This window comes from Corynebacterium camporealensis (genome assembly GCF_000980815.1).
In the GTDB taxonomy this organism is placed as follows: Bacteria; Actinomycetota; Actinomycetes; order Mycobacteriales; family Mycobacteriaceae; genus Corynebacterium; species Corynebacterium camporealense.
This window is the reverse complement of sequence record NZ_CP011311.1, coordinates 2,013,496-2,244,181: the sequence shown is the minus strand read 5'-3', so window position 1 is coordinate 2,244,181 and position 230,686 is coordinate 2,013,496. Positions and strand designations below refer to the sequence as shown.

Below are 230,686 nucleotides of genomic sequence, written 5' to 3'. Positions count from 1 at the left end.
GAACTGCCAACCGAGAATGAAAAGCTGATTTCGTGGATTAGCGAAAGCGTCGAGCTTTTCCAGCCGGAGGAAGTGGTCTTTGTCGACGGTTCCCAGGAAGAGGCTGATCGCCTCGCTGCGGAGCTCGTGGAAAAGGGCACGCTCATTAAGCTGAACGAGGAAAAGCGCCCCAACTCTTACCTGGCCCGTTCCAATCCTTCCGATGTCGCGCGCGTGGAATCCCGCACCTTCATCTGTACTGAAGCTGAAGAAGACGCCGGTCCGACCAACAACTGGGCTCCGCCGTCAGCTATGAAGGCTGAGATGACCGAGGCCTTCCGTGGTTCCATGAAGGGCCGCACCATGTATGTCGTGCCGTTCTGCATGGGCCCCATTAACGATCCGGATCCGAAGCTGGGTGTTCAGCTGACTGACTCGGCTTACGTTGTTCTTTCCATGCGCATTATGACCCGCATGGGTGCTGAGGCCCTGGAGAAGATCGGCAAGGACGGCGATTTCGTTCACGCTCTGCACTCCGTCGGCGCTCCGCTCGAGGCTGGCGAAGAGGACGTTGCATGGCCGTGCAACGAGACCAAGTACATCACCCAGTTCCCGGAGACCAAGGAAATCTGGTCCTACGGTTCTGGTTACGGCGGCAACGCCATCCTGGCTAAGAAGTGCTACGCACTGCGTATTGCCTCCAAGATGGCCCAGGAAGAAGGCTGGATGGCTGAGCACATGCTCATCCTGAAGCTGACCAGCCCGGAGGGCAAGGACTACCACGTTGCTGCTGCCTTCCCGTCCGCATGTGGCAAGACCAACCTCGCGATGATCACCCCGACCATCGAGGGCTGGAAGGCCCAGGTTGTCGGCGACGACATCGCCTGGATGCACCTGCGCGAGGACGGCCTCTACGCGGTGAACCCGGAGAACGGCTTCTTCGGCGTGGCGCCGGGCACCAACTACGCGTCCAACCCGATCGCCATGAAGACCATGGAGCCGGGCAACACCATCTTCACCAACGTCGCGCTTACCGACGATGGCGATGTCTGGTGGGAGGAAATGGACGGCGATGCTCCGGACCACCTCATCGACTGGCACGGCAACGACTGGACCCCGGCATCCAGCACCAAGGCTGCACACCCGAACTCCCGCTACTGCGTGCCGATTTCCCAGTGCCCGACCGCTGCACCGGAGTTCGACGACTGGAAGGGCGTCAAGATCGACGCCATCCTCTTCGGCGGCCGCCGCAAGACCACCGTTCCGCTGGTTACCCAGGCATTCGACTGGAACCACGGCACCATGATCGGCTCCCTGCTGGCTTCCGGCCAGACCGCTGCTGCTGAGGGTCAGGTTGGCGCCCTGCGCCACGACCCGATGGCTATGCTGCCGTTCATCGGCTACAACGCTGGTGACTACCTGCAGCACTGGATCGACATGGGCGAGAAGGGCGGCGACCGTATGCCGTCCATCTTCCTGGTCAACTGGTTCCGCCGCGGCGAGGACGGCCGCTTCCTGTGGCCAGGCTTCGGCGAGAACTCCCGTGTCCTGAAGTGGGTCATCGAGCGCATCGAGGGAAAGGTCGACGCTGAGAAGACCGTCATCGGCCACACTGCGCGCCCTGAAGACATCGACCTGACCGGCCTGGACGCCGAGCTTGACGATGTCCGCGAGGCCCTCGCCGTCAACCCCAAGGAGTGGGCTGGCGACATGGAAGACAACGCCGAGTATCTCAACTTCCTGGGCAAGCGCGTCCCAGAAGAGGTCTGGGAGCAGTTCCGCGCCCTGAAGAAGCGCGTTGAGGACGCTGCCTAAACACGTCTCCTAGTCGAAACCCGTCTTCCCGAGTGTTAGTTCATTCGGGAGACGGGTTTTGTGCGTGCCAGGTATTAATATTTGCGGATTGCGCAGGGATATTAGCGAGGTAATGAGACCAGGGTTACACTCGTTTATGTAGTTAAACGCTAAACGAAAGTGAGGTCAACGACATGACGGACATCAAGAACGTCACTGTCGCAGGTGCTGGCGTATTGGGTACTCAGATTGCTTACCAGGCTGCTTTTGCTGGTTTCAACGTCACCAGCTGGGACATTAGCGATGATGCTTTGGAAGAAGCCAAGAAGCGTTTCGACCGCCTGGATGCCGCCTACAAGCGCGACGTTGAGGGCACCACTGACGAAGACACCCAGGGCGCGCGGGACCGCTTGACCCTGACCAGCGACCTGGAAGAGGCCGTCCAGGACGCCGATCTCATCATCGAGGCCGTACCGGAGAAGATTGATATTAAGAAGGACTTCTGGGGCAAGGTCGCCGACGCTGCTCCGGAGAAGACCATCTTCACCACTAACACCTCGACTCTGCTGCCTAGCGACTTCCGCGACGCCACCGGCCGCCCGGAGAAGTTCCTGGCCTTGCACTTCGCCAACCGCGTGTGGAGCATGCGCATCGCAGAGGTCATGCCGCACGACGGTACTGACGAGGAGGTCACTAAGACCGTCTTCGAATACGCCAAGGAAATGCAGATGGATCCGATGCGTCTCAAGCGCGAACAGCCTGGCTACATCATGAATTCTCTGCTAGTTCCTCTGCTCGAGGCTTCTCAGAAACTGTGGATTACTGATGTTGCTGAGCCGGCTGACATCGACAAGAACTGGAAGATGGCTACCGGTGCCCCGCTTGGACCATTCCAGGCTATGGATCTCATTGGTCTGCGCACTGTTTCCACTATCGCCATGACCAAGAAAGACGAAAACGTCAAGAAGTTTGGCAAGTACGTCATGGAGAACCTGGTCGAGAAGGGCAAGGTCGGCTACGAGTCGAACGAGGGCTTCTTCCGTTATGACGACGACGGAAACCGCCTTGACGAGGAGTAATTCTCACTAAACCCAGCCCGCCTTCCCACGAAGGCGGGCCTTTACCTTGCCTAGAGCACCTTAGCGCTGTGGAGAGTCAGGTTCCCAGAGATTGGCTCGTTCCCGGAATTCTTTCGCATGGTTCCGGGCCCAGAAGTAGGTCATTGCGCCGGCAACTATTCCGCCAGCAAGCCAGGGCACGACATCTGCCACAGTGAGCATGTGGCCGCGGGCGAGTGAAAAGAAGAAGGCGAAAATTACGGTTGATATCAGAAAGAAAATCGTACCGCTAACAACCGTCCTCGTGAGGTACTTCTTTCGTGACATGACTCCAACACCTCCTTCGCGACAAATTACATTTTAACGTTAAATTCGTCGCTTCGAAGGGTAGGGGCCTAGGCCCGCAGCACAATGACGAGGTTGGAGGTCAGGAATTCTCGCAGGAGGGGAACGCGGACGATCCACCAGGCCCAGCTGGGGTGGTAGCGCGGGAAGCATAGCTCTGTGTTGTGTTTGTCGGCCCACTGCAGGCCTTCTTTGGCAGAGACATTAAACAGTGAGGTGCCGTAGACATTCTTCGGTGGGTGCCCGTGGGTGCGTGTGTAGCGGTCGCGGGCATAGGCGCCACCGATGTAGTGCTGCCACAGGCCGGTTTCGTGCCCGCCGAAGGGGCCGAGCCAGACGGTGTAGCTCAAAATCACCAGGCCGCCAGGTCGGGTAACGCGCAGCATTTCTTCGCCCATGTCCCACGGGTTGGGGATGTGCTCGGCGACGTTGGAGGAATAGGTGATGTCGAAGGCGTCGTTAGCAAAGGGCAACCTCGTGCCATCGCCACGCACGGCGTTGGCAAGGCGAATTCCGGCGGCGGACATCTCACCGACGTCAGGTTCTACACCGAAATAAGACGCCCCGCGGTCTGCGAAGGCTTCTGCGAAATAACCCGGGCCGCCGCCAACATCCAACACACGCGAGCCATCAAGGGAAAGGCCCAGGTCTACAGCTAAGGCATCGAGAAGCGCTGCCGTATCCTGTGCCAGGCCACCGTAGAAAATATCCGGCCGGGTCTGCTCAAAACGGAAGGAACGCAGCAGTTGCCACGAGCGGCGCAGCGTGGCCAAGGCACGGGTTTGTCTCATAAACCACTAGGCTAGTAGCTCGACATGAAGATACTGCTTTTATGCTGGCGCGATTCCACCCACCCGCAAGGCGGGGGCTCTGAACGCTACCTGGAAAGGGTAGGAGAGTACCTGGCCGAGCAGGGCCACGAGGTCATTTTCCGCACCGCAAAGCACATGAACGCAGCCAAAAAAGAGCTGCGCGGCGGGGTGACCTATTCCCGCGGTGGGGCCAAGTTCAGCGTATATCCGCGCGCCTGGCTAGCGATGCTCGCAGGCCGCCTCGGCTTAGGCACCCTCCGCGGCATCGACGTCGTCGTGGATACCCAAAACGGTATTCCTTTCTTCGCTCGCCTGGTCAGTGGCGCGCCCACTGTGCTGCTGACTCACCACTGCCACCGCGAGCAGTGGCCGGTCGCTGGTCCGGTGTTGGCGCGCCTGGGCTGGTTCCTCGAGAGCAAAATCGCACCGCGGGTATACCGCAATAGCCCTTATGTGACGGTCTCGGAAGCCTCCCGCCAGGACCTGGAAGCACTGGGAATCGAGGGCGCGCAGATCATCGAAAACGGCGTCGACCCGGTCCCCGAGCGCGTCCCGGTCTTAGAGCGCGAATCCGAAAAACATCTCGTCACTCTGTCGCGCCTGGTGCCGCACAAGCAGATTGAGCATGCCATGGATGCGGTGGCGCAGACCCCGGGCGCGGTTCTCGACATTATTGGCTCCGGTTGGTGGGAAGCCGAGCTGCGCGAGTACGCCCGCACCCACCACGTCACCGACCGCGTGCGCTTCCGCGGCCAGGTCACCGAAGACTACAAGCACGCCCTCCTCGCCCGGGCTGATTTATTGCTCATGCCATCGCGCAAAGAGGGCTGGGGCCTGGCAGTCATGGAGGCCGCCCAGCATGGGGTTCCCACGGTGGGTTACACGTTTGGCCTGCGTGACAGCGTTATTCCCGACGAGACCGGCGTGCTCGTGAGCGACGAAAGCCACTTCGTGGACGCCACCCAGGACCTGCTCAACGATCCGGAACGCCGCGCCGGCTTAGGCGAAAACTCCCGCGAATTCGCCGCCGGATTTTCCTGGGAAGCTACCGGCGCGCGCTTTGCCGCCTTGTTGGAATCGCTAGCACGCTAGGCAGCACCACCCACAGCAGCGTCAGCCCCCACGGCACGCTCGGCTCGCCAGCACCGGTGTCCACCAGGTTCTCACCGTCAACCACGACGCCGACGCCCAGCTCACGCAGCTTATCGATGTCCCCCTCATCCCACGCCTGCGCTACCTCCGCATACAGCGGAGAGGCAGCATCGACGACCGCACCGTCCACGACGAGTTCGCCCGATTCCACCATCGGCACTGCCTTGGAATACGGGTCCACGGCCGGGGCGCCCTCGACATCTACGAGGTTTGGTCGCTCAGGGAAGAAAGCCACACGCTTGCCGATGTCCGCCACCAACCGCTCATCCACCCCGGTCTCCCGGGGCGCGAGCGCCGCGACCTCACGCGGCGCATCGGGTGCTTGCAGCAACGCTGCGCACAGCGCGAGTACCGCCGGCCACTTGTCGAGCGCGCCGACTCCTGCCACGTAGAGCGGAATTGCGAGAGCCACCAGCTTTTGCCCGTCACGCAACAAGCCCGCCCCCGGGACCGCGTCAATGAGTGCTTCCAGCAGTTGCGGCGCCAGCCAGATAAGCACCGCCCCGCCGAGTCCCATCGCGGCCAGTCCGCCCAGCTGCGGCAGAATATCCCGTCGCTTCCACGCTCCCCAGAACGCGAAGCCAGCCAGCACGATTCCGGCGATCGCAAAGCCCATCGTTCGCGATTCCGGAATCGCACCCGCATTCCAGATACCACCGAGACCCAGCAGTGCGCCGAGCGTGCCCGCGCCTTCCTCCGCACGCGGTGCAAACGCCGCCACGGCGGCTGCCGCGTCGGAGTCGGGCATCGTCGCCAGCAAGCCCGGCAGCACCCAGGGCAGGCACAACGCGATGCCGAAAGTCGCCGTCCATCCGCGCCGTTGCCGCGCGCAGACCACACCGGTGAGTAACCCAAAGATCGCGCCGGTGGGTGTCAGCGAGGCTAGCCACATCGCCAGCCACTTGACCTTCGTATGTCCGTGCAATCCCGCGTAGGCGATAATCGGCAGGCACCAGCCCGCAATGGCCAGCGACCACTGGCCCTGCAGCAGCCTTTCGATGATGAAAGGGTTCGCCACCGCCACCGGAATCGCAGCCACTGCACCCCACGTCGAACGCGCCCACTTCGCCGCCACGACCGCAGCGCCAATCGCAGTAACAAAAATCAACAGGCGCGCTAGTAGCGCGCCTGCGCCGATAAGACCTGCGAAAGCCAGCAGCCCATCTTGGGGAACGTTGCGGGCAGGCAAAGCGCCGGAGCCGAAGGCTTGGGGTGAGAAGGAGGGGGCATCGATAAGCACCATGTCCCGCCACAGGAATTCACCCGGAAGCAGAAATGGCCAACAGACCGCCGCAACAACCGCGGCGCCCCAGAGGAAGAGCGCGGTGTTAGCTCGCACGGTAGCGACGGACATACATCACCGCAGCGGCAATCAGCAGCGCGATGCCGATAATCTTGCCGACCACACTGACCACGCTGAGCGCCTTAATCGTATTAATCACCGGACGCACCGAATCCAGGCGCTCCTGCTTGGACTTTTCCGACCAGCGGGATTCCGCCGACAGCATACTGCGCGCATCGGTGTCGTTGTTATCCAGCATCTCCTGAGCTTGCTGGGCGTCGGTGGCCCAAAAGACCTTGAAGTTGGTCACCGAATCCACGATGGTGCCGGTGGTGGGCTCGACCCAGAGGTCGCGGCTGGCGGTGTAGAAAGGCTCCATGACCACCGCGGAATCCCGCTGCAGACCATAGGTGTCGCGGTCTTCTTCATCGAAGAACTTCCACGCCGGGCCGGAGTAGGTGTCCATTTCCAAGTCCTTGCCCTGCATCGGCACGGGGTCGATGCTCTGGTGATAGGCAAAGACCGGGATGCCATCCATGCGGGTGTCGTCGGTGTAGTCAATCGGGACGGAAGCCTGCGCCATCGCGTCGTAGTAAGGGTAGGAGCGCTGCTCAGTGCCGGAGGGGAAGAAGAACTTCAGGCCGTCGCGCTCGAAATTCTCATGTTTCTTCTTGCCGCCAATGATGGGCAGTTCCACGGTCTGGGAGTTCACATCGCCTGGCATCGGGTAGGTCGATTCGCGGTTGAGCAGCGAAGACTCCGAGACGCGAATGAAAGCACGCGCGCCGGTGAGCACCTGCAGCACGGCCTCGGTTTCAGTCGCAGCGTCGTCGATTTCTTCTTCACCAGTAATGACATTGCGCTCATAGGTCATCTCTTCGTCTTCGATGTAGCAGTACATCGGCGAGTCATCTGCCTGGCAATCCGGGTTGTCCTCAAAGCCGGTTGGTGCCTCTTCTGCTTCGAAGCGTTCGACGTCCATGAGTTTGCCCACAGTGGGCTCGGAGGTGATCGTAAAACCCTCACCAAGCGGCAGCGGACGAGTCTGATTGTTGTACAACGGCGGTGCAATAGAAGAAATCAGTAGACACAGCACGGCACCAATCAACACCCAGGTCAAGGGCGAGCGTGCGTCAACAAGGCGCTTCATTGCAGTACTATGTCCAATCAGAATCTCGCAGGAACACTTTAAGGAGTGGCGGTTGCCAACACAGACTTTGAGGTTACCGCACCACCTGCCGGAACTAGATGGTCTACGCGCTATCGCGGCCTTAGGCGTGGTTGTCACGCATGTCTCTTTCCAAACCGGCACCGGGTGGGGAATTGCGGAGCGCTTCGATTACTTCGTCGCGGTCTTCTTCGCCCTGTCTGCATTCTTGTTGTGGCGCCGCCGCGGCCTGCATTCGCCGGCGCGCTATTTCTTCTCCCGTTTTACCCGCCTGGTTCCGGCATATCTCACCTGCGTTATCGCCGTCCTGCTCTTCTTCCCCGCGACGTTTACGGTGAAACAAGTCCTGGTCAACCTCACCTCGACCCAGATTTATGTCGCGGAAGGCCTCGCACCGGGACTGACCCACCTGTGGTCCCTGTGCGTCGAGTTCGCCTTCTACCTGGTGCTTCCTTTGCTGACGATGACCATCGGCACCCTTGCCGCACGCACCCGCATCATCGTTCTCATTGCTGCCGCCGTCGTGAGCCTGGGCTGGGGATTCCTGCCCTTCGTTGCAGATTTCGAAGACGGCGACATCAATTCGCAGATCTGGCCGCCGGCCTACACGCTGTGGTTTGTCGTCGGCATGCTCGCCGCAGAATTCGAACCGCATACCGCTCGTGTTCAGGGCCTGCGCTGGATTCGTCCGCTGTCCTGGCTACCGGCGATTGGTTGCCTCTGGTTGGCTAGCCGCGAGTTCTTCGGGCCTTTAGGCCTGGAACATCCGGAACCTGGCGAGTTTGCCCGGCGCGTCCTCGTTGGCGGCATCTTCGCTGCCTGCGTTGTGGTGCCCGTAGCACTGCTGCCGCGTGAGAACTCCCTGCTCACCACACCGCTCTTCCAGGCACTCGGCCGCTGGTCCTACTCCATCTTCCTGTGGCACGTGGCCTTACTCAGCGTGGCCTTTCCACTTACCGGCATCTCGCTGTTTAGCGGCAGCACCTGGGATTTCTGCGTCATCCTTCTGGCCACGGTGGCGCTGACCATTCCAGTCTCGGCGGCCAGCTACATCCTGGTAGAAAAGCCCGCCCGCACCTGGCTCAACCAGTGGCTTGCTGCTTATCGACGCCCCGGCGCCCACAGACAAGCCAACGCCGCAGCCACCAACAACTCCAGCAAGAGCGAATCCCCGGCATAGTTCGCATCCGGCCACGGCGCACGCGCCAACATCGCACCGGCAGCCAGCATCAGACCGGCACTCAGCCACGGCGCCGGCAACGTCGTCCAGCGCAGCACCGCCCACGCAGCCACACCGACCAGCGCGGCAGGCCAGCTCACCAGCGCCAACGCGCCCAGGCCACACACTGCCACCGGCCACGCCGCACCTTGTTCACGCCATGCCGGACGCGCAGGACGACGCAGCAACAACAGCACGCCCAAACTAATCAATCCCACGGCACCACCGCCGACGAGTCCGGCCAGGTAAGTGCGTTGCGCAGCATGTTCCATGCGGAACTCACCAGCGACACCAGCGGGAATCACAAAGGCTTGCGTTGCGGCATCAATTTCGCGCGGTTCCTGCTCCTCATCACCGACAAAGCCGCGTAGGCCCTCATTGAAAGCCCGCCCGGTAATCAGCAATCGTTCCTCATCCGCAGCAGCCACCGAACCATCACTGACCTGGTAATCCTGCGGCGGCTGCCAGGTGACATCGCGCAGGCTCACCCACGCACCCGTCGTGCGCAGCAGGTGTTGACCCGCAGTCAGGTCGATGGTGTCGCCGGGCTGGTGGCGGGTGCCATCGATAAGCACGGGCTTCGTACCGGAAATCTCCACGGTCATCGCGCGCGGCACCGTGAACTCGCGGATGAGTACGCGCGTATCCTGCAGCATCTGTTGGAAGAAGAACTGCCGCACATTTTCCGAGGTATCCGGCACGGTCACGACGCGCTCGACCGGCTGGCCCTGCACGGCAAGTTCCGCGATGCCGGCGCGCTCATCGAGCTCCACGCGGATGGCATCAGTATCCCCGCCAGGCACGGCGACTTCCTTGGAGCGATAAGCGCGCAAGTCCACCTCGACAGCGGCCTCGCCGGAGCGAATCGTCACGGTCGTATCCTTCGTCGCCATGATGTCCAGCCGCGGGTTCGGGAACTCGCCGCGCAGCTCAATCCACCCGGAATCCCCAGGTGCAGGCCACCACGCGGTGGTGTTCTCCCCGTCCACGGCCGCGCTCACCCCGCGCGCAGGCTTCGCCCCGCCCAGGGCGTCGGCATCCGCATTACTTGACGATGCCGCAACCGTACCCCCACGTTCCTCCACCGTTACCGGGGCACCAGCGGAAGGGTAGTCGCGCAGGCGGTTATTTACGGTGCTGGGATCGCGCTCGGCGAGCGGCGCGGAGATGGGCCCGTTGAGGGTGCCGTAATTTCTGTCGGTGAGCGTCGGCGTATCGGTGACGATCTCCGCGTCCTGGTCGACGAGTTCGCGCGCGGCTGGACCGTCAAAGGCATCGAGGAAGGCCAGGGATTCGCCGCCGCCCGCAACGGACACTGCATCAGTGTCCGAAATTGAGACGTTTGCGTCGCGGTTGAGCATGACCACGTCGACCTCACCAAAGGTGTGGACTTCGCCGTCGAAGTCCTGGGCGGTAACTTGAGAATCATCGTGTTCTAAGTCGTGGCGCAACAACACCGCACCGATGCCGAGGCGTTCCAGCGCACGCGTGGCCTGCTTAGGCGATTCCTCCATGGTGGCCATCAAACCGTCCAGGCCGCGGATGGCTTCTGGTGGTATGAGCGGGATGGCGTCGCGGACGGCCCAGGGGACATCGAGAAGCGGCTGCGCTGGCTCATCGCGCGTCCAGCCCCATTCTTGGCGGGCAAAAGACGCCTCCGGGTAGATGAGCGTGCGCGTATTCGCCGCGTTCTCATTGAGGAAGTCCGCTGCCTCGTGCCAATAATCTGGCACTTCTTCGTAAGCACCTAGCGGCAGAAGGCGCTGCGACCAGGCAGGCGCAATCGCAATCGCGGTCACCAATACGACCAGCATGCCTTGCGCGGCGCGCCGGGTCGGGCGCAGCGAGGTGGGCAGTTCTAATTTCGCGCAGGCCGCAGCCACACCGAGCAGCAGCGGAATGCGCACTAGCGGATCGAACTTGTGCAGGTTACGCAGCGCAGCCAGCGGACCATCGAGCGCATCAAAATACCACTGTGCCTGGATGCCCAGGATCGTGATGCCGACAACCAGCATCAGCGCCCATACCCGCGGCAGGCGGTACAGGCCATACAGACCCATCGCGGCCAACGCGGTCGTCACCAGGATGAAGACCGGCTCAGTGGCCACGGCAAAACCGGCAACGCGCTCAGTATCGACAAAAGGCGACCAGCTGGTGGCACCGCGCAGGATTTCCGGCAGGTTGAGCCAGCGCGTCGTGACGTGCGCGGACTCGATGAACTCGGTAAAAGGCGGGGCATAACGCCCCAGCACCAGCAGCGGAATGATCCACCACGCCGAGACCAGCGCGCACGCACCCAGCCAGGCCGCGCCCGGGCGCCACGCCTTGCGATAGACCAGCACCACCAACGCCGGCACACACGCCGCCAGCGTCGCCGTCGCGTTGACCGCGCCCATCAGCGCCACCGGAATCGCAGCGACGGCACCATCGCGCCAGGTCAATCGCTCATTAAGCAGCGGAAGCAGCACCCAGGGTGCCAACATGACCGGCCAGGTCTCTGAAGAAATGGCTGTCAAAGTACTGAGCACGCGCGGCGAGAGCGCATACAACAACGCCGCCACCCACGCGCCCCAGCCGCGCAGGCCCACCTTGGAGGCTAAAAGATGAAAACCCACAAAGCCCACTGCCAACACAATGAACCACCACAGCCGCTGGGCAACCCAGTCGGGGAGGAAGTCAGTAAGCAGGAAGAAAGGCCCTTGCGGGAAAAGATAACCGTAGGCCTGGTTTTGGATCTGGCCTAGGGTGAAGTTATCGGTATACACCGACAAAGCGCCGCGCAGGAATCCGGCCGGGTTCGCGGCGAGGTCGTGCTTGGTATCGGCAGCCGTAAGCCCCCAGGGCTGCAGCAGCACGATAAGCGCCAGGAAGGCCAGCCCGGCCAGGCGCTGGGTGCGTGCGTTAATTGCGCGAGCCGTATTCCGGGCCGCCCATGACGGCATCGGCAGCCGAGACCGCATTGCCTTCTGGCACGGTGTTAGCGCTGCTGAACTGGGCCACACCGACGATAGTGATGACGCCGAGCGCGATGCCCACCACAGCGCTACCGACGGCAGGGCCGAGCGTGCGCTTGTTTAAAGAATCGGATTCCAGAGCCATGCGCCAGATTCTAGCAGGTTAGTCGAAGTATTCCGGGTCTTGATCGTCGTCGTCTTCATCATTTTCTGGCGGAACGATAAAAACCGGCAATCCGGCATTGCGCACGATGTAGTCCGCGGTGGAGTTCGTCCACCAGCTCCTAAATCCCGACAGGGCGCGCGTGCCGGTGACGATGACGTCGACATCCAGCTCCTGCGCGGCATCGACAATAGCCGAGGCAATCGTCGTCGAGGACTCCACCAGGTGCGCACGCCCGCGCAGGCCCAGCGACTCCGCCACGGCCACACCCTGCTGACAAATCTCCATGGCCTCCTCATACGCAGGATCGTCTTCCATGCGGTCGGGAGAAATCGTCGATTGGTGCATGCCGGTTCGCGACACCGCACGGGCTGCCTGCCTGGCCACTGGTTCCCACGCGGTCAGGATTTCTACCTGCAGCGGGCGCAGCAACCTGGCGGCACATTCCATGGCACGGGCTGCGCGTTCGGTGCCGTCGTATGCAATCAACATGGTCTCGCCATTACTCATGGCGCCTATCCTAATCGTGGGTTGTTGCCTCCGGGCGGGTTTGGGGCACACTGGAGGCATGACTTTTGCCCGGGGATTGGTAGCAGCGGCAGCAGCGGTGTGCTTAACGATGACCACCGCCTGCAGCCCACCCAACGAAAACCCCTCCACGCACACCAATCTCACCACCCCAGAAAGCGTGACCAACACCCCGACGAGCTCCACTTCGCCGCCAGAGCCTGCCCCGCCGAGCGACGAGGAAGTCCGCGCTGCAGCCGCCGCCCACCTCATGCCGCCCGCGGTCAACTTCGATGACGCACTCCATAAACTCCACACTGGTGTCCGTGGCATTTTTATTCCTAGTTGGGCCGACCCTGCGCTTTTGACCGAGCCCGGCCGCGACATTCACGCCCTGCGCGCCCAGGTGGGCCGCGATTTCGAGGTGGCCATCGACTTCGAGGGAGGCCGCGTCCAGCGCTTCGCCGACATTTTCGGCTCTTTCCCCACGCCCCAGGCCATGGCCGCGGCGGGAGACCCGGCGCAGGTAGAAGACATCGGCAGGCAGGTTGGCCAGACCCTGGCCGCCCGCGGGGTCACGGTGAACTTCGCACCCGTCCTCGACGTCGACGGCGGCAACCTGGACGTCGTTGGCGACCGCGCCTTCTCCCTCGACCCGCACCAAGCCGGCGAGATGGGGGCCGCTTTCGCCCGCGGCCTGCAGCAAGGTGGCGTGCGCCCGGTGTTCAAGCATTTCCCCGGCCACGGCCGCGCCTCTGGTGATACCCACCACGTCACCGCCGTCACCCCACCGTTGCCGGAGCTTTTCCACCACGAATTCATCCCCTTCGACATCGCCGTGCCCGCCGTTCCTGAGGCAGGGCTGATGATGGGCCATATGTCTGTGCCAGAGCTTGGCGATGCCCGCCCCTCCTCACTCAACCCCGCTGCCTACCAGTTGGCCCGTGATCACCTGGGCTTTTCCGGAACCATCTACACCGACGACATCGGCGGCATGCGTGCTATTACCGACCAAATGCCGCTTGCCGATGCCGTCGTCAGCTCCCTGCATGCCGGCGCCGACGTTGCCCTGTGGTCCACCGGCGAGGACATCAATCACGTCATCGATCGCGTCGCCGAAGCCATCCGTGCTGGGGAGATATCAGCGGAGTTTTAGGCAAACCTGAGGGTGTGGCGTTAGTCTTTAGCGTGTGAAACACGCATCAGGAAAGCGCAAAGGCTGGATCATCACCGCCGGAGTAGTGGTGGGTCTGTTGCTGATTGCCGGAATTATGTACGCCTGGGACGTTGCCGCCAACCAGGGCAAAGTCCCGCGCGCCACCTCTGTGGGCGGAGTGGATATCTCCAACATGGAGCGTACGGCTGCCGTCGATAAGCTCGAAGCAGAGCTTGGCGATGTCCACAGCCAACCCGTCACCGTCACCGCCGAAGAACTCCACTCTGAGTTCATCCCGGCTGAGGCGGGCCTGTCGCTGAACTATCAGGCGGCCGTTGATGGCATTCCTGATGCGTCCCTGAATCCGTTTAGCCGCTTGTATAGCTTCTTTAAGCCGACCTCTGAGGTGCCGGTCGTCGTCGATACTGATGAAGCTGCCTTTAACCCCACCGTTGACCGCGTGAAGGAAGACCTGTCTTCTGAGCCGAAGGACGGCATGGTCGAACTCAACGAGGGTCGCCTGGATATCACCGATCCGGTACTCGGCCAGACCGTGGAGGAGCCCGCCCTGCGCGAGGCCATTACGGATGAGTGGCTCGATCCCGAAGGCGTATCTGTCGAGGCCGTCGAGGTTGAACCGGCTATTAACAAAGACGCTATTGAAGAGATGCGCACCGGCGATGCTGCCAAGGCTCTGGATAATCCACTGACCCTGCACGCCAAGAACGACGTCACGGCCGTGCTGGATAAGCCGGAGATTTCCCAGTTCACCTCCATTGCTGCCCGCGATGGCAAGTTGCACCTCGAAGTCGATGAAAAGCGCGCCCAGGAACTGTTTGCCGAGCGCATGGAAGGCGCCGAAGTACCTGGCGAGAACGCCAAGGTTTCTTTCTCCGGCGGCTCCAAGCAGGTCACCCCGTCTACTGATGGCGAGGTCATCGACTGGGAACCAACCATGGAAGATTTTGCGGACCGCGTGACCGGTGACGACCGCGAGTGGGACGCCGACTACCGTCCGGACCCGGCCGACTTCACCACCGAAGACGCCGAGAACTCCACCTTCGACGACGTCGTGGGCTCCTTTACCACCGGCGGCTACTCCGCTGCCTCGGGCCGCAACATCGAAATCGTCGCTGGCCAGGTCAACGGCGCTGTGGTTAACCCGGGCGAGACCTTCTCGCTCAACGGCTACACCGGCCCGCGCGGTACCGCACAGGGCTATGTCGAATCCGACATCATCATCGACGGCCGCTCCGGCACCGCTGTCGGCGGCGGCATCTCCCAGTTCGCCACCACGTTGTACAACGCCGCCTACTTCGCCGGCATGGAAGATACCGCGCACACCCCGCACTCCTACTACATCTCCCGTTACCCGGCCGGCCGCGAAGCCACCGTCTACGAAGGTGCTATTGACCTGCAGTTCACCAACACCACCGATCATCCAGTGCGCATCGAGACCGACTTCGGCGGCGGCGACATCACCGTCCGCCTGATGGGCGTGCGCACCCTGGATGTCGAATCCGTCAACAACGGCCGCTGGGCACAAACCCAACCGCAGCCACAGCAGGTTTCCGGTTCGGACTGCTCGCCCTCCTCCGGTGCACCAGGCTTTACGACGTCCGACACCCGCATCATCCGCGATCTTTCCGGCAAGGAAATCAGCCGCGAAACGACTACCACAGTCTATGACCCGCAGCCGATTGTTACCTGCGGATAGCGATTTCCTTTTTAACTTGCGAACTGGGCTTTTGCCGAGTTATCCACAGGCTAAAAATTTTCTCTATCAATGGGGTTGACACCCATTTACGCTAGGTGTCATGACCTCGTTACAAGGATTAATCACCGCGCTAGGCCCGGGCATGCAGGTAGCTACCGATGCCCAGGGCCACACCGCGCATGACCTTGTACGCATGGGCATGCCCGACAAAACGGCACGCTCTATCCACCAAATCGCCCAACACTTCTACGGGCCTACCAAGTTCAGCGGCTACCAACGCGACTGCATCAAGCACGCCTTCGAGCGCAACCACTCCGTGCCCACCCTCGAAGTCATTGTCCGCTACTCCCTGCGCGCGCCCTCTCTCAAGCAGGTCTGGCAGCTATGCAAGCAACTCTGCCGCATGCCTGCCGACACCTTAGCGATGGAAAAACTCGCCAAAGCCAAACTCAAAGAAATGCGCGACACTCCCACTCGCCAACGCGGCATCACCGTCTACCGACGTAAAAACGACCTGTGGACGATGGCGATTACCGGCACCCAGGCTGAAATCGCTGACATCGAAGGCGCCCTGGATAAAAAGCGCCCGGTAGATTCTTTCAACGAGATCTTCTTCGGCCACGTTGGCGCTGAGCCCACCACCGCGATTACCAACGTCGTTATCAACTTGGATGAGTTGGCAGAAATCATCGAAGGCAACGGCGATGAGATTAAACTGCGCATGACCAACGGTGCCGTCATCACCGGCGCAGAATTCGTTCGCCGGAAGTTTGCCGAGTATGGCTTTGTCACCATCATCCACCCGGTCAAAGGCCCGGTAAACCTCTACCGGACCGAACGCTTCGCCAACGACAAGCAGCGCATTATGGCTGGTGCTGAGAATCCGACCTGTCCGGGGTATAAGTGCAACGCACCTGCCGATCAGTGCCAAATCCACCACATGCAGCCCTGGAAGTACGGCGGTGAAACCAACGCGGAGAACTTAACGGTGGCGTGTAAGTTCCACAACGGCTGGAACGATGACGACGCCAACGCCCCGCCGAAGCACGGCCGTTTCGAAAGACGAAACGGCAAAGTCGTCTGGCTCCCACCCTGGACCAAACGAGCCGGCGACCCCTAGAAGCCAGAAGTCACAAACCACATCCCTGGCTTCCCAAAGCCCAAAAAGCCCGTGAGCAGGCATGCCCACGGGCCAGGAGGCGTTTTCCTTCTACCTAGAGGCCTGGCGTTCCATGAGTTGTTTCCAGGCAGGCTGCTGCGCAATCTCATCTAAGGTGCCCTCGGCGCGAACTTCGCCGTTGTCGAGGAGATAGATGTAGTCTGCGTCGTCGAGTGAAGCCGGCGAATGAGTCGATTCCACAATCGTCACCTCTGGCAGCGCCTCGCGGAGGTTGGCGCGTACTTGGGCGGCCGTCGCGTCGTCGAGGTGTGCGGTGTACTCATCCAGCAAGAGCACGCTAGAGCGGCGCAGCACAGCACGCGCCAAGGCGAGTCGCTGTCGCTGCCCGCCGGATAGCTGCTTGCCGCCTTCACCAATATCGGTCTCCAACCCATCGCGGTCGCGGATGGCCTCATCCAGCGCGGCTACGCGCAGAGCTTCCCAGAGTTCTTCATCGCTGGCCTCAGGATTGGCCAGGCGGAGGTTTTCTGCGACGGTGCCGCGGAACAACACCGCGCTTTGTTCCACCAGCAGCACCCGCGAGCGCAGGTCATCCAATCCGACTTCCGGCAGAGCAATGGCTTTGTCTCCGCCGGTGAGCTTTACCGTGCCAGCATCCGGGTCCGCGTGGCGGGCGATCATGCTCAACACGGTCGACTTACCGGAACCGGAAGCACCGACTAGGCAGATGTGGGAGCTGGCGGGGATGGTGAGGTGGACATCGGAAAGTGCGCGGGGGCGAACCTCACCGACGGTGGGATAGGAGTAGGTCACGTCCTGAAGTTCCACGCCGAGCGGGCCTTCGGGCAGCGCACGGGGCGTGACCAGCTCCGGCACAACGGGCGCGGCGGTGGCGATGTCGTGGACGCGCTCGGCGGCGGCAAAGGAGGCAGCCAGCGAACCGCTGAATTCGCGCACGCCGGCGGTGATATCAAACAGCCCCCAGGTCACGGCTGCAAAGACGATGACGGCGGTGGCATCGACATCGGAGGAAAGGCCAACTAAGGCGATGACCAGGATGGTGCTGATGCTGGTGGCGGTGGCGGCGGCATCGCGAAGCGCGGCCCAACGACCGCGGGGTGCCTGCGCCGAATCGAGCGTGGCATCCAGGGCGGAGGTCTCCTCGAGGCGTTCCTGGGTGCGGCCGTAGCCGGTAACTTCCTGCATGCCCTGCAGCGAGTCGGTGACATGCTGTGCGATGTCCGCACGGGCCTTATTCACCAAACGCGCCCCACGGATGCCGGCACGGGCGCCGATGAGCGGCACGACGACCACGCTCATCAGCAGGCCGAGAGCCGCAACCAGCGCAATGGGCCAGCCGACGAAAGGAATCGCGCACAGCACCGTCAACAGAGGAATCGTGACTGCGGTCAGTGCCGGGGCGAGCGTGTGGGCGAAGAACACCTCGATGCGGTCGATGTCCTTCGTTGCGCGGGTGAGCAGGTCACCGGAGGTGCGGCGCTGGTCTGTGGCCAGGGGAATCAGGTCGTGGTAGAGGCGTACGCGCAGCAGCTCCAGCGCCTTAAACGCCACGAGGTGGCCCAAGAAATGCTCGACATAATTGAATACGGCCTTGCCCAGCGCCAGAGCGACGAGCAACAAGATGGGCTGCCACAGCGGAGTATCAAACGTCCCGCGTGCGATGGCGGCAATCACCCACGCGCCAATTCCCAGCAGGGCAAGATGGGCAAAGAAATACAGATGCCGGAAAAGCACGGAGGCACCCAGCGGTGCCAACACAGGCCGGGTGGAAGAAATCAGCCAGCGAGTAATCATGCGTCCTTCTCCAATCGGCCGCCATCCAGGCGGTAGACATCACCTTGTGCGACGGCGGCACGGTGGGTGGCCAACACCAGGGTGGATTCCTTCGCCATACGCGCGATGACTTTTTCAATCACGGCTTGGGATTCCAGGTCGACCTGCGAGGTCGGCTCGTCGAGCAGATACAGGTCACGCCCCGAGAGCAACGCACGAGCCAACGAGATGCGCTGGGCCTGACCACCGGAGACACCGGCGCCGCGCTCACCGAGATGGGTATCCAACCCGGCAGGCAACGAACGCGCCCAGGAATCCAACGCCACGGCAGATAGCGCTGACCACATCTCGTCCTCAGAAGCAGAAGGGTTCGCCAGGCGCAGGTTCTCCGCAAGCGTGGCATTAAACAGCCAGGTGTGCTGATTGACCACGGCACTCCGGGAGCGCACCTCGTCCTGGGTACCAGAACCCAGCGCAACACCATCGACGGACACGGAGCCAGAGGTCGGCAGCAAGTTACCCGCCAATACGGACAGCAGCGTCGTCTTGCCGCTACCGGAGGTACTTTGCAGGGTGAGGGCATGGCCATCGTTAAGCGAGAAAGAAATATCCGACAGCACTGGTTTCTCCCCGTAGCTGAAGGAGAGGGCGCGGGTGTGGATGCGGGCATCGTCAGGCTGTGCGGGTTGGGTGGTGGGAGTGCGACGGGCGAGGAAACGCGCCATCGCCGCCATGCCACCGCGGCCGGCCATACCGATGTAGAAAAAGCCGCCCACCTGGTGAATCGGGCGAATCAGCTGCCCGGTCACCAGCACCAACGCCAGCGCCCCGGCGACATCAATCGCACCGGCATCCAGCTGCCACCACGCCAGCGACAGCGCCGCACACACCAGAAACAGACTGAACACGGCCTCAGTCACAAACAACAGCAGCTGATTGCGGGCCAGCACCCGCATGAGGGTTTGGCGGTTGTCCTCACCCACGCGAGCCAAACGCTTACCGATGCCCCCATCAGCCCCCAGCCCCACCAACGTCGGCAGGCCCTGAATCGCCTCGAGAAACTGACCCGCTAGGCGCGCACGCATCGCACGCGAGGCAGAGGAATCGCGACGGAACAGCTTGTTAAACAGCCACAACGTCAGTGGCACAAAAGGAATGCACACGACGAGCACGAGCGCGCTGAGCCAGTCGACGAACACCGCGACGAGCAGCAGCGTGATAAAAGGAGTGAGCACCGCACCGACGAGCTGACCGATATAGCCCTGGCGGTAATTCGTCACCCGTTCCGGCGAATCCGTCAGCAGCGACACGATGCGACCCGTCTCCGTCGAGGTAAACCGCGCCGGACCGAGTTTGAACGCATGCGCCAACAACGCACGACGAATGCGGGCTTCTTCCCGGGTGCGCGCCTTATCGCGGGAGACTCCTAATGCCACATCGCAAAGGCAGGCGACTACGAGGCCAACGATGGTGATAGGCAGCCAGGGGGAGAGGGGAGCATCGGAAAGCAAAGCGCCAAGGAGGTGTGCCACACCTAACAGCGCCATGCCCATCGCCAGCGCATGGACCACGGAAATAGCCACCTGGCGATAAATCGCGGGATTGCCGGGATTGAAAAAGTCGGTCTTCGGAGCCGGTGGGCCGGCACGGTGGGGGTGATGGCTCATCGATAAGTCCTCGATATGCGAGTGCACCCAGCCAAAGGGCGTGGGTGCAGTGGAGCCGATGACGGGAATCGAACCCGCGCCGTAAGCTTGGGAAGCTCAAGTTCTACCATTAAACTACATCGGCCTGATTGTCCCTACTGTACACCCGGGATAAAAGCGTGCGTAAAATAGGTCCCGTGCTTTTATCGGACAAAGATCTTCGTTCTGCCCTCGACTCTGACAAGCTCGCGATCGAGCCTTTTGATGAGGCGTTGATTCAGCCTTCCTCGATTGATGTGCGGCTGGATAAGTATTTCCGCGTGTTTAATAACTCGCGTTATACCCACATTGATCCGAAAGAGGAGATGCCGGATCTCACCAGCTTGGTAGAGGTCGAAGAGGGTGATGCTTTCGTGCTGCACCCCGGCGAGTTCGTACTCGGTGCGACGTTGGAGAAGTTCACCTTGCCGCACGACCTGGCCGGCCGTCTGGAGGGTAAGTCCTCCCTGGGCCGCCTGGGTCTGCTGACCCACTCCACCGCGGGTTTTATCGACCCGGGCTTTTCCGGCCACATCACTTTGGAGCTGTCCAATACCGCGAACCTGCCGATTAGCCTGTGGCCCGGCATGAAGGTCGGCCAGCTGGCTATTTTCCAGATGTCTTCCCCAGCAGAAAGTCCGTACGGCACCGGCACGCTGGGCTCGAAGTACCAGGGCCAGCGCGGCCCGACGCCGTCGAAGTCTTACCTGAACTTCCGCTAAGCTTCATCCGGTGTTCAACTCCGGGCCGTAGTATGCGTTGTCATGAAGATGACGGTTATTGGCACTGGTTATCTCGGTGCTACGCATGCGGCGTGTATGGCAGAACTCGGCCACGAGGTCCTGGGCGTGGACGTGGATGAGCACAAGATTGGCTTGCTTCAGCAGGGTGAGGTTCCGTTCTTTGAGCCGGGCTTGCCGGAGGTCCTGGAGCGCAATATCTCAGCAGGTCGCCTGGGGTTTAGCACGGATTATGCGGCGGCTGCTGATTTTGCGCATGTGCATTTCCTCGCCGTGGGCACTCCGCAGCGCCATGGATCCTATGCTGCGGATTTGTCCTATGTGCGCGGCGTGATTGAGTCGCTGGTGCCGCAGCTGACTGGCGAGCACATCATCTTTGGCAAGTCCACAGTTCCGGTGGGCACGGCTGCGGAGCTGCAATTGCTTGCCGATGACCTCTCCCACCCCGGCACCACCATCCACATCGCGTGGAACCCGGAATTTTTGCGCGAGGGGTACGCAGTGCACGACACGATTACCCCAGACCGCATCGTAATTGGTGCAACGAACGAGAAACCGGTGGAGGTCGCGCGCGAGGTCTACGCGCAGGCGCTTGAGCAGGACACCCCTTTCTTGGTCACTGACCTGCAGACTGCAGAGCTGGTGAAGGTCTCGGCGAACGCATTCTTGGCGACGAAGATTTCCTTCATCAATGCCGTCTCCGAGATTTGTGAGATTGCAGGTGGCGACGTCGTGGCGCTGGCGGATGCGATTGGTTTGGATGAGCGCATCGGCCGCAAGTTCTTAGGCGCTGGTCTGGGCTTTGGCGGTGGTTGCCTGCCGAAGGACATTCGCGCATTCATGGCCCGCGCGGGTGAGCTGGGTGCGGACCAGGCGCTGACCTTCCTGCGTGAGGTCGATGCCATCAATATGCGCCGGCGTGATCGCGTGGTGGAAATGGCGAAGGAGAGCTTTGACGGATCGCTTTTGGGACACCGCGTGACGGTGTTGGGCTGTGCGTTTAAGCCGAATTCGGACGATGTGCGCGATTCGCCGGCGCTGTCGGTGGCAGGTTCGCTGTCGCTGGCCGGTGCCGCAGTGACCGTCTATGACCCAGAGGGCATGGACAATGCGCGCAAGGTCTTCCCGACGCTCAACTACGCCGACTCCCTGTCCGAAGCGCTGGAAGACACCGAGCTGGTCATCCTGGCCACCGAGTGGCAGGAGTTTAGGCAGATGGATCCGCAGTGGGCGCGCGAGCTGGTTGCTCGTGCCACACTGATTGATGGCCGCAACGTCCTGAACGTTTCCGACTGGCAGGCAGCCGGGTGGGACATGCGTGCCCTGGGGCGTTCGGTGTAACCGCCGAACGCCGGTAATCGCGGAGCCGGTAACTGCGAAAGCAGTTACTGTTTGTAGGAAGCCAAGAAGTTGCCGAGGCGCTCGATGGCGTTTTCGAGCTGGGATGCCCACGGTAGCGTGACGATACGGAAGTGATCCGTATCCGGCCAGTTAAAGCCGGTGCCTTGCACCATGAGGATCTTTTCTGCGCGCAGGATATCCAGCATGAGCTGGGAGTCGTCGTGGATTTCGTAGACGTTCGGATCCAGTTTCGGGAAGGCGTACAGTGCGCCCATCGGCTTGGTGACAGAAACGCCCGGGATTTCGTTGAGCTTTTCGTAGGCGATGTTGCGCTGCTTGAGCAGGCGACCGCCGGTGCCGGTGAGCTCGAAGATGGACTGTCTCCCACCGAGGGCGACCTGTACGGCGTGCTGAGCAGGCACGTTGGGGCACAGACGCATGCTGGCGAGTATTTCGATGCCCTCCAAAAAGCCCTCGGCGTAGTTCTTCGGGCCGGTGATGACCATCCAGCCTGCGCGGTAGCCGGCCACGCGGTAGGACTTGGATAGGCCGTTGAAGGTCAGGGTGAGGATATCGGGGGCTAAGGATGCGATGGAGGTGTGCTGGGCGCCATCGTAAAGAATGCGGTCGTAGATCTCATCGGCGAGGATGATGAGGTTGTTCTCGCGGGCGACATCCACAATCTGCTGGAGCACCTCCCGGGAGTAAACCGCACCGGTCGGGTTGTTCGGGTTGATGACCACAATCGCCTTGGTGCGCCCGGTGACCTTGGAACGAATGTCCTCGATAGACGGGTTCCAGTCGTCTTCCTCATCGCAGAGGTAGTGCACGGCGGTACCGCCCGCCAGGGAGGTAGCCGCGGTCCACAGGGGATAGTCGGGGGCGGGGATGAGGACTTCGTCGCCATCGTTAAGCAATGCCTGGGTGACCATCGTGATGAGCTCGGAGACACCATTGCCCAGGTAGACATCATCGACGTCGAAGTGGGGGAAGTCCTCTAGCTCGTAGCGGGTGACAATTGCCCGGCGCGCCGGGATAATGCCCTTGGACGTCGAATAGCCCTGAGAGGTCGGCAGGGCCGCAATCATATCGCGCATGATGACATCCGGAGCATCGAAACCGAAGACAGCCGGGTTGCCGGTGTTGAGCTTCAAGATGGCGTGACCATCCAGCTCCATGCGCTCCGCCTCCGCAGAGACCGCGCCGCGGATGTCATAGGCGACGCCTTTGAGCTTGTCGGATTGGTCAAAAATGCGGTGTTGCGGATTAGTCATGGACACATTGTGCCATTAACTGACTTCACAAACGGTCTTATTTCTGATTCCATTTGTCGAATTTTTTCTTGGCCATGTCCAGTGCCTGGCCAGTAATCTCGCCAGCTTGCTGACGACGCTCCGCCCACATCTGCTGCTCAATCGCCTTTTGCTCGGCGCGCTGGGCCGCGGTGAGGGCGCGGATTTCGCGTTGTTGGGCGCGCTCAATCTGGCGCACAGACGGCGTATGCCAGGAATCGGGGCCAACCTTGGCGACATAGAGCATGATCCACAGAATAGGAATCAGCGTGAACAGGGCCAGGCCGCCCAGCACCATGCCGACGCCAGTGGCGGTGGCGAGTACCGCAGTGCCGCCGAAGCCTAAGCCTAGGGTGCCGACGAGTGCCGTCGTCAAGCGTGGCTTGCGACCTGCCTGCCTCGCACGCTCGATATCGCCCTGGGAGTAGAGCTTGACCTCGTTCGTCTGCTGGGTGGGGATGTCGCGGAAGACTGGCACCAGGTCGGCTTTGGTTTGCGCGCGCATGATGTCGTCGGAGCGTTCTTCGAACTCATCCATAGATAGCCTGCCCTCGCCGACGGCGCGGGCGAGGTCGTTGATGGCGTCGTTGCGTTCGGCATCGGAAAGCCGGATGGGCTGGGAAGAACCGTAGTTGCTCATGCGACCATCCTAGTGCTTAATCGCTGTCGTCGTTTGTGGCGTCGTCTTTCTGGCTGGGTTTCTCCGGACCGATGAGGCTGGCCAAGAGTGGGAAGATGGCCACGGTAAGCGCACCGCCGGCAATAAACAGCGACGCGGTTTCCTGGTCGAGCAAACCGGAGTTCACGGCCAGGGTAGTTACCGCAACGATGATCGGCAGGCCGGTGGCGGCATAGAGTGCGACCTGGATGCGCTCGCGGGTGCTTTCGATCTCGGAGCCGGTGTGGCCGACATTTTCGCGCAGGAAGACTGGAATACCGCGGGTACACAGAATAAGCAGTGGCAGGCCCAGGACCTTCAGTGGGTTGTCGCGGATGACCTCCCAGTCGATGGACATACCGGAGACCACGAAGAAGACCGGGATGAGCAGGGAGTAAAACAGCACGTCGAGACGGCGTTCGAGGTGCTTGTGGTACTCGCCCGGGATGATGCGGTTAAGAATAATGCCGGTAGCAAATGCGCCGAGCACAATATCGAGTTCGAACACCGCCGTGACGGCCATGAGGATAGCGAGCATCAACACGATAAGGCGCATGATGGTCTGGTTCGTCGAACCGGCACCGGAGATAAACGCCTTTTTAATCCATGGCGAGAGCCCGCCGATAGCACCCGGGGCAAGTGCTACGACGACGGCGATGACCAGGAAGGCCAGCAGAATCAGGGCGGTCGTCAGCGTGGAACGGGTACTTAGCAGCAACGCCATCGCCGCAACCGGGGCGAGCTCACCAATCGCGCCGTGAATCATCACCGAGTCACCGACCTTGGTGCCAATCAGGCCGTCCTGCTTAAGCATCGGCGTCAGCGTGCCCAGCGCAGTCGAGGTCACCGCGATTGCCATGACGATGGCCACGGCGGTGCTATCGACTAAGAAGTACGCACCAACTGCGGAGGCAATAAAGCAAATAATCCACGTGGATAGGCCGGTGGCGGCTTGTTTGGAACGCAGGGTGGTTAGGTTGATTTCAAAGCCTGCCAACAGGAACAGCGCACCCACGCCAAGTTCTTTGAGCATGCCGATGCCGGCGTCTTCCGTCGCTAAGCCCAGCACCGAAGGACCGATGATCATGCCGAAAATCAGCAGCAACGCCACTGCGGGCATGCGCTTGCCCAACATGAATGAAATCAGCGGCGCGAGAAGTGCTGCCGCCATAATCCAGGCGAAGGAAACCAGCGAATCCGTATATTCCGTGGCCCCCGCCGCGAGGACCATCGAGTTGTTTAGCTCCAAAAGCATATTAAGAGGCTACGCCTCATTAGCTCAGACAACTACTCGGAGCGCGGCGGTGCAGGTGGCGCCGGTGGAGCGGGCGGTTCATTGCCCGATTCTGGAGCCTTCGGCGCAGCGGGTGGCTGTGGTGCAGCCGGTGGTTTGGGTGCTGCGGGAGCCTTAGGCGTGGCCGGGGCTTGAGGTGGTTGAGGCGCGCTGGGTGGCTTGGGTGTCGCAGGCGGTTGCGGTGCCTGGTTGGCCTGTGGCGCAGCTGGAGCTGCGGGTGCGGCCGGAGCACTGGGTGCCTGTGGAGCCGCAGGGGCCTCGGGTGGTTTCGGTGCTGCAGGAGGCTTCGGCGTGGCAGGGGCTTCTGGTGCACTAGGCACAGACGAGGACCCTGGCGCTGCCGGTGGTTGCGGTGCGCTGGGTGGCTTGGGTGCCGCAGGCGGCTGGGGTGCCTCGTTGGCCTGTGGTGCAGCCGGAGCTGCAGGTGCGGCCGGGGCATTTGGCGCCGTGGGAACCTTTGGCGCAGCCGGTGCCGAGGGTGCCGCTGGCGGGGCTGGGGTTTGGGTTGCTTCCGGTTCCTTGGGTGCTGCCGGAGCAACAGGCGCGGCTGGAGCACTGGGTGCTTGTGACGCTGCGGGAGCTGCAGGTGGCTGAGGCGCACTGGGAGCCTGAGGGGCTGCCGGCGGTTGTGGCGTCTTTGCATCTTTCGGTGCGGAGGGTGCTGCCGGAGCCGAAGGAGCTGCTGGCGCTGCGGGTGCCGCCGGAGCGGAAGGTGCCGCTGGAGGCTTTGGCGTAGCCGGTGCTGCAGGGGCCTTGGGTGCGGCAGGCGTGGCAGGAGCGTTCGGCGTCGGCGGGGTTGGTGCCGAGGGAGCAGCGGGTGCAGCCGGTGCCGAAGGAGCAGCAGGAGCGGAAGGAGTGTCGGCTGCTGGGGTTGTGGGAGCGCTTGGGGTCGCGGTGGGGGTCGGCGCGCTGGAAGAAGGTGCGGTGTCGGTGCTCTTGGTTGCGTCCGTGGGGGTTGGCTTGGATGCAGATTGTGAAGTGGGCTTGGCGGTGGAGAGGGGTAGGGTGCGGCGGTTGGGTTCGCCGAGGAAGGCCTTGGGGCGCGGGGTGGGGAGGTTGCCGTTGTCGTCGGCAATCGAGTTGCGCAGGCGGACGGCGACGTCGGTGACCTCGGGGGAGTTGGGTTGGTCGGCGGTAAGTGTCTTGACGCCGCCGGAAATCATGACGTTGCAGAAGGGGCAGCCGGTGGCGATTTCGGAAGCGCCGGTATCGAGGGCTTGTTGGGTGCGGAACTCATTGATGCGAGTGCCCTGGCGTTCTTCCATGAACATGCGGGCACCACCTGCGCCACAGCAGAAGGCTTCGCTGCGGTTGTGGGACATTTCGGTGAGTTCGACGCCGGTGGCTTCGAGAAGTTCGCGCGGGGGATCGTAGACGCGATTGTGGCGGCCCAGGAAGCAGGGGTCGTGGTAGGTGATAGGCGCCCGCTTGTCCGGGGTGCGGGGGACAGGCTTGAGCAGGCCTTCGCGAACCAGGCGGTTGAGCAGTTGGGTGTGGTGGAAGACTTCGAAGTGGCCGTCGAAGTCGGGGTATTCGTTGCGCAGGGTGTTAAAGCAGTGTGGGCAGGTGGTGATGATTTTGCGGCGGTCGAGGCCGGAGAAGGCATCGTTAAGCGTGGCAACGTTGTGCTCAGCCATCATCTGGAAGAGGAACTCGTTGCCAGCGCGGCGGGCGGGATCGCCGGTGCAGGTCTCGCCGGTGGCCAGGACGCCGAACTTCACACCCGCGGTGTGCAGGAGATCGACGACAGCGCGGGTGGTGGTTTTGGCGTGGTCGTCGTAGGCGCCAGCACAGCCAACCCAGAAGAGGTATTCCATCTCGGTGAGGTCGTCTTCGCCAATGATCGGCACATCGATGCCGTCGGCGCGGGCTTCGTCGATCCAGTCGCGGCGCTCGGAATTGTTGCGGCCCCACGGGTTGCCCTTGGTTTCGATGTTTTTGAATAGGCCGGTGAGTTCGGAGGGGAAGTTGGACTCGGCAAGGACGCGGAAACGACGTAGGTCGGCGACGTGGTCGAGGTGTTCAATGTCGGTGGGGCACTGGTCGACACAGGCGCCGCAGTTGGTACATGCCCACAGCACGTCGTCGTCGATGGCATTCGCCATGGCCAGGACGTTGACACCGGCATGTGGGTTGTAGTTCTCCACGCCGGCATCGCGCAGATCCATCATGAGCTTTTTCGGGCTCAGTGGCTTTTCGGTATTCCAGGCAGGGCAGAGGTCCTGGCAGCGGCCGCATTCGGTACACGCGGTGGTGTCGAGCAGCATTTTCCAGGAGTTGGGGGCGGTGGGTTCGTCGTCAAGCTCGGGCGTGGGGAGTTTGCCCAGGGCTTTCTCGCCGTCGGGGTTGCGCTGGAAAAAGATGTTGAAAAAGGAGGTGAAGCGGTGCCACATCACACCCCAGGTGAAAAAGCGGGCGATGCTGGCGATAAAGACCAGGCCGACGACCAGCTTGAACAGCGCGATGGCGGAGACGAGCTCGGGGGAGGCAGGTAGCAGCTGAGCGATGCTGCGGCTGAGAAAATCGGCCCAGGTGGCGTTGTCGTAGGTGGCGATTTTGGCGGATTTCACCGCGAGCATGCCGATGCCTTCGAGGAGAACGATGGTCTCGACGAGGTAGGCGGGGAAGACTTGGGAGTTGTAGAAACGCGAGCCGCGTTCGGTATGGCCGAAGCGCAGGCGCACGCCGATGAGGAAGAGCGCGCCCACGATGGTGGCCAGGGCGAGGACTTCTTCGACGAAGTGGTAGACGGACCAGTCTTTGAGCAGTGGCCAGCCGGAATGCGGGGCGAAGGTGTGGATGTAGGACTCAAACCAGACAATCGCGCCGAAGAGGAAGCCGACCATGACGGCCCAGTGGGCGGCGTTGACAAAGGGGCGCGCTTTGAAGTGGGTGTGGCCGAAGATTTCGATGAAGACTCGGCCCAGGCGCGCGCCGGGGCGGTTGGTGCGCGGCAGCACGGTGGGGCCGCCGGAGCGGACGTACTTAAATAGCTGGAATGCGCGGTAGAGGAAATAACCCCACACCGGCAGTGAAATCAGGATTGCCAGCCACCCAAATACGGTCGTCATCGTGCTCCTTTAACTGCGTCCCTTGTGTCTGTGCGCCGAACTGACTTCTACCTTAGGGGGTGAAGCCACCGAAATTAGAAACAGTGCACTTAGAAGCAGACGGGGGCCAGGCTGGCGCGGGTGGTGATGCGGTCCCAGTCGATGGGGGCATCGGAAAGCGTGGCATCGCACAGGCCTTCCCAGTAGGTAAAGGCCACGCCGCGGCGCTGCAGCTCGGCGGGGAGATCGTCGGCGGCCGCGTGAGCGTTGATCTCCGGGATGGTGAGATCCTCGCCGACGCGGACGTTGCCGAGCAGGCGCAAGCGGGCCACGGAACCATCCGGGCAACCGCCGCCGAGATGACGTAGTAGACCATGCGGTGCAGTCTGGGAGGTTACGATGTCCACACACATGCCAGCACGCACCAGCTGCTCAGCAGCACGAAGGCTGGCTGGGTCGGCGCCGATGATGGCAACTCTGCGGACGTTATGAGACATCACGAACTTCCTTTCTAGACTGTCTTGTCTAAAAATATAGACCGCTTGGCTCAGTTTTGGCTAATTTTATTCCCCATGAATGCAATGCTTATACAGGTCGACGGGGTGAAAGCGGCCGGTAGGTTACTGCGAAAACTAGGTGGGTTGCTTAGAGTTGAGGCGTTCAACGAAGGAGATTTATGACTTCACACATCGACTTAGTAAGCGGCGGTGAGTACCGTGACCCCGCGCAAAGTCCCGAGGGGACGCGGGATACGGCTGAGCTGCCGGCGGGCATCGCAAAGCGTAACCGCGAGTTAGTAGAGCAATGGGCGGAGAAGCTGCACGATGCCAGCGCGGAGGAGATCTGTGCGTGGGCAGCAGAATATGCGCCGGGTCGGCTGGCGGTGACGATGTCCATGGAAAATACGGTGCTGGCGGAGCTAGCGCAAGGTGCCGGATTGGACGCTGACCTGCTGTTTATTGATACCGGTTGGCACTTCCCGGAGACGTTGGAGACTGCCGACAAGGTGGAGGAGCGTTACCCGGATTTGTCGTTGGTGCGGGTGAAGCCGCTGTTGAGCCCGGAGGAACAGGACCGGATTTATGGCCCGCGGCTGTATGCCCGCGATGTGGCAGCTTATAACCGCATGCGCAAAGTGGAGCCGCTGAACATGGCGATGGACGACTACTGCGGCTGGGTGACTGGTCTGCGGCGTGCGGATTCCGAGCACCGTGCCGATGCCCCGGCGCTGAGCCTGGATCGGACCGGCCGGTTGAAGATTTCGCCGATTATTACTTGGGATCTCGAGGATACGGATAGGTATATCGCAGACCACGACCTGATTATCCATCCGCTGACACTGCAGGGCTATCGCTCCATTGGGTGCGCGCCGCTGACCTTCCCGGTCGGGGAGGGCGAGGATGCTCGTTCCGGGCGCGTATTTGCAGACGGCAAGACAGAATGCGGGTTACACGAATAATGACTCTTTCTCCTCATTTAAAAGACTTAGAAAACGAATCACTCCACATCTTGCGTGAGGTGGCCGGCCAGTTCGACAAGGTGGGCCTGCTGTTCTCCGGTGGTAAGGATTCCGTGGTGGTCTTCGAGCTGGCGCGGCGTGCGTTTGCGCCGGCGCCGGTTCCTTTTGAACTACTGCACGTAGATACTGGGCACAACTTCCCGGAGGTGATCCAGTTCCGCGATGAGCTAGTCGAATCTACGGGCGTGCGCTTGCACGTCGCGGCGGTGCAGGACTGGATTGACCGCGGTGATTTGCAGGAGCGTCCCGATGGCACGCGTAACCCGCTGCAGTCGGTGCCGCTGGTAGAAACCATTTCCGAGCGAGGCTACGACGCCGTGCTGGGTGGTGCGCGTCGTGATGAAGAGCGCGCCCGCGCCAAGGAACGTATCTTCTCTATTCGCGATTCCTTCGGTGGCTGGGACCCGCGTCGCCAGCGCCCGGAGCTGTGGGACCTGTACAACGGCGGCAAGATGGCTGGTGAGAACGTGCGCGTGTTCCCGATTTCCAACTGGACCGAATCCGATATTTGGGAATACATCGGTGCGCGTGAGTTGAATCTGCCGCCGATTTACTACTCGCACCAGCGCGAGCTGTTCAAGCGCAACGGCATGTGGCTTGCTCCCGGTGAGTGGGGTGGCCCCACCGAGGACGAGCAGCTCGAAACCAAGACCGTCCGTTACCGCACCGTCGGCGATATGTCGTGCACCGGTGCCGTGGAGTCGACGGCCTCAACCCCGGAGGAAATCCTTGCTGAGATTTCCGTGTCCACCCTGTCCGAACGCGGTGCGACCCGCGCCGATGACAAGCTGTCAGAATCCGCCATGGAGGATCGCAAGAAGGAGGGCTACTTCTGATGAGTACCCAACCGGCCCTTGGGGGCATCGAAAAGCTCAAGCAGCGCGAGACGCTGCGCCTGTGTACTGCGGGCTCCGTGGATGACGGCAAGTCAACCTTTGTGGGCCGCCTGCTCTATGACACCAAGTCGGTGCTGGCGGACCAGGTCGAGTCGATGGAGCGTTCTTCCGCCGACCGCGGTTTCGACGGCATGGACCTGTCGTTGCTGGTTGATGGCCTGCGTGCCGAGCGCGAGCAGGGCATCACGATCGATGTGGCCTACCGCTACTTCGCCACGGACAAGCGCACCTTCATCCTTGCGGATACGCCCGGCCACGTGCAGTACACCCGCAACACCGTCACTGGCATGTCTACCTCCCAGGCAGTGGTGCTGCTTATCGATGCCCGCCACGGCGTCGTCGAGCAAACCCGCCGCCACCTCAACGTCGCCGCACTCCTCGGCGTGCGCCATGTGATTCTATCGGTGAACAAGATCGACCTGGTCGACTACGACGAGCAGACCTTCCGCGCCATTGAGAGCGAATTCAAGCAGGCTGCCGAGCGCCTGAGCATCGATGATTGCGTGGCCGTGCCGATTTCTGCACTGCGCGGCGACAACGTTGTGGAGCGCTCCAGCATCATGGACTGGTACACCGGCCCGACCGTGCTGGAGCTGTTGGAAACCATTCCAGTGCATACCGGTCGTGCGGATGACCTGGATTTCCGCTTCCCGGTTCAGTACGTCATCCGCGAACACGCCAGCGACTTCCGCGGCTACGCCGGTCAGGTCAAGGCCGGCTCGATTGCCGTGGGGGAGCAGGTCACGCTGCCGCATGGTCGGACCTCGACGGTCACGCATATCGACGGCACCGATGGCGAGTACGCCGACGGCCAGCGCGCCGGGGTGGGCGAGTCCGTGGTACTGCGCCTGGCCGATGACATCGACCTAGCCCGCGGCGACCTCATTGCTGGCGAGCAGCGCCCGGAGGAAGTCCGCGAGTTCGACGCCACCCTGGTGGGCCTGACCGAAAAGCCCCTGCGCGCTGGGCAGATGCTCAAGCTGCGCTACGGCACCTCATTGGTCAAGGCGCGCGTGTCCGAGGTTGTGCGCACCCTCGACCTGGATGGCGTGGCCGATGTGGATGCTCCGGATGAAGTCGCCCTCAACGACATCGCGCATGTGCGCCTGCAAACCCAGGCTGAACTCCCCGTCGAGGATTATGCCGCGCGCGGTGCCGTGGGCAATTTCTTGCTCGTCGACCAAGGCTCCGGCGATACCCTGGCCGCCGGTCTAGTGGGCCATCGCCTGCGCTAGTCTGACTACATGGTTTCTGCTTCCCGCATTCTTTTCGTTGCTGCTGTTGATAAGGAAGTTGCCGCACTGCCTGACGATGCCGACGTGCTCGTCACCGGCATCGGCACCGTTCCAGCAGCCATGGCCGTCACCGAGTACCTCGCGACGGCCCGGGAACGCGGGGAGCTTCCCGATCGCGTCGTCAACGTCGGCACCGTCGGCGCCCTGCGCGATGGCCTCGACGGCGTCTACGAAGTAACCAGCGTGCGCAAGCACGACTTCCAACTCCAGATCCTTACTGATATCTCCCGCTACCTGCTGCCCGCAGTCATCGAGCTGGAGACCTCCGGAAAGCTGCCCACCGAAACGCTCGCGACCGGCGACATGTTCGTCTCCGATTCCACCCTGCGCGACGCACTCGCCCAGCACTCCGGCCTGTGCGACATGGAAGGCTACGCCATCGCCGTTGCCTGCCAGCGCTTCAATGTGCCGGTAACCCTGCTCAAGCAGGTCTCGGATCCAGCGAATGAGACCTCGGTCGGCGCCTGGGACCCAGCCCTTGGCCGCGCCGCCACCGAATTGCACGAGGCGTGTGTGGAGCTGGGATTCCTGAAGGAGTAACAGCGTGTACTCGTGGTCGTTTTGCTCCGCGAGTTGGGTGATTTTTGCTCGGAAAGCTCAAGAAGTGGTGTGAAAACGACAGGGTTGGCGCGAAAAAGCCCCGGCGGGTGGCCGGGGCGAGTTTCGTAGAGGCGACTAGCTGTAGGTAGTCGCCGTTAGACGCCTGGATACATCGAGTCGTAGAGCTGTTTGACTCGGATGCGTGGGGTATCGCCGTCCGTGTCGGCGTCGAGCTCTTTGGCGCCGGTAGCGACGGTGAGTTGGTCTGGGCGCAGTTCGCCGGCGCGCAGGGCGGTCATTTCGGCGTGGTAGCGCAGGCAAACCGTGATGGTGGCAGCGACCGGGACGGCAAGGAAGGCACCGACGATGCCGGCCAGGGTGCCGCCGACGGTAACCGACAGCAGGACGACAGCGGCGTGCAGGCCCATGGCCTTGGACTGCAGCATCGGCTGGAGTACGTTGCCCTCCACCTGCTGGACCAGGACGACAACACCTAGGGCGAGCAGGGCGTTGACGAAGCCATTGGCGAACAGCGCGATAGCGACGGCGAGGAAGCCAGCGGTGACAGCACCGATAATCGGGATGAAGCTGGCGAAGAAGGTCACGACACCAATGACGAAAGCGAGTGGGACGCCCAGGGCCCACAGGCCAAGCGCGATGAGCGCGCCGTCGACAAATGCGACGATGGCTTGGGCCTGGATGAAGCCGGAGAGGGTCTTCCAGATGCGGGAGCCGAGCTCAGTGACGTGCCAGCCGGTGTGGGAATCCAAGTACTTGCGCATCCACGGCAGGAACTTGTCGCCGTCTTTGAGGATAAAGAAGGTGACAAACAGCATGATGACGAAGCCGACGACGATGGAGCTTGCCATCGAGAAGCCAGATACCACGCCAGAAGCAATGGTAGATGCCTGATCGCGCAGGAAGTTCACGATGTCTTCCAGTGCGGACTGGAACTGCTCGGTATCAACCTCGAGGGGGCCTTCTTCCAACAGGCGGAAGAATTCGTTGACACCGGACTGGGCCTGGCTCACCAGCTTGCCGCCTTGGTTGGCGATGGTGGGGGCCATTGCGGCCATAATGCCGCTGAAGACGAGCAAAAAGCCCAGGATGGTCGTAATAGACGCCAAAGCGCGCGGGAATTTGATTCCGCGCAGCCAGGCAGCCACGGGGTAAAGGACCGTGGAGACCAAAATCGCCAGCAGCACTGGCAACAAGCCGACCCAAATGACGCTCAGCAGGTAGCCAATCAGTGCGACACCGGCGATGATCAAAATAAAGGCCAGCGAGGCCTTAGCCAAGGCCTTGAAGTCGCCGTAAATGACCCTCGCCTTGCGGTCAGGCTGCTCCGGAGGACGCGACGCGGCCTTGGAACCAAGGCCGGCCGGGTCCTCCGAAACCAGCGAGGAACTATCAGTTTCTTGCTCTTCGGGCTTTTCTACCTTACTGGCGCTACTGGCGCTGGAGGTGGAGTTGTGCTTGCTGTCTTCCATAAAGCACAACTATGCCATAAACCAGACGGTTTAGCGCACTCCACCAGTGTTACGGATGATACCGAAGCGGTGCATGGTAACCGTGACGGCCTGTTCCAGGTAGTACGGTAGGAGCTCGCGGCGGCCATCGGCAAGTACGGGCTGGTCCAGCACGACAGAATCGGACTCGACGGCGCCTTCATAGACGGCATCCTCAGGTGTACCAATCACGCGCACGCGGCAAGACTTGTCCTTCGCCACGCGCTGTGCGAACTGGTCTGCGGACAGCGACTCCACGTCACAGCCAATCTTCTGCAGCTTCTTGGCCACTTCCTCCGGTGCGGTCCAAGAGACCTCGGTGCCGGTGCGCATGGCTGCCAGCTGGTGACGGGCGACATCGCGAAGCTTGTAGTCCTCGGTGATGCGCACGTGCAGCGGCTGCAGCAGGTTGCGGTAGCGGAAGATGTTGGCCTCCGACACCAGACCGGTGCGGTCGTGCTCGCGGCCGAACTCTTCCTGCCAAGCGATCTGGTCCAGCTCGGCAGCGCGCCACAGCCAGGCCAGGTCCTCTTCGCTGAGCTCGTCCTTGAGGTTCTCGCCGTAGTCGCGCAGCTTGGCAGAGATTTCCGGTTCGATATCCACATCGCGCGCCGGCAGCTCACCTTCGCTCCAGGTGCCGAACTGGGCGACGTAGTTCGGGCCACCAGCCTTGGCACCCGGGCCCATGACGGACTGCTTCCAGCCACCGAAGGACTGACGCTGAACGATAGCGCCAGTGATGCCACGGTTGACGTAGGCGTTACCGACCTCGACGTGGTCGATCCAGTAGTCGACTTCGGCATCGTCAAGCGAGTGGATACCGCCGGTCAGGCCGAAGCCCGTGGAGTTCTGCCACTCAATGGCCTGCTCCAGGGTCTCAGCGTGCATGATGCCGAGGACCGGGCCGAAGCACTCGTTGACGTGGTACCAGGAGCCCGGGCGGACGTTGTCGCGAATGCCTGGGGACCACAGGGTGCCTTCTTCGTTGAGCTTCTCCGGCTTAATCAGCCACTTCTCACCCGGCTCCAGCTTGGTTAGACCACGCATGAGCTTCTCCGTCGGCGGTTCTGCCAGGCCATTCATCGTAGTGGTGATGTCGTAGCCCGGGCCGACCTTGAGGGTGCGCACGGAGTCAAGCAGCTGGTTGCGCAGGCGCTCGGACTCACCGGCAGCGCCGACGAAGATGACCAGGGAGGATGCCGAACACTTCTGGCCGGAGTGGCCGAAGGCGGAGTTATAAAGGTCAGCAATAGCCAAGTCCGGGTCGGCGGCTGGGGTAATAATCAGTGCGTTCTTACCGGAGGTCTCCGCCATGATGTTCATGCGCGGGTTCCAGGAACGGAACAGCGCACCGGTATCGGAAGCACCGGTCAGGACGACGGCGTCGACATCTTCGTGGGAGATAAGCGCCTTGCCGGCGTCGCCTTCGTCGGTAAGCACCAGTTGCACCAGGTCCGGGTCATAACCCTGGGCCTCGAGTGCGGTGCGGAAGGCCTGGACCACCAGCTTGGCACAGTGGACCACCTGGGGTGCTGGCTTAACGATGACCGCAGAACCCGCAGCCAACGCCGCCGAGATACCACCGGTCGGGATGGCAATCGGGAAGTTCCACGGCGGGGTGATCACGGTGACGCGGTGCGGGTGGAACTCAGCAGAGTAATCCTCCAGCATGCGCGCGGTGTGGCCGTAGTAGACGGTGAAGTCGATGGCCTCGGAGACTTCCGGGTCGGTCTGGGCGATGGTCTTGTTTGCTTCGTACGCTGCAACATTGATGAGGTCACCGCGGCGGTCGGCGAGTTCGGCGCCTACACCAGCCAGTGCATCGGCGCGCTCGGCAGCGGACTTCTTGCCCCATTCATCGCCCAGCTTCTGCGCACGAGCTACTGCTTCGTTGACGGTGTCCGGATCACTGACCTCTTCAACTCCGTGCTCGCCCGGGTCGTTGGCGAGAATCTGCAGTGCCCACTCGCGGTTGGCCGGCAGTGCTGGGTCAGTATCTGGCTCGTTGACGAAGCGGCCGGTGCGCGGTGCCTGCAGACCGTGCTCTTCCTGACGGTTCTGGGTACGGCGTCGACCAGCAAAGGTATCCCAGCGCTCGTCGATGGCGCGACGGAATGCGCGCTCCTGCGCCTGCAGCGGGGTGAGGTTTTCCTTCTCACGCTTCGGCTTGTTCGGTGCGAACAGGGCGTGCAGGAAGTTCTGCGACGCGGAGTTCTCCTCCAGGCGGCGGACCAGGTAGGACACGGCGACGTCGAAGTCTTCCATGTGGACAACCGGGGTGTAGAGAATCTGACGACCCTCGAAAGCCTCGCGGACAGCAGCCTGCTGTGCCGGGGACATGCCCTGCAGCATCTCGGAGTCCATCATGTGCAGCACGTTGCGCTTAACACCCAGTTCATAAGCCAGGGCTGCGGTGAAGAGGTTGTGGGTCGCAACGCCCAGGCGAACCGAGTCCGCGAATTCATCGCGCAGGATGTAGTCGAGCAGACGGTAGTAGTTGGCGTCGACTTCTTCCTTGGTCACGTACGGGGCAACTGGCCAGCCGTGGGTTTCGCCCTCGACGTGCTCCATCGACAAGTTTGCACCCTTCACGATGCGAATCTTGATCTTCGAGCCACCTTCAGCAACGCGCTTCTTGGCAAACTCTGCCAGGTCAGCCAGGGCTTCCAAGGAGTCCGGCAGGTAAGCCTGCAGCACGATACCGGTCTCCAGCTCCTTGAACTGCTCTTCTGCCAGCAGCTCCTTAAACAGGCGCAGGGTGAGATCCAGGTCGTGGTATTCCTCCATGTCGAGGTTGATAAAGACCTGTGGGTCGCGCTTGGCGGCCTCGGTGTACAGCGGGCGCAGACGCTCCTTCAGGCGCTCGACAGAACCTTCCAGGTCCCATGGGTTGAGCTGAGCAACCATGGAGGAGGCCTTCACAGAAACGTAGGTCACGCGCGGGTTGCGAATAAGCTGCAGCGTGCGCTCTGCACGGGAACGAGCCTCTTCCTCACCGAGGACGGCCTCGCCCAGCAGGTTCAGGTTGAGCTGCTCACCGGATTCTGCGGCCTTATCCAGGGTCTTGTTCAGGGCATCCGACTCGGCGTCCAAGACCAAGTGGCCGACCATCTTGCGCATGTAGGTACGCGCAATCGGCATGACCAGGTTCGGCAGGATGGGGCCGAAGAAAGCGCCCAATCCAATCAGGGAGGCATTAATACGGCCCAGGAAGGACGGGTCGAATTCATTGGAGACATCCGCCAGTGCGTGGGCGGCGACCTTGTCATCTTCCGGGCGCATGACGCGGTCGACGAAGTCCATGGTGAACTTCACGCCGTCCTCGTCGCGCAGCAAGTCTGCAAGCTGCTCGGTGGCCTTATCCTTCTCATCGGCTGTCTTGGACAGCCAGGTTCGGGCGCGCTGGGCGGCTGCCTCGACGGCTGCCTCTACGTCGTCAGATTCGGGCAAACGGGTATATGCGTCAGTCATGTTCTAGTCCTTAGATACACATAAAGCGCGCACACAAGCGGTGCGGCGCATGATTGGCGTGGGTTTTCTCACCACTAAGTCAGTGCGGACAATGCCCTGTGAGTTGGCCCAGGAAATTACATCTGCGTGCGAAAGCGCATCTGTGTGCGTGGGTTCGCTTTCTCACCCAACGGGTGGGCGGTCCCCAGCGCGGCGTCGGCGGCAGAAATCAATGTGCAAGAGCAGCCGTCCTCCATCACAAATTTACAGGCTGTGAGACATATTCAGGTCTTCCGGCCAGTATATGTCCTGCGCAACAGTATTTAAAGGTCTCATCCAAAACTGCCATCCAACACATGCCCGAACCCCTACCCCCGATTACCCACACCCATAACGCCCACCGCACCCTAAGCGCACCAACCAACACACAAACACAAGATAAACCCATGTCAAGACAATTAACTGCACACCACAAAGTCGACGCAGAAACAGAATGAATGCCGCCCATAATGCGTCACTCGCAACCATGGCAGCACCAGTATTGGTTTATGCAGCTTGCGGTGCTATCCATGCACAAAACGGCAATGCTTAGCGATGCCCACTCACTTGTCTACGCATGCAATTCGAACCAGCCTTCGCTCAGCTGACATCACTGCGAATGTATTTTTCGACAGCAACAACACCACTGCGCAGTGCACTTCCACATCAGCGGCGAACAATTAGCGCGGTGTCACAAACGCTCGCCATAAGTCACGGCAAAGAAAAACTCGCATAGCTCCGGAAGCTATGCGAGAAAAGAACTTGTCTACTTAGTCACCGACAGTGTTGTCGTTCTTCGGCTGCTTGCCCACCAGAATCATTCGGCTGAACGTCCATACGATCAGTGCAACGGTGAGAGAAACGAGAACAACAATCCCGATCGCCATCGCCCATTCCTTAGTGCCAGTGATACTGCCACCATTCAGTGCAAAGCTAATCCCCATAGCGATAGCACAAACAATAAAGCTAAACGAGGCAAGACGTTGTGGCATGTGTTCCTTCATGGTTCTCTCCTAAAGACAAGTGCGGGACAATTCTTGATGTCGATGCTGATAGCTAGAGCGCAGCCTCGATTATAAAGAGATATTTGTTATCGCGCATGTTTTCTTGTGGGGTTTATCTTTGATTGCGAAGCGCAAAGGCATTTAGATCCGGGTTCGAAAGTGTCCGCTGCTTCCTCATGAGGAGGAACAATGAATTAGATCCAGCCCTTTTCCAGTGCTAGTGAATAGGCTTCGTTGGGGTTGCCCGCAAATCGTGGACACGTAGTTAAGCGGCTTTAGTATTGGCCGCGGTAGTTGGGGTCTTTTCTTGGGTGGTCTGGTTTTCGAAGGTAACGGGTGGGATCATCCCGATGGCTGAGTGTCGGCGCCGCCGGTTGTAGACCACTTCAATCCAATAGGCCACCGCCTTGCATGCCTGGTCCCTGGTGACCCACGTTGACCGGTCATAGAACTCGGTCTTGAGCGTGGACCAAAACGACTCGCTCATCGCGTTATCAAAGCACACCCCTGTACGGCCCACAGATTGGGAAATCCCTAGTTCCTGACAAACCTGCCACATCTGTGTGCTGGTGAACTGGCACCCACGGTCAGCGTGAAACACCAGACCATCAGGTACTTCACCGCGCAACGTGTGCGCCATGCGCAGTGCACGTTCCACCAAGTCCGTTGTCTGAGCAGAATCCATCGCCCAGCCCAGTACCCGGCGGGAATGCCCATCGCGGATAACGCACAGGTACAACCAGCCTTCACCGGTGCGCAGATAGGTAATATCCGATAGCCATACCCGGTTAATATCACCAGCATCAAACAGGCGCTTAACCAGGTCAGGAAGATTCGACCCGTGCTCGGACTGGATGGTCGTGACAGGAGCGAACCTGCGTGGCGAGATGCCTTCGATACCCATCAGGCGCATCCTTTTGGCAACCGTTTTGCGGTCAGGATAGAAGCCGTAATCGGCTAGTTCCGCAGTGATCCGTGGTGAGCCGTAGACTTCATCTGATTCATCCCAAATCTTCTTAATCTGCTTGTCCAGCGCCTCTAAGTAGTTCTGGCGCCTATCCTCGCCGCAATCGCGCTGCCACTGCTTGTAGACCCACTTATAGAAGCCAGAACGAGATACCTTCAAAAGCCTGGCCATGCGCTTGATGCTGTAGTTCGCCTTCTCCCGCTGCATTAGTTCGAATCGTTCCGCTGTCGTTGCTTCGCAGCGAAGAAGGCTGTTGCTTTTGACAAGAACTCGTTATCCATTCGAGCCTCAGCCAACTCACGGCGCAGCCTGGCGTTCTCAGCACGTAGATCGGCCTCGCTCATCCCGTCGACGGTTCCCTGGCGTTCGCGCTCATTTTTGACCCACCTGCCCAACAAACCGGCGCTGACTCCGATTTCCTCAGCAACGTGAGCAATCGGCCGACCAGTCTCAATGACCAGCCTGGCTGCCTCCGCCCGATACTCCGAGGTGTACTTCCGGCGTGTTTGACTCATAATGAACATCCTCTCTGACGGACACAGTATCCGTCCTAATCGGGTGTCCACTACTCGAGGGTAACCGCATCGTGGCGGTTGTTGGCGCCGGTCTTGCTCATGGCGGAAGACAGGTAGTTGCGCACGGTGCCGGGGGCGAGGAAGCATCGCTCGGCAATATCAGCGATGGAGCTGGCGCTGGGGACTTCTGTGAGCACGCGCGTTTCGCCATCGGTAAGCGGAGACTCGCCGGCTGCAATGGCGGATGCTGCGACTTCAGGGTCGAGGAATCGCTTTCCGGAATGGACAGACCGTATGGCAGCGGCGAACTGCTCTGCAGTGGACGTCTTAGGCAGGAATCCCAGAATGTTGGCCGCGAGTGCCCGCTTCAGTGCGGCCGGGCGTGGGTGGGAAGTAATGATGACGGTCTTGGCATCGGGGATTTGTGCAGCGGCATCGATGCCATCGATGCCTTGCAGGTGGAGATCGGTGACGATGACATCAGCACTGTGTTGTTTAGCCCAATCGAGAAGCTCTTCGCCAGAGCCCAGGACGGCTTTTACGTCGATGTCGTCTTCCAGATCCAGCAACGTACCGAGGGAGGAAGCTACTAAAGCTTCGTCGTCGACGATGACAACGCTAATCATGATCCTCCTTAGGCCAGCTCAAGCTAGCAGTATAGGTCGAACCGGCGTGGTCGACTGAGAGTTGTCCTTGCATTTCCTCGGCGCGTTGGCGGAGTGGATTGAGCCCACCGAGGCGCCCGGGAGCTTCTACCGCGCCGTTGTTGAAAACGGTGACTTCGGTGCTGTTCACGACGATGGTGGCGTGGGTGGCCTGGGAATGTTTGAGAATGTTCGTGGCAGATTCGCGAACGAACCAGGCCGTGAGTTCACGTTTGTCTTGAGGTACTTCGATAGCGTTGCCTTCGATCGTGACCGTGATGCCAGCGGATTCGAGTAGTTCGCGAGCACCGGCTAGCTCAGTCGATAGATTGATTGTGCGGTAGCCCTCGACCACGTCACGCATCTGTCCCATGGAGATTTTCGTCAGCTCTTGTAGCTCGCTAAGGACTTGTTCAGCACGATCATCGCCGCGAGTAACGAGAGCTTTGGCTAGCTCCGCTTTCACAGACATTGCCGCAAGGTGCTGACCTAACGTGTCGTGGAGTTGTTGGGCGAACCGGAGGCGCTCATTTTGAATTTGCAGTAGCGACTCCAATTGGCGTTTACGTTCCGCAGCGCGGATGGAATCCATGTACCAGAGGGAATACACAGTGGTGGCATAACAGAGCACAGGGAGTACTCCCATCCACTGTCGGTCCAGGGGATACAGTATTACTGCACAGGCAATGCTGAGAGCGATAGCAAACCAGATAGACCACGGGCGGGCATGGAGGCTTGTAAGACAGACGATGCAGATGCTTATCACGATGGGGAAAGCGGCGTCTGCTCCTTCGATCGTGGCCCAGGCCAACACCACAATGACAAGTCCCATGCCCGTCGTGATGTCCTTCCAGGGAATAGCAGAAGCGCGCGGGTGAAGGTGCAGGCGAGGGTCTGTTTCGATGGCTGCAATTCCACACGCCGCCAGGATGATGAGTCCAATTCCAGCAATGACTGCAGGTAGCGATCCGCTGGAGAAAACGTCCACCACGCAGGCGAAGGTAAGCGCTAGGACGGTGCCTTCTAAAGCGAGGCGATTCCAGAGCGCGAACTTGGCGGAGGTCTTGTCGAATTCCATGTCGTTTCGAATCTATCCGCGGTGGCTATCCCAGCGCAGCTTTTTAACACCCCACCAGGACAAAACGATGAGCCAGAGGACGATTAACCCAAGGACCCGGAGGATGCCGGGATCCTCTGCAACGCCCCAACCAACCTGGACTAGTTCGCCGATGAGGGCAAAGGGGTTGAGCTCGAGGATGCGTTGCAGACTGTCTGGCATTGATGCCAGTAGGCCTGACTGGGAAACCATGCCGATTACGACTACCGGCATCGAGGTAACCTGTGCAGATTCCACGGTCTTGGTGTAAATCGAGGTCACGAGGGCAGCAGCGGCACTAATGGCAATGCCAAAGCAGAGACCGATGGCAAGGGCCCATAAGTTCTCTGGTGCTTCGTCACCGAGGATGCCGAAAACGATGAGAACAAGAACAGCAGAAACGGCCAGGATGAGTGCGCCGGGAACGCAGATGGCAGCGAGGATGGACCTGTCGCTTGCTTCGCCTGAGCGCAAACGTTTAAGCACGCCCTCGTCGCGTCGTGCGGTGACCATGGATAGCACTGAGTAGTACTGCACGAATATGAAGCCAACCAGGAAGAACACTTCCGTGGACATCGAGGCGATATCGGTACGCGTGAGGGCATCACTGCCGACACTTGCGTACATGTAATAGGTAATTCCGGCCGTTGCGCCCGGCATGGTGAAAGCCATAAAAAGCAGCGTCGGATTGCGCAGGAATTGCAGCCATTCTGCTCGAGCTAATGCTCTGGTGCGTCGAAAAGCATCTGCAATGGAGGGCTGAGTAGATGAAGAATTCGGGGTTAGCAGGGAAGTCATGATGAATCGGTTCCTTAAGCGTTGACGGGCGAGGTTGCTGTACTTTCCGATGCCACGGATAAAAAGACCTGTTCCAGCGACGCTGCGTGGGCACTGAAGTTTTCCAGCTGGATGTCTTTGTCGTGCGCCCAATTGAGTACGGTGCGGGTATCGGCTGCTAGGTCTTTGGTGGCGATGGTGATTGCCCCGTCCTGGGCTTGAGCGTGACCGACGGGAATCTCCCTAACTGGGACTTCAGCGCTAAAGGAGATTTCGGAAAAGGCAGAGTCGACGATTTCTGAGATGCTGCCTTCGACGTGAATTCGTCCCTGGTGCATGATGCAGAGGCGGTCGCAGAGGTATTCGGCCTCTTCCAGATAGTGCGTGGTCAGCACCATGGTCACACCCTGAGATTTCAGTTCTTTGAGAAGCTCCCACACGCCGCGCCGGGATTCGGGATCCAAGCCCGTGGTGGGCTCATCGAGGAAAAGAATCTGCGGGTTGCCCACGAGAGCACAGGCGAGATCGACGCGTCGTTGCTCACCGCCAGACAGGGCGCCTACTTTGACGTCCGAGCGATGGGAGACGCCGACCTGTTCAATGACGTCTTCGGGGTCGAGTGGGTGAGAGCAGGTACCTGCCCACATCCGAACGGTTTCAAAAACTGTGAGGCCACTGGGCAATCCACCTTGCTGCAGCATGATTCCCATGTGAGGACGGGCAGTTAAAGGATCGGTGTCGAGAATCTTCACCTGGCCATCGGTTGGAGCAGCTAGTCCTTCCAGAATCTCTAGCGCGGAAGTCTTGCCAGCGCCATTGGTGCCAAGCAGGCCATAGACCTCGCCGGAATCGACGCTGAAGCTCAGCTTGTCGACGGCAGCGAAACTCCCGTAGGTGCGAGTGATGTTGTCTACTTCGATTGCGTGTGTCATGACTCGAATTTTTCTCTGTAGACGGTCATCTCGGTAGAGCCGTTCGTCATGACTTGGAGATGACAAATGTCATTAATCAGAGGTGCTTTCGGCGGTTGGCCCGAGATTTTTCTACGTCTTGACCTGGAGTGTTGGAAGAATTTTTAAAAAAGTTGAGTCGATCGGGAACAACTTTGGAAGTAGTGCCGTTGTAGAGATTGAGTGACCAGCACTCAGGTTTGATGCACAGGCTTGCGAGGATCTGTTAGAGTGGCACTCGCGCTCGACGGAAGTTGAGTCGCAGACAGTCAACTTATTAATAATTCCAACGTAGAAGGAGAATTCATCATGGGACGCGCAGTAGGTATTGACCTCGGTACTACGAACTCGGTTGTTTCCGTACTGGAAGGTGGTGAGGCAACCGTTATCGCTAACTCGGAGGGTGCACGTACCACCCCGTCCGTTGTGGCATTTGCCAAGAACGGCGAAATCCTGGTTGGTCAGTCCGCTAAGAACCAGGCAGTTACCAACGTTGACCGCACCATTCGTTCCGTCAAGCGCCACATTGGCTCTGACTGGAACGTCGACATTGACGATAAGAAGTACACCCCGCAGGAGATTTCCGCTCGTACGCTGATGAAGCTGAAGCGCGACGCGGAGTCCTACCTGGGTGAGGATGTCACCGACGCCGTTATTACTGTTCCGGCTTACTTCGAGGACGCACAGCGTCAGGCAACCAAGGAAGCTGGCCAGATTGCAGGCCTGAACGTCCTGCGTATTGTCAACGAGCCGACCGCGGCTGCACTGGCATACGGCCTGGAAAAGGGCGAGCAGGAGCAGACCATTCTGGTCTTCGACCTTGGTGGCGGTACCTTCGACGTCTCCCTGCTGGAGATTGGCGACGGCGTCGTGGAGGTCATGGCAACCGCAGGTGACAACACCCTGGGTGGCGATGACTGGGATCAGCGCATCGTCGATTGGCTCGTCGACAAGTTCAAGTCCGCACAGGGCATCGACCTGACCAAGGACAAGATGGCTCTGCAGCGTCTGCGCGAGGCTGCTGAGAAGGCCAAGATTGAGCTGTCTGCTTCCCAGCAGGCAAACATCAACTTGCCGTACATCACCGTTGACTCCGAGAAGAACCCGCTCTTCCTGGACGAGACTCTGTCCCGCACCGAGTTCCAGCGCATCACCCAGGACCTGCTGGACCGCACCAAGGCTCCGTTCAACCAGGTCATCAAGGATGCTGAGCTTTCTGTTGGCGACATCGACCACGTCGTGCTGGTTGGTGGCTCCACCCGTATGCCGGCTGTCTCCGAACTGGTCAAGGAACTGACTGGTCGCGAGCCAAACAAGGGCGTTAACCCGGACGAGGTCGTTGCAGTCGGTGCTGCCCTGCAGGCAGGCGTGCTGCGCGGCGAGGTCAAGGACGTGCTGCTTCTCGATGTCACCCCGCTGTCCCTGGGTATCGAAACCAAGGGTGGCGTGATGACCAAGCTCATCGAGCGCAACACCACCATCCCGACCAAGAAGTCCGAGACCTTCACCACTGCAGAAGACAACCAGCCTTCCGTGCAGATTCAGGTCTTCCAGGGCGAGCGCGAGATGGCATCGGCTAACAAGCTGCTCGGCTCCTTCGAGCTCGGCGGTATCGCTCCGGCACCACGTGGCGTCCCACAGATCGAGGTCACCTTCGACATCGACGCCAACGGCATCGTCTCCGTGTCCGCTAAGGACAAGGGCACCGGCAAGGAAAACACCATCAAGATTCAGGATGGTTCCGGCCTGTCCCAGGAAGAGATTGACCGCATGGTCAAGGATGCAGAGCAGCACGCCGAAGAGGACAAGAAGCGCCGCGAGGAGCAGGAGACCCGCAACAACGCGGAGAACACCTCCTACCAGACCCGTAAGTTCCTGGATGAGAACTCCGACAAGGTCAACGAGGAGACCAAGCAGAAGGTCACCGAGGCTGCTGACGCTGTCGATGAGGCTCTGAAGGGCGACGACATCGAGGCTATTAAGTCCGCTGTCGAGAAGCTGGGCACCGAGTCCCAGGAGATGGGCAAGCAGATCTACGAGGCACAGGCTGCTGAAGGCGGTGCCGAGGGCGCTGCTGACGCCGGTGCTGCTGCAGGCGACCCGAACGTCGTTGATGCCGAGGTCGTCGATGAAGATGAAAACACCGACAACAAGGATGGCGACAAGTAATGAGCCAGAATCAGGATATGCCCGACAACCCAGGTGACCCGGCACAGACTGACCCGGAGGCAACCTCGGCCGACGCCGCCGAGGAGGCTGCCGAGGCAGCTGAAGCCCGCCAGGATGCGCAGGCCGACGCCGCCGAGGAAGCCGAGCTGGATCCGACTCTGGACGCTGACTTAGACGCCGCCCTCGCAGATGTCGACCCGGAGACCGCCGCAGAGCCCGGCGACCCGGACCCGGAGGCCGCCGGCGGGGTAGAGGACATCGAGGCGCAGTTGGCAGAACGCACTGAAGACCTCCAGCGTCTGAATGCGGAATACACCAACTATCGCCGTCGCACCGAGCGCGAGCGTCAGGCAGTTATTCAGACCGCCAAGGCGCAGGTGCTGTCCAAGTTTCTGCCTATCTTGGACGATCTGGAACTGGCCCGCCAGCACGGCGACTTAGATGAAGGTCCGCTCAAGTCCTTTGGCGATAAGCTGCGCAACGCCATGGAGGCAGAGCAGCTGGAAGGCTTCGGCGATGAAGGCGATACCTTCGACCCGGAAATCCACGAGGCAGTCCAAGACTTGTCCTCTGGCGACGAGAAGGTCGTGGGCACCGTGTTGCGACGCGGCTACCGCGTAGGCGACAAGCTGGTCCGCAACGCGATGGTTATCATCGCTGACCCTTCTGAAGAGCAGGCGGATTAATCACTTCTAGCGGCGCTCGGGCTCCTGTGGCCCAGCGCCGCTTTTATTCCCCTATTCCCTTATTCCCCTTAAAATGCTTAGTTAGTTATGAAGTGAATTATGAACATTAGAATCGAATACACCACGAACACTCTCAGAAAGGAGGGGATGCCCAGTGAGCGCTAAACCCGAATGGGCAGAAAAAGATTATTACGCGGAGCTGGGGGTTTCCTCGTCCGCCAGCCAAGACGAGATTAAGAAGTCTTATCGTAAGCTCGCCCGGGAAAACCACCCGGATGCCAACCCGGACAATCCGGAGGCAGTAGAGCGCTTCAAGCGCGTGGCCGAAGCTTATGACGTTCTATCCGACCCGGATGAGCGTAAAGAGTACGACCAATTTAGGGCAATGGCACGCAGCGGCGGCTTTGGCCGGATGGGAGGCGCCGGATTTCGCGGCGGGTTTCGAACGTCTTCGGGATCGGCTGCGTCGGACTTCTCGGACTTCTCCGACTTCTTCGGACGATCCTCTGGAGGATCGTCTCAAGGCGGCGGTTTTGGGGATATCTTCGGTGGCGTTTTCAACCGCGGCGGTAGTGCTGGCCACTCAGCTCGGCCGTCGCGGGGGGCCGACGTCGAAACAGAAATAACCCTCGACTTCCGAGAAGCAGCACGCGGTACCACCATTCCGCTGCAGCTGACTGGCGATGCCCCGTGTACCACCTGCCACGGTTCCGGCTCTAAGTCCGGCAAGACCGCGACCTGCGGTACCTGCAATGGCAGTGGCTACACTTCAGAAAACCGCGGCGCCTTCGGGTTTTCCGCACCGTGCAAGGACTGCGATGGCACCGGCAGCCGCATCACCGACCCTTGTGGTGAGTGCAGCGGCACCGGTACTGTGCACCGCACCCGTCAGATCACCGTCCGCATCCCGGCCGGTGTGATCGATGGCCAAAAGGTGCGCCTGGCCGGCCAAGGCGAAGCGGGTCCGAATGGCACCCCAGCCGGCGACCTCTTTGTCGCCGTCAAGGTGAAGCCGGACCCGGTCTTTGAACGCGAAGGCGATGACCTGCACATCACCGTGCCTGTCTCCTTTGCGGAGCTCACCTTAGGCGACACCATCACGGTGCCGACCCTCGATGCGCCGGTGCGCGTCAAGATTCCCGCTGGCACTCCGGATGGACGGACTCTCAGGGTGCGTGGACGGGGCATCGCAAAGCGTGGTGGCAAGTCTGGCGATCTGATGGTCTCGGTGCAGGTGACCGTGCCACAGCACCTGGATGCCGCGGCGTCAAGTGCCCTGCGTAGCTACGCACAGGCGGAGAAGGACTCCGGTTTCAACCCGCGTAGCGGCTGGGCCGGACAACCTTAAGGAGGAGAGATGAGTAAAGACAATCCTGCTGAAGTAGGAGCGGTCTATGTCATCTCCGTGGCCGCTGAACTATCCGGCATGCACGCACAGACCCTGCGCACTTATGACCGCATGGGGCTAGTCTCCCCGGCTCGTACCCGGGGCGGCGGGCGTCGTTATTCCGACCGCGACATTGAATTGCTCCGGAAGATTCAAACCCTGTCGCAGGAAGAAGGCGTCAATCTCGCTGGCATCAAGTCGATTATCGAACTCACTGAAGAACGCGATCGACTCGAAGCCGAACGCGACGCCTTAGCCGAAGAAGTACGCCAACTGCGCCAAGAATCTGGTATGCGCCGCAACCGCGGTGGCGAACTCGTCCACGTCCCGCGTTCGAGTGCTGTGGTCATGTGGGATCGCCGACGCAGCCGTCGCGCGAACGACAAGTAACCGCTCAAACACTTTCACTCTCCCCGTTGCTGGGATACGTACACGCGTCCTGGCAGCGGGGAGTTGTCTGTGTAGAGCAACATCACAGCGCACCGATACGCATGTTTCCGTAGGATGGGCGCTTTGTAATAGTTATATCTATAAAGGAGTAGGTATGGGGACTTATGTAGTTACTGGCGCAGCATCCGGTATGGGTGGCGCCGCCGCAGCGAAGCTGCGCGAAGAAGGCCACACTGTTATCGGCGTTGACCTTAAGGAAGGTGACGTTATTGCTGACCTGTCCAAGGATGTCAGCCGCCAGCGTGCCGCACGCGAGGTGCTAGAGCTTGCCGATGGCAACTTGGACGGCGCCGTCATTGCCGCCGGCGTGGGTCCAATCCCGGGCAAGGAAAACGTCGAGCTCATCCTGCAGGTCAACTACTACGGCGCAGTCAAGATGCTCGAAGAGCTGCGTCCTGCGCTAGCTAAGAACGGCAACGCCAAGGCCGTTCTGGTCGGCTCGAACTCCACGACCACCATGCCGCTGGTCCCGGGCTTTGCCGTCAACGCACTGTTGAAGGGCAAGACCGATGTCGCCGTTAAGGCGGTTGGTGTCTTTGGCGACCGCGCCACCACCATGGCTTATGGCGCATCTAAGATTGCCGCCACCCGCTGGGCACGCGATAACGCTGTGAAGCGCGAGTGGGCCGGCGAAGGTATCCGCCTCAACGTTATTGCGCCGGGCGCCATACTGACCCCGCTGTTGGAAAAGCAGCTCTCCAGCGAAAAGGAAGCCGCGGCAGTCGAGAACTTCCCGGTTCCTACCGGCGGCTACGGCGATCCAAAAGACGTCGGCGCCTGGATTTACTTCATGCTCCAGGATTCCGCTGACTTCCTCTGCGGCTCCGTGGTCACCCTCGATGGCGGCACTGACGCCTGGTTCCGCGCGCACGACTGGCCCAAGGCAGTACCCGCTCGCAAACTGCGCAGCTACATGGACCGCATGAAGGAATTCGTACCCTACAACAAGAACTAAGATCCAACCCATATAGAGAGTACACGCATCCCGTGTGCTCTTTTTGTGGTCGAAAACCGGCAAAATATTGCTGGTTTAGCGCTTTTAAGCGCGGAAGGAGGGCATTTTTGCTTAAAATCGGCAGAAGTATGCCGGTTTTGAGGAGGTAGTTGATGGGTAGGCGCGGAGCATCCAACTACTTGCACATTGGAGCGCAGGCACGTGACCGACGGAAAGCAATGCGCCTAACTCAGGCGGAAGTTGCTGAAATGGCTCAGGTCTCTGAGCGTTTTATTCGTGAGTTTGAGCAGGGCAAGACTTCAGTGCGTTTGGATAAGGCAGCCTCCGTCTTATCCCTGCTAGGGCTAGACCTGGTTGCTGTTCAGTATGTCCCCGAGGCGCTGCGAGACGATGGCTAATTTGGCTTACTGATCTTGCGTAGTCCTTCGAGGAAAGCGGGGTCATCCCAGTAGGAACTGTGGTCGCCGGGAAGTTCATTCGCGCCGGGTAGCTCCGGAATGCCAGAGAGCGGATGCGAGGGGTCGATTCCGTGGATACCGCCAAAAGGACCGGTGGCAAGACCAATAGGGTCGTGGGCATTGGTCGCCGCCCACGTACGAATTCCTGGTGGGTTGGCCCCTTCGGCCGGGATGCCGGGACTGCCGACGTAGACCAGGTCATCGGCAAGTTGGTGATGATTTTTCCTCTTACCCCCGGCCGCTTCTCCTGAAGTGGCCGCGGCATAGCCGGCGACCACACTGCCGTAGGAGTAGCCAATAAGCGTGGATTGTGCGGTGGGGAAGCGCTGGCGCAAGGACTTCTGAAAGCGGGTGAGCTCTTGTGCGGCAGCTTGGGCAGGCTGGGAATTAACGGCAGGAAGTGCGTGCTTCGGTGCTTGGTAACCCAACCAGACGGCGGTGGCACCACCGGTGTTCTGTGCAAGGGCGCGGCCGCGTTCAAGCTGGCCTGACCAACCAGAGGCATCAGAAGAGTTCACACCGGGAACAAAGGTGGTGATCTGTGCTGGTTCAGTGGATAGCCCCTCGGGTGCAACGAGGGCGACCATGCGTCCCTCGCTGACTTCGAGCAGAAGGGTATCCGGGTGGGCATCGAGAAGCTCTTGCACTTCCGTATCTGCCATGGCGTAGTTGAGTTCGTGCAAGGCAGGAAGGGAGAGCTCGGGGACATCGCCTAGCCTTTGCGGCGGGCGATTGAGCTCCGGATTGCACATGGCAGATAGCTCTGCCGCGCACGCGAAGTCCAGCGCTTCGCCCAAACCGCGGATTTTATCCAGCAGGAAAGCCTGGGCATGACCAGCCAAGGGTAAGTGGTCGATATCGCCAAAGAAACGGGTGACGCGTTCTAAGAGTTTTTCTTGCTGGCGCTGCAACGCCGCGTAGGCATAAAGGATCGCCGCGGCATGGTCAGCCTGCCTACTTGGCTCTTGTAATTCAGCGATATATCGGTGCAGATTTTCTCGGGCAGATTCCGCCGCGGGGCCAGCCATGCTTAGGCTATCCCAATCTTGGGTTCGCGCAGTCTGGTAAACCTGCAGCGTATCGTCATAGTCCTGAAGTTGGTTTCCGGCTATTTCTAACGCAAGGCTGAGTTTCATCGCAGTCCGCCTCCCGCGCGAAACGCTGAGGAGAGTTCGTCGTCGATGCCATCGACGTGGTGACAGAAGGCGGCTAAGTCGTTGAGTTGGGTGTGGCAGTTGTGCGTGGAATCGTCAAGGCGTTGCTGCCAGGTGGCCTGCAGGCGCGCAAGGGCTGCAGCGCTATGGCTGGCATGCGCAATTTCTGCGTGCGGTTGAGGCGGGGAATAGTTGGTCAGGTCGAGTGCGTGTTGGGCCAGGTGGGAGGCTTTTTCCAGGAATGAATGCTTGTGCAAAGTCATACTTCTAGCCTGCTGGCCGAGGTAACAGAAAAGCTAGGGTCAGTTTTAAAACTGTGGATAACTTTTCCCCGCTTGGCTATTTTGGGGAAGCATGAAGGTTGCAGCAGTACAAATCACCACGTCAGAAGACATGGATGCCAACTACCAGTTGGCAGTAGACAAAATCCGCGAAGCCGCCGATAACGGCGCGAAGCTTATCGTCTTGCCTGAGGCCACCATGCAGGCCTTTGCTACCGGCCGGTTGGATACCAATGCCCAAGAGCTAGACGACGACTTCGCCTCCGGCCTCTTGGACCTTGCCCAGGAACTCGACGTCTACGTCGTGGCAGGCATGTTCCGCCCTGCCGATACCGTGGCGCGTGACGATAAGACCATTAACCGCGTCTACAACACCGCACTGGTTGTCGGCCCGGACCTGCTGGGCGGTTACGACAAGATCCATACTTACGACGCTTTCGATTACAGCGAGTCGGACACCGTGAAGGCCGGCGAGAATATCGTCACCTTTGAAGCAGGTGACCTCGTCGTTGGCGTGGCAGTCTGCTACGACATTCGCTTCCCTGACCAGTTCAAGGAACTGGCACGCAATGGCGCACAGGTCATCGTCGTCCCCACCAGCTGGGCCGATGGTCCAGGCAAGCGCGAGCAGTGGCGCCTGCTGACGACCGCACGCGCACTGGATTCGACTTCCTACATTGTTGCCGCAGGCCAGGCACGTCCCGGCGGCAACGAGAAGGCCGGCGAACCTTCCGGTCCTACCGGGGTGGGCCACTCCGTTATCGTGAATCCGCAGGGTGAGCGCCTGGCCGAAGCAGGCTACGAAGACGACATCATCTACGCCGAGATCGACCCAGAAGAAGTGGAAAAGACTCGTAAATCTTTACCGGTTCTTAAGTACTAGTACTTAAGAACCGCTTGGCCGCGAGGTGCTATTCCATTCGGCGCGCTTGGCTTCGGCCCAGGCGTACCAATCCTCGTAGCCGTCGAGTTGGGCTGCAGATGCTGCCCACTCGTGGCCGCGTTGCCAGTTGACTTCGTCGATGGCATCTTCGCTGATGCCGGCGTTCATGAGTGCGGCGCGGCTGAGTTCCACGCGGTCGGCAGGCCCCAACAGCAAGAATCGCTTGTTGGGGTCGTTGTGTTGTTTTTCGTGTTCCAAGACGGCATCGATAGGCTCTGGCGCGAGTTCCGGGGTAAAGGAAGGATCGGGTTCTACCGCACCCAGCAACCACGGGTCGCGGATTTCGCGCACTAGATGGTGGAGTTCCAACTTCGGGTACAGCGCCTGCAGATTGGCTTGGAAGATGGTGTCGTAGTGCCAGCCGGGGCTGGGGGCGACGGCATAGGTGCGGGGTGGGGCATCGGCAAGCGTGGGCAAATGCTCCAGCAGCAGTGCACGGGCTGTGGCCCAGCCGGTGCCGAAAGTAATGATGACGGTGTGGCTATCGACCTGCGGGGGCTGGCCCGTGGCAGGACCAAGAATCCACCAATCACCAGGCTGTGCCTTAGCCAGCATCGACGAGGCATCACCGGCTTGGGCAAGGTGGAAGACCAGCTCACCATCAGCGGAATAAGGGTGCGCTGGGGTCAGCATGCGCCAGGTACCCGGCAGCAACTGGGAGGTCACCGGCATGTGCTGGCCGGGCTCGTAGTCGAAGTCCGCGCCTGCCTTGAGCGTAATAATGCTGGTCTGTCGATTCGGACGGGTGACCGATTGGACCTGCGCACTAAAGGCTGGTGCTTGGCCCTCCAAATCAGCTTCGCGAGCAGCATTCGCCATGACGTTCGCGATTTCCGTGACCGCATGGCTGGCCACCTGGCGCTGATAAGGAGTCAGCCCCAAAGCATCGAAGCCCGCAATGAGTGAATTGGCGAAGTCAGTGTAAATCTCCGGTGGGAAACCATGACGGCGGTGATCCCGGCCCAGCTGCGTGAGCTGTTCCTCGAGTTCTGGAGTCAGCGTGCCATCGCGCTGTGCCCGGTCGAACGCCCACGCCAGTGCCGGAGCAAGTTCGACGTGGGTGTGGCGCATCTGCAGCGAGAAAATCTGCCGCGATTCCAGCACCGTGTTAAAGAAATGCTGATGAACAGCGTCTCGGTACTCGTTTGCGTGCCGGCGCAGGTGATCAGCCAATTCCTTCATAATTGCCCATCCTAGTCGGCCACAGGTTAAAACCCGACAGCACGGCGAGACCTCATACCTTAGGTGCCAAGTACTGCTGCCAGAATGATGAGCATGGGGATGGACGCGAAGAAGGTCAGCAGCACGGTGTCGCGGGCCAGCACTTCGGAGCCAGGGTAGCGCTGCGAGTAGACGTAGACGTTTTGTGCTGTGGGCAAGGTTGCGCACAGTACGGGAACGAGGAGTTCGGGTCCCGAAAGGCCGAGGAGAAAGTGGCCTGCGGCGATGGCAAAGAGGGGAGCGCCGATGACCTTTAGCGCGGTAGCTAAAAGAATGGCTGAGGTATCGCCGTGGCGAAGCGGTCGGCCGCTACGGTGGAAGGACATACCGAAGGCGAGAAGCATCATAGGGACGGTGGCTTGCGCCAGGAGCTCAAAAGGCTGCAGCACTGGTTCGGGAAGGGTAATTCCCGTGGCAGAGACGGCTATGCCAGCCAGCGATGCTAGCACCACGGGGTTGCTAAAGGGCCGGATAATGCGGTGAAAGAAGTCGGTGCTGCCGGAATCGCCGAAGACATCGAGAAGCGTGAGCATAATCGGGGCGACGAATACGAGCTGGAAAAGCAGTAGTGGGGGAATGATGTCCACCGTGCCCAGCACATATTCTGCGATGGGCAGGCCTAAGTTTGCGGCGTTGACATAACTGCCCGCAAGCGCGCCAATGAGTGCTTTGCGCACACCCCACCGGGCGAGGGTGGCCACCACGATGAATACGAGCATGGCGGAGGTGGCCGCAATGACGACCACCAACAGGTTGCGATGGAAAAGCGTGGCGAGATCAGAGGTCGCCAACGTGGAGAACATGAATGCAGGAAAGGTGATGTTGAACGCGGCTACAGATAGCACGCGTTCCCCGCTGGAACCGAGGAATCCCATCCTTCCTACGAGGAAGCCCAGCACAATGATGCTGCCGACAATCGAGAATCCAATAAGGACGCCGTCCATGTCTGCTTTTGCTCCTCCCGCGTTGTATTGGCGCCGTTGCATTGGTGCAGCAGTATACGGGGAGGAAGAGATTTAGTTTAGATTTAGTTGCTCGTGTGGCTAGGCTGCCAGCCTAGTGCCGGGGCGACGTGGTGGGCGAAGTTCTCCAGGATTTTGACGTTGATATCCAGGCCTGCGGTGGTAGGCACGGTGAGCAGCAGGGTGTCAGCGGCCATGACGGCGGGGTCGGCTTGTAGTTGCTCGATGAGTTGGTCTGGCTCGGCGGCGTAAGTGCGGCCGAAGGTCGACGCGCCGACTTCGGGTAGGGAGCCGACCTGGTCGCGGCTGCCAGCTTGGCGGCCGAAGTGGCGTTGGTCATCGGCATCAACGATGGGGAAGATAGAACGAGAGACTGAGACTCGTGGGGTCCACTCGTGGCCGGCTTCCTGCCAGGCGGTGCGGTAGCGATCGATTTGTTCGGCTTGGACCTCGCCCAGGGTCTGCTGGGAGGTCTCCGAGACCAGAGTGGAGGACATGAGGTTGAGTCCATCGCGAGCGGTTTGTTCAGCGGAGCTAAAGGTTCCCGAGCCGTAGAAGATCTTCTTGCGCAGACCTGGGTTCTGCGGGAAGACCGGCAGTGGGGAGCCAGGTTGGAACATGGTGGGGTACTGGCGTTCCAGCGGTGCGGCGGTGGTGACACCGTAGCCATCGATAGCTTCTAAGAAGCGCTCTAGGTTCTTACGTGCCAGGTCAGCGCCGTTGTCGGCGTCGGCGTGGTAGCCGAAGGCTTCCCATCCGCGGTCGGCGACTTCCGGGGCACCGCGGGACAGGCCGAGGGCGACGCGGCCGCCGGCGACATCGTACAGCGATGCTGCTTCCTCAGCCAGGTAGAGGGGATTTTCGTAGCGCATGTCGATGACACCCGTGCCGACTTCTAGGTATTTGGTGCTACCCGCAATCGCACCCAGCAGCGGCATTGGGGCAGAGGCCTGTGGCACGAAGTGGTGGATGCGGAAAGAAGCGTTGTTGACGCCTAAGTCATCGGCAGCCTGTGCCAAATCCAAGTGGATGCGCGCCATGTCTGCGCTGCTGGGGCCCTGGCGACCACCGGCGGCGTAGTGACCAAAGCTTAAAAAACCGAATGCCTTCATAGGAATGTTGTCCTTTAGATGTATAGGGAAGAGCGGCAGCCGTACTGCCTATTTTGTTGACACAGCAACAAAACTCAGTGAAGTATTCCGGGTGCGCCGGGTGTGGGTGGGTTAAGTGCAAATGGTGTGACATTACCCCTGTTCAATAAGGAAAATTTAGCGGCGAAAGTGGTCTGGGGGTAGAGTACTTTCGGCTATGTCGCGAATCACGGCACACCAGGTACTGTGTCTCGTGGCCACATTGCCCCGAAACATGGGGCTTGATGCAACGTGAAAAGTAAAGAAAGGTGAACCCATGGAGGAGTTTTCCGCATATACCCTCATGCTGGATGTGGGTTGGATTTCGCTGCTGATGGTGATCGGCAACGTATTGCGCCACCGCGTGAAGTTCTTGTTCCAGGACCTGCTGCTGCCGGCTCCGATTACGGCGGGCCTGCTGGGTCTGCTGCTGGGCCCACACGTGCTGGGCTGGATTAACTTCTCTGAGAACCTCGGCGATTACACCACGCTGCTCATTGCAGTCGTCTTCGCCTCGATGGCGTACTCCATGGAGGTCGGCGGCACCGTCGGTAAGGGTGCCCGCAACATGTGGGGCTACTCCACGATGATGTTCACCGCGCAGTGGGGTCTGTTCATCCTGCTGGGCATCTTCCTGTTTGCACCGCTTTTCGATACCCCGAACTGGTTCGGCATGATGCTGCCGGTTGGCTTTACCGGTGGCTTCGGTACCGCTGCTGCTGTTGGTGGCGCGCTGGAAGGCGTGGGTGCTGACGCTGCATCCTCGCTGGGCTTTACTTCTGCCACCATCGGTACCCTGGCCGCTATTATCGGCGGCGTTGTTGCTGGTAACTGGGGCATTCGTCGCGGCAAGGTCTCCTATGTTCCAAAGGAACTGCCGGAAGAGATCCGCCGCGGTTACATCTCTAACCTGGATGAGCGCCCGTCCTTGGGCCGTGCGACCACCAACCCTTCCTCCATTGAGCCACTCGCACTGCACCTGGGCTTTATTGTCCTGACCGTGATGACCGCCTACGGCATCAACGAAGGCATTGCTTCTATCTGGGAGAACGTCTCCATCCCGCTGTTCGCAACCTCCATGATGGTTGGCCTGCTCTTCCGCGCCATCATGAACGCCCTGGGCGCGAAGGATTACCTGGATAAGGACTCGATTTCCTCAATCTCTGGTGCCTCCACCGACTACCTCATCGCCTTTGGTGTGGCCTCCATCGTTCCGGCCGCCATTGCATCCTACTGGCAGGCACTGCTGCTGCTCTTCGTTCTGGGTATCCTCTTTTGTACCCTCTTCCTGCTGTGGTTCCCGGCTGAGTTCTTCGGCGAACGCTGGATCGAGCGCGGCATCTTCGGCTGGGGCTGGGCTACCGCAACCGTGGCAACCGGTATCGCCATCCTGAAGATCGTCGACCCGAAGCTGAAGTCCGGCACCCTGTCGGAGTACGGCATGGCCTACATCGGCTTCGGTCCGTTTGAGATCTCCTGGACGATCCTCGCTCCGCTGGCTGTCATGTACGGCTTCACCGCCGGCTTCGGCTGGATCTCCTTCCTCATCGCCGTCGGTATTTACCTCACCTTCCGTTTCGCCGGATTCATGCCACCACGCGGCACCATCTTCAAAGAAGGCATCGGCCACGTCGGCGAAAAAGCCGAGAAATAACGCGACACCTTAAACCCCCAAAAGGCAGCACTTCGGTGCTGTCTTTCGCGTTTTAAGGTTTTAACCTCACTAATTTCGGGGCGAAAGGAATGCTCGCGGGTGAGATATGCCTTTCAGTACTTTCATCTCTATCGCGCTACTGGCATGTGAGGTGCTGGTGGTTGCGACGCTATGGATAACAAGTAACGAAAGGTAAAACCCATGGAGGAGTTTTCCGTCAATGCCCTGATGTTGGATGTGGGTTGGATTTCGTTGCTGATGATTATTGGCAATGTGCTGCGCCACCGCGTGAAGTTTCTCTTTCAGGATCTCCTGCTTCCCGCGCCCATAACGGCAGGCTTGTTTGGTTTGCTGCTGGGCCCGCATGTGTTGGGTGTGATTAATTTTTCTGACTACCTCGGTGATTACACCACGGTGTTGATTGCTGTGGTCTTTGCATCAATGGCCTTTTCGATGGATATCGGAGGCAAGGTCAACAAGGGTGCGCGCAACATGTGGGGCTACTCCGCGATGATGCACACCGGCCAGTGGGGCTTGTTCATCCTGTTGGGAATCTTTGTCTTCGCTCCACTTTTTAATACCCCAAGCTGGTTCGGCATGATGCTGCCCGTCGGCTTTACCGGTGGTTTCGGAACCGCAGCGGCCATTGGTGGTGCGCTGGAAGGCGTCGGTGCGGATGCAGCGCTGTCCCTGGGCTTTGCCTCAGCCACCGTGGGCACCGTAGTTGCCATTGTTGGCGGTGTCATCGCGGCTAACTGGGGCATTCGCCGCGGCAAGGTGTCTTATGTGCCCAAAGAGCTTCCCGATGAAATCCGCTCCGGTTACATCACCAACGTGGACCAGCGGCCATCGTTAGGCCGTGCCACGACCAACCCGTCCTCGATTGAACCGCTGGCCCTGCACTTAGGGTTCGTGGTGCTCACCGTCATGGCTGCCTACGGGCTCAATCAAGGCATTGCATCGGTGTGGGAGAACGTCTCGATTCCGCTCTATGCCAGCTCCATGGTGCTGGGCCTTATCTTCCGCGCGCTGATGAATGCAATGGGTGCACAGGATTATCTGGACAAAGAAGCCATTGGCTCGATTAATGGTGCTGCTAGTGACTATCTGGTTGCATTCGGCGTGGCTTCGATTGTTCCTGCTGCTATTGCCTCCTACTGGCAAGCACTCGTGCTGCTGTTCGTCCTGGGCACGGCTTTCTGCGTGGCCTTCCTGCTGTGGTTCCCAGCTGAGTTCTTCGGCGAACGCTGGATTGAGCGCGGTATCTTCGGCTGGGGTTGGGCGACTGCCAGCGTGGCTACCGGCATCGCGTTGCTCAAGATTGTTGACCCGAAGCTAAAATCCGGCACCTTATCCGAATACGGCATGGCCTACATCGGCCAGGGCCCGATTGAAATCTCCTGGGCGGTCATCGCGCCCATGGCGGTGATGCACGGATTTACCGCCGGATTCGGGTGGGCATCGCTTCTTATCGCAGTTTCTATATATTTTACGTTCAAACTCGCGGGATTTATGCCTCCGCGCGGTACAGTGTTCACGGAAGGAATCGGCCACGTCGGCGACTCGTCGACGCCTGCGCCGGTGGTGAAGTCAAAGGCGGCTTCCCACACCTAAACGTAGACAGCAGTACCCGGAGGTGCCGATAGCGTGGAAGACGAAGACTATCGAATTGCCATCCTCGAGGCAGGACTCCGCATTGGCGGTACCCAAGGAGATGAGGCCATCACCATCCCGGCGGTGGCCTCAGCCTCTACAGCACCCGAAGAAGCAATTCGGAATCTCTACTACAACGACGAGATTCTGCAGCAGTCGGTGATTCACTACATCGAAGAGCGCCCGGTAGGATATATCCAGGAAGCCTTCGCCGCCACTCCGCCTGTGGGTGAGGTCATCGACCGCTTCCTTAATTTTGTCGAAGGTTACTTCGCCTACTACTTCGAAAACCCAGAGCTATTTAACTACCTCTTTGAAAAGCACACCTTTCTATCCCAGGCCAGCCTCATTGCCGCGCGTGAGAATAAGGAAGAAACCGGTGACGCGGAAATTGATGTGCTCATGCACGTTGCTCGCCAGTTCGTAGCCTTGGAAGGCTTTGAGGTGGGCAAGGATATTTCCTCAGCTGACCTGGCCCATCAGGCCATCGCAGTGTGGGGCACCATCCACGGCATGGGCTTCTTGAGTACCTGGGGCGTGCTCCGCCACCAACACCGCGTGGCCCGGCATTACAACTTCCGCGAAGTAATCCGCACGATGTTCATCTCCATGCGCCATCAGATGGAAGTCGGTGCGCCGAGCATGCCGGACCCGTGTTTTGAGACGCTGCGCAAAAAGGTCCAGGACATCCATGCCGCCGAGGTTCCCGAGGTAACGGGTGAGAAGCTGCAAGCATTACCTGACGATGTCGCCCGCAATACCCTGCGGCTGAAAGCCGTCACCTTGGCAAGCCAGGAAGGCCCTGAGGTCATCACTATCCCGCGCATCGCCAAAGAGCTCGATGTCCCGGAAGGCTACGTCCGCTCTCTCGCAGGCAACGACTATCTGCTGCGCGAATCTGCCGAAGTCCAATCCGATCTGGATCTACAAAATGTCCTGCGCAGCATCAGCGCCACCCTGCCCGACGATGCGTCCTGCGAAGACCGCCTGCGCGCACTTGGCGTGGGCTACTTCTACTACGCCGTAAATTACCCGGAACGCTTCAAAGGCGTGATGGCCTTGGCGAATCGCTCTGTCATGCCCACCGGCGGCGGCACCGTGCATCAAGGCATTGCGCCTTCCTTGGCGGACCTCATGCAAACGACCCGCGAGTGCATCGAAGAACGTGGCATCGAACCCGATGACCAGATGGTCTACGTCAAGACCCTAGGCCTGTGGGCCGGTGCGACCGGATTGGGGCATTTGTGTGGTGCCGGTACTTTCCGTTATCTGGATGACAGTGCTAAGTGGACCCTATTCGCCGAGGTGGTGGAGAAGTTCCTCGACAGCTTCAACTATGCGCTGACCTACGAGCAGAAGGACGAGTCGCGCCGCGGCTAACAGGGTTGAGTCACCCCCGATCAAGAATTTTTTAAAATTTTTAACTTGAGTGGGAATGACTCAAGTTTGTGTGCGTTGTGTCTAGTAAGCCCCCTAAGGTGGATGGAGGAATTCACCGGGCCGCCGGTTCGCGAGAAGCGGATTGGCTCGCTTAGTAGAGGAGTATTAGACAAATGAACGCTTTTAACCCAACGACAAAAACACAAGAAGCACTGCAGCAGGCTCTGCAGTCCGCATCCAGTAACGGCAACCCGGATATTCGCCCAGCCCACCTGCTGGTTGCCATTTTGGAACAGCAGGACGGCATTGCCGCACCGGTGCTCAAGGCCACCGGTGTGGACCCCAACACGGTGCTCAAGGATGCCCGTGAGCTGGTCGATTCTTACCCGAAGGCCGAGGGTGCCAACATGGCGAACCCGAACTTTAACCGCGATGGCCTGAACGTACTCACCCGCGCCCAGGAGCTGGCAGGCGAGCTTGGCGACGAATACGTCTCCACCGAAGTCCTGCTCGCCTCGATTGCTGCATCGAAGACGGATGCCGCCGAGCTGCTTACCGGCCGCGGCGCTACGTATGACGCCATCAAAGGCGCCTTCCCGTCTGTGCGCGGTGCCGCCAAGGTCACCAGCGAGAATCCGGAAGAGCAGTTCCAGGCCCTGGAGAAGTACTCCACTGACCTGACCGCCCGTGCACGCGAGGGCAAGATTGACCCGGTGATTGGCCGTGACCAGGAAATCCGCCGCGTAGTCCAGGTGCTGTCGCGTCGTACCAAGAACAACCCGGTGCTCATCGGTGAACCAGGCGTTGGTAAAACCGCCATCGTCGAGGGCTTAGCTCGTCGTATCGTCGCGGGCGATGTCCCGGAGTCCCTGAAGGGCAAGACCCTGATTAGCCTGGACATGGGTTCCATGGTCGCCGGTGCAAAGTACCGCGGTGAATTCGAGGAACGCCTCAAGGCAGTCCTCGATGAGATTAAGGCCTCTGATGGCCAGATCATTACCTTCATTGATGAGCTGCACACCATCGTTGGTGCTGGTGCCACCGGTGACGGCTCGATGGATGCCGGCAACATGATTAAGCCGATGCTGGCTCGTGGTGAGCTCCGCCTGGTCGGTGCGACCACCTTGGATGAGTACCGCAAGTACATCGAAAAGGATGCTGCCCTGGAGCGTCGTTTCCAGCAGGTCTACGCCGCTGAGCCTTCCGTGGAAGACACCATCGGTATTCTGCGTGGCCTAAAGGAACGCTACGAGGTCCACCACGGTGTGCGCATCCAGGACTCGGCCCTGGTGCAGGCTGCGGAGCTGTCGAATCGCTACATCACCAACCGTTTCCTGCCGGATAAGGCCATTGACCTGGTCGATGAGGCTGGTTCTCGCCTGCGCATGGAAATCGACTCCTCCCCACAGGAGATCGATGAACTCGAGCGCATCGTCCGCCGTATGGAAATCGAAGAGCTGGCGCTGAAGAAGGAATCCGACGCTGCTTCCCAGGAGCGTTTGGAAAAGCTGCAGCAAGAGCTTGCCGATGAGCGCGAAAAGCTCGGCGAACTCAAGGCCCGCTGGGCCAATGAGAAGAAGGCCATCGACGATGTCCAGCACACCAAGGAAGAGCTGGAAGACTTGCGTCGTCAGGCAGAAATCGCTGAACGCGACGGCGACTACGAGCGCGTGTCTGAGCTGCGCTACGGCCGGATTCCGGAGCTGGAAAAGACCCTGGCCGATGCCGAAGAGACCGCCAATACTCAGCGCAACACCATGCTGACTGAGGAAGTTAGCCCGGACACGATCGCTGAGGTTGTCTCCGCCTGGACTGGCATTCCTGCCGGCAAGATGCTGCAGGGTGAAACCGAAAAGCTGCTGGATATGGAAGCCGTCCTGGGCAAGCGCGTCGTTGGTCAGAAGGAAGCTGTCACCGCAGTCTCCGATGCCGTCCGCCGCGCCCGTGCCGGTGTTGCTGACCCGAATCGCCCAACCGGTTCCTTCCTCTTCCTCGGCCCGACCGGTGTCGGTAAGACGGAGCTGGCCAAGGCCCTTGCGGACTTCCTCTTCGACGATGAATCCGCCATGGTGCGCATCGATATGTCCGAGTATGGCGAGAAGCACTCTGTTGCTCGTCTCGTCGGTGCCCCTCCGGGCTACGTCGGCCACGATGCCGGTGGTCAGCTGACCGAAGCCGTGCGCCGTCGCCCCTACACGCTGGTGCTTTTCGATGAGGTTGAAAAGGCCCACCCAGATGTCTTCGACGTGCTGCTGCAGGTACTGGACGAAGGTCGCCTGACCGATGGCCAGGGCCGCACGGTGGACTTCCGCAACACCGTCATCATCTTGACCTCCAACCTGGGTGCCGGCGGCACCCGCGAGGAGACCATGGATGCGGTGAAGAAGGCCTTCAAGCCGGAGTTCATCAACCGTCTCGACGATGTGGTCATGTTCGAGCCGCTGTCGGAGGAACTGCTGCGTGGCATCGTGGACATCCAGCTTGGCACCCTGTCCGAGCGTCTGGCTGCCCGCCGCCTCACGCTGCAGGTATCCGATGCCGCCAAGCTCTGGCTGGCCGAGCGCGGCTACGACCCGGCCTACGGTGCTCGTCCGCTGCGTCGCCTCATCCAGCAGGCCATTGGCGACAAACTCGCCCGCCAGCTGCTCTCCGGTGACATTACCGACGGTGACACCGTGCATGTCGATGTCGCCGACGGCGGCGAGGAGCTCTACCTCGAACCGGTTAGGTAAAACACAAGCTCAAGGCTCACGCTGGGAGTTGACATCGTGAGCCACCTGAGTCACTGATTGGATGTGCCCGCTAGTGCCCGACAAGGGCGTTAGCGGGCACATCTGTCTTCAAATAGAGGAAACGAGAATGCTTCTTTAGAATTGGTCACCATGAGCATTCTCGTCTCTCCGGAGCAGCTAAACGACAACATTCACCATGGCAAGCGCATGACCCTGCTGGCCTCCCTGTGGGCCCCGGGGGAGGGCGAGAGCTACAACCAGTTCACCTCTTTGCACATCCCGACCGCGCAGTACGCCGACGCTGGCGCCGCATTTGTCGGTCTGCCGGGATCGCGCGTGGGTCGTAACCCACTCCCGGATCCGGAAAAACTGCAGTCCTGGTTCGAAACCTGGGGCATTAGCGAAAACCGTCCCGTCATTGTCTACGACGAAGGCCGTGGCCTCTTTGCCGGCCGTGCATGGTGGACCCTGCGCTGGGCAGGTGTGAAGAACGTCCATATTCTCGACGGTGGTCTGGCCAATTGGCGCGCTAAGAAGCTGCGCACCCTGACTGGTCCGGGTGCCATTGCCATGAGCAACGACATTGACGTCAATCCTGGTCAGATGGAAGTCGCCACCATCGACGATGTGCGTTCCCACGATGGCCTGCTTATCGATACCCGTACCGCCAGCCGCTTTGCCGGTCGCCGTGAGCACCTCGACTTGAAGGCCGGTCACATTCCAGGCGCTATCAACCTTCCAGAGCGCCTCTTCCACGACGATAACGACCGCACCTGGAAGTCCCCGGAGGAAATCCGCAAGGTGCTCGACAATGCTGGCCTCAACGAGGACAACCTCAAAGACGCCATCATCTACTCCGGCTCCGGTAACCACTCCGCTCTGACGCTCGCAGTCCTGGAGTACATCGGCATTACCGGCCTGCGCCACTACGTCGGTGGTTGGTCCCAGTGGTCCGCCGACCCGTTCAACCCAGTTGAGCGCGGCGATCGCCTGCACGTCAACGACTAAAATCCCGCGCGCCAGGAAAATCACGGCTGCACTAGAGACTAAGGTTGTCGGAGATGGTGTATGTGATCCTATTCCTGGCAGCCGCGGTAGTCGCCGCCGGCATCATTTTGCTGATCGTTGACGACAAGCGCACACAGGACAAACTCAACGCATCCGAGTCCGCTGACGAGCAGCGCGCCATAGAATCTGAGCAGGCCGAAGCAGCAGCTGCCGACGAGCAGCAGGACGCTGCGCAGCAGCGTCCCGACGAAGCTGAACTTGCAGACGTGCAGGAAGAACCACAGCCGGAAGACGAACCGGACACTACGACTGAGCGTCGCTACACTGACCTGACCAGCGAACCGGATTTCCCACTGGCGACTGCGCCGGGAGTCTCGCGTGCCGTGAGCGCGCAGAACAACGACGCGCCGGAAGAGGAAGAAACTCCGGCTGCACCTGAGCAGCCAGTCGAAGAAGCTCAGGAAGAAGTAACCCCTGAGGTCGTTGACGCGGAGGAACCGATTGAACCAGTCGAGCCGGTGGAACCTGTCGAGCCTTCCGAGTCGGTACAACCCGTTGCTGAAGAAGACTCGGAGCTTCCGCAGGAGGTTGCGGAAGAGATCGGCGAGAGTGACATCGATAAGCAGGATGCTGACGATGTTGACCCGGGAAAGCCTGCAGAAGCAGGCTCCCCCGAAGTAGAGGAAGAGGAACCTGCGCCGGCGCCGGAGCCGTTGAAGGACAGGGCGAAGCGCGCATTGCACAAGCCGGTTTTGCCGGGTGCGTTGCGACGTGAGCGTAAGGCCTGGGCGGAGTCGAAGGGCTTTGAGTTCTTCAAGCATGACTCCTACTTGGCTGAGGAATGGGTCCGTGGTGCGGCGGCATCTGGTGCGGCACCGCGCGACATTGTGGCTGGTACGGCTTATGGGCACGAGATGCTGTTGATGGATATCGGTGGTGTGAATGTCATGGCGGTGCGCACAGGCATGGCCTCCGATGTGGTTATTGATTTCCGCCGCGATGACTTGGCGGATGAGTCGGGATCTGAGGACCTGATTTTCTGCTATGAGCTGGAGGATTTCTCCGTGTACTCCACTGAGGTGGGCGTGGCAGAGCGCATGGTCGATGAGCGCGTGCAGGTTGGTCTGGAACAGCTTCCCGATGCCGTGACGGCGGTGTGGATGGAATCCGAATGGGTGCTGGCGCAGACGACGAAGCAGTCGCGTATTCCGGATTGGGAAGAGATGTTGGCGCCTTTGGCATTGCTTGCCGATGCCGCCCGCGTCCTGCCGCCGCGTTCCCAAGCCAACCAGCCCTTCCGCGTTGAGGATTTGGATCCGTCGCGAGAGATTCCGCCGGCCCCGCAGCCAGAACTGACTGGTCCGAAGCTGGTGGTTCCTCCGCGTGAGGAAGTAGAGCGTCCAGATATTCAGCGTCCCGAGGAACCGCTGGTGATGCCGAGCCGTACTCGTGCGGAGAATCTGGGCACGGTAAGCCATTCGGCATTGGGCGCGGATGAAGTCGATGCGATTGCCGATGGCAACGAACGCCCCGAGCAGGATCACACCCGGGCACGCGTGCCGCGCAGGCTGCGCAAGCCCGCCTCGATTTTTAAAGATTCGCCAGCGGAACCGGAAACCGATAAGGACGATCCGGAGAAAAGCTAGGCGAGTAACCTAGATCTGGCATAAAACACCCAAGCTAAGGAGCGCACATGAGCTTGAATGCGGAGAAGAAAGCCCGTCTGGCAGAACTGGTCAAGGAACTAGCCGTTGTACACGGCAAGGTCACGCTGTCGTCCGGTAAGGAAGCCGACTACTACGTGGACCTGCGTCGTGCCACCTTGCAGCACGAGGCATCCCGCCTGATTGGTGCGCTGCTGCGCGAGCTGACCGAGGACTGGGATTACGTTGCCGTGGGTGGTCTGACCTTGGGTGCAGACCCAGTGGCAACCTCAGTCATGCATGCCGATGGCCGCGACATCGACGCATTCGTCGTGCGCAAGGAAGCCAAGAAGCACGGTATGCAGCGCCGTATTGAAGGTACCAACATCGAAGGACAGAAGGTCCTGGTTGTCGAGGATACGACCACTACTGGTAACTCCCCGCTGACTGCAGTGAAGGCACTGCGCGAAGCAGGAGCCGAAGTCGTCGGTGTCGCCACCGTCGTTGACCGTGCCACCGGTGCGGACAAGGTCATTGCGGAAGAAGGCCTGGAGTACCGTTATCTGCTGGGTCTTGATGACCTGGGACTTGCCTAAATGACTGAAGAAGCCAAAGGCCCGACCGAATGGAATGAGGGCCGCCATGGCGTGGGGCCCTGGGAAGGGCCCTGGCCAGAAGGCGAGCACTACGATCCGGAGCTGTTAGAAAACGGCGACCGACGCAATGTCGTGGATGCCTACCGTTATTGGACGCGGGAGGCGATCCGAGAGGACATCGATAAGCGTCGGCACAGCCTGCACATCGCGATTGAGAACTTCGAAAACGATGCCAACATCGGCACCGTGGTGCGCACGGCGAATGCGTTTGCAGTCGATACGGTGCACATCGTTGGCAGGCGCCGCTGGAATCGCCGCGGGGCGATGGTCACTGACCGCTATCAGCATCTGCGCCACCACGCCACGGTGGCAGAACTTATCGAGTGGGCTAAAGACGAAGGTCTGACTGTCGTCGCGATTGATAACACTCCTGGGTGCGTGCCGCTGGAAACTGCCGAGCTTCCCGAGCGTTGCTTGTTGCTCTTTGGTCAAGAAGGCCCCGGTGTTACCCAGGAAGCCCAAGATGCTGCCCGGATGACCTGTTCTATTGCCCAGTTTGGCTCTACGCGCTCAATTAATGCGGGGGTGGCTGCGGGTATCGCCATGCATGCTTGGATTCGTCAACACGCGGATCTCACGGCGGCATGGTGAAAAGGTATATAGGATGAAATAGCACAGTAACCAAGGAAGTAGTGGGTTAGCCGTGAAAGAAAAATGGGCGCATCGCGCGGACTTAGCTGAGACCGCGATCAACGAGCGTCACGCGCAGCGCGTCTGGGGATTCCCCCGGACGAATGTGGCAGTGGTCAGCTGGCCACCGACCAACAAAGAAAGGCTGCTCGTTCACTGGCACTACTGGTGGCAGGCCCACTACCTGGATTGCCAGGTCGATGCCGCGCTGCGCAATAACACCAAGACCCGCCGTGCACGCATCAACGACACCATCCGCGGCATTCAACTGCGCAACCTAAGCAAGCTGACGAAGAACCGCTACTTCGACGACAAAGCCTGGCTGGCACTGGCCTTCGGGCGCGCCGGGAACCTGTCGAAGGTGAAGACTCCCTCGCAGCTGGCAGCCTTGCAGCGCAACATCAACGAAGGCCGCGATGAGCAAATGGGCGTGCTTCCCTGGCGCGAAGGCGAGCACTTCTTCAACGTGCCTTCCAACGGCCCGGGTGCCATCATGCTGGCGCGCATGGGCAAAATCGATGAGGCGCGTTTCATCGTCGACTGGATTTACGATCACCTCGTCGACGACGACGGACTCATCATGGATGGCGTGCGCATGCGCATGGACGGACCCGAACTGGTCCGTAATATTCACCCTTACTGCCAGGGCGTTGTCTTAGGCGCCTGCCTGGAAATCGCGCTCGCGCTGCGCAAGAAGGCCAACATCGGCGCACTCGAAAATATCGAGTCGGTTATTGAGGCAGAACTTGCCGAAGACACTATGGCCTACATTTCGCACATCCGCGGTTTGGTCCAGGCTGTCGCCACGCACTTGGCGACGCCTTCCGGCATCATCAACTGGGAGACCGGCGACGGCGACGGCGGGCTGTTCAAAGGCATTCTGGTGCGCTATCTCGCTGACGTGGCAGTGCGTCTGCCTGGCGATTCCCCAGCGAACCGCGCCACCAAGAAGCTGGCTGCCCGCCTGGTGCACGCCTCTGCCGAATCGGTGTGGGAACACCGCCTGGAAGTCGACGGCCTGCCCATCTTTGGTTCAGACTGGACTGCCGATGCCCGCTTGCCGCACAACTACGGCTTTGGCTCCACCACGCTAGGGGAGAAAGTCGGCATCATCCGCGTGGCCGAACGCGACTTATCAGTACAGCTTTCGGGTTGGATGCTGGTTGAAGCCTGCGCACGCGTCACTGCAGATCTCGAGGGCTAACGTTTCTCTTAGTAGCTCCGCTTAGTACCGCGAGCGTTAGCGAGCGCGCCGTTGCGGGATAGTTCACAGCCGAAGCTACGGCACGAATTGGTTTCTACGTGCATACTAGGGTGTTGGAACGTGATTGACCCGCTACACGTACAAAGGATGGAACTCTATGCCAATCGCAACTCCTGAGGTCTATAACGAGATGCTGGATACCGCGAAGAAGAACGGCTTCGCATTCCCGGCTATCAACTGCACTTCCTCAGAGACCATCAACGCCGCACTCAAGGGCTTCGCTGAGGCTGAGTCCGACGGCATCATCCAGTTTTCCACCGGCGGTGCGGAGTTCGGCTCCGGCCTGGCAGTGAAGAACAAGGTTGCTGGTGCTAAGGCTCTGGCTGCTTTCGCTCACGAGGCTGCCAGCCACTACGGTGTGAACATCGCACTGCACACCGATCACTGCCAGAAGGAAGTTCTGGATGACTACGTGCGCCCGCTGATTGCTATTTCTCAGGAGCGCGTTGACCGCGGCGAACTGCCGCTGTTCCAGTCCCACATGTGGGATGGTTCCGCTATCCCGATCGACGAGAACCTCGAAATCGCTCAGGAGCTGCTGGCTAAGGCTAAGGCCGCCAACATCATCCTCGAGGCAGAAATCGGCGTCGTCGGCGGCGAAGAGGACGGCGTGGAAGCTAAGGCCGGCGCCAACCTCTACACCACCGTTGAGGACTTCGAGAAGACCATCGACGCCCTGGGCACCGGCGAGAACGGCCGCTACCTGCTGGCTGCAACCTTCGGCAATGTCCACGGCGTGTACAAGCCGGGCAACGTGAAGCTGCGCCCGGAGGTTCTCCTGGAAGGCCAGAAGGCTGCACAGAAGAAGCTTGGCCTGGGCGAGAATGAGTACGCATTCGACTTCGTCTTCCACGGTGGCTCCGGCTCCGAGAAGGAAAAGATCGAAGAGGCTCTGTCCTACGGCGTGGTCAAGATGAACGTTGACACCGACACCCAGTACGCCTTTACCAACCCGGTCGCACGCCACATGTTCAGCAACTACGACGGCGTATTCAAGATCGACGGCGAGGTCGGCAACAAGAAGGTCTACGACCCACGCTCTTACCTGAAGAAGGCAGAGCAGGGCATGTCCGAGCGCGTCATTGAGGCCTGCCAGGACCTGCACTCCATCGGCAAGTCCGTAACCAAGTAGTCCTTACAGACTCCCGTAGGTCCTAAACGGACCTACCTTCGTAGCGCTCCCCGCACATCGCGGGGAGCGTTTGCTGTTTTAATCCCCGGCCTATTCGCCACCACCTCAGATCTTCTACACTGTGTGCCATGGCCGAACACAAGACGCGACAAGCAACGCGCGAGCGGCTGCGGGCACTTGACCGCGGCCTGCTTGAGCGCGTCAATCGCGTGCGCTCGCGCCTGGTGTTCATCCTCCAAGCCACCATTGCTGCCGGCCTGGCCTACTGGGTTGCACACGTTGTCTTTGGCCACGCCCAGCCCTTCTTCGCACCGATGTCCGTGGTCATCATCCTCGGTCTCAACGGCAGCGACCGCGTCAACCGTGCGGTGGAGATGGCCATCGGCGGCATCGTCGGTGTGGCCTTAGGCGATTTACTTTTCCAAGTCGTGGGCCAAGGGCCCTTCCAAATCACCGTCACCGTCGGTATTGCGCTAATAGCAGGCTCGTTCTTGTCTAAATCACCCCTGGTGGTCAACCAGATCACCATCGGCACAATTCTGATCGCAACCATCCTTCCACCGACCGAAGGTGCCGGCGGTCTGGAGCGCGCCATCGACGCCCTGATTGGCTCGGCCATCGGTATCGCCACCATCGCCCTGATTCCCAACAGTCCACTTACTCCCGCACGCCGCGAGATCTCCAAGGTCCTGGGTATTGCCTCGGCAGTGCTGTGGGATGTCTCCCGGGGCTTGCGCGATGAAGACAGCGAAGCAATTCGCGATGCCCGCGAAGCCATCCGTGACTCCCAAAACAACGTCAACAGCCTACTCTCTGCCGCGAAGTCCAGTCGTGAAACCGCCAGTGTCTCACCGTTGCTGTGGGGCAACCGCCGTACGGTGAGCTCGTTTGAGCGCGTGCTCACGCCTGTCGATGACTGCATCCGCAACGTCCGCGTTCTCTCCCGCCGCGCACTCGTGCTCATCGAAGACGACGACACAGTGTCCGAAAAGCAGATCGAAGCCATCGAAGAGCTTTCCGATATCGCCAACACCCTGTCCGACCTCTACGCCGACAAAGCCCACCGCAACCAAGGCCCGGGCCCCAAGGACGAAGCACATAAAATCCCCGAACTCGTCCACCGCCTGCGCATCGTCGGCGGCACGTTGAGCATGGACCTCATCGAAGACGAAGGCGTGCTGGCTTCCTACGCCATCCTCGCCCAGACTCGCTCCATCGTCGTCGACCTACTGATGGTCTGCGGCATGTCCCGCGAGTCCGCCGTCGCCGTACTCATCCCCACGTCTGAGAACCCTGCCTACCCGCCTGAGATCTGGGAAGAGCACGACGAGTAGCCCCACAGAGCAGGGAAGTACCTTTAGCGTGTGTGATTGCGATTTTTCGCTTTCCTAGTCGCGTAGCCAATCAAGAGACCGATGACGCCCAGCACGATTGCGAACACGACGGCGAGCCAGTTCGGGTCCACGAGGTAGCTGAGCAAGATTGCAGTCAGGATGGTCTCGATGGCACTCGCTATCCATTCCACGAGGCGGCTGTCTCCACCGTCATTGGTGCGCAAGCCTGCTAGCCTGCCGCCGAACATCCACACCACGATTTGGCTGGCAGCTAGCTTGCCGATGAATTCACATGCCCACCAAGCCACTGGGAACAATAAGAAGAGCAGCACCCAGGAGCCAGGGGAATCAACGGGCAAGGTCAGCGATGCGCCGGGCACGAGCGATACGGCTCCGAGAAGGAGCAGTAAAGGTATGAAGTAAATAAGTAGCAGTATCCCGGTAGCGGAGACCCAGCCGAACAGATTCTTCATCACGACTTAGTCGGCGGGCCGGACAACCTGGAGGTCGCGTAGGTGACGGTAGAAGGTCACGCGGTTGACTGGGCGTTTGGCGCTGATGCCATCGACAATGACGCGTAAGGACGGCCCGCCGGCTTGGACGGCGCGGCCGTGTAAGACACTGTTGGGGTCGAGCTGTCCCGGTTCGGTAGTGCGGGAGAACTTCTTGCGGAACCAGCCACCGAGACCACTGCCGGCATTGGCGGATGCGGGCTTTTCTTTACCGAAGTCGAGGTCATCGTTAGCTGCAACAGGGGAGATGGCCTTGGCTGCGACAATGCCAGGGGCATCCACCATGGGAACCAGGCGGGAGCCGTAGACAGAAGCGTTATCGTCGCGTTGGGTCTCAGGATCGTGGTGGACCAGAACGTCGTCGTCGACGATGATTTCGCCGGTGATTTCGCCGTTGTTCCACTCGGAAATGGTTGCTGAACCAGCAATGGCTTGGCCTGCGTCGTTGCGGATGAGTGGGACGGGGTGGACATCGCCATGTACTGCGAGCTGCAGGGCTTCCGAGGGGGTGGCAGGTAAAGCCCAGTTTTGTGCGGCGGTGGACAGCTCCGTTGGCACGAAGCCGACTTCAGCCCATAGGTAGTCTGCGCGCATCATGCGGGTAAGCACTGCGGATAGTGCTGCATCATTACCAATAACGACCACGCGCAGGGGCTCAGTCAGGTGTGGTTTCTGCGGTGCAAGCTCTGGTTCGCCGAGGTGACGGACGTCTGGCTGGGCGGAGATGTCATCGAGGCTGGGGGTGGGATCCGTCGGCAAGTGCTGCTTGGCCAGCTCATCGAGGAAGCGCAGCTCTTTGCGCGTGGGCACAGCACTCACAGTATGGATATCTAACCCAGGCACAGCAGAAATCTGGGTGGCGCAGTTGAGAATGACGCAGGACATATCTGAGATTGTACTGCGAGTGAACTATTTCTTAAGCACCAGGTATCGGGGAGAAAACGGGCGAGTACTAGTGCTTTTTATGCGTGGTAGCGGGTAGAGTTGACAGGTATTTGGCTTCAAAATTTAGGAAGTGACTAAAACTATGGGTGCAATCGTTATCGTCGGCGCGCAGTGGGGCGACGAAGGTAAAGGCAAAGCCACCGATATTCTCGGCGGTAAGGTCGATTACGTCGTAAAGCCCAACGGCGGTAACAACGCTGGCCACACCGTGGTCGTCGGCGGCGATAAGTACGAGCTGAAGCTGCTGCCCGCCGGAATTTTGTCTGAAAACGCCACCCCGGTGCTCGGCAACGGCGTAGTGATTAACCTCGAGGCACTCTTTGAAGAAATTGATGGTCTCGAAGCCCGCGGCGCACAGGCATCCCGCCTGCGCATTTCTGCCAACGCTCACCTGGTGGCCCCGTACCACCAGACCCTCGACCGCGTGCAGGAGCGTTTCTTGGGCAAGCGCGCTATTGGTACCACCGGCCGCGGTATCGGCCCGGCTTATGCGGACAAGGTTGCTCGTATTGGCATCCGTGTCCAGGACATCTTCGATGAGTCCATTCTGCGTCAGAAGGTCGAATCGGCACTGGATATTAAGAACCAGATGTTGGTCAAGATGTACAACCGCAAGGCGATCGACCCGGAGCAGGTCGTGGAGTACTTCCTGAGCTACCGTGAGCGTCTCGCCCCGATGGTCATTGAATCTGAGAAGGAACTTAATGAGGCCCTCGATGCCGGCAAGAACGTGCTCATGGAAGGCGGCCAGGCCACCATGCTGGATGTCGACCACGGCACTTACCCATTCGTGACCTCGTCCAACCCTTCTGCTGGTGGCGCTGCCGTCGGTTCTGGCATTGGTCCGACCAAAATCACCACCTCCCTGGGCATCATCAAGGCCTACACCACCCGTGTCGGCGCTGGCCCTTTCCCCACGGAGCTGTTCGACAAGTGGGGCGAGTACCTGCAGGACACCGGCGGTGAGGTTGGCGTGAACACCGGCCGTAAGCGTCGCTGTGGCTGGTACGACTCGGTCATTGCCCGCTACGCCACCCGCGTCAACGGCTTTACCGACTACTTCCTGACCAAGCTGGACGTGCTCACCGGCATCGGTGAAATCCCGATCTGCGTGGCTTACGATGTCGACGGCACCCGCCACGACGAAATGCCCATGACCCAGTCGGACTTCCACCACGCTGAGCCCATCTTCGAAACCATGCCAGCGTGGGATGAAGACATCACCGGCTGCCAGACCTTCGAAGACCTGCCACAAAAAGCCCAAGACTACGTCCTGCGCCTGGAAGAACTCTCCGGCACCCGCATCTCCTACATCGGCGTTGGCCCCGGCCGGGACCAGACCATTGTGCGCCACGACGTGATGCAGGATCAGTAAAATAACAGCACTGCAGGGCACTTGCTTTCCGATGAAGGCAGGTGCCCTTTGCGCAGCCTAGAGCCTAAAAATTGATTCGAGATACGGGCAATAGGCACGCTGTGTGCGATAATTTGAAGCCAGTACCCCGGCTTAAGTCATGGCGATGAAGGAGCATTTCAGTATGGATATCGCAGGGCATATTGGTACGCCGCTGACCACCAACGCGACGAAGGTGTTGTTGCTGGGCGCAGGTGAGCTCGGCAAGGGCTTGGCTATGGCTTTCCAACACCTTGGTGTGGAGGTCCACGCGGTGGATCGTTACGAGGGTGCCCCGGCATTGCAGGTGGCGCATTTTAGCTACGTGGCGGATATCTGCGATGACGACAAGGTCTTAGAGCTGGTCACTGAGATTCAGCCAGACTACGTGGTGCCAGAGGTTGAGGTCGTGGCGGTTGAGGCGCTGCGCAAAATCGAAGATGAGCTGGATGCGGATGTGGTGCCGTCGGCGCGGGCGTGTGAGCTCACCCAGGACCGCGAGAGCATGCGGCATTGTGCAGAAAGCATTGGCCTGCCCGTCTCGGGTTACCGAATCGCTAGTTCCTTGGAGGAACTCCAGCAGGCAGGGGAGGAGCTGGGCTTCCCGTGCATCGTAAAGCCAGATATTGCAACCTCTGGTAAGGGGCACATGATTGTCCGCGAGGCAGGTGACCTCAAGGAAGCGTGGAACCTGGTTCATCGCGCAGGCAATGCTGATAATCGTCGCGTGGTTGCTGAGCGTTTCGTTGACTTCGACTACGAGGTCACCATGCTGGCGGTGCGCTCCATTGATCCGGAGACGGGTAAGCTGGCCACTTGGTTTAGTGAGCCGATTGGTCACGCCCACGAAAACGGCGACCTGGTCGAGGCCTGGCAGCCGATGGCCATGAGCGAGGCAGCGCTGGAGAATGCTCGTTCTGTCGCGGCGCGAATCTCCAATGAGCTCGGTGGACGTGGCGTCTACGGCGTGGAGTTGTTTGTGGCCGGCGATGATGTCTTCTTCTCTTCCGTATCCCCGCGCCCGTCGGATACGGCCATGCTGACCAGCTATACCCAACGCTTTTCCGAGTTCGACGCCCACGTGCGTGCTATTTTGGGCTATCCCATCGATGTCACCATGGTCACCCCGGGTGCCAGTATTGTGCTGCACGCAGACCAAGAGCTTTCCGATGTCGCCTACACCGGCGTCGAGCAAGCCTTAAGCTACGCAGAAACTGACGTGCGTCTTTTCGGCAAGCCGGGTGCGTACAAGGGGCGCCGCATGGGCTTGGTGGTCTCTACTGCAGAAACTATCGAGATTGCCCGCGACCGCGCAGCACTCGCTGCTGCCAAGATTGATATTTGCCCCACCCCGGGCACTGCGATGCCAGCTTCCGATGCTGCCCTGGCCGTCGACTACACCGCCGACGACGAGAACGACTTCCACATCGTCGAAGCCCCGAACACCCTTATTGAGCTGGATCCGAAGCTGACGCGCTCCGCGGACGACGACTAAGCCTCCGCTTGGCCCAAGCGGGCTACGTGCAAGGTGATGTAGGAGACCTCATCTTTGGTCAGTGGGGTATCCATGCGCAGTTCAATCAAGTTGGCAAGACCTTTTGCGCAGCGTGCGGCTTCCGGGTATTGCAGCGAAATCGCTTTTCCCACCGCGGAGTGTTCGGAGCTGAGCTGCTTGCCATCGGCCATGCGGACGAAGAGATAACGCATGTGCGTAATAAAGCGGGCGACGGAGACATCTTCGTTGCTGAGTTTCATCCCGAAGAACTCACCGATGACATCGAGTAGCTGACGAATCAGCCCCGTCATCCGGTAGGTACCCGACAGATCCCCGACTGAGAAGTGTGCATTGACCATATGCAGGGTCAACGCGACGGCTTCGGTGTTGGCCAGCGGTTGATTCAACCCGTCGTTGATATGGCGGAGGAGTTGTTGCGCCAGTGCAAAGTCCTCTGAGTAGAGGTGGCGGACCTCCGCTTCGAGCGGATAGGTCACGGCGGTCTGGCGGGTGACCGCCGCGTGCACGTGGTCGGCGAGTGCCACAATCAGGGTGAGTTTGCTCTGCATTTCTTCCGGGACGCCGGCCTTCTGGCAGGCTTCCAGGACGAGCTGGATGAACTCACCCGGGATCGCCGCCAGCATTTCCGCCGAATGATCCGGATCCCGGCCGGAGTCGGGAACAAAAATCTTCGCGACGCGCTCCGGATCAATTCCGTCGCCGGTTTTAGCTTGAAAGCCGAGTCCACGGCCGGTGGCAACAACCTCGCTGTCCCCGCGGCGGGCGAGGACCACGTTGTTGTTAAACACGCGCAGAATCTGCATGGCGGTGGCGTCGGCTTCCTTTTTCTTTTAGCTTGCGGTGAATCGGTCGTGCTTAGCGAGCAACCGAAATAATCTTGTCGCCCGCACTAGCGTGCTTCAGGCCTGCCGGATCCACACTGTTCATCGCCTTGGTGTTGGTAATGGCCACGACGATGATCGGGTCATATCCGGCGTCCTTGACTGCAGCAAAGTCTACCGTGGCCAACAGGTCACCGGCGGCAATCTCATCGCCCTTCTTCACAGCAGGCTCGAAACCTTCGCCTTTCATCTTCACGGTGTTGATGCCGATGTGCACGAGTACTTCCACACCATCGTCCGTCTTCAGCCCATACGCATGGCCGGACTTGGTGGCGGTGATGACCTTGCCAGCAACTGGCGAGTAGACCTCATTGCCTTCCGGAATCACGCCGACACCGTCGCCGAGGGTGCGTGCAGCAAACACCGGGTCATCGATCTTGTCCATCGGGACAACTTCACCAGTAGCTGGTGACATGATTTCGGCAGCCGTCTTCGTTGCGGTTGCTGCAGTCGTGGCGGCACCAGCTGCTGCGCCCGCGGCGGCCGAACCAGCAGGTGTCGACTTAGCCTCGACCTTGTTGGTTGAGTCTTCGGAGGCATCTTCGCTGTTCTCGATTGCGGATTCATCCGCGGCCGCCTCCTGGCGTGCCTTGAGTTCGGCGCGCTCTTCCGGCGTGCGGTAGTCGGTGAGGATGATGAGCGTCATGGAGACGAAGAAGGCAACGGCGATAGCGATGACGTAGGTAGCAATCGGGCTAAACACACCGATGGTGAGCAGGGAGGTGAACACGAAGGCGTCGGTGGTGACACCATTGCTGCCGATGCTCAGCAGGGCAATGGTCAGGCCACCTGCGAAACAGCCGACCAGCATGCGCGGGTAGATGCGCTTGTAGCGCAAGTGGATACCGTAAAGCGACGGCTCGGAGATACCACCAAACAGGCCGGCGGCCAGGGCGGAACCGGAGGTCTGGCGCATGACGTCGTCCTTGTCACGCATGGACAGGAACAAAACGCCGGCGGTGGCGCCGAAGCAGGCGAAGTTCCAGGCACCCATCGGGCCTTGGATGAAGTCGTAGCCCAGGGCCTGGATGTTGACCAGCATCAAGGCGTTCAGCGGCCAGTGCAGGCCGAGTGGCACCAGGAATGGGTACAGCATCGGAATGGCAATGGCGAAGATAAACGGTGCGTTGTCATTGAGCCAGGCCAGGCCAGTGCCCAGGCCGTTGCCCACCCAGATGCCAAACGGGCCAATGAGGAAGGCAGTCAGCGGGATGACAATGAGCAGGGTCAAGAAAGGCACGAAGACCATGTGGACTGCGGACGGGATGAGCTTCTGGAATCCCTTGTAGATAAGCGCGGCAACTACGGCCATCATCAGCGGGACGAAGACGTTTCCGCCGTAGTCCTGCAGCGGCATCGTGATGCCGAAGATATCGATGGTGCACAGCTCAGTTTGCAGCTCCTCATTCGCAATGGAGCACTGCGCAGCCGGGTTGTCGGCTAAGTTCATAAACTCCGGGGTCATCAGCGCGCCCATAATCGCAGCAGGCACCCAGGGGTCGATGCGCAGTTTCTTACCGGCGTTGTACGCAATCATGATCGGCAAGAAGTAGAACACCGAACGCCACATGGCATCGACGAAGAACCAGCTGGCCGGCTTGTCCTCCGCGCGGAAGTCCACCACGCCGAAAGCGTCGAGTACGGAGGCAAACGCAATAATCAGCGATGCACCCAGCAGCACGCCCAGAATCGGACGGAAAGAATCTGAGAGGTACTCGAAGAAGGCGTCCATCCACGGCATCTTGCCCTGGGCCTTCGAGCGGGCCGCGGCCTTCACGTCGTCGTTGGACTGGCCGTTTTCGCGAGCGCGCATCTCCGGCAACGCGTTCATCTGGTCATACACGGTGGCGACATCGCCGCCAATAACGACCTGGTAGTTGCGTCCGCCCTGCGGTACAGCACCCAACACCTTCGGAATGGCGTCGAGTTCTTCCTTGTTCGCCAGGCTGGGGTCGTTGAGTTCAAAGCGCAGCCTGGTTGCGCAGTGGGTAAACGAGGCGATGTTATCCGCCCCGCCGATACCGGCCAGGATGGCTTCGGCATCGGTGCGTGTATTCGTTGTCTTCGCAGACATTGCCCGAATCCTTTCTCGAATTTTCTCAAGCGTAGAAAACGCAAAAAGACCTAGGGCGCTAACAACTTTTGGGTTAGCTCCCTAGGTCTTGCCTGATTGAAGTCAGTAACAATCCTTAAGTCGTTACGTTACTCCTCAATCTCACAGAAACCCACATACTGTGAGGTATTCCTTGAACATTCGGGGGTGGCGCTAGTCCTGCGGGCCGGCGTGGCGGACCATGTCGTCCCACTCGACAATCTTGACGCGCTCGCGATCCTGCGGCTCACCCAGGGCGCGCTCGGCAGCATCGAGGCGGTGCCAGCCATCCCAAGTGGTGAAAGGAATGTCGCGATCCTGCAAAAGCTTGACGATGTCCTCCGGGTCCCGCTTGGTTGCAGGCTCCAACTCGCCAGCCTTGTAGTCATCGATAAGCATGCCGGTGGTGTCCTTGGCATCAGACTTGGTGTTACCAATCAGGCCAACCGGGCCGCGCTTGATCCAACCGGTGGTGTATAGGCCCGGAATCTTTTCACCTTCCAGGTTGGCCAGGACGTGGCCGCCATCGTTAGGCATGGTGGCATGGGATTCATCGAAAGGCACACCGTCCACGGACTGCGGGTGGTAGCCCACTGCACGGTAGACCGCCTGAACTGGCCATTCGGTGTACTTGCCCGTGCCTGAGACCGTGCCATCACCGTTGAGCTCGGTGCGCTCAGTCTTAATAGCGGTGACCTTGCCGTCCTCGCCCAGGATTTCCACCGGGGATTCGAAGAAGTGGATGTAGAGCTTGTGCGGGGCATCGCCAGGCTCACGCATCGCGTAGGACTCTAAGGTCTGGCAGACCAGGTCCGTGGACTTTGCCGCACGGCGGGCTTCCTCGGATGCGGCATCGTAATCAATGTCTTCCGGATCGACGATGACGTCAATATTCGGCGACAGATCGAGCTCTTTCAGCTCCTTCGGGGTGTACTTCGCCTGTGCCGGGCCACGGCGACCAAAGACGTGGATTTCCTTGGCCTTATTCTCCTTCAGCGACTCATAGACGTTGTCTGGAATCTCGGTAACCAGCAGCTCATCGGCAGTCTTGCCCAAAATACGGGAGACATCCAGCGAGACATTGCCCACACCCACCACAGCGACAGACTCCGCCGACAGGTCCCACTCGCGCGCAAAGTTCGGGTTGCCGTCATAAAAGCCGACGAACTCGCCAGCACCCCAGTTGCCTTCCAGGTCCTCACCCGGAATGCCCATGGACTGATCCGCAGTCGCACCGGTGGCAAACACGATGGCGTCGTAGTAATCACGCAGCTCATCCACCGTGATGTCACGGCCAATCTCAATATTGCCCAGGAAGCGGATCTCCTCTTTTTCCATCACGTTGTGCAGCGACTGCACAATACCCTTGATGCGCGGGTGGTCCGGTGCCACACCGTAGCGAATCAGGCCAAAGGGTGCTGGCATCTTTTCAAACAGGTCGACCTGAATGTCGAGATCGGACTTAATAAGCAGGTCGGAGGCGTAAATTCCGGCCGGCCCAGAGCCGACCACTGCAACGCGTACAGGGGAGTTCATTACTACAGCATGTCCTTTCCTTCGTCTACTTCGGACATTCTACGCAACGGGTGCACACGCTTGTCGATGCCCATAGCAGCCCACAACCCGCAACCTCCCATAAAGAATGTGAACTTGATCTGTTCCGAGGGCGGAGTAGGGGTGCTTAACGTAAAGTGGAGACGTCACCGCGTGCTTGTGTTTGTGACTGCAAGCACGTTTATTCGTATCTATGACAGCGAGTGAAAGGTTCCCGCATGTCTGCAACTCATCCCGCACTCATCAGCGTTGTGGGCCGCGACTTCGACGGCCTGGATATCCCCGCACTTGCCACTGAGCTTGATGCCAACTTCGTTCGCCTGGAGGAACTGGGCGAGACTATCAGTGATGTTCTTTCTGCCGCGCCTGCCGATGCCGTCGTGCAAGGCACCGGCGATGTCCACTTCGACGCTTTAGCTGCGGCCGCACTGGGCCTGCCCCTGGTGCTCATTTCCAGCGCCTCCGAGCGCGCCACCCAGCTGGCCGTTCAGCACGCAGAATCCCTCGGCGTGACCGTGGCCGGTACTTTTGCCGAGCTTTCCGATGCCACCTCGGCCATCAAGTCCGCCGGCTCCGTCGAGCCGGTCATGAGCGCTGAGGTTTTCCAGCAGCAGCTGCTCGACCAGGCTCGTGCTGCTGGCGCCCACATCGTCCTGCCGGAAGGCGACGATGACCGTATCCTCGAAGCAGCCCACGTGCTGCTGCGCGATAAGGTCGCGAAGCTGACCATCCTCGGTTCCAAGGAAGATATCGAAGGCCGCGCGGCCACCCTGGGCCTTGAGCTTGGCGATGCCAACATCATCGACCACCGCAACTCCGAGTTGGCTGAAGAATTCGCCGCCGACTTCGCCGAGCTGCGCAAGAAGAAGGGCATTACCCTCGAGCAGGCCCGCGAGACCATGGAGGACATCTCCTACTTCGCAACCATGATGGTGCACAAGGGCCAGGCCGACGGCATGGTCTCCGGCGCAGCGCACACCACCGCGCACACCATTAAGCCTTCCTTCCAGATCATCAAGACCGCCCCGGGCGCTTCTGTCGTCTCCTCTATCTTCCTGATGGTTATGCGCGGTCGTCTCTGGGCATTCGGCGACTGTGCTGTGAACCCGAACCCGACCGCGGAGCAGCTTGGCGAGATCGCCGCCGTGTCCGCCAAGACCGCTTCCCAGTTCGGCATCGACCCGCGCGTGGCCATGCTGTCCTACTCCACCGGCACCTCCGGTGCGGGCCCGGACGTCGAGCGCGCCGTCGAGGCCGTTGAGGCTGCCAAGGCTGCCGATTCCTCGCTCAAGGTCGACGGCCCACTCCAGTTCGACGCCGCCTGCGACCCCGGCGTTGCCGCGAAGAAGATGCCTGAGTCCGACGTCGCCGGCCAGGCCAACGTCTTTATCTTCCCGGACCTGGAAGCAGGCAACATCGGCTACAAGACCGCCCAGCGCACCGGCGGTGCCCTGGCTGTGGGCCCGATTCTGCAGGGTCTGAACAAGCCGGTCAACGACCTGTCCCGCGGCGCCACGGTCGCCGACATCATCAACACCGTTGCCATTACCGCTATCCAGGCTGGAGGAAAATAAGTGAGCTACGTTCTGGTTCTGAACTCCGGATCTTCATCCGTTAAGTTTCAGCTGGTCAACCCCGAGTCCACCGCCACCGACGTACCACTGGTCTCCGGCCTGGTCGAGCAGGTCGGCGAGCCGATGGGTGCTGTCACCGTCAAGACCGGCGGCGAGGAGTACACCGAGGAACTGGAGATCCCAACCCACTCCTTCGGACTCGAGCGCGCCTTTGCCATCATGAGCGAGCACAACGTCGGCCCCACCGACGTTGAGGTCATCGCCGTCGGCCACCGCGTCGTCCATGGCGGACGCCTCTTCTCCGAGCCGCAGCTCATCACTGACGAGATCGAGAAGATGGTCGAGGACCTCATCCCGCTCGCACCGCTGCACAACCCGGCGAACCTGGACGGCATCCGCGTCGCCCGCGAGCTCCTGCCGGACATCCCGCACGTCGGCGTCTTCGATACCGCCTTCTTCAACCACATGCCGCCGGCTGCCGCACTGTATGCCATCAACAACGAGGTGGCCTCCAAGTACGACATCCGCCGCTACGGCTTCCACGGCACCTCGCACGAGTTCGTTTCCCAGCAGGTCCCGAAGCTGCTCGACCGCGACCCGGGCGAGACCCACCAGATCACCTTGCACCTGGGCAACGGTGCTTCTGCCGCCGCTATCTCCAACGGCACCCCGATCGATACCTCCATGGGTCTTACCCCGCTGGCTGGCTTAGCGATGGGCACCCGCTCCGGCGACATCGACCCCGGCATCATCTTCCACCTTTCCCGCGAGGCGGGTATGAGCATCGCCGAAATCGATAACCTGCTCAACAAGCAGTCCGGTGTCAAAGGTCTCGCTGGCGTCAACGACTTCCGCATCCTGCGCGAGCGCATCAACGACGGCGACTCCGATGCCTGGCTGGCGTATAACATCTACATCCACCAGCTGCGCCGCTTCATCGGCTCCTACATGATTGCCCTGGGCCGCGTCGACGCCATCACCTTTACCGCCGGCGTGGGCGAAAACGACACCGAGGTCCGCCAGGATTCCCTGTACAACCTGGACATGTACGGCATCGACTTCGACAAGGAAGCCAACCTGGTCCGTTCCCGCGAACCACGCATGATTTCCACCCCGGAGTCCAAGGTTAAGGTCTTCGTCGTCCCGACCAACGAGGAGCTCGCCATCGCGCAGAAGTCCGCCGAGGTCGCAGCCGCCGCCAAGCAGGCCGGGTTGTATTAGGCAAGCTAATACAACGTGCGCCATAAGGAATTAGGCCGTAAGGAACAATGTTTCCTTACGGCCTCTGTTTTAGTTTTAGCTAAAACGTCGTTACTGGGCGTACTTGGTTCGCTAGGTCCACCAGCGCGTAGCGATGCCGCGCGTACGGTGCCTGGCGAGCCAACGCCCTAAGCGTATCCGCCAAACCGTAGCGCAGGCCGCGCTGCGTGAACGCAAACTCAAACAAATCATTCGGCGAGGCAGCCTTCGCGAGGTTGTTGCCGCGCAAGAAATTCAACCCGGCCGACACCACTGCCACCTTCACCTGAAGGAAGCGGGGTTCGTTGGTCGGGATTTCTTCTAGCCTGCGCGCCGCACGACGAATGCGCGATTCCGTCAGGTCTTGGGTAATCAGCTGCAGAATCGTCGTCAGGCGTGCCATGCGATGGTGGCGAGACGCGTTCGGCACCTTATCCAGCGTCGAGACCGCCAGCTCAATCTGGCCTTCCGCGCGCAACTGACGTGCCAAACCAAACGCCGAGGACACCGTCGTCGGGTTCGTCGCCCACACGATGCCGTACAGACGCATCGAATTAAAGCGCAACATCGCCGGGTCCTGGGTAATGTGATCCCAGAGTTCGGGCTGGTCTTCGAAGTGCTCGTTATCCATCGCGCCCAGCGAGGTGGTGATGTTGGCACTGGCGCGGGCGATGGGGCCATCGAGAAGCGATGCTTCGTTATAACCTAGCTGCTGCAGCAACAGCTCATTAATCGCCGCAATGGCCAGCTTCGGCGCCGGCTCACCGGGTAGCTGCTCGAGCACCCGGGCGAAGTGCTTCTGGGCGTCCACGAAGTCATCGTGAAGTAACTCAGCGACGCCGGAGTACCACTGGAAACGCCAGTCATCGCCAAGCTTGTCCGCAATCGACGCCAACCACTGGCGTGCCTGGCGGGTATAGCCCAGGTCAATCATGGAACGCACCACGCCCAGCGGAATCTCGGCGGAGTGCTCGTACTCCTCGGTCTGCATGGCCTGGTGCAGGGTTTCCAGGGCTTCTTGCGGCTCGGTATAGGACGCACCCTGCAGCAACGCGGCACCAATATCGCTGCGGTCCAACAGGGGAGTCGGCAACGCGGACACGACCTCCGGGGCGGTAATGCGCACGGTACGGTCGATGCCATCAATCAGCTGGTCGGTGCGGAAGACTAAGTGCTTGGTGCCGAACGTGGTACGTTGCGGCGAAAACATCGAGTGCTGTGCGGGGTGCTGGATGCCATCGCGCAGGGCAATGACCTCACGCAGCACGCCGTAGAGCTGGGTGCGCAGCTCCTCGATGTTGCTAAAGCGCCGCTTCGGATCGCGGTCCGTCGCGCGCAACAGCAAGCGGTAGAAAGACAGGTAGTGGCGCAGCTCCGGAATTGCCGAGGGGCTCGGAATACCGGGGTGGTAGGTGCCCTCCTCGCTCACGGGCAGCGGCAGCGTCAGCGCGGCGAGCGTGCGGCCAATGGTGTAGATATCACTGGCAATCGACGGGCCTTCGCGCGCGACCTCCGGGGCCTGGAAACCGCGGGTGCCGTAGATATAACCAAACGCCCCGATACCGGAGACCGCACCGAGGTCGATGAGTTTGACCTGGTCTTCGGAAATAATGATGTTGTCAGGCTTAAGATCGTTGTAGACCACTCCGCGGGCGTGCAGGTAATCCAGGGCGGGCAGAATCTCCAGGATGTACGCGATCGCGATGTCGATCGGCAGCAGCTTATTGGGCTGGGTATTGCGGTGCTGGCGCAACGACGGTCCACCGACATACTCCATGACGATAAAGCCACCGGGCACGCGGGCATCGTCGATGAAGTTGAAAATCTTCACAATGCCTGGGTGGGTAATATCCGCCAGGAACTCTCGCTCGGCAGCAGCGGCGGCGGTTTCGTCTTCGGACTTGTGCGCCTGCATGCCCTTGAGCACCACCACGCGCCCAGAAACGAAGTGGTCGTTGGCCAGGTAAATCCAGCCCATGCCGCCGTGTGCGATGACGCCCAGGATCTCGTACTGGCCCGCCACCATGTCGCCCGGTTGCAGTTGCGGGGCGGGGGCCTTCTTCTCTTCCGGGTCAATGAGCGCATCTTGCGGGTTCACCGGCACCACGAAGGGGAGCGTGACCATGCCATCGGCGACGTGCCGGTCGGTACGCCGGGTGGAGCGTCGCTCGCGGAAGGTATCCAACGCTTGACGACGCGACCTTTGCGACGGGTCCTCCTTATGCGGACGGTCACGCAAATTATCCAAGTCGGCGAGCAGCGCGGCGATGTCGTCGGCGTCGGTGCCTAAGCCCTCGTCGTCTTCGTCCTCATCGGCGAACGGGTCAAAGGCTACCGCGGAGGTTCCCGGTTCAGACTCGTCGTCGGCGAAGGGGTCGTACTGGACGGCCTGCGTGCCAACGTCCTCATGCTCGGTGCGCGCCGTATCTTCAGTGCGCTCGGTGGGTTTCGGGTCCATTAGCTCTCCTCCGCCTCGCCAGTGTCATCTGTGTCGTCGGCTTCCTCGCGGTACACCGGGGCTTGCAGAGGTGACCGGGGGAGGTAGTCGCCGAACCATTCATCGTAAAGCTGGCGCCACGTGCCATCGCTGCGGATGCGCTCCAAAGTGAAGTTGACCTGGCGAATCAGCCCGCGGGTGTCGTTGTCTTCGGTTGGTTTGGCAATCGCGACACCGTAGCTTTCGGTTTCTAGTGGCTCGCCGACGATTTCGGTATAGGAATCTTGCTGCGCCATGCCAGAGAGCAACGCATCATCGACGACGACGCCATCGACCTGGTTGAGCTGGAGTGCCATGTGGCAATCACCCCAGGAGCGAGTCTGCAGGATGTCGGCCTCCGGGGCGTGGCGACGAATCGTATCGAGTGCGGTCGAACCGATGACCGCGCACAGTGTGGCGCCGCGCGTGTCGTCGATGGATTCGATATCGGAATTAGCCAGCACCAGCATGCGGGTATTCGACGTCATATACGGAATCGAAAACTCCACTTCGCGCTGGCGTTCGGGGCTAATCGACATCGTGCGCACCACGATATCCACCGCACCGGATTGTAAGGCGTCGATGCGCTCAGAAGACTCCACGAAGCGGAAATCGACCTTGGAAGGATCGTCGAAGATGTCCTCGGCAATCTCGTGTGCGAGGTCGACATCGAAGCCGCGGACCTCACCGGTGGCAGAGTCGCGGTAGCTGAGCAGATTGTTCGATCTATCCACGCCGACCACCAGGCGCTCCCGCTTTACGATGTCCGGCACCCGCTCCTCCGCAGTCTTATCGTCCGGCCGGTAGCTGCCTTCGGTATCGGCATCGATCTGTGGCGCCGGGTCGATGGTGCCCGCGCGCTCAATATGCGATCCGGCAGGCAGCGGTGGGCCGGGGTCGGTGTTGAGCTCAACGCTATCCGGGCGCAGCAACGGCTCGTTGGTGGTTTCTTGTGCGCAGGCAGAAAGAGCAAGCGCGCACACTGCGCCTAAGGCGGTAGTAGCTAGCAGGCGACGCATTAGAGGTACTCCTGCAGTCGAGGTCGAATGCCTAACCAGACAGCCAGGATGGCGCCGAGTGTGAGCAAGAAGACAGCGGTGGCCACGGCGGTCACAGCAGAAAGGCCTTGTTCGAGGTAGGAACGCATCGAGATGCGTGCCTGGCTAATCAGGTCCGCCAGGGAGGAATCGACCCGTTCGAAGGCACGCGCGGCAGTCGGGGTGGCATCGCCGGTATACATCGCGGTGGCTTGCTCAATGGCTTCGTCGTAGCTACCGGAGTTGAGCGAGTCCATGAATTTGTGGTGGGCGGCTTGCCAGTCTTCGGTGGCGGCGCGGGCGTCATCGATAAGCTCGGGGCGCGACAGGGGGACGTCTTCGTCGTTGATGGCCTCCTCGTAGTCGGCCAGGGCGTTGTTGATGGATTCCATCGTGCCGTCGAACTGGGCGGACATGTCTTGTTCGGAGGCACGCAGCACCAGCGCCAGGGTCTCTGAGGTACGGGTCTGCTGGGCTTCAATTCGCGAGGCCGTCAGGGAATCCCACGGGCGCGAGGCCGTCTCAAAACCTTGGTGGCCGGTCGACCAGGTGGCGATATTCGAAATCGAGACCCACGCGATAGCCAGACACATCATCACACTGGCCGCCACGAAACCGCGGTTGAGCTTGCGACGAGTAATCCGCCACAGCCAGTACTGCGCAATCAGCAGGAAAAACAGCGCAGCGAACAGGCCCGAAAGCGGCACCCACTGCGGGGAGGTCAGCCGTTGTTGTTGCTCGTTGACCTTCGTGGTGGTCAGCCGGAATAGCTCTGAGGCCGCGGGCAGGATTTCCTCGCGCATCAGCGCCGACGCGTTCGACATGTACGGTGTCGCCACCGCATTACCCGCACGGTGGTTCGCGCGCGCCTTTTCCACCATGGCGGTATAGACGGGCAACTCGCGCTGGATAAACATCACCAACTCACGGATGCGCTCATCTTCGTTGGAGGTGCCCAGCACTGATTCGGTCGTGGCCACCGAGGCGTTATCGATCGCTTCGTTATATCGGTCGCGGTTTTCTTTCGACTCCAACCCGGCTTGCACGAAACCCGTGGTCGCCACGGTATCGGCCAGCGACAACGACGTATACAGGTGGTGCGCGGCACTCGACATTGGCTCGGTGGTCGACAGTAACTCGTTGAGGTCGGCGTGCCGGGAGGCAGAAGATTGGGACATCGATAAGCCAGCGGCACCGAGTGCCAAAGTAAGGATCACCGTGACGGTGAACATCTTGCCCGGGGTGGTAGATGCGAAGTAATACAGGCGCCGGGCGAGCCGTGCGGGGCCGGAGAAGGTACGCATCGCCAAGCGTGTGACCGGACCGTACACGGGGGTCGAGGGCGCGGTGACTTCATCGAGCCAGTGGTCACCCGGGTGGGCGGCCGCGTCCTTGCTGGCTGGGGCTGTCATTACCTTAGAATAACGCCCCCGTTGTATTGTGCGCCACCAAGGGCAAGGAGTGTTTGGACAATTTTCTCTAGGATGGGCGCTATGACTTTTGCGCACAGTGGTGACGGATGGGCCGCAGGTCCCGGCGGGGTGCCCGCGTGGGGGCTCTATGGTGCTGCCGGGCTGTTCCTGCTGGCAGGGTCTAAGGTGTTGTTGCAGCACCGCGCGACCTGGACCAATCAGGGCGATACCTGGGGCATTCCCGGCGGGGCGCGGGACCTGCATGAATCTGCTGCCGATGCCGCGCTGCGCGAGACCGAGGAAGAATGCGGCATCGCACCTTCTGATGTCTCCGTCTTCCACGTCGTGCGCACCGCCGGGCCTTATCCGCCGGCAGGAGACTTGCCCGGGGACTGGACGTATACCACGGTGCTTGCCCGCACGCTTGACGATGCCCCACTGCCCACCGTGGCCAACAACGAATCCGCTGAGCTGCGGTGGGTGGAGCTCGACGAGGTCGAATCGCTGCCGCTTTTGCCTGCATTTCGCTCGGCTTTTTCCGACTTGCGCGACATAGTGGAGGCCTCCACCGCGTAAAACCTGCATAAGTGTGGCACTCTGGTTTCATGATTGAAGTAGAGGGACTGACGAAACTATATAAGTCCGTCCGTGCCGTAGATGATGTGAGCTTCCAGGTTGAGCCCGGCATTGTGACCGGATTCTTGGGCCCGAACGGTGCGGGTAAGTCCACCACGATGCGCATGATTGTCGGCCTGGATGCGCCCACGGCCGGCTGGGCGCACGTGAATGGGCAGCCGTATTCCGAGCTCAAGCACCCGCTGCGGGAGGTCGGTGCGCTGCTCGATGCGAAGGCGGTGCACCCGAACCGTTCGGCGGCGAATCACTTAAAGTGGATGGCCCAGTCGAACGGGCTGCCCACCTCGCGCGTGGATGAGGTACTCGGGCTGGTCGGGCTTTCCGATGTCGCCGGCAAAAAAGCTGGGGGCTTCTCGCTCGGCATGGGCCAGCGTCTGGGACTGGCGGGTGCGCTGCTGGGTGATCCGGGCGTGCTGATTTTGGATGAGCCGGTCAACGGTCTCGACCCAGAAGGTATCCGCTGGGTGCGTTCCCTGGTGCGCGCGCTGGCGGCGGAGGGCCGCACGGTGTTGATTTCTTCGCACCTTTTGTCGGAGATGTCGATGACCGCGGATCGCCTGCTGGTGATTGGCCGCGGCAAGCTGATTGCCAATGAGTCGACGCATGAGTTTGTCAAGAAGCACTCGCAGTCCTCGGTCATTGTGCGCTCGTCGCACTTGCGCGAGTTCGGCGAGGCGCTGCGCGAGGAGAACTTAAGCTTTATCGAATCTACCGATGTGGAAGGCCGCCCGACCCTGGTGGTCGACCACAGTGATACCGACATGATTGGCCAGCTGGCCTACTCGGTCGGCGTGCCGCTGAATGAGTTGACCTTGCACCAGGCATCGCTGGAGGATGCGTTTATGGAACTTACGGGCCAGGACGTCCAGTACCAGGCTGAGACGCCGCAGGCCCCGCAGGGCGTACAGGAGGAGAACTAATGGTGCTCAATACGCTCAAATCTGAATGGACCAAGCTGTACACCACCCGATCGTTTTGGTGGACCACAGCGCTGTTTTTCTTCTTCGTGCTCGGGTGGGCGCTGCTTATGGGCACTACGGTGCAGGAGCCGTCGCCGGAGATGACCGCGATGGGCATTCCGGCGCTCACGGCCGACATGGTGCTCGCCGTGCTGGTGCTCATGGGCCTGCCGGTGTTGATGATCCAGGCGATCATGGTGGTGACCACCGAGTACCGTTACGGGGTGCAGACCACCACCTATATGGCCAATCCACGCCGCTGGATGGTCGCGCTGGTCAAGCTGGTGATGTACGCGTTTATCGCAGCGCTGTTCGTGCTGATTGGCATCGTGGTGGCCTACGCGCTTGCCGATGCCGTCGCCAAGCCTGCCGTGTCTGATAGCTTCAACCCGTTCGAGGACGAGTTCGCGCAGCGCACCCTGTGGGTCTACCCGGTCGCCGCCGCGCTGTTGGTGCTGTTTTCCCAGGGCGTGGGCCTGCTGCTGCGCCAGACCGCCGGCACCGTGGCGCTGTGTTTGATTCTGTATCTGGGCATTGAGTCGTTCATCGCGATGATTCCGCGTGTGGGCGAAGACATCGTAAACTTTATGCCCTTTAGCGCGTTTAACAACTGGCTCAGCGATATCGCACCGCCAGACAACATGTTCTGGGATTCCAGCACCGGCTATCTGGTGATCTTTATTATCTGGTCAGTCGTTCTGTGGGTGGTAGGAGTGCTGGCGCTGCAAAAGCGCGACGCATGATCCCTACACCTCTACTTCTTTCTCTAGCGCTGCTGTCTGCGACAGCAGCGTTTGCTACGGACATGTACCTGCCGGTCATGCCCGACATCATGGCTGAGTTGGGGGCCAGCCAAGCCGAGGTGCAGCTGACCCTGTCTGCGTTTTTCGTGGGCATGGGATTCGGCCAGCTATTTATCGGCCCGCTTTCTGATGACATCGGCCGCAAACGTCTTCTGCTTACCGGCGCGGTGGGTGCGCTGGTGGCGTCGGTGATGGCGGCGATGGCGCCATCGATAGGCGTGCTCATCGCAGCCCGCCTCCTGCAGGGCCTGGGCGGTGGTGCGTGCGTCGTACTCGCGCGCGCGATCGTCCCAGACCTCGTGGCCGGTAGGGCCGCAGCCAAGACCTACTCGTTGCTCATGGCCATCCAAGGCCTCGCACCTGCCGTAGCCCCGGTCATCGGAGGCCTGCTCGCCGAACCCGTGGGCTGGCGGGGCATCTTTTGGGCGCTGGCTGCACTGCACCTGGTGCAGCTCGTAGTGGCGGTGGTGGCGGTGCCGGAAACGCGGGCATCGTCAGGCACTGCGGGCCTGGGGCGTCGGGTGGGCCGGAACTACCTGGCCGCGTTGAGCAAGCCGCGCGTGTGGGGGTTTATGGTCTCGCTGTGCTTCGGGTTCGCGGTGTTGTTTAGCTACATCTCGGCCTCGTCGTTCGTGATTCAGGAGGCGTTCGGGTTTAGCCCGCAGATGTATTCGTTGATTTTCGCGGTGAACGCTCTGGGTGTGTTTGCTTGTTCGCTGCTGAACGTGCGGATGCTTAACTCCGTGTCTGCGGCAACCATGCTGCGTTTCGGCGTGGGCTGGTCCGTGCTGGCTTGTACGGCGCTGATAACGCTGGTGCGTATCGATGTCCCCGTCGGCTGGCTCCTGGTCGCCCTATGGTTTGCTGTGGCGCCGTGTTCTTTGCTGATGGGCAACTCGATGGCGTTGGCCACCGGTCAGCTGCGGGAGAAAGCCGGATCGGTTTCAGCCGTGCTGGGTTTCGTGCAGTTCTGTTTTGCCGGTGCGATTAGTCCGATGATGAGCATTGGTTCGAATGCGGTGGTCACGATGGCGACATCGATGGTGGTGTGTTCTTGTATCGCGGCGGTTGGTGCGCTGCTGGGAACGCGTGGATTGGAAAACACCTAACCCCTTTTAGACTGGATTTTTAGGCCTGAGGTTCCGAAAATTTCGAAAATGGGGACAATCTCACTTTTGCTTGATAACCAGGGGTTTTGTGCTTTAGTTTGGGTGTCATGACCACCGAAGAAGACGCACTGAGCGTATACCGCCAGCCCGGACTAGAACTGCTCCAGCACTCGCTGGAGCGCCCGGGCGCGCTCGCGCGTGGTCTGGACATGACTTACCAGGAAGTCTCCGCCTGGAAGCATGCAGCGCGTATCTACTTCGGTCCCACCCGCTTTACCAAGAAACAAAAAGAAGCCGTCCGCCTAGCTGCCGGGTACTCGGTGTCACGTTTGCTGCGCATCGAGCGCTTTGCCAAGCGCGTCGCGGAGGAAGACGAGCGCTGGCGCTTCCGCCTCGACGCGTTGGCGTTTGAGGGCACTGCGGATGAGCTGTGCCGCTATCTCAAATCCGCCACGGAAGAACAATCCATCCCACCGGTCGAGCCGAAGCGCGGCACGAACGTCATCCAGCACAGTGAAAACATTTGGAGTTTCACCATGCGCGATGAACCAGCACGCATCGCACAGCTGTTGAAGTCGCTGGATGTGACTGGTTCCGAGGAACGCTTGGACAAAATGTGGTCGATGCTTGCTGAAGGCGGCCAGCTCGTTGAACCGGCCTATCGCACTGTTATTGCCATTGGCCTGGATGATTTCATGAAGGTGATTGCTGGTAAAGGCGATGACGTCATCTTGGGTTGTTCGGATGGCACCACCATGACCGGTGAGGAATACCTCGCGCATCTGCTGGCGGGCCGGATGGGCCAAGACATGTTTGCAGGCCTCTACCACCCAACGCAGGGCCCAGTGAATTTGTATGAGTGCCGTGCGGCCAGCTTTAAACAACGCATCCTGGCTATCTCAGAACAGCTGGCGTGTGCGTGGGATAACTGCCCCACTCCGTCAGATCACTGCGAAGTCCACCACATCGTTGGTCACAAGATGGGTGGCCAGACGAAACCAACGAACTTAACGATGTTGTGTAAGTACCACAACGGCGTGATAGGCAGTACCGACCCCACCGACATGCATGGCCCACGACCGAAACGTGGATATGTCTGTCGGGAAAATGGTCGGGTGGTCTACCAACCACCGGGTAAAGAACCGCCCAGAACCAACCCGCGGCCGGCGGCCAAACGCGGCGCCATGACGTTGGTATAAACCCTCAAAACCTCGAGTAGCCGACCTCCGGGTCGGCTACTCGTCGTGCGCTGTTGGGCTTCCTTATGGCCTCGTCTGCCCTTATACAAGGGCAGACGTGAGGCGCATGACGTTATCGATGTAGCGGCGGAAGAAGCCGCGCTGGTTCCATTCGTCCAAGGTGAGTTCGTGGCTAACTGCGCGGTAGTTGGCGGCCAGTTCGTTGAATTGGTCAATGAGGTTGCCTTGGGCAACGAGCATGGTGGATTCGTAGTTCAGTGCGAAGGAGCGCATGTCCATATTCGATGAGCCGAACATACACAGTGGATCCTGGCCGTAGTCGTCTGGGTCGGTGAGTACGAACTTCGAGTGCAGGACGAAGGGGTAGGGGAATTGGTAGATATGCACGCCGGCCTCAAGGAGTGCTTGGTAGTAGGAGGATTGGGCGTGATTGACGATGAACTGGTCCGCCTTCGCTGAGACATACAGCTCGACGCGGACGCCGCGGTAGCAGGCGGTGGTCACGGCCTCAAGCAGGGATTCGTCGGGGACGAAGTAGGGCGAGACCATCACCAGGCGGTCTTTGGCGTGGTGGACCACGGAGTTGAACATGCGCAGGTTCGGCTCGGTAGTAAAGCCCGGACCAGACGGGATGAGTTGGAGGTAGTTGGAATCCGGGGTGGAGGCGTCGTCGTAAGGCAGCTGGTCGAGGGTGAGCTGTTCGTCGGCCTCTAAGTACCAGTCGACGGCGAACATGGCGGTAAGCGAAGTGACCACAGGGCCAGAAAGCTCGACCATGTAGTCGATCCAGTAGCGATCTTTGAAGCGGTAACGGCGAGTAATGAGGTTAATCGAGCCGATGAAGCCGACTTCGCCGTCGATGACCACGATTTTGCGGTGGTTGCGCAGGTCGGGTCGGCGGAAGCGGAACTTGTGCATCTGGATAGGCAGCATGAGGTGCCAGTCGACGCCGATTTCGGTCAGGCGCTTGCCCAGTGACCAGTAGCCTTTGTACTTGTAGCTGCCAATTTGGTCGAGCAGGAGTTTGACCTCTACGCCGCGCTCGCGCGCGCGGCGCAACGCTTGGTACAACACGTCGGTGTCGTCATCCCAGGATTGGATGTAGACCTCGATAAGCACGTATTTTTCGGCCTTGTCGATGGCTGCGGCCATAGCGCGCAGGCACTCGTTGTAGTCGGAGTGCAGGCCTAAGTTGTGGCCGACCAGGGCCGGAAAGCCGGTGAGCCGTCGGTTAAGGCGTATGACGGATTCGACTTCCGGGGATAGTCTGCCCTCGGGGTGGTCGGGGGTTTGTTCGGTAACGTCGCCGATCATTTCTTTGGCTTCGCGCTGGATGCGGTGGCGACGGCGGTTGATCCAGGGCGAGCCCATCAGCAGAAACAGTGGCAGGCCGATAAAGGGCAGCAGCAAAATTGCCAGCAGCCAGGCAGTGGAGCTGGCAGGGCGGCGGCCTTCCGGAACGACGCCGACGGCGATGATTTTGATGCCGTAGTCGAGGATGAGGAAGGCAAGCTGCCAAAAAGATAGATCGATGCTCAGCGACATTAACGTACCGAATCAAAATCGGGCAGATCGTAGTCTGCAATCAAAAGGCAGTGGTCGGAGGTCTTATCGCCGGCCCGTTCGGTGAGATCGATGTCGGCGGTGGTGCAGGCATCGGCAAGCGTTGCACTGGCCAGCTGGAAGTCGATGCGCATGCCTTCGTTTTTAGGGAAACGGAAGCCCTTGTAATCGAAGTAGGTGTAGCGCTTGTCCAGCGTATGGGCACGGGTGACCTCGGTCAGGCCGGCCTCAAGCAGCATCTGGAAGGCAGCGCGCTCAGGTTCGGTGACATGAGTCTTGCCGCGGAAGGCTTCGATGTCCCAGACGTCCGTATCGCGCGGGGCGATGTTGAAATCACCAGTCAGTAAGAACTTGGAGTTGCTGCGGCTCTCGGCGTAGCGGGCTAGCTGGTAGAGAAACTGCAGCTTGTAGGCGTAGTGGCGGTCGGTGATTTCGCGGCCGTTGGGCACGTACAGCGACCAGATTTCGATACCGCGGATGCGCGCACCGATGGCGCGGGCCTCCAGAGACTGCTCGGCCTCAGGATCCTTGGCAAAGCCAGGCTGGCCGGGAAACGAGGTCCAGACCTCCTCTGGTTTCTCGCGGGAGATGATCGCCACGCCGTTCCACTGGTTCAGTCCGAAGCAGCTGACGTGGTAGCCGGCTTCTTCGAAGGGTTCGGTGGGGAACTTATCGTCGGCCACTTTGGTTTCTTGCAGGCATAACACGTCGATGTCGTGTTGTTGCAGCAAGTTGATGGCCCGGTGCGCGCGGGTGCGCACGGAGTTGATGTTCCAGCTGGCGATACGCATGTTCTACAGGGTACCGCTAATGCGTGTGGCATAGCGATGCCGGTGCTGTTCGACGAAGCCGAGTTTGTGGTACAGCCCGATGCCCGCGGTATTGGAGGCTTGGACCTGCAGGTACGCGGCATCCGCGCCGTGGTCTAGGCCCCAGCTCAGCATGCGGGCACCGAGCAGGGTGGCCAGTCCTTGGCGGCGGAAGGCGGGGTCGACTTCGACGGCGGAATAGCCGAGCCATATATCGCCGTTGCCGGCGGAGGTGAGGGTGCCGCGGGTGATGGCGACGGTGGAGCCGTGGGCATCGTAAAGCTGGCCAAAGCCCATGTGCCCATCGATGTGCTGGCGTAGGTACTCCAGGGCCTTCGGCGGTAGGGCTTGGCCGCGGAAGTGGTAGAGGTTTAGCCAGGCATCGTCAGGCTGGTCGGTGATGGCGAAGCGGAAATCGTGATCCGTGCGGGCGGCGGAGTTGGCGATGTCCACGGTGGCAGGCAGGTCGCGGGCGACCATGACCAGGATTTCGGGTTCGACGTCCCAGTCGGTGATGAGGCGCTCTGCAGGCTTGCCGATGCGCTCAGGCACCAACAGTCGGGTCGGCAGGTTATGGCGGCGGTAGAAGGCATCGATTTCCTCGATGGGCACGGGGTTAAACCCGGCAGACGGGCCCAGCGGGGCGGCGGAGTTCGACCGGCCGGTCACGCCGTCGCCTGCGCGCATGAGCCACTGGCCATCGGAGGTCCAGGTGTGCTCTTTGCCAGGAAATGCCTTGGCGGTGGCAGTTTCGACGGCGCGGATATCGGAGTTGCGCACGGTGTACGGGGAGAGCTTTTTGATGATGTGTAGCTCGTTGGCAGGGATTTCGATGGCGTCTTTGTCCGAGGGGTAGCCACCGGCCATCTGGGGGCGGATGCGCAGCGGGTCGAGCGAGAGGACGTGGCCGATGACATCGGAATGCCCGCCATCGACGACGCGGCGGGCTACGACGCGGTCGCCGATTTCTACGGCATCGGAGCGGAAGATGTAGCTCATGGGTTAGTCGTCGTGGCCAAACGGGTCGGCGTCTTCGCCGGGCATCCAGGTCAGTCCTGCTTCGGTCCAGCCGTTGCGTTTGATGGTCTTTTTCGCCTGGCGCTTATACCGGCCGGTAAGGACGTCGGTGTAGACGTAGCCGTCGAGGTGGCCGGTTTCGTGCTGGAGCATGCGGGCGAAAAAGCCGTAGCCTTCCAGCTCGATGTCTTCGCCGTGTTCGTTTTTGCCGGTGACTTTGGCCCAGTCGGCGCGGCCGGTGGGAAAGCCTTCGCCGGGCACGGACAGGCAGCCTTCGTCGTCGGAGCCGTCATCGGAAGGCATGGTCTCGGGGATTTCCGAGGTTTCTAAGACGGGGTTGATGACGCAGCCTTTGCGCATGCCGCCATCGGGCTTGTCGGTGCCTTCGGGGCCGTCGGTGTCCGGGCAGTGGTAGACGAACAATCGCTTCGCGATGCCCACCTGGTTCGCCGCCAGACCTACCCCGTTGGCGACGTCCATGGTTTCGTACATGTCGGCGATAAGCTGCTGGAGCTCCGGGGAATCGATGGACTCTGTGACCGGTTCGGTGGGGTTGTGCAGAACCGGATCGCCGTGGATAACAATTGGCCGAATAGTCATGGCCTACAGTTTAGGCATGGACCCTTTGTCAGACCTAGACGCGGCCATCTTAGAGTTCGAGTCGCACGCCCCGCGCGCGATGGGTGCGAAGGAAGAAGCGATCCGCAAGCAGTTGGATTTATCGCCGGTGCGCTATCACCAGCGGTTGAACGTGTTGTTGGATAATCCGGCGGCGTTGCGTGAGTATCCGGTGCTAGTGAAGCGTTTGCAGCGGGTGCGTGAGCGTCGCGAAGACACGCGGCGGGGGATCGTGCACGACGGCGGGGCCGAACGCTAAAGTTACGGCTGTGACTAATGTGAATCCGGAGAATGTGGAACAGGAATCAGGCGCTGAGGCGAGTGCGGCATCGTCAGGCAGTGCGGCTGCAGGACTGCCCCTGCGCGGGTTGGCCATGGTGCTGATCGCAGTCGGTGTGATGCTGGGCCTGTGGGGCCTGTACGCGCTAACGTCCGATGGCGGCGAGGACGCGGACACGGCAGCTGATACGGCCCAGACCGCGCCTGCTGAGGGTGGGGCGCCAGAGGGCGAAGCTGGGGGTGAGCCACCTGCGCAGGACGGCGCGGAGGACGAGGCGAACCGCGAAGGCTCCGCCGACGAGGCGGAACGTGAAGGCGATGAGGCGGACCGCGAGCAGGTGGCCCCTGCACCGGCAGAGGAGATTCGCGTGAACGTGCTGAACAACTCCACGGTGCCGGATTATGCGAAAAATGAGGCAGAGGTGCTGGATCGCGATGGCTATGCCACCGCGCACGTGGGCAACCTGCCAGATGAGATGTACCCGGAGACCACGGTGTACTTTGCGGAGGGCAATCCGGAGGCAGAGCGCGTGGCGCGCGAGCTGGCTGACCGCTACCAGGGCGTGGCGAAGGTACAGCGCGATGACCTGCCGGAAGAAACCCGCGATGGCCAGGTCACCGTGATTTTGGTCCAGGCGCCGTAGAATTTTTCGAATTTTATCTCTCAATTTCTAGCGTTGAGTAGATAGGATGAACGGGTGAATACTCCGGAAGAAAAGTTCGCCCGTTCCGCCGAACCCACCTTGGGTGTCGAGTGGGAAGTGGCGCTAATTGATCGCCAGACCCGCGACTTGGTGCCGCGGGGAGGCGAGCTCGTCGATAAGGTGCGTAAGACGCATCCGGACGTGCACCTGGAAAAAGAATTCCTCCAAAACACCGTCGAGCTGGTCACTGGCGTGTGCAAGACGGTGCCTGAAGCCATGGCGGATTTGGAGCGCAGCCTGGCAGCGGTGCGCGAAGCTGCTGATGAGATGGGCGTGGACCTGTGGTCATCGGGTGGCCATCCGTTTTCAGATTTTCGCAAGAATGCGGTTTCGGAGAAGTCGGCGTATTCGGAGATTATTAACCGCACTCAGTACTGGGGGCAGCAGATGCTGCTGTGGGGCACGCACGTGCATGTCGGTATTCGGCATGAGGACCGCGTGTGGCCGATCATTAATGCGTTGATGACGAAGTATCCGCATTTGTTGGCGATCTCGGCAAGTTCGCCGGCCTGGGAGGGCCTGGACACCGGCTATGCGTCGAACCGGACGATGCTGTATCAGCAGCTACCGACTGCGGGTATGCCGTACCAGTTTGCCAACTGGGAGCAGTGGCAAGACTACATGCGGGACCAGTCGATTTCGGGCGTGATAAACCACACCGGGTCGATGCACTTTGATATCCGCCCGGCCTCGAAGTGGGGCACGGTGGAAGTACGCGTCTCGGATGCGGCATCAAACCTGCGCGAGCTCTCGGCGATTGTGGCGCTCACGCACTGTTTGGTGGTCCACTATGACCGCATGATTGACCGCGGGGAGGAGCTGCCCACCCTGCAGCCGTGGCACGTGGCTGAAAACAAGTGGCGCGGTGCACGCTATGGCATGGAAGCGCTCGTGATTACCTCGCGTGACACCGATGAGCGCTGGGTGACCGAGGAGCTCGAAGAGATGATTGAGCAGCTGCTGCCGCTGGCAGAAGAGCTCGACTGTGCCGACGAGTTGTTGTTAGTCCAAGAGATTATCGACGGCGGTGCGGCCTACCAGCGTCAGCGCGCGGTCTTCGAAGAGACTGGCAGCTGGGAAGAGGTGGTCTCGCGTACGTCGGCGGAGATGGATGAATTGCGCGCGCCGGGCAGGAAGCCCCACACGGCGTAGACGCCGATGAACAGCAGGCCTGCTCCGCAGAAGATGAAATCTGCCGGCAGGAAGTAGTTCAGGGAGATGTCGTAGTAGTTCCTAAAGGACAGGGTGCGGAAGACGACGTGGTTGATGAAAGGGGCCATCGTTAAGCACATGGCAACCACGGAGCCCAGTCCAGCGAGCTGACGGCCCAGCGGGGTGGTGGCACGCGCGCCCAGGAAGCGGTTGGTCTTAATGAGGATGACGACGGCCAGCGGGACGACCCAGACCCAGTGGTGGTACCAGGAGAAGGGGGAGACCAGGCAGGCCGAGATGCCGGTCAGCGCCATGGCAGCAGAGCGGTTGTGGCGAATGATCGCGGTGCGCAGCGCCAGGCAGGTCAGCGCGACGACGATGGCGACCAGGATGAGCCAGACCGCGGTGGAGTCGGTGCCCACGGTGCGATAAAGCAGAGAGCGGATGGACTGCGCGCCGGGGTTGGTGTGCTCGCCCACGCGGTTGGAGTTGAACATTGCATCGGTCCAAAAGACCATCGCGTCGGGGATGACCACAAAGCCGATGGCGACGGTGACCAGGAAGGTGGCGATGCAGCCGACGACTGCACCCCAGCGGCGCTGCATGAGAAAGACCAGGCCGAAATAGGCCGGGGTGAGTTTCATGCCTGCAGCCAAGCCGGTGCCGATGCCAGGCAGGCCTCGGCGGCCCACGAGCAAGTCCAGGCTGACTAGCAGCATGAGGAAGATATTGATCTGGCCGAAGAACGCGGTGCCGTGGACGGGCTCGAGCGCGGTGGAGCAGGCGACCAGCAGCACGGCGAGCAACCACACGCCCGGGGTGAGCTTAATGCCGCGCTCGCGGAAGACCAACAGCAGCACGGCCAACAGGGCTAAGCCGGTGAGGATGTGCCAGGTCCAGGTGAGGGTGGTGGCATCGAATAGCGCGAGCGGGGCAAACAGGATGGCGGAGAAGGGCGGATAGGTAAAAGGCAGGTTGGCGACGTAGGCGGCATCGTAAAGCGGGGTGCCTGCGGTGACCTCAGCGCCAGCCTGCGCGTAAATCCACAGGTCGAGCGGCAGGCGGGCGTGGAAGGCGTGATCGTCGGGCCACACAATGAAGCGGTAGACGATTAAACCCACCAGGAGTGCCAGAAAGACACAAATGGTGGGGAGACCAGTGATCTTTTTCACGTGACCGATGCAGCTTCCTACTTTCGGCGCAGCGACTTTCCGGCGGGGCGGTCGTTGCGCGACATGTGTTCCTCGGAACCGTACAGGCCTTCACGACGCGCGATGCGTGCCATGCGCTGGGCGGTTACGGGGCTGGTGATCATCGCAAACAATACCAGCAGCACGAGGATGCCCAGATCGCCGCGTTCGGCGACACCGAAAGTTTCAGAGCCAGTCACCCGGATGAGTGCGCCGAGGATGGTGAAGATCAGCCCGATGGTTTGCGGCTTGGTGATGGGGTGCACACGCGACATGGTGTTGTCGAAGCGCGCGACACCGACGGCGGCAGCGAAGATGAGGATGGAGCCGGTCAGGACGAGGACCAGCGAGATGATGTCAGCGATCAGTGACCAACTCATTGGGTATCCCTCTTCCTAAACTTGGTGGCAGACACGGTGGAGATGAAGCCGAGCAGGGCGACGACCAGCATGGCATTGGCCACGGTGGTGTTCAGTGACCAGCAGATGTAGGTGGCCATCGCGCACTGGAACATGGCGATGAAACCATCCATGCCGACCAGGCGGTCCATGGAGTTCGGGCCGACGACGATCCGCCAGGTGGTGATGAAAAAGGCTGCGATGAGGAAGGCTGCGGCGACGGTAAGGATCGCGGTGTAGATGGACGGATCCATTAGGCGTGCCTCCTTTCGAAGATGCGGATCATGGCTAATTCTAGTTTGGCCACGGCGTTGATTTCGCGCTCGATGGCAGCATCCGAGCCAGCATCGAGGATGTGGATGGTGAGCATGCGGTTGGCGATGTCGATATCCGAAATCGTGCCACCCGGCTGCAGGTTGTACAGCATAACGGCGACTGACAGAACGAATTCGTTTTCCAAGCGCATGGGGACTTCGACGATGGCTTGCTTAGGTACTTCCTGCGGGCGCAGGGCCAGCCAGGAAACTTTCAGCGAGGCGAAGAAGAGCTCCCAGGCCCAGATGAATAGGTACTTAATCAGTGCGCCGTAGGAGATGCGCACGCCGGTTACTGGCATGGCGGGCAGCGGCAGGGCGAAGACGATGAGCAAGCCGACGCCCAGGCCAGCGAAGACGTTGGCCCAGGATAGCTCGCCCATGAGCATGCACCACATGACCATGATCCATACGACGAAGCCGGGGCGGAAGCGGTGACGCACGCCTTGGAAACGATTGCGGGCTTTACTCATCGTTATCACCTTGCGGTTCGAAGGTTGGATCGGTTTCGCCGTCGGTATTTGCCTCCGGCGCGCGGCCGGAATCGGATGGGGTGTCCTGGGCCGGTGGGGTGGAGGAGGTGGTCGCGGCTTCGTCGCGTGCGGTGTTCGCGGCGTGCTCGTTGCGGTTTTCACGTGCGTCTGGGCCGCCCTGATAGCGATCCTGCGGGTCGAGGTGCCGGGTGGGGTTGTCGGCGGTATCGCCAAGCACGGCGTACTGGTAGATGCTGCGGTCCTGCGCGGAGTCTGCTGCGCGGCCGGCGATATTCGAAATCGGGCCGGCCATAAACGTGATGGACACCGAGGCAGCGACCAGTACGGCGGTGGAGGCGAGCATGCCAAAAGGAACGCGGCCTACGTCTTGGCGGTCGGTGAACTCGACCTCGTCGGTGATATCGCCCAACGGGGAGGGGCGGGCAATCGCCTTGTTGCCCTCCGGCGCATCGGCGCGGTCGCGGAGGAAGCCTTTGGCCCACACCAGGACCATGACGTACAGGGTCAGCAGAGAGGTGATGACGGCGCCACCGATAAGGACCCAGGACAGCCAGGAGCCTTCCTCAGCACCGGCTTGGAGCAAGATGATCTTGCCCAAGAAGCCGGAGAAGGGCGGGATGCCGCCGAGGTTGACTGCGGGGATGAAGTACAAAATCGCAATCAGCGGGGCGGTGTAGATCAGCGAGCCCAGACGACGCAGGGAGGATGTGCCGCCCTGGCGCTCGATAAGGCCGACGACCAGGAAGAGCGCGGTCTGGACCAGAATGTGGTGCACGGCGTAGAAGATGGCGCCGGTCAGTCCGTGGGCGGTGCCCAGGGCGACGCCGAAGATCATGTAGCCGATGTGGCTGACCAGGGTAAACGACAGCAAACGTTTGATGTCTGTTTGCGCCATCGCACCCAAAATACCGACGACCATGGTGGCCAGTGCGACGACCATGAGCAGGGTGTCTAGGGAGCCATCGGTAAATACGGTCGTGCGCGCACGAATGATGGCGTAGACACCAACCTTGGTGAGCAGACCTGCGAAGACCGCGGTGACCAGCGACGGTGCGGTGGGGTAGGAGTCCGGCAGCCAGGCATCGAGTGGGAAGACGGCGGCCTTAATACCGAAGGCGATGAGCAGCACGCCGAAGATGGCGGTGCGGGTGCCTTCTGGGATGTCTTCCATGCGGATGCCGACCTGCGCCATGTTCACCGTGCCGACCGAGGCGTAGATAAACGCCAGGGCGAACAGGAAGATCAGCGAGGATGCCATCGAGACCATGACGTAGCCGACACCAGCGCGCACACGGGCAGGCGACGCACCCAGGGTCAGCAGGACATAAGAGGCGACCAGGAAGATCTCGAAGCCAACGTAGAGGTTGAACAAGTCGCCGGCCAGGAAGGACACATTCACGCCCATGGTCAGCAGCATGTAGGTCGGCAAGAAGACGGCGACCGGTTCGTCCTTGGTGCCGTCGCGCACGCCCTGGGAGATGGCGTACCACATCACGCAGAACAGCACGATGGCTGAGGTAAACAGCATGACCGAGGACAGGCGGTCTGCGACCAGGGTGATGCCAATTGGGGCGTCCCAGCCACCGATCTGGAGGGTCTGGATGCCCTCGGCGTCAGCGATGATAATCAGCAGCGCGTTGACCACGGCGGTGGCCAACAGGCCGAAGAATGCGATCTGGCGCTGGATGCCCGGCTGGCGGGCGAAGAACAGGCTGACCGCGGCGGCCAATGCCGGGATGATGACCGGCATGGGGATGAGGTAGCCGATCCAGGGCAGGAGGGCATCGACAAGCGGGCGTAAGGTTTCAGTCATCCTTGGCCCCCTTGACTGGCTCTTCGAAGAAGTCGTGGCCGAACTTGTCGCCTTCCTTGGTCACGCGACCGGTGGTCGGGTCGTTGGAGGCGTCGTGGTCGGCACTCGCAGCGGCCTTGTCCGGACGGGACGCAATGGCCGCAATGGCGGTGTCCTCTGCGTCGTCCTCGATGACGTCGGCGGTGCGGTAGCGGTACTGGCGGTACGCCAAAGTGAGGATGAACGCCGTGAGCGCCATGGAAATCACAATGGCGGTCAGGATCATGGCCTGGGCCAGCGGGTCGGCGACTTCTTCGCCGTACTGGAGGGATTCGCGGTCCCAGACCGGCGGGGAGCCTGCCGAGCCACCTGCTTGCAAGATGAACAGGTTCGCGCCGTTGCTGATCAGGATGATGCCGAGCAGCATTTTGGTCATTGCGCGGTCTAGCAGCAGGTAGGTGCCCGCGGCGACAAGCGTTCCGGCAGCCAGGAGGAGGAAGAGATTGGCTTCCATTTAGCGCTCCTTTCCGGGGGACTGAGGTTCGGCGGGTTTCGATTCTGAAGTCTCTGCAGGCTCTGCAGACTCTGCTTGCTTGGCAGGCGGTGGGTCAGACACAGCGCGGGCGGCAGCACGAGCCGGGGTCTTTTTCGCACCGGACTTTTGTGCCGCGGAGCGCTGACGCTGACGACGAGCCAGCGAGCGAGCGCGGTCACGTGCACGCTGCTTACGCATCTCTTCTTCGTGGTCCAGCTTGGAGCCCAGCGAATTCAAGATGTACAGCGCCAGGCCAACCACGATGAGGTAGACACCGGTATCGAAGACCAGGGCGGACGGTAGCGACATCGAGCCAATCAGCGGGATGTCGACGCTGGTGTAGGCCGAGGCCAGTGGTGGCAGGCCGAAGAACATCGGTGCGACGATGGCCACCAGGGAAATCAGGAGGCCGGCACCCATGATGCGGCCGCCATCGATAGGCAGTGCTTCTTCCAGCTCTGCCCAGCCGCCGGCCAGGTAACGCAGGGTCAGCGCCAGGGCAGCCACCAGGCCACCAGCGAAGCCACCGCCCGGGGCGTTGTGGCCGGCAAAGAAGAAGAACAGCGACAGGGCCATCATTGACGGGAAGAGAACGCGGGTGGCGACATCGATCATGAGCGAGCGGTTGAGCTGCTGCTCGGTCTCGACACCGGCGGCCAGCCAACGACGGCCGGTCACACGCAGGGTCGGACGACGCGACGGGCGCGCGAAGGACTGGGTGCGGAAAATCAACGAGGCCAAACCAATGGCGGCGATGATCAGCACCGTGGTCTCACCGAAGGTATCCCAGGCACGCATGTCGACCAGCAGGACGTTCACGGCGTTGGAGCCGTGGCCGATCTCCTTGGCCAGCTCCGGCATGGTCTCCGAAATCGGACGTGCGGAGCGGGCGTTGATAGCAAACAGTGCCACGAGGGTGACGGCGAGGCCAACGCCGACCGACAGCCACGCGCGCAGGCGACCCATCTTCGGGTCTTGCTTCCACTCCACGGAGGCGGGCATCTTACGCAGGACCAGCATGAAGATGACCATGACGATGGTCTCGACCAGCAGCTGGGTCAGTGCGAGGTCCGGTGCGCCGTGCAGGGCGAAGATGAACGCCAGCGCGTAGCCGGTAATGCCAACCACGATGACTGCAGACAGGCGGTTGTTGATCACCGTGGCGGCGGTAGCAGCCATGACGATGACCAGTGCAGCACCGATCTGCCAGGGATTTTCGGCGACAATCATGCGCACATTAGTCAGGTCGCCAGAAATCAGCGAGATGACCGGCAGCAGGATTAGCGTGCCGAAGATAACGGTCAAGTTGAACTGCAGCGAACCGCGCTGGGTCGATGCGGTCAAGTGCAGCGAGACGGTGCGCAGGGAGTTGATGACGGTGTCGTAGGCATCGTCAGCCGAGCCGAGTGCCGGGTAGGTGAACTGCCAGGTGTGCAGGACCTGGCGCTGCCAGTGCAGGATAATACCGGCGACGATGATAATCGCCGAGAGGCCAAGCGCGACGGTAAAGCCGTGCCACAGTGCCAGGTAGGTCTCTTCGTCGGTGCCGAAGATGTTGTCCAAGTGCTGGTTGACAGCCGAGGACAGAGGGTCCGGCCAGATACCAAAGAGCACGGTAAGAGCAGTCAGGATGGCCGGCGGAATCCACAGCATGCCGCCCATCGGGTGCATGTTTTCCACGGCCTCGGACACGGTGCGGTCCTTGGTGGCAAACGCACCCCACAGGAAGCGCAGGGTGTAGGTCATCGTGAGGATGGAACCTGCCACCACGCCAACCAGGATGATGTTGCGCGGCATGCCCACCAGCAGTTCTTCTTCGAGCAGGGTTTCCAGAACGGATTCCTTGGACACGAAGCCGAACAGCGGTGGGATGCCAGCCATCGACAGTGCAGAGATGGTGGCGATGATAAACAGCACCGGCTGCTTGCGGCCGAGGCCAGACAGCTTATCGATGTCGCGCGTGCCCGAGGTGTGGTCAATCGCACCGACGACCATAAACAGCGCTGCCTTAAACAGCGAGTGGGCAAAGGTCAGCGCCAGGCCGGCCTGCATGGCCTCGCGGGAGCCAATGGCCATCACGGTGGTGATAAAACCCAGCTGGGACACCGTGCCATACGCCAGGACCAGCTTGAGGTCTTTTTGCTTCAGGGCCATCCAGCCGCCGAGCAGCATCGTAAACAGGCCGAGCGGGAGGACGACGAGGTGCCAGGTGGCAACCTCGTGGAACTCTGGGGCCAGGCGGGCAACCAGGTAGATACCGGCCTTGACCATGGCTGCGGAGTGCAGGTAGGCCGAGACCGGCGTCGGGGCAGCCATCGCGCCTGGCAGCCAGAAGTGGGCGGGAGCGATAGCGGATTTGGTCAGCGCGCCGACCAGGATGAGCACGATGGCGACGGTGACATACGGGACGTGGACGATGTTGTCCACCTCGGCGATTACGGTAAACGACCAGGCGCCGGTTTGGCGGCCGAGGACGACGATGCCTACGAGCATCGACAAGCCGCCCAGCACAGTGACCATGAGCGCTTGCTGAGCGGAGCGGCGCGAGGATGCGCGTTCGCCGTAGTAGCTGACCAAGAGGAAGGACAGCAGGGAGGTGATCTCCCAGAAGACGTACATGAGCAGGAAGTTGTCGGATAGCACCAGGCCATACATGGCGGTGGCAAAGCCGACCATCTGCGCGCCGAAAATAGCGAGGCGACGTGGGGTCTTATCGAAGTATCCCCAACAGTAGGCGAGGACGAGTGCGCCAATGCCCAAAATAATCAGCGAGAATTGGGCCGCGAGTGCATCCATCCGCAACGAAATTGCCAAGTTTGCATTCGGCATCCATTCGATGCGCGCAGTGTAGGCAAAGTCGTTATCGAAAGCGCCGTTAGTAAATTGCGTGAGCGTCCAGAAAAAGCCCACGCCGGGCACAATCGCAAGCAGACCAAAAGCGGGTCTGCCCATGTAGCGGATAAGGAAGGGCGCCGCGACCGTCGCGACTATGAGGGCGCCGAACAGAGTAATCACGGGCTTGTCTGCGCTCCTTATGTGTTGGTCAGTTTTTCAACGGTCGGCCGTGGCACGTCTGCGACGTCCCTGCTCGAACACGGAAGTTGCCCCACTTACTCGGGCAGCTACGCAAAAGCGAGATTTCACTGATTTAACACGTACACACCTGTTTACCCGGCTTCCGGTGAAGCGAACTAAACCAAAAGCCGGGATGGCGGGTGGGCGGCGTCATTGACGGCGCGGCCAGCTTATTAAAGGTTACCTGTTTTTCACTGCATGTAAAACGCAGGTGGGAATCACTTATGTTTCCCTCTTGCGTCATATCGTAACGAACCTACTGCTGCGTTACGTAGCCAGCATGTAGTGAGCACAGTTCGTTACGCAGGACGCTAGACAGAATTTATATGCGTAGGTCGCTGCAGCGACCTACGCGTAGCGTTGGAGGAAAAGCGCCTCGGCGGTAGCGATGTTCAGGATCTCAGTTGGATCGACTGATTCGTTTGCCGCATGAATAGTCGCCTTGGGCTCCTCGACACCGAAGAGTGCGATTTCGGCATTGGGGTGTGCCTGCTGCAGCTCGGTGGTCAGCGGGATGGAACCGCCCATGCCTTGTTCGGTGGTGTCCTTGCCATAAGCCTCGGCCAGGCACTCGCCGAGCGTGGCAACAGCCGGCTTAGACGGGTCAGTGGAAAAGCCAGCGTTGGCTTCGAGCACTTCGGCGTGCAGGTGTGCCCCCCAGGGGACGTGCTTTTCCAGGTGGGCGACAACAGCATCGGCAATCGATGCAGCCGAAGCTTCGGCGGGCACACGCAGGTTGAGCTTCGCCGAGGCGGTCGCTGGGATAGCGTTGACGGCCTCGGAGACCGGGGTGGAGCTAAAACCGGTAACCGTAATGGCCGGGCGGGCCCAAATCATGTCGGCGACTGGGGTAGCACCGTCCGGGTCGTTAGCGCCCATGATTTCGGTGCCGGGCAGCATCTGCGCATCGCCGCGGAAGGCGGATTCGGGGTATTCAGCCCCTGGCCAGGTGGAGGTGCAATCGACGCCGTCGATGATGGTGCGGCCGTAGTCATCGGAAAGCGTATCCAGCGTGCGCATCAACGCCTTGACTGCATCCGGGGCAGCACCGCCGAACTGGCCGGAGTGGACAGCGGATTCCAGAGTGTTGACTTCGACTAGGATCTGGGCGCCACCGCGCAAGGAAGTAGTCAGCGTGGGCTGGCCGACTGCAGCGTTTCCGGCATCGGCAATAAGGATGGCATCGGCAGCAAATAGCTCCGGGCGGTCCTTAATCAACTGGGACAGGCCTTCGCCGCCGCGTTCTTCGGAACCTTCAATGAGCACCTTGATGTTCAGCTTGGTGCCACCGTTGGCCTCCAGTGCGCGCAGGGCAGCCAAGTGCATAGCGACGTTGCCCTTGCAGTCTGCAGAGCCGCGGCCGTACCAGCGGGTGGAGCCATCGGCATGCGTGCGCTCGGTAAGCGTAAAGGGATCGGACTCCCAGGCATCGACAGGCCCTGCCGGGACGACGTCGTAGTGGGAGTAGAGCAGCACCGTCTTGGAATCCGCATCGCCTGCGCGGGTGCCCAGCAGGGCAGTGGAACCATCGGCAGTAGTAATTGCTTCCATCTCGATACCCAGCTCGCCAAAGGCCTTCTGTACCCACTCGGCAGCACCAGCAGTCTGGTCTTCAAGTCCGGGTTCGTTGTGCACAGAGTTAAAGGCCACCAGCTCGCTGAGTTGGTTAAAAACCTTGTCGCGGTCAGCGTTGACAAAATCTGAATTAGCAGTCATGCCACCAAAGTACTCTTTGCCCGATCGCTGTGGGCAGTCGTGTCGACGTTGCACTCTCCTATCGCGAGTGCCAGAATGGTCGCTAGCACTCCCGGTAGGACAGTGCCAGAAATCTTCAGCTACGTGGTTGAGATTGGTTAACACTCACCAATCGTGCCGTCGCGGGCGGCCACGTAGCCATTGACGTGAGTGTCGTCCTCAACGAATACAAGGAGCACAAACACCATGGCAAAGATTATCGCCTTTGATGAGGAGGCCCGCCGCGGTCTCGAGCGTGGCCTCAACACCCTGGCCGACGCCGTCAAGGTCACCCTGGGCCCGAAGGGCCGCAACGTCGTCCTGGAGAAGTCCTGGGGCGCACCGACCATTACTAACGACGGTGTTTCCATCGCTCGCGAGATCGAGCTGGAGGATCCCTACGAGAAGATCGGCGCTGAGCTGGTCAAGGAAGTCGCCAAGAAGACTGACGACGTCGCAGGCGACGGCACCACCACCGCAACCGTCCTGGCACAGGCACTGGTTCGCGAAGGCCTGCGCAACGTTGCTGCTGGCTCCAACCCGATGGGTATCAAGCGCGGCATCGAAAACGCCACCAAGCTCGTGGTCGATTCCCTGCTGTCTTCCGCTAAGGAAGTAGAAACCCAGGAGCAGATCGCTACCACCGCAGGTATCTCTGCTGCTGACCCGGCAATCGGTGAAAAGATTGCGGAAGCTATGTACACCGTTGGCAACGGTGCGGTGAACAAGGATTCCGTCATTACCGTCGAAGAGTCCAACACCTTCGGCGTCGACCTCGAGGTCACCGAGGGTATGCGCTTTGATAAGGGCTACATCTCCGGTTACTTCGCCACCGACATGGAGCGCCAGGAAGCAGTCCTGGAGGATCCGTACATCCTGCTGGTTTCTTCCAAGATCTCCAACATCAAGGACCTCGTCCCGGTTCTGGAGAAGGTCATGCAGTCCGGCAAGCCGCTGCTGATCATCGCCGAGGACGTCGAGGGCGAAGCCCTGTCCACCCTCGTTGTCAACAAGATCCGCGGCACCTTCAAGTCCGTTGCTGTGAAGGCCCCGGGCTTCGGTGACCGCCGCAAGGCCACCCTGCAGGATATGGCCATTCTGACCGGCGGACAGGTTATCTCCGAAGAGGTTGGCCTGTCCCTGGAGACCGCCGACCTGCCGCTGCTGGGCCAGGCCCGCAAGGTCGTTGTCACCAAGGATGAGACCACCATCGTCCAGGGTGCCGGCTCCCAGGAGCAGATCGACGGCCGCATCAAGCAGATCCGCGGCGAAATCGAAGCATCCGACTCCGACTACGACCGTGAGAAGCTGCAGGAGCGCCTGGCTAAGCTGTCCGGCGGCGTGGCAGTCCTCAAGGTCGGCGCTGCCACCGAGGTCGAACTCAAGGAGCGCAAGCACCGCATCGAGGACGCCGTGCGCAACGCTAAGGCTGCAGTCGAAGAAGGCATCGTCGCCGGCGGTGGTGTTGCCCTCCTGCAGGCCGCATCCGCACTCGACGGCCTGTCTGACCTCACCGGTGACGAAGCAACCGGCGTGAAGATCGTCCGCGAAGCACTGTCCGCACCGCTGAAGCAGATCGCCCACAACGCCGGCCTGGAGCCAGGCGTCGTCGCTGACAAGGTCGCCTCCCTGAACCCAGGCGAGGGCCTCAATGCCGCCACCGGCGAGTACGTCAACCTCATGGAGGCTGGCATCAACGACCCGGTCAAGGTCACCCGCTCTGCACTGCAGAACGCCGCATCCATCGCCGCACTGTTCCTCACCACCGAGGCAGTCGTCGCCGACAAGCCAGAGCCAGCCGGCTCCAACGGCATGCCTGACGCGGACGCCATGGGTGGTATGGGCGGCATGATGTAACCCAGCCACACGGCAAACACACGGCATAGCGAGCACAACGCTCACCAGCCCCGCAGCACCGCACACCGCGGCCCTGCGGGGCTTTGCCGTACCCAGCCCTAAACAGCCCCAGAACGCCCTCAGAAGGCCTCCAGCACAAAGTCAACAAGAGTATAAGGAATAGCCACACAACAGCGCAGAAGCGCCAGAATAGTTTCTTTGCACGTAACCACCCGAAAACAAGAGCGAAAAGGCTTCAAGAAATAATGCGGCTGAAACAGCGTGTCTAGAGCTCGTTTGAACTAGCAACCTGGAAAGAACCTGGGTGAAATTGCGTGTCGCTACACAACTTGTGTGCCTGGTGTGGTTTCGTGACGGGATAACCCTCAAGCCGCTTTAGAGTGCGAATTGCAAACATTGGGCCAGCTCGACGATGTTGTGGGGTCAATTCTGCCGCCAGAGAATGACTCAGCTCACCCCGGAAGGGGGGTAAAAATGGCCTCTCGAGGGAAAGAATTTTCACCCTAAAAGAAGCAATTTCGAACTTTAGACATCGAAAGCTTTTAATTCAGCGTTACGCATTTTAGGTGAATTTAATATAAAAAGTCAGTCCATTTACGTATTTCTGCAGGTTAGCTGCCTAAGGGGTGGATGTGACGTTTGACAACCTACGCGACGGTAGTGAGAAACCTGAGTGCGAGATGAAAACTGTCTGGCCAAATCCAGCTTGACTGTCTTTCAGCTTGTGGCAAAATACTTCTTGCGACGCCCGCTGAGGGTGTCTGCAAAACCGCAAACCCCCTCTCCGGGGCTGAGTGCCCGGGATTACTACTAGGAGCTCAAATGGATCTCTCTATCATTCAGGTTCACCTGGACAACTTCATCGACACCTGGGAGGCTTGGAAGACGATTCTGTCCAACATCGGTGACGCCGTCACTAATCTGTCCAACGGTTTCGATGCCCTGACCACCTCTTCGGCTGCTGACTGGTTCCCGGAAACCCGCGCGGTTGTTGAGTCCCAGCAGGCTGAGTAGACGCTGCCTAATAACCGCGTTGGAGCTTTGATATAAAGAGCTCTTACAGCATCCGAAAATCCCCTCAATACCTACTTTCTAGGAGTAAACAATGGAAACTTCCTCCCAGGCATTCACGGACTTCGCAGAAGGTTCTTCCGCATTCGCTACTGACCTGCAGACAGTGGTAACCTTCCTGGAACCGTTCGTCAAGATCGCTGAGGGCCTGTCCCAGCTCGTCGGCATGTTCGTCTAATCTGACGAGCACCGCAAGGTGATGAAACCCCGGCTTCGGCCGGGGTTTATTTTTGCCGTTTTGGGGCGGGACATTCGGCGGGGAGTTCATGGGGGAGACGTGGAGTGGAAAATTCTGGCTAAGGTTAAGTTTAGTCAGCCGAAAGTGTGCTGAGCGGCTAAGATCAGGGTATGGCTGACATTAAAGACGACGAACTTCCCGAGATTGATCTGGCGCAGACCGACGGCTACGTCGTCGATGACTCTGACGAGGATGACCCGGTACTGATCATGCCGGATGGCTCGCCGATTGAGACCTGGCGAGAGAACTACCCCTACGACGAGCGCATGTCTCGTGATGAGTACGAGACCACCAAGCGCGCACTGCAGATCGAGCTGCTGAAGTGGCAGAACTGGACCAAGGAAACCGGCCAGCGCCACATCATCCTCTTCGAAGGCCGTGACGCGGCAGGTAAGGGTGGCACCATCAAGCGCTTCAACGAGCACCTTAACCCCCGTGGTGCGCGCACTGTGGCACTGGAAAAGCCTTCCCCGCGTGAGTCGACCTCCTGGTACTTCCAGCGCTACATCCAGCACTTCCCAGCAGGCGGCGAGATCGTGTTCTTCGACCGCTCCTGGTACAACCGTTCCGGTGTGGAGCGCGTCATGGGCTTTTGTACTGAATCCCAGCACGCAGAATTCCTCCGCGAGGTACCGATGCTGGAAAACATGCTGCTGGGCTCGGGAATCTCGCTGACCAAGCTGTGGTTCTCGGTCACCCGTAAAGAGCAGCGCACCCGCTTCGCTATTCGCCAGATTGACCCGGTACGTCAGTGGAAGCTGTCCCCGATGGACTTGGCCTCCCTGGATAAGTGGGATGATTACACCCGCGCTAAGGAAGAGCAGTTCCGCTACACGGACACTGAGGAATCGCCGTGGATCACCATCAAGTCCAACGACAAGAAGCGTGCCCGCATCAATGCGATGCGCTACGTACTGTCCAAGTTCGAGTACACCAACAAGGACCACTCGGTCGTTGGTGAGCCGGATGAGAACATCGTGAAGCGTGGTCGGGATCAGATTGGCGATTAATCTGTGACTGAGCTTGTCAGCAGCGCGTCCCTGAATCAGGGGCGCGTTTGCGTTATCACCCTCGACCGCGATTCAGCCCGCAATGCGCTGAGCGTGCAACTGTGCAAGGAACTTATCGATGCCCTCCACACCGCCGAAACCTCCGGCGCACGTGTCATCGTGCTTACCGGGGCAGGCAGTGTCTTTTCAGCCGGTGCTGACCTGAAAAGCAAGGACTTCGCCGGAGAGTTGTACCCGCAGCTCGAGGTTCTCATGGACACACTGCGAACCGTGCCCGTGCCCATTGTCGCTGCCGTCAATGGCCCAGCCATTGGTGCCGGCATGATGTTGGCCATGGCCTGCGACCTGCGCGTGGTAGCGTCCTCGTCCTACTTTCACTTGCCGGTCGGCGATATGGCCATTGGTGTTGACGAACAGGCCGTGGTGTCACTGGAATCGCTTATAGGAGGCTCCCGCGCGCGGGCCATGCTGCTGGCAGGAACACGTCTATCACCAGCAGATGCGGTCGCCTGTGGTTTCGCTGTCGCCGAGGGCGACCTCGACGAAGCGATTGAGCTGGCCACCACTATTGCGGCGAAAGCACCGTTGACGCTGCGGGCGCTAAAGATGGACTTCGCCCACAATGCGGCGCGCCCCTATTCGACCGCTGAACGCAACGAAGCACGACGCGCTGCCTGGGAATCAGATGACTTCCAGGAGGTACGTCGTGCTCGCGAAGAAAAGCGCCAACCAGAGTTTAAAGGCAGCTAGGGCCTACTTGGCTCCGGGGATCCTGGCAGCCAGGTTGGCGGCGCGCACACCGGAGGGGCGCAGCTCGCCTTCGCCGGAGTGCTTGAGCTCCGGCACACCAGCGGCTTTCATGGCGGCGTCGATGCCGCAGCCAACGCCGCTAAAGTCCTTCTTCTTTGGCTTGCCGGAAGAACTTAATGCTTTGGTGACCGCCTTGCTTACTAGCTTCGGCTGCTTAGCCTGTGCACGGGAGAGTAGGTAACTAACTGTTTTGGGGTGGCCATGTCTTACTCCTTCGTGGACTCGGCAACGTGGGCAGCGATTTCTTCAACCTCAGGGTGGGCTGCGTCGGCATCGGCAGGCACCATCGCCAGGCGGGTGCGGCGCTCGAGGACATCGTCGACATTGAGTGCGCCTTCGTGAATAAAAGCGTACTCAACTTCCGCACGGGTGACGTCGGTGCCATCGATGAACTCCAGTGGCGTTTAATGGTGGCAGCGCGCACAACGGCGGGAGCTTCGTATCCGAAACGGGCAACCAAGCGATCAGGAAGTCCGTGGAGGTTGCCAGGAGCGGGTTGGTGGTACTGCGGTTCCGGTGAGGCGGTACTGCCGGTTTCCGGGTTTGTGGTACTGGCAAGCGCCGACCACGCGGGTGTGGCGTGGTCGGCGCTTGGTGTTGATGTGGGGTTGTGGGGGGGGGTAGTCGCTGTCTTGGGCTGCTGCGGCCTGCTTTGCTAGATGCTTCCGCATGTCGAAATCGCCTATCTTGAGTTGACGTCCGTTGTTGAGCCTGCTGACAAGTGATTCCGCGCCGATGCGGCTAGGAAAGACTTTGACCCAGTAGGCGGCGGTTGATTGTGAGCAGATAATGGTCGGCAGTCGGCCATCTCGCTCGATTACGATCTTGGTCAGGTCTTCTTGTCCGCGCAGGTCCACGCTGATGGTGCAAAAGTCGTCGATGATAAGAACATCGACGTTTGTTAATTTGCGCATCATTGCCTCGTACTGGTCGTCGCTGGGTGAATAGGCCGCTAGCTTGGCAACAAGCTGGTCAAGTCGAAAGTAGGCCACGCTGTAGCCAGCGTGGCAGGCTTCGATTCCGATGGCACAGGCAAGGTAGGTCTTGCCTGTGCCGGTCGGGGCATAGATGTGCAGGTTGCTGGGATGCTCGCGCCAGTTAGTGGCCGCTAGGCGTTTGATCTGGCGTTCGCTCATTCCCCGGGCTTCGGGGTTAATTATCTCAGCAATCGATGCCTGCGGGTAGGTAAAGCCTGCGGCGGCGATTGCTTTATCCACGAGTCGTTGACGGCGTGCTTCTAGAGCTTGGTCAACGGCGGCGAAGAAGATCTCTTCAGGAAGGCGGTCTTCATAAGCCTCATCGTTGAGTAACTCGAAGTAGATATCGGCAAAAGTCGATAGGCGCAGGGTGCGTAGTTTCGCCCGGTGAGCGTCAGTGATATCAATCATGAGGGCCTAGTCCTCCGATTCCATGTCGTCAAAGTGACTGTCAGGTCGGATAAACACTGAATCTTCCATGCCTGTTAGGTCAACAGCCGCTGATTGCGTAGGCGGTGTAACCGGCGGTGGTGGTGCTGGTTGGTGGGGGGCGATATCAGACTGGATACGCTTGATGACAGCGAAGTTACATGCCAGTTTCTTCTCAACGACCACCGCGCAGGCTGGTTCCAGGCTGGCTTTGTCATGCTTGCGCCCCAAGTTCGCCAGCACGTTGCGGGCCAGTGACAACCCACGCGGTATTGCAGCAGCATTCGTATCAAGAATCTTGGTGATCACCGTCACCGTATTCGGCCCGAAGGAGCCTGCCCATTTCACAAGCTCATCGCGGGTCAGAATGTTAGTGCCAGTCTCGCCGTTAGGCTGGTGGGCGGGGTTGGTTGAATACCGGTAGCGAAAACCATGGAGCCTGTCGTGTTCAGCAACAAGCTGATCACCGTCAAACAGGCTTACAGTATGTGTCGTCAGGCGTGCGCGTAGAACTTTGCCTACCAGCTGATAAGGAACCGAGTAGTACTGGTAGTCGCAGCAGACATGCCAATTGCGGTCTACTTTCGGCGACCGCCAGGATACTTCCGTAAACGCCTCGTGGGGCAGATCCCGCATGACTGGGGCTTCGTGGGTATCGAACCGTTGGCGCCTGGTAGTGCCATCAGGTCGTACCATCACGCAGTTAATATCTTCGATACGCTGCGCAATAGCCTCATTAAGCTCGTCAAGACTGTAGAAGACATCATGGTCAAAATAACCCAGGATACGGCTGTAGCCAATCTGGACGGCACGTTCTACTGCGGCTTTATCCTTAGGCTTACGCACCCGGGCAGGAACGATATACACGTCGTAGAAGTCCGCAAAATCGGCATACCTAGCGGTCACCGCCCGGTAAGCCTGGTTACGCTTGGGCCGATAGGTTGCCGTCAGCGCGTTGTCCGGCACAATCATTGCCGGGACTTTGCCAAGATAGTTCAATGCTTTGACATGGCAGTCCAACCAGGCCGGCATCTTTTCATTTTCGGCTGCCACAGCAAACAACAGCCCTGAATACGGGCAAGCAGCTACAAACAGCGATGCCTTGAAAGCCACCTGTCCGCTAGCTTCGTCGACAATCGGGATTTTATCCCCGGCCCAGTCGACGTAGAGTTCTTGACCCGGTTCATGGTCGATGACCCCACGCAAGTCGTTGGCCTGGATGAACGCAGAAAAATGCGAGCAGAACTGCGAATACTGATATTTTTCCAACCCGGCCGCACAGTCCGTAGAGACGTAGTCCAGCCACAACTTATGGCGGGTCAGATGCTTGTTGTTGGCCAACCGCCTAGCCAAGGCCTCAAAGTCAGGCTGGTCATAGGCTTTACTGCGCGATGACCGGCCATCATCGAAAACATCATCAAACCACTGCGGCGACAGGGAATCGAAACGGTCCTGGTCAATGTTGTGATCGCGGATGATCGTACGAACCCGGGAAATATCACGACGAGAGCACTCAAGCGCTGCCACGATCTGAGAATAGCTTTTGCCTGCAAGACACAAAAGCCATGATCTCTTTGAAGTTAGCCATACCGGCTCCTCCTAGAAACGAGTAACAAGTCACGGCACCACCGGATTGCAGTGCCGCCACTGTTAAACATCACTCATTTCCCGAACCCGGTACCACCTAATCGGAAAACCCAGTACCAACTACACGGAACCGCCGTACCAACAACCCCGATTTGGCAGACTTCAATGAGAACTGTAGCAGAATGCGTTTTAGGGCTTTATGAGACAGGGAAAACGTCTCCGGTCGATATGTCGCTTTAGGGTGTAGCTTATAATTCTTCCCGGCCTGACTGGGCTGGATGTTAGATATCCAGCAAACAAGGGTCAGGCCCGTTTTCCGTCAATCAGACCATTAAGTCGACGGTTCTGGCCGTGTCGGGTAGCAGCTATTTACGATGACCTGATGGCGGATACGAGTCATCTCGTATTAAGTGGTCAAGTTCCTTCATGACAATAGTCAAAAGGAAAATCCTTTAATCCTGCATCCATATTTGATTCGAAGCATCATTAAAATCGAGCAAGTCGTTCCATGTAGAAGGAACGAAACTTTTCCTATCTGTTTTCAACCAAGTGATACGGTTTGGATCCTCAAAATCGAGTTCTTTAAGAAATGGTTCACCAGCAATTTCGTATGCCCATAAGTCGTGGACATTTTCATACTCAACCGAGTATTCTCGAAAAGTTCCCTCAGGGTGGAAGATGGCTTCAAACCCCACAAAGGCTGTACCGTTAGGTGTTTCTACTTTCAAAATAATGTATAAGAATGTATTAATCCAAGCAGCGGCGCCATGGAACCTTGGCAATGATGTGGCGGCTTCACCCCTAAACTTATTTTCACTCAAAGCATCCTTATTAAGGATTTCCGCCAAACAAAATGCAGCAGTCTTTAAATCAAAATGACGCTCTGGGGTTACTGCCATTTCCATAAATCCAAAGTGGGAATATCTGTACTAAACCAGCTGGGGGCCTTGTCGCTCATTCCGTGAGTACCAGTATACGGTACATCGGGGATGTCGTCGCCGTTGTCCTCATCCGTCAGACCCAGGTAGCAGCGCCTGTGCGGGGCCGGAAGGATGAACAGATAACGAGAAATAGAACCGCCCAGCGGAACCGTCAGGGCACCTTCAGGGTTACCGAGTTTTTCTGCATCCAGTACCAAGTGAGTACCGCGGGCAGGGTGGACCTTGATGTTTTCATCGAGCTGGCCAGCCCAGACACCCGTGGCATTGATGACCGCACGCGCGTTGATTGTGTACTCCTCGTTGTGGAGGGTGTCGGTGAAGGTCACCTGGTCGCCGGTGGCGTTGGTGACCTCGGCACGGGTGATGATTTTCGCACCATAACCAGCCGCGGTGCGGGCAACAGCGGTAACAAAGCGGGCATCGTCGACCATCTGGCCGTCGTAGTTCACCCACGCGCCCTTAAGTCCCTGCTTGAAGCCGGTCGGGCACATCTCCACTGCCTTCTTGGCGTTGATAAAGCGCGAGCGCGGCAGGGTCTTGCCAGAGGTACCAGCCGTGACGCGCAAGAAGTCGCCGGCGAGGAAACCCACACGCATCGCAGCTTTTGGACCAGCGAGGTGTTATCCGCCAGGAAGGTGACCTGCGGCAGGGCGTAGACTAAGTGCGGAGCGGTGTGCTCCATGATGATCCCGCGCTCAACAGCCGAATTATGCGCAATGCCGAACTGCAGCTTGGTCAGATAGCGCAGGCCGCCGTGGGCCAGCTTGGAGGACCAGCGGGAGGTGCCGTGGCCAAGATCGTTGCGTTCTAACAACACGACGGACATGCCGCGAGTGGCGGCATCGAGAGCAATACCGGTACCGGTAATGCCGCCGCCGATGACGACGAGGTCGACTTTGTTGTCGTCGGCGCTTGCGCCGACCTCCTGGAGTGCGCGGGCGCGTTGCTGCGCGTTGAGGCTCGTGGAGCCAGAGGGAGTACTCATGAGTACAAATATCCTTTCAACAAGGCTTGGAGCTCGTTGTCCCAGGTGTCACCGTCAGCTACTTGGCGCAGCGCATGGCGTGAGAGCGCGCGCATTTGCACCGTGGTGAGCAAGAAGGTGGCGATGGTGCGTGGTGCGGCATCGCGAAGCGGTGGGTGCTCACCCTGGGCAGCCTTGTTTTGCAGGCGCTCAATGATGGTGCTGAGTGTATCGATGAGATACAGCTGGGAGGTGCCTAAGCGTTGGTATTGATAGGTGATTAAGACTTGCGGATCGTTGCGGACGAGTGCTTCGACGAAGGTGTTATCGCGGACGTAATTGGAGGCGCTAATCAGGCACTCGATGAGCTCATCCACCGAGTCCGGGGCGGGCTCAAACAGGGAGAGCACCTGCAGTAGTTCTTGGGTTAGAACTGATGCGGCGAGGAAACGAATATTGGGGTAGTGGTTGTAGACGGTTTGCCGGGAGACCCCAGCGCGCCGGGCTACGGCCGCAATCGTGGTGGCCTCTAAACCTTTGTCGATAAAGGCCTCGCGGGCTGCAGCCAAGATCGCTGCAGCCGTCGAGTCAGGCTTGGGGACTGCAGGTACCGGGGAATTCGTTTCTTTATTCATTGCATCCACGATAGGCGTTTTCATCTCAGCGTCATCTTATGGGCGGGGAACCAGGTAGAAGCCGCCCTTCGGCACGACTTCCAGCAAGGTTGGGTTGGGCTGGAGCTTATCGCCGTCGGCCCAGGTGTCCATGCCTTCGAGATTGATGCGGATTTCCTTGCCGCGGAAGTGCTGCACCGTAGGAGGCCATCGTGTTCACCGTCGATGAGCTTGCCCATCTGCATGAGAAACTGGCGACGATTCAGCGCGCCCACGATGGTGAGATCAAACAGCCCGTCGTAGTGGTCTGCATCGGGACAGACGTACATGCCGGCGCCATAGGTGCGGGTAATACCCGCGGCGCACAGGACCACGTCGTCATCGAAGACACGCTTGCCATCGACATCAATCGTGGCCGGGAAAGGCTTGTAATTGATCAGCTCAATAAAGGTGGCCAGCAGATAGCGGGCTTCGCCGGTGGGCCACTTAATAGAGTTGGTGCGCTCGTTGCAGATGTTGTCGAAGCCGGAGCAGGCGATCGTCGCAAAGTAATTGCTCTCACCAGTGTTTTCCTGCGTGAGCTTTCCGATGTCGCAGCGCGTGGCAAAGCCATCCGCAATGATTTTTACTGCCTTGGACACCCGTGTGGGGATGCCGAATTCGCGGGCCAAGTCATTGCCAGTACCAGCCGGAATGATTCCCAAGGGCAGGTCCCTTTCGGCTTGTTCCTGTACCACCTGGTTAATCAGGCCATCGCCGCCGCAGGCCACGATGGCGTCCAAGCCCGGCTCCGACAGCGCTTTGCGGATGAGCTTGCGCATGCCATCGACGGTGGACGCGGCGATGCCGACGACGTCGATGCCGCGGGCGCGGAAGTGGCGCTGTGCTTCATCGGCAGCTGCACTGGCGCGTCCTTTACCAGCTTTAGGGTTGGTCACCAGCGCAATCCGGCGGATTGTGCGGCGCTCAAGGTAGTTTCCGTCCATGGGTTATCACTGCTCCTAGAACAGCTTGCCGGGGTTGAGAATGCCGGCGGGGTCGAGGTGCTTCTTCACCGCGCGCAGGATGTCGATGCCCAAATCGCTGAACTCTGCGGGCAGGAAAGGCTTGTGGTCGGTGCCGACGGCGTGGTGGTGGGTGATGCTGCCGTTTTGTTCGACGATGACCTTGCTTGCTGCTTCCTTGGCCTTCCACCACTGGTGTGCAGCGTCCTCGCGCTGGCCAGCCAGGATGGTGAAGTACAGCGAGCAGCCGGTCTCGTAGACATGCGAGATGTGGCACATAATCAGCGAAGGCGTGCCGGAGTCGGCGAGTGCATCGCCAATTGCTTGGGTAATGCCCGCCTTAAGTTCAGCGGCCTTGGACCAGGTGGTGGCAGTTTCCAGGGTCTCGCAGATAGCGCCGTTGTCGAGTAGGCCATCGCGGAAGACCGGGGCGCCGAAGCGGCCCTGTTCCCAGGAGCGAACCGGGTCCTCGCCGAGGGACGTACCGCCCAGCTTGAGCAGTAGGTTGCGGGTTTCTTCGTGGCGGGACTTGGTGTGTTCTGGGGTGCCTTCGTACATCGTTAGCATCAGGCAGCCAGCGTCAGTCGAGCCGGCCTCACCGATCTTGTCTGCGGAGGTGAGGTTCGTGGCGGTCTCGATTTCATCGGACATGCGCATCACGGTTGGGCCGGTGCCCTGCTGGTAGACCTCACGCATGGCGGTAGCACCGGTCTCGAAGTCCGGGAACTGGAAGGCCTCGTAGCGCTTGCTCTGCGGGATGTCGTGCAGGCGCACGCGGACTCGGGTGATGATGCCCAGGGTGCCTTCGGAGCCAAGGAAGAGCTGGCGTAGGTCCGGACCGGCGGCGGTCTTCGGCGCGCCGTGGCCCAAGGTCGTGATGCCCTGCGGGGTGACGACGGTGACCTGGGTGACCATCTCATCAAAGCGGCCATAACCTGCGGAGCTCTGACCAGAAGATCGGGTCGCGGCGTAGCCACCAATGGAGGCGTACGGGAAGGACTGGGGGTAGTGGCCGATCTGCAGGCCGTACTCGGCGAGCATCAGTTCTGCCTGTGGTCCCGGAAGGCCGGCGCCCAGGGTGGCTTCCTTGGAGACGGTATCGACGTCTTCGACGTCCTGGAAGTGAATCAGGTCCAGGGTGATCACGGCACGCAGACCGCCATCGTTCGGGTTCAGGCCGCCGACCACGCTGGTGCCGCCACCGAAGGGAACGACTGCGACGTTGTTCTCGGTGCACCACTGCAGCAGCTTAAGGGCTTCGTCCTCGGAACGCGGCGCAACGATGGCATCTGGGGCATCGATGGTGGCTTCAGAACGCCAGTCCAGCAGGTCAAAGTAGGACTTGCCGCGTGCACGACGGATGCGCTGCTCGCGGTCGGTGCTGACCTGTTCGGAACCGACGATGTTGCCCAGGGCGTTCAGGTCATCCTCGCTGAGGCGAACCTCGCTGAGTTGGATATCAGCATCATCGACCTTGTTGATCTGGGTCTGCCGATGCGCCAAGCAGCTTCGACAGGATCTTCTTGATGCCTTCATTCAAAGGCTTGGCCTCTTCCGGCGTGCCCCACAGCTGGGGGGACATTGGCGGCAGCGGAACACCAAAAGCGTTGTGGGCGGAGTTGTTGGATTCGGGGGTATGTGCGTTGCTCATATTTTCAAGCTAACAGCTTGACATAATTTAAATAAGTGTCAACTTGAGTTGGGTCACAAAAATATGCCCAAGTGACTGCAAGCTCACATTCGGGCTTCTCCCAGGTCACAGAAAAAGGCGCCACCTGGGGAGGTGACGCCGCGGAGTACCCATGGGTACTCCGCTTTTAAGGGAGGAGCCTGCGCTAGTTGACGGGTTCGATGGGGTTGCCCTGCCAGACGGAGTTGGACGGGACTTGGTCGCCGCGCATGACCAGCGAGCCGGGTGCGACGGTCGCACCGTCGCCGATATTGGAGGCCGGCAGTGCTACGGCATGCGATGCCAGGGTGGCGCCGCGGCCGATGGTGACGGTGTCCAAGCTCATCACGCGATCCTGGAAGAGGTGGGTTTGCACCACGGTGCCAGGTCCCACGGAAGCACCGGCGCCAACACGGCAGAGGTCGGTTTCGGGGAACCAGTAGGAATCAATCCAGGCACCCTTGCCGATACGACAGCCCAGCGCACGCAGACCCAAGTTGGTCTCACCAGCACCGAGAGTGTGCTGGAAGAACCACGGCGCAGCAACCACTTCGACGAAGGTGTCTTGGAGCTCGTTGAGCCACACAAACGACGACCACAGTGGGTGATCGCCTGGTTTGTGCGTGCCGACGCAGAGCCACTTCACCGCCACGGTAATGCCCATGCCGATGGCACCCGCCAGCATTAAGATGATGCCGGATAGTGCCCATGCGGCAGCAATACCGACGGTAGAAGCCAGGTAGTAGTAGCTGGCCAGTACGGCGGCTAGCAACATAGCCGAGGTCATCGGGGCGAGCAGGCGCATCGTTTCGACGAGGCCGCGCAGGGCCTTCACGCGAGCGCCCGGATTGTAGGTCAGGGACTCACCTTGGGCACCGTCGACGGTGGCTTCGACGCGACGCATGCGCTCTGGCGGGGCACCCCACCAGTTGGCGCCGGACTTTGTCTTCTTCGGAGTCGACGACAGCACGGCAACCAGGGAGTTCTTCGACAGTTTGCGGCCTGGGCCCGTAATGCCGGAGTTGCCCACGAACGAGCGCTTGCCCACCTTGGTCTCACCGGTGAGCATCCAGCCGCCGCCGAGTTCGTAGCCGCCGATCATGGTGTCATCGGCAAGAAATGCTCCGTCTTTCACATCGGTGAGCGGCGGAATCATCACAGCGGTGGAAATCTCGACGTCCTTGCCGATCTTCGCGCCCAGGGCACGCAGCCACAGCGGGGTGAGCTGCGAAGCATACAGCGGGAAGAGCTGCGTGCGGGCTTCATCCATGAGCCTTTCGATGGCCCACAGGCGCCAACCCGCCACCGAGCGAACTGGGGCCACCCCGGGCTTAATGCCAATAGAGAGCACGCGCACGCCCAGCCAGGTCTGCAGGACGAATACCGCAAAAGCGATCAGGGCACCCAGCGGTGCGAACAGTAGCGCGCCAATGAAGGAGTTGCCGCTGGTGGCATGCACTAGTGCGACGACCAGTGCGGCGCCGAGGGTGAGCGCAATGACTGGCTGCAGGGCCAGCGCCAGGGAGGTCAGTCCGTAGATGGGCACCCACCAGGAACGACGTGCTGGCGGATGGGAAGGGAAGCGGTGCTTGGAGCGCCCGACCTTCTTGGCAGGCGATCCCGACCAGCGCTGCCCGGACTTGATTTTCTTCTTGCCGGTCACGGTGGAGCCGGCCTCGACGTGGGCATAAGCGCCCACGCGAGTGCCGGGCAGCAGGGTGGAACGAGCGCCGACGCGGGCGCCTTCGTCGACCTTGATGGCGCCAACGTGGAGGATATCGCCATCGACCCAGTAGCCAGAGAGGTCGACTTCGGGCTCAATTGCGGCGTGCTTGCCCAAGGTGAGCAGGCCCGTGACCGGTGGTAGGGAGTGCAGGTCGACGCCCTTGCCGATCTTGACGCCGAGGGCGCGGGCGTAGTTGTTGACCCAGGTGGCACCGGCAATAGAACGCGAGCCAGACGCATCGGCCCAGCGTTCAGCTGCCCAGATGCGCAGGTGGGTGGAACCACCGCGCGGATAATCGCCGGGTTCAATACCAGCAGTCAGCAGGCGTGCACCGTAGCCGCCGAGTGGGATACGTCCCAGCGGGGTGGCAAAGATGAGAACCAACGCGATGACCAGCCACCAGGGGCTGCGCAGCGCCCAGTCCAGGCCCGCAGCGTGCGCGATATTGGAGCCGAGCAAGACCCACGCCAGCCAGGAGGTTCCGGCCAAGGTCATAGCGGGAATCTGCAGCAGCGTTTGGGTGATGCGGGTCTTGGTGCCGACTGGCGTGACCTCACGTGGTTCGTCGTGGACTGCGGCGGGGCGTTCTTCGGCACCGGCGATGTGTTCGGCAAGGCTGCCCAGGCGCGGGTGGTCGTAAAGGTCGCGTACGGCCACGGTGGGGTAGCGCTCACGGATGCGACCAATCAGAGTGGCCGCGGCCAGGGAGGTGCCGCCGAGTTCGAAGAAGTCGGCGTTCTCACTTTCGACCGAGACACCGAGGACATCGACCCACAGCTCAGCCAACCAGGATTCGGTCGGAGTGAGTCCTTGGGCATCAACGCCCACGCCAGGCAGTGGCCAAGGCAGTGCCTTCTTATCCACCTTGCCGGAGGTGCGAATCGGCAGCTCATCCATGACGCAGATACGCGGGACGAGTGCGGCGGGCATGGACTCAGCCAGTCGCTTATGGGCGACGTCGTGGTTGAAACCGAGGTCAGGATTATCCAGGGAGACGTAGCCGACCAGGACGGATTCGCCGCCGGGAGTCTTTTGAACAGCAACAGCGGAGTTGTAGACGTTGTCGAGGGCGGCCACGCCGGCTTCGACCTCGCCAAGTTCGATGCGGCGACCGCCGATTTTGACCTGGTCATCGACGCGGCCAACGAAGTAGAGGCCGTCTTCTTCCAGGCGCACGTGGTCGCCGGTGCGGTAGGCGCGATCCCAGCCCATCGACGGCAGGGGCGCGTACTTCTCGGCATCCTTCGCCGGATCGAGGTAGCGGGCGAGGCCCACACCACCGATAACGAGTTCGCCGACCTCACCGGGCGCGACGGGATTGCCGTCGGCGTCAATGACGACGAGGTTCCAGCCGTTCAGCGGCAAACCGATGTTGACCGGGTGACCAGGGCGCATGCGGGCGGCCGATGCCACGACGGTGGCCTCAGTAGGGCCGTAGGTGTTCCACATTTCGCGCTCATCGGTAGCAAGGCGGTCGACGAGTTCTTGCGAGCAGGCTTCGCCGCCGACGATGAGAAGGCGAATATTATCGAGGGCTTCCGCAGGCCACAGGCCCGCCAAGGTCGGGACGGTGGAGACGACTGTGATGTCGCGGCGAATGAGCCACGGGCCTAAGTCCATGCCGGAGCGCACCAGCGAACGCGGTGCGGGCACCAGGCAGGCGCCATGGCCCCAGGCCAGCCACATTTCTTCACAGGAGGCATCAAAGGCGACGGACAAACCAGCCAGGACGCGGTCGTCGGGGCCGAGCGGGCCGCCGGGGTGGTCGACGAGGAAGAGTGCGGCTTCGGCATCGACGAAGGCAGCAGCCGAGCGATGGCTGACCGCCACGCCCTTGGGCTTGCCCGTGGAGCCGGAGGTGAAGATGATCCAGGCGGTATCGTCAGGGTGCGGGCGGGCATCGTCAAGCGCTGCTCCCTGGCGATGTGGTGCCAACATGCGGAAACCATCATCGCTGAACAGGCCGGTGATATCAGCTTCGCCGAAGACCATTTCGGCGCGCTCGTCGGGGTCGTCGGCATCGACAGGCACGTAAGCCGCACCGGCAGCCAGGGTGGCCAAAATGGCCAAGTAGAGATCGCGCTTGCCGGAGGTCATCCGGATGCCGATGCGATCGCCGCGCTGCACACCGTTGGCATGCAGCTGCGCAGCCCAGGCCTCGACGTCTTCTATGAGCTCGGCGTAGGTGAGGATTTCCCCGTCGTCGATAGCGGCGGCCTCCGGGTAGAGTTCCGCCGTGGTGCGCAGGACGTCCCATAAGGTGCGCTCGCGCGGGGCATCGTCACGCAAGAGGTACTGCGCAGGAACGCGCCGCAAGCTTTGCGACGCGTCAGGGGTGGCGGGCTCTGGACTAGGCGGTAGGCCGGTCGAATCAGAGTCCTCGGACATTTAGGACTCTTCCTCGTCACTGGCAATAATTGCCTTCGCGAGCTTGCGCAGGTGCTTGAGCTGCTTCTTGGTGGACTCGTCGAGAGCCTCATCTTCGGCAGCCGAGACGAGCTCGGAAAGTTCCTTGTGGGCCTTGTTGCCCTTCTTGGTCGAAGCCACAATCTGGCGGCGGCGATCCTTCGAATCGCGCTCGCGCTTGGCCCAGCCGCGCTCTTCCAGGGAGTCGATCAGGCGCACCATATCGGAGGCATCAATAGCCAAGGTTTCCGAGAGGAAAGATTGGGATGCCGCATTATCGGTGACCAGGCAGGTCAGAACCCAGTACTCGCGCAGAGTGGTGTCCTTTTGCGACAGCGCGTTTTCCACGCAGTCGCGGGTACGGCGGCGCAGGCGCTCCAGCTGGAAAGACGGCGATTGTAGCAGGGGAGTGGGGATGGAAGCAGATGCGGGATTAGTCATTCTTTAATCCTAACTCTCCCACCGTCGAAAATTAAAACAATGGGTATTTTCCCACAAATGGGCCTAGCCCATCGGCAGGCCCTCGTCGCGCCAGCGGTCCGTACCGCCCTCGACGTTGATGGCCTCCCAGCCCAGCGCGTTTTCCAGGTATTCTGCCACCTTCTGGCTACGGCCACCGGAACGGCAAATGACATAAATATCGCGGTCCGGGTCGATCTCCTGGGTGCGGCCAGCGATCTCACTCATCGGGATGTGGGTTGCGCCCGCCGCGTGGTCTACTGCCCACTCGTCGTCCTCACGGACATCAATCAGCTGGGCGCCTTCTGGTACTTGTTTCGGTTCTACATTCTGCATGGGTGCCACTGTACTGAGCTACGGCACGGAGTGGCTAGGGGCCGGACGCGGGCACGGGCCCGTGTCCGGCGAAAGGCGCAGATAAAGAAAGGGCCGGCCCCGGGGTAGACCCCGGCGCCGGTTGCCTGTTTTGTGCGGGGGCTGTCCCGCTTTAGGCTTCTGATTTTATGTGAGGTGGTTGGGAGAAGCAATAGGCGCGTGGTCTTCTCGAATGGAGTTTCGGAATTGCCTGGTTCTTGCTTTAGATGTTGGTGCCAAGATGGCCATTGATAGGGCCTTGGGGAGTGTGTAACATTTGAGGTGACATAGAAGTATTAGCCTTCGTGTCATCGCCATACGGCGAAAGCCCCCACCGGCAGGGTTACAACCAGTGGAGGCTTTCGTGAGACTAGCTAAATAGCCAGCCTTCGAGCTTGCTGATGGCTGCAGCAAGGGTCTTGGCTATTAGCGCCAAGCAGGTCCGAAGTGCAATCTGGTGGATTGCCTTCCGGGCCTGTTTCCTTTTATCGCTTTCGCGTTTATCAGGACTCGGCATTGTCTCACCTCCCTCCATCAGGTAGGTGGGTCCCTCATTGGACAGCGCCAAGGCAGTTCCCACCTCCAGAATTGGCGGTGGAGACTACTTCGCACCGTCAGGAGGGGAGCGCTATTCGCACTCACGTTCTAATATTACAGAATCGGTGAGACGAGTAAAGAGCAAAAAGAACCGGCCGCTGAGATGAACTCGGCGGCCGGTAATCTGCGAGCAAGGCCCGCGGAAAGGGAGTTTAAGAAGGCTAGCGCTGTGGGCTAGTTCTTGGTTTCTGCGTCGACTTCCTCGTCGAGGTTGTCGCGGGAGTTCTCGCCTTCCTTCTTGTAGTTAGCCAGGGAATCTTCCAGGATTTTCTCGGCTTCAGCCTTGTTGCCCCAGCCAGAGCCCTGAACTTCCTTGCCCGGCTCCAGGTCCTTGTAGTGGACGAAGAAGTGCTCGATCTCGTCACGGGTGAACTCGGAGATATCCTCGATGTCCTGGTACTTCTCAAAGCGAACGTCGTCAATGACGCACAGCAGCTTGTCGTCGCCGCCAGCCTCGTCGGTCATCTTGAATACGCCAATCGGGCGAGCCGGAACGATAACGCCCGGGAAGACTGGTTCGGGGGAGATGACCAGGGCGTCGAGCGGGTCGCCATCGTCAGCCAGGGTCTCATCGATGTAGCCGTAGTCAGCCGGGTAGGCCATCGGGGTAAACAGGTAGCGGTCTAGGTAGACCTTGCCGGACTCGTGGTCGACCTCGTACTTGTTACGGGAGCCCTTTGGGATCTCGATGGTTACTTCAACGCTCACGGCGATTTCCTCCACTGTAAAAATTAGGTGTGCAACTGCTCCCAATAGTCTAGCGCGTCTGCGAACCGCGCTAGGGTGAGAGGCGATGAAAGCAAAGCATGTGTGGTGGAGTCTCGCCTCGGTGGTCACCGTGGCGGCAGTCGGCGGTACGGCGGCCCTGGGCCTGACCATCCAAGATGCCTACGATGATCTCGAGCACGGCCCGGCTTTTAGCCAACCAGCTGCACCCAATCCATTGCGCCCGGCAGAAGCTGGCGATGTCGACACGTCCGCCCTGACTGCCCGCCTCGACGAGGCAGCACAGAATCCTGGCTTAGCGACGTTCGGCGGCCAAGTCATCGACACCACCACCGGCGAAGTCCTGTGGGAAAAAGACGCCGATCGCCCACTGCTTCCGGCGTCCTCAACCAAGGTCCTTACCGCCGCTGCGGCCACCTATGAGCTCGACGAGGACGAAAAGATCGTCACCGAGGTCGTCCGCGGCTCCGAGGAAGGCAGCGTGGTCATCAAAGCTGCCGGCGATGTCTGGCTCACCCAGGACGCACTGGATGCGCTTGCCGATGACATCGGCTCCGCCACCGCCGTCTACATCGACACCACTGCGTGGTCCGGCAACGCACAAGCCGAAGGCTGGGACCCCGACAATGTCGACGCCGGTTTTGTCGCCCCTATGCAACCAGCGATGCTCTACGGCGCACGCTTGGGCGATACCACCGGCGATGTCCCGCGCAGCCACACTCCAGCAGAAGACGTGGCCCGCCAGCTTGCCGAGAAGGTCGGTGCTAGCGAATCCGGCCTCGGTGAAGCACCCGCCGAAGCGGAAGTCGTCGCTTCCGTGGAATCGCCCCCTCTGTCTGAGCGCGCCCAAGACATGATGAAGCACTCCGACAACGTCATGGCAGAGGCCATCGGCCGCGAACTCGCCATTGCCCGCGGAATGGAACCCAGCTTCACTGGCGCTACCCAGGCAACTCTCGATGTCTTGTCCGAACACGGCGTCAACGTCGACGAGGTCACCCTCGCTGACAACTCCGGACTTTCCGATGCCAACCGCATCCCCGCCGGCGTCCTCGCCCAACTCGTCGAGCGCGGTGCCGAGGAAGAAGCCTTGCGTCCATTGCTGACCTATCTGCCCGTCGCGGGTGGCGAGGGAACCCTCTACGAGCGCTACGGCGACCTTGCCGGCAAGGGCTATGTCCGCGCCAAGACCGGCACGCTGACCGGCACCTCCGCCCTGGTCGGAACGGTCCAAGGCCAATCCGAGCGCGTCTACGCACTCAGTCTGTTGGTCAACGACGGGGATATTTTGGCTGCTCGTCAGGCACAAGACGAGTTCGCCTCCGTCCTTCGCGAGTTCTAATGCAGCCCTTTTGGCCCAGGAAGAGCCCGCACTTTCTCGAATGCCGACGCGGCGTGCGAGCAGCACAACTACCAAACATCGTCTGCGTCGGCCTCTCCGGCGGCGCCGACTCCTTAGCCTTGACGGCCGCCTTGGTCGCCGAAGGCCATGACGTCATTGCCATTTGTATCGATCACGGTCTCCAAGCAGGCTCCCGCGAACAAGCAGAGCACGCAGCTGCTCAAGCCCGCGCCTGGGGAGCCCGCGCCGAAGTCATTTCCATCGACGTCGATGGCGAAAACACGGAAGCGGCGGCGCGCCGGGCTCGCTACGGCACCTTCGCGCTCACCGAAAAACGGATTTTGGCGGATTTGGGTGTTCCGGTGACCGCGAAGGGCGCGGGGGAGACCCCGCGCGTTGGAAAAAAGGAAGGGGAGGGCCCGGCCGTGGGCGATAAGGAAGAACCGCGCGGGGAAAAGGGCGAAGACGAAATCCTTGGCGAAGGGCGGATGCCCTTCGCTGTGGGGCATACGGCCGACGATCAGGCCGAGACGCTGATTTTGAGCGCGATGCGGGGCAAGGTGTCGGGGATGGCGCCGAGCGTAGAGATTGAGGGCGCGTGGGTGGTGCGTCCGTTGTTGCAGGTACGCCGTGCAGATACGGAAGCGGCGTGTGAAGAGTTGGGTGTGGAGCCGTGGCAGGACCCGCATAACGAAGATGAGGGTTTCCGGCGAGTGGCGGTGCGCAAGCGGGTGCTGCCGTTGTTGAGTGAGATTGCCGGTGGTGACGTCACAGGGGCGTTGGCGCAGGCAGCGGATGATGTGGTGGCGGATGAGGGGGAGCTTGAGGCATCGATAAGCAATGATTGCGCGGAGTTGGCGGCATTAGCTGAGCCGCGCAGGCGTAGGGCAATTGCGGGCTGGTTGCGGGAGCACGGGGTGGAGGTGACCAGGGAGGTGCTAGGGGGCATCGGCAAGCTTTGCACCGACTGGCATGGCCAAGGAGGGGTGGCTGTGCGAGTGCCGGGGGCACGGCGGAGGTTGGAAGTCGTGCGCGTTGGTGGCAAACTGGCACTATTGTCCGGTCACTAAAGGAGCGCCCCAGTGCACGATCACAAAGACTTCAATGTCCCCGCTAACCGCTACGACGACGACGTCGAGGCGATTCTCATCAGTGAAGACGAGCTGCAAGCCCGTATCCAGGAGCTGGCAGACCTGGTTTCCGATAAGTACAAGGATGCAGGCGATGACCTGATTCTGGTCTGCGTGCTCAAGGGCGCGGTGTTCTTCCTCACCGATTTCGCCCGCAAGCTGTCCATTCCGGCGCAGCTGGAGTTTATGGCTGTGTCTTCTTATGGAAATGCCACCTCTTCTTCAGGAGTGGTGCGTATTCTCAAGGACCTAGACCGCGATATTGCAGGTCGCAACGTGCTGATTGTGGAAGACATTATCGATTCTGGCCTGACGCTGTCCTGGCTGATTCGCAACCTCAAGGGCCGCAACCCCGGCTCGCTGGAGGTCATCAGCTTGCTGCGTAAGCCGGAGGTGGTCAAGGCGGACATCGATATGCTCGAGGTCGGCTTCGATATCCCGAATGAGTTCGTCATTGGCTACGGCCTGGACTACGCGGAGCGCTACCGCGACCTGCCTTACGTGGGCACCCTGCACCCGTCTGTTTATGAGAACAATTAAGCTACTTCCTTAATGAAGAACAAGAATATCCTCCGCTACGGCGGAATTGCCGCGATCGTGCTGATCGCGCTGTATGCCTTTACCTTCCTCACCGATGACTCCCGCGGTTTTATGCGCGTGGATACCTCGGTGGCGTTGGAACAGGTCAACGACCGCAATGTCGCTGAAGCGCAGATCGATGACCGCGAGCAACAGCTGCGACTGGAATTAAAGAACCCGATTACTGTCGATGAGCGCGAAGGCGTCGAAGAGATCATCGCGCAGTATCCGGCGCGTGCGTCGGAGCAGATCTTTAATGCGGTGAAGGATTCCGGCGCGGAGAAGTACCGCACGAACGTCACCCAGGATTCCTTCTTGGGCTCGATGCTGGGCTTCTTGCTGCCGATGATCATTCTCTTCGGCCTACTCTTCTGGTTCATGGCGCGCATGCAGCAAGGCGCCGGCGGCATGTTCGGCATTGGCGGCTCCAAGGCCAAGGAGCTGACCAAGGATATGCCGACCAACACCTTCGACGATGTCGCAGGTGCCGATGAAGCTGTCGATGAGCTCCAGGAAATCAAGGACTTCCTCGAAGACCCATCGCGTTACCACGAACTGGGCGCGAAGATTCCGCGCGGCGTGCTGCTTTATGGCCCGCCCGGTACTGGTAAGACGCTGTTGGCACGTGCCGTGGCTGGCGAGGCCGGCGTGCCTTTCTACTCGATTTCCGGCTCGGACTTCGTGGAGATGTTCGTCGGTGTCGGTGCCTCCCGCGTGCGCGACCTGTTTAAAACGGCGAAGGAAAACTCGCCCTGCATCATCTTCGTCGATGAGATCGATGCTGTCGGTCGCCAGCGTGGCTCCGGCATGGGCGGCGGTCACGACGAGCGCGAGCAGACCCTGAACCAGCTGCTGGTGGAAATGGACGGTTTCGGCGACCGCGAGGGCGTCATCCTGATTGCTGCAACAAACCGTCCGGACATCCTGGACCAGGCGCTGTTGCGTCCGGGTCGTTTCGACCGCCAGATTCCGGTTACCGCACCGGACCTGGCTGGACGTGAGCAGATCCTGCGCGTGCACGCGAAGGACAAGCCGCTGGCTGCTGAGGTTGACGTCGCACAGCTGGCCAAGCGCACCGCCGGTATGTCTGGTGCGGACCTGGCCAATGTGCTCAACGAGGCTGCCCTGCTCACCGCCCGCATCGGCGGCAACGTCATTACCTACGACGCACTGGAAGAAGCCACCGACCGCGTCGTTGGCGGCCCGCGCCGTCAGGGCAAGATTATCTCTGAGCACGAAAAGAAGGTCACCGCCTACCACGAGGGCGGCCACACCCTGTCCGCGTGGGCGCTCAAGGACATCGAGCGTGTCTACAAGGTCACCATCCTGGCCCGCGGCCGCACCGGCGGTCACGCGATGACCTCCCAGGAAGACGACAAGGGCATGTACACCCGCGACGAGTTGTTCTCCCGCTTGGTCTTCGCCATGGGCGGCCGCGCGGCCGAAGAGCTGGTCTTTGGTACCCCGACTACGGGCGCGTCTGCCGATATTGAGCAGGCCACCAAGATTGCCCGCGCCATGCTCACCGAGTACGGCTTCTCCCCGGACTTAGGCACCGTCAAGTACGGCCAGGAGCAAGGCGATCCCTTCGCCCACGGTGGTGCTGGCGGCTCCATTGAATACTCTGAGGCTGTTGCTGCGCGCATCGATGAGCAGATGCACTACCTGTTGGACCGGGCACATCGTCAGGCCTACGAGATCTTGCGCGATAACCGTCACTACCTGGACAAGCTTGCTGAGATGCTGCTGGAAAAGGAGACCCTGCGTCGCCCGGACCTGGAGGGCATTTTCGAAGGCATCGTCCCGCGTGAAGCCGAGGACGTCTTCCCGGATGAGGACATCCACTTCCCGCGCCAGGCCGACCACGAGCCGGTCAAGACCCCGGCCGAGCTAGCCAAGGAACGCGGCGAGGAGCTGCCTCCACGCATGACGCTTCTCGATGCCTCCCGCGCCGCCCGCGAACGCCGTAAGGCCGGCGAGACCACCAGCGGCGAAGAGATCGGCTTTAGCTTCGGTCAACACGCCGGCGACATCGTCACCCCAGCGCCGAAGCCGGAACAGGAGACCGAGGACAAGTCCGAAGACGACTCAGAACGCACCCCGGAGGACTCCGGGGTGCCCGAGGCACCCGAAGAGCCATCTTCTCGCCGGGGCCGCCACCACAAGCCGGAAGGGGAGGACAACACCCCGCAGTCCGGTAGCTGGGCCGCACCATGGCAACAAGGCAGCGACGCGGAGCCGAAGAACCCATACTCGGATAAGTCGAAAGAAGTAAACGATGACTAATCACAACGTGCCTGCGCGCGCACCTTTTGACCAGGAGCGTGCGGAGGCTGCCGTGCGCGAGCTGCTGCTTGCGGTAGGCGAGGACCCGGATCGGGAGGGCCTGCAGGAAACCCCGGCTCGTGTTGCGCGTGCGTACAAGGAGGTCTTCGCGGGGCTGCATACCGATCCCACGGAGGTCCTCCACCGCACTTTCGCGGAAAATCACCAGGAATTGGTCCTGGTCCGCGACATCCCGATTTACTCCACCTGTGAGCACCACCTCGTGCCTTTCTACGGCACCGCGCACATCGGCTACATCCCGGGCAAGGATGGCCACGTTACCGGCCTGTCCAAGCTGGCTCGTCTGGCTGACATGTACGCCAAGCGTCCGCAGGTCCAGGAGCGTTTGACCTCGCAGATTGCCGACGCGCTTGTCGATGTCCTCGGCGCCCAGTCCGTCATCGTCGTCATCGAGTGCGAGCACCTGTGCATGGCGATGCGCGGTATCCGCAAGCCCGGTGCCACCACGACAACCTCGGCGGTGCGCGGCGGTTTCCAAAGCAACCCGGCCTCCCGCGCGGAAGTGTTGAGCCTGATTAGGAGCTAAAATCGATGAGTTTGCAGCGCCTGAATGTGCCCGGCCGTACGGCTGTGATGGGCATCGTCAACGTCACCGAGGATTCTTTTTCGGACGGCGGCAAGTGGTTGGACACCGATGCCGCCCTGGCGCACGCGCAAGAGCTTATCGATGCCGGCGCCGACATGATCGACGTCGGCGGTGAATCCACCCGCCCGGGTGCTGTTCGCGTCGACCCCCAAGTGGAGAAAGACCGCGTCGTCCCCGTTATCCGCGCGCTTCACGATGCCGGAATCTCCACCTCCGTCGACACCATGCGCGCCACGGTTGCCGCCGCTGCCGCCGAGGCTGGCGTCGACATGATCAACGACGTCTCCGGTGGCCTGGCCGATAAAGACATGTACAACGTCATGGCCGAGGCCGACATTCCGGTGTGCCTGATGCACTGGCGCACCGTCCAATTCGGCAGCGCCTCCGGCAGTGCCGACCACGGCGGCGACGTGGTCGCCGACGTACGCACCCTGCTCTACGAGCTCGCCGACAACGCCCTGGCCGCTGGTGTTAGCGGCGACAACATCGTCCTCGACCCGGGCCTCGGCTTCGCCAAGACCCCGCAGGACAACTGGGCCCTCCTGCAGGCCCTGCCCGAATTCATCGCCGGTGATTACCCCATCCTGGTCGGCGCTTCCCGCAAGCGCTTCCTCGCTGCCATCCGCGACGATCGCGGCGTCGAGTCCAGCCCCTTACTTGCCGATTCCGCCACCGCCGCCGTCACCGCCATCTCCGCCCACTTAGGCGCCTGGGCCGTCCGCGTCCACGAGGTCGGCGTCTCCCGTGACGCCGTCGATGTCGCCGCAGCCTGGCATGCCGGCCCCAACTACACCGGCGGCGCCCACGCCACCGGCAACTACAACAACGCCAAGACCGGCCAAGGCTAAAGGGAATCCGGGTGCCGCTCGTCGTAAAGCTTTGCCTAGCGGATAAAGTCGGAGGCTGTAAACAATCTAGGTGCCGCTGACGTTTAGACAGGCGCGAGAGAGTTAGGACTTTGCATGGCAGACCGCATTGAGCTGAAAGCGCTGGAGTGCTTTGGCTACCACGGCGTCTTCGACGAGGAAAAGCGCGAGGGCCAGCCTTTTATTGTGGATGTGACCTGCTGGCTGGACTTTGCGGGTGCGGCTGCAGGTGATGACCTGGAGCAAACGGTCAATTATGCAGAGCTTGCCGATGTCGCCGCCGACATCGTCGAAGGCCCCAGCCGGGACCTTATCGAAACAGTCGCCACCGAGATTGCCGAGTCCGTCATCCAGCGCTTTGACCTGCTGCACGCGGTAGAGGTGACCATCCATAAACCTCAGGCGCCCATCCCGCGCACTTTTGGTGATGTGGCTGTGGTGGCGCGTCGTTCGCGCAAGAACATGTGGGGACGCTGATGCGCGCAGTACTGTCGATTGGTTCCAACATGGACGACCGCGTGAAGCTGTTGCGCACGGTCTTTGACGAATTTGCTAGCGATATCGTGGCGGCCTCCCCGGTGTATGCCACCCCGCCTTGGGGTGTGGAAGACCAGGATGAGTTTCTCAACGCGACACTCATCGTCGAGGTCGAAGAAACGCCGCTGGAGCTGCTGCGTCGCGGGCAGCGCTTAGAAAACGAAGCGGAGCGCGTCCGCGTGCGCCATTGGGGACCGCGCACTCTGGATGTGGACATCGTCGACATCGAGGGCTTTAGCTCCACCGATCCGGAGCTGACCGTGCCGCATCCTTATGCCCATGAGCGCGCGTTCGTGCTGGTGCCGTGGTTGGCCGCTGACCCAGACGCATTTCTGAACGGCACGCCACTCGAAGAACTGATCGCGAAGCTGCCCGAAGACGATGTTGCCGAGGTGCGCCCGCTGGGTGCGATGGAGGAGCTATGAAAAGGACTTCCATTGGTGCGCTGATTGGTGCCGGCGTCTTCGTCGCGGCGGCCGCAGCCATTTTGACCACGCGCTTTTATGGCTCCATGCTGGCTATTCCGGCGACGGTGTCTATCACGTTGTGGGTGATGGCCGTGGTCTGTGGCGTGCTGACCTGGAAGGTGCGTAGCGCCAAAGAAGAAGACGCTCACGGTATCGGGCTGGATAATTCGCAGCTCAACCCGCTGACTATCTTGCAGTTCATGCTGGTGGGACGTGCTTCCGCCTGGACCGGCGCCATCGTCGGCGGTGCTTATGTGGGCATTGCGGTCTACGTTATTCCACGCGCTAGCGAACTCGTCGCTGCTTCCAATGACCTGGTCGGAGTGATCTCTTCTGCGCTCGGTGGCCTGGCGATGTCCGTTGCCGGTGTCGTGCTTGAGCGACACTGCGAGGTCCCACCTCCAACCGAAGGACAACAAACGGTAAGTTAGACCTCATGACATCGCCTGCTCCTCGACACCAGTCCCCCGGAAACGACTCCACTCCGCGCGATGCAGGCCAGATCGGCCTCATCGTGCTGGTGGTGCTGGCGGTTATTGCAAGCATCGTCATGCTGATCTCCGGCTCTGATGCCGCACTCAAGCTGGCGCTGATTGCTGCCTTGTGGGCCGCCGTGCTCGGTTTCTTCCTGGTGGTGCGCTACCGTCGTCAGGCTGAAGAATCGCAGACCAAGCTGGAACTGCAGGAGCGCGCCCACCGCGCAGAACTTGACGCAGCCAACGCCGCAGCCGGCGAGGCCGGCGGCTCCCAGGGCGCTGCGCCGAGCAATGCGGACATGGAAATCCTCGCCGAGATCCGCGAGCAGTTGTCCACCATTCGTTCCCAGCTCGAAGAGCTGTCTGGCCGCGAATACACCTACGAGCCGGCCGCCCTGCGCGCGGAGGCCCGCCGCATCATGGAGCTAGAAGCTCAGACCCGCGCGGCCGCCGGTGAGCCAGAGGTCGACTTCACTCAGTCCAGCGCCGGTGCGCCAACCTCCGATGCCATCGCTGGTCGCCTCGGTTCCCAGCCGAGAGCATCGCGCGCCCAGGACAATCCGCTGAACGACATCATCAGCGAAAAGATCCGCCGCGACAAGGAAGAGACCCCAACCCAGGCCAGCACCCCGAAGAAGCCGGAACCAAAGAAGGCTGAGCCGAAGAAGCCTGCTGCGCCAAAGGCTGAGGCCAAGAAGACTGAAGCCAAGAAGCCAGAGCCGAAGAAGGCTGAGACCAAGCAGCCAGAAAAGAAGACTGCGCCTAAGCCTAAGCAGTCGCAGCCCAAGCAGCCGTCGAAGCCGAGCTTCGATACCGGTTCCTTCCAGGCAGTGCGCTGGGATGCTGGTGGCGATGAGACCGCGAAGTTCGGTGCGGTCAAGGAGAAGACCTCGGCATCTAAGCATCGCGCGCCTGCCGATGGCCCCGCTCCCGTCCAGCCGAAACCGCAGCAGCCGAACCGCGGCATAGATAAAAAGCAGGCCGAAAAGGCTGCATCCCAGCACGCGGAGGCTAAGCAAGAGTCCACTCGTTCGGGGCGCCGTCGTTCCGATGCCCACCGCAAGGGTGCGGTCACGGTGGCAGAACTGCTCGCGCAGCGAAAGAAAGACAACTAATGCAGGCACCCCGCATGCGGGTCGCACTGTTCGGGGCGTCGCTGGCGGGGCGTCGTCTAGCAGATGGCTTAGAAGCCGCCGGGCATAGCGTGTCCCTGGTGCAGGACCCAGCCAACATCGCGGAGGCAGACCTGCTCATCCTCGGTGTGGAGGAAGATGCCCTGCAGCGCGCCATCGACGTGGTGGAAGAACATGTGCGTGACGGGCTTATCGTGATGCACACCTGCCTGAGCCGCGGCGTGCAGGACCTTGATCCGTTGGAAACTCGCGGATGTGTGGTGGCAGCACTCGCTCCTATTCAGCAGGGGCGGTGGGCATTGACTGCTTTGGATGAGCTGGGTGAGACCATCGCCGGGCTGCTCACGGCCGAGATGCACGCGGTGACGATTGCGCTGAACGAAGACGAGCGCGGCCTGTATGCCGCCCGGTTGTACTATGCGCAGGTGCTCGCCCGGTTAAGCGGCAAAGCCCATCTGGAGCTGGACCTCGTCGACGATCCTGACATGCCCGCCATCGATGAATCCGCCGTACGCGCTGCTTATCGCTACATCACTGAGCCCGGATTGCGCCGGGCCTATGTCGAATCTGTTCGCCGCTTAGGCGAAGTTGAAGACCGCCACGCACTCGAAATGTGGGCATTCCAGGAGGAGAATTCATGATCCAGCCGCCACTTATCGACGATATCCAGCGCATCGGCATGGTGGGCTCGGCTTTTGCCAAGAAGGGCAAGCCGGTCGTCCTCGTGCCGCTGGGCGAGGGCGTTCACGCAGGTCACATCAACCTGGTGCGCGCGGCCCGTCGCATCCGCGGCGGCATCGTCGTAGTTGCGTTGAGCAGTACAGATGAGCAGGACGCCCAAGCGCTTATCGAGGAAAACGTCGACTTCATCTGGCAGTACACCACAGACGATCTCTTCCCGCGCGGCCAGCGCACCCAGGTCGTACCGGACGACTTCGGCATGGAGACCGATCTGGCTGCACCCCTGACCCAGTTGGTGGCGATGCTAGGTGCCGTGCGCCCCAGCGACATCGTCGTTGGCGAGAAGGACTACGAGCTGCTCATCGCACTCCAGCAGGCCGTCGTTGACCTGCATTTGGGCGTGCGCGTGCAGGGCGTGCCGACGGTGCGCACCCCAGAAGGCGTGGCTATGAGCCTGCGTAACACGCACGTACCTACCGATGCCCGCGAGGCCGCCTCCGCACTCTCCGCCGCCCTGACCGCCGGTGCCTATGCCGCTGAAGAAGGCGCTGAGAAGGTCCTCGAGACCGCCCGTGCCGTCCTCGATGCCGCGGGTGTCGAGCCAGAATATCTGGAGCTGCGTGGCCGTGACCTTGGTGAAGCACCTGAGGAAGGCGATGCCCGCTTGCTCGTAGCAGCGACCTTCGGCGATGTTCGCCTCATCGATAATGCGGGGCTACCGTTGGGAATTGGCTTCCGCAACATCGACGGCAGTTAGGAGTGCGGCGATGGGTCAGGACCTGTCGAATGAGGAGTTCCAATCCATTTTTGAGGGCAGCCGGGAGTACATCTCAGATGAAGAATCACCGTGGACTCGGATGTGGATTGAACGGATGATTGATGAAACCCGCGCCCTGAGCAATGCAGGGAAAGAGATGACGGCGAAGCGAATGGTGTCGTCAATGATTGTGTCCCTGGCGAAAATCGAGGAAGCCGCCCGGAACAAGAAGTAGGACCTAGATCCTTTGGGCGAGTTCATCCAGGGCATCCGCATCGCCGATTTCTTGGGGTAACCAAGGGAGTAGGAGCGGTTGCTCGTCGGGAAGGCGCTGCTTCAGCAACTCAAGCGCGTCCTGTTCGGCGGCGCGGCGGGCAGCAAGGAATTCGCCAGCTTCCTCCGGGATGCAGCGATTGACGATGAGCCCTGCCACGCGGATGCCGTTGTCGGTGAGTTCAGCGTGCAGTTCGGTGCTTTCTAAGACCGGGAGGCGTTCCGGGGTAAGAACGATGTAGAAGCCGGTGCGCTGGGCATCGGAAAGCGCTGCACGGAGTTTCTCAAAGCGACGGCGCCGCTTGAGAAGGGTGGAGCGAATCTCTTGGTTGCGCCGGGCAGTCGGATCAGTGCGGGTAGAGGTCGCATTATCGGAACCGGCCATGCCGCTGACCAGGCTGCCGAATTTCTCAGACTTCTCGCGCCGAGCGAGCAGGCCGTCGGTATAAGCCGCCATGACCTCAGGCAGCTCCAGCAGGCGTGTGGTGTGCCCGGAAGGCGCGGTATCGAAGATGAGGTGGTCGTAATCCTCGGCGTGCTCGATAAGTTCGGCAATGCGCTCGAGCAGTGCGGCCTCGTGGGTGCCGGGCGAATTGCGCGCGAGATCAAGGTGACGGGTGATTTCTTTGTGGAGGTGCTCCGGCATGAACTTGCGCAGGTTCGCACCGACGCTACGCAGGTGTTCTTCGGTGGTGCGCGCCGGGTCGAGCTCGATGGCGGTGAGACCTGGCTGGAGGATGGTGGGGGCATCGGAAAGCGTGGTGCCCCAGATGTGGCCCAAGTTGTGCGCCGGGTCCGTGGAGACCAACAGAACGGATCGCCCGGCCTGGGCGAGGTTGCGGGCGGTGGCAGCAGCCAAGGTGGTCTTGCCCACGCCGCCCTTGCCGCCGAAGAACGTAATCGGTGGGGGATTTAGCAGCATCGGATGCCCTCCAGTGGGGAGTTGGCCATGCCCATGCGGCGGTGCCAGGCGTGGAAGTCCTCGTAGACCAGCGGGAGGAGCTCTAGGGTGTAGTAGCTCGCCGGGTTGGGGATGCCGAGGGCCTCCGATAAGACCAGCAGGCGGAAGAAGTCATCTTCTTGCTGCTGGGCCTTAGCGAAGGTCGCCCGATATGGCGCCTGGTAGTACTCGTTGAGCCCATGTGCGAGTGCTTTGAGCTTGTCCAGCATTACTCGGTGCGGGACTGGGCGGTCGCAGTTTCTTGGGTTTGCTCGCCGGGCAGCGGGGCGTCTTCGTCGTCGTCAGTCCAGGTAATCTGCGGGGACTTGCGGGCCTTGCGGATGGCCGCGGTGGCCTCAATGATGACCCAGATGGCGGCGCAGACGATGATGAGGTCGATGACCAGCAGGAGCCAGTTGCCCTCGGCAAAGAGGCTGCCCAACTGGAGGACGGCTGCCCACAGCGACATGATGGTGACAAACACCAATGGGATGAGGACAGGCCAGGTCGGGCGGCGCAGGTAGGTCAGGATGATGACCAGGATGGACAGCGACAGGCCTGCCATGAGCTGGTTGGTGGTGCCGAACAGCGGCCAGATGGTCATGCCACCGGAGCCGTCCGTGCCGGCGGAGAAGGTCAGGCCGAAGGAGAGACCCACGGCGATGATGGTGGCAATCAGGGTGGTCAGGCGAAGGCCGATGATTTCGCCGATTTCCTGGACGACCAGGCGCTGCAGACGCACACCGGAGTCCATCGTGGTTGCGGCAAAAAGCACGGCCATGGTGGCAAGGATGGTTGCCGACAGGGAGTTCGGGATGCCCAGGCCCTCGTTCATGAGGTTGCCGCCACCTTCAACGAAGGCGCCAACACCGCCGGCGTTCCACTCGGAGTAGATGTTCTCCCAATCTGCGATGGTGCGGAAGCCAGAGGTCACCGCGACGATGGTGCCCAGTGCCAGCAGGCCTTCACCGACCGCACCGAAGTAACCGACGAAGCGAACGTCAGTCTCTTTATCGATCTGCTTCGACGAGGTACCGGAAGCCACGATGCCGTGGAAACCAGAGATGGCACCACACGCGATGGTGACGAACAGCAGCGGGAAGATCGACGGGGTACCTTCCGGAACGTTGTCGCGCAGCGTTGGTGCGACGACCTCCGGGCGGGTGAGCAGGAAGGAACCGTAGAGGATGCCCAGGCCGACGAAGAGCTGCAGGCCATTGATGTAGTCGCGCGGCTGCAGCAGGACCCACACCGGCAGCAGGGATGCGATAAACGCGTAGATGAATAGCAAGATGATCCACACGCCATTGGCCGGGATGCCCAGGACGGTATCCGGCAGGACGACTGGCACGCGGTCGCCGAGAATCATCAGGCCGTAGAGAGTGATAACACCCACGACGGAGACCAGCGGCAGGTTCCAGTTGAAGCGGTAGATGGCCTGGCCGATGAGCACGGCGACGACGATGGCGCCCCAGGTCGGAATCACAGCAGTCGGGGTGGAGACCAACAGGTCAGAAATCACCACGGCAAACGCTGCATTCACCATAAGCAGCAGCAGGAAGATGACCACGAGGAAGAGGTTGCGGCCACGCGTGCCGATGTAGCGGCCCGACAGCGTACCGATGGACTGGCCGCGGTGACGCTGCGATGCCCACAGGGCACCCAGGTCATGCATGCCGGCCATGAACACGGTGCCGATGGTCACCCACAAAAATGCTGGGACCCAACCCCAAATGACCGCGACGGCCGGGCCGATAATTGGCGCCGCACCAGCCACGGAAGTGAAGTGGTGGCCCCAGAGCACGTACTTATTCGTTGGGACGAAGTCGACACCATCTTCCTGGCGGTGCGCCGGGGTGGTGTAGTTCGGAGAGAGCTTAAAGATGTGTTTGCCCAGAAACTTCGAATACAGCAGATAACCTGCGGCCATCATGGCCAGGCCGATAAAAACCAAAATCAACGAGTTCATAGCCATCTCCACATAAGAGCTCTAGTTCACAATCAAATCGCAGTGGAGATAGTATGCCACGTCACAATTGGCCTGTCTGCGCCTGGGGGAGGTTAATCCCGATATGCGAGAAAGAGATCTCACATATCGGCAGGTCATCGTAAAGCGCTGCTCCCGGGCGCGCCGGGGTGGGGGTGAAGCGTGCTAGGCCTCTACCCCGATGTTGCCGTCCTTCTTCCAGACCACGGCGACGGCCGGGCGTGGGGTGGAGTTGCCGCCGTCGGGCCAGTGGGAGGTCGGGGCGTCGAAGGTGGCATCGTCAGCTTCGCCCGGGTGCTGGACGTTGACCATGACGCGCTCGTCGGTGACGATGGGCCCGCAGGTCTCCGCGCCGGCCGGGACGGTGAGGAAGCACTTGAGCTCGCCGCGGGTTTCGCCCTCGGTGGTTACGGCGTAAAGGCCGTCGTTGGAATCTAAGGCGTTGCCGTCGGTGGAAATCCACATGTTGCCGTGGTTGTCGAAGGCCAAGTTGTCCGGGCAGGAAATTGGGGAGACCTTCTCTTTGTCGAAGCCGCCGAAGTAGGTGTTTGCCTCACGCGGGTCGCCGCAGACGATAAACAGGTTCCAGGAGAACTTCTCGCCGGCGTGGTCGTCCTCGATTTCCATGACCATGCCGTTTTTGTTTTCCTTAATCGGTGCCCATTCCATAGGCTCCTCTTTGTTCTTCTCGGCATCTTCGCCGGTAGCGCCGCGGTAGGAGTTGTTGGTCAGCGCGACGTAGACCTTCGCGGTGTCCGGGTGGACCTCGATGTCTTCGGGGCGGTCCATCTTGGTGGCACCGACCTTGTCGGCGGCCTCACGGGTGAACACGGCAACTTCCGCCGCGCTGAAGCCGTCGACGTGGGATTCGAACTTGTTGTTTTCCGTATCGGAGGTCAGCAGCTTGACCCACGTACCGGAGCCATCGAAGAGGCCGTCCTCAGGCAGTACGCCGGAGCCGTCGATTTCTTCTTCCGGGGAGTTGCCTTCCATCTTGGCCACGTACAAGGTGCCGTGGTCGAGAATCGACAGGTTATGTTCCAGGTCGCCTTCGATGTATTTCTTGGTGGAGATGAACTTGTAGATGTACTCAAAGCGCGAATCATCGCCGGAGTAGCAGACCACGGTGCCATCGTCAGCAATGTGGATGTTGCCCGCCTCGTGCTTAAAGCGGCCCAATGCAGTGTGCTTAATCGGGGTGGAGTCCGGGTCCAGCGGGTTGATTTCCACAATCCAGCCAAAGCGGTTGGGCTCATTTGGGGTCTTGGCGACGTCGAAGCGGTCATCGAAACGCTCCCACTTGCGCTCCGATTCCTCTTCCTCAATGCCGAAGCGTTCCAGGGAGGCCTGCGCCTTCTTATCTTTGGCCTTGCCGCGGAAGTACTGGTCGAAGTTCTCCTCGCCAGAGAGCATGGTCTGCCACGGGGTGATACCGCCGGAGCAGTTGTTCAGCGTGCCCTTGACTTCCTTACCGGACGGATCAGCGTCGGTTTGCACCAGCTTGTCGCCTGCGGCCGGGCCCACCAGGCGGAACGGGGTGGTGGCGGTGATACGGCGGTTGAGCGGGCCAAACTCGCGCTTCAGCTCGCCGGTATCGCCGACCTTGGAGACCTCCAGAATGGAATGGCCGTGGCCTGCCCAGCCAATCTTGACCTGCTCTTCGGTTGGGTTGTCCGGGTCATAATCCGGGAACATCATCGGCTCGGTGGTGTACTCGTGCGAGCAGACATACACCAATCGGTTCGGGTCGTCGGGGTGCTTGAGCAGGCCGGCGAAGTCGTTGTTGAAGCCGAACTGCTTCTCGGCAGCAGCGGCGGTTTGGTTATGGACGTCGAATTCCGGGGCGTCTTTGAAAAGCGGGTCGCCCCATGCAATCAGCACGGACTGTTCGTAGCCGTCCGGGATGACCACCTTGTCCTCGGTGTTCGGCTGCACGGCGTCGAAATGCATGCCTTCCGCGGAGGTCAGCTCCACTTCAGCGGTGGTGGTGCCAGCGCTTTCCGATGCCCCCATCTCCGCCCGTTCCTCCGGGTTCGAGCAGGCAGCCAGGGCGGCCGAGCCACCGACGGTGACCACGGTTAGGCCACCGGCGCGCAGCGCAGTACGACGGGAGAACTGGTCGCCAAAATAGGGATTGGACGATGGGTTATCGCAGTTGCCGAAGCAGGCATTGCCGCACTTGTAGGTGCAGGTCAGGCTGGATCGGGAGGAAGTAAACAGGTTAGATAGCAGGTTGCGGCCGCGCAGCGTCATGGGGAACACTCCAATAAGATCGCAGTAATGGGGACTGTGTTAGTGAAGTCCTGCGATGTAACAACCTGGTTGAAATTAGGTTTACTTCATGTGAACTCTGGGTGAATCGTCGCTTCTAGCCCAGATTCGCTGGCCAGAGCCAATAGGTTATCCTTGGGTGCGTGAGTGAGCAGAAGAATACCCCAGTAAACGATGTCCCGGAGCAGCTGCGGATTCGTCGCGAAAAGCGCGCCCGCCTGCTGGAATCCGGTGTAGAGGCCTACCCGGTTGAGGTCGCACGCACTATTTCGATGGCGGAGCTGCGTCGACAGTTCCAGGTCCGCAAGGAAGAAGATGCTGACGCCCCTCAAGAGGATGGGGTGACCTACCTGGCGGTGGGCGAGGAGACCGACGTCGAGCACGCGATTGCTGGTCGCCTTATCTTTATGCGCAATACCGGCAAGCTGTGCTTTGCCACCCTGCAGGATGGCGACGGCACCCAGGTGCAGGCCATGTTGTCCCTGGCAGAAATCGGCGAGGATCGCCTGGCCGCCTGGAAGTCCGACGTGGACTTGGGCGACTTCATTTCCGTGCGCGGTCGCGTCATTGCTTCTCGACGCGGCGAGCTGTCCATCATGGCTTCCGAGTGGACCATGGCTGCGAAGTCGCTGCGCCCGCTGCCGGTCGCCTTTGCTGACATGGCGGAAGATACCCGCGTGCGCCAGCGCTACAACGACCTCATCCTGCGCGAGGAGGCCCGCAAGAATGCGATGACCCGCGTAAAGGTCATGCGCGCGCTGCGCAATCATCTGGAAGACGAGGACTTCGTCGAGATCGAAACCCCGATGCTGCAGACCCTGCACGGTGGTGCGGCGGCACGTCCTTTCGTCACCCACTCCAACGCCCTGGATATCGACCTCTACCTGCGCATTGCCCCAGAGCTGTACCTGAAGAGGGCAGTTGTCGGCGGCATCGATCGCGTCTTTGAGATCAACCGCAACTTCCGCAACGAGGGCGTTGACCGCTCCCACTCGCCGGAGTTCGCCATGCTGGAGACCTACCAGGCTTGGGGCGATTACACCGACTGTGCCCGCACCATCCGCGAGTCCATCCAGGCTGTGGCCATGGAGGTCTTCGGCTCGCACACCGTCACGCTTGCCGATGGCACCGAGTACGACCTCGGCGGCGACACCTGGCCCGAAATCGAGATGTACCCCTCCCTGAACGAGGCCCTGCAGCGTAAGTTCCCGGGCCAGCCGGAGGTCACCATCGACTCCACCGTCGATGAGCTCAAAGCGCTTGCCGATGTCATCGGCCTGGATGTCCCGAAGGACGGCGGCTGGGGCCACGGCAAGCTGGTCGAGGAAATCTGGGAGCTGCTCTGCGAGGACCAGCTCGAAGGCCCGATCTTTGTTAAGAACTTCCCCGTGGAGACCTCCCCGCTGACCCGCCAGCACCGCAGCCAGCCGGGTGTGACTGAGAAGTGGGACCTCTACGTCCGTGGCTTTGAGCTGGCTACCGGCTACTCCGAGCTGATCGACCCGGTTGTTCAGCGCGAGCGCTTCGAGGACCAGGCCCGCCTGGCCGCTGGCGGCGATGATGAAGCCATGGTGCTCGACGAGGACTTCCTCGCCGCCATGGAGCAGGGCATGCCTCCGACAGCCGGTGCCGGCATGGGCATCGACCGCCTGCTCATGGCCCTGACTGGCCTGGGCATCCGCGAGACCGTCCTCTTCCCGCTGGTTAAGCCGGAGAATTAACCACACCAGCCACGGCTCGTGGCATTGCTCACTGCATCCCCGCGCTCGCTTAGGTGAGTTGTGGGGAAACGTGTACTGTATTTTCAGTAACTAAAGCGCGCTGCACCAGGCAGTAGCCGCCCTTGTGACTTAGCAAGGACGTGAATCTACGCCTGTGGCAGGGCGCCCTTTTTGCCCTTATTACCTTTTGCTTTTCTCCGTTAAGGAAGTCGCAGTGAGCCACAATTCCCCGAGCACCGACGGCGATCCGAAGCTGTCTACAGAAGTCCTCGCGAACTTGAGCGTCCTCGTTCTCGCCGCGATGATCATGATTTTGAACGAGACCTCCCTGTCGGTCGCGTTGCCGTCCATCATGGCGGACTTTGAAATCCCCGCTACCACTGCGCAGTGGCTGACCACCGGCTTTATGCTGACGATGGGCGTGGTCATCCCCACCACGGGCTTTATTATTGAGCGCTTTACGACGCGCCAAATCTTCTTCACCGCCACCGGCCTCTTCGTCGTCGGCACCATCGTCGCCGCCATCGCACCAACCTTCATCTTGCTGCTGCTCGGCCGCGTGATTCAGGCCGGCGGTACCGCGATTATCCTGCCGACCCTGATGACCGTGGCGATGACCTTGGTTCCCCTGGAGCGCCGCGGCTCGGTCATGGGCGTTATCTCTGTCGTCATCGCCGTCGCCCCTGCGCTCGGCCCGACGGTCGGCGGTGCGGTGCTCAACGTCTTTACCTGGCACTTCATCTTCTGGGTGATGGTCCCATTGATGGTGCTCATCATGATTTTCGGCTACATCAAGCTGGCCAACGTTGGTGAGAACCGCAATACCCCGCTCGATATTCTCTCCGTCATCCTCTCTGCCTTCGCCTTCGGCGGCCTGGTCTACGGCCTGTCCTCGATGCAGGCGATCCTCAACGGTGAGGGTACCACCGAAATCGTCATCACCATCGTCGGTGCGATCTGCCTGGTGATCTTCACCCGCCGTCAGCTTTCCCTGGCCAAGAAGGAACGCGCTCTTCTGGACCTGCGTCCTTTCCGCGTGCGCAACTACACCATCGCCGTCATCATCATGCTGGTCTCCTTCGGCCTCATGCTCGGTTCGGTCACCGTCTTGCCGATTTACCTGCAGACCTCCCTCGGCGTCAGCGCCCTGGTCACCGGCCTCGTTGTCATGCCGGGTGGCCTCCTGCAGGGCCTCATCTCACCAATCGTTGGTCGTATCTTTGACCGCAAGGGCCCGCGCATCCTCATGGTCCCGGGTGCCATCATGCTGGCCGGCGGCATCTGGTTGATGGCTACCCTCGGCATGGATACCCCGGTCTGGATGGTCGTGACCATGCACGTCATCTTCGCCGTCGGCATGGCGCTGATGATGACCCCGCTGATGACCACCGCGCTGTCCTCCCTGCCGGACAGCCTCTACTCGCACGGCTCGGCCATCATGAACACCCTGCAGCAGCTCGCCGGTGCGACCGGTACGGCCTTCCTGGTTGTCTTCCTTTCCCGCGGCACCCAGGCCGGCCTCGAGTCCGGCATGAGCGAGGCCGCCGCCACCGCCCAGGGCACCCAGTGGGCCTTCCTGCTCGCCGGCGTGCTGGCCATTGCGATTGTCATCCTCGCCCCGATGCTCAAGCGCATCGAGCAGCCGGCCGCCTAAGCCATAAAACAAGAAGATTCCCGCCTGGGGAGGCGGGAATTTCTGATATCTAGGCGCAATAAGCCTTAGTACTTAGCGAAGTTCTGCACTGCCCACAGAGTATTTCCGCGTACTGTAATGCCGACGCCGACATGGGTGATGCCATGCCGCAGCATGTTTGCACGGTGGCCCGGCGAATTAGCCCACTGTTGAATAAGCTGCTGAGCACTTGCACCCCTGTGGTTTTGCAGGATGTTCTCGGACTCCAAGGAAGCGCCAGCAGGGTACTGATCCCTGTAGTGAGGATTGTGGTCGAAGGGCTGACCAGGGCGCGCCAATGTGTCAGACCAGTTCTGGGCAACGGCATTGAGCGCAGGCATGGCTTGCAGCTCAGTCCTATTGTTCGCACGACGGTAGTCGTTGAGTGCATCGATAAGCTGCTGCTGGGTTACCTGCTGGGAACCAATAGATGGGATGCCGCCACCACCGGAGCTGCTGCCGCCAGCGCCTACGAGGCCAGCGACGCCGCCGACGATGGTAATCAGCGTCATGACCAGGGCGATGATCTGGCGGAAGTCGGCCAGGTTAATGGCGTTGAGGCTAATGTTGATGCGGGGGCATGGGAAACCTCTCCAAGAAACTGGTGTGTACAGTGTTTAAATTACTGGTTGCGCTGGGCTTTTGCGATGGTGGGGGCATCGCAAAGCAGTGCTGTGGAGGGTGAAATTTAGTACTCGTAATTAGTTTCTGGATTTGAGCTGAAAATAGCCTGCTCAGAGAGTTGGAAAAAGCTGATGTGAGACTGCTTATATTGTCTCAGAAATAGGTTTGTGCTGCGGAAAACGGGGGGGGGGGTATGTTCCCGGCCTAAAGATTCTTTTGCAACAATGAGTGATTGCAACATGATGGCACCCCATTCCCGATCGTGAACGAAAGGCACTCCCTATGGCGCATTACAACCTGTATGACACGCTGGGCTTGGATCGCTCGGCATCCACGTCTGACCTGCGCGGGGAGTTGGATTCCCGGCTGGCCACCGGCCCTTTCGACAACCCGGGTGGGGAAGAAGAGGTCAAGCTGGCCAGCAACATCTTGGGGGATGAGCGCAAGCGCGAAGTCTACGACAAGCGTCTCGGCGAGTTAGATGCCGAACCCATCACCGTGCCTGCGCTGCGCCAGCTGGCAGAGATGAACCTCGGGGGCACCGGCGCGGCCCCGCAGGCACACTCCGGCAACGGCTTCGACTCGGCTAAACAGAGCTTTGCGACGGCCCGCGAAGACGCCACCTCCAAAGCCCACGCCCTGGGCGAGGATTACAAGAACACCTCCACCCAGGTTATCGTCGTGACCGCTGTTGCGGCAGGCTTGGTGGGCATCATCTTGGGAGGTATTTTGTTCTAGCCGCAGTACGGCAGACTCAAGTGGTGCAGCTCAGCGTATGGGCCCCACACCAGGAAAGCGGTCGGGGTGCCGCGCACGCTAATGGCGTAGGTCGTCTCGTCCGCGTCGGTGATGTCGTACCTTTCGATGGCGCAGGAATCACTCGATAGTGCGACCGGGTCTTCGTTGGGCATCGCGGCGTCTTTCTCGTCGACGCTGTCGAAGTAAGTCGCCGAGTAGCTGATTTCCTCGCCAGTGCAGGTGATAACGGCCTGCTGCCCGGCTCCCGGGGCGCGCGACTCGCAGGTGGTATCGAGGGCGCCTTCCTGGCCAGCGCGGTTGCCAATCATGTCGGGATAAGTGGCCGCCAGCTGAGATTCCTCGTCGTTCCAGGAAGGGTTCGAGTTGGCGTACCAGAGTGCGCCACCACCGATAAGCAGCGCAGCAACCAGCAGGCACGCACTTAGGATGAGCATGCCCTTGTTGCTCTTGTTCGGCGCATCGGTCTGCTGGGAATAAGGCTGGGCCGGGGCCTGGTAATTCTGCTGAAAATTATTGCCCTGGAAGTTGCCACCTTGGAAGTTGTTGTTGGGCGGCGGGAACTGCTGCGAGGGGCGCTGCTCTTGGGGTTGTGCTGGGAAAGCATCGGTAGACGGGCGCTCAGGCTGCGATGACTGCTGCGCGGGTGCGCTGAAAGGATTCTGCGGACGCTCATGCTGCGGCGAAGGTTGCTTCGGGGGCTCAGGCTGCGGTGCGGCGGAGCCTGTGCGTGCCTTATCTAATGCGGCCGCGGCGGCAAAACTTGGGGCAAGGGTGCCGGCCAGGGCACTAAAGGCAGCCGCTGACTTGGAGGGATCGCCCTGCAGAGCCTTCGGCAGCACCGAGATGACCTTAGGGGTGTTGCCTTCTAAGGCGACCTGCTTGGCCTCGAGGTTGGCTTGCGCGTCGTGCTTTTCCAGGTAAGCAGTGGTGTCGGCGAGGTCGTTAAGGATGGAGTTGGTGGCGTCGTCGGAAAGCGATTCCTGCCACGGGTTGGAACTGCCCACGCTATCGGCCAGCGTCTGCCCACCGGCGGCCTGGCGCAGAACATAAAACTCACCGTCGGGGCTTTGCCCGGAGCTTGCATACTTTGCGATGCCCGCATGGCTAAGCCCCTGCAATTCCTGCGTCGCCGCCGCGGGGTCGGCCACAGTATTCGGCGTGAAGACCTCGAGGTACTGCTTATCGCCGGACCACTCGCTTTCAACTAAATAGATTTTCGATTGGTCGGTGGAGGCTAACTCAGAAATCAGGCGCAGGGCCTTGGTGGAGGAAAAGTACTGCGGCAAGGCGGACATGAGAGAGCTTTCTATTAGTACTAGGGAACGATTATCGATGTTAGCGCCCGTACCCAGGGTGAGGAAGTGTTTTGGGGCTGAACAATGGGGCATCGTCAAGCAAAGGCTCTTCTAAGGCCTGTTCGCTACCGGCGTACAGTATGTTGACCAGGGGAAATAGGGGATTAGGGGCTTGGGGAGAGTGCAAGGTGGGACTGATCGGCGCGCGTGCGCGTTAGAGTGGGTGAAACGTTAGTAATGGAACCGATTAAAGGTAGATATGGCAATGTTTGAGAGGTTTACGGATCGTGCCCGCCGCGTCATCGTTTTGGCGCAGGAAGAGGCACGCATGCTCAATCACAATTACATCGGCACCGAGCACATTCTGCTGGGCCTCATCCATGAGGGTGAGGGCGTAGCGGCCAAGGCGCTGGAGTCGATGGGTATCTCCCTGGAGGATGTGCGCCGCGAGGTCGAGGACATCATCGGCCAGGGCTCCCAGCCGCACACCGGGCATATCCCGTTTACCCCGCGCGCCAAGAAGGTACTCGAGCTCTCGCTGCGTGAGGGCCTGCAGATGGGACACAAGTACATCGGTACGGAGTTCCTGCTGCTGGGTCTTATCCGCGAAGGCGAGGGCGTTGCAGCCCAGGTGCTGACCAAGCTGGGTGCGGACCTGCCGCGTGTGCGCCAGCAGGTTATTCAGCTGCTGTCTGGTTATGAGGGCAATAGTAACGACAACACCGGCGGTAACCAGGGCGGACCTGGCCCGGTCGGTGCGGGTTCTGCCCCGGGTGGTCGCGGCGGCGGTTCCGGTTCCGGTGAGCGCTCGAACTCCCTGGTGCTGGACCAGTTCGGTCGTAACCTCACCCAGGCTGCCAAGGATGGCAAGCTGGACCCGGTCGTCGGCCGTGAGTCTGAGGTCGAGCGCATCATGCAGGTGCTCTCCCGTCGTACCAAGAACAACCCGGTTCTGATTGGTGAGCCGGGTGTTGGTAAGACCGCCGTGGTCGAGGGTCTGGCCCTAGACATCGTTAACGGTAAGGTTCCAGAGACCCTGAAGGATAAGCAGGTTTACTCGCTGGACTTAGGCTCCCTGGTGGCGGGTTCTCGTTACCGCGGTGACTTTGAGGAACGCCTGAAGAAGGTCCTCAAGGAGATTAACCAGCGCGGCGACATCATCCTGTTTATCGATGAGATTCACACCCTGGTCGGCGCCGGTGCTGCCGAGGGCGCTATCGATGCTGCCTCCCTGCTGAAGCCGAAGCTGGCTCGCGGCGAGCTGCAGACCATCGGTGCGACCACCCTGGAGGAGTACCGCAAGCACATCGAGAAGGATGCTGCTCTGGAGCGTCGTTTCCAGCCGGTCAAGGTCGATGAGCCTTCCCTGGATGACACCATTGCCATCCTGCGTGGCCTGCGCGATAAGTACGAGGCGCACCACCGCGTCTCCTACACCGATGATGCGCTGAAGGCTGCGGCTTCCCTGTCGGATCGCTACATCAATGACCGCTTCCTGCCGGATAAGGCCGTTGACCTCCTGGATGAGGCTGGCGCCCGCATGCGTATCAAGCGCATGACCGCTCCGGAGGGCCTGCGCGAGGTCGATGACCGCATCGCTGAGGTCCGTAAGGAAAAGGAAGCAGCTATCGATGCCCAGGACTTCGAGAAGGCTGCCGGCCTGCGTGACAAGGAGCGCAAGCTGGGCGAGGAGCGTGCCGAGAAGGAAAAGCAGTGGCGCTCCGGCGACCTGGAGGAAATCGCCGAGGTCGGCGAGGACCAGATCGCAGAAGTGCTGGCTCACTGGACCGGCATCCCGGTGCTGAAGCTGACGGAGAAGGAGTCTTCCCGCCTGCTCAACATGGAAGAGGAGCTGCACAAGCGCATCATCGGCCAGGACGAGGCAGTCAAGGCTGTTTCCCGTGCTATCCGCCGTACCCGCGCAGGTCTGAAGGACCCGCGTCGGCCTTCCGGTTCCTTCATCTTCGCCGGCCCGTCTGGTGTGGGTAAGACGGAGCTGTCGAAGTCCCTGGCTAACTTCCTGTTCGGCTCGGACGACGACCTCATCCAGATCGATATGGGTGAGTTCCACGACCGCTTCACCGCCTCCCGTCTCTTCGGTGCCCCTCCGGGATACGTTGGCTACGAAGAGGGTGGCCAGCTGACCGAGAAGGTTCGCCGTAAGCCTTTCTCCGTCGTGCTTTTCGACGAGATCGAGAAGGCCCACAAGGAGATCTACAACACCTTGCTGCAGGTGCTGGAGGATGGCCGCCTTACCGATGGCCAGGGTCGCGTCGTCGACTTCAAGAACACCGTGCTCATCTTCACCTCGAACCTGGGTACCCAGGACATCTCGAAGGCTGTGGGCTTGGGCTTTACCGGTGCTTCCGAGAACGACTCGGATGCCCAGTACGAGCGCATGAAGAACAAGGTCAACGACGAGCTGAAGAAGCACTTCCGCCCCGAGTTCCTCAACCGCATCGACGAGATCGTGGTCTTCCACCAGCTCACTCAGGAGCAGATCGTCGAGATGGTCGAGCTGCTCATCGGTCGTGTGGAAAAGCAGCTTGCCGAGCGCGACATGGGCATCGAGCTCACCCAGAAGGCCAAGGATCTGCTGGCCAAGCGTGGCTTCGATCCAGTCCTGGGTGCACGTCCGCTGCGTCGTACCATCCAGCGCGAGATCGAGGACCAGCTGTCGGAGAAGATCCTCTTCGGCGAGATTGGTGCCGGCGAGATCATCGACGTCGACGTGGAGAACTGGGATGGCGAGTCGAAGGACAACTCCTCGGCGACCTTCACCTTCACCCCGCGTCCGAAGCCGCTGCCGGAGGGCACCTTCAGCGATGATCTCGAGGACACCGAGGTCCGCGACGAGCCTGACGATGCCGAGGTCACCGAAGACTCCGACATCTCCGGCGACGACCCAGAGGACGTCACCCCGGATGTCCCAGGCGAGGAATCCACGCCGGACACCGACATCGACTCTGACTCCGACGATGACGGCAACAACCCGCCGCCAGCCGGGGCAGGCCAGCCGATGTAAGAGATCTAGCTAGTCAGAGCACACTTTCAGCCCGCCAGGAGGATGAACCTTCTGCGCGGGCTGGAGTGGTTTTATGGGAGATTTTCCCGGTTTTAGCAGGGACTGCTGTAGGAGGTATCCCCGTTAAGTAGCCGGGCGTTGCCGCCTTGGGCGGCCCAGGCATCGCACAGCGCGGCGGTGTTGTCGTACTCTCGGGCGACGGCATAGACGTCCTGGCCATCCACACTCGCGCGCAGCGACGGGCAGGCACCCGGGGTATAGAAGACCGTGCCCGGGTAGATGTCCATGACCTCCGGGATGCGCTGGGCGGCCTGGTTGCCGGATCCATCATCCAGGACGGACTCCACGATGAGCACCGGGGTGTCATCGCAGACCGCATTCGCCGGGCGCAGGCCCGCCTGAATCATCGGTGCCGGGATGTCCGGGGGGTCGGGTTCTACTGTGCGTTCCTCGGTGCGTTCTTCAGTCTTAGTGACGGTGGCGGTCTCTTCCGTGGTTTCGTCCTCGGTTTCTTCGGTGCTGGTTTCTTCGGTGAACTCCTCGGTCGTTTCAGGCTCGGAAGAGCTAGTCGTTTCCTCGGAGAAGACCGCGCTGGTTCCTTCCGCGTCGATGCGCTCGGCATCCGAGCCGGAGAAGAACACGGAGAAGGCGAATGCCACAGCGGCGATGACCGCGATAGCGCTAATTGCCAGAAGGGTACCCGTCTTGAAATTCACGGTAGATACCTTAACCGTTTAGTTTCTAGGCGCAATTATTTGGTGCAGGAACGTCGTTGAAGCGTTCAATCAGGTAGTCCAGGCCGTGCGGGACAGAACCCAGCAATGGGAACGCGTGGTTGATGCCCGGTCCGGGAACGAAGCGGGTGGGGTTGGCGGCCTCAAAGTAGACCTCGCCGCCCAGGGCGCAGTAGTCGCCAGCCATGGTGCGGGCCTGATCGAAGGGGATGATGTCATCGTCAGGTGCGTTGGCGACCAGCATCGGGGCGTTCAGCGGACGGCTGCCGAGCTTCTGCTCTTCCAGGACTTCACGAATCACCGGGTCGCGCTGCACCATCTTCGATAGGCTCGCCCCATCTTTGGTCAGCCAGCGGGTCTGCACGAAAGCCCAGGTAGCCATCGAATCAGGAATGCAGGCGCCAGATGCGGAACGCAAGAATTGGATGCCCCAAGGGTTTAGGTTGCTCAGAACTCGCTCGCGGAACTCGGCGTTGCGGGAGGCGAAACCGTTGATGGCGTAGCCAAGCACATGGACGATGCTGGTGCCATCGACGGCAGCCATGACCTTGACCAGGTCAGCCGGGGGAGCGCCCGCGTAGGTGCCCTTGATGTTGAGCTCGGGTGCGTAGTCGTTGGCCCACTCGGCGGCAGCAGCGGCGGCCCCGCCACCTTGGGAGTAGCCGGCGAGGCCGACCGGGGCATCGGCAGGTGCGCCGGCAAGTTGGAGGCCAGCGCGGGCGGCATCAAGAACCGCATGTGCTTCTTCGATGTTGTTGACATAAGAGTGGTGGCCGGGCGTGCCCAGGCCGACGTAGTCGGTCACCACGACGCGGATTCCCAGGTCCGTGGCGGCCTTGAAGAAGGGGTATTCGTAGTTGATGTTGGTGGTCAGCTGTCCGGCGGGGCCCAGGGCGGCGTTGCCGACCTGGCCGACCGCACGCGAGGGCGCACACTGGTCGCCCTGCCCGCGGGTACCGGGCGCGAAGACGATGGTGGGACGATCACCCTCGCCGGCCCAGGCCTGGGTTGGCTCGAAGAGCGTGCCGGTCACGGTGGTGGGCGCGCCATTTTGCAGGGTGGATTCGTAGCTAAAAGTTTGGGCTTTCGCGGCGGTGGCGGAGCTCAGGTCGCCATCGGTATGCGTGGTGGGTCGGGAGCCTAAGACTGCACCAGGGTCAGCGGAGGCGGTGTTGGGGACTAATGCCACAGCACAGGCGGTTAGGGCCGCGGCCAAGGAAGAAAGTAGGCGAGAAGAGAGAGATTTTCTGAACATGCGGACATACTAATATAAAGAAATCACGCTATCTACTCTTTCGGTTAAAATTTCTTGCCATGGGACTTTATTTTCGTAAGCGCAAGAAGACCGGCAAGAACAGCTGGCTGAACTTCTCCGGTTCGGGAGCCTCCATGTCGACGAAGGTCGGGCCGGTCACCTTCAACTCCCGCGGCGGCATGTGGGTCAACCTGCCAGGTGGGCTCAACTTCCGCGGGCGCTGGAGGAAATAGGGGAAACCCAGCTACACAGGCAGGTGAAACAGCCCTTCGTCGTTCTGGTCGGCGAGGCCATCGTTAAGTAGGGAGGCCAGCGCACGGGATCGCTGCGCCCCGTCGGGCCAGACGATGTCAATCTGAGACTGGGGGACCGGCGCGTCGGCCTTGCGCAGGACGTCCATGATGAGCCCGCGCACCTGCCGGTCAGTACCGGCGAACTTCTGGACGCGCTTCTTCGCCTTCGCCTGTTCTTCCGCGCTGGGTTCGGGGCAGCCGGCGCGCTGCCAAGCACAGTCCTCTAACAGGGGGCAGGCAGCACAACTGGGGTTCTTGGCAGTACACACCAGGGCGCCGAGCTCCATCAGGGCGGCAGAAAACCTGGGGCCGTCCTCCTCAGGTAATAGCTCTTCTACCAGGGCTAACTCTCGCTTCGAAGGCTGGGGCGCAAGGAAGTTACCATCGACAGCCCGCGCATACACCCGGCGCACGTTGGTATCGACGACCGGCACGTTCTCGCCATAGTGAAAGCACGCCACGGCACGCGCGGTGTAATCGCCGATGCCAGGCAAAGCTAAAAGCTTGTCGATGTCCCGGGGCACGGGGGCATCGTTAAGCTTGCGCGCGCATTCCCACAGCCGCAGCGCCCGGCGGGGATAGCCCAGCTTGCCCCAGGCGCGCAGGACTTCATCGCGGGTGGCCTGCGCAAAGTCCGCCGGGGTGGGCCAGCGCCGCATCCATTGCTCCCACACCGGGGCGACGCGGGCGACGGGGGTCTGCTGGCTCATCACCTCGCTGAGCAGGACACCCCACGCGCTGGTGCCGGGGCGACGCCAGGGCAGCGGCCTTTCGTGCTCGTCGAACCAATCGACTACTTTCTGCGTATCCATGCAAGGGACAAGTCTAAACTAAGGTTATGCCTTTACGTAATGTTCCCCACGAGCCACAGCCCGTCTGGGATGCCTTGAAGGAAGGTAACCAGCGGCTTATCGATGGCAACGTCATCCCCGTTCACGAAAACTTCTACCGCGAGGGCCTCACCGCGGGGCAGGACCCACGCGTGATTGTGCTGGCCTGCTCGGATTCCCGCGCGCCGATTGAGCACCTGTTCAACATTGGTTTCGGTGATGCCTTCGTCATTCGCACGGCCGGTCACATCCTGGACAGCGCGGTGCTGGCCTCGTTGGATTATGCGCTAGAAAGCTTGAATGCCAACGTGCTGCTCGTGCTGGGGCATCAGAACTGTGGTGCTGTCGCTGCGGCGGCGTCCTTCCTCGACGGGGAGGCAGACTTGCCGACGAGCCTCCAGCGCCCCATCATCGAGCGCGTCGCCGTGTCTGCCTGGGTCGCCCAGCGCAAGGGCAAGACCGATCATGCCGACTATGAGCGCCAGAACACCTTGGATACTGTTTCTCAAATTGTCGCTAAGGTTCCGGAGGTCCAACGCCAGCTGGACTCGGGCAATCTGGGCGTCGTGGGTGCCCGCTACCTGCTCGATAGCTCGAGTGTGGAGACCCTCGTCCTGCACGGAGTGGAATAACCCCTGGACACGCGGGCCGGGGATAGCCGGGTCGGGCTGTGGATCACCCTAAAATTGGAGGGGTGAGTAACCAGAAGCCTTTGCCCCGGGAGATTTACCAGCGGCGCCGCGTGGCCGCCCTGGTTGTTGTGCTCGTTGTCGTCTTTGGCTTCATTGCGATAGCGATCGCCCTCTTCGGTGGCGACGACACCAACGAGGCCGCCGAGTCCTCCACCCAGGAGGTCACCACGGAGGAGACCACCCCGGAAACTTCTGAGGCAGAGTCTTCTGAATCTGAGGTTCCAGAGTCTGAATCTGAAGAGTCTGAGTCGGAGGAAGAGTCTGCGTCCGAGTCGGAGGAGCCCTCCGTCGAGGCCGGCGCGAAGGATACTTGCGAGCTTTCCGACCTCAACATCGTCGCCTCCACCCCAGAGTCCACCGTGAGTGATGGCGACCTGCCGACCTTTTACATGACCGTCGAGAACCCCACCGCGGCCGACTGCGTCATCGACTTGGATGAGGACACCCTCCGCTTTGAGGTCTACAACATGCGCACCAACGAGCGCATCTGGTCCGACGTTGATTGCTACGCCCCGGTCGAGACCGGCGAGCTCACCGTCGAGCCTGGCGAGGACCGCATCTTCGAAGCCGAGTGGTCCCGCCTCCGCTCCGCCGAGGGCGAGTGCACCAACCGCGAGCCAGCCGGCAATGGGGCCTACTACCTGCACGCGGTCATCGGCGATAACCCCTCCGAGCCGACACCCTTCAACCTGGCTTAGTCCAGCTTTTAGTCCAACAGCGCGATAGCCTCACTCAGCGTGCCCACTTGGCGCACCTTCAGGCCGTTGGCCTCCACCTCGCCGGCAGGGACGATGGCAGATTTGTAGCCTAAGCGGGCGGCTTCCATCAGGCGCCTATCCAGGTTCGGCACCCGGCGCAGCTCGCCTGCCAGGCCGACCTCACCAATAACGACCGTCCGCGGCGGGAGCGGCTTTTCGTGCAGCGAGGACCAGGTCGCCAGCGCCACCGCCAGGTCCGTGGCGGTCTCGGTGATCTTCATGCCACCGACAGTCGCGACGTAGGCATCCTTATCGTTTGTCCGCTGTCCGGCGCGGGCTTGCAGGACGGCCAACACCATCGGCACGCGGTTATTATCCAACCCGGTCACCACGCGCCGCGGGTTCTTCGCCACCGGATCGACCGTCAAAGCTTGGACCTCCGCCAAAATCGGGCGGACGCCATCCATCGCGACCGTCACCGCGGAACCATCCGGCGTGCTTCCCCTATGCGACAGGAAAAGCCCCGAGGGGTCGGCAACCTCCCGGATGCCACCGGCGGTCTGTTCGAAGCAGCCCACCTCATCGGTCGCACCGAAGCGATTCTTGATGCCGCGTAGCATGCGCAAACTCGATTGGCGGTCGCCCTCAAAATTCAGCACCACGTCCACCAGGTGCTCCAGCACGCGCGGGCCAGCAACGTTGCCATCCTTCGTCACGTGGCCCACCAGCATCACGGGAATTCCGGTGGTCTTCGCCAGCGTCGTCAAAGCCGCCGTCACTGCGCGCGACTGCGCCACGCCACCCGCAACGCCTTCCACTCCGGCGGCATGCATCGTTTGCACCGAGTCCACGATGATCAGGCTTGGCTTCAGCTGGTCAACATGCCCGAAGACCACATCCAGGTTCGACTCCGCCGCCAGGTACAGAGTGTCATGCAACGCCCCAGTCCTCTCGGCACGCGCGCGGACCTGCCCGGCGGACTCCTCGGCGGTCACATACAGAGCCTTCCTATCTAGCGATGCCCACCGCGAGGCAACCTCCAGCAGCAGCGTCGACTTACCGACGCCCGGCTCGCCAGCCATCAGCACCACCGAACCCGGCACGATGCCCTTGCCCAGCACCCGGTCGAGCTCCCCAATGCCGGTATTCAGCGTCTTAGTTGCCGATGCCCCAATCTTCGTAATCGGCGTCGCCGGACTTGTCGGGGTGAGTCCCTTGGTCATCTGCCCAGTCGTCGCTGCGGCAGCGGCACTACCGGAGGACTTCGCCACCGGCTGGGACTCCTGGAGGGTGCCCCAGGATCCACATTCGGGGCAGCGGCCAAGCCACTTCGGGGAGACGAAGCCGCACTCGGAACAGGTATGGATGGGGCGTTGCTTTTTGGCCATGACTAAACCCTAAACCATGCCCCGGACATGCGATGCCTGAGCAAAACCGGTAACCGATTCAAAGCAGCATCACCAGCAAAACAGCACAAGCAGCCGACCCCAAGGCAGCAGAAACCCACTCTGCTTCCCTGGAAACCGGCTCAAACTTACAAGGACAATCAATCTAAGGCGCTAAGCCCACGCAACCTCTTAGGCCGCCGCAGCTTCTTCCTGGCAACTGCACTCTCGTCGCCGCTTTTTCAATCTCAATTTCGCAGCGGGACTGTGCTGGGCCTTCGGCGAGTCATTGAACTCTATGTCCTGACCAGGAGCTTTGAACCCAACTCTGCCGGTTCTGGGGTCTCTTTCCGCATGTCCCATGTTGTTTCGGAAGTCGCGATAATCGTTGTTATCCGTGTGGTGTCTCCTACACAGCAACGTCAGATTCCGCAGGTCCGTCGGTCCACCGAAAGCCCACGCTTGCAGGTGGTGGACATCGCAGCGGTGCCAGGCGGCATCGCAACCCGGATGGGTGCACACCGACTCTGAAGCCAGCAACGCAATCTTCTGCATGAGGCTCGCTCCGCGCTTGGTCTTACCCAACAACAGCGGTTGGAAGGACTCCGGGTCGAGGCAGCAGAAGTAATCGTTATCCGCGATACCCAGGCGCAGGATGTCCATCGGCGAGAGCAGCTGACCAGTCGAGGTCAGGAAGCGAGACTCGGCGGTCATATCCTCCAAGTCATCGAGAGTCGCCGTAATCAGGATGGAACCCAGACCCGCACCGGACTCTTCCTTCTGGCCCAAATACTGGTGCAGGATGTGCGCCAACTGGTCAGCCATGCGCTGGTCCATCGTACGCTTATCGTCCTCCGGTGCGAGCTCCGGACCACCCGGGCGTGCAGCAGGGGAGAAGGCCTGCTCCAGCAGGGCAGCAGTAGCTGCGTCGATGTAGCCGGAGATGTGCACGCCGCCATCGGTATCCGGACGGGAAGCCTTGAACTTACGACGACGCGTCGCAGCGTGCGGGTCATGATTGCGGGCCTTCGCATTCACGCGACGAACGCGCTCGCGCAGCCAAGAGCGAAGACGATCCGGGTTCATAAACTTCGCCCGCTCCAGCGCCTCAGAGTAAAGTTCACTGCGGGTCGGATCGGTGTCCTTATTCAGGTCCTCCAACTCGCGACGAATGATGGCGTGGATGAGCTCGTTCTGGCGCTCCTTCGCCATCTTGCGGCGCAGCTCTTCCTGCTTTTCTGCTTCCTTGCGTGCGCGCTCGGCCTTCTCGCGCTTTTCTGCGGCAGCCTTAGCTTCCTCTTCACTCAAAGTTTCATCAGCAGAAGCAGCATCAACCGGCTCCTCCTCAGCTGGTTTAGCTACCGGCGCAAAAAGTTGATTACCCAACTCAAGACGGTCATAGGCAGCCTTGCGTGACAAACCCAAACGCCGCACCAAGTAGTCCGCCGCACGAGAACTGTGCACAATGCGCCCTGCATCGGACTCCTGTGCCAAATACGCAAAAGAGGCATCGATAGTACTGCGATGCCCACCGGTCTTCTCCAGAGCTTCAAAGCTCTTGCGCACCTCACCAAAAGAAACAGAGGAAGGATCCTGCATGATGTCCGCCAGCTCCTCAAGACCAGAACACAACTGATCCACGAGCGCAGCAACTTGCTGAGACTTCATGAGCACCCTCCCTTCTTTCGCTTACATGTTCGACTATAAACCACCCCACGACCCTCGTCAACCCCAAAATCGAAAAAACTTTCGAACCACACTTTAAAAAGAAAAGCCCCAGCACAACCCAACCAAATAGGTTGTGCCAGAGGCTCCTAAAGAAGAATTAGTGCTCGTCCGCCGAAGGCTCTTCGGTGGTGTAGCCCTCGATGCTGTCAGCGTCGCGGTTGTACTCGCCAGCGGTCAGGTCCGGAGCGGAGATGGTAGCCGGAATCTCCAGGGTGCCGTTGGAGAACTCGAAGGTCACGTTGCGGTTGCCGGCGTAACCGAAGTCCTCGTTCTCCAGGGAGGTCTCTACGTACTGGACCTCAGCACCCTCGGTCTGCGGCAAAGCTTCAAGCGCCTCAGCGGAATCGCCCTGAATGGACTGGCCCTGCTCCATCGGCTCGGTAGCATCCATCTGTACTTCCTGGCCATCCACGCTGATGGATTCCAGGGTCACAGCGCCGGTCTCGTAGCCCTGGTTGACAGCGGTAAACTTCAACGCTGCTTCCGCGGTGTTCGTGTCGAGCAGAATGGTGACGTCGCGAACTGCAACGAGGCCATCTTCGGTTTCGGCGTTGGTGCCGTCAACTGCGATAACCTTCTCCGAGGTCTGGGTAACCTGGCCTGCCGAGCAGGAAGCCAGCGCCAGCGCGGAGAGGGCGGTTACGGACATGACGACACCGCGGCGGGCGGCGGACTTCAGGGACTGCACTTTTGGTGTCCTCCATCGATTAGAATCTCAGGGCTTATCAACGTAACAGCCTAGTCCCTTTCACTTCCGTTTACACAGTTTATGAACAATGCCACGGGTTGCAGGTGGGGTAATACGGGGGTAGTCGCCCCCGCGCCGCTGCTTGACGGCACCCCGTGATAGAATCGACTGCCTGTATATATGCTCAGCAGCACCCCGTACAGGGCATCGAAGCACAGGGCATCAACAGTTCATGAAGGCAAGTAGGGCTCCAAGGAGTGGCAATGGAATTCAAGGTCGGCGAAGTTGTTGTGTACCCGCACCACGGTGCCGCAGTCATCGAGGATATTGAACAGCGTGAGATGGGTGGCGAAACGCTGGAGTACCTCGTTCTCCACATCAACCAGTCGGATCTGGTCGTGCGCGTGCCTTCCGAAAATGCCGAGTCCGTCGGCGTCCGCGACGTCGTAGGCAAGGAAGGCCTGGAAAAGGTCTTCTCCGTCTTGCGCGAGGTCGACGTTGAAGAGGCCGGCAACTGGTCCCGCCGCTACAAGGCTAACCAGGAGCGCCTGGCTTCCGGTGACATTAATAAGGTCGCCGAGGTCGTCCGTGATCTCTGGCGCCGCGACCAGGACCGTGGCCTTTCCGCAGGTGAGAAGCGCATGCTGGCGAAGGCCCGCCAGATTCTGGTCGGCGAGCTCGCCCTGGCCAAGCCTGTCGATGAAAAGAAGGCCGACACCATGATGGAGGAAATCGACGCCACCATCGAGCGCCACCGCGCCGCAGGCCTGGTGGACGATAAGGCCGTAACCACCGACGTGGACGACGACGTTGACCTCAATGACCTCTCCTTCGACGACGAAGACTAGCCGCCCTGTTATCGCCCTGGTCGCAGCTGCCGGCCAGGGCACTCGTTTGGGTGCCAACCTGCCCAAAGCCTACGTGGAGCTGGCCGGCCAGACCCTGCTGGAGCGTTCCGTGCGCGCCCTTCATGCCTCCGGGGCCATCGACCGCATCCTGGTCCTGGTCAGCCCGGCCATGGAAGAACACGCCCGAGCAGTGCTTAACGATGCCCCCATGCCCCCCACCTTCGTCCACGGTGGCGGCGAACGTGCCGATTCCGTCTGGGCGGGCCTGCAAGCAATCCCGGAAGACGATGCCACCGTCCTCATCCACGACGCCGCCCGCGCGCTCACCCCACCGGAAATGATTGCCCGCGTCGCCCACGCAATTACCCCGGACTGCCCAGCTGCCGTACCGACCCTTCCGGTCACCGACACCATCAAGATCGTCAACGGCGACCAGATCGAAAGCACCCCGGACCGTGCAAGGTTGCAGGCGGTGCAGACGCCGCAGGCTTTTGACATCGCAAAGCTCCGCGCTGCAAACCAAGCTTATTTCAGCGCACCCCAAGGCTTTGTGGCCACCGATGATGCCAGCCTGATGGAATGGTTCGGCGAGCCCGTCCGCACCGTCAAAGGCGATACCCGGGCGTTTAAAATCACCACGCCCATCGACCTGACCTTGGCTCAAGCACTCCTGGAGGAAGCATGATTATCCCGCGCGTAGGAATCGCGACCGACGCCCACCAGATTGAAGAAGGCAAACCCTGCTGGATGGCAGGCCTCCTCTTCGAGGACGCCGCCGGCTGCGAAGGCCACTCCGACGGTGACGTCGTTTCGCACGCGCTTGTCGATGCCCTCCTCTCCGCCTCCAACCTTGGCGACCTGGGATCTTTCGTCGGCGTGGGCAGGAAAGAATACGACAACGTCTCCGGTGCCCGCCTGCTGCGCGAGTGCCGCGAACTGCTGGAATCCGAAGGCTTCGTCATCGGCAACGCCGCCGCCCAGCTCATCGGCCAAAGCCCGAAGATGGGCCCGCGCCGTAAGGAAGCCGAAGCCACCCTCAGCGAGATTCTCGGCGCCCCCGTATCTATTTCTGCCACCACCACCGACAAGCTCGGCTTCACCGGCCGCTCCGAAGGCCGTGCCGCAGTAGCGACGGCGTGCGTGTGGAAAGAGTCTGATTCGTTAGACTGACGAGTGTGACTCTTCGTATTTTTGACACCGCAACTCGTACCCAGCGCGATTTCGAGCCGATTCGCCCCGGACATGTCTCTATTTACCTGTGTGGTGCGACCCCGCAGGCGCAGCCGCACATTGGGCACCTGCGCTCCGGCGTGGCCTTCGATATCGTGCGCCGCTGGCTGCTCGCGCAGGGCTACGACGTCGTACTGGTGCGCAACGTCACCGACATCGACGACAAGATCCTGACCAAGGCGGCGGAGAATAATCGCCCCTGGTGGGAGTGGGTGTCGACCTATGAGCGCGAGTTCACCAAGGCCTATGACACCTTGGGCGTGCTGCCGCCGTCGGTAGAGCCGCGTGCCACCGGCTTTGTCACCCAGATGGTCGACTACATGCAGCGGCTTATCGATGCTGGCTTCGCCTACGCCGTCGAGGAAGACACCGGCGTTGAAGGCGCAGGCTCGGTCTACTTTGACGTCGCTGCCTGGAACGCCGCCGAAGGCTCCGACTACGGATCCCTGTCCGGCAACCGCGTCGAGGACATGGAACAAGGCGAGGACCCACAGGATTCGCAGGGCAAGCGCGGCCCGCAGGACTTCGCCCTGTGGAAGGGCGCCAAACCGGGCGAACCTGCCTGGCCTACCCCGTGGGGCAAGGGACGCCCGGGTTGGCACCTGGAGTGCTCCGCGATGTCCACCTACTACTTAGGCTCCAACTTCGACATCCACTGCGGTGGCCTGGACCTGCAGTTCCCGCACCACGAGAACGAGATTGCGCAGTCCCATGCGGCCGGCGATAAGTTCGCCAACTACTGGATGCACAACCACTGGGTGACCATGGCAGGGGAGAAGATGTCCAAGTCTTTGGGCAACGTTCTTTCCGTTCCGAAGATGCTGGAGCTGGTCCGCCCGGTCGAGCTGCGCTACTACTTGGGCAACGCCCACTACCGCTCCGTTCTGGAGTACTCCGAGTCCGCGCTGACCGAGGCAGCTGCAGGCTACCGCCGCATTGAGGACTTCCTGGGCAAATTTGACGATGTCGCCCTCGGTACCTGGACCGACAACTTCGAGGCCGCCATGAACGACGACATCGCAGTGCCGAAGGCGCTAGCCGCGCTGCATACCACCGTGCGCGCCGGCAACAAGGCTCTCGCGCAAGGCAACAATGAGGAAGCGCAGCGCCTGGCCGAGCAGGTTCGTGCGATGGCTGCCGTGCTGGGCTTTGATCCGTTGGATGAGCGGTGGAAAGATGGGGCATCGGAAAGCACTGCGGATGCGGCACTGGACGTATTGGTCCAGGCCGAATTGGAGCGCCGTGCCCAAGCCCGCGCGGACAAGGACTATGCGACAGCCGATGCAGTCCGGGATCGCCTCAGCGCCGCCGGAATCACGATTACTGACACCCCCGAAGGCCCGACCTGGTCGTTGGCCTAAACCGAAAGGACCACACTAATGGCACGTACCCACGGCCGCGGCGGCGCCCAGGGGCGCAAGAGCAACAAAAAGGGCATGACCAAGGGAACCGGCGGCCAGCGTCGTCGCGGACTCGCCGGCAAGGGCCCGACCCCGAAGGCCGAAGACCGCGTGTACCACGCCAAGCACAAGGCAAAGCTGCAGCGTGAGCGCCGCAACTCTGGTCGCCACCAGAAGGAAACCGCGGAGATGGTCGTTGGCCGCAACCCGGTCGTGGAGTGCATGCACGCCAAGGTCCCGGCGACCTCGCTATACATCGTGCAGGGCACGCGTCACGATGCCCGCCTGTCCGAGGCCGTCACCATGGCCAATACCCGCAACCTGCCCATTCTCGAGGTCCCACGTCACGAGATGGATCAGATGACCGGCAACGGCATGCACCAGGGCATTGGCCTGCAGATTCCGCCCTACAAGTACGCCGAGGTCCAAGATCTCATCGCGCGCGCCAAGGAATCCGGCGAGCCGGGCATGTTCGCCATCCTGGACAACATCACTGACCCGCGTAACCTCGGCGCCGTCATCCGTTCGGTTGCCGCATTCGGTGGCCACGGCGTCATCATTCCGGAGCGCCGTTCCGCCTCAGTTACCGCCGTTGCCTGGCGCACCTCCGCCGGCACCGCCGCACGCTTGCCGGTCGCCCGCGCGACCAACCTGACCCGCACCGTGCAGGAATTCCAGAAGAACGGCTACCAGGTCGTTGGCCTCGATGCCGGCGGTGAGCACACCCTGGATACCTACGACGGCGGCAAGGATCCGGTCGTCATCGTCATCGGTTCTGAGGGCAAGGGCATCTCCCGCCTCGTGCGTGAAAACTGCGACGTCATCATGTCCATCCCGATGGCTGGCCAGGTCGAATCCCTCAATGCCTCCGTCGCCGCGGGCGCGGTGCTCTCTGAGTTCGCCCGCCAGCGCCGAGTTGCCAACAGCCAGGAAAGCTAGAAGCTACAGCCCAAAGAAACGCTCCACCACGTCCGCCGCCTGGAAGGACGTGGTGTTCTTGCCTAAACGGGCATCCAGCTCATTCCCCGACGGAATCACGTGGCCAATGCCCTCCATGGTCCACAATTCCACCGAGAAATCCCCAGTCCAGCACTGCTTAACGATGTCCGCATACACCCGCTCCTCAACAGGCCCTTCAGCACCATTCCACTTAGCCAACCGCGCCGCAGTCTCCGGCGCGGAAAGCACCTCACCGCGGGTCTGGCTGGCATCAACTCCTGCGACACCGCCCTCATAGGGTGCCAACGGATCCGCCGTGCCATGCATGAGCAGCACCGGCGTGGGCTCATACGCCGAATCCGGATTGCTTGGCGCATGATTCGAGCCCGCACCAAAGGTTGAGGCAAAAATGCAGGCGCCGTTGAGGAGCCCTGGGGCATCGATAAGCAAGCGCAGCACCATCTGCCCACCGTTGGAATAACCGCACGCGAAAGTACGCCCCACGCCGTACTCATCCTTCAAGCGCGTTAACATCTCGCGGGTAAAAGCCACATCATCAATGCCCAACTCACGCGTCTTCGTCAGCAACGTGCCCCGGCAATCATTGAAGTGGTGGTCCACACCATTCGGGTAGACGACAATCGTGCCGGTACGCTCCGCCAAAGCATCAAAAGTGTTATTAGTAAAACGCCGCAGCACATTCCCCGACTGCAACGACCCATGGAAGAAAAAGAGCACATCCGGCCGCGACGGCAATGACTCCGGCTCCACAACCAAATACTTACGAGTCTGCCCCTGCAATTCGAGGCTCCGACGATGCAGCGTGTAAGTCATGGCAACAGTCTAAGCGCCAGACCCCCACGTGGGGCCACAGCCTTCATCAGCCCTCAGAAAGCACATTCTTATAGGGTTGTTCAATTACTTTAAAAAATAAGTATTGAACAATTATGGCGCGACCATGGCGGCTCATTTATCTTTATACACAGCAAGGATTGGAAGAAGTCCGGAATGTGTCTAACAAGGAGTCCGTAATGTTCGTGGTGCAGGCAGGGAGCTGTACTTCGTGGCGATGCTAAAACTTCGGAAGCAGAGAACACCCTTGAGCCTGCTCGGATTGGGTGCCTGTCTCATTCTTGTGCTCTGCCCATTCATCAGTTTCGTGACCCTCAAAGCTCTGGAAGAGGGTGACCTTTTCATTGGCGATAGCGCAGTCATTCTTGACTCGGCTGACCAGTACATTGAACCCGAGGAATTTTATCGAGAGCTCGAAGAATTCACTGACAACAGCGGGATTACTATCTCCAAGTTTCAAGCCGGTTCATTTACCGCCCGTGATGCGGTGGTGCTTTACGCTGCGGGAGAAAAAGCTCCAGAGCACACAGAACAGCTTCCTTCTTTCAGCCGTGGTCGAGCCGTAGAAATCTCGCCCTTGTCGGACCTCGATAGCTTGGATCCGCGAGGTTACTACTACTTGAGTGGCAGGAGAGATAGTGGTGAACGCTTTTTGGAATGGGCACAAAGCCGTGGGCTCGACGGCCAAGTACTCGTAGCTTCGCCATTAGAGTTCTTCGCCGGGATGCCAGTGGTGAAGACCCTGGTTTTACTCTTAGTCACTTGTCTGATTTTGGGCATTGCTTATGTGCTGAATCAATCACAGATGTTCGGTGTACATAGGCTGCAGGGGCTGACATTGGGAGATTCAGCCCGACTGGATCTCCGGGAATTGGCGCGCACGTATGCCTTGCCTGGGGCATTAGTTCTGGCGGCTGTGCTTGTCGGTTTGTACTTCTACAATGGTTGGGCATTCCTGCCTTATTACTTGTTCATCACTGTTGTGCTCAGTGTGCTTGGGTTAGCTGTCTTGGCTTGTGGATACGTCATTGGCTACGCATTTCTGATGCGGGGCGACATTGTGGGGGCAGGTGAAAGGAAAGTTTGCTCCACGCGGGACCTTTGTGGGTGTTTTTCTGTTGCGCTGCGCAACGATCAGCCTGGTGCTAGCACTGCTTGTTAGTGCGGCAGGCTTCGGTGCGGAAAAGGCTGCACGCGCTGAATTCAATGAAACGTGGGAGCGGCATAGCGACACCTACGAGGCCGGAGTTGCGGTGGGAACCGACGGACTTTCAGTAGCTACCGATCAGAAGCTGTGCACGCTTGATGCCCAGGGAAAACTTCTATTGGTGAAGAATGATTGGTTGACCTGGCCGAGTGATTTAGGTGCACCGGTGCTGTTAGTGAGCCAGGAGGTAGCTCGACAGGCAGGCGTTCACGTAGGCGATGATGCGCAGGTTGAAGTCTTTAGTCCTTTTCCATTGGGGAAACCAGAAAAGGACCTGATCGATGAAAGCCTCAGCTTTGAAGCAGCGGTAGCCGAGGACGACATGCCTGGAGTCTCGTACTCGGTAGATGCAACTCCGCGCGATGTCTTTACCTATGACGTCGAATTCAACACGGTGGTCAGTGATCCAATTCTGGTTGTACTTCCCACTGGTCTAGCTCTAATTAGTGATAAGAATTTGTCGGCCTGGATATCGCAAAGCTCGCTGATGTTTAAAGACCGTAGTGCATTTATTGAAATGCAGCAGACTCAGGAAGAACGCGAAACTCTTGTCGCCGCTCGTCCACGCATTGACTCGTGGTTGGCTCGTGAACGGCAGGTTGCTGCGGATGCGCGTGACTATGTACTCAACTTAGTTCTAGGAGTTTTGCTCACCACCGGCTTGGTAGTGGCGATGGCGTTAGCCTTCCAATCTTCACGCCGTGAACAGTTGTGGGTGGCCTATTTGATAGGACGGAATCCCTGGAAGCAACGCGGCTTGCTGCTTCTGGCAGAAGCATTCATCGCATTGTTGTCCTTGGGCTGGCTAATTAATCATGCGCGGTTACACGAGCAGTTGGTTGCTTCGCACATGCCAAGTACATGGACTATTGGTTTTGAAAACTCCTTTACGTGGCCAATTGCGGGAGCTGCAGCGACGGCAATTGCCGCGTGGGCAATCCTAACCCTGGTACTAGTTCCGGTCATGGAATCGCGGGAATCACAAAACCAGCTGAGCCGGAAGGACAAATAACATGATTGAACTGGCCGATGTGTCGAAGAGCTTCGGCGAAAAGACACTGTGGACAAACGTGAACTACACCTTTAGCGCTGGCCAGGTTTATGCCATTACTGGGCGCTCAGGTTCTGGAAAATCCACTTTGCTGAACTGTATTGGTGGTTTAGACCGCGTGGATTCTGGCGACGTCCTTGTAGGCGGAACCCCGATGTCGAATGCTTCTGCAAGGGAGAGAAGGAAACTGCGGCGCACCACGATTGGTTACCTCTTCCAGGATTATGCACTGGTCTCCAGTAAAAGCGTGGAGTACAACCTGCGCTTAGCTCAACCAAAAGCAAGTGAGGGGCAGTGTGAAGACGCGTTGGGCACGGTTGGTCTCAGCGGCTATGCCCAAAAGATCACTGGTGAACTCTCCGGTGGTGAGCAACAACGCGTCGCCTTGGCACGACTAATCATCTCGCCGCGGTCAGTTGTGCTGGCTGATGAACCAACCGGTGCCTTAGATAAACAGAACGGGGAGATGGTGGTGAGCATGCTGCGACAGTTCGCCGATAAAGGATCAACCGTCATCGTTTCCACGCACTCCGCTGAAGTTGCAGCGGCCGCGGATGCAGTCTTAAACCTGGACAATTTAGATTGCGGTGCGCTAACGCAATAATTGAAAAATTACGTATTTATGCGTGGTGTGGGGCTTGCGGACTGTCATGGCGAGTGAGTTGTGGACAATCTTGCAGATAAGCTGCATAGCAGTCCGACCTTCTAAAGCTGAATAGACAACGGTGTCATAAGCTACAAGGTATCTAACCGGTGTATTTATATGTTAGACTTTTCTTAAAAGTGAAACCTGCAGTAGCTACCGACCTGAAGGATGTTGCACCATGGGTGAGACCCTCGTGACCGTACTTATTTTGTTTCTGTTCATTTACTCGTTGACCGTGACGTTTCTCTACTTGCGCGCTAGTAAGAGGGGTAATGTGCAGTAGTTAAATCGCCAGCGACCGAGTGAGCAGCGGCAGTAGGTAGCTTTCGCAGAACCTACTCGTGCGGGTGATGGGCCTCAGCGGCGGAGCGGCCCTCGATGTGGGTGCGATGGGCGCGTTGGGAGGCGACGTCGTCACGCAGTGCGGTGCGGCTGCGTTGCCAGCCGATGAAGCGGCAGACGAGGTAGATGATGAAGGAAATCGTCGTCACGAATACCGACACAGGCAGGCCCGGGGCGAGGGAGAGAATGAGACCGCCGACGGCGGAGATTTCGGCGAAGAAGGTTGCCCACAGCACGGCCTTCAATGGGGACGAGGTGATCTGCACTGCGGCAGCGCCCGGGGTAATAAGCAGGGCCATGACCAGCAGTGAGCCGACAATCTGCACGGACTGGGCGGCGGTAAGGCCGACCAAGATGGCAAAGCCCACGGCCAGCGCACGAGTAGGAACGCCGGCGGTCTGCGCCATGATGGGGTCGGCGGAGGCAAAGAGTAGCGGGCGCCAGAAAATAACGATGGCGCCGATGACAATGACGGCTGTGGCTAGCAGCATCCAGACACTAGCCGAGGACACACCGACAATCTGACCGGTCAGCAGCGTCATCGCCGTATTCGAATTGCCCGGGTAGAGGTGAATAAACAGCACCGATAGGCCCAGGCCGAAGCTCATCACCACACCGATGGCGGAGTCTTGTTGGCCGCGGAAGCCGAGCATCGCCAAGATAATAGCGGCGACAATCGCACCGGCGATAGCACCAAAGCCCAGGTTCGCGCCGAAGAGCAGAGCGGCGGCAGCACCCATCAGGGCGAGCTCAGATGTCGCGTGCACGGAAAAAGACATCTGGCGCAGCACGATGAGCGAGGTCATTACACCCGACAGGATGCCCAACAGTGCGCAGGCAATAAGGGACTGCTGCACAAAGTCGACGCTGAGCAGGTACTGGGTATCTTCCCAATATTTAGACAACGAGCATCCTTCCGTCGACGTTGATGACATTGACCTTGGCGCCGTAGAGTTCAGAAAGCACATCCGAGCGCATGACCTCTTCGACTGGACCATAGGTGTGCCCATGCGGCGCCAGGTAGAGGACCTTGTCCACCACACCAAGCACCGGATTAATTCCGTGGGTCACGAACAGCACTGAAGTCCCGTGCTCCTTGCGGCGAGCATCCAGCTTTGCGACGGTCGCCTGCTGCCGCGCAGGGTCCAGCGAGAGCAGGGGCTCATCGGCAAGCAAGAGCTGCGGATCGTTGGCCAGCGCCTGTGCCTGGCGGATGAGCTGCTGCTGGCCGCCAGACAGTCGACCGACGCGGCGGTCCGCAATACCGGTAGCGCCCACTTCAGAAAGAAGAGCATCGACGCGCTTTTTGTCCGCACGGCGGTTGCGCAGCACGCCATGCGCCAGCGACAGTGAGACCAAATCCCGTGCGCGCAGCGGTAGTTCGGCAGGGAACATGCGCTGTTGCGGGATAAAGCCAACGCGGGCGGGGGCGTCGACGGTGCCATCGCTAAGCTGCCGCGTGCCCAAGATGGTGCCCAGCAGGGTGGACTTGCCCACGCCGTTCGGGCCCAGAATCGCGATGAACTCACCGGCATCAACCTGCAGGTTAAGCCCGGACCACAGCGGCGCGACGGCCGCGTCATGGAACTGAAGGAGCACTAGGCCTCGACCGCCTCAAGTTCGCTGAGGACCTGTTCGTAGTAATCGAAGAAATTGCTGTCCTCCGGTGGGGTCTCACCAATCTCGACGATCTGTACGCCGTCTTCCTCTGCGGCATCGCGGATGCGTGCGGTCAGGTCGGTTTCGGTCTGGGGGTTGTAGATGAGCAGGTCGACGGCGTCATCGTCCAGCGTTTGCAGGAAGCGTGCCAGGTCAGCAGCCGAAGGCTCGCCTTCAGAGACCGTGGTCTTGCGGTAGCCCTCCGGCGTGACGTCGGTGGCCGGGGCGTACTTGAAGAGGTAATCCGCAATCGGCTCCGTTTGCGCGTAATTCAGCTCCGGCAGGTCGCCCAGGCGCTCTTGGAAGCCTTCGACCTTATCCAGTAGTGGCTGCTCAGAGGTGTTGGCCTCCGGGTCAGCGGCGTTGATGGCCTCGGCGACGTCCTTGCCCACCTGCTCCAGCGCGGCCACGTCGTACCAAATGTGCTCGTTGCCCTCGATGTTGGTCACGCGGTCCTGGTTCTCCGGCTGGCTGGCTTCGGCATTGCTGACGACGTCCGCTTCCTCATCCAAAGCGCCATGGTCCACCAACGGCAGGGCGGAGACAATATTGTCCTGGTCGGAGACTGCCTGGTAAATCCATGCATCGTAGCCGCCGCCATTGACCAGCAGGAGGTCAGCTTCATTGGCGCGCGCGATATCTGCTGCGGTCGGCTCAAAGTGGTGCGGGTCCACGCCATTGCCGGTCACGATGGGCTCGATTTCGACGTTCTCGGCCTCACCTGCGACGGCCTCGGCGACGTCTGCCCAAATGGAGGTCGACGCCACGATGGTGAATGTGTCCTCGTCCGAGTCCTCTCCCGAGGCAGTACACGCAGTTGTGAACAGCAGGGAAGCGCCCACAGTGAGCGCCGCGGCAGGGCGGAAGATTCGGCGGGAGTCAAAAGTCATAGGAACCATTGTCTAGTTGTTGACAATAGTTGTCAATTGGAAATGAATTGAAAATCCATCCGTGGGAGCAGGTAGGCTACTGGGCATGGTTAAACGCAGTGAGCATCGGAAAACGCTAGCTTCCCTAGCGGCCGAACTCGGCGTTTCTCGAACCACTGTGTCCAATGCGTATAACCGCCCTGACCAGCTCGCTCCGGCGACACGGCAACGCATTCTCGCGGCCGCTGCGGCCCACGGTTATCCCGGCCCGGACCCCACGGCTCGCTCGCTGCGCACCCGCCACGTCGGCTCCGTCGGCGTCCTGCTGACTGAGCACCTGTCCTACGCTTTTGAGGACATGGCATCTGTGGACTTCCTCGCCGGTATGGCTGAAGCTTCCGCCGGTTCCCACACGACGCTGACGCTGCTTCCCGCGGGCCCGGACCCCAACGACGACCCGGCTGTCGACCTGGTGGGGCGTGCTTCTGTCGATGGCTTCGTCATCTACTCAGTCGCCGCCGGCGATGCCTACCTGGAAGCAGCCCAACGCCGCGGCTTGCCCGTGGTCATCTGCGATCAGCCCACCGACACCGGCCTTCCTTTCGTGGGCATCGACGACCGCGCCGCCATTGAACCCGCCGCACGTGCGCTTATCGATGTCGGCCACACCCACATCGGCATCCTGTCCATCCGCCTGCACCGCCAACCCCTCGACGGTGCGGTTTCGCTTGCCGATATCGACGCCGCCGACCTGCACGTCCAGCGCTCCCGCGTACTCGGTGCCCTGGATGTCTTCAGCGCTGCTGGCCTGGACGCGGAGTCCATCCCTGTGGTGACCCGCCACACTAATATCCCGGCAACAGCGGTCGACGCCGCCGCGGAATTGCTCGAAAGCCACCCCGAACTCACCGCCGTGCTGTGCACCACCGATTCGATGGCACTCGGCGTCCTCGAATACGCCTCCAAACAGGGCATCGACGTCCCCTCCGAACTCTCCGTCACCGGCTTCGACGGCATCTCGGAAGCGCTCCTGCGCGACCTGACCACCGTCATTCAGCCGAACAAAGCCAAGGGCGCTGCCGCTGGTCACATGCTCTCCCAGCTCATCGCCGCTGAGGAGAAGTCCACTCACGTCCCCACGCGTCGACTTCTCCCGACCTCTTTCCACCCCGGCGCTACCGTTGCCCCGCCGCGTTAATTGTTGTCGGTCCTTTTGCTCCGCAAAGTTGCGCTTGTTTTGAGTTCGGGCGCTGAAAGTGGTGCGAAAACGACACCATCGGGTTAGGGTGTGCGTGCACGAGCACTCTTAGGGGGGGAAGAGATGTCAAAATTAATCGTGTCAGGGAAGACTGCGAAACAAAAGCAACGAATGGCCGCGCGCGGCGAAATTATCCGTATTTGCCATGGACTTTATCTCTATCGGGAACCGCACCCGTTGGAGTTGTCGAGAATTCTCTGCAACCGGGATCCGCAATTGTGCCTGACTGGGAAATCAGCGATGGAGTTCTATCTGCGGGTGAAAATGACATTTCCACTGCACCTGGCAGGTACGACGGCCCGAAATGTTGAGCCGTGGTTTCAAGTATCGCGCACACGACGTTTGCAGGGATGGGGCTACGCTGACGCCAGAGTTCACATGCCTTTACTGGCGGCTGAGAACCTCGATGAGGACACGGCAATCGAATTTTTAGAGACCTACTACGGCGGTAGAAACGGGCAGTCATCCTACGAACACGACTGTTCTTTCATTGCGAACTATTCGGCAAAGATGAAAGATCTCCAGAGCAAAATCGTCCTGAACAGCGATAGCTGGGCCGAAAAGGAACTGTACCGTGCACTGCACAAAGAGGGGCTGAAGGTCTTAAGCAATGTAAAGCTCGGGGCGTATTTCTGGGACCTGTACCTACCGAAACACAAAATTCTTATCGAAGTCGACGGCTTCGAGTTCCACAGCAAAAAGCTCGAAACTTTTGTCCAGGATCGTTGGAAAGCTAACGATGCCGTCATCGCCGGCTACCGCGTCCTAAGATTTAGCGGTAGCTGTATCAAGCACGAACTAGCCGCAGTGGTGCAAGAGATCCTCGCCGCAGTGAAGGGAACACGACCGATGCCTAAGCAGGGCGTCTGGTTGAAGCATTGGATCTTCCGCAGAGGCATGCCACCGGAATATTTTGAATATAGCTAAGCGGGGGATGTCGCAATTACACACGTTTCCGCCCAAAACCCGCGTGCGCAGCCAACAACGCGGAGCAAAAGGGCCGGTAGTCCACTGCGCTAACTGGCCACTACCGACTTAAATCAGCTACCCCTTATTGGGTCTGCGCTCAACAACTTTGAGCTTATTGTTTTAAGCTGTGTGCAATTGCGTCAACAGTGAAGTCCAGTGGGTATGAAATACAATTCGAGCATTTCCTGGTATCTCTACATATTTGCGGTCTTCTCATTGATTTACTTCTTGAGGTCACGCTACGACCTGGGATGGTGGCCCGCGCTGGGGTTGTGCTACGCGCTTTTCCTGGTGTGGTACTTGGTTGATAGGCGCATTCGGAAAAGGCAAGAGCAGCAGCGCGCAGGCGTAGAAGAATCGCCGACCGCTGTGCCGGAAAAGCCTTAGGAAGCGCGGGCGTCGGCCAGTTCAGTGAGGAAAGCCGCAACGGCATCGGTGTCGGCGACGCGGTGGGTGGCTTGGGTGTCGCCCTCGCCGACCTTGACGCCGAGGTCTGGCGGTTGGTTGAGGACGGAGAAACCGTCTTCGTCAGTGACGTCATCGCCTAAGAAGATGGTGGCGGTGGCGCCGACGCGTTCACGCAGAGTGGAAATCCAGCTGCCCTTGGTGGCAGCGGTAGCGGAGAATTCCACGACGTTCTTACCGGCAGTACGTGGGAAAGCGCCCGGTTCGAGGGCAAGGCCTTCCTCGTAAGCCGTAGCGGCAGCTTCGGGGTCGGACTGGGACAGCTTGCGCAGGTGGAGAACGCGCTGGAAGGGCTTGATTTCGATTTCTGCGCCGGGGTAGCGGGCCATGATGTCGCGGATTTCGGCTTCCTTGGCCTCTAAGTGCGCGGTCATCTCCGGGGTGAGAGCGCTGTCATCCCAGGAGGACTCCGCGCCGTGGGAGCCGCCAAAGATGACTGGCTCAGACAGCGGACATACGCGGCGCAGGCCTTCCAAGTGACGACCGGACAAGATAGCCACGGTGGTCGAGGGCATCGCGGCGAGGCGCTCCATAGCCCGAAGCGAGTCCGGGTGTGCGGAAACGGCATAGATGTCATCGGCGAAACCGGCGAGTGTGCCGTCGAAGTCAGAGACGACAGCGAGGTGTTCAGCGGCGGCCAGCTGGGAAATCACAGAACTCATAGTGATACCAAGCGTAGCGCCGGGGAGTCGACTTCGTCGGTATCCAGCGTCAGCACCAACTGATTGTTGGGATTCATGGAGATATCGAAGTCGTTGCCCTCACGCAGCAGGTGGCGCATGCTGGTATCCGCCCAGTTCGCAGCACCCGTGCAGGACTCCGAAGGCTCGTCGTAGGTGATTTCATCGAGATGCATCACGTCAGCATCGCGGATGTTGGCGGAATCCTCACCGGTAGAAAAGGACACCTCCGCGGTAAAGCGCGTGCACCCCGTCGTGCCCACCGCGCTAGATTCGCCAAAGGAGATATGCGGGACCTCCACGAGAGAATCCGGGATCGCGGAAGGGGAGTCCGGGTTGGTGTAGATGCCCACGACTTGCCAGTCCTTGCCGACGATGCGTTCATCGCCAGGCGCTTGGGGCCCTGTGGGCTCTTCCGAACCGCATGCAGAAAGCAGCGACGCCGCAACGGCGCCGCATACCAAAGCCTTAATCTTCATCGGGCGTACCGGAACGGCTCAACTCACGTAGGAAGGACTCCGACCACAGGTTCACATCATGGGTGCGGACCTGCTCATGCATAGCCAGCATGCGCTCTTCCATGGTCTCAGGCTGGTCTTCCAGGGCCTTCAGCGCCGTCAGCAGGGCTCGCTTCACGGACTCAATGTCGAAGGCATTGCAGAGGTAGGCCTCGGGCAGCTCATCGGCAGCGCCGGCAAACTCAGACAGAACCAGAGCGCCGGTGCCATTGCCGTGGCAGGCAACATACTCCTTAGCCACCAGGTTCATGCCGTCTTTGAATGGAGTGACCAGCATGACATCGGCAAGCCGGTAGTAGTGGCGCAGCACAGACTTATCGACGGAACGGTGCTGGTAGTGCACCACCGGACGGCCCAGCTCAGAGAAGCGACCATTGATGCGGCCGACAGCCTCTTCGACTTGGGAACGAGTCTTGCGGTAGTGGGTCAGGCGCTCACGGGACGGGGTGGCCAGCTGCACCAGGGTGACCTCTTCCGGGTCGAGGGCGCCGGTTTCCAGCAGCTCTTCAAATGCAGTCAGACGCTGCAGGATGCCCTTGGTGTAGTCCAGGCGGTCGACGCCCAGAATCACGTGCTTGGGGTTGCCGAGGTCCGCGCGTAGCTCCTCGATGGCCTTCTCATCGGAGACTTCAAAAGAGCCCATCTGGTCAGCCGAAATAGAAATCGGGAACGCGCCGACGTGGACGTGGCGGTCATCGGAAGACACCACGTAGGCATCGGCCTTACGCACGGCAGCCTCGCCGTGGACCTCGAGTTCTTGGCGTTCAGCCAGCTCCAGGAAGTTACGGGCGTTGTTCTCTAGGTGGAAACCGATAAGGTCGGAGCCCAGCAGGCCACGCATGATTTCCTCACGCCACGGCAGCTGACGGAACAGGTCGCCAGAAGGGAAAGGAATGTGCAGGAAGAAGCCAATGCGCAGGTCCGGGCGAATCTGACGCAGAATGCCCGGTACGAGCTGCAGCTGGTAGTCCTGGACCCAAACGGTGGCGCCATCGGCAGCAACGGCAGCTACTTCTTCGGCAAAACGTTGGTTGACGTCGCGGTATGCATGCCACCAGTCGCGGTCATATTCCGGGGTGACAATCAGGTCGTGGTACAGCGGCCACAAAGTGGCATTGGAAAAGCCCTCGTAGAAGCCCTCAAAGTCAGCTTCGGTGAGCTTGACCGGGTGTAGCAGGACGCCCTTATCGGTGCGGAAAGGCTCCGGGGCTTCGTCGGTGCTGCCAGGCCAACCCACCCAGCAGCCATTTTGGGACTCCAGCACCGGCGACAGGGCGGTGACCAAGCCGCCAGGGGATTCCTTCCAGGTCTGCGAACCATCAGGGTTGGTGTGCAAATCGACAGGGAGCCGGTTCGCGACTACTACGAAAGAATTATCCTGGCTGCTCATGAGGTGTCCTAAGCCTTCTTAGTCGTTTTCTTGGAGGCCTTCTTCGTGGCCTTCTTGGTCGACTTCTTCGAAGCCTTTTTGGTGGCCTTCTTGGAAGCTTTCTTCGTGCTCTTCTTGGTGGACTTCTTGGAGGCCTTCTTAGTGGATTTCTTCGATGCCTTCTTGGTGGACTTCTTCGGCTCTGGCTCGCCTTGCTCAGCCAGCACCTTCTTGTGCACCAGTCCATCCGGCTCCACGCCCAGCATGGACATCAGCGTCACACCATCGAGAAAATCCTCCGCGTAGGTGGCGACGATGCGCCGCGCGGAACGAGCGGTCTCTTCCTCGACTGCGTGAGTCTGGTCAGCTTGGGGCTGGGTATCCGTGATCTTCGGTGGCACGAAGTCCTCCTGAACTATTAACTTAGGCCGGTTGCCTTTGCGAACGACCACCCTATATTACCGGGCATCGCGCATGAATGCTAGCTATTACCAGGCTCTTCAGAGCCCTTGCTTGACGATGCCCCCGGCACCGTATACTTCGGCCTCTCACCCTGCGCTGGGGGTTGGGCTGGCCATTGCGATGTCGCAGGCCACATGTCCGTGGCGTCTTGCCAGTCCTCGTGCACCGCCTCCTGTTGGCCGGTAACCGCCTCGTCCTGGAGGTAGCGGGCCTGCTGCGCCGGGGTTGGCGGCTGCGGTCCTTGCTGCGGTGGCGGGGCAGGGAATTCGTTGCGGGGCGCGAACGGTGACATCGGCACGCGCGGGATGCGCGGGGCCTTTTGTGCCAGGCGCGTGGCCTGGTGGAAGGAGTAGCGGCCGATGCGCTTGAAGGCACGGTAGGGGCGGAAGTAGCGCGGGCGGCGCAGACGACGTGCCACGCGTTCACCCAGGACAACGCCTGCTGCCAGCGCACCCGAGATAGCCAGCGCCTTGGCCAGGTTGGTGAAACCGGTAATCATCTGCTCATTCAGCGTGGCGTACATGCCGCGGTAGAGCGTGAGGCCCGGCAGCATCGGGGTGTAGCCCACCAGCATCGTAATCAGTGGCGGCATGCCATAACGACGAGACAGCAGACCACCGGCCAGGCCAACGACGATCGCCGACAGGCCGGAAGCAATCACATCGCCCACGCCGAAAGGCACGATGACGAAGTAGTAGAAGAACATACCGGCACCAGCAGTCAGGCCGGAGATGATGTACTCCAGACGCGATGCACCCGAGGCCATCGCGAAAGCGCCGGAACCAATGCTGCCGCACAGAATCAGCAGCGGAATCTGGTGGTAGACCGGCGGCGCCAGCGTGGCCAGCGGCGGCAGGGACACGCCAATCATGTCCGAGAAGGAAATGCCGACACCAACGCCGGCGATAATCGCGCCCGTCGAGAGCAATGCCTCAAAGAAGCGCGCGGCTGAGGTCACTGGCGCGCGCGTGATGCCATCGACCAGACACTGCACCAGGGTCAGACCGGCAACCAGGACGATAATGCAGGAACCAATAATCTGTCCCGGTGAGAAATTAATGCCGAAGCTAGCTGCAATCGTGTACAAGATTGCAGCCGGCACAACGGCAATAAAGCCACCCACTGCGTTCTGATAAAAAGGCGGCACGCGGTACTGCCCCAGCTTGGTGTTTACGCCCATAATCAGGCAGGAAACCAGGAAGGATACTGCGCCGACCAGCAGATCGCCGCCCAGCATGATGGATAAAATGCCACCCATGACACCCCAGGCCAAAATCACCTTCGGCGTGCTGTACGGCGGGGGCATCTTATCGATGTCATCGAGGCGCTTTTCCGCCACCGCCGGCGGCGTCAAACCCGTGTGGATGTCACGAATCAGACGGTCCACTGCCGACAAACGGGAGAAGTCCACCGAAATATTCGGCGCCACACGGAACACGTGCAGGTTCTTACGATCTTCACCGGTGCCGATGGTGGTGTGAATCGTGATCGTATTCATCACGATGTCCACATGGCAGTAGTGCAGACCATAAGAAGACGCCGCCATGTGAATCTGCGCGCGGGCGTCACTATTCGCCGTGCCTGCCGCAATGAGGATTTCACCTACGCGCGCAGCAATTTCCATCACGCCGGTCACCTGTGCCGGGTCGGTCAGGTCAACCGGTGCCAGTGGGGACGGCGGCGGTGCGGCTTTAGCAGCATCGATCGTCGCGATGTGCTCAGAAGAGCCCCACAATTGGGGATTCAATTTCGAGAAAATGGACACGTAAAAACTACCTCGGGGACTGTGCAGATAGGGACTTCTCAGATAGACCAGACTTTAGTATCTCGCCCCCGCAGATGCACTCTCGGTCCATCCTGTTCAGCCCCGCCTTTAGTGACCTATCACCACTTCCGGTAACATCCCATAGAGCGCAGCCGATAGGCCGCGCGGTGCTGGAGTGGCGCAATCGGTAGCGCAACGCACTTGTAATGCGTAGGTTGCGAGTTCAAGTCTCGTCTCCAGCTCAATAACCCCAGGTAGAAGAAATATTCTATCTGGGTTTTGCTTATGTATATCCCCAAAGTCAGCGAAAATCAACAAAAATTAAACGCCCTATCGCTCGCGATGCGTCCAGTTGAGCTCTCTGATGTCTATATGACCGGGCAGATTCTCCCCAGGCAGGCACAACGGCTGCTTGCCAAAATTCTCTCTTCTTTCGTTGACGGAGAACACGTACTGCGAAAACTGGGGGACGACCATTGCATGGGGAAGCTCCTTCCTTAGCCTGTGGATGATGTCCCATCCTGTCTCGTACCAGCGGTACCTGCCGAAGCCTGAAGCCCATACGGGTCGGCCATCGAAACCGTCGACGTAGTCAACGAACCCCACTTGGAACTCTTCTGTCCACTTGAGTATTTCGCGTCCCAGCTTCGAGCTGATCCCCAGGTCGACAGGCATATAAAATGGCTTGTCGGTCTCTTCAACTACCAAGTCCGCCGATGGCCACAAGGAACTCGGGTGTCCGTGTTCTGGGCGAAGAAATACTTTCGAGGTAGACATAGCGGCAGCTGCTTTGTGTAGTGATCATTTAGTCGTCATGCGGGGAGAATTGAATCTTGCTACCGACTCTATCGGGTGGAGGCTTCCCTGGCGGTGTCCTTTTGCTCCGCGTTCCTGGCTGCTGCCGCAGGTTTTGGGCCAAAACGTGTTGAACTTGGACACGACTTAGACATCGGGCAGGGCGGAAGGGCTAGGCAGCGCTAATCGGGACGATGTCCTGTAGTTGTTCTTCGAGTTTGGAACGGCCGATGCGAAGTTCATAGTCGGATTGAAGGCTCATCCAATAGTTCTCGGTGGTTCCGAAGTAACGCGCAAGGCGAAGTGCAGTATCGGCGGTGATGCTGCGCTTGCCGTGGACAATCTCGTTAATCCGGCGCGCCGGGACTTTTATAGAAGTTGCAAGCTTGTCTTGGGTGATTCCAAAACCCTCGATGAAGTCTTTAAGTAGGACTTCGCCGGGGTGAGTTGGTGCAATGAGCGTAGAGTTCGTATTCGAGGTCATGGTTTCGCTCCCATCGTTGACACCCAGGATAGACAAGCTTGTTTAGCCTCGCGGGGGCTAGTTTTCTTCTTCGCCGAGGAGCTTGGCTGTGATGCGCTCGCGGTTGGCGGGGGAGAGTTTCCGCTCGTTGAGGTGGTCGTGGACCCAGAGGCCCTGGGCGATGAGGCTGCGCAGGAGTAGGTCGGGGTCGATGTTGTCGTCGGAAGGATCGGGAAGCCAGCGGGTGGTCACACCATGCCAGGCGGCGAAGTAATCGGGGTGGGTTTCGGCGTGGATGCTCATGAGCAACTCGACCAGAGGATCGTTCTTGGCCATGGAGCGCATGCTGGCGCGGTAGCGCTGCTCCGGGGTGAGGTTGTCAGCGCTATCGCCAGCTAAAGACTCGAGTTCTTTTTCCCACCGGCCAGCACAGTAGTGGTGGAGTTCCACGAGCATGCTGTGTCGGTCCGGGAAGTGGTAGATGAGACCGGACTTGGTGATTCCGGTGGCCTTCGACAGACTGTCGTAGGTGATGTCGCTGATGCTGAGGGTTTCACCAAGGATGTCTAAAGCAGCAGCGAGGGCGAGGTCTTTCTTACTAGTGCGCGGCATGGGCGCCACCTGACTTGGGGTTATCGCGGAAGCACCAGGCGGTGACCGCGGCGAGGATAAGGACAAAGACGGCGAGGAAAGCGACGATGCTGAGGTAGGCATCGTTAAATGCAGGCGCCGCCAGGGGTTGCGTGGCCGGGTCGTAGAGCGCGGAAACATCTAGCGCGGCGTGCTCAGCAGGCAGGTTCAGCTCCATGAGCAGTGGCAACATCGAACCGGTCAGTGCAATAGAGATGAGCGTACCGAACTCGTAAGAGACCTCCTCGACGCCAGCGGCCATGCCGGTGCGGTTGAGTGGTGCACCGCCGATGATGGCGGTGGAGCAGACGGACATCGCAAAGCCTGTGCCCAGGCCACCGATGATCATGGCCACGGCGAAGAGCCAGAAGATGTCATGGCGACCAGCCCACCAAGCAGTGCCCATGGCACAGGCGAGGACGACAAAGCCGCCGCTAATCAGTGGTAAGAAACCGACGCGGTGCAGGAGGGCGCCGCCGGCAGCTGATGAGGGAATGGCAGCCACAGCCATACCCGAGATGATCAGACCCGCCTCCAATGGGCTGAAGAGGTCGACGAGCTGGAGTTTCTGCGTGGTGGTCATTTCCAGGCCAGCCAGTGCAAACATCGCGCCACCGGCAGCAAGGACGCCGCCGGTGAATATGCGGGAGCGGAAGATATCGAAAAGCAGCAGTGGGTCGTCGAGCTTGTGCTGACGACGGGCGAAGATCGTGCCGAAGACAATGCAGACCAACGCGGCGACGGCGACGCCCGCCCAGTTCGGATTGGTGCTAGCGGCAGTCTTGATAGCCAGCACTAGCGAGGTGAGCGTGACCAGTGCGTAGAACGCGGAAGGGAAGTCCCAGTGCTTGTCCGGGTTGGGTTGGTTCGGCGGGCCGAGCCACAGGGTGAAGAGGAACGCGACGATGGTGATCGGCACGTTGATGAGGAAGACCGAGCCCCACCAGAAGTGCTCTAGGAGGAAGCCGCCGACGGTCGGGCCCGCGGCAGCGCCGGTGACCGCGGCAGAACCCCAAATGCCGATGGCGGTGTTGCGCTCAACCTCATCGGCGAAGGTGTGGCGAATCAGCGCCAGGGTAGCGGGCATCATGACCGCGGCACCAAAGCCCAGGAAGGCGCGGGCAGCAACCAGTGCCCAGGCATTCGGGGCGAAAGCGGCGGTCAGCGACGCAATGCCGAAAATGACCAGACCGATGAGGAACATGCGGCGGTGGCCCACGCGGTCACCGAGGGTGCCGGTGCCCAGCAACAAACCGGAGATGACCAGCGCGTAGGCATTGATGATCCACAGCTGCTGTGTCTCCGTTGCGCCGAGCTGCTCACTCAGTTGTGGCAGGGCGGTGTAGAGGATCGAGTTGTCCAGGCCGATCATCAGCAGGCCAAGCGAAATGAACGCGAAGAAGGTCCATCGCTGCACGGGAGTGGACTCGCGGGTGTAGTCCCGGAGTGCCCTATTAAGGCGCTTGTTCATGAGCCGTTACTTTAACGAACGTTCGTTATAGTTTCAAAACTTGCGCGGTAGAATTTAGTCTCACAGACAGTACACAGAGTCTCTTAAGTGCAACCGATGGCATGAGTGTAAGAATGTGCTTTCAGTAGAGATCGCGGGGGTTTGCCAGCGGCCTGAATTAGCTAGAAAAGGAGCTAAACATGGAGGACAACAAAGACGTAAAGGTGCTCGTCGTTGATGACGAGCCAAACATTGTCGAGCTTTTGACCGTGTCCCTGAAGTTCCAGGGATTCGACGTACACAGCGCGAACTCGGGTAATGAAGCCCTGCGCATCGCGCGTGAGATTAACCCGGACGCTTACATCCTGGACGTGATGATGCCGGGCATGGATGGCTTTGAGCTATTGGGCAAGCTGCGCAACGAAGGCCTGGAAGGTCCGGTGCTGTACCTGACTGCTAAGGACAGCGTCGACCAGCGCATTCACGGCCTGACCATTGGCGCGGACGATTACGTCACCAAGCCGTTTAGCCTGGAAGAGGTCATCACCCGCCTGCGCGTTATCCTGCGCCGCGGCCAGGTGGCAGAAGACGAAGCTGGCGATGCCACCATCACCTATGCAGACCTCACGCTTAACGACGACACCCACGAGGTCACCAAGGCCGGCGAAATCATTGAGCTTTCTCCGACTGAGTTCAACCTGTTGCGCTACCTGATGCAGAACAAGGAAGTCGTGCTGTCCAAGGCCAAGATTCTGGACAACGTCTGGCACTACGACTTCGGCGGCGACGGCAATGTGGTTGAGTCCTACATTTCTTACCTGCGCCGCAAGGTTGATACCGGCGATACTCCGCTGATTCACACCGTCCGCGGTGTGGGCTACGTGCTGCGTAAGCCGCGCTCCTAAGACGCTAGGGTAGTCCTTATATGACCTCGTCCGATACCGCTCAGCCGACCTCGGCCAAAAAGCCTAGGATGCAGCGACCCAAAGCGTTGCCGCTGCGTACCTGGCTGGTCCTGGCGGTGGTAGTGGTTTCTGCGCTGGGCTTGGCCTTTAGCTCGCTGGCCGTCTCGTCCATCATGCGCAACGTGCTGTTTAGCAACGTGGACCAAGAACTCGTCGAGGCTACCAACGGCTGGGCAGTAAACATGAGCGCTGATAGCTACAGCGTCGACATGTCGCGCCGCCCGCCTTCTGACTTCGCGGTGCTCAGCTACCAAGACGGCTCCATTCGCTACTTCGGTTCCGCGGCCATGACTCTCGATGCCCGCGATCTGGTCATTAATGGCCCGCCGGACACCATTGGCTCTGTCGAAGAAGACAGCTCCAATCAGCAGTGGCGTGCCATGGCCGTGGAGCGCAATGGTGCCATCATCGTGGTGGCGAAGAACCTCTCCGGTGAGCAGGAAATCCTGCGTGGCCTGGCCATTGTACAGGTCATGATTGTCGCCCTCGTCCTACTTATCATCGCTGGTGTGGGTTATTGGGTCGTGCGGAGAGCACTGCGCCCGCTGCGCGTGGTGGAAAAGACTGCCTCCCAGATTGCCGCCGGCGACCTGGATCGCCGCGTGCCCGAGTGGCCGCTGCACACTGAGGTCGGTCAGCTGTCTGCCGCGCTGAACATCATGCTGGCGCGCTTGCAGAATTCCGTGCTGGAAGCACAAGAAAAAGAGGAGCAGATGCGCCGCTTCGTCGGCGATGCTTCCCATGAGCTGCGCACCCCGCTGACCAGCCTGCGCGGCTACACCGAGTTGTATCGCTCCGGTGCAACTAACGATGTCGACCGCGTCTTCAGCAAAATCGACGGCGAGGCCACCCGCATGTCCTTGCTGGTCGAGGACCTGCTGGCCCTGACCCGCGCGGAAGGCTCGCGCCTGGATCTGCGCACGGTGGACTTGCTGGAACTGGCACTCTCGGCCGGTTCTTCGGCACGCGCTGCCTTCCCCGATCGTGACATTCAGGTCATCAACAAGACCCAGTCCATCCCCCTGGTCAACGGCGACCCCGATCGCCTGCATCAAGTACTGCTCAACTTGATTGCCAACGGCATCAAGCACGGCGGTGAGGAGGCCAAGGTCCAAGTGGAGCTGCGCCGCGAGGACGACGACGTGCTCATCAACGTCATCGACGACGGCAAGGGCATGACCCCAGAAGATGCCAGCCACATCTTCGAGCGCTTCTACCGCGCTGATACCTCACGCACCCGTGACACGGGCGGCTCCGGTCTGGGCCTAGCAATCGTGAAATCGCTCGTCGAACAACATGGCGGCAGCATCTCGGTGACCTCCGCACCCGACGAGGGCGCGAAGTTCACCATCCGCTTACCAGCGTCGGACTGATTTCTACGTACCCCGAAGCATTCCTACGTATCCGGAAACTTAGTTTTCCGGATACCCCTCGGCGTTGGTGCCCAAGTGCTGGCGAATGCGGGTTGCTGCTTCGTCCATGGCGTTGGGGTCGGTGGCATCGGCATCTAGTGCCTTGCTGAAGTCGTACTCTTCCATCTTGTCGGTGGGGAAGATGTGGATGTGGGTGTGCGGTACGTCGAAGCCGGCGATGATGTAGGCCGCGCGTGAGGAGGACCAGCCGTCCTTGACGGCGTTGCCGACTTTCTGCGCCACCTCATTAAGGTGTGCCCAGGTCTCAGTGTCGAGGTCGGTCCAGCGGTCGACCTCCTTGATTGGCAGGACCAGGGTGTGGCCGTAGCGCAGGGGTTCAATGGACAAAAAGGCCACGCATACGTCGTCGCGGTAGACGAAGCGGCCCGGCAAATCGCCTTCGATGATCTTGGTAAATACAGAAGCCATGAAGCCAAGGTTACCGCCCGTTAAGATGATGGGCATGCGCATTCTTGTTATCGGTTCGGGCGGCCGTGAACACGCCCTGCTGAAAGGACTTCACGCCGATTCTTTGACGACGGAGCTGCACGCCGCACCGGGTGCCCCAGCGTTTGCGGAGTTGGCCACCAACCACTCGGAGTACTCGCAGGTCGACGACCCGGCACGCATGCTGGAGCTGGCCCAGAAGATTGAGGCAGAGCTCGTCGTCGTAGGCCCGGAGGTGCCACTGGTCGCAGGCGTGGCTGACGTGCTGCGCGAGCAGGGCATTGCCGTGTTTGGCCCGAGCAAGGAAGCCGCCCAGATTGAAGGCTCCAAGGCCTTTGCTAAGGATGTTATGGCAGCTGCCGATGTCGCCACCGCGCGCGCCGAGCAGGTCAGCCCGGATGCCAGCGACGATGAGATCGCAGCAGCGCTGGACCGCTTTGGTCCGCACTACGTCGTCAAGGATGACGGCCTGGCCGGCGGCAAGGGTGTTGTGGTGACCGAGGACCGCAGCGTCGCCCTCGACCACATTCACGCAGTGCATTCTGCTGGTAACCCGGTGCTGCTGGAATCCTTCCTGGAAGGCCCGGAAGTATCGCTGTTCTGCCTGGTCGATGGTGAAACCGTCGTGCCGCTGCTGCCGGCCCAAGACCACAAGCGTGCCTACGACAACGACGAAGGCCCGAACACCGGAGGCATGGGTGCATACACCCCGCTGCCATGGTTGCCAGAAGATGGTGTCGAGCGCATCGTCAAGGAAGTCTGCGAGCCAGTAGCCAAGGAAATGGTCAAGCGCGGCACTCCGTACAACGGTTTGCTCTACGCGGGTCTGGCCTGGGGCCCAGAAGGCCCAGCTGTTGTCGAGTTCAACTGCCGTTTCGGTGACCCGGAAACCCAGGCAGTGCTGTCGCTGCTGGAATCCCCGCTGGCAGAAGCACTCAACGCCACCGCCACCGGCAAGCTTGCAGAGCTCGAACCACTCAAGTGGAAGGATGGCTACGCCGTCACCGTCGTCCTGGCCGCCGAAGGCTACCCGGCTTCCCCGCGCAAGGGTGGAGTCATCGAAGGCGAAGGCCTCGACGACCCGCAGCGCGTCCTGCACGCAGGTACCAAGCTGGATGAGGACAACAACGTCGTTGCCAACGGCGGTCGCGTGCTCAACGTCCTCGGCGCAGGCTCCACACTGGCCGAGGCCCGCGAGAAGGCCTATGACGTGCTGGAAGGGCTGAAGTTGGAGGGCGGTTTCTACCGTCGGGACATTGGCAAGCGTGCGCAGGATGGTGAGATCTCCATCTAGGGCTCCCCTTCGCCCCCGGCGGGGCGAAAGGCGTGGAATAATACTTGTCGTGGCTGAACAGAAGAAAATTTCCAACGTCCTTTCCTCCCGCTATGCTTCCGCAGAGCTCACCGAAATCTGGAGCCCGGAGCACAAAATCATCCTCGAGCGTCAGCTGTGGATCGCAGTCATGCGCGCCCAGAAGAACCTCGGCGTGGACATTCCCGCTGAGGCCATCGACGCCTACGAGGCGGTCGTCGACCAGGTTGACCTGGAATCCATCGCTGACCGTGAGCGAGTGACCCGCCATGATGTGAAGGCACGCATCGAGGAGTTCAACGCCCTGGCTGGATACGAGCACATCCACAAGGGAATGACCAGCCGTGACCTGACCGAGAATGTCGAGCAGCTGCAGATTCGTTCCTCGCTGCAGCTCATCCGCGATAAGGCGATTGCGGTGCTGGCGCGCATCGGCAAGCATGCTGCGGAATACCAGACCCTGGTCATGGCTGGACGCTCGCACAACGTCGCCGCGCAGGCCACGACCCTGGGTAAGCGTTTTGCCAGCGCAGGCGATGAAATGCTGCTCGGTATCGAGCGCGTCGAGGAGCTGCTGGGCCGCTACCCGCTGCGCGGCATCAAGGGCCCGATGGGTACCTCCCAGGACATGCTGGATCTGATGGGCGGCAGCCAGGACAAGCTGGCCTCCCTGGAGACTGCCATTGCGGATCACCTCGGCTTCCACCGCATCTTCAACTCCGTCGGCCAGGTCTACCCGCGTTCCCTGGACTTCGACGCCGTATCCGCGCTGGTCCAGCTGGGTGCCGCGCCATCCTCCCTGGCCACCACCATCCGCCTTATGGCCGGCAACGAGACCGTCACCGAGGGCTTCAAGGAAGGCCAAGTCGGTTCCTCCGCAATGCCGCACAAGATGAATGCCCGTTCCTGTGAGCGCGTCGGGGGTCTGCAGGTCATCCTGCGCGGCTACCTCACCATGGTCGCTGACCTGGCTGGCCAGCAGTGGAACGAAGGCGACGTCTTCTGCTCCGTCGTGCGCCGCGTTGCGCTTCCCGATGCCTTCTTCGCCCTGGATGGCCAGTTCGAAACCTTCCTCACCGTGCTCGATGAGTTCGGCGCCTTCCCGGCGATGATTGACCGTGAGCTGGAGCGTTACCTGCCCTTCCTGGCCACCACCCGCATCCTCATGGCGGCGGTGCGCGCCGGGGTCGGCCGTGAGACCGCACACGAGGTCATCAAGGAAAATGCCGTTGCTGTGGCGCTGAACATGCGCGAAAACGGCGCCGACCAGGACCTGGTGCAGCGCTTGGCTGCCGATGAGCGCCTTCCGCTGGATGAGCAGGCGCTTAACGATGCCCTCGCGGACAAGCACGCCTTCATCGGCGCTGCCGAGTCCCAGGTCTCCCAGGTGCTCAACCGCATCCAGAACCTAGTCGATGAGCATCCGCAGGCTGCCAACTACACCCCAGGTGAGATTCTTTAACGCGAAAGGATGACTGATATGCGACCTGAGCTTTCTACCTATAAGCACTTGGCTTCCGGCAAGGTGCGCGATATCTACGAAGTCGACGACAACACCTTGCTCATGGTGGTCTCCGACCGAATCTCGGCCTACGACCATGCCCTCGACCCGGCCATTCCGGATAAGGGCCGCGTGCTAACTGCCACTTCGCAGTTCTTCTTCGACTCCATCGATTTCCCGAACCACCTGGCAGGCCCGCTTGACGACGAGCGCATCCCCGACGAGGTCCTTGGCCGCGCCATGGTTGTGCACAAACTCGACATGCTGCCTTTCGAGTGCGTCGCTCGTGGCTACCTCACCGGTTCAGGCCTGAAGGAGTACAAGGCCAACGGCACCGTCTGCGGCATCGAGTTGCCGGAGGGCCTGCAGGAAGCATCCCGTCTCCCGGAGCCAATCTTCACCCCAGCAACCAAGGCTGAGCAGGGCGAGCACGACGAGAACGTCTCCTTCGACGTCGTCGCGGACAAGCTCGGCCAAGAGCGCGCAGAGCAGCTGCGCGATGCCACCTTGCAGATCTACAGCAAGGCCGCCGCCATCGCCGAAGAGCGCGGCATCATCCTGGCTGATACCAAGTTCGAGTTCGGCCTGGACACTGACGGCAACCTCGTTCTTGCCGACGAAGTCCTTACCCCGGACTCTTCTCGCTACTGGCCTGCGGATTCCTACGTCGAAGGTGAGGTCCAGCCTTCCTTCGACAAGCAGTACGTGCGCAACTGGCTGACCTCCCCGGCCTCAGGCTGGGACGCTGCCAGCGACACCACTCCGCCAGCACTGCCTGACGATGTCGTCTCGGCCACCCGCCTGCGCTACATCGAGGCCTACGAGCGCCTCTCCGGCAAGCGCTTCGCCGACTACCTCGGCGGCTAATTCAGCGCGCTAGCAAACTCCTTGAGATAGCCGCGGATCTGCTCTTTGAGCGCGTCCGGGGCTTCTTTGCTCTCAATCTTCCGCGCCTCCAACGCCAGCACCGTCTTCTCCGCAGCCTTGCTGGATAAGTTGGCGTTCAGTGGGACATCGCCCAGCTTGGCACGCCAATAATGCCACTTCTCCGACGACGTCACCGTGCCGACCAGGCCTAAATTTTCTTCTGCCCACGCAGCCCACGCCACCACGATCTCCTCGCGACCCCCGGCAACGTCTTCGATGCCGACGCACCATACTTTCCATCCGATCGCTGTCCCGGCTTGCGCCGCCCCAGAATCTCTTCGTAATTAATGGTCGCGTACTGCGCCCACCAGCCCTGATTACACTCCGGCGCTTTTTCTGCGACATACTCCAACGCCAGCTGCGCGAGCTCTTTATGGTCTTTGTCCTTGTGTGGCTCGAAGAACTCCAACCACTGCTGCTTGCTGATGCCCGTTGCGCGTTCTACCGGCTGCCAATTGCTGCTCATAGATAACAGTTCTACTTCATTCCATGCACGCTGCTGAGTTTTCAGGGACACTGGATCAAGTCACGTTTAGTGCAAACGTCTAAATAAAAACTGCTTTAAGGAGAACGCATGTCTGAGAACAACAACCCGAAGCTGGGCCACGAGGTCGAGGACATCGACCGCAATAGCACCCCATTCCTCGCCTCCGTCGACGGCGAAGGCAACGCAGCTTCCGCCGACGTCAAGGCTGATGCGAAGGATTCCTCTGAGTCTTCGGCAGCCGCCGGTAGCGCGGCTGCCGCTGCCGCAGGCGCAGCTGCAGCTGGTACCGCGGCTTCTGCAAACGCAGAAGCCGGTGCCGGAGATGAAACCTCTAGCGACTACGAGCCAAAGACCTCTGTGGTCGGCGAAGCTTCTGAGGAGCATGTTGGTGCTGCTCCGACTCAGCCGGATCTGCAGGGTGACCTGGACGCTGAGTCCGGCGGAAACTACGAGCCAAAGAACGCAGTTGTGGGCGAGGCTTCCGAGGAGCACGTCGGCACCGCACCGACCCAGCCGGATCTCGAGGCTGATCTGGATGCACAGACCGCCGATGAGACCGCAAGCGATTACGAGCCGAAGACCTCCATGGTCGGCGAGGCTTCCGAAGAGCACATCGCTGAAGCTCCTGAGCAGCCGGACCTGCAGGTCGAAGCTGAAGGCGAGGTTCCAGAGTCCACCGATGACATCAACCTGGATCCGGAGCTGTCCAGTGACGACGCCGAGGTCAAGGACGACTCCAACGACACCAACGACACCGTGGAGCAGCTGAAGGAAAAGGCTGCTGAGGCTGGCGGCGCTGTAAGTGATGCGTTCAACCGCGCTAAGGACTTCGTCGGTGAGAAGATCGAGGACGCCCAGTCCGATGATTCTTCCAAGGGTGGTTTCTTCGACAAGGTCAAAGGCGCTGTGAAGGATGCGCGCGAGACCATCGAGGAGCGCACCAAGAAGAACGACTAATGTAAGTCTTCCTCTTAGAGGGTTGTTGCCAACTGGCAGCAGCCCTCTTTTTCGTCGTTCACCCGTCCGTGCGGCTTAAGGCTTAACGGACGTAGACTGGTGCGCTATGACTGATTCGAAGAATGTTTCTGCTGGTGCGCCGGTAGCGGCGAAGCACCCGATTACGCGTGAGTTCCATGGTCGTAGCTTTGTAGACAACTACGAGTGGATGCGTGATAAGGAGTCGCCGGAGGCGCTGGACTACCTGCGCGCGGAAAATGACTACACCGAATCCCAGACCAAGCACCTGGAAGGCTTGAGCGAGAACATCTTCCAGGAGATTAAGTCACGCATTAAGGAAACGGATATGTCCGTCCCGGTGCGCCGCGGTAAGTACTGGTACTACGGCCGCACGGCGGAGGGTAAGAATTACGGTTACTCCTGCCGTATCCCGGTCAGCGAGGGCGAGGATCCCTGGACCCCGCCGGTCATTCCGGAGCAGGGAAAGCCGGAAGGGGAGCAGGTGTTTCTCGATGCCAACGAGCTCGCCGAGGGCCACGACTTCTTCGCCCTGGGTGCCGGTTCGGTCTCGCCCTCGGGTCGTTTGCTGGCGTATTCCGTGGACTATGCCGGTGATGAGCGCTTCGAGCTTTCCATCAAGGATTTGGAGACCGGCGAACTGCTCAGCGATCGTTTGACCGGCATTTTCTACGGCGCGACCTGGATTGGTGAGGATTACATTTTCTACACCACCGTCGATGACGCCTGGCGCCCGGATAAGGTGTGGCGCCACAAGGTGGGCACCACCCAAGAAGATGACGTGGTCATTTTCGAAGAAGACGACCCGCACTTCAGCGTCGGTGTCGGCACCACCCGCAGCGACAAGTACCTGGTCGTGGGCGTTGGTTCGAAGCTCACCAGTGAGTTCTGGGCGCTCGAACAGGACAATCCCGAAGGCGAACTGCAGCGCCTGTGGGAGCGCGAGTCTGGCGTGGAATATGACGTCGACCATGCCGTGGTCGGCGATAAGGACTACTGGGTGGTCACCCACAATGCGACGGGCCCGAATTTCGAGGTCGGCTACACGCTTGCCGATGACCTTCAGCCCCTGACCGAACTGACTACCCTGGTTCCGCATTCGGAGACCACCCGCGTGGAAGCAGTGGATACCTACCGCGACCAGATTGTGGTTGCTTACCGCCGCGAGGGCATCGGCCGTGCGGCCATCATCCCGGTCGGGAAGGACTTCGGCGAATTGCACGAGCTGCACTTCGAAGAAGAGCTCTACACCGTCGGCATCGGCGGCAACCCGGAGTGGGACGCACCGAAGCTGCGCGTAAGCTACACCTCCTACATTCAGCCTTCCCAGCTCTTCGACTACGAAGTCGCTACCGGCACTTACACCTTGCTCAAGGAACAGGAAGTCCCCGGTGGTTACACCAAGGATGACTACGTTGCCTACCGCATGTGGAGCACCGCCGAGGACGGCACCCGCATCCCGGTTTCTGTCGTACATCGCAGCGACCTGGACCGCACGCAGGCCAACCCGACTCTGCTTTATGGTTACGGTTCCTACGAGACCAGCATGGATCCGTACTTCTCGGTCACACGCTTATCGATGCTCGACCGCGGCATGATCTACGTCGTCGCCCATGTCCGCGGCGGCGGCGAGATGGGCCGCAAGTGGTACGACGAAGGCAAGCTGCTGCAGAAGAAGAACACCTTCACTGACTTTATTGCAGTTGCCGATGACCTCATCAACCGCGGTGTGACCACCCCACAGCAGATGGTCGCCGAGGGCGGTTCCGCAGGTGGACTGCTCATGGGCGCTATTGCGAACATGGCTCCGGACCGCTTCGTTGGTATCCAGGCTGTCGTGCCTTTCGTGGATCCGCTGACCTCGATTCTGAAGCCAGAACTTCCACTGACCATCGTCGAGTGGGAAGAGTGGGGCGATCCCTTCCACGACCCGGAGGTCTACGACTACATGAAGACCTACGCGCCTTATGAGAACGTCACCGCCCAGGATTACCCCGACATCCTTGCAGTGACCTCGCTGAACGACACCCGCGTGCTCTATGTGGAGCCGGCCAAGTGGATTGCCCAACTGCGCGACAAGGCCACCGGCGGCGAGTTCTTGCTCAAGACCGAAATGGCAGCCGGCCACGGCGGTGTTTCTGGTCGCTACGACAAGTGGCGCCAAAACGCCTTCGAGACCGCGTGGACCATCAACAAGGCCACTGGCCACGTGGAGTAGCGCCGCGTACTCGGCGCGCGAACTCCCACATGGTGTGCGATAATTTGCCTCATGCAAGGCCAACTTCTGGTTTCTATTTCCAGTATTTTCGATGACACTCGGAAGCAGGCTAACCACCTGCTGACCCAGTTGGATAAGCAGGGGATCCCGGCCTCCCTGCTGGTGGCTCCGCATATCGATGGCAACTGGCATCTGGCCAAGGATTCCTCGACGCGCAGCTGGCTCAAAGAACAGCAGGAGGCAGGCCGAGTGCTCATCCTCAATGGCTTTGACCAAGCAGTCCAAGGCCGCCGTGCAGAGTTCGCGAACCTCGATGCCCACGAGGCGAAGCTGCGCTTAGCGGGTGCGACCCGCCAGATGGCGAAGCTGGGCTTTGAATTCCCGATTTTCGCTCCGCCGCGTTGGCGCATGTCACCGGGCACGCTCGAGGTGCTGCCAGAGTTTGGTTTCCAGCTCGCCGCTTCCACCCGTGGCGTACACGACCTTGCCAGTGGAGAACTGCACCAGGCCCGCAACCTGTCTTATGGTGAGGGCTTCGGTGCAGCGAAGTGGTGGCGCCGCAACATCATTCGTGCAGCAGAGCGTTCCGCCCAACGCGGAAACACTGTGCGTTTGTCCGTCTCCGGACGAAATCTCGATGACCGCAAGGTCGAAAACGACTTTCTTAAAGCGGCCGAAAAGGCCGCTGCAGCCGGCGCCCGCCCCGCCGACTACAGCGTGTTGCTGGCTAACGCAGCCAGTTAATAAAGTCGCGCACCGGCTTCGGTAGCGCATCCAGCACTGGTGCTGGAATCACACGCGGCAGACCGGCGACCAGGAAGCCAAGCGCAGGAACTGCGAAGAGCACACCCGCTATAGCCGCGAGAACGCCACCGGTGCTGGAACCCAGGTTGGATCCGCTCGAACCGCTGGAGCCGTTGCCAGGCGCGCCGGGCTTGTCGTCATCGCCAGGCTCGTTGCCGTTGTCGCCTGGTTCCTCTGGTTCCTCGGGATCCTCTGGATTCTGGTCGAAGCTGAAGCCAACCTTGACCGGGTCGTGGTCAGAGGAGCGGAATGGCGAGTCGTCGTGGAAGTCGACGGTGTTGTAGTTGCGGCGAGAGTACTCGAAGGAGATGGCTTCGTCGGCGTTGATGTTCCAGACTTCGGCATCGTCAAGTAGGTTGCTGGCGATGTCGTTGGCCAGGACGTGGTCCAAGGATCCCAGTAGGCCGGAGAACTGGTAGGACGGATCGGCCTCAAAGGTCTCAGCTGGAACGGTGTAGCCGTTGGTGCGGAAGACATTGATGGCGTCTTCATGCGTATACGAATTCAGGTCGCCGAGGACAAAGGTCGGCTTGTCCTTCCAGTCGTCCTGCTTGCCCAGGTGGTCGAGCACGGCCTGTGCTTGGGCGTTGCGGACGTTGGCGTTGTTGCCCTGGCCGTCGCCGGTATCGGCATCGCCCTTGGCGACAGAACCCTTGGACTTGAAGTGGTTGGCTACCGCCACGAAAGTATCGTCGCTGTCGGCCGCCTTAAATTCCTGCGCGAGTGGTTCGCGAGCAGTGCCGGTGAAGCGCCGGTCTTCGAAGATGCGGGACTCACCAACTGGTTCGACGCGGTCCTTCTGGTAGATAAACGCCGTGCGGATAACGTCCGGGGAATCTGGAACGACGTCCTCGCCCGGGGAGCGGACGTAATCCCAGTTGCCACCCGCAGCATTCAGCGCTTCAGTCAGGTGGGCGAGCGCCTGGTCGCGCTTTTCAAAGTCACCGGTGACAGCGAAGCCGTCTTCGATTTCGGAGAGCCCCACGACATCGGCATCCAGACCATTAATCGCGGCGACAATCTTGGTTTCCTGGTCACGCAGTGCCGCAGCGGTGTAGGCGCCACGGGTGGTGCCGCGGTTCACGGTGACCGGGTTGCCGTCCTTATCGGTGTAGGCGCTGCCACCGAATTCCTCACCCAAGGAGGTGAAGTAGTTCAGCACGTTAAACGCCGCAATCGAGTAGTCGCCGTCGACGTTGTCCATCGCGCCTTCTTCGGCTGCGCGGGAGTTCTCCCACGCAATCGGGAGGTCTTCACCAGCGGTGTTGCCGGTGACAGGCTCGGTGGGCTGGAAACGCCACTGCTCATGGGAGTAATCCACAATCACCGGGTGCTGGAATTCGACCTGGTCGGTGGTACGCAGCGGCTTGATGGTCTGCGCATCATCTTGGGCCAGGTAGGGCAGTGGGGTTTCTTGGTCGGTCTTGAGGTAGTCGCGGGTGCGGCCATCGTCAAGCGTGACCAGGCGGGCGTCGTTCTCAGCTTGCAGTTTCTGCAGGTCCGAGTTCGGGTCGGTGGACGGGGAGTGGACATCGGAAGGCTGGCGCAGCGCCTCGGTACCATCGGCCAGGCCGACCTCGCCGTACTGATTGAGCGCGTAATTGTTCGTCACCGTGTGCGTGCCCGGCAGCACCAGGACATGCTCAAAGGACTCGCGGGCTTCATCACCTTGCGGCAGCTTAACGATGTCCACCGGCTCCACCTCCGCATCCTGCTCCGCCTGGTCCACCGCGCTGGCAGTGACCTGGGTGGAACCGAAGTACTCGGAGACCTCGCCGGTGACCTCGACGGTGTCGTCGATGTCCGGGTAGTTGTCGCGGTTGCCCAGGTAGACGAACAGGCCCGGGGAGGCCTCACCCGCAGCGGCAGTCACGCCCGGCTGCTGGATGGTGAAGCCGTTCTTGCCGCCTTCCTCCCACACGCCGGTGACCACGCCAGTGGTGCGCACGGTTCGACCCTCGAGTGGGGAAGTATCGCCGGTGCCCTGGATATCGACGATCTCAGTAATGCCCTCGATTGGCTCAGATGGAGCGTCGTTGTTGTCGTTGTCGTCATCCCCGGACTCGCCTTGCGAGTCCCCTTGGGAATTCACCGGGGACGGGGTGCCGGTGCTGAAGTCGGCGGAGTTGTCGTCGGTGTCGACGCCGTCGGTGCGGGTGACCGAGGTGGTGTTGCTGGGTGCAGGTGCCGGGTTGGTTTCGTAGAGTTCTGCGTTGCCGAAGCCGACGAGGTCGACGGGGTTGGAGGAGGCATCGTAAAGCTGCACCGAGCCCCGGGTGCCGGACATGGCCAGGGTGGAGGTGGCATCAGGGGTGGGCAGGGCAGTATCGCCGCCGTTGCCCTGGGCGGCCTGGATGAGGAAGTAGCCGCCGGCCGGGATGGTGCCGGATAGCTGCGCGGTGCCGCCGGAGTTGCCGGAGCCGGAGAAGTACTCGACAGACCAGCCGGTGAGATCGATGTCGTTGTCGGTGGGGTTGAACAGTTCGATGAAGTCGTGGGTGAGCGTAGCGCCGGAGTTACCGCCACCGCCGTAGACCTCGTTGAGGACGACGTTGCTGCCATCCGGGGCAGCGTAAGCGGGCTGGAGAGTTGCGGCACTAAGGGTAGCGGCGAGCACGACCGCGCCGATGCGACGAGAATGCATGACAGTCCTTGGATGAGAGATGAGGGGTACGACGATAAGTTCTAGTGCATCGCGCGAGGGCTGTCGCGGGGTGTCGTCGAAAGTTCATGTGCTGTTTAGGCTGTGGTCATCGGCGGGGGGTGAACTACTGTCTTAAGCAGGTATGAGTTTGGCCCATCCGGGGCTAAACTGTGCCCTGCAGACTAAGCCCCACACAGTAAGGCAAAAATTCATGACTCGTGTTGTTGTCAATGTCATGCCCAAGGCTGAAATCCTGGATCCGCAGGGTCAGGCCGTAGTTCGCGCGCTGGGACGCATCGGCGTTAACGGTGTGAGCGATGTTCGCCAAGGCAAGCGCTTTGAGCTGGAAGTCGACGATAGCGTTTCGGACGCTGACCTGGACAAGGTTGCTTCGACTTTGCTGGCGAACACCGTCATCGAGGACTACGAGGTTGTCTCCGTTGAGAGCGGAAAGGAAGCCTAAGTGTCGGCCAAGATCGGAGTAATCACTTTCCCCGGCACCCTGGACGATGTTGATGCGGCCCGCGCAGCGCGTACTGCTGGTGCGCAGGTCGTGGACCTGTGGCACGCGGATGCGGACCTGCACGGCGTCGATGCCGTTGTGGTCCCCGGCGGCTTTTCTTACGGCGACTACCTGCGCTCCGGTGCGATTTCTGCACTGGCACCCGTGATGCGCAGCGTCATTGAGGCAGCCGATAAGGGCATGCCGGTTCTCGGCATTTGCAATGGTTTCCAGATTCTCACCGAAACCGGCCTGCTGCCTGGTGCCCTGACCCGCAACAAGGGCCTGCACTTCCACTGCACCGATGCGGTGCTGGAGGTCGCGAACGCTGAGACCGCATGGACCAACCAGTTCGAGCAAGGTCAGCACATCCTCATCCCGTCCAAGCACGGTGAGGGCCGTTTCCAGGCTTCTGCTGAAACCCTGGCACGCCTGGAAGGCGAAGGCCAGGTCGTCTTCCGCTACCTGGACAACTACAACGGCTCGCTGAATTCTATTGCCGGTATCACCAATGAACGCGGCAATGTCGTTGGTTTGATGCCGCACCCGGAGCACGCCATCGAGATGCTCACCGGCCCTTCCCTGGATGGTTTGGGTCTGTTCAAGTCCGCCCTCGAAGCCATCGCGCAGCCCGCGGCTTAAGGCAGGAAGAAGGTTAATCATGACTGTGCACAATGACACCGTGGAGCAGGCGAGCACCTCGCCTGAGCAGGATCAGCCCTTCCGCGAGCTGGGCTTGAAGGACGACGAGTACCAGCGCATCCGCGACATCCTGGGCCGTCGCCCGACCGATGCAGAGCTGACGATGTACTCGGTGATGTGGTCCGAGCACTGCTCGTATAAGTCCTCCAAGACGCACCTGCGCTACTTCGGCGAGACCATGACCGAAGAAATGGGCGAGAAGATTCTGGCCGGTATTGGCGAGAACGCCGGCGTGGTCGACATCGGAGACGGCAATGCGGTCACCTTCCGCGTGGAGTCCCACAACCACCCCTCCTACGTGGAGCCGTATCAGGGCGCTGCGACGGGTGTGGGCGGCATCGTCCGCGACATCATGGCCATGGGTGCGCGCCCGATTGCTGTGATGGACCAGCTGCGCTTCGGTGCAGCCGATGCCCCAGACACTAAGCGCGTCCTGCCGGGCGTCGTCGAAGGCATTGGCGGCTACGGTAACTCCCTGGGCCTGCCCAACATTGGTGGTGAGACCGTCTTTGATGAGTCCTACGCCGGTAACCCGCTGGTCAACGCGCTGTGCGTGGGCACGCTGAAGGTCGATGACCTCAAGCTGGCCTTTGCCTCCGGTACCGGCAACAAGGTCATGCTTTTCGGTTCCCGCACCGGCCTGGACGGCATCGGTGGTGTGTCCGTGCTGGCGTCTGACACCTTCGAAGACGGCGCTGAGCGCAAGCTCCCGGCCGTGCAGGTCGGCGACCCGTTCGCGGAGAAGGTGCTCATCGAGTGCTGCCTGGACCTCTACAACGCCGGTGTGGTTGTCGGTATTCAGGACCTCGGTGGCGCGGGTCTGGCCTGTGCTACTTCCGAGCTGGCTGCAGCTGGCGATGGCGGTATGGAAATTAACCTCGACAACGTCCCGCTGCGTGCTGCGAACATGACCGCCGCCGAGATCCTGGCTTCTGAGTCCCAGGAGCGCATGTGTGCTGTCGTGGCGCCGGAGAACGTCGAGAAGTTCCGCGAAATCTGTGCCCACTGGGATGTTACCTGCGCCGAGATTGGCGAGGTCACCACCGGCGAGCACCTCATCATCCGCCACCAGGGCGAGGTCGTCGTGGATGCGCCGGCTGCCACCATCGCTGATGAGGCCCCGGTCTACGACCGCCCGTACGCCCGCCCGGAGTGGCAAGATGAGCTGCAGGAATTCAATGGTGTGGAGCGAGCATCGCTTAGCGATGCCCTCAAGCAGCTCGTCGCATCTCCTGCCCTGTGCTCCCGCGATTTCATCACCAACCAGTACGACCGCTACGTGCGCGGCAACACCGTCCAGTCCCACCACGCGGACTCCGGCGTGCTGCGTATCGACGAAGAAACCGGCCGCGGCGTGGCCGTGTCCGCCGATGCTTCTGGCCGCTACACCAAGCTGGATCCGAACATGGGCGCACGCCTCGCATTGGCTGAGGCCTACCGCAACGTCGCGGTGACGGGCGCTCGTCCGGTCGCTATCACCAACTGCCTCAACTATGGCTCCCCGGAGAATCCGGACGTCATGTGGCAGTTCCGCGAGTCGGTGCATGGGCTTGCCGATGGCGCCGTCGAACTCGGCATCCCAGTTTCCGGCGGCAACGTCTCCTTCTACAACCAGACCGGCGAAGAGCCGATTCTGCCGACCCCGGTCGTCGGTGTGCTGGGCGTAATGGATGACGTGCACCGCGCTAATGGCCACGAGCTGGGCAAGCGCACCGAGCCAGAAGTCGTTATCGCTCTGGGCGAGACCCGCGATGAATTCGGCGGCTCGATTTGGCAGCAGCTCGCCGGCTCGGAGGGCAACATGCTTTCCGGTTTGCCGCCGCAGGTTGACCTGGCCAACGAGAAGCGTCTGGCCGACTTCTTCGCCGACAATGACCTGCTGACTGCTGCGCACGACGTCTCCGAAGGCGGCATCGCAGTGGCTGCCTTCGAGATGGTCAAGCGCACCGGCAAGGGCTTGAACCTCAACCTGGAGAACGTCCACGAGGATGCCTTCGTGGCTGCTTTCTCCGAGTCCGCTTCCCGCGTGCTGGTCGGCACTACTTCCGACCGCATCGATGGCGTGCTGGCTCGGGCAGCAGAGCTGGGTATCCCGGCTGCCGTGATTGGCGAGACCAACGACTCCGGCAACCTCACACTGGGCGAGGAAGACATCGCCTTGACTGACCTGGTTGCTGCCTGGTCTACCACGCTGCCGGACCTGTTTGGTCACGCAGTAGGTGCCAACTCCGTCGTCGAATAAAAACGACGCTTGAGGCCGCAGTTCCTATCCAGGGGCTGCGGCCTTTTTGTGATCTTTTCCTTGAAGCGGCTGTGATCTCTAACTAAACTTACGGCATCGTAGCTTCGAGAAAGGTCCAAGCATGCGCCATAGCGAAGAGGCAACCAAAGCAGCAGAAGAGGAACTGAGCTCTCAGTCCCCGGGTGTGGTTGCCCACACCATCTGGGTCGCCGACCGCGGCACGCGCCCGGTTACGCGCGGCTGGGGACACCTCATCGCCGCGATTTTGTCTGTGATTGCCTCGACGGTGCTGATTACCTATTCCTGGATGACGCTGCCCTGGGCCCAAGCCCTCGGCGTCACTGTCTATGGCGTGGGTCTGGTGGGCCTATTTGGCGTCTCTGCGCTCTATCACCGCTGGCCCTGGCCAACGGCGAGGGCAGTGCAGTGGTGGCGGCGTGCCGACCATGCCACCATCGCGGTCTTTATCGCTTCGACCTATACGCCGCTGTGCCTTATCGTTCTTGAACCCGCCACGGCCGCCTGGATGCTGGGCACCGCGTGGGCCGGTGCGATTCTGGGCGTGATTTTGAACCTGGTGTGGATTGACCACCCGCGCTGGCTCGACGTTGTGGTCTACCTAGCACTCGGCTGGTTGATTCTGCCACTGCTGCCGACACTATGGAACGCCGCCGGCCCAGCCGTGGTGTGGCTGCTGTTTGCCGGCGGCGTTATCTACTCACTCGGTGCGGTGGTCTACGGCCTGAAGTGGCCGGGCCGTAATGCTCGGTGGTACGGCTACCACGAGCACTTCCACACCGCGACCATTGCGGCCGCGGTGGTGCACCTCGTGGCCATCTGGATGGTTGTGGTCTAGTCCCGCTTCGGGTCCACGCCCGAGCTGTTGAGCATCGGCACGTTGGAGGCCTCTGCCGGAATGCCGAAGGCATCCACCAGCACGACCGACCACGGTGCCAGGGAGTCGACCAGGTCATTAATCGCAGCACGCGCTGCCTTCACGCGGCTGGCCGGAAGCATGTTGTGCTCCTGGTACCAGCCTGCATGCTGGACGATGCTGTCAAAGACAAACAGGTGGCGCAGCTGCTCAAAGACCTTGCGTGCCTGCGAGCCTTCTTCCAGCTTCTCCTCGGCCTCCACCATGGCCTGGACCAGCAGGGTGTCCACGCGAGCCCAACCAGCAGCAATCAGGTGGTCCTGGACCTTGTTCATGATGGCGGCGGCCTGCACCTTGTCCGCAGAGCGCGCCGGGGCGACGCGGCGGACTAAGGATTTGAGGACGGACTGGGCTCGGTCATCGATAAGCTGTGCTTGGTAGTTGGCCTCAAACAGGGAGTGATTCTCCTCCGCCGTCACCAGGTCGCGAATGCCCTGCAGGCGGGTGGTGAAGCCCGTGCGGCGACGCACGACATCACCGGCGGTCTCAGCCACGTAGCGCACCGTATCCCACGGGGACATATCCGACATATCGCGGCCATACGCAGTCAGCAGGTTCTTACCGACCATCTGAATGAGCACGGTGTTGTCACCTTCGAAGGTGGCATACACGTCAGCATCTGCGCGGTAGGTGGTCAGGCGGTTCTCGCTCATGTAACCAGCACCGCCGCAGGCCTCGCGGCACTCCTGAATGGTCTTATTCGCATGCGCGGTCTGCGCGGACTTAATCGCTGCGGCCAGCGACTCCATCTCGCGGGAAGCAAACTTCTGCTCCTCGTTCGGCTCGGTCACCGACCATGCGCCGCTGTTCTGCTGCTGCACCTGCTCGTGGTAGCGGTCCAGGATCTGGTTCTGCAGCAGCTGGAGAGCGTAGGTGCGCGCCAGCGGGATGAGCAGGCGACGACGGTGCGAGCGGTAGTCAATGAGCTTCTTTTCATGACCAGTAGCGCCCGGGAACTGACGACGGCGGTTGGCATAGCGCACCGCAATATCCAGCGATGCCTGCGTTGCACCACCCGCAGCACCGGAGACCGCGATGCGACCGCGAATCAGGGTGCCCAGCATGGTGAAGAAGCGGGCGTTCTTGCTCTTAATCGGCGAGGAGTAGTGGCCCTTCTCGTCCACATCCGCGAAGCGGTTGAGCAGGTTCTCACGTGGGATGCGGACCTTGTCGAAGGCAAGGGTGCCGTTATCCACACCGACCAAGCCACCCTTGTGGCCGTGGTCGCCAATGGTGATACCTGGCAGGGCGTTGCCCTCTTCGTCGCGAATTGGGACGATGAAGCAGTGCACGCCGTTGGAGCGGCCATCGGAATCCGGAGTGACCAGCTGCGCGAAGACGGCCGCTGCGCGACCATCGGCAGCGGCGTTACCGATGTAGTTCTTCACCGCGGAATCACGCGGGGTATCGATGACGAATTCCTGGGTCTCCACGTCGTAGGTCGCAACGGTCTCGAGGGACTGGACGTCGGAGCCGTGGCCGTGTTCGGTCATCGCAAAGCAGCCCGGCACCTCCAGGCTCGCTGCCTTGCGCGCCCACTCGGAGTGGCGCTCGGTGCCCAGCTGGTCCACTGCGCCGCCCCACAGGCCCCACTGCACGCCGGACTTAATAGCCAGCGAACCGTTGATAGACGCCAGCGCCTCCAGCGTGGTCAGCGCATCGCGCGGGTTGGAGGAACCGCCGTTTTCCTCGCGGAAGCCAGCCAGGAAGTAGCCTTCCTCTCCGACCGCGCGCACGCCTTCCATGGTGTGGCGGCGCTGTTCCTCCAGCGGCAGATCCGAGCGCGGATAGAGGTCAGGGTTCTCACCAAACTCGCGCATTCGGGCGCGGAACTCCGGGTTCTCACCTTCCAGGAGAGCCTGCAGCTCAGGCACGATGGCCGGGTCTGGCTTCATCGGCAGGCGCGCCGGGCTGTTGGGCTCTGCCTTGGCATGGTCCGGGCGAATCTCCGCAGGAGTGGAGTTGTCAGGGCCGTCCACACCAGGGGCGAACTCGTTTTCCTTCTTATTCTTATTGAGCAACATGGTTCATTCCTTCCTATGGGTGGTTTAGCGTTCCAAGATTGCGGTGATGCCCTGCCCGCCGGCAGCGCAAATGGAGATGAGAGTGCGTCCGCCGCCAGCTTCCTTGAGCTGCTTCGCTGCGGTGGCCAGGATGCGAGTACCGGTGGCGGCGAACGGGTGGCCAGCAGCCAGCGAGGAGCCGGTGACATTCAGCTTGTCGCGGTCGATGGAACCCAGCGCACCGTCCAGGCCAAGCACGTCGCGGCAGTAGGTGTCGTCTTCCCAGGCGCTCAACGTGGCCAATACCTGGGAGGCGAAAGCTTCGTGGATTTCGTAGTAATCGAAGTCCTGCAGAGTGAGGTTGTTGCGCTCCAGCAGGCGCGGTACGGCATGCGTTGGGGCCATGAGCAGGCCCTCGCCACCGTGCACGAAATCGACTGCGGCGGTCTCGGTATCGACCAGGTAGGCCAGTGGCTCGAGGTTGTGACGCTGAGCAAAGTCTTCATTGCCCAGCAGCGCCACGGAGGCACCATCGGTCAGCGGGGTCGAATTGCCCGCGGTCATGGTGGCCTGCGCACCGTGCTGGTCGGCATCGCGCTTGCCAAAGACTGGCTTGAGCTTGGCCAGCTTATCGATGTCCGTATCCGGCCGCAGGTTCGTATCCCTCTGCACGCCCAGATACGAGGTCACCAGGTCGTCGAAGAACCCGGACTCCCACGCCTCGTGCAGGCGGTGGTGGGAGGCCACAGCGAGTTCGTCCTGCGCCTCGCGGGTAATGCCGAACTGGCGGGCGGTAATGGCGGCGTGCTCGCCCATCGATAAGCCAGTGCGCGGCTCCGCGTTCTGGGGTTGTTCCGGAACCAGCTGGTCCGGGCGCAGGGAACCGACCAGGCGGGCGCGCTGGCCGACGGTCTTCGCGCGGGTTAAATCCAGCAGGGTGCGGCGCATCTGGTCATTGAGCGCCAGTGGGGCATCGGACGCAGTGTCCGTGCCGCCGGCCAGGCCGGAGTCGATGCGGCCCTGGGCAATCGCATCGGAAACGGCGACCGCGGCGGCAAGTGAGGTACCGCAGGCCTGCTGCACGTCGAGCGCGGGGGTGTTAGAGCTTAGTGCTGAGCCCAGCACGCACTCGCGGGTGAGGTTGAAGTCGCGGGAGTGCTTGAGCACCGCACCCGCGGCGACAAGGTCCAGGCGCTCGTCCTGCAGGCCGTAGCGGGCGACCAGGCCATCGATAGCTGCGGTGAGCATGTCCTGGTTCGAGGCCTTGGAGTACTGCTTATTCGAGCGGGCAAAGGGGATGCGGTTGCCGCCGAGTACGGCGACTCGGGAGGTGTTAGTCATGTCCGGCTCCTTCGGGGTAAAATTTTTAACGAATTGCCATTCGTGTGTTGCACCACATAGCTTAACCTGTACTGTAAGCAATGTCACCTAAAATATCGAATCTCGCGAATGTTCACGCGAAAGAAGGAGAAAACATGAGGAATGCCTCACTTGCAGAAACGCTGATTAACTCCCGCTTCGCGGGCAAGGTTGGTATCCCACAGGGCGCACCGCTGCGTCGCTATCAAGAAGGCGAACCGCCACTAGCCGGACCGGTCGTGATTGGGGGTTCGGGTCGTTTGTCAGACGGCCTGCGCGAGGCCCTGCAGATCGACTATCAGCTCCTGGAGGCGAGCGCGGATTCACAGCGTTCCGCGGCCGTCTTTGATGCCACCGGCATCGAGTCCCCGGCGCAGCTGCGCGAGCTTTATGACTTCTTCCACCCGCAGATTAAAAAGCTCGGGTCCAGCTCGCGCCTGCTGGTTATTGGCACCACCCCGGAGCAGGCTTCGGGCGTGCAGGCGAGCATCGCCGCCCGCGCGCTGGAGGGCTTTACCCGCTCCTTGGCTAAGGAGATGCGCAAGGGCGGCACCGTGAACCTGGTCTACGCCGCCCCGGATGCGCAGGTTGCGGACCTCGAGTCCACCGTCCGCTTCTTCCTCTCTGGCAAGTCCGCCTTCGTTGATGGCCAGGTCGTTAGGGTGGGCAGCGGTGCCGCCGCGCTTAACGATGCCCCCTTGGCCAACCGTCTCGCCGTCGTCACCGGCGCCGCACGCGGCATCGGTGCCGTTATTGCCGAGGTGCTCGCCCGCGATGGTGCGGACGTCATCTGCGTCGACATCTCGCCGGCGAGTGGGCCGCTGAGCGAAGTAGCCAACAAGGTCAAAGGCACCGCGCTGCCGCTCGATGTGACCTCTCCGGATGCCGCGCAGCGTCTGGCCGAGCACGCCGAGGAGCGCTACGGCCGCAAGATCGACGTCATCGTCCACAACGCCGGTATTACCCGCGACAAGCTGTTGGTCAACATGAACGAAGGGCAGTGGGACCAGGTGCTCGGCGTGAACCTGCAGGCGCCGGTCACCATTACATCCGAGCTACTGGAGCGCGACGTGCTAGCCGAGGGCGCCTCCGTCATCGGTGTGTCCTCCATGGCGGGCATTTCCGGCAACCGTGGCCAGACCAACTACGCCACCACCAAGGCCGGCATCATTGGCTTGGTCGACTCCCTGCGCAAACCTTTGGCTGAGCGCAACTCCACCATCAACGCCGTCGCCCCGGGCTTTATCGAAACCGACATGACCGCCGCGATGCCCACCGGCCCGCGCGAGGTCGGCCGTCGCCTGAACTCCCTGCAGCAGGGCGGTTTGCCTATCGATGTCGCCGAGACCGTCGCCTACTTCGCCTCCGCCGCCTCCCGCAGCGTCACGGGCAACACCGTGCGCGTGTGCGGCCAGAACGTGATGGGAGCTTAAATGACCACTTTTACTGAACTCGATGCAATTCCGGAGCTGGGTCAGCTCTACCGCGCTCAGGCCCTCAAGGCCGTGCGCCCGGGTGGCAAGCCCGACAAAGTCGACGACCCGGTCCACGGTTTCCGCGTGACCGGCCTGCGCGTCGACCCGAACCACCTTGCCGCCTACACCACCGCCACCGGACTCCGTCTAGCCAACGAACTGCCGGTGTCTTACCTCTTTGTGCTGGCGTTTCCGCTGGCCATCAAGGTGATGGATGCCCCGGGATTTCCTTTCCCCGCAATGGGCGCAGTCCATCTTTCTAATTCCATCCGCCAACACAGGCCTGCGCTTATCGATGAAGAATTCACCCTCGAAACCCACGCCGAAAACCTTCGCCCGCACCGCAAGGGCTTGGTCATCGATATGATTTCGCGTCTGCGCGTCGGCGAAGAAGTCGTGTGGGAGCAGGTGTCGAGCTTTTTGTCGGTGGGGGCATCGTTTAGCAAGGGCACCCCAGTCTCCGTGCGCACCCGCGGCGAAGATTCCTGCCGCATTACCGGCAGCCCCGCCGAGGACCCCGGCACCGCCGTAGCCCAGCTGCGCTTTGCACCTGCCGATGTTCAGGAATACGCCCAAGCCTCCGGCGACAAAAACCCCATCCACGTCTCCAAGGTGGGCGCGAAGGCGTTTGGGTTCCCCAATACCATTGCGCACGGCATGTACTCGCTCGCGCGCATTCTCGCCTTCGCCGAAGGCCGCATCCCGGCGTCGTGCCGCATCGATGCGGACTTCTACAAGCCGGTCATCTTGCCGGCCAAGGCGGCCATCTACGCCGCCGATGGACTAGAGCTCCGCTCGGCCAAGAAGCCGGAGAAACTCCACGTCCGGGTCACGGTCGCTGACTAGTCAGCGAACCAACCCGCGGCACATCGACCTAGTCGATGTGTTGGTTGGTGGGCGCCACCACCAGTGGCTTCGGCGAGTACTGGCCGCGTAGCTCGCGCAGCACGTTAGCGTGCTCGGCCAGGCGAACATCCTCCTCCGTGCGCGGGGTGAACTGGCGTGCGGCGGTGGGCTGCCAATCGTTATCCATGCCGATATAGGTAATCGTGGCGTGGATAGCGTTTTGCAGGTTTTCACGGCCCCCGCGCGGGTTGCCGGAACGCACGTGCACCGACATCTGCATCGAGCGACGGTCGGTGCGCATCATGCGCGCGTCGACCTCAATCAGATCGCCAATGGAAATCGGCTTATAAAAACGAATACCACCGGCGTAAATCGCAACCGTATGCTCGCCGGACCACTCCATTGTGCACGCCGTACCGGCCTCGTCGATCCACTCCATCGCGGTGCCGCCGTGGACGTTGCCGCCCCAGTTCACATCGGTTGGCTTGGCGAGGAAGCGGTTGACCATGCGCGGGGCATCGGAAGGCCCGTCGTAGGTTTGCTTTTCCATCTCCGCTTCAATGGCCTTGCGCAGTTGCACGCGCGACTTCGCGGCTTCCTCAACGCGCAGCTGCTCGTCGGTCTCCGGGTGGAAAGGCGGCACCGGGGTAGCCATACCGGTGACAGCGTCCTTGGCCACGAAGACCACCAGGCAGTCACACGCGCGGGTAAAAATACCCTCGCGCGGGTCGGCAGAAAGCACCTCGTTGACGATGTGCATCGAGGAACGCCCGGTCATCGCGATGCGCGAGCGCACCTCCACGATGTGCCCCGACGGAATCGGACGAGTGAAGTGAATGTGGCCCACGTACGCGGTCACGCAGTACTGGCCGGACCACTGCACAGCGCACGCATACGCTGCCTTATCGATCCATTCCAGGACGCGGCCGCCGCCGATGCCCTGGGCACCAGCCAGGGTTTGGTCAGTCGGCGAGGCCATAAAGCGCAGCGTGACAGAGGGGGACTTGGGGTTGGATGCATCAGCCATGGGTTACAAACTAGCAGCCGATAAAATGGTGAGTATGAAAAAACGTGTAGATCCTGCGCAAACCCGCGCGGCAGTGATGGCGATTGCGGACTGGATTGCTGACCCTGTGGGCATCGAAAAGCCTGGTCGTGCCCTGCTTGCCGATGCCGTCCGCCGCACCGCCCGCACCTTAGAGGCCGACGCGCCTGGCCATTCTGTGGAGCTGCGAGTACCCCCATTTGTTGCCGTGCAGTGCATCGAGGGCCCGCGCCATACCCGCGGCACCCCACCGAATGTGGTGGAAATGGACCCGCTGACCTGGTTGCAGCTGGCCACCGGGCACAAAAGTTGGGCCGAGGCAGCACCGCTTATCGATGCCTCCGGCTCCCGCGCCGCCGAAGTATCCGACTGGATCCCCATCATTCCGTTAGTTTCCCCTTCTGTAAACGACTAGGATGTAGTGCGTGGTAGCTTTCACTAACCTCGACGACCAGAATGAGACCGAGCCACGGGAAGAATGCGGCGTATTCGGCGTATGGGCTCCCGGGGAGGAAGTCTCCAAACTGACCTACTTCGGCCTTTTCGCACTGCAGCACCGCGGACAGGAAGCCGCGGGCATCGCAGTTGGCGACGATGATCGCATCGTGGTCTTCAAAGACATGGGCCTGGTATCCAACATCTTCGACGAGTCGATTTTGGGCTCGCTGCAGGGCAACGTCGCCGTAGGACATACCCGCTATTCCACTGCGGGCGGCAAAGAGTGGTCCAACGTGCAGCCGATGTTCGGTACCTCCGCCACCGGCGTGGACATCGCCTTGGGCCATAACGGCAACCTGGTGAATTACCTGGAGTTGCGTCAGGAGGCCATCGACCGCGGGCTGATTAAGCCGCACGAGGAGCATGTCTCTGACTCGATGTGCATGTCCACCCTGCTTGCCGATGGAGTCTCCGAAGACAAGACCGTCTTCGACTCCGCGTTGGAGTTCCTGCCGCGTGTGAAGGGCGCTTTTTGTTTGACCTTTACTGATGGCAAGACGCTGTACGCCGCGCGTGACCCGCACGGCGTGCGTCCGCTGTGCCTGGGCCGTTTGCCGCAGGGCTGGGTCGTGGCCTCGGAGACCTGTGCGCTGGATATCGTCGGCGCGCAGTTTATCCGCGAGATTGAACCCGGTGAGCTCGTAGCTATCGATGCCGCCGGCATCCGCTCTGAGCGCTTCGCCGAGACCGTCCGCCATGGTTGCGTCTTCGAGTACGTCTACCTGGCCCGTCCCGACACTGAAATCAAGGGCCGCTCTGTGAATGCGACCCGCGTGGAGATTGGTCGCCGCCTGGCGCGCCAGTACCCGGCCGAGGACGCCGACCTGGTCATCCCGGTGCCGGAATCCGGCAACCCGGCTGCGGTGGGCTATGCGCGTGAATCTGGCATTACCTTTGCCCACGGTTTGGTGAAAAACGCCTATGTGGGCCGTACGTTTATTCAGCCGACGCAGACGCTGCGCCAGCTGGGTATCCGTTTGAAGCTCAACCCGCTGCGTGAAGTCATCGAGGGCAAGAAGCTTGTCGTCGTGGATGATTCGATTGTGCGCGGTAACACCCAGCGCGCGTTGATTCGCATGCTGCGCGAGGCCGGTGCTGCCGAGGTGCACGTGCGCATCGCGTCGCCGCCAGTGCGCTGGCCTTGCTTCTACGGCATCGACTTCGCCTCGCCAGGTGAGTTGATTGCGAACGCTAATCCTTCCGATGACCCCGAGGTCGTCTGCCAGACCATCTGCGATGCCATTGGCGCTGACTCACTGGGCTTCGTGTCCGTCGAGGAGATGGTCTCTGCCACCGAGCAGCCGCGCAACGAGCTGTGCGCTGCCTGCTTCGACGGCCACTACCCGCTGGGTCTGCCTGCCGGTAATCCAAACGCTGAGGCCGTGCGCACGCTGCAGGGCAACTAAGAACTTTTCAAAGGAACTGATACACCATGAGTGAGAATACGTACGCTGCTGCAGGTGTCAGCATCGAAGAAGGCGACCGCGCCGTCAGCCTGTTTGCCCCGCACGCCAAGCGCGCCACCCGCCCGGAGGTCATGGGCGGCCTCGGCGGCTTTGCCGGCCTATTCAAGCTGGGCGAGTACAAAGAGCCCGTCCTGGCTGCAGGCTCCGATGGCGTGGGTACCAAGCTGGCTGTGGCGCAGGCGATGGACAAGCACGACACCATCGGCATCGACCTGGTCGCTATGTGTGTTGACGACCTGGTCGTCTGCGGTGCGGAGCCGCTCTTCCTGCAGGACTATGTGGCTGTTGGCAAGGTAGTGCCGGAGAAGGTCGCGGAAATCGTCAAGGGCATCGCTGAAGGCTGCGTCCAGGCAGGCGCTGCACTGCTGGGCGGCGAGACCGCCGAGCACCCCGGCGTCATGGGCGAGGACGAGTACGACGTCTCCGCCACCGCCGTCGGTGTCGTTGAGGCCGATAGCATTCTCGGTCCGGATAAGGTCCGCGACGGCGACGTGCTGATCGCCATGGGCTCGTCGGGTCTACACTCCAATGGCTACTCCCTGGCTCGCTACGTCCTGCTGGAGCAGGCCGGCCTGCCTCTCGACGGCTACACCGAGGAATTCGGTCGCACCTTAGGCGAGGAGCTGCTGGAGCCAACCCGCATCTACGCCAAGGACTGCCTCGCGCTGACCGCCGAGTGCAACGTCTCGACCTTCTGCCACGTCACCGGTGGTGGCCTCGCGGGCAACCTCGAGCGCGTCATTCCGGAAGGCCTGTCGGCGAAGGTGAACCGCTCGACCTGGACCCCGGGTCCGATTTTCAAGACCATCTCCTCGGTCGGCAAGGTCTCGTTGGAAGAGATGGAAAAGACCTTCAACATGGGCGTGGGCATGATTGCCGTTGTCGCGCCGGAAGACAGCGAGCGCGTTCTCGCCATGCTGACCGCCCGCCACGTGGATGCGTGGGAGCTGGGCCGCGTCGAAGAAGGCGACCAGCGCGTCGTCATGGAAGGCGAGCACTCCAACTTTTAGGCACCAAAAAGGACCCGAGGGCAACCCCGGGTCCTTTTTCAAGAGGCGATATTAACGCGCAGAGTCGGTATCGTCCTCCTCGTCCCACTCGTCGACATAGTCGGCGTATGGGTCGTCCTCATGGTCATCCGAAGAATTCTGCTGGGCTGCAAGCTCGCGCTGCAGCGAATCCAGGTCCATTTCCGGCGAGTTGTATTTCAGCTGGCGTGCAACTTTGGTCTGCTTTGCCTTTGCGCGTCCGCGTCCCATTGTGCATGACCCCCTTGAGGTGAGTAGGGCATCCCAGGGATTCTTGGGTGCCCCATCGGCTTTTGTATCTGTAAATCTTCCTGTAAGACACAATAGCGTGTGTGACGAAAAAATTCCGCACTGGCCCTGAAAAGCTAGCGTCCGCGCAGCTTATCGACCGCAACGCGTCCCGCCTTCGGCCCCTCATCTGTAGGGATGGACTCCGGGTCGACCGCCGCGGAAGCATCACCGATCCGCAGATCGCCGACATCGAGGGCGGAGCGCTTCACCAGGCCGAGGGCGATGGGGCCGAAGTCGCAGTCATCGACAAGCGTGCCCATCCGGCCCACCCGGCGACCGTTGAACATGATGTCCGCGCCCAACTCAGGCAGGGTCGGCGCGGAGCCATCGATGTGCAGCTGCACCAGCAGGCGCGGCGAGCGGCCCAGGTTCTCCACACGCGCCACAGTTTCCTGCCCGCGGTAGCACCCCTTGTTTAAGTGCACATGGCCCGGATTGTCCCCGCGGCCAATCCAGTGCGGCACCTCGTGCGGGATGGCCTTGTTATCCAGGTCGGCAGCCAGCTCCGGCTCCCGGGCGCGTACGCGCTCGGCCGTGTATGCCATCAGTCCCACCAGGGTGCCCCCGGCTTCTTCCAGCTTCTCGATGCCCGCAGCCAACTCCTCGCGCGGAAACCCTAAGTCCACCCTGCGAACCCCCGGCCAGGTCATCTCGCGGCGAAAGACGGCGTCGACAGGCAGGTCCTTGTCGCCGAGCAGCGTGACGATGGCCAGGTCGGCCTCCTCGACAGTCACCTTCGACCAGAAGATCATCTTCTGCAAAAAGTCGTTGAGGGAATCGAACTGCGCGGCAGGCACGTCGAGGTAGAAAGCATCCTCGGTGCGCACAACATCGGCCTGGTGCAGGATGTGGCCTTGGATGTCAAGGTCGAGGGTGCTGGCGGCGAAGCCCCCGGGGGCATCGTCAAGCTTTTGCGACAGCAGGTTATTTAAAAAACCTGCGGCTTCCTCGCCGGTGACTTTGAGCACGCGGCGCTGGGAGCGGTCGACGATGGCCACGCCTTCTTCCACGGCGCGCTGTTCGGTCAGCGGATTGCCGTAGTGCCAGGCGACTCCGGCGGCATCGATAGTGGTCTCGGCTTGGTGCTCTGCGGCACCAGCCCGGTCCAAAAGCGGCGATTTGTAACTCACAGTCCCGATGGTAGGGCATAATGAAAAATATGGATGTGCATCCTGCAAAAGAGCCGGTCATTTACGTTGTCGAGCCGTATGGGGGTTCGGTTCGCAAGCATATGCCCACCTTGCCGTTGATCTATTGGGACGATGCCGGCGTCACGCGTGGCGATGGCGTCTTCGAATCCCTCTTGGTACGCGGTGGAAAGGCCGCCAACTTGGAACGCCACGGCAAGCGATTCCGTGACTCGGCGAAGGCGATGGACCTGCCAGAACCGCCGCTGGAGAAGTGGGAAGAGGCCACGCGCCTGGCCATTGCGGATTTCTGCCGCGGTGACGACGACGTGGAGGCCAAGTGCACCTGGACGTACACACGCGGGCGCGCCTCGACGGGGCATCCGACGGCGTGGGTGGTTGTGCAACCGATTGCGCCGAAGGTGTTGGAGCAGCGCAAGAAGGGCGTGTCCGTGATGACGACGCCTAGGTTGTGGCAGGTGGCTGAGGAGTTGCCGGCGAAGACGCTGAACTACGCCGCGACGATGGCCACGCTGCGCCTGGCGCGCGAGAAGGGCTGCGAGGATGTCATCTTCACCGACGGCGACAGCGGCCTGGTGCTCGAGGGCGCGACCTCGACCGTGATTAGCGTGAAGGGCAAGAAGCTGCGCACGCCGGCGGGCCCGGGCATTTTGCCGGGTACGACGCAGGCGGCGGTCTTCGACTACGCCCAGGAGCAGGGCTATCGCTGCAAGGCGAAGGAAATGACCGTTGACGACCTCAAGTCCGCTGATTCGGTGTGGCTGGTGTCCTCGGTGCGCGTGGCGGCGCGGGTGACCAGCCTGGATGGCAAAAAATTTAAGGCCCCGGATAACGCGAAGGAAATCCAGGACCTCTTTGCAGCAGCGTTGTCGCGCTAGCCCGCGATGCGGGTCAGTTCTGCGGACATGTAAGGGCGCATCTCGCCATCGACCATGCGCTCGTCGACCCAGCCGAGGTTGTTGTTCGGCATCAGACCGTACATGCGCTTGCCCGGGCCCAGGTTCTTCGGGCCGGTCTCGGTGACCATGGTGGAGGCAGACTCGAGCTGCCATGCGCGCTCGTTGAAAGGCTCGCCGTAGAAGATCTCCACGATGCCGGTCGACGAAGTATAGGTCATCTCAATTTCGTCCTTGGCGGAAATGCGCCAGAAACCGGTCTCGCGGACGTCGGCGCCTTCGGCCTTGCCGTCCTCGTTGAGTTTCCAGGTACGCGAGCTAAAGGTCAGGTACTCCTCGCCGTCGTGGGCGATGACCAGCTGCTGGCCAAAGGCGTACTCGTTGCCGTCGGTGTCATAGGCCTGGCCTTGGCCTTCCCAGACGCCGACGAGCGGGAGGAGGGCCAGGAGGGCATCGTTAAGCGATGGCCCCTGGCGGAGGTTTGCAGTGTCGTCGGGGACTGGGACCTCGCCCAGCTCCACGGCCGGGATGTTGCGGGAAGCGGCGTCCTTCCACGCCTCAGCGGCCTGGTTTACAGCATCGTTTCCGTTAAGTTTGTCAGACATACGCACCAGCCTAGTCGGCGACCCAGGTAGGGTGTAAAAGCGTGCACGTATTGATGATTTGCAACCCTAACTCCACCAGCCAGAACGAGGCTTTGTTCCGACAGGTGCTGCCGTCGTTGCGCGAGGTCGAAGGCCTGACGATGTTCAGCCGGTTCACCCACTACCCCGGGCATGCCGAGGACATCGTCAAGGGCTTAACGCGCGATGACTATGACGCGATCATCGCTGTGGGTGGTGACGGCACCGTCAATGAGGTCGTCAATGGTTTGCTGGGCAAGGTTGAACCCGGCAAGGACTTGCCTGATAATTTGCCAGCGCTGGCTGTGATTCCGACTGGTTCGGCGAATGTGTTTGCCCGTGCGCTGGGCTTTCCGCCGACTCCGCTGGAAGCAACGCACGTGCTGGCGCGCATGCTGGAGCATGATTCACGACGCCGCATTTACCTCGGCACCTGGAACGACCGCTGGTTTGCAGTTAACGCTGGCTTCGGGCTGGATGCCGATGTCTTGTCGCGGGTCGACCGCGCCCGTGAGAATGGCTTTTCGGCGACCCCGTTGCGTTATTTGAGCGTGAGTGTGCGCGCGTACCTGCGTGCACGTCGCAAGCCGCCGCGGATTAACGTTCACGCGACTGCGAAGGACGGCAGCACTCTGGAGGTCTCTGAGGCACCGCTGATGCTGGCGTCGAATACCAATCCGTGGACTTTCTTAGGACCGTTGCCAGTCGTGACGAATCCGCGCAACTCCTTCGACGAGGGACTCGGCCTGTTTGGTCTGTCGGATTTGACCGGCATCCATGGCCTGGTGGGCATGCTGCACCTGATGGGCGCGGACCGCCGCCGCTGGCTGAACAAGGTGACCAAGGCGCGCACGATTCAATTCGACGACGCTCAGGAAGTCATTCTCGAGTGCCCGGAGCCGCATCGCTTCCAAGCCGATGGCGAATCCGAGGGCGAGTTCGAAAAGATCACGCTGCGCACGGTTCGCGATGCCATCGAAGTCTTCGCCCCTCAGGATCCGAGCCCGCCGCACAAGCGCTCTGCTCGGCAGATTCTGCGCGACCTGATTCGCATGAGCTAAAACCACCCCTAGCCGCCACCCGTAACGGGCTGGCGGCTGCTGTGTGTCTTGAGGGGTTTCCTTGTGGCATGTACTAGGAGTTCCTAGTAATACGTGGGCCTACTTCAGTAGGCCCACGGTGGGACCCATTCGACTTTGCCTCTGATTCTTAAGAGTTTGCCGTTTCTTCGTTCGTTGCCATCATCGTTTCTTCCATTGTGATGGTCACACGCGGTGGTTAAATTTGATGCGTTGGTTTCGCCGCCGTATTTCCAGGCCACTATGTGGTGAACTTGGCATTCATCGGCACCTTTGAGGCAATGTATCCACGGACAGACCGGGTTTTCGGCTTTCGCCATGGTTCTTTGTTTGAAACTTGCACTTCTTTGGGTGCGGTAGAGATTGACCGGGCCCTCGACGGGGTGGATGAGGGTGGCGTAGCCGTGGTCGGTGAACATCTGCTGCACAAGCTGGGCGCCGGTGATCTTGGCGCCATTGGTCATTTGCAGCACGATGTCGTCGCCCTGACCGTCCACAATCTTGTCTAGCTCATCCAAGTTGATAACCACATGGGTCGTCACACCGGTTCCTTGCACTTTGCCGCTGCGCAAGAATTCTCTCACGGACTCGATGGTGGGGAACATATCGCGAAGCTGGGCAATCAACTCTGAGTCGCCGGTGAGGCGGTAGGTCCACTTGTCGGTCTTGGAGCGCGTCAAAGCGGTGCCGTCTTCCGGTGGCTTAGGCGGATCGATAAACCGCTTGGCCACAGTGGCAATCTTGCTGGCTGGCACATCAGCACAGGCGATGCGGAACTTGTAGCGGTCCACGTGCTTCTTAATCCGCCGAGCTTTCTTTTCAATCTCTTGCAGCGTGGAGAGGTCGTGTGGGGTATTGCGGGATTTGGCTTGGAGCTGGGTGTACGGGGTCTCACCGAAGTAAATATCGGAGAGGGTGAGGAGCTCGCGGGAGAATTTCCGTGGGAATCCCAGGTTTTGTAGATGCGCATTAGTCAGCGCCGCGACCTCGGAGAGAGTCTCCATAGGCGCGGTAAACGCTTGAGCAAGTGCATCGAGTTGTGACATGCCTCTAACGCTAAAGGGACGTTGTCAAGGTTCGCTAGAGGAAATTTTCCAGCCTGTGGATAACTTTGCAAAAGCCCAGGTCATAGGTTGCGGTGGGTTAGCGGCCGACGCGGCGTTCGGTGTCGGCGGCTTTGTTTTCGGCCTCTTCGATAGCGGCTGCTTCGGATCCTTGGATCTCGAGAGGGGAGAGTTGCGCGTTTTCTAGCCGGATGTTGCGCTGCTGGGTTTCAAAAGCGATGGTGCCGCCTTGCAGGCGGACGTAGGTGGCCTGAGCCGGTAGCGGAAGTTTGCGGGTATCGAAGGAGAAGGAAAAGGCTTCGATGAGACGCTCGTCGTCGGTGTCGAAGGGCTTCATGTGGAACATGTGCCCGTCCAACCGCAGGGTGACTTTGACGGTGGACTCATCGGCATCGCCAGGCAATGTGCCCGTGAGTTCAGCCTCAGCGGAAGGACCACCGGAAGGGGAGATGTCATCCGGGTTGGAAATGGACAGGTCAGAAATGCCGAGCAGGCGGCCCAACACGATGCTGTCGATGTTGATGCCGCGCGTGTAGGTCGATACTGGCGCGCCGGCGAAGTCGCCGCTGATGACCTGGTTCGGAGTCACGGTGATATCGCGCAGGGTGGTCGAGGCGTTGACTACGCCCAGCTCGGGAACCTCGATGTCCTGGGATTTCACCTCTAAGAAAGGGACTTCCTTGGTAAACATCGCCGCAGCCACAGGCAGGCCGCCGACATAGACGTCCGGCGTGTTTTCTAGCTGCGAGTGGTGTTTGGCGGTTTGTGCGACGTTGTGTTCGGCGTGCATCGCCAAGCTGGAGTCTGCCAACCAGAGTCCAGCGACAACTGCGCCTGCGATGCCTACATGTACGATGCGGCGATCAATTTTGAAAACGTCCACCCCTCTATTTCTACCGTAACTATGGTGGGGTTCATGATTAGCATCGCGACTGAAGAACTGAACGCTGAATTAGCTGACCAAGTAGAGGCATTAGCAGCAGAAACGGAGAAGGCTGACGGCATTGCGCCGCTGTCGGAGGAATTCCTCAATGGCCTGCGCGATGAGCGCTTAAAGCACGTCCATTATTTAGCGCGCGAGGACGACAACATCGTCGGTGTGGCAGCGCTCAACGGTGACAATGTGGAGCTATTCGTGGTGCCCGATAAGCGTCGTCAAGGCATTGGCCGCAAGCTTTATCAAAGCATCGACGTGGATGGCCTGCAGGCGTGGGCGCATGGCAACCTGCCGGGCGCGCAGGCTTTGGCCAAGAAAGAGGGCTTGAAGGTCACTCGCAAGCTGTTGGTCATGGCTATCGACGGTGCAGACCTCAAGGACGCTGCAACGCTTAACGATGTCCCCCTTTCCCCCTTGAACTACTCCCAGGCGGTGGAGCAGATGGGCCGGGAGGACGTTGAAAAGCAGTGGCTTCAGGCCAATAACGAGGCCTTTTCCTGGCACCCGGAGCAAGGCGGCTGGGATTTGGACAGGCTGCACAGGGGTATGGAAGCCGAGTGGTTCGACCCTGAGGATGTTTTGTTTTTGTGGGATTCGGGGGAGAAGTTAGCGGGATTCCACTGGACGAAGTGGCATACAGAAGAAACGCCTGGTTTTGGTGAGGTCTATGTGGTGGGCCTGGCGAAGGACTATCGCGGACGTGGCCTAGGCGATCCTTTGCTACGTATTGGCCTTGCGCGCATGGTGGAAAAGGGCGCTGAGCGCGTAATTTTGTACGTCGAGGCCGATAATGAACCGGCGGTGAAGGCGTATGAGAAGTTGGGCTTTTATGTGGCGGAGGAACACTGCGTGTGGGCTTAAAGTGACCAGTCTCACGGCGAGTTCACTTACAGTTCACCTAGATCCCCCTTTCTGGTAACCCGGGCCGGTTAGCTTTAGTCATCGTGAGTTAATCGCGCCTGATTGCCGGGCGGCCCAATGGAAGCACTTTGGTGGGCTGCACGCGGCGAAGGCACGGCGATTTCCTCGGACAATCGACTCCCTTTGGAAAGGTTTCTCGTGATTCGCAACTTCAAGCGCACCGCCGCAGTCTTCGGCGTGCTGGCTGCATCCTCGACCGCACTGGTTGCTTGTGGCAACGACGACAATGGCAACGGTGGCGACGGCGACGACAACGCTGCTGGCGTTGAGCTGCCGGGCGGCTACACCCTGTCCGGCACCGCTGGTGAGCTGGTCGCCGAGGGTGCATCCTCCCAGCAGAACGCAATGGACTACTTCTCTGCGAAGTACCAGGAAGTCACCGGTGGCGAGGCTACTCTGGCATACAACGCTTCTGGTTCCGGCGCTGGCCGTGAGCAGTTCGTTGCTGGTCAGGTCACCTTCGCTGGTTCTGACTCCCCGCTGGAGGAGCAGCAGGTTGAGGCTGCCAAGGACCGCTGCAATGGCAACGATGCATGGCACCTGCCGTTCGTCATTGGCCCAATCGCAATCGCCTACAACCTGGAAGGCGTTGACGAGCTGAACCTGTCCGTCGACACCGTTGCCGCTATCTTCAAGGGCGACATCACCGAGTGGAACGACGACGCTATCGCTGCTGAGAACGAGGGCGTTGACCTGCCGGACGAGCAGATCACCACCGTCTACCGCGCTGATGAGTCCGGCACCTCCGAGAACTTCCAGAAGTTCCTGGGCTCCGCAACCGACAACTGGGACACCGAGGGCAAGAACTTCCCGACCGCAGTTGGTCAGGGTGCTGACGGTTCCTCCGGCGTGACCAACCTGGTCAGCGGCACCAACGGCGCTATCACCTACGTTGAGCACGCACACGCTGCTCAGTCCGGCCTGGGCGTTGCCAACATCGACTTCGGTGCTGGCCCGACCGAGCTGAACAACGAGACCGTCGGCGCTGCTCTGGAGAACCTGGAGTTCGAGAACGAGGGCAACGACATGGTCGTTAACTCCGAGGCTCTGTTCTCCTCCGAGGACGAGGGTGCTTACCCGATGATCCTGACCGCTTACGAGATTGTCTGCTCCGCTGGCTACACCGCTGAGGAAGGCAACATGGTCAAGGACTTCCTGATGACCGCTCTGGCATTCCAGGATGAGGGCCTCGAAGAGGCTGGCCACATCCCGGTCACCGGTGCTCACTACGACCGCCTCGTTGATGCGGTCAACGCCATCGAGGTCAGCGAATAAGCACTGGCCACGGCCATAAAACTCTGCCCCCGAAGGTTCGTGAGGACTTTTCGGGGGCGCTGCCACGTTAAAGGTGGCATTGTGATCAAAATCTTGAATCCTAAAAGTTGAAGGATTACGCCACATGGCTCAACATAATTCGACCGCAGGCTCAGAAAGCAAGCTAGACGACGGCCGCGAGGCATCGGTGCAGACCGTCACCACGCCGACTGCGACCGAGCCAGAGGAGAAGGTCATCGAAAAGGGCGTGACTCGCCCGGGCGACCGTGTCTTCTCGATTCTGTCGACTGCTTCTGCAGCTCTTATCACCGTATTCATTGCGGCGATTGGTCTCTTCCTGGTGATTCGTGCCGTTCCGGCGCTGAACCGCAACGCCGAGGGCTACCTGGGCTTCTTTACCTACTCCGGTGACTGGAACACCACCGACGTAGAAAACATGTACTTCGGTATTCCGTCGCTGTTCGCAGCAACGGTCACCATGTCGCTTGTCGCGCTGATCATCGCTATGCCGGTGGCACTGGGCGTGGCTATCTTCTTGTCCAACTACGCACCGAAGCGCCTGGTTAAGCCGATGGGCTACCTGGTCGACATGCTGGCGGCTGTGCCGTCGATTGTTTACGGCCTGTGGGGCTGGATGGCGCTCGGCCCGGTACTGGGTAGCTTCTACGAGTGGATCCACTCCTGGGGCGGCAACTTCTTCCTGTTTACTACCTACGCCAACTCCCCGTCGCTGGAGTCTGCGCGCAACATGTTCACCGGTGGCATCGTGCTGGCAGTGATGATTCTGCCGATTATCGCCGCAACCACCCGTGAGATTTTCGTCCAGACCCCGAAGGGCCACATCGAGGCTGCTTTGGCCCTGGGTGCTACCCGCTGGGAAGTTGTTCGCATGACCGTGCTGCCTTTCGGTATGTCCGGCTACATCTCCGGCGCGATGCTCGGCCTGGGCCGTGCGCTGGGTGAGACCATGGCGCTGTACATGGTGGTTGGCCCGTCCACGGACTTCCGCTTCTCGCTTTTCGATGGCGGCACCACCTTCGCTACCGCAATCGCCCGTGCAGCTCCGGAGTTCAACAACCCGACTAAGGCAGGCGCCTACATCGCTGCCGGCCTGGTGCTGTTCCTGTTGACCTTCGTGGTTAACGCGATTGCCCGCTCGATTGTCAGCAAGAAGTAAGCGAAAGGACTAGAGAAATGACTAACAAGACTTCCGCTGCAACTCCTTCTTCTGGCAAGGTCTACGGCGAATCCGCCTTCACTGATATCTCTGGTGGTCGCAAGACCGCGAACACGGTCGCAACCGTGGTTGTCTACATTGCTATGGCGCTGGCCATGGTTCCGCTGGTGTGGGTTCTGTGGACCCTGCTGAGCAAGGGCCTGCCGGTTACCCTCCGCGCGGAGTGGTGGACCGAGGACATGCTCGGCGTGATGTACCACCAGGAGGGCGGCGGTGCGCTGCACGCTATCGTCGGTACCCTGATCCAGGCTCTGCTGGCCTCCATTGTGGCTATCCCGATCGGTATCTTCACCGCTATTTACCTGGTGGAGTACTCCCGCGGTGGCTGGCTCGGCCGTATTACCACCTTCATGGTCGACATCCTGTCCGGTGTTCCTTCCATCGTTGCCGCACTGTTCGTCTACGCCGCCTGGATCGGCGTGATGGGCTTCGACCGCTCCGGTATGGCACTGGCTTGGTCGCTGCTGCTGCTGATGATTCCGGTCGTGGTGCGTAACACCGAAGAGATGCTGCGCGTGGTCCCGATGGACCTGCGCGAGGCTTCCTACGCACTGGGTGTTCCGAAGTGGAAGACCATTGCCAAGATTGTGCTTCCGACCGCACTGTCCGGTATCGCCACCGGCGTCATGCTGGCGATTGCCCGCATCATGGGCGAGTCCGCTCCGGTGCTGATCCTGGTGGGTTCCACCAGCGCACTGAAGTTCGACCCGACCAGCGGCCCGATGTCCTCGCTGCCGCTGATGATGCTCGATATGTACAAGGCCGGCGTGACCGACGCGGTGGTGGACAAGATGTGGGGCGCAGCCTTCACCCTGGTCCTTATCATCGCCATCCTCAACATTGTCGCCCGAATCATCTCCGCCAAGTTCTCGGTCAAGCAGTAGCTTGCCGCCGAACCTGACCTACACTCAACAGGAGTTATAGATGTCCAAGCTCGAACTTAACGACGTCGACATTTTCTACGGCGACTTCCACGCCGTGCAGAACGTCAACATGCACATCCCAGCCCAGGCCGTGACCGCATTCATCGGCCCGTCCGGCTGCGGTAAGTCCACCGTGCTGCGTACGCTGAACCGCATGCACGAGGTCATCCCGGGCGCCTACGTCAAGGGCGAGGTGCTTCTCGATGGCGAGAACATCTACGGCAAGTCCGTCGACCCGGTATCCGTGCGCAACACCATCGGCATGGTGTTCCAGAAGGCTAACCCGTTCCCGACCATGTCCATCGAGGACAACGTCGTTGCCGGTCTGCGCTTGTCCGGTGAGAAGAACAAGAAGAAGCTCGCCGAGGTGGCTGAAAAGTCCCTGCGCGGTGCGAACCTCTGGGACGAGGTCAAGGACCGTCTGGATAAGCCAGGTGGTGGCCTGTCCGGTGGTCAGCAGCAACGTCTGTGCATCGCTCGTGCGATTGCCGTGGAGCCGGAGGTCCTGCTCATGGACGAGCCGTGTTCCGCACTGGACCCGATTTCGACCCTGGCTGTGGAGGATCTCATCCACGAGCTGAAGGAAGACTTCACCATCGTTATCGTGACCCACAACATGCAGCAGGCAGCTCGTGTGTCCGATAAGACCGGCTTCTTCTCCCTGGAGGCCACCGGTCGCCCGGGTCACCTGGTCGAATACGATGACACCACCAAGATCTTCGAGAACCCGGATAAGAAGGAAACCGAAGACTACATCTCTGGCCGCTTCGGCTAGATAAGAATCACTCGATTGTCCGAGAAGCGCCCCAGCCAACCGGCTGGGGTGCTTCTTTTTAGTTACGGAACTGCTTTTCTAAGTCTTTGAACTGCGTTTCGAGTGCTGCTTCGCGCTCGGAGTTCTTCCGCTCGGCGAGGTAGGTATCCGGGTCGAGGCCGGTAGCCAGGTAGATGATGCGGCCGGATACCGAGACACAGTGGTCGGCGTAGCGCTCGTAGTAACGGGTGATCTGGCAGGTCTCGACGGCCTCGCGCGTGCTGCCCTTCCACTCCCGCTGGGTGAGGATGTTGAGCAGGTGATGGTTGATGTCGTCGACGGCGTCGTCGTCAGATGCCATGTTGATCGCGATATCCGGGTCCGGGTGGACCAATACCTCGCGCATGTTCTCAGTCATGTGGCGGACCAAGCGCGCCATCTCTTCGAAATAGCCCAGATATTCCGCCGGTACAACGGTGTCCGGGTGACGGCGCCGTGCCGAGCGCGCAATATGGCGAGCCAGACGTCCCATACGAGAGAGGTCCTCGACAATATAAATAGAGGACACCACCTGGCGAAGGTCCTTCGCCAGGGGATTTTCCAGGGCAAGCAGCAATACGGCGCGTTCTTCGCAACGTTCGCGAATCTCGTCCAGTTCGTCGGCCTTGGTCAGCGCGGCCTCTGCCGGATCCAGGGAGGCCTCCAACAAGGCCTTCGACGCTGAATCCATGATCGATTGCACCAGGTCGCACAAGATGATGAGGTCGTGCGAGAAGTTATTCAGATGCTCTCGGTAGGCAGTACGCATGCCACACAGCATAAACCATATGTGCGAATTGCGCTTATCCGCCGGAGTGCATAATTTCAGCGCCCTCCGGCACGGCCTCGTCCTCGGGGTCATCCAGCCAGCCGTCGGGAAGGGCGACCTTGGCAGGGGAGCCTTGGCGGCCGCGGGGGCCGGCGGCATCGTCAGCTAATGCATCGGAGTCTGCCCACGGTGCGAGCAGGTCGTCGAGCTCGGCCAGGGAGTTAACGCGGCTTAAGCCCGCGCGGACCTCGCCGCCGACCGGGAAACCGCGCAGATACCAGCCGATGTGCTTGCGAATATCGCGGCAGGCGTGGTGCTCGCCCTCATGATCGGCCAGCAGGTGCGCATGCCTGACGATGATCCGAGTGACCTCACCCAGCGTCGGCTCCGCTGGAATCTCCTCGCCGCGCAGGGCAGCAGACAGCTCCGCGAACAACCAGGGGCGGCCCAGGCAGCCACGGCCGACGACGACGCCATCGCAGCCGGTTTCTTCCATCATGCGGGCAGCATCGGTGGCCTTAAAGATGTCGCCATTGCCGAGCACCGGGACATCGCTATCTGCCAAGTGTTCCTTAAGGCGTGCAATCTCATCCCAACGGGCCTGGCCGGAGTAGCGCTGGGCGGCGGTGCGACCGTGCAAAGCGACGGCGGCGGCCCCCTCATTGACGGCGATGCGGCCGGCATCGAGATGCGTGTGGTGCTCATCGTCAATGCCGATGCGCATTTTTACGGTGACCGGAATGTCAGTACCTTCGGTGGCTTTGACCGCTGCAGCCACGATATTTCCGAAAAGACGACGTTTATAAGGAAGGGCTGAACCACCGCCGCGACGGGTGACCTTGGGAACCGGGCAGCCGAAGTTCATATCGATGTGATCAGCCAGATTTTCATCGACGATCATCTTCGCAGCTTTGTACGTATATTCCGGATCGACGGTGTACAGCTGCAGCGAGCGCGGATTTTCTGCCGGGTCGAAAGTGGTCATGCGCATGGTTTTCTCATTGCGCTCGACCAAGGCGCGGGCGGTCACCATCTCGCAGACATAAAGGCCGGAGACGGTTCCGGTGCGTTGAATTTCCTGCTCGCGGCAGAGCATGCGGAAAGCCACGTTCGTCACGCCCGCCATGGGGGCTAAGACGACCGGAGAGGATAATTCAATATTGCCAATAGACAGAGTCACGTCGCTTATTGTGCTACCTCCGAAGCGGGGGAGGCAACTTCACTTTCGGGGGCACCAGAGTTAACGAACTTTCGTGTAATCTTCGCGAAACTTCGCTAATGTGGTGCGTGTAACTAAATGGGCGACCCCGTAACGGGGGTCTTATGCCCCTACTAAATAGGAGGAAATTTTGAGCAATAGGATCGCGGCCTACCAGGATCTCGTTGTTTCCGCTGAGGAAGCAGCCAAGCACGTAAACAATGGTGACCGAGTCGGTATCTCCGGCTTCACCGGTGCTGGCTACCCGAAGGCCCTGCCGACCGCAATCGCGGAGAAGGCTAAGGCTGCCCACGCCAAGGGCGAGGAGTTCAAGATCGACGTCTTCTCCGGCGCTTCCACCGCTCCGGACTGCGACGGCGTGCTCGCCGAGGCTGAGGCCATCCGCTTCCGTACCCCGTACAACTCCGATCCGAAGCTGCGCGAGCAGTTCAACGACGGCACCACCCTGTACCAGGACATCCACCTGTCCCACTCCGGCCAGCAGGTCGAGGAGGGCTTCTACGGCGAGTTCCATGTCGCCATCATTGAGGCTGTCCGCATTCTGGAGGATGGCAACATTATTCCTTCCTCCGCAGTGGGCAATAACCTGGAGTACATCGACGCTGCCGACAAGATCATCATCGAGGTCAACTCCTGGCAGTCCGAGGACCTGCAGGGCATGCACGATATCTACCGCATCGAGAAGCTGCCTAACCGTCAGCCAATCCCGATCACCAAGCCGGGCGACCGCGTAGGTACCGAGTACATCGAGATTCCGCAGGAGAAGGTCGTCGCTGTTGTCGAGACCAACGCTCCGGACCGCAACGCACCGTTCAAGGAGCCGGATGAGGTTTCCGAGAAGATCGCTGCGAACTTCATCGAGTTCCTCGAGGGCGAGGTTGCCGCTGGCCGCCTCGACTACGACAAGTTCATCATGCAGTCCGGTGTCGGCAATGTCCCGAACGCTGTGATGGCAGGCCTGCTGGACTCCAAGTTCGAGAACATCCAGGCTTACACCGAGGTTATCCAGGACGGCATGCTCGACCTGATCGACGCCGGCAAGATGACCATGGCATCTGCTACCTCGTTCGCACTGTCCCCGGAGTACGCGGACAAGATGAACGACCAGGCTGATTACTACGCAAAGCACATCATCCTGCGTCCGCAGCAGGTCTCCAACCACCCGGAGGTCATCCGCCGCGTTGGCCTGATTTCGTCCAACGGCATGATCGAGGGCGACATCTACGGCAACATCAACTCCACCAACGTTGGTGGCTCCCGCATCATGAACGGCACCGGCGGTTCGGGCGATTTCACCCGTAACGCTTACATCAGCACCTTCGTCTCGCCGTCCATCGCCAAGGATGGCGCCATCTCCGCCATCGTGCCTTTCGTGTCCCACACCGACCACACCGAGCACGACACGATGGTCATCATCACCGAGTACGGCGTTGCTGACCTGCGTGGCCTGGCTCCGAAGGAGCGCGTCGAGAAGGTTATCTCCGTGGCTCACCCGGACTACCGTCCGCTGCTGGAGGAGTACTTCGAGCGCGCTAAGGAAAACAAGTTCATCCACACCCCGCACGATCTGAAGACCGCCTTCGACTTCCAGATCAACTTTGCCGAGAAGGGCGATATGCGCGGCTAATTGAAGCGCGTGAACTTTAAGGGCCTGATTCCGGTATCTCACCGGGTCAGGTCTTTTTTCCCATGCCAACATCTTCGTTGGGGTGTACAGTTATCACATAATGAAAATTGCAATAAAGAGTGCAGCCGTGGCGCTGCTTGCAGCCCTAGTTACGTATCTGACCGTCATCCTGCTGAACGTCGAATCGCCGTATCCGGCGACCGTTGTTGTCGCGGTGGTGGTGTTTGTTTTGTCCGTCATGGTGCAAAAGAAGAAGGTTCCAGCCGAGGGCACGGCTTAAGTGGTGGGCTATTTCTCTTTTGGGTAGCGGAGATACTAAACTAGTTCCGCGTTGGGCCTTTAGCTCAGCTGGTAGAGCTACGGACTTTTAATCCGCAGGTCGCGGGTTCGATCCCCGCAGGGCCCACAGCACAACAAACCCCAGGTCATTTTTGATCTGGGGTTCGTTGCGTCGGGGGTTAATCGGCGAGGAGGTAGCCGGCGCCGCGGACGGTTTGGATGCGCTCGGCGCCAATCTTCTTGCGCAGGGTGCGGATGTAGACGTCGACGACGTTGGAGCCAGGATCGAAGTCCATTTCCCAGACTTGGGAGAGTAGTTGGGCGCGCGAGAGGACTTGGCCGGGGTGACGGAGGAAGACCTCTAGGAGTTTGAATTCGCGGCTGGATAGTTCGATCCAGGGGCCATCGGCAAGCTGTGCGCGGTGGGTGTGCAGGTCGAGCAAGAGGTCGCCGTGGGTGAGTTTGTCGTCGGGGGTGGATGTTTTCGTCGCTAAGCGCAGTTGCACGCGGGCGAGCAGTTCGGCGAAGAGGAAGGGTTTGGCCATGTAATCGTCGGCACCACCTTGGAGGACGCGGAGGCGGTCCGGGAGGCTGGTGCGGGCGGTAAGCACGATGATGGGCAGGTCAACCTTGAGGGCGCGTAGTTCGCTGAGCACGTCGACGCCGTCCATGTGCGGCAGGCCGAGATCGAGGACCATGAGGTCAACGTCGCCGCTGCGGGCCTGGGCGAAGGCGGCGGGGCCGTTGTCGACGACAGTGCACTCGTAGCCGGCGTCGATGAACCCGCGCTTGAGGAACTCCGCGATGCCTACTTCGTCTTCAGCAACCAGGATGTGGTTCATGCTGTCTCCTTTCGCAGCGGGATGGTCAGGCCGAAGGTGGCGCCATCCGGTGGGGTAGAGCGTACCCAGGCGCGCCCGCCGTGGCTGTGCGCGATGGATTCGACGATGGCCAAGCCGAGGCCGCTGGAGTTGCCGCTGTGGTGGAAGCGCTCAAATACTTTCTTTTGTTCCTCGGCGGTGATGCCGGGGCCTTCGTCGCGGACGGTGATTTTGAGTTGCTTGTCGCCGACGACGCGGCCGGAGATCTCAATGGGCCCGTCGGTGTACTTCACGGCGTTTGAGACGAGCTCTAAGACGGCCTCAGTGACGCGGTCAGGGTCAATGTCGGCTTCGCCCTCGGGAAGCTCTGTCACGTACGTACGGCGCTCTGAGAGCATCTCTGCTTTGTCCTCGAGCTCGATGAACCAGTCGCTTAAGTCGGTGGGACGGCGTTCCATGAACTTTTCCGCCTTGGCGAGCGTGATGAGGCTGTTGACCATCCGGCTCATGCGGTCGAGCTCAGAGAAACACATCTCCATGGAGCGCTCGCGCTGTTCTTCGTCGGCGGAAGGCAGCAATTCCAGGTGCCCGCGCACGACGGTGATGGGCGTGCGCAGTTCGTGGCCGGCGTCATCGAGGAACTGTCGCTGCGCGCTATAGGCGTGGTCGATGCGGTCGAGCATGTCGTTAAAGCGCGTGGCCAGCTGCGCAATCTCGTCCTTGCCGCGCACGGGAACCCGGCGGGTGAGGTTGGTATCGGAAATCTCGGCGGTCACGGCAGAAAGCTTGCGAATGGGCCTGACGATGCGCTGCGCACTCAACCACGCCAACAAGCCCGTCACGGCAGCGATGCCGAGCGCCATGAGCAAGAACAACCGGGTTTGGTGGGTGACCTGCTCGTGCTGGGCGGAGGTGTCCAAGCTAACGGCGAAGACGGCCGGGGTGGCTGCCTCGACGGAGACGCGGCCCCAGTGGGCAAAGCCGGCATCGTTAAGCTCGAGCACGCCCGTGCTTTGCGATGCCCCCTGCACCTCCCGCACCACCTCCTGCCGCAGGGGAGTGGCATCGGCGACAATCTGGCGCACCAGCTGCCCATCGACAAGCGCGAACATGGACTCACCGGTCTTGGGCACCTGCTGGCGCAGGTAGGACTCCAGCAGTTCCTGGGAGCTGCTAAAAGACTCGTCGGTCTCGGGGTTGGTGCCGGCGGTGGCGAACTCAGTGAACTGGGAGATTTCCTGTTCGACATCGTGGTTGGCGGCCGTGGCGATTTCCGCGCGGCGCACGGTATCGGTCAGCATGACCACCGCCGCGAGCGCAACCAGGACGATGGCGACGTTCCAGGCGATAATCCGCCACGCAATAGATCTCTTAGGCTTCGGCATGGCGGTTAATCGTCATCCCAGTCATCGTCGTCGTCATCGTCCCAGTCATCGTCATCCCAGTCGTCGTCCCAATCGTCATCGTCGAGGTCCTGGTAGTACAGCGGAGCCTGCGGCGTGACTGGGGCGGGCGCGGGTTCGCGGGCTGGGGCAGAATCTTCTGATTCTGCCGTGGATGGTGGGGAAGACGTCGTGGATTCTTCCGAGGACGTGGTCGAGGTGGCGGTTTCGGTGACCGTGACTGCCGCGGAAGGGGAGTGCGGCTTAGGGGGTTCGGGGTCCCGGGCTAGGGCGTTGCCGATGAAAAAGAGCGCAGCGATGACGCCTGCGATGATCGTCAGCGGGACGACTTTCTGAACGGCGAAACTTTTCATGGCAACTCCTGGCTGGTTATGTTCACGCTAACACTAATTAAAGTGTCGTTTGGGCAGATGAAGCCAGGATGAAGCCGAGATGAGGATTCTTTAATTTTTGACGAGCTTCTTGATAGCGCGCATCGCTTCATCGAGCTTTTCCGCAGCGAGTTCGCCATCTTCGGCGGCGGCACCCGTCACGCAGTGGGCGATGTGATCCTCAAGCAGCGCGAGGGAGACGTTCTCGAGTGCGGAGGTTACCGCGGAAATCTGGGTAATGATGTCGATGCAGTACTGGTCTTCATTGATCATGCGGTGAATGCCGCGGGTTTGCCCCTCGATGCGCTTGAGCCGCGCTAGGTACTTGCGCTTGGATTCGTCCGACGCGTTGTACCCATGTGAATGGGGCTCGTGGCAAGAACAGGTTTGGTGCTGGTCAGGCACGGTATTTTCCCTTCTTGGGGCAGCGATTTTGTATATGACTAACTCCTCCAGTATATTTCTTAAGAGTCGCCAAGAGCGACTGGCCCCCATCGTCTAGCGGCCTAGGACACTGCCCTTTCACGGCAGCGGCACGGGTTCGAATCCCGTTGGGGGTACGAAGAATTCTTTTCTTCAACAAAAGGCCCTGTGGCGCAGTTGGTTAGCGCGCCGCCCTGTCACGGCGGAGGTCGCGGGTTCAAGTCCCGTCAGGGTCGCATTCAAGCCGGTTCTCATTGCGAGGACCGGCTTTTTGCGTGCCGCCAGTTGCAACTGCCGACGGGTCCGTCTTCTCGCTGGCGGGTGCTTCCCGCCGGCGGCATCGTAAAGCAGTGCGTGCGGGGCTGAAAATGCGGTGTGAAGTGGGGATTTGTGCCCAAGTTAGAGTGTTCTGTAAAGTAACTGTTCGTGCCCAAGGGCACGGATAACAAAATATTGGCCCTGTGGCGCAGTTGGTTAGCGCGCCGCCCTGTCACGGCGGAGGTCGCGGGTTCAAGTCCCGTCAGGGTCGCCGAAGTCACCTAGTGGCTTCTGGCCAGATAGCTCAGTCGGTAGAGCACACGCCTGAAAAGTGTGGGGTCGCCAGTTCGATCCTGGCTCTGGCCACCATAAGCCCCTTCCATTACGGAAGGGGCTTTTTGGCTACCATGGGGCGGCATGGATATTACGCATGATGCAGACAACCACCGCTACGTCATTACTGTCGACGGCACGACGGCCGGATTTGCCGCTTATACGCCGTGTGAGGGCGTCTTAGACTTTGACCATACAGAAATAGACCCCGCCTTCCAGGGGCAGGGTCTATCGAAGCCGTTGATTAAAGCAGCGCTTGACGATGTCGCCGCATCCGGCCACCGCATCCACACTAGCTGCTCAGCAGTAGCACGCTTTGTGGAAAAGCAGCCGGAGTATCAAAAACTCGTGGCTTAGATGTAGTAGTCCGGGTCGACGAGCTTGATGCGCTCGTCCTTCTTGCGCGGACGGTTCTTAGCCGGGATGCCGGTGGCGATGTGCTCGGCTGGCACGTCCTTGGTCACCACGGCGTTAGCGCCCACTGCGGAGCCGCTGCCGATGGTAATCGGGCCAAGGACCTTAGCACCGGCACCGATGGTCACGTTGGACTCAATAGTGGGGTGGCGCTTGGTCTGCGTGAGTACCTGACCGCCGAGGGTGACGCCGTGGTAGAGCATCACGCCGTCGCCAATCTCGGCGGTTTCGCCGATCACGATGCCCATGCCGTGGTCGATGAAGAAACGGCGGCCAATGGTCGCGCCCGGGTGGATTTCCACGCCGGTTAGGAAGCGCGTGAATTGGGCTAAGACGCGGGCGGGGCCGCGCCAGCCGGTCTTCCACAGCCAGTGGGCTACGCGGTGCGCCCAAATAGCGTGCAGGCCGGAATAAACGATGGCATTTTCGACATCGCCACGCGCAGCCGGATCGTGATCCCTGGCGTTGGCGAGGTCCTCGCGGATGGTTTTAATGATGTTAAACGGGTTCATGGGGCCAATCCTATCGGCTAATAAAAAGCACCCACCTAGAAAGGTGGGTGCAGTATCGACAACTAGGCCTTAACTAGGCGTCGCGGATGTCGTCGAAGAGGATGGTGGAGACGTAGCGCTCACCGAAGTCCGGCAGGACCACAACGATGGTCTTGCCCTCGAACTCTGGGCGGTCAGCCAGCTTCAGAGCAGCGGACAGGTTAGCGCCGGAGGAGATACCGACCAGCAGGCCTTCTTCGGTGGCCAGCTTGCGTGCCCACTCGACGGATTCTTCGTTGGTGGCGGTGAAGACATCGTCAAGCAGGCTGCGGTCCAGGATGCCCGGGACGAAGTTTGCGCCCAGACCCTGAATCTTGTGCGGGCCAGCGTTGCCCTCGGTCAGCAGTGGGGAGGCTGCCGGCTCGACGCCTGCCAGGAAGATGTCGTCCTTCTTGGAGCGCAGGTAGCGGCCAGCGCCGGTGATGGTGCCGCCGGTGCCGATGCCAGCAACCAGAGCGTCGATGTTGCCCTCGGTGTCTTCCCACAGCTCTGGGCCGGTGGTGGCCTCGTGGATAGCCGGGTTAGCTTCGTTGCCGAACTGGCGAGCCAGGATGGCGTTGTCGTTGGACTCAACGATCTCGTTGGCCTTGTCCACAGCACCCTGCATACCTGCAGCGCCCGGGGTGAGGATGAGCTCTGCACCGTAAGCGCGCAGCAGGACCTTGCGCTCGTTGGACATGGTCTCCGGCATGGTCAGGATGACCTTGTAGCCGCGAGCTGCACCCACCAGTGCCAGGGCGATACCGGTGTTACCGGAGGTTGCCTCGACAATGGTGCCGCCCGGCTTCAG

Annotated in this window: 210 protein-coding genes, 7 tRNA genes and 1 pseudogene (2 of these 218 running past the window's edge); 111 read left to right on the top strand and 107 right to left on the bottom strand. The window is 60.6% G+C overall.

Features of this window, described 5'->3' with window-relative positions:
• Both UL81_RS10460 and UL81_RS10455 read left to right on the top strand, forming a co-directional pair.
• Positions 1-1,794 carry the 3' portion of a phosphoenolpyruvate carboxykinase (GTP) gene (locus UL81_RS10460; protein ID WP_046453579.1) on the top strand. The gene continues 30 nt to the left of window position 1, outside the view, so the window shows 1,794 of its 1,824 coding nt (coding positions 31-1,824); its start codon lies off the left edge, out of view; the stop codon is at positions 1,792-1,794.
• A gap of 173 nt (positions 1,795-1,967) precedes the next feature.
• Positions 1,968-2,852: a 3-hydroxyacyl-CoA dehydrogenase gene (locus UL81_RS10455; protein WP_046453578.1), complete on the top strand. Its 885-nt coding sequence runs from the start codon at positions 1,968-1,970 to the stop codon at positions 2,850-2,852.
• Positions 2,853-2,912: 60 nt separating this feature from the next.
• Here the strand turns inward: UL81_RS10455 and UL81_RS10450 are convergent, their stop codons facing one another.
• Together UL81_RS10450 and UL81_RS10445 are read right to left on the bottom strand one after the other, a co-directional pair.
• On the bottom strand, positions 2,913-3,158 hold the full coding sequence (locus UL81_RS10450) for a hypothetical protein (RefSeq protein WP_046453577.1): 246 nt from the start codon (positions 3,156-3,158) through the stop codon (positions 2,913-2,915).
• Between the two features lie 68 nt (positions 3,159-3,226).
• Positions 3,227-3,967 (bottom strand): class I SAM-dependent methyltransferase, encoded by a 741-nt coding sequence (locus tag UL81_RS10445; RefSeq protein WP_035106374.1) that lies wholly within the window; start codon positions 3,965-3,967, stop codon positions 3,227-3,229.
• Positions 3,968-3,991: 24 nt separating this feature from the next.
• Here UL81_RS10445 and UL81_RS10440 point away from each other — a divergent pair, with 24 nt between their 5' ends.
• Complete coding sequence (locus UL81_RS10440; protein WP_046453576.1) at positions 3,992-5,080, top strand: glycosyltransferase family 4 protein; 1,089 nt, start codon at positions 3,992-3,994, stop codon at positions 5,078-5,080.
• Here the strand turns inward: UL81_RS10440 and UL81_RS10435 are convergent.
• Positions 5,034-6,494 (bottom strand): hypothetical protein, encoded by a 1,461-nt coding sequence (locus UL81_RS10435; RefSeq protein WP_046453575.1) that lies wholly within the window; start codon positions 6,492-6,494, stop codon positions 5,034-5,036. The two genes, UL81_RS10440 and UL81_RS10435, sit on opposite strands and share 47 nt — an antisense overlap.
• Positions 6,469-7,572, bottom strand: coding sequence for a DUF3068 domain-containing protein (locus UL81_RS10430; protein ID WP_046453574.1), 1,104 nt, complete (start codon positions 7,570-7,572; stop codon positions 6,469-6,471). Before UL81_RS10430 ends, UL81_RS10435 begins: the two co-directional genes overlap by 26 nt.
• Positions 7,573-7,624: 52 nt before the next feature.
• Here UL81_RS10430 and UL81_RS10425 point away from each other — a divergent pair, with 52 nt between their 5' ends.
• Entirely contained in the window at positions 7,625-8,770 is a 1,146-nt protein-coding gene (locus UL81_RS10425) for an acyltransferase family protein (protein WP_052097767.1), read from the top strand.
• On the opposite strand, the gene UL81_RS10420 is transcribed toward UL81_RS10425, so the two are convergent.
• From UL81_RS10420 to UL81_RS10410, 3 genes are read right to left on the bottom strand one after another with little or no spacing between them, the layout of a single operon-like run.
• Complete coding sequence (locus tag UL81_RS10420) at positions 8,692-11,751, bottom strand: alpha-(1->3)-arabinofuranosyltransferase domain-containing protein (protein ID WP_046453573.1); 3,060 nt, start codon at positions 11,749-11,751, stop codon at positions 8,692-8,694. The genes UL81_RS10425 and UL81_RS10420 overlap by 79 nt on opposite strands.
• Complete coding sequence (locus UL81_RS10415; RefSeq protein ID WP_035106376.1) at positions 11,711-11,908, bottom strand: DUF2613 domain-containing protein; 198 nt, start codon at positions 11,906-11,908, stop codon at positions 11,711-11,713. Before UL81_RS10415 ends, UL81_RS10420 begins: the two co-directional genes overlap by 41 nt.
• A gap of 18 nt (positions 11,909-11,926) precedes the next feature.
• Positions 11,927-12,436 (bottom strand): universal stress protein, encoded by a 510-nt coding sequence (locus UL81_RS10410; RefSeq protein WP_035106377.1) that lies wholly within the window; start codon positions 12,434-12,436, stop codon positions 11,927-11,929.
• Positions 12,437-12,494: 58 nt separating this feature from the next.
• Between UL81_RS10410 and UL81_RS10405 the strand changes: the two genes are divergently transcribed.
• From UL81_RS10405 to UL81_RS10395, 3 genes are all read left to right on the top strand, one after another.
• Complete coding sequence (locus tag UL81_RS10405) at positions 12,495-13,589, top strand: glycoside hydrolase family 3 N-terminal domain-containing protein (RefSeq protein WP_046453572.1); 1,095 nt, start codon at positions 12,495-12,497, stop codon at positions 13,587-13,589.
• A 34-nt stretch (positions 13,590-13,623) separates the two neighbouring features.
• Positions 13,624-15,306: a VanW family protein gene (locus UL81_RS10400; protein WP_179944097.1), complete on the top strand. Its 1,683-nt coding sequence runs from the start codon at positions 13,624-13,626 to the stop codon at positions 15,304-15,306.
• A 100-nt stretch (positions 15,307-15,406) separates the two neighbouring features.
• Complete coding sequence (locus tag UL81_RS10395; protein WP_035106379.1) at positions 15,407-16,426, top strand: HNH endonuclease signature motif containing protein; 1,020 nt, start codon at positions 15,407-15,409, stop codon at positions 16,424-16,426.
• A gap of 90 nt (positions 16,427-16,516) precedes the next feature.
• Here UL81_RS10395 and cydC read toward each other — a convergent pair whose 3' ends face one another.
• From cydC to UL81_RS10380, 3 genes are all read right to left on the bottom strand, one after another.
• Positions 16,517-18,241, bottom strand: a complete 1,725-nt coding sequence (gene cydC / locus UL81_RS10390; protein ID WP_035106380.1) for a thiol reductant ABC exporter subunit CydC — start codon at positions 18,239-18,241, stop codon at positions 16,517-16,519.
• On the bottom strand, positions 18,238-19,887 hold the full coding sequence (locus UL81_RS10385) for an ABC transporter ATP-binding protein/permease (RefSeq protein ID WP_052097769.1): 1,650 nt from the start codon (positions 19,885-19,887) through the stop codon (positions 18,238-18,240). Before UL81_RS10385 ends, cydC begins: the two co-directional genes overlap by 4 nt.
• 50 nt (positions 19,888-19,937) lie before the next feature.
• Positions 19,938-20,011, bottom strand: a tRNA-Gly gene (locus tag UL81_RS10380).
• A 52-nt stretch (positions 20,012-20,063) separates the two neighbouring features.
• Here UL81_RS10380 and dcd point away from each other — a divergent pair.
• Complete coding sequence (dcd, locus tag UL81_RS10375) at positions 20,064-20,627, top strand: dCTP deaminase (RefSeq protein WP_035106382.1); 564 nt, start codon at positions 20,064-20,066, stop codon at positions 20,625-20,627.
• 48 nt (positions 20,628-20,675) lie between these two features.
• On the top strand, positions 20,676-21,986 hold the full coding sequence (locus UL81_RS10370) for a UDP-glucose dehydrogenase family protein (RefSeq protein WP_179944133.1): 1,311 nt from the start codon (positions 20,676-20,678) through the stop codon (positions 21,984-21,986).
• A 44-nt stretch (positions 21,987-22,030) separates the two neighbouring features.
• Here UL81_RS10370 and UL81_RS10365 read toward each other — a convergent pair whose 3' ends face one another.
• The 5 genes from UL81_RS10365 to UL81_RS10345 form a co-directional block, all read right to left on the bottom strand.
• On the bottom strand, positions 22,031-23,260 hold the full coding sequence (locus UL81_RS10365; protein ID WP_046453571.1) for a pyridoxal phosphate-dependent aminotransferase: 1,230 nt from the start codon (positions 23,258-23,260) through the stop codon (positions 22,031-22,033).
• Positions 23,261-23,297: 37 nt separating this feature from the next.
• Positions 23,298-23,918 carry a DUF1707 SHOCT-like domain-containing protein gene (locus UL81_RS10360; RefSeq protein WP_236684469.1) on the bottom strand — a complete coding sequence of 207 codons (621 nt, stop codon included), beginning with the start codon at positions 23,916-23,918 and terminating at the stop codon, positions 23,298-23,300.
• Between the two features lie 16 nt (positions 23,919-23,934).
• On the bottom strand, positions 23,935-25,191 hold the full coding sequence (locus UL81_RS10355; protein WP_035106391.1) for a cation:proton antiporter: 1,257 nt from the start codon (positions 25,189-25,191) through the stop codon (positions 23,935-23,937).
• 32 nt (positions 25,192-25,223) lie between these two features.
• Positions 25,224-28,301, bottom strand: a complete 3,078-nt coding sequence (locus UL81_RS10350) for a heterodisulfide reductase-related iron-sulfur binding cluster (RefSeq protein ID WP_046453570.1) — start codon at positions 28,299-28,301, stop codon at positions 25,224-25,226.
• An 89-nt stretch (positions 28,302-28,390) separates the two neighbouring features.
• Positions 28,391-28,777 carry a hypothetical protein gene (locus UL81_RS10345; protein ID WP_035106394.1) on the bottom strand — a complete coding sequence of 129 codons (387 nt, stop codon included), beginning with the start codon at positions 28,775-28,777 and terminating at the stop codon, positions 28,391-28,393.
• Positions 28,778-28,956: 179 nt separating this feature from the next.
• Here UL81_RS10345 and UL81_RS10340 point away from each other — a divergent pair, with 179 nt between their 5' ends.
• Genes UL81_RS10340 through UL81_RS10325 form a run of 4 tightly spaced genes read left to right on the top strand, consistent with a single transcriptional unit; the run spans position 28,957 to position 32,530 of the window.
• The gene (locus tag UL81_RS10340) at positions 28,957-29,739 is read left to right on the top strand and encodes a phosphoadenylyl-sulfate reductase (protein WP_046453569.1); all 783 of its coding nucleotides are present in this window, start codon (positions 28,957-28,959) and stop codon (positions 29,737-29,739) included.
• Positions 29,739-30,635 (top strand): sulfate adenylyltransferase subunit CysD, encoded by an 897-nt coding sequence (gene cysD / locus UL81_RS10335; RefSeq protein WP_046453568.1) that lies wholly within the window; start codon positions 29,739-29,741, stop codon positions 30,633-30,635. The genes UL81_RS10340 and cysD overlap by 1 nt, the downstream gene beginning before the upstream one ends.
• The gene (locus UL81_RS10330) at positions 30,635-31,930 is read left to right on the top strand and encodes a sulfate adenylyltransferase subunit 1 (protein WP_046453567.1); all 1,296 of its coding nucleotides are present in this window, start codon (positions 30,635-30,637) and stop codon (positions 31,928-31,930) included. Before cysD ends, UL81_RS10330 begins: the two co-directional genes overlap by 1 nt.
• A 9-nt stretch (positions 31,931-31,939) precedes the next feature.
• Positions 31,940-32,530, top strand: a complete 591-nt coding sequence (locus tag UL81_RS10325; protein ID WP_035106396.1) for a nucleosidase — start codon at positions 31,940-31,942, stop codon at positions 32,528-32,530.
• A 155-nt stretch (positions 32,531-32,685) separates the two neighbouring features.
• Here UL81_RS10325 and UL81_RS10320 read toward each other — a convergent pair whose 3' ends face one another.
• The 8 genes from UL81_RS10320 to UL81_RS10280 all read right to left on the bottom strand — a co-directional run bounded on the left by UL81_RS10320 (position 32,686) and on the right by UL81_RS10280 (position 43,462).
• Positions 32,686-34,020, bottom strand: a complete 1,335-nt coding sequence (locus UL81_RS10320; RefSeq protein WP_046453566.1) for an AI-2E family transporter — start codon at positions 34,018-34,020, stop codon at positions 32,686-32,688.
• A 30-nt stretch (positions 34,021-34,050) separates the two neighbouring features.
• Positions 34,051-37,509, bottom strand: coding sequence for a bifunctional proline dehydrogenase/L-glutamate gamma-semialdehyde dehydrogenase (locus tag UL81_RS10315; RefSeq protein ID WP_046453565.1), 3,459 nt, complete (start codon positions 37,507-37,509; stop codon positions 34,051-34,053).
• 788 nt (positions 37,510-38,297) lie between these two features.
• On the bottom strand, positions 38,298-38,531 hold the full coding sequence (locus UL81_RS10310) for a hypothetical protein (protein WP_035106398.1): 234 nt from the start codon (positions 38,529-38,531) through the stop codon (positions 38,298-38,300).
• 265 nt (positions 38,532-38,796) lie between these two features.
• Positions 38,797-40,022, bottom strand: a protein-coding gene (locus UL81_RS10305; RefSeq protein ID WP_105360423.1) for an IS3 family transposase whose coding sequence is annotated in 2 segments (ribosomal slippage) — positions 38,797-39,761 and positions 39,761-40,022 — 1,227 coding nt in all. Because the reading frame shifts where the segments join, the coding sequence is not laid out codon by codon here.
• 41 nt (positions 40,023-40,063) lie between these two features.
• Entirely contained in the window at positions 40,064-40,639 is a 576-nt protein-coding gene (locus tag UL81_RS10295) for a response regulator (protein WP_035104313.1), read from the bottom strand.
• Complete coding sequence (locus UL81_RS10290; RefSeq protein ID WP_052737455.1) at positions 40,632-41,735, bottom strand: sensor histidine kinase; 1,104 nt, start codon at positions 41,733-41,735, stop codon at positions 40,632-40,634. Before UL81_RS10290 ends, UL81_RS10295 begins: the two co-directional genes overlap by 8 nt.
• Positions 41,736-41,747: 12 nt before the next feature.
• The gene (locus UL81_RS10285; protein WP_046453562.1) at positions 41,748-42,551 is read right to left on the bottom strand and encodes an ABC transporter permease; all 804 of its coding nucleotides are present in this window, start codon (positions 42,549-42,551) and stop codon (positions 41,748-41,750) included.
• A 14-nt stretch (positions 42,552-42,565) separates the two neighbouring features.
• The gene (locus UL81_RS10280) at positions 42,566-43,462 is read right to left on the bottom strand and encodes an ABC transporter ATP-binding protein (RefSeq protein WP_035104315.1); all 897 of its coding nucleotides are present in this window, start codon (positions 43,460-43,462) and stop codon (positions 42,566-42,568) included.
• Between the two features lie 327 nt (positions 43,463-43,789).
• Here UL81_RS10280 and dnaK point away from each other — a divergent pair, with 327 nt between their 5' ends.
• The 6 genes from dnaK to UL81_RS10250 all read left to right on the top strand — a co-directional run bounded on the left by dnaK (position 43,790) and on the right by UL81_RS10250 (position 49,525).
• Positions 43,790-45,649 carry a molecular chaperone DnaK gene (gene dnaK / locus UL81_RS10275; RefSeq protein ID WP_035104316.1) on the top strand — a complete coding sequence of 620 codons (1,860 nt, stop codon included), beginning with the start codon at positions 43,790-43,792 and terminating at the stop codon, positions 45,647-45,649.
• The gene (grpE, locus tag UL81_RS10270) at positions 45,649-46,335 is read left to right on the top strand and encodes a nucleotide exchange factor GrpE (protein ID WP_035104318.1); all 687 of its coding nucleotides are present in this window, start codon (positions 45,649-45,651) and stop codon (positions 46,333-46,335) included. The genes dnaK and grpE overlap by 1 nt, the downstream gene beginning before the upstream one ends.
• 154 nt (positions 46,336-46,489) lie before the next feature.
• On the top strand, positions 46,490-47,683 hold the full coding sequence (gene dnaJ, locus UL81_RS10265) for a molecular chaperone DnaJ (protein ID WP_035104319.1): 1,194 nt from the start codon (positions 46,490-46,492) through the stop codon (positions 47,681-47,683).
• Between the two features lie 9 nt (positions 47,684-47,692).
• Entirely contained in the window at positions 47,693-48,112 is a 420-nt protein-coding gene (locus tag UL81_RS10260) for a heat shock protein transcriptional repressor HspR (RefSeq protein ID WP_035104321.1), read from the top strand.
• A gap of 154 nt (positions 48,113-48,266) precedes the next feature.
• Positions 48,267-49,127 (top strand): SDR family oxidoreductase, encoded by an 861-nt coding sequence (locus UL81_RS10255; RefSeq protein ID WP_035104323.1) that lies wholly within the window; start codon positions 48,267-48,269, stop codon positions 49,125-49,127.
• 152 nt (positions 49,128-49,279) lie between these two features.
• On the top strand, positions 49,280-49,525 hold the full coding sequence (locus UL81_RS10250) for a type II toxin-antitoxin system Y4mF family antitoxin (RefSeq protein ID WP_046453561.1): 246 nt from the start codon (positions 49,280-49,282) through the stop codon (positions 49,523-49,525).
• On the opposite strand, the gene UL81_RS10245 is transcribed toward UL81_RS10250, so the two are convergent.
• Both UL81_RS10245 and UL81_RS10240 read right to left on the bottom strand, forming a co-directional pair.
• On the bottom strand, positions 49,522-50,613 hold the full coding sequence (locus UL81_RS10245) for an alpha/beta hydrolase (protein WP_052737454.1): 1,092 nt from the start codon (positions 50,611-50,613) through the stop codon (positions 49,522-49,524). The genes UL81_RS10250 and UL81_RS10245 overlap by 4 nt on opposite strands.
• A gap of 104 nt (positions 50,614-50,717) precedes the next feature.
• Positions 50,718-51,002, bottom strand: coding sequence for a hypothetical protein (locus UL81_RS10240; RefSeq protein ID WP_035104325.1), 285 nt, complete (start codon positions 51,000-51,002; stop codon positions 50,718-50,720).
• 91 nt (positions 51,003-51,093) lie between these two features.
• On the opposite strand from UL81_RS10240, the gene UL81_RS10235 reads away from it, so the two are divergent.
• The gene (locus UL81_RS10235) at positions 51,094-51,903 is read left to right on the top strand and encodes a carbon-nitrogen hydrolase family protein (protein ID WP_035104326.1); all 810 of its coding nucleotides are present in this window, start codon (positions 51,094-51,096) and stop codon (positions 51,901-51,903) included.
• A 3-nt stretch (positions 51,904-51,906) separates the two neighbouring features.
• On the opposite strand, the gene UL81_RS10230 is transcribed toward UL81_RS10235, so the two are convergent.
• From UL81_RS10230 to UL81_RS10220, 3 genes are all read right to left on the bottom strand, one after another.
• Entirely contained in the window at positions 51,907-53,145 is a 1,239-nt protein-coding gene (locus tag UL81_RS10230) for a 2-polyprenylphenol hydroxylase (RefSeq protein ID WP_035104327.1), read from the bottom strand.
• A gap of 59 nt (positions 53,146-53,204) precedes the next feature.
• Positions 53,205-54,128: an AEC family transporter gene (locus UL81_RS10225; protein ID WP_046453559.1), complete on the bottom strand. Its 924-nt coding sequence runs from the start codon at positions 54,126-54,128 to the stop codon at positions 53,205-53,207.
• Between the two features lie 83 nt (positions 54,129-54,211).
• A complete protein-coding gene (locus UL81_RS10220; RefSeq protein WP_035104328.1) occupies positions 54,212-55,258 on the bottom strand; it encodes an LLM class flavin-dependent oxidoreductase in 1,047 nt (348 codons plus the stop codon).
• Between the two features lie 295 nt (positions 55,259-55,553).
• Between UL81_RS10220 and UL81_RS10215 the strand changes: the two genes are divergently transcribed.
• From UL81_RS10215 to UL81_RS10165, 11 genes are all read left to right on the top strand, one after another.
• On the top strand, positions 55,554-56,930 hold the full coding sequence (locus UL81_RS10215; RefSeq protein ID WP_035104329.1) for a sodium/glutamate symporter: 1,377 nt from the start codon (positions 55,554-55,556) through the stop codon (positions 56,928-56,930).
• A 201-nt stretch (positions 56,931-57,131) separates the two neighbouring features.
• Positions 57,132-58,544 (top strand): sodium/glutamate symporter, encoded by a 1,413-nt coding sequence (locus UL81_RS10210; protein WP_035104331.1) that lies wholly within the window; start codon positions 57,132-57,134, stop codon positions 58,542-58,544.
• Positions 58,545-58,577: 33 nt separating this feature from the next.
• Positions 58,578-59,963 (top strand): WHG domain-containing protein, encoded by a 1,386-nt coding sequence (locus UL81_RS10205; RefSeq protein WP_046453558.1) that lies wholly within the window; start codon positions 58,578-58,580, stop codon positions 59,961-59,963.
• A 173-nt stretch (positions 59,964-60,136) separates the two neighbouring features.
• On the top strand, positions 60,137-62,695 hold the full coding sequence (clpB, locus tag UL81_RS10200) for an ATP-dependent chaperone ClpB (RefSeq protein WP_046453557.1): 2,559 nt from the start codon (positions 60,137-60,139) through the stop codon (positions 62,693-62,695).
• A 150-nt stretch (positions 62,696-62,845) separates the two neighbouring features.
• Positions 62,846-63,703 carry a sulfurtransferase gene (locus UL81_RS10195; protein ID WP_035104335.1) on the top strand — a complete coding sequence of 286 codons (858 nt, stop codon included), beginning with the start codon at positions 62,846-62,848 and terminating at the stop codon, positions 63,701-63,703.
• A 53-nt stretch (positions 63,704-63,756) separates the two neighbouring features.
• Positions 63,757-65,349 (top strand): type III secretion system chaperone family protein, encoded by a 1,593-nt coding sequence (locus UL81_RS12095; protein ID WP_236684467.1) that lies wholly within the window; start codon positions 63,757-63,759, stop codon positions 65,347-65,349.
• 47 nt (positions 65,350-65,396) lie between these two features.
• Positions 65,397-65,942, top strand: coding sequence for an orotate phosphoribosyltransferase (pyrE, locus tag UL81_RS10185; RefSeq protein WP_035104336.1), 546 nt, complete (start codon positions 65,397-65,399; stop codon positions 65,940-65,942).
• Positions 65,943-66,593: a TrmH family RNA methyltransferase gene (locus tag UL81_RS10180; RefSeq protein WP_035104337.1), complete on the top strand. Its 651-nt coding sequence runs from the start codon at positions 65,943-65,945 to the stop codon at positions 66,591-66,593.
• 52 nt (positions 66,594-66,645) lie between these two features.
• Positions 66,646-67,836, top strand: coding sequence for a glycoside hydrolase family 76 protein (locus UL81_RS10175; protein ID WP_046453556.1), 1,191 nt, complete (start codon positions 66,646-66,648; stop codon positions 67,834-67,836).
• A 157-nt stretch (positions 67,837-67,993) separates the two neighbouring features.
• Positions 67,994-69,028: a class II fructose-bisphosphate aldolase gene (gene fbaA / locus UL81_RS10170; protein WP_035104338.1), complete on the top strand. Its 1,035-nt coding sequence runs from the start codon at positions 67,994-67,996 to the stop codon at positions 69,026-69,028.
• A gap of 128 nt (positions 69,029-69,156) precedes the next feature.
• Positions 69,157-70,362, top strand: coding sequence for an FUSC family protein (locus UL81_RS10165; protein WP_035104339.1), 1,206 nt, complete (start codon positions 69,157-69,159; stop codon positions 70,360-70,362).
• A 23-nt stretch (positions 70,363-70,385) separates the two neighbouring features.
• On the opposite strand, the gene UL81_RS10160 is transcribed toward UL81_RS10165, so the two are convergent.
• Entirely contained in the window at positions 70,386-70,835 is a 450-nt protein-coding gene (locus tag UL81_RS10160; protein WP_035104341.1) for a hypothetical protein, read from the bottom strand.
• A gap of 6 nt (positions 70,836-70,841) precedes the next feature.
• Entirely contained in the window at positions 70,842-71,759 is a 918-nt protein-coding gene (locus tag UL81_RS10155; protein ID WP_035104343.1) for a hypothetical protein, read from the bottom strand.
• A gap of 142 nt (positions 71,760-71,901) precedes the next feature.
• Between UL81_RS10155 and UL81_RS10150 the strand changes: the two genes are divergently transcribed.
• Both UL81_RS10150 and purT read left to right on the top strand, forming a co-directional pair.
• The gene (locus UL81_RS10150; protein WP_035104345.1) at positions 71,902-73,194 is read left to right on the top strand and encodes an adenylosuccinate synthase; all 1,293 of its coding nucleotides are present in this window, start codon (positions 71,902-71,904) and stop codon (positions 73,192-73,194) included.
• A gap of 163 nt (positions 73,195-73,357) precedes the next feature.
• Positions 73,358-74,707, top strand: a complete 1,350-nt coding sequence (gene purT, locus UL81_RS10145) for a formate-dependent phosphoribosylglycinamide formyltransferase (protein ID WP_081961362.1) — start codon at positions 73,358-73,360, stop codon at positions 74,705-74,707.
• Here the strand turns inward: purT and UL81_RS10140 are convergent.
• From UL81_RS10140 to UL81_RS10130, 3 genes are all read right to left on the bottom strand, one after another.
• The gene (locus UL81_RS10140) at positions 74,704-75,531 is read right to left on the bottom strand and encodes a PRD domain-containing protein (protein WP_035104348.1); all 828 of its coding nucleotides are present in this window, start codon (positions 75,529-75,531) and stop codon (positions 74,704-74,706) included. The genes purT and UL81_RS10140 overlap by 4 nt on opposite strands.
• 52 nt (positions 75,532-75,583) lie before the next feature.
• Complete coding sequence (locus tag UL81_RS10135) at positions 75,584-77,683, bottom strand: glucose PTS transporter subunit IIA (protein WP_046453555.1); 2,100 nt, start codon at positions 77,681-77,683, stop codon at positions 75,584-75,586.
• 192 nt (positions 77,684-77,875) lie between these two features.
• On the bottom strand, positions 77,876-79,237 hold the full coding sequence (locus UL81_RS10130) for an FAD-dependent oxidoreductase (RefSeq protein WP_035104349.1): 1,362 nt from the start codon (positions 79,235-79,237) through the stop codon (positions 77,876-77,878).
• Between the two features lie 236 nt (positions 79,238-79,473).
• On the opposite strand from UL81_RS10130, the gene pta reads away from it, so the two are divergent.
• On the top strand, positions 79,474-80,829 hold the full coding sequence (gene pta / locus UL81_RS10125) for a phosphate acetyltransferase (protein ID WP_046453554.1): 1,356 nt from the start codon (positions 79,474-79,476) through the stop codon (positions 80,827-80,829).
• Positions 80,830-82,050, top strand: coding sequence for an acetate kinase (locus UL81_RS10120; RefSeq protein ID WP_035104352.1), 1,221 nt, complete (start codon positions 80,830-80,832; stop codon positions 82,048-82,050).
• 79 nt (positions 82,051-82,129) lie between these two features.
• On the opposite strand, the gene UL81_RS10115 is transcribed toward UL81_RS10120, so the two are convergent.
• The 3 genes from UL81_RS10115 to UL81_RS10105 are packed head-to-tail and all read right to left on the bottom strand — an operon-like array spanning position 82,130 to position 86,993.
• On the bottom strand, positions 82,130-84,526 hold the full coding sequence (locus UL81_RS10115) for a serine/threonine protein kinase (protein WP_046453553.1): 2,397 nt from the start codon (positions 84,524-84,526) through the stop codon (positions 82,130-82,132).
• Positions 84,526-85,563: a glutamate ABC transporter substrate-binding protein gene (locus UL81_RS10110; RefSeq protein WP_035104356.1), complete on the bottom strand. Its 1,038-nt coding sequence runs from the start codon at positions 85,561-85,563 to the stop codon at positions 84,526-84,528. The genes UL81_RS10115 and UL81_RS10110 overlap by 1 nt, the downstream gene beginning before the upstream one ends.
• Complete coding sequence (locus tag UL81_RS10105) at positions 85,563-86,993, bottom strand: MCP four helix bundle domain-containing protein (protein WP_035104357.1); 1,431 nt, start codon at positions 86,991-86,993, stop codon at positions 85,563-85,565. Before UL81_RS10105 ends, UL81_RS10110 begins: the two co-directional genes overlap by 1 nt.
• A gap of 72 nt (positions 86,994-87,065) precedes the next feature.
• Here UL81_RS10105 and UL81_RS10100 point away from each other — a divergent pair, with 72 nt between their 5' ends.
• From UL81_RS10100 to UL81_RS10080, 5 genes are all read left to right on the top strand, one after another.
• Positions 87,066-87,569: an NUDIX domain-containing protein gene (locus tag UL81_RS10100; protein WP_407921711.1), complete on the top strand. Its 504-nt coding sequence runs from the start codon at positions 87,066-87,068 to the stop codon at positions 87,567-87,569.
• 29 nt (positions 87,570-87,598) lie between these two features.
• Positions 87,599-88,549 carry an ABC transporter ATP-binding protein gene (locus tag UL81_RS10095; protein ID WP_035105424.1) on the top strand — a complete coding sequence of 317 codons (951 nt, stop codon included), beginning with the start codon at positions 87,599-87,601 and terminating at the stop codon, positions 88,547-88,549.
• The gene (locus UL81_RS10090; RefSeq protein ID WP_035104358.1) at positions 88,549-89,331 is read left to right on the top strand and encodes an ABC transporter permease; all 783 of its coding nucleotides are present in this window, start codon (positions 88,549-88,551) and stop codon (positions 89,329-89,331) included. Before UL81_RS10095 ends, UL81_RS10090 begins: the two co-directional genes overlap by 1 nt.
• On the top strand, positions 89,328-90,500 hold the full coding sequence (locus UL81_RS10085; protein ID WP_035104359.1) for a multidrug effflux MFS transporter: 1,173 nt from the start codon (positions 89,328-89,330) through the stop codon (positions 90,498-90,500). Before UL81_RS10090 ends, UL81_RS10085 begins: the two co-directional genes overlap by 4 nt.
• A gap of 107 nt (positions 90,501-90,607) precedes the next feature.
• Complete coding sequence (locus tag UL81_RS10080; protein WP_052097660.1) at positions 90,608-91,699, top strand: HNH endonuclease signature motif containing protein; 1,092 nt, start codon at positions 90,608-90,610, stop codon at positions 91,697-91,699.
• An 81-nt stretch (positions 91,700-91,780) separates the two neighbouring features.
• Here UL81_RS10080 and cls read toward each other — a convergent pair whose 3' ends face one another.
• The 4 genes from cls to UL81_RS10060 are packed head-to-tail and all read right to left on the bottom strand — an operon-like array spanning position 91,781 to position 95,688.
• Entirely contained in the window at positions 91,781-93,244 is a 1,464-nt protein-coding gene (gene cls, locus UL81_RS10075; RefSeq protein ID WP_035104360.1) for a cardiolipin synthase, read from the bottom strand.
• A complete protein-coding gene (locus tag UL81_RS10070; protein WP_035104361.1) occupies positions 93,244-94,053 on the bottom strand; it encodes an exodeoxyribonuclease III in 810 nt (269 codons plus the stop codon). Before UL81_RS10070 ends, cls begins: the two co-directional genes overlap by 1 nt.
• Positions 94,054-94,056: 3 nt before the next feature.
• Complete coding sequence (locus UL81_RS10065; RefSeq protein ID WP_035104363.1) at positions 94,057-95,070, bottom strand: N-acetylglutamate synthase, CG3035 family; 1,014 nt, start codon at positions 95,068-95,070, stop codon at positions 94,057-94,059.
• A 3-nt stretch (positions 95,071-95,073) separates the two neighbouring features.
• Positions 95,074-95,688 (bottom strand): peptide deformylase, encoded by a 615-nt coding sequence (locus tag UL81_RS10060; RefSeq protein ID WP_035104364.1) that lies wholly within the window; start codon positions 95,686-95,688, stop codon positions 95,074-95,076.
• Between the two features lie 16 nt (positions 95,689-95,704).
• Between UL81_RS10060 and UL81_RS10055 the strand changes: the two genes are divergently transcribed.
• Genes UL81_RS10055 through UL81_RS10045 form a run of 3 tightly spaced genes read left to right on the top strand, consistent with a single transcriptional unit; the run spans position 95,705 to position 97,841 of the window.
• Complete coding sequence (locus tag UL81_RS10055) at positions 95,705-95,965, top strand: DUF3263 domain-containing protein (RefSeq protein ID WP_035105426.1); 261 nt, start codon at positions 95,705-95,707, stop codon at positions 95,963-95,965.
• 10 nt (positions 95,966-95,975) lie between these two features.
• Positions 95,976-96,629 (top strand): LytR C-terminal domain-containing protein, encoded by a 654-nt coding sequence (locus UL81_RS10050; protein ID WP_236684466.1) that lies wholly within the window; start codon positions 95,976-95,978, stop codon positions 96,627-96,629.
• A 54-nt stretch (positions 96,630-96,683) separates the two neighbouring features.
• Positions 96,684-97,841, top strand: a complete 1,158-nt coding sequence (locus UL81_RS10045) for a glutamate--cysteine ligase (protein WP_035104366.1) — start codon at positions 96,684-96,686, stop codon at positions 97,839-97,841.
• On the opposite strand, the gene UL81_RS10040 is transcribed toward UL81_RS10045, so the two are convergent.
• From UL81_RS10040 to UL81_RS10005, 8 genes are all read right to left on the bottom strand, one after another.
• Positions 97,733-99,013: a glycosyltransferase 87 family protein gene (locus UL81_RS10040; RefSeq protein ID WP_035104368.1), complete on the bottom strand. Its 1,281-nt coding sequence runs from the start codon at positions 99,011-99,013 to the stop codon at positions 97,733-97,735. The genes UL81_RS10045 and UL81_RS10040 overlap by 109 nt on opposite strands.
• A 17-nt stretch (positions 99,014-99,030) precedes the next feature.
• Positions 99,031-99,411 (bottom strand): monovalent cation/H(+) antiporter subunit G, encoded by a 381-nt coding sequence (locus tag UL81_RS10035; protein WP_035104369.1) that lies wholly within the window; start codon positions 99,409-99,411, stop codon positions 99,031-99,033.
• Positions 99,408-99,683, bottom strand: coding sequence for a monovalent cation/H+ antiporter complex subunit F (locus UL81_RS10030; protein ID WP_035104371.1), 276 nt, complete (start codon positions 99,681-99,683; stop codon positions 99,408-99,410). Before UL81_RS10030 ends, UL81_RS10035 begins: the two co-directional genes overlap by 4 nt.
• Positions 99,683-100,216 (bottom strand): Na+/H+ antiporter subunit E, encoded by a 534-nt coding sequence (locus tag UL81_RS10025; RefSeq protein WP_035104373.1) that lies wholly within the window; start codon positions 100,214-100,216, stop codon positions 99,683-99,685. Before UL81_RS10025 ends, UL81_RS10030 begins: the two co-directional genes overlap by 1 nt.
• Entirely contained in the window at positions 100,209-102,050 is a 1,842-nt protein-coding gene (locus UL81_RS10020) for a Na+/H+ antiporter subunit D (RefSeq protein WP_046453552.1), read from the bottom strand. The genes UL81_RS10025 and UL81_RS10020 overlap by 8 nt, the downstream gene beginning before the upstream one ends.
• Positions 102,043-102,543, bottom strand: a complete 501-nt coding sequence (locus tag UL81_RS10015; protein WP_035104374.1) for a Na(+)/H(+) antiporter subunit C — start codon at positions 102,541-102,543, stop codon at positions 102,043-102,045. Before UL81_RS10015 ends, UL81_RS10020 begins: the two co-directional genes overlap by 8 nt.
• Positions 102,544-105,579, bottom strand: coding sequence for a Na+/H+ antiporter subunit A (locus tag UL81_RS10010; protein ID WP_035104376.1), 3,036 nt, complete (start codon positions 105,577-105,579; stop codon positions 102,544-102,546).
• A gap of 408 nt (positions 105,580-105,987) precedes the next feature.
• Positions 105,988-107,355 (bottom strand): dipeptidase, encoded by a 1,368-nt coding sequence (locus UL81_RS10005; RefSeq protein ID WP_035104377.1) that lies wholly within the window; start codon positions 107,353-107,355, stop codon positions 105,988-105,990.
• 225 nt (positions 107,356-107,580) lie between these two features.
• Here UL81_RS10005 and groL point away from each other — a divergent pair, with 225 nt between their 5' ends.
• From groL to UL81_RS09985, 5 genes are all read left to right on the top strand, one after another.
• On the top strand, positions 107,581-109,230 hold the full coding sequence (gene groL / locus UL81_RS10000) for a chaperonin GroEL (RefSeq protein ID WP_046453551.1): 1,650 nt from the start codon (positions 107,581-107,583) through the stop codon (positions 109,228-109,230).
• A gap of 822 nt (positions 109,231-110,052) precedes the next feature.
• Positions 110,053-110,244: a hypothetical protein gene (locus tag UL81_RS09995; RefSeq protein ID WP_035104379.1), complete on the top strand. Its 192-nt coding sequence runs from the start codon at positions 110,053-110,055 to the stop codon at positions 110,242-110,244.
• A 91-nt stretch (positions 110,245-110,335) separates the two neighbouring features.
• On the top strand, positions 110,336-110,479 hold the full coding sequence (locus tag UL81_RS11910; protein ID WP_158407911.1) for a hypothetical protein: 144 nt from the start codon (positions 110,336-110,338) through the stop codon (positions 110,477-110,479).
• 170 nt (positions 110,480-110,649) lie between these two features.
• Positions 110,650-111,549 carry a polyphosphate kinase 2 gene (gene ppk2, locus UL81_RS09990; protein ID WP_035104380.1) on the top strand — a complete coding sequence of 300 codons (900 nt, stop codon included), beginning with the start codon at positions 110,650-110,652 and terminating at the stop codon, positions 111,547-111,549.
• A 3-nt stretch (positions 111,550-111,552) separates the two neighbouring features.
• Positions 111,553-112,299: an enoyl-CoA hydratase gene (locus UL81_RS09985; protein WP_035104382.1), complete on the top strand. Its 747-nt coding sequence runs from the start codon at positions 111,553-111,555 to the stop codon at positions 112,297-112,299.
• A 266-nt stretch (positions 112,300-112,565) separates the two neighbouring features.
• Here the strand turns inward: UL81_RS09985 and UL81_RS12200 are convergent, their stop codons facing one another.
• From UL81_RS12200 to UL81_RS09925, 14 genes and pseudogenes are all read right to left on the bottom strand, one after another.
• Complete coding sequence (locus UL81_RS12200) at positions 112,566-112,703, bottom strand: hypothetical protein (protein ID WP_407921722.1); 138 nt, start codon at positions 112,701-112,703, stop codon at positions 112,566-112,568.
• 303 nt (positions 112,704-113,006) lie between these two features.
• Positions 113,007-113,747 (bottom strand): annotated as a pseudogene (locus tag UL81_RS09980) (ATP-binding protein); the annotation flags it as partial.
• Between the two features lie 6 nt (positions 113,748-113,753).
• Complete coding sequence (gene istA / locus UL81_RS09975; protein WP_236684465.1) at positions 113,754-115,292, bottom strand: IS21 family transposase; 1,539 nt, start codon at positions 115,290-115,292, stop codon at positions 113,754-113,756.
• Between the two features lie 512 nt (positions 115,293-115,804).
• Positions 115,805-116,257: a hypothetical protein gene (locus UL81_RS09970; RefSeq protein ID WP_035104384.1), complete on the bottom strand. Its 453-nt coding sequence runs from the start codon at positions 116,255-116,257 to the stop codon at positions 115,805-115,807.
• Positions 116,242-116,784 carry an FAD-dependent oxidoreductase gene (locus UL81_RS12160; protein ID WP_282957053.1) on the bottom strand — a complete coding sequence of 181 codons (543 nt, stop codon included), beginning with the start codon at positions 116,782-116,784 and terminating at the stop codon, positions 116,242-116,244. The genes UL81_RS09970 and UL81_RS12160 overlap by 16 nt, the downstream gene beginning before the upstream one ends.
• Entirely contained in the window at positions 116,739-117,278 is a 540-nt protein-coding gene (locus UL81_RS12155) for an FAD-dependent oxidoreductase (protein WP_179944095.1), read from the bottom strand. Before UL81_RS12155 ends, UL81_RS12160 begins: the two co-directional genes overlap by 46 nt.
• Positions 117,275-117,892: a TetR/AcrR family transcriptional regulator gene (locus tag UL81_RS09960; protein WP_046453704.1), complete on the bottom strand. Its 618-nt coding sequence runs from the start codon at positions 117,890-117,892 to the stop codon at positions 117,275-117,277. The genes UL81_RS12155 and UL81_RS09960 overlap by 4 nt, the downstream gene beginning before the upstream one ends.
• Before the next feature lie 20 nt (positions 117,893-117,912).
• Entirely contained in the window at positions 117,913-118,857 is a 945-nt protein-coding gene (locus UL81_RS09955; RefSeq protein WP_052737452.1) for a diacylglycerol kinase family protein, read from the bottom strand.
• Between the two features lie 15 nt (positions 118,858-118,872).
• Positions 118,873-120,378: an FAD-binding oxidoreductase gene (locus UL81_RS09950; protein ID WP_330217030.1), complete on the bottom strand. Its 1,506-nt coding sequence runs from the start codon at positions 120,376-120,378 to the stop codon at positions 118,873-118,875.
• Positions 120,341-120,526 (bottom strand): hypothetical protein, encoded by a 186-nt coding sequence (locus tag UL81_RS12150; protein WP_330217029.1) that lies wholly within the window; start codon positions 120,524-120,526, stop codon positions 120,341-120,343. Before UL81_RS12150 ends, UL81_RS09950 begins: the two co-directional genes overlap by 38 nt.
• A 184-nt stretch (positions 120,527-120,710) precedes the next feature.
• Entirely contained in the window at positions 120,711-124,658 is a 3,948-nt protein-coding gene (locus UL81_RS09945) for a Pls/PosA family non-ribosomal peptide synthetase (RefSeq protein ID WP_046453549.1), read from the bottom strand.
• Entirely contained in the window at positions 124,659-125,117 is a 459-nt protein-coding gene (locus UL81_RS09940; RefSeq protein WP_035104385.1) for a MarR family winged helix-turn-helix transcriptional regulator, read from the bottom strand.
• A 63-nt stretch (positions 125,118-125,180) separates the two neighbouring features.
• Positions 125,181-125,471, bottom strand: coding sequence for a rhodanese-like domain-containing protein (locus UL81_RS09935; RefSeq protein ID WP_035104386.1), 291 nt, complete (start codon positions 125,469-125,471; stop codon positions 125,181-125,183).
• Positions 125,472-126,260: 789 nt separating this feature from the next.
• Entirely contained in the window at positions 126,261-126,794 is a 534-nt protein-coding gene (locus UL81_RS09925) for an inorganic diphosphatase (RefSeq protein ID WP_035104391.1), read from the bottom strand.
• Between the two features lie 85 nt (positions 126,795-126,879).
• Here UL81_RS09925 and dacB point away from each other — a divergent pair, with 85 nt between their 5' ends.
• The 13 genes from dacB to UL81_RS09860 all read left to right on the top strand — a co-directional run bounded on the left by dacB (position 126,880) and on the right by UL81_RS09860 (position 137,947).
• Positions 126,880-128,154, top strand: coding sequence for a D-alanyl-D-alanine carboxypeptidase/D-alanyl-D-alanine endopeptidase (dacB, locus tag UL81_RS09920; protein WP_035104392.1), 1,275 nt, complete (start codon positions 126,880-126,882; stop codon positions 128,152-128,154).
• A gap of 53 nt (positions 128,155-128,207) precedes the next feature.
• Positions 128,208-129,224 (top strand): tRNA lysidine(34) synthetase, encoded by a 1,017-nt coding sequence (locus UL81_RS09915; protein WP_407921710.1) that lies wholly within the window; start codon positions 128,208-128,210, stop codon positions 129,222-129,224.
• 12 nt (positions 129,225-129,236) lie between these two features.
• Positions 129,237-129,824, top strand: coding sequence for a hypoxanthine phosphoribosyltransferase (gene hpt / locus UL81_RS09910; protein ID WP_035104398.1), 588 nt, complete (start codon positions 129,237-129,239; stop codon positions 129,822-129,824).
• A gap of 12 nt (positions 129,825-129,836) precedes the next feature.
• Entirely contained in the window at positions 129,837-132,149 is a 2,313-nt protein-coding gene (gene ftsH, locus UL81_RS09905) for an ATP-dependent zinc metalloprotease FtsH (RefSeq protein WP_035104400.1), read from the top strand.
• Positions 132,142-132,735 carry a GTP cyclohydrolase I FolE gene (gene folE, locus UL81_RS09900; RefSeq protein ID WP_035104402.1) on the top strand — a complete coding sequence of 198 codons (594 nt, stop codon included), beginning with the start codon at positions 132,142-132,144 and terminating at the stop codon, positions 132,733-132,735. Before ftsH ends, folE begins: the two co-directional genes overlap by 8 nt.
• A 5-nt stretch (positions 132,736-132,740) precedes the next feature.
• Positions 132,741-133,643: a dihydropteroate synthase gene (gene folP / locus UL81_RS09895; protein ID WP_046453547.1), complete on the top strand. Its 903-nt coding sequence runs from the start codon at positions 132,741-132,743 to the stop codon at positions 133,641-133,643.
• A 114-nt stretch (positions 133,644-133,757) separates the two neighbouring features.
• Positions 133,758-134,138, top strand: a complete 381-nt coding sequence (gene folB / locus UL81_RS09890; RefSeq protein WP_035104403.1) for a dihydroneopterin aldolase — start codon at positions 133,758-133,760, stop codon at positions 134,136-134,138.
• Entirely contained in the window at positions 134,138-134,623 is a 486-nt protein-coding gene (folK, locus tag UL81_RS09885; protein ID WP_035104406.1) for a 2-amino-4-hydroxy-6-hydroxymethyldihydropteridine diphosphokinase, read from the top strand. The genes folB and folK overlap by 1 nt, the downstream gene beginning before the upstream one ends.
• The gene (locus UL81_RS09880; RefSeq protein WP_035104408.1) at positions 134,620-135,096 is read left to right on the top strand and encodes a DUF3180 domain-containing protein; all 477 of its coding nucleotides are present in this window, start codon (positions 134,620-134,622) and stop codon (positions 135,094-135,096) included. Before folK ends, UL81_RS09880 begins: the two co-directional genes overlap by 4 nt.
• A 5-nt stretch (positions 135,097-135,101) precedes the next feature.
• Positions 135,102-136,256, top strand: coding sequence for a DUF6779 domain-containing protein (locus tag UL81_RS09875; protein ID WP_035104410.1), 1,155 nt, complete (start codon positions 135,102-135,104; stop codon positions 136,254-136,256).
• Positions 136,256-136,915 (top strand): Rossmann-fold NAD(P)-binding domain-containing protein, encoded by a 660-nt coding sequence (locus tag UL81_RS09870; protein WP_179944094.1) that lies wholly within the window; start codon positions 136,256-136,258, stop codon positions 136,913-136,915. Before UL81_RS09875 ends, UL81_RS09870 begins: the two co-directional genes overlap by 1 nt.
• Positions 136,912-137,712 (top strand): pantoate--beta-alanine ligase, encoded by an 801-nt coding sequence (locus UL81_RS09865; RefSeq protein WP_035104411.1) that lies wholly within the window; start codon positions 136,912-136,914, stop codon positions 137,710-137,712. The genes UL81_RS09870 and UL81_RS09865 overlap by 4 nt, the downstream gene beginning before the upstream one ends.
• A gap of 10 nt (positions 137,713-137,722) precedes the next feature.
• Positions 137,723-137,947, top strand: a complete 225-nt coding sequence (locus UL81_RS09860; protein ID WP_035104413.1) for a hypothetical protein — start codon at positions 137,723-137,725, stop codon at positions 137,945-137,947.
• A gap of 3 nt (positions 137,948-137,950) precedes the next feature.
• Here UL81_RS09860 and UL81_RS09855 read toward each other — a convergent pair whose 3' ends face one another.
• From UL81_RS09855 to UL81_RS09840, 4 genes are all read right to left on the bottom strand, one after another.
• Positions 137,951-138,907 carry an ArsA family ATPase gene (locus tag UL81_RS09855; protein ID WP_046453546.1) on the bottom strand — a complete coding sequence of 319 codons (957 nt, stop codon included), beginning with the start codon at positions 138,905-138,907 and terminating at the stop codon, positions 137,951-137,953.
• Positions 138,898-139,155 (bottom strand): cory-CC-star protein, encoded by a 258-nt coding sequence (locus tag UL81_RS09850; RefSeq protein ID WP_035104414.1) that lies wholly within the window; start codon positions 139,153-139,155, stop codon positions 138,898-138,900. The genes UL81_RS09855 and UL81_RS09850 overlap by 10 nt, the downstream gene beginning before the upstream one ends.
• Positions 139,155-140,894, bottom strand: a complete 1,740-nt coding sequence (locus UL81_RS09845; protein ID WP_035104416.1) for a carbon starvation CstA family protein — start codon at positions 140,892-140,894, stop codon at positions 139,155-139,157. The genes UL81_RS09850 and UL81_RS09845 overlap by 1 nt, the downstream gene beginning before the upstream one ends.
• A 183-nt stretch (positions 140,895-141,077) precedes the next feature.
• Positions 141,078-143,165 (bottom strand): PhoX family protein, encoded by a 2,088-nt coding sequence (locus UL81_RS09840; protein WP_035104419.1) that lies wholly within the window; start codon positions 143,163-143,165, stop codon positions 141,078-141,080.
• Between the two features lie 161 nt (positions 143,166-143,326).
• Between UL81_RS09840 and lysS the strand changes: the two genes are divergently transcribed.
• A complete protein-coding gene (gene lysS, locus UL81_RS09835) occupies positions 143,327-144,904 on the top strand; it encodes a lysine--tRNA ligase (protein ID WP_035104420.1) in 1,578 nt (525 codons plus the stop codon).
• 301 nt (positions 144,905-145,205) lie between these two features.
• On the top strand, positions 145,206-146,558 hold the full coding sequence (locus tag UL81_RS09830; RefSeq protein ID WP_046453703.1) for an MDR family MFS transporter: 1,353 nt from the start codon (positions 145,206-145,208) through the stop codon (positions 146,556-146,558).
• Positions 146,559-146,623: 65 nt separating this feature from the next.
• On the opposite strand, the gene UL81_RS11550 is transcribed toward UL81_RS09830, so the two are convergent.
• A complete protein-coding gene (locus UL81_RS11550; RefSeq protein ID WP_052097671.1) occupies positions 146,624-147,088 on the bottom strand; it encodes a CAP domain-containing protein in 465 nt (154 codons plus the stop codon).
• A gap of 394 nt (positions 147,089-147,482) precedes the next feature.
• Here UL81_RS11550 and UL81_RS11545 point away from each other — a divergent pair, with 394 nt between their 5' ends.
• Positions 147,483-147,938, top strand: coding sequence for a J domain-containing protein (locus tag UL81_RS11545; RefSeq protein ID WP_052097673.1), 456 nt, complete (start codon positions 147,483-147,485; stop codon positions 147,936-147,938).
• Here UL81_RS11545 and UL81_RS09815 read toward each other — a convergent pair.
• Positions 147,935-149,254: a hypothetical protein gene (locus tag UL81_RS09815; protein ID WP_035104422.1), complete on the bottom strand. Its 1,320-nt coding sequence runs from the start codon at positions 149,252-149,254 to the stop codon at positions 147,935-147,937. The genes UL81_RS11545 and UL81_RS09815 overlap by 4 nt on opposite strands.
• A 265-nt stretch (positions 149,255-149,519) precedes the next feature.
• Between UL81_RS09815 and UL81_RS09810 the strand changes: the two genes are divergently transcribed.
• Positions 149,520-152,279, top strand: a complete 2,760-nt coding sequence (locus UL81_RS09810; protein WP_046453545.1) for an ATP-dependent Clp protease ATP-binding subunit — start codon at positions 149,520-149,522, stop codon at positions 152,277-152,279.
• 92 nt (positions 152,280-152,371) lie between these two features.
• Here the strand turns inward: UL81_RS09810 and UL81_RS11540 are convergent, their stop codons facing one another.
• Both UL81_RS11540 and UL81_RS09800 read right to left on the bottom strand, forming a co-directional pair.
• Positions 152,372-152,995, bottom strand: a complete 624-nt coding sequence (locus tag UL81_RS11540; protein WP_052097675.1) for a hypothetical protein — start codon at positions 152,993-152,995, stop codon at positions 152,372-152,374.
• Positions 152,996-153,020: 25 nt separating this feature from the next.
• Complete coding sequence (locus tag UL81_RS09800; protein ID WP_035104425.1) at positions 153,021-154,268, bottom strand: lipase family protein; 1,248 nt, start codon at positions 154,266-154,268, stop codon at positions 153,021-153,023.
• A 59-nt stretch (positions 154,269-154,327) separates the two neighbouring features.
• Between UL81_RS09800 and UL81_RS11695 the strand changes: the two genes are divergently transcribed.
• Positions 154,328-154,501: a DUF4236 domain-containing protein gene (locus UL81_RS11695; RefSeq protein ID WP_081961368.1), complete on the top strand. Its 174-nt coding sequence runs from the start codon at positions 154,328-154,330 to the stop codon at positions 154,499-154,501.
• Between the two features lie 11 nt (positions 154,502-154,512).
• On the opposite strand, the gene UL81_RS09795 is transcribed toward UL81_RS11695, so the two are convergent.
• A complete protein-coding gene (locus UL81_RS09795; protein ID WP_046453544.1) occupies positions 154,513-155,373 on the bottom strand; it encodes an HhH-GPD family protein in 861 nt (286 codons plus the stop codon).
• Positions 155,374-155,399: 26 nt separating this feature from the next.
• Between UL81_RS09795 and UL81_RS09790 the strand changes: the two genes are divergently transcribed.
• Both UL81_RS09790 and UL81_RS09785 read left to right on the top strand, forming a co-directional pair.
• Complete coding sequence (locus UL81_RS09790) at positions 155,400-156,023, top strand: carbonic anhydrase (protein WP_035104428.1); 624 nt, start codon at positions 155,400-155,402, stop codon at positions 156,021-156,023.
• Between the two features lie 62 nt (positions 156,024-156,085).
• Positions 156,086-156,781 (top strand): hypothetical protein, encoded by a 696-nt coding sequence (locus tag UL81_RS09785; protein ID WP_035104429.1) that lies wholly within the window; start codon positions 156,086-156,088, stop codon positions 156,779-156,781.
• 8 nt (positions 156,782-156,789) lie between these two features.
• Here the strand turns inward: UL81_RS09785 and radA are convergent, their stop codons facing one another.
• From radA to UL81_RS09770, 3 genes are all read right to left on the bottom strand, one after another.
• A complete protein-coding gene (gene radA / locus UL81_RS09780; RefSeq protein ID WP_035104431.1) occupies positions 156,790-158,169 on the bottom strand; it encodes a DNA repair protein RadA in 1,380 nt (459 codons plus the stop codon).
• Positions 158,170-158,358: 189 nt separating this feature from the next.
• Positions 158,359-159,834, bottom strand: coding sequence for an HNH endonuclease signature motif containing protein (locus UL81_RS09775; protein ID WP_046453543.1), 1,476 nt, complete (start codon positions 159,832-159,834; stop codon positions 158,359-158,361).
• Positions 159,835-159,991: 157 nt separating this feature from the next.
• Positions 159,992-160,582: a hypothetical protein gene (locus UL81_RS09770; protein WP_035104434.1), complete on the bottom strand. Its 591-nt coding sequence runs from the start codon at positions 160,580-160,582 to the stop codon at positions 159,992-159,994.
• A 263-nt stretch (positions 160,583-160,845) separates the two neighbouring features.
• Between UL81_RS09770 and UL81_RS09765 the strand changes: the two genes are divergently transcribed.
• Genes UL81_RS09765 through rlmB form a run of 5 tightly spaced genes read left to right on the top strand, consistent with a single transcriptional unit; the run spans position 160,846 to position 164,999 of the window.
• On the top strand, positions 160,846-161,430 hold the full coding sequence (locus tag UL81_RS09765; RefSeq protein WP_046453542.1) for a CarD family transcriptional regulator: 585 nt from the start codon (positions 160,846-160,848) through the stop codon (positions 161,428-161,430).
• A complete protein-coding gene (ispD, locus tag UL81_RS09760; protein WP_035104436.1) occupies positions 161,402-162,115 on the top strand; it encodes a 2-C-methyl-D-erythritol 4-phosphate cytidylyltransferase in 714 nt (237 codons plus the stop codon). Before UL81_RS09765 ends, ispD begins: the two co-directional genes overlap by 29 nt.
• On the top strand, positions 162,112-162,600 hold the full coding sequence (ispF, locus tag UL81_RS09755) for a 2-C-methyl-D-erythritol 2,4-cyclodiphosphate synthase (RefSeq protein ID WP_035104437.1): 489 nt from the start codon (positions 162,112-162,114) through the stop codon (positions 162,598-162,600). Before ispD ends, ispF begins: the two co-directional genes overlap by 4 nt.
• Before the next feature lie 5 nt (positions 162,601-162,605).
• Positions 162,606-164,021 carry a cysteine--tRNA ligase gene (gene cysS / locus UL81_RS09750; protein WP_046453541.1) on the top strand — a complete coding sequence of 472 codons (1,416 nt, stop codon included), beginning with the start codon at positions 162,606-162,608 and terminating at the stop codon, positions 164,019-164,021.
• A gap of 18 nt (positions 164,022-164,039) precedes the next feature.
• Positions 164,040-164,999 (top strand): 23S rRNA (guanosine(2251)-2'-O)-methyltransferase RlmB, encoded by a 960-nt coding sequence (rlmB, locus tag UL81_RS09745; protein WP_046453540.1) that lies wholly within the window; start codon positions 164,040-164,042, stop codon positions 164,997-164,999.
• Between the two features lie 3 nt (positions 165,000-165,002).
• Here rlmB and UL81_RS09740 read toward each other — a convergent pair whose 3' ends face one another.
• Positions 165,003-165,833 (bottom strand): alpha/beta hydrolase family esterase, encoded by an 831-nt coding sequence (locus UL81_RS09740; RefSeq protein ID WP_035104439.1) that lies wholly within the window; start codon positions 165,831-165,833, stop codon positions 165,003-165,005.
• Between the two features lie 229 nt (positions 165,834-166,062).
• Here UL81_RS09740 and UL81_RS09735 point away from each other — a divergent pair, with 229 nt between their 5' ends.
• The 3 genes from UL81_RS09735 to UL81_RS09725 are packed head-to-tail and all read left to right on the top strand — an operon-like array spanning position 166,063 to position 168,713.
• Positions 166,063-167,013, top strand: coding sequence for a hypothetical protein (locus UL81_RS09735; RefSeq protein ID WP_046453539.1), 951 nt, complete (start codon positions 166,063-166,065; stop codon positions 167,011-167,013).
• Positions 166,922-168,070, top strand: coding sequence for a hypothetical protein (locus tag UL81_RS09730; protein WP_158407910.1), 1,149 nt, complete (start codon positions 166,922-166,924; stop codon positions 168,068-168,070). The genes UL81_RS09735 and UL81_RS09730 overlap by 92 nt, the downstream gene beginning before the upstream one ends.
• Position 168,071: 1 nt before the next feature.
• Positions 168,072-168,713 (top strand): ABC transporter ATP-binding protein, encoded by a 642-nt coding sequence (locus tag UL81_RS09725; protein ID WP_035104445.1) that lies wholly within the window; start codon positions 168,072-168,074, stop codon positions 168,711-168,713.
• A 377-nt stretch (positions 168,714-169,090) separates the two neighbouring features.
• On the opposite strand, the gene UL81_RS09720 is transcribed toward UL81_RS09725, so the two are convergent.
• The 3 genes from UL81_RS09720 to UL81_RS09710 are packed head-to-tail and all read right to left on the bottom strand — an operon-like array spanning position 169,091 to position 171,646.
• Positions 169,091-170,002 carry a metal ABC transporter permease gene (locus tag UL81_RS09720; RefSeq protein WP_046453538.1) on the bottom strand — a complete coding sequence of 304 codons (912 nt, stop codon included), beginning with the start codon at positions 170,000-170,002 and terminating at the stop codon, positions 169,091-169,093.
• The gene (locus UL81_RS09715) at positions 169,995-170,696 is read right to left on the bottom strand and encodes a metal ABC transporter ATP-binding protein (protein WP_035104447.1); all 702 of its coding nucleotides are present in this window, start codon (positions 170,694-170,696) and stop codon (positions 169,995-169,997) included. The genes UL81_RS09720 and UL81_RS09715 overlap by 8 nt, the downstream gene beginning before the upstream one ends.
• Positions 170,696-171,646, bottom strand: coding sequence for a metal ABC transporter solute-binding protein, Zn/Mn family (locus UL81_RS09710; RefSeq protein WP_035104450.1), 951 nt, complete (start codon positions 171,644-171,646; stop codon positions 170,696-170,698). The genes UL81_RS09715 and UL81_RS09710 overlap by 1 nt, the downstream gene beginning before the upstream one ends.
• A gap of 85 nt (positions 171,647-171,731) precedes the next feature.
• On the opposite strand from UL81_RS09710, the gene UL81_RS09705 reads away from it, so the two are divergent.
• Positions 171,732-172,823 carry a LacI family DNA-binding transcriptional regulator gene (locus tag UL81_RS09705; protein WP_035104452.1) on the top strand — a complete coding sequence of 364 codons (1,092 nt, stop codon included), beginning with the start codon at positions 171,732-171,734 and terminating at the stop codon, positions 172,821-172,823.
• A 123-nt stretch (positions 172,824-172,946) separates the two neighbouring features.
• Positions 172,947-173,810 carry an endonuclease domain-containing protein gene (locus UL81_RS09700; RefSeq protein ID WP_035104455.1) on the top strand — a complete coding sequence of 288 codons (864 nt, stop codon included), beginning with the start codon at positions 172,947-172,949 and terminating at the stop codon, positions 173,808-173,810.
• A 425-nt stretch (positions 173,811-174,235) separates the two neighbouring features.
• On the opposite strand, the gene otsB is transcribed toward UL81_RS09700, so the two are convergent.
• The 5 genes from otsB to thrE form a co-directional block, all read right to left on the bottom strand.
• Positions 174,236-174,985, bottom strand: coding sequence for a trehalose-phosphatase (gene otsB, locus UL81_RS09690; protein WP_236684535.1), 750 nt, complete (start codon positions 174,983-174,985; stop codon positions 174,236-174,238).
• A complete protein-coding gene (locus UL81_RS09685; protein WP_035104459.1) occupies positions 174,976-175,476 on the bottom strand; it encodes an META domain-containing protein in 501 nt (166 codons plus the stop codon). Before UL81_RS09685 ends, otsB begins: the two co-directional genes overlap by 10 nt.
• Positions 175,466-176,905, bottom strand: coding sequence for an alpha,alpha-trehalose-phosphate synthase (UDP-forming) (locus UL81_RS09680; RefSeq protein ID WP_046453537.1), 1,440 nt, complete (start codon positions 176,903-176,905; stop codon positions 175,466-175,468). The genes UL81_RS09685 and UL81_RS09680 overlap by 11 nt, the downstream gene beginning before the upstream one ends.
• An 8-nt stretch (positions 176,906-176,913) precedes the next feature.
• On the bottom strand, positions 176,914-177,285 hold the full coding sequence (locus tag UL81_RS09675; RefSeq protein ID WP_035104462.1) for a hypothetical protein: 372 nt from the start codon (positions 177,283-177,285) through the stop codon (positions 176,914-176,916).
• A gap of 80 nt (positions 177,286-177,365) precedes the next feature.
• Complete coding sequence (gene thrE / locus UL81_RS09670) at positions 177,366-179,111, bottom strand: threonine/serine exporter ThrE (RefSeq protein WP_035104464.1); 1,746 nt, start codon at positions 179,109-179,111, stop codon at positions 177,366-177,368.
• 169 nt (positions 179,112-179,280) lie between these two features.
• Here thrE and UL81_RS09665 point away from each other — a divergent pair.
• Positions 179,281-179,353: transfer RNA gene (locus UL81_RS09665), tRNA-Thr, on the top strand.
• A gap of 88 nt (positions 179,354-179,441) precedes the next feature.
• Here UL81_RS09665 and UL81_RS09660 read toward each other — a convergent pair.
• From UL81_RS09660 to UL81_RS09645, 4 genes are all read right to left on the bottom strand, one after another.
• The gene (locus tag UL81_RS09660) at positions 179,442-179,888 is read right to left on the bottom strand and encodes a hypothetical protein (protein WP_052097677.1); all 447 of its coding nucleotides are present in this window, start codon (positions 179,886-179,888) and stop codon (positions 179,442-179,444) included.
• Positions 179,889-180,078: 190 nt separating this feature from the next.
• Positions 180,079-180,390: a HigA family addiction module antitoxin gene (locus UL81_RS09655; protein ID WP_035104466.1), complete on the bottom strand. Its 312-nt coding sequence runs from the start codon at positions 180,388-180,390 to the stop codon at positions 180,079-180,081.
• Positions 180,391-180,447: 57 nt separating this feature from the next.
• Positions 180,448-180,981, bottom strand: a complete 534-nt coding sequence (locus UL81_RS09650; RefSeq protein ID WP_035104468.1) for a hypothetical protein — start codon at positions 180,979-180,981, stop codon at positions 180,448-180,450.
• Positions 180,968-182,470, bottom strand: coding sequence for an MFS transporter (locus tag UL81_RS09645; protein WP_035104470.1), 1,503 nt, complete (start codon positions 182,468-182,470; stop codon positions 180,968-180,970). The genes UL81_RS09650 and UL81_RS09645 overlap by 14 nt, the downstream gene beginning before the upstream one ends.
• Positions 182,471-182,649: 179 nt before the next feature.
• Here UL81_RS09645 and UL81_RS09640 point away from each other — a divergent pair, with 179 nt between their 5' ends.
• A complete protein-coding gene (locus UL81_RS09640) occupies positions 182,650-183,354 on the top strand; it encodes a response regulator transcription factor (protein ID WP_035104473.1) in 705 nt (234 codons plus the stop codon).
• Between the two features lie 20 nt (positions 183,355-183,374).
• Complete coding sequence (locus tag UL81_RS09635; RefSeq protein WP_035104476.1) at positions 183,375-184,787, top strand: sensor histidine kinase; 1,413 nt, start codon at positions 183,375-183,377, stop codon at positions 184,785-184,787.
• A gap of 39 nt (positions 184,788-184,826) precedes the next feature.
• Here the strand turns inward: UL81_RS09635 and UL81_RS09630 are convergent, their stop codons facing one another.
• Positions 184,827-185,255 carry an HIT family protein gene (locus UL81_RS09630; RefSeq protein ID WP_035105438.1) on the bottom strand — a complete coding sequence of 143 codons (429 nt, stop codon included), beginning with the start codon at positions 185,253-185,255 and terminating at the stop codon, positions 184,827-184,829.
• Positions 185,256-185,289: 34 nt separating this feature from the next.
• On the opposite strand from UL81_RS09630, the gene purD reads away from it, so the two are divergent.
• From purD to UL81_RS09615, 3 genes are read left to right on the top strand one after another with little or no spacing between them, the layout of a single operon-like run.
• Positions 185,290-186,567, top strand: a complete 1,278-nt coding sequence (purD, locus tag UL81_RS09625) for a phosphoribosylamine--glycine ligase (protein WP_046453536.1) — start codon at positions 185,290-185,292, stop codon at positions 186,565-186,567.
• A 49-nt stretch (positions 186,568-186,616) separates the two neighbouring features.
• Positions 186,617-188,047, top strand: coding sequence for an adenylosuccinate lyase (purB, locus tag UL81_RS09620; protein WP_035104479.1), 1,431 nt, complete (start codon positions 186,617-186,619; stop codon positions 188,045-188,047).
• A gap of 18 nt (positions 188,048-188,065) precedes the next feature.
• Complete coding sequence (locus UL81_RS09615; RefSeq protein WP_035104482.1) at positions 188,066-188,953, top strand: phosphoribosylaminoimidazolesuccinocarboxamide synthase; 888 nt, start codon at positions 188,066-188,068, stop codon at positions 188,951-188,953.
• Here UL81_RS09615 and UL81_RS09610 read toward each other — a convergent pair.
• Positions 188,950-189,195, bottom strand: a complete 246-nt coding sequence (locus UL81_RS09610) for a hypothetical protein (protein ID WP_035104484.1) — start codon at positions 189,193-189,195, stop codon at positions 188,950-188,952. The genes UL81_RS09615 and UL81_RS09610 overlap by 4 nt on opposite strands.
• Positions 189,162-189,479, bottom strand: a complete 318-nt coding sequence (locus UL81_RS09605) for a hypothetical protein (RefSeq protein ID WP_035104487.1) — start codon at positions 189,477-189,479, stop codon at positions 189,162-189,164. Before UL81_RS09605 ends, UL81_RS09610 begins: the two co-directional genes overlap by 34 nt.
• 108 nt (positions 189,480-189,587) lie before the next feature.
• Between UL81_RS09605 and UL81_RS09600 the strand changes: the two genes are divergently transcribed.
• The 3 genes from UL81_RS09600 (at position 189,588) to UL81_RS09590 (ending at position 193,437) form a co-directional block, all read left to right on the top strand.
• Positions 189,588-190,457 carry a hypothetical protein gene (locus UL81_RS09600; RefSeq protein ID WP_046453535.1) on the top strand — a complete coding sequence of 290 codons (870 nt, stop codon included), beginning with the start codon at positions 189,588-189,590 and terminating at the stop codon, positions 190,455-190,457.
• A gap of 106 nt (positions 190,458-190,563) precedes the next feature.
• Positions 190,564-192,693 carry a S9 family peptidase gene (locus UL81_RS09595; protein WP_035104493.1) on the top strand — a complete coding sequence of 710 codons (2,130 nt, stop codon included), beginning with the start codon at positions 190,564-190,566 and terminating at the stop codon, positions 192,691-192,693.
• Between the two features lie 51 nt (positions 192,694-192,744).
• Positions 192,745-193,437 carry a DUF2334 domain-containing protein gene (locus tag UL81_RS09590; protein ID WP_035104496.1) on the top strand — a complete coding sequence of 231 codons (693 nt, stop codon included), beginning with the start codon at positions 192,745-192,747 and terminating at the stop codon, positions 193,435-193,437.
• Here UL81_RS09590 and UL81_RS09585 read toward each other — a convergent pair.
• The gene (locus UL81_RS09585) at positions 193,421-196,141 is read right to left on the bottom strand and encodes an ExeM/NucH family extracellular endonuclease (protein ID WP_046453534.1); all 2,721 of its coding nucleotides are present in this window, start codon (positions 196,139-196,141) and stop codon (positions 193,421-193,423) included. The two genes, UL81_RS09590 and UL81_RS09585, sit on opposite strands and share 17 nt — an antisense overlap.
• A gap of 211 nt (positions 196,142-196,352) precedes the next feature.
• Here UL81_RS09585 and purS point away from each other — a divergent pair, with 211 nt between their 5' ends.
• The 4 genes from purS to trhA all read left to right on the top strand — a co-directional run bounded on the left by purS (position 196,353) and on the right by trhA (position 200,443).
• The gene (gene purS / locus UL81_RS09580; RefSeq protein WP_035104499.1) at positions 196,353-196,604 is read left to right on the top strand and encodes a phosphoribosylformylglycinamidine synthase subunit PurS; all 252 of its coding nucleotides are present in this window, start codon (positions 196,353-196,355) and stop codon (positions 196,602-196,604) included.
• Positions 196,605-197,285: a phosphoribosylformylglycinamidine synthase subunit PurQ gene (gene purQ / locus UL81_RS09575; protein ID WP_035104501.1), complete on the top strand. Its 681-nt coding sequence runs from the start codon at positions 196,605-196,607 to the stop codon at positions 197,283-197,285.
• 19 nt (positions 197,286-197,304) lie between these two features.
• Complete coding sequence (gene purL / locus UL81_RS09570) at positions 197,305-199,587, top strand: phosphoribosylformylglycinamidine synthase subunit PurL (RefSeq protein ID WP_035104504.1); 2,283 nt, start codon at positions 197,305-197,307, stop codon at positions 199,585-199,587.
• 121 nt (positions 199,588-199,708) lie between these two features.
• Positions 199,709-200,443 carry a PAQR family membrane homeostasis protein TrhA gene (trhA, locus tag UL81_RS09565; protein ID WP_046453533.1) on the top strand — a complete coding sequence of 245 codons (735 nt, stop codon included), beginning with the start codon at positions 199,709-199,711 and terminating at the stop codon, positions 200,441-200,443.
• Here the strand turns inward: trhA and UL81_RS09560 are convergent.
• On the bottom strand, positions 200,440-202,545 hold the full coding sequence (locus tag UL81_RS09560; RefSeq protein WP_035104505.1) for an acyl-CoA dehydrogenase family protein: 2,106 nt from the start codon (positions 202,543-202,545) through the stop codon (positions 200,440-200,442). The two genes, trhA and UL81_RS09560, sit on opposite strands and share 4 nt — an antisense overlap.
• Before the next feature lie 24 nt (positions 202,546-202,569).
• The gene (locus UL81_RS09555; RefSeq protein ID WP_035104507.1) at positions 202,570-203,865 is read right to left on the bottom strand and encodes an acetyl-CoA C-acetyltransferase; all 1,296 of its coding nucleotides are present in this window, start codon (positions 203,863-203,865) and stop codon (positions 202,570-202,572) included.
• 134 nt (positions 203,866-203,999) lie between these two features.
• Between UL81_RS09555 and UL81_RS09550 the strand changes: the two genes are divergently transcribed.
• Both UL81_RS09550 and UL81_RS09545 read left to right on the top strand, forming a co-directional pair.
• Positions 204,000-205,316 carry a 3-oxoacyl-ACP reductase gene (locus UL81_RS09550; RefSeq protein ID WP_035104508.1) on the top strand — a complete coding sequence of 439 codons (1,317 nt, stop codon included), beginning with the start codon at positions 204,000-204,002 and terminating at the stop codon, positions 205,314-205,316.
• Complete coding sequence (locus tag UL81_RS09545; RefSeq protein ID WP_035104509.1) at positions 205,317-206,204, top strand: MaoC/PaaZ C-terminal domain-containing protein; 888 nt, start codon at positions 205,317-205,319, stop codon at positions 206,202-206,204.
• Between the two features lie 28 nt (positions 206,205-206,232).
• Here the strand turns inward: UL81_RS09545 and UL81_RS09540 are convergent, their stop codons facing one another.
• Entirely contained in the window at positions 206,233-207,231 is a 999-nt protein-coding gene (locus tag UL81_RS09540; protein WP_046453532.1) for an acyl-CoA thioesterase, read from the bottom strand.
• 34 nt (positions 207,232-207,265) lie between these two features.
• Here UL81_RS09540 and UL81_RS09535 point away from each other — a divergent pair, with 34 nt between their 5' ends.
• The 3 genes from UL81_RS09535 to purM are packed head-to-tail and all read left to right on the top strand — an operon-like array spanning position 207,266 to position 210,223.
• Complete coding sequence (locus UL81_RS09535; RefSeq protein WP_046453702.1) at positions 207,266-207,664, top strand: sterol carrier family protein; 399 nt, start codon at positions 207,266-207,268, stop codon at positions 207,662-207,664.
• A gap of 10 nt (positions 207,665-207,674) precedes the next feature.
• A complete protein-coding gene (gene purF / locus UL81_RS09530) occupies positions 207,675-209,153 on the top strand; it encodes an amidophosphoribosyltransferase (RefSeq protein WP_046453531.1) in 1,479 nt (492 codons plus the stop codon).
• A 26-nt stretch (positions 209,154-209,179) separates the two neighbouring features.
• On the top strand, positions 209,180-210,223 hold the full coding sequence (purM, locus tag UL81_RS09525; RefSeq protein WP_046453530.1) for a phosphoribosylformylglycinamidine cyclo-ligase: 1,044 nt from the start codon (positions 209,180-209,182) through the stop codon (positions 210,221-210,223).
• Between the two features lie 51 nt (positions 210,224-210,274).
• On the opposite strand, the gene UL81_RS09520 is transcribed toward purM, so the two are convergent.
• Positions 210,275-210,472, bottom strand: a complete 198-nt coding sequence (locus tag UL81_RS09520) for a DUF3073 domain-containing protein (RefSeq protein WP_035104510.1) — start codon at positions 210,470-210,472, stop codon at positions 210,275-210,277.
• A 134-nt stretch (positions 210,473-210,606) separates the two neighbouring features.
• Complete coding sequence (gene ygfZ, locus UL81_RS09515; RefSeq protein WP_046453529.1) at positions 210,607-211,662, bottom strand: CAF17-like 4Fe-4S cluster assembly/insertion protein YgfZ; 1,056 nt, start codon at positions 211,660-211,662, stop codon at positions 210,607-210,609.
• Between the two features lie 20 nt (positions 211,663-211,682).
• Here ygfZ and UL81_RS09510 point away from each other — a divergent pair, with 20 nt between their 5' ends.
• Positions 211,683-212,558, top strand: coding sequence for an aminodeoxychorismate lyase (locus UL81_RS09510; protein ID WP_035104512.1), 876 nt, complete (start codon positions 211,683-211,685; stop codon positions 212,556-212,558).
• Here UL81_RS09510 and UL81_RS09505 read toward each other — a convergent pair.
• Positions 212,555-213,181 carry an FABP family protein gene (locus tag UL81_RS09505; RefSeq protein WP_035104514.1) on the bottom strand — a complete coding sequence of 209 codons (627 nt, stop codon included), beginning with the start codon at positions 213,179-213,181 and terminating at the stop codon, positions 212,555-212,557. The genes UL81_RS09510 and UL81_RS09505 overlap by 4 nt on opposite strands.
• A 53-nt stretch (positions 213,182-213,234) precedes the next feature.
• Between UL81_RS09505 and UL81_RS09500 the strand changes: the two genes are divergently transcribed.
• Positions 213,235-214,260: a diacylglycerol/lipid kinase family protein gene (locus UL81_RS09500; protein ID WP_179944091.1), complete on the top strand. Its 1,026-nt coding sequence runs from the start codon at positions 213,235-213,237 to the stop codon at positions 214,258-214,260.
• A gap of 104 nt (positions 214,261-214,364) precedes the next feature.
• Here UL81_RS09500 and UL81_RS09495 read toward each other — a convergent pair whose 3' ends face one another.
• Both UL81_RS09495 and UL81_RS09490 read right to left on the bottom strand, forming a co-directional pair.
• On the bottom strand, positions 214,365-215,324 hold the full coding sequence (locus UL81_RS09495; RefSeq protein ID WP_046453528.1) for an HNH endonuclease signature motif containing protein: 960 nt from the start codon (positions 215,322-215,324) through the stop codon (positions 214,365-214,367).
• 97 nt (positions 215,325-215,421) lie between these two features.
• Entirely contained in the window at positions 215,422-216,225 is an 804-nt protein-coding gene (locus UL81_RS09490) for an LmeA family phospholipid-binding protein (RefSeq protein WP_046453527.1), read from the bottom strand.
• A gap of 33 nt (positions 216,226-216,258) precedes the next feature.
• On the opposite strand from UL81_RS09490, the gene mshD reads away from it, so the two are divergent.
• The 5 genes from mshD to pstB all read left to right on the top strand — a co-directional run bounded on the left by mshD (position 216,259) and on the right by pstB (position 221,410).
• Positions 216,259-217,140, top strand: a complete 882-nt coding sequence (mshD, locus tag UL81_RS09485; protein ID WP_035104518.1) for a mycothiol synthase — start codon at positions 216,259-216,261, stop codon at positions 217,138-217,140.
• 198 nt (positions 217,141-217,338) lie between these two features.
• Entirely contained in the window at positions 217,339-218,475 is a 1,137-nt protein-coding gene (gene pstS / locus UL81_RS09480; RefSeq protein ID WP_035104520.1) for a phosphate ABC transporter substrate-binding protein PstS, read from the top strand.
• A 124-nt stretch (positions 218,476-218,599) separates the two neighbouring features.
• Positions 218,600-219,652, top strand: a complete 1,053-nt coding sequence (gene pstC / locus UL81_RS09475) for a phosphate ABC transporter permease subunit PstC (protein WP_035104522.1) — start codon at positions 218,600-218,602, stop codon at positions 219,650-219,652.
• A gap of 17 nt (positions 219,653-219,669) precedes the next feature.
• Positions 219,670-220,596 (top strand): phosphate ABC transporter permease PstA, encoded by a 927-nt coding sequence (gene pstA / locus UL81_RS09470; protein WP_035104524.1) that lies wholly within the window; start codon positions 219,670-219,672, stop codon positions 220,594-220,596.
• Between the two features lie 40 nt (positions 220,597-220,636).
• Complete coding sequence (gene pstB / locus UL81_RS09465) at positions 220,637-221,410, top strand: phosphate ABC transporter ATP-binding protein PstB (protein WP_035104527.1); 774 nt, start codon at positions 220,637-220,639, stop codon at positions 221,408-221,410.
• A 58-nt stretch (positions 221,411-221,468) separates the two neighbouring features.
• On the opposite strand, the gene phoU is transcribed toward pstB, so the two are convergent.
• Both phoU and dusB read right to left on the bottom strand, forming a co-directional pair.
• Complete coding sequence (phoU, locus tag UL81_RS09460; protein ID WP_035105441.1) at positions 221,469-222,197, bottom strand: phosphate signaling complex protein PhoU; 729 nt, start codon at positions 222,195-222,197, stop codon at positions 221,469-221,471.
• A 34-nt stretch (positions 222,198-222,231) separates the two neighbouring features.
• On the bottom strand, positions 222,232-223,377 hold the full coding sequence (dusB, locus tag UL81_RS09455) for a tRNA dihydrouridine synthase DusB (RefSeq protein ID WP_035104530.1): 1,146 nt from the start codon (positions 223,375-223,377) through the stop codon (positions 222,232-222,234).
• Between the two features lie 169 nt (positions 223,378-223,546).
• Between dusB and UL81_RS09450 the strand changes: the two genes are divergently transcribed.
• The 3 genes from UL81_RS09450 to UL81_RS09445 all read left to right on the top strand — a co-directional run bounded on the left by UL81_RS09450 (position 223,547) and on the right by UL81_RS09445 (position 225,449).
• The gene (locus tag UL81_RS09450) at positions 223,547-225,043 is read left to right on the top strand and encodes a succinate CoA transferase (RefSeq protein ID WP_035104532.1); all 1,497 of its coding nucleotides are present in this window, start codon (positions 223,547-223,549) and stop codon (positions 225,041-225,043) included.
• Between the two features lie 127 nt (positions 225,044-225,170).
• The gene (locus UL81_RS11905; protein WP_158407909.1) at positions 225,171-225,323 is read left to right on the top strand and encodes a hypothetical protein; all 153 of its coding nucleotides are present in this window, start codon (positions 225,171-225,173) and stop codon (positions 225,321-225,323) included.
• Between the two features lie 53 nt (positions 225,324-225,376).
• Positions 225,377-225,449 (top strand) — tRNA-Lys (locus UL81_RS09445).
• A 52-nt stretch (positions 225,450-225,501) separates the two neighbouring features.
• Here the strand turns inward: UL81_RS09445 and UL81_RS09440 are convergent.
• From UL81_RS09440 to UL81_RS12085, 4 genes are all read right to left on the bottom strand, one after another.
• Positions 225,502-226,164: a response regulator transcription factor gene (locus tag UL81_RS09440; protein ID WP_035104535.1), complete on the bottom strand. Its 663-nt coding sequence runs from the start codon at positions 226,162-226,164 to the stop codon at positions 225,502-225,504.
• Entirely contained in the window at positions 226,161-227,528 is a 1,368-nt protein-coding gene (locus UL81_RS09435; RefSeq protein WP_035104537.1) for a sensor histidine kinase, read from the bottom strand. Before UL81_RS09435 ends, UL81_RS09440 begins: the two co-directional genes overlap by 4 nt.
• Before the next feature lie 5 nt (positions 227,529-227,533).
• On the bottom strand, positions 227,534-227,899 hold the full coding sequence (locus UL81_RS09430; protein WP_035104540.1) for a hypothetical protein: 366 nt from the start codon (positions 227,897-227,899) through the stop codon (positions 227,534-227,536).
• Between the two features lie 90 nt (positions 227,900-227,989).
• Positions 227,990-228,322, bottom strand: a complete 333-nt coding sequence (locus UL81_RS12085; RefSeq protein WP_035104543.1) for a metal-sensitive transcriptional regulator — start codon at positions 228,320-228,322, stop codon at positions 227,990-227,992.
• 82 nt (positions 228,323-228,404) lie between these two features.
• On the opposite strand from UL81_RS12085, the gene UL81_RS09420 reads away from it, so the two are divergent.
• The 5 genes from UL81_RS09420 (at position 228,405) to UL81_RS09400 (ending at position 229,288) form a co-directional block, all read left to right on the top strand.
• Positions 228,405-228,477: transfer RNA gene (locus UL81_RS09420), tRNA-Glu, on the top strand.
• 25 nt (positions 228,478-228,502) lie between these two features.
• Positions 228,503-228,576, top strand: a tRNA-Asp gene (locus UL81_RS09415).
• A gap of 219 nt (positions 228,577-228,795) precedes the next feature.
• Positions 228,796-228,869, top strand: a tRNA-Asp gene (locus UL81_RS09410).
• A gap of 22 nt (positions 228,870-228,891) precedes the next feature.
• Positions 228,892-228,967 (top strand) — tRNA-Phe (locus UL81_RS09405).
• A 48-nt stretch (positions 228,968-229,015) separates the two neighbouring features.
• Positions 229,016-229,288 (top strand): GNAT family N-acetyltransferase, encoded by a 273-nt coding sequence (locus tag UL81_RS09400; RefSeq protein ID WP_035104545.1) that lies wholly within the window; start codon positions 229,016-229,018, stop codon positions 229,286-229,288.
• On the opposite strand, the gene epsC is transcribed toward UL81_RS09400, so the two are convergent.
• A complete protein-coding gene (gene epsC / locus UL81_RS09395) occupies positions 229,285-229,857 on the bottom strand; it encodes a serine O-acetyltransferase EpsC (RefSeq protein WP_046453525.1) in 573 nt (190 codons plus the stop codon). The genes UL81_RS09400 and epsC overlap by 4 nt on opposite strands.
• Before the next feature lie 73 nt (positions 229,858-229,930).
• Positions 229,931-230,686: the 3' portion of a cysteine synthase A gene (gene cysK / locus UL81_RS09390; RefSeq protein WP_046453524.1), read on the bottom strand. 180 nt of this gene lie beyond the right edge of the window; the window shows 756 of its 936 coding nt (coding positions 181-936); its start codon lies off the right edge, out of view; the stop codon is at positions 229,931-229,933.

Coding starts and splice junctions, on each gene's coding strand:
- UL81_RS10455 (WP_046453578.1), top strand. CDS start 1,968: ATGACGGACATCAAGAACGTCACTGTCGCAGGTGCTGGCGTATTGGGT.
- UL81_RS10450 (WP_046453577.1), bottom strand. CDS start 3,158: ATGTCACGAAAGAAGTACCTCACGAGGACGGTTGTTAGCGGTACGATT.
- UL81_RS10445 (WP_035106374.1), bottom strand. CDS start 3,967: ATGAGACAAACCCGTGCCTTGGCCACGCTGCGCCGCTCGTGGCAACTG.
- UL81_RS10440 (WP_046453576.1), top strand. CDS start 3,992: ATGAAGATACTGCTTTTATGCTGGCGCGATTCCACCCACCCGCAAGGC.
- UL81_RS10435 (WP_046453575.1), bottom strand. CDS start 6,494: ATGTCCGTCGCTACCGTGCGAGCTAACACCGCGCTCTTCCTCTGGGGC.
- UL81_RS10430 (WP_046453574.1), bottom strand. CDS start 7,572: ATGAAGCGCCTTGTTGACGCACGCTCGCCCTTGACCTGGGTGTTGATT.
- UL81_RS10420 (WP_046453573.1), bottom strand. CDS start 11,751: ATGCCGTCATGGGCGGCCCGGAATACGGCTCGCGCAATTAACGCACGC.
- UL81_RS10415 (WP_035106376.1), bottom strand. CDS start 11,908: ATGGCTCTGGAATCCGATTCTTTAAACAAGCGCACGCTCGGCCCTGCC.
- UL81_RS10410 (WP_035106377.1), bottom strand. CDS start 12,436: ATGAGTAATGGCGAGACCATGTTGATTGCATACGACGGCACCGAACGC.
- UL81_RS10405 (WP_046453572.1), top strand. CDS start 12,495: ATGACTTTTGCCCGGGGATTGGTAGCAGCGGCAGCAGCGGTGTGCTTA.
- UL81_RS10395 (WP_035106379.1), top strand. CDS start 15,407: ATGACCTCGTTACAAGGATTAATCACCGCGCTAGGCCCGGGCATGCAG.
- cydC (WP_035106380.1), bottom strand. CDS start 18,241: ATGATTACTCGCTGGCTGATTTCTTCCACCCGGCCTGTGTTGGCACCG.
- UL81_RS10385 (WP_052097769.1), bottom strand. CDS start 19,887: ATGAGCCATCACCCCCACCGTGCCGGCCCACCGGCTCCGAAGACCGAC.
- UL81_RS10370 (WP_179944133.1), top strand. CDS start 20,676: ATGACGGTTATTGGCACTGGTTATCTCGGTGCTACGCATGCGGCGTGT.
- UL81_RS10365 (WP_046453571.1), bottom strand. CDS start 23,260: ATGACTAATCCGCAACACCGCATTTTTGACCAATCCGACAAGCTCAAA.
- UL81_RS10360 (WP_236684469.1), bottom strand. CDS start 23,918: ATGAGCAACTACGGTTCTTCCCAGCCCATCCGGCTTTCCGATGCCGAA.
- UL81_RS10355 (WP_035106391.1), bottom strand. CDS start 25,191: ATGCTTTTGGAGCTAAACAACTCGATGGTCCTCGCGGCGGGGGCCACG.
- UL81_RS10350 (WP_046453570.1), bottom strand. CDS start 28,301: ATGACGACCGTATTTGGGTGGCTGGCAATCCTGATTTCACTGCCGGTG.
- UL81_RS10345 (WP_035106394.1), bottom strand. CDS start 28,777: ATGTCTCATAACGTCCGCAGAGTTGCCATCATCGGCGCCGACCCAGCC.
- UL81_RS10340 (WP_046453569.1), top strand. CDS start 28,957: ATGACTTCACACATCGACTTAGTAAGCGGCGGTGAGTACCGTGACCCC.
- cysD (WP_046453568.1), top strand. CDS start 29,739: ATGACTCTTTCTCCTCATTTAAAAGACTTAGAAAACGAATCACTCCAC.
- UL81_RS10330 (WP_046453567.1), top strand. CDS start 30,635: ATGAGTACCCAACCGGCCCTTGGGGGCATCGAAAAGCTCAAGCAGCGC.
- UL81_RS10325 (WP_035106396.1), top strand. CDS start 31,940: ATGGTTTCTGCTTCCCGCATTCTTTTCGTTGCTGCTGTTGATAAGGAA.
- UL81_RS10320 (WP_046453566.1), bottom strand. CDS start 34,020: ATGGAAGACAGCAAGCACAACTCCACCTCCAGCGCCAGTAGCGCCAGT.
- UL81_RS10315 (WP_046453565.1), bottom strand. CDS start 37,509: ATGACTGACGCATATACCCGTTTGCCCGAATCTGACGACGTAGAGGCA.
- UL81_RS10310 (WP_035106398.1), bottom strand. CDS start 38,531: ATGAAGGAACACATGCCACAACGTCTTGCCTCGTTTAGCTTTATTGTT.
- UL81_RS10295 (WP_035104313.1), bottom strand. CDS start 40,639: ATGATTAGCGTTGTCATCGTCGACGACGAAGCTTTAGTAGCTTCCTCC.
- UL81_RS10290 (WP_052737455.1), bottom strand. CDS start 41,735: ATGGAATTCGACAAGACCTCCGCCAAGTTCGCGCTCTGGAATCGCCTC.
- UL81_RS10285 (WP_046453562.1), bottom strand. CDS start 42,551: ATGACTTCCCTGCTAACCCCGAATTCTTCATCTACTCAGCCCTCCATT.
- UL81_RS10280 (WP_035104315.1), bottom strand. CDS start 43,462: ATGACACACGCAATCGAAGTAGACAACATCACTCGCACCTACGGGAGT.
- dnaK (WP_035104316.1), top strand. CDS start 43,790: ATGGGACGCGCAGTAGGTATTGACCTCGGTACTACGAACTCGGTTGTT.
- grpE (WP_035104318.1), top strand. CDS start 45,649: ATGAGCCAGAATCAGGATATGCCCGACAACCCAGGTGACCCGGCACAG.
- UL81_RS10260 (WP_035104321.1), top strand. CDS start 47,693: ATGAGTAAAGACAATCCTGCTGAAGTAGGAGCGGTCTATGTCATCTCC.
- UL81_RS10255 (WP_035104323.1), top strand. CDS start 48,267: ATGGGGACTTATGTAGTTACTGGCGCAGCATCCGGTATGGGTGGCGCC.
- UL81_RS10250 (WP_046453561.1), top strand. CDS start 49,280: ATGGGTAGGCGCGGAGCATCCAACTACTTGCACATTGGAGCGCAGGCA.
- UL81_RS10245 (WP_052737454.1), bottom strand. CDS start 50,613: ATGGCTGGCCCCGCGGCGGAATCTGCCCGAGAAAATCTGCACCGATAT.
- UL81_RS10240 (WP_035104325.1), bottom strand. CDS start 51,002: ATGACTTTGCACAAGCATTCATTCCTGGAAAAAGCCTCCCACCTGGCC.
- UL81_RS10235 (WP_035104326.1), top strand. CDS start 51,094: ATGAAGGTTGCAGCAGTACAAATCACCACGTCAGAAGACATGGATGCC.
- UL81_RS10230 (WP_035104327.1), bottom strand. CDS start 53,145: ATGAAGGAATTGGCTGATCACCTGCGCCGGCACGCAAACGAGTACCGA.
- UL81_RS10225 (WP_046453559.1), bottom strand. CDS start 54,128: ATGGACGGCGTCCTTATTGGATTCTCGATTGTCGGCAGCATCATTGTG.
- UL81_RS10220 (WP_035104328.1), bottom strand. CDS start 55,258: ATGAAGGCATTCGGTTTTTTAAGCTTTGGTCACTACGCCGCCGGTGGT.
- UL81_RS10215 (WP_035104329.1), top strand. CDS start 55,554: ATGGAGGAGTTTTCCGCATATACCCTCATGCTGGATGTGGGTTGGATT.
- UL81_RS10210 (WP_035104331.1), top strand. CDS start 57,132: ATGGAGGAGTTTTCCGTCAATGCCCTGATGTTGGATGTGGGTTGGATT.
- clpB (WP_046453557.1), top strand. CDS start 60,137: ATGAACGCTTTTAACCCAACGACAAAAACACAAGAAGCACTGCAGCAG.
- UL81_RS10195 (WP_035104335.1), top strand. CDS start 62,846: ATGAGCATTCTCGTCTCTCCGGAGCAGCTAAACGACAACATTCACCAT.
- UL81_RS12095 (WP_236684467.1), top strand. CDS start 63,757: ATGGTGTATGTGATCCTATTCCTGGCAGCCGCGGTAGTCGCCGCCGGC.
- pyrE (WP_035104336.1), top strand. CDS start 65,397: ATGAGCTTGAATGCGGAGAAGAAAGCCCGTCTGGCAGAACTGGTCAAG.
- UL81_RS10180 (WP_035104337.1), top strand. CDS start 65,943: ATGACTGAAGAAGCCAAAGGCCCGACCGAATGGAATGAGGGCCGCCAT.
- fbaA (WP_035104338.1), top strand. CDS start 67,994: ATGCCAATCGCAACTCCTGAGGTCTATAACGAGATGCTGGATACCGCG.
- UL81_RS10165 (WP_035104339.1), top strand. CDS start 69,157: ATGGCCGAACACAAGACGCGACAAGCAACGCGCGAGCGGCTGCGGGCA.
- UL81_RS10160 (WP_035104341.1), bottom strand. CDS start 70,835: ATGAAGAATCTGTTCGGCTGGGTCTCCGCTACCGGGATACTGCTACTT.
- UL81_RS10155 (WP_035104343.1), bottom strand. CDS start 71,759: ATGTCCTGCGTCATTCTCAACTGCGCCACCCAGATTTCTGCTGTGCCT.
- UL81_RS10150 (WP_035104345.1), top strand. CDS start 71,902: ATGGGTGCAATCGTTATCGTCGGCGCGCAGTGGGGCGACGAAGGTAAA.
- purT (WP_081961362.1), top strand. CDS start 73,358: ATGGATATCGCAGGGCATATTGGTACGCCGCTGACCACCAACGCGACG.
- UL81_RS10140 (WP_035104348.1), bottom strand. CDS start 75,531: ATGCAGATTCTGCGCGTGTTTAACAACAACGTGGTCCTCGCCCGCCGC.
- UL81_RS10135 (WP_046453555.1), bottom strand. CDS start 77,683: ATGTCTGCGAAGACAACGAATACACGCACCGATGCCGAAGCCATCCTG.
- UL81_RS10130 (WP_035104349.1), bottom strand. CDS start 79,237: ATGAACTCCCCTGTACGCGTTGCAGTGGTCGGCTCTGGGCCGGCCGGA.
- pta (WP_046453554.1), top strand. CDS start 79,474: ATGTCTGCAACTCATCCCGCACTCATCAGCGTTGTGGGCCGCGACTTC.
- UL81_RS10115 (WP_046453553.1), bottom strand. CDS start 84,526: ATGGACCCGAAACCCACCGAGCGCACTGAAGATACGGCGCGCACCGAG.
- UL81_RS10110 (WP_035104356.1), bottom strand. CDS start 85,563: ATGCGTCGCCTGCTAGCTACTACCGCCTTAGGCGCAGTGTGCGCGCTT.
- UL81_RS10105 (WP_035104357.1), bottom strand. CDS start 86,993: ATGACAGCCCCAGCCAGCAAGGACGCGGCCGCCCACCCGGGTGACCAC.
- UL81_RS10100 (WP_407921711.1), top strand. CDS start 87,066: ATGGGCGCTATGACTTTTGCGCACAGTGGTGACGGATGGGCCGCAGGT.
- UL81_RS10095 (WP_035105424.1), top strand. CDS start 87,599: ATGATTGAAGTAGAGGGACTGACGAAACTATATAAGTCCGTCCGTGCC.
- UL81_RS10090 (WP_035104358.1), top strand. CDS start 88,549: ATGGTGCTCAATACGCTCAAATCTGAATGGACCAAGCTGTACACCACC.
- UL81_RS10085 (WP_035104359.1), top strand. CDS start 89,328: ATGATCCCTACACCTCTACTTCTTTCTCTAGCGCTGCTGTCTGCGACA.
- UL81_RS10080 (WP_052097660.1), top strand. CDS start 90,608: ATGACCACCGAAGAAGACGCACTGAGCGTATACCGCCAGCCCGGACTA.
- cls (WP_035104360.1), bottom strand. CDS start 93,244: ATGTCGCTGAGCATCGATCTATCTTTTTGGCAGCTTGCCTTCCTCATC.
- UL81_RS10070 (WP_035104361.1), bottom strand. CDS start 94,053: ATGCGTATCGCCAGCTGGAACATCAACTCCGTGCGCACCCGCGCGCAC.
- UL81_RS10065 (WP_035104363.1), bottom strand. CDS start 95,070: ATGAGCTACATCTTCCGCTCCGATGCCGTAGAAATCGGCGACCGCGTC.
- UL81_RS10060 (WP_035104364.1), bottom strand. CDS start 95,688: ATGACTATTCGGCCAATTGTTATCCACGGCGATCCGGTTCTGCACAAC.
- UL81_RS10055 (WP_035105426.1), top strand. CDS start 95,705: ATGGACCCTTTGTCAGACCTAGACGCGGCCATCTTAGAGTTCGAGTCG.
- UL81_RS10035 (WP_035104369.1), bottom strand. CDS start 99,411: ATGAGTTGGTCACTGATCGCTGACATCATCTCGCTGGTCCTCGTCCTG.
- UL81_RS10030 (WP_035104371.1), bottom strand. CDS start 99,683: ATGGATCCGTCCATCTACACCGCGATCCTTACCGTCGCCGCAGCCTTC.
- UL81_RS10025 (WP_035104373.1), bottom strand. CDS start 100,216: ATGAGTAAAGCCCGCAATCGTTTCCAAGGCGTGCGTCACCGCTTCCGC.
- UL81_RS10020 (WP_046453552.1), bottom strand. CDS start 102,050: ATGACTGAAACCTTACGCCCGCTTGTCGATGCCCTCCTGCCCTGGATC.
- UL81_RS10015 (WP_035104374.1), bottom strand. CDS start 102,543: ATGGAAGCCAATCTCTTCCTCCTCCTGGCTGCCGGAACGCTTGTCGCC.
- UL81_RS10005 (WP_035104377.1), bottom strand. CDS start 107,355: ATGACTGCTAATTCAGATTTTGTCAACGCTGACCGCGACAAGGTTTTT.
- groL (WP_046453551.1), top strand. CDS start 107,581: ATGGCAAAGATTATCGCCTTTGATGAGGAGGCCCGCCGCGGTCTCGAG.
- UL81_RS09995 (WP_035104379.1), top strand. CDS start 110,053: ATGGATCTCTCTATCATTCAGGTTCACCTGGACAACTTCATCGACACC.
- UL81_RS11910 (WP_158407911.1), top strand. CDS start 110,336: ATGGAAACTTCCTCCCAGGCATTCACGGACTTCGCAGAAGGTTCTTCC.
- ppk2 (WP_035104380.1), top strand. CDS start 110,650: ATGGCTGACATTAAAGACGACGAACTTCCCGAGATTGATCTGGCGCAG.
- UL81_RS09970 (WP_035104384.1), bottom strand. CDS start 116,257: ATGGAAATGGCAGTAACCCCAGAGCGTCATTTTGATTTAAAGACTGCT.
- UL81_RS12160 (WP_282957053.1), bottom strand. CDS start 116,784: ATGTGCCCGACCGGCTTCAAGCAGGGACTTAAGGGCGCGTGGGTGAAC.
- UL81_RS12155 (WP_179944095.1), bottom strand. CDS start 117,278: ATGAGTACTCCCTCTGGCTCCACGAGCCTCAACGCGCAGCAACGCGCC.
- UL81_RS09960 (WP_046453704.1), bottom strand. CDS start 117,892: ATGAATAAAGAAACGAATTCCCCGGTACCTGCAGTCCCCAAGCCTGAC.
- UL81_RS09955 (WP_052737452.1), bottom strand. CDS start 118,857: ATGGACGGAAACTACCTTGAGCGCCGCACAATCCGCCGGATTGCGCTG.
- UL81_RS12150 (WP_330217029.1), bottom strand. CDS start 120,526: ATGAGCAACGCACATACCCCCGAATCCAACAACTCCGCCCACAACGCT.
- UL81_RS09945 (WP_046453549.1), bottom strand. CDS start 124,658: ATGTCCGAGGACTCTGATTCGACCGGCCTACCGCCTAGTCCAGAGCCC.
- UL81_RS09940 (WP_035104385.1), bottom strand. CDS start 125,117: ATGACTAATCCCGCATCTGCTTCCATCCCCACTCCCCTGCTACAATCG.
- UL81_RS09935 (WP_035104386.1), bottom strand. CDS start 125,471: ATGCAGAATGTAGAACCGAAACAAGTACCAGAAGGCGCCCAGCTGATT.
- dacB (WP_035104392.1), top strand. CDS start 126,880: ATGAAAGCAAAGCATGTGTGGTGGAGTCTCGCCTCGGTGGTCACCGTG.
- ftsH (WP_035104400.1), top strand. CDS start 129,837: ATGAAGAACAAGAATATCCTCCGCTACGGCGGAATTGCCGCGATCGTG.
- folE (WP_035104402.1), top strand. CDS start 132,142: ATGACTAATCACAACGTGCCTGCGCGCGCACCTTTTGACCAGGAGCGT.
- folP (WP_046453547.1), top strand. CDS start 132,741: ATGAGTTTGCAGCGCCTGAATGTGCCCGGCCGTACGGCTGTGATGGGC.
- folB (WP_035104403.1), top strand. CDS start 133,758: ATGGCAGACCGCATTGAGCTGAAAGCGCTGGAGTGCTTTGGCTACCAC.
- folK (WP_035104406.1), top strand. CDS start 134,138: ATGCGCGCAGTACTGTCGATTGGTTCCAACATGGACGACCGCGTGAAG.
- UL81_RS09880 (WP_035104408.1), top strand. CDS start 134,620: ATGAAAAGGACTTCCATTGGTGCGCTGATTGGTGCCGGCGTCTTCGTC.
- UL81_RS09875 (WP_035104410.1), top strand. CDS start 135,102: ATGACATCGCCTGCTCCTCGACACCAGTCCCCCGGAAACGACTCCACT.
- UL81_RS09870 (WP_179944094.1), top strand. CDS start 136,256: ATGCAGGCACCCCGCATGCGGGTCGCACTGTTCGGGGCGTCGCTGGCG.
- UL81_RS09865 (WP_035104411.1), top strand. CDS start 136,912: ATGATCCAGCCGCCACTTATCGACGATATCCAGCGCATCGGCATGGTG.
- UL81_RS09860 (WP_035104413.1), top strand. CDS start 137,723: ATGGGTCAGGACCTGTCGAATGAGGAGTTCCAATCCATTTTTGAGGGC.
- UL81_RS09855 (WP_046453546.1), bottom strand. CDS start 138,907: ATGCTGCTAAATCCCCCACCGATTACGTTCTTCGGCGGCAAGGGCGGC.
- UL81_RS09850 (WP_035104414.1), bottom strand. CDS start 139,155: ATGCTGGACAAGCTCAAAGCACTCGCACATGGGCTCAACGAGTACTAC.
- UL81_RS09845 (WP_035104416.1), bottom strand. CDS start 140,894: ATGAACTCGTTGATTTTGGTTTTTATCGGCCTGGCCATGATGGCCGCA.
- UL81_RS09840 (WP_035104419.1), bottom strand. CDS start 143,165: ATGACGCTGCGCGGCCGCAACCTGCTATCTAACCTGTTTACTTCCTCC.
- UL81_RS09830 (WP_046453703.1), top strand. CDS start 145,206: ATGATCATGATTTTGAACGAGACCTCCCTGTCGGTCGCGTTGCCGTCC.
- UL81_RS11550 (WP_052097671.1), bottom strand. CDS start 147,088: ATGACGCTGATTACCATCGTCGGCGGCGTCGCTGGCCTCGTAGGCGCT.
- UL81_RS11545 (WP_052097673.1), top strand. CDS start 147,483: ATGGCGCATTACAACCTGTATGACACGCTGGGCTTGGATCGCTCGGCA.
- UL81_RS09815 (WP_035104422.1), bottom strand. CDS start 149,254: ATGTCCGCCTTGCCGCAGTACTTTTCCTCCACCAAGGCCCTGCGCCTG.
- UL81_RS09810 (WP_046453545.1), top strand. CDS start 149,520: ATGTTTGAGAGGTTTACGGATCGTGCCCGCCGCGTCATCGTTTTGGCG.
- UL81_RS09800 (WP_035104425.1), bottom strand. CDS start 154,268: ATGTTCAGAAAATCTCTCTCTTCTCGCCTACTTTCTTCCTTGGCCGCG.
- UL81_RS11695 (WP_081961368.1), top strand. CDS start 154,328: ATGGGACTTTATTTTCGTAAGCGCAAGAAGACCGGCAAGAACAGCTGG.
- UL81_RS09795 (WP_046453544.1), bottom strand. CDS start 155,373: ATGGATACGCAGAAAGTAGTCGATTGGTTCGACGAGCACGAAAGGCCG.
- UL81_RS09790 (WP_035104428.1), top strand. CDS start 155,400: ATGCCTTTACGTAATGTTCCCCACGAGCCACAGCCCGTCTGGGATGCC.
- radA (WP_035104431.1), bottom strand. CDS start 158,169: ATGGCCAAAAAGCAACGCCCCATCCATACCTGTTCCGAGTGCGGCTTC.
- UL81_RS09775 (WP_046453543.1), bottom strand. CDS start 159,834: ATGAAGTCTCAGCAAGTTGCTGCGCTCGTGGATCAGTTGTGTTCTGGT.
- UL81_RS09765 (WP_046453542.1), top strand. CDS start 160,846: ATGGAATTCAAGGTCGGCGAAGTTGTTGTGTACCCGCACCACGGTGCC.
- ispD (WP_035104436.1), top strand. CDS start 161,402: ATGACCTCTCCTTCGACGACGAAGACTAGCCGCCCTGTTATCGCCCTG.
- ispF (WP_035104437.1), top strand. CDS start 162,112: ATGATTATCCCGCGCGTAGGAATCGCGACCGACGCCCACCAGATTGAA.
- rlmB (WP_046453540.1), top strand. CDS start 164,040: ATGGCACGTACCCACGGCCGCGGCGGCGCCCAGGGGCGCAAGAGCAAC.
- UL81_RS09740 (WP_035104439.1), bottom strand. CDS start 165,833: ATGACTTACACGCTGCATCGTCGGAGCCTCGAATTGCAGGGGCAGACT.
- UL81_RS09725 (WP_035104445.1), top strand. CDS start 168,072: ATGATTGAACTGGCCGATGTGTCGAAGAGCTTCGGCGAAAAGACACTG.
- UL81_RS09710 (WP_035104450.1), bottom strand. CDS start 171,646: ATGACTTTTGACTCCCGCCGAATCTTCCGCCCTGCCGCGGCGCTCACT.
- UL81_RS09705 (WP_035104452.1), top strand. CDS start 171,732: ATGGTTAAACGCAGTGAGCATCGGAAAACGCTAGCTTCCCTAGCGGCC.
- UL81_RS09700 (WP_035104455.1), top strand. CDS start 172,947: ATGTCAAAATTAATCGTGTCAGGGAAGACTGCGAAACAAAAGCAACGA.
- UL81_RS09685 (WP_035104459.1), bottom strand. CDS start 175,476: ATGAAGATTAAGGCTTTGGTATGCGGCGCCGTTGCGGCGTCGCTGCTT.
- UL81_RS09680 (WP_046453537.1), bottom strand. CDS start 176,905: ATGAGCAGCCAGGATAATTCTTTCGTAGTAGTCGCGAACCGGCTCCCT.
- UL81_RS09660 (WP_052097677.1), bottom strand. CDS start 179,888: ATGTCTACCTCGAAAGTATTTCTTCGCCCAGAACACGGACACCCGAGT.
- UL81_RS09655 (WP_035104466.1), bottom strand. CDS start 180,390: ATGACCTCGAATACGAACTCTACGCTCATTGCACCAACTCACCCCGGC.
- UL81_RS09650 (WP_035104468.1), bottom strand. CDS start 180,981: ATGCCGCGCACTAGTAAGAAAGACCTCGCCCTCGCTGCTGCTTTAGAC.
- UL81_RS09645 (WP_035104470.1), bottom strand. CDS start 182,470: ATGAACAAGCGCCTTAATAGGGCACTCCGGGACTACACCCGCGAGTCC.
- UL81_RS09640 (WP_035104473.1), top strand. CDS start 182,650: ATGGAGGACAACAAAGACGTAAAGGTGCTCGTCGTTGATGACGAGCCA.
- UL81_RS09635 (WP_035104476.1), top strand. CDS start 183,375: ATGACCTCGTCCGATACCGCTCAGCCGACCTCGGCCAAAAAGCCTAGG.
- UL81_RS09630 (WP_035105438.1), bottom strand. CDS start 185,255: ATGGCTTCTGTATTTACCAAGATCATCGAAGGCGATTTGCCGGGCCGC.
- purD (WP_046453536.1), top strand. CDS start 185,290: ATGCGCATTCTTGTTATCGGTTCGGGCGGCCGTGAACACGCCCTGCTG.
- UL81_RS09615 (WP_035104482.1), top strand. CDS start 188,066: ATGCGACCTGAGCTTTCTACCTATAAGCACTTGGCTTCCGGCAAGGTG.
- UL81_RS09605 (WP_035104487.1), bottom strand. CDS start 189,479: ATGAGCAGCAATTGGCAGCCGGTAGAACGCGCAACGGGCATCAGCAAG.
- UL81_RS09600 (WP_046453535.1), top strand. CDS start 189,588: ATGTCTGAGAACAACAACCCGAAGCTGGGCCACGAGGTCGAGGACATC.
- UL81_RS09595 (WP_035104493.1), top strand. CDS start 190,564: ATGACTGATTCGAAGAATGTTTCTGCTGGTGCGCCGGTAGCGGCGAAG.
- UL81_RS09590 (WP_035104496.1), top strand. CDS start 192,745: ATGCAAGGCCAACTTCTGGTTTCTATTTCCAGTATTTTCGATGACACT.
- UL81_RS09585 (WP_046453534.1), bottom strand. CDS start 196,141: ATGCATTCTCGTCGCATCGGCGCGGTCGTGCTCGCCGCTACCCTTAGT.
- purS (WP_035104499.1), top strand. CDS start 196,353: ATGACTCGTGTTGTTGTCAATGTCATGCCCAAGGCTGAAATCCTGGAT.
- purL (WP_035104504.1), top strand. CDS start 197,305: ATGACTGTGCACAATGACACCGTGGAGCAGGCGAGCACCTCGCCTGAG.
- trhA (WP_046453533.1), top strand. CDS start 199,709: ATGCGCCATAGCGAAGAGGCAACCAAAGCAGCAGAAGAGGAACTGAGC.
- UL81_RS09560 (WP_035104505.1), bottom strand. CDS start 202,545: ATGTTGCTCAATAAGAATAAGAAGGAAAACGAGTTCGCCCCTGGTGTG.
- UL81_RS09555 (WP_035104507.1), bottom strand. CDS start 203,865: ATGACTAACACCTCCCGAGTCGCCGTACTCGGCGGCAACCGCATCCCC.
- UL81_RS09550 (WP_035104508.1), top strand. CDS start 204,000: ATGAGGAATGCCTCACTTGCAGAAACGCTGATTAACTCCCGCTTCGCG.
- UL81_RS09545 (WP_035104509.1), top strand. CDS start 205,317: ATGACCACTTTTACTGAACTCGATGCAATTCCGGAGCTGGGTCAGCTC.
- UL81_RS09540 (WP_046453532.1), bottom strand. CDS start 207,231: ATGGCTGATGCATCCAACCCCAAGTCCCCCTCTGTCACGCTGCGCTTT.
- UL81_RS09535 (WP_046453702.1), top strand. CDS start 207,266: ATGAAAAAACGTGTAGATCCTGCGCAAACCCGCGCGGCAGTGATGGCG.
- purM (WP_046453530.1), top strand. CDS start 209,180: ATGAGTGAGAATACGTACGCTGCTGCAGGTGTCAGCATCGAAGAAGGC.
- UL81_RS09520 (WP_035104510.1), bottom strand. CDS start 210,472: ATGGGACGCGGACGCGCAAAGGCAAAGCAGACCAAAGTTGCACGCCAG.
- UL81_RS09510 (WP_035104512.1), top strand. CDS start 211,683: ATGAAAAATATGGATGTGCATCCTGCAAAAGAGCCGGTCATTTACGTT.
- UL81_RS09505 (WP_035104514.1), bottom strand. CDS start 213,181: ATGTCTGACAAACTTAACGGAAACGATGCTGTAAACCAGGCCGCTGAG.
- UL81_RS09500 (WP_179944091.1), top strand. CDS start 213,235: ATGATTTGCAACCCTAACTCCACCAGCCAGAACGAGGCTTTGTTCCGA.
- UL81_RS09495 (WP_046453528.1), bottom strand. CDS start 215,324: ATGTCACAACTCGATGCACTTGCTCAAGCGTTTACCGCGCCTATGGAG.
- mshD (WP_035104518.1), top strand. CDS start 216,259: ATGATTAGCATCGCGACTGAAGAACTGAACGCTGAATTAGCTGACCAA.
- pstC (WP_035104522.1), top strand. CDS start 218,600: ATGGCTCAACATAATTCGACCGCAGGCTCAGAAAGCAAGCTAGACGAC.
- pstA (WP_035104524.1), top strand. CDS start 219,670: ATGACTAACAAGACTTCCGCTGCAACTCCTTCTTCTGGCAAGGTCTAC.
- pstB (WP_035104527.1), top strand. CDS start 220,637: ATGTCCAAGCTCGAACTTAACGACGTCGACATTTTCTACGGCGACTTC.
- phoU (WP_035105441.1), bottom strand. CDS start 222,197: ATGCGTACTGCCTACCGAGAGCATCTGAATAACTTCTCGCACGACCTC.
- UL81_RS09440 (WP_035104535.1), bottom strand. CDS start 226,164: ATGAACCACATCCTGGTTGCTGAAGACGAAGTAGGCATCGCGGAGTTC.
- UL81_RS09435 (WP_035104537.1), bottom strand. CDS start 227,528: ATGCCGAAGCCTAAGAGATCTATTGCGTGGCGGATTATCGCCTGGAAC.
- UL81_RS09430 (WP_035104540.1), bottom strand. CDS start 227,899: ATGAAAAGTTTCGCCGTTCAGAAAGTCGTCCCGCTGACGATCATCGCA.
- UL81_RS09400 (WP_035104545.1), top strand. CDS start 229,016: ATGGATATTACGCATGATGCAGACAACCACCGCTACGTCATTACTGTC.
- epsC (WP_046453525.1), bottom strand. CDS start 229,857: ATGAACCCGTTTAACATCATTAAAACCATCCGCGAGGACCTCGCCAAC.